This window comes from Pseudomonas sp. BSw22131, assembly GCF_026810445.1.
Lineage (GTDB): Bacteria > Pseudomonadota > Gammaproteobacteria > Pseudomonadales > Pseudomonadaceae > Aquipseudomonas > Aquipseudomonas huanghezhanensis.
This window is the reverse complement of record NZ_CP113949.1, coordinates 4185830-4412700: the sequence shown is the minus strand read 5'-3', so window position 1 is coordinate 4412700 and position 226871 is coordinate 4185830. Positions and strand designations below refer to the sequence as shown.

Here is a 226871-nt window from a genome sequence, read left to right as displayed (position 1 = left end):
CAAACTTCGCCAGATTGGAGCTGACGTAGCTGTAGGCGATTTCGGCAGACTCCTTCATCACGTCCCCCAGTTGCCCGGTGAGCTTGAAGCCGCGGTTGAGCGTGTGAATCCGCGTCGCCTCGATCGGCAACGTCGCGCCGCCCATGCTGGTCCAGGCCAGCCCGGTGATGACGCCCGTACCCGAAAGCACTTGCTCGCTACGGAACACCGGCATGCCCAAGGAAGATTCCAGGTCTTTGGGGCCGATCTTGACCACGCTGTCGGGTTTATCCAGCAGCTTGACTACAGCCTTTCGCACCAGTTTGCCCAGCTGCTTTTCCAACTGACGCACACCGGCTTCACGTGCATAACCTTCGATCACCGCGCGCAGGGCGCTGTCGCTGATGCTCAGCTTGTTTTTGGCTACGCCGGCCTTTTCCAACTGCTTGGGCCAGAGATGGCGTTTGGCAATGGCGAGTTTTTCTTCGGTGATGTAACCCGAGAGTCGAATCACTTCCATTCGGTCCAGCAGCGGGCCGGGAATGGAGTCCAGCGTGTTGGCGGTGCAAATGAACAGCACCTTCGACAAATCCAGGCGCAGGTCCAGGTAGTGATCAAGGAACTCGACGTTCTGCTCAGGATCGAGGGTTTCGAGCAATGCCGAGGCCGGATCGCCCTGGTAGCTCTGGCCCATCTTGTCGATCTCATCGAGCATGATCACCGGGTTCATCACCTCCACGTCTTTGAGCGCCTGCACCAGCTTGCCCGGCTGGGCGCCAATGTAGGTGCGACGGTGGCCCTTGATCTCGGCTTCGTCACGCATACCGCCAACGCTGAACCGATAGAACGGCCGGCCGAGGGATTCTGCGATGGAACGCCCGACACTGGTTTTGCCCACGCCGGGCGGGCCGACGAGCAGCACGATAGAGCCGCTGATCTCGCCTTTGTAGGCGCCGACCGCGAGGAATTCGAGGATGCGGGTCTTGATGTCATCAAGGCCTGCATGATGTGCATCCAGGGTTTTTCGGGCGTGTTTGAGGTCCAGTTTGTCTTTGCCAAACACGCCCCACGGCAGGGCGCTTGCCCAGTCAAGATAATTGCGTGTTACTGCGTATTCCGGCGATCCGGTTTCCAGGACTGAAAGCTTGTTGAGCTCTTCATCTATACGCTTGCGTGCCTGAGGCGGCAGCGTCTTGCCGGCAAGGCGCTCTTCGAACTGCTCGATGTCGGCGCTGCGGTCGTCCTTGGTCAGCCCCAGCTCTTGCTGAATGACTTTGAGCTGCTCCTTGAGGAAGAACTCTCGCTGGTGCTCACCGATCTTGCGATTCACCTCGGCCGAGATTTCTTTCTGCAAGCGCGCGACTTCGACCTCTTTGCGCAGCATAGGCAGGACTTTTTCCATGCGTTTGAGCACGGGTACGCAGTCGAGCACCGCTTGCAGGTCGACGCCGGTGGCGGAAGTCAGCGCGGCCGCGAAGTCAGTCAGCGGCGAAGGATCATTGGGGCTGAAACGGTTGAGGTAGTTCTTCAACTCCTCGCTGTACAGCGGGTTGAGCGGCAGCAGCTCTTTGATCGCGTTGATCAGCGCCATGCCGTAGGCCTTGACCTCGTCGGTCGGCTCGTTGGGCTGATGCGGGTACTCGACCTCCACCAGAAACGGCGGACGATGATGCTTGAGCCAGGTCTTGATGCGCACCCGGCTCAGGCCCTGCGCCACGAATTGCAGCTTGCCGTTGTCGCGGCTGGCGTGATGCACCTTCACCAGCGTCCCGTATTCGGGCAGCGCTTTGGTGTCGAAATGGCGCGGATCATCGGGCGGCGTGTCCATGAAAAACAGCGCCAGCGAGTGATGATCGGATTTACTCACCAGTTCGAGCGTCTCAGCCCAAGGCTCTTCGTTGACGATGACCGGCAACACTTGGGCGGGAAAGAAAGGACGGTTGTGAATCGGGATGATATAGACCTGATCCGGGAGATTCTGGCCCGGCAGTGCCAGGCTTTTACGGTCTGAACCGAGGGTGACTTCGGGTTCGTCGTCGAAGTCATCCTGGGAATTTGATGAGTCTGGTTGCTGGTCGCTCATTGGGGCACCTGCGCAAATGGAGATGTGCTTTAGATGGGGCAGTCTCACTCAGGTTTCAATAGCTGCGGTCGATAGCATGAAAGACGGGAGGCGATAGGCAAAAATGAGGAGCGCGCCCAGTCTTTGCTCGGCATGATTTGCGTGATGGCGTTGTGCCTTATTTAGTGCGTGCCTGTCTGCTGCGCGACGGCTAATCTAGCCGTATCGCAAGTTTTGCCAGGGCCGGCACCCATTTTCTACGTAGCCGCTCTGGATTATCGGAATGACCCACGTTGTCTCATCTTGCCTGGCCGCACTCGTTGCGGTTGTCTTAAGCAGCGCCATTGATGCCGCCACGCTGACTGCCGACTTTGTCGACGCGCAGGGCAAGCCATTGAACGATGCCGTCCTGACCCTCAAAGGTCCGCTGGACAAGCCTGATGCCGCGCTCAAAGCCGACATGGACCAGCGCAAGCAAGAATTTGCGCCGCATGTGTTGGCGGTGCATACCGGTACCCAGATCAAATTTCCCAACAGCGACAACATCCGCCACCAGGTCTACTCTTTCTCTGCGCCCAAACGCTTTGAGCTGCGCCTGTATGCCGGCACGCCGTCAGACCCGGTGTTGTTCGACAAGCCGGGCGTTGTGGTGCTCGGCTGCAATATCCATGACTGGATGCTGGGCTATGTGTACGTGACCGACGATGGCTGGTTTGGTGTCAGTAACGACGCGGGCTCTTTGGTTCTCGATCAGTTACCGGCAGGGCGCTACACCGCGACGTTATGGCACCCTCTGGTCGCCAACCTGCAGCCGGTGCCGGGTGGCGATTTCGAGGTTCCTGCGGCCGGGCTTCATCAGCGCTTCAGCATCGCCATTCAGTCCAAGGGCACCGAAATGCCATCTGCGCCCACCAGCACTTTTGGCGACGCATTCAATAAGGCTGTGCATGATGAAGCTGCGCACTAGCTTCCAGGCCCGTATTGCGGGCGTACTGATTCTGTTGCTGCTGATCGTGGCGGTGTCCGTGCTGCTCGCGGTCAAGGCCGCGACTAAAGACGCTGTGCAAACCCAGGCTGAGGCCCAGTTGCAAGTGGGCACGCGGGTGTTCGAGGGGTTGCTGGAAATGCGCGGCAGACGCTTGCGCGACGCCGTGCAGCTGTTGTCCAGCGACTTTGGTTTTCGTGACTCGGTGGCGACGGCTGATGCCGAGACCATCCGCTCGGTTTTGCAAAATCATGGCGCGCGGATCAACGCCAGCGACATGTTCCTGCTGGGCATGGACGGCACCGTCATCGCCAGTACCGTGCCACAGATTCCTGAAGGCTCGCCATTCCCCTACAACCAGGCGTTGCGTGAGCTCAAGACTCGCAAGCAGTCGATGCTGATTGTGCCGCTGCAAGGCAAGGCGCATCTGTTGGTGGAAAGCACGGTTTTGGCACCACTGCCGATTGGTCGGGTGGTCATGGGTTTTGCCATGGACAACGATCTGGCGCAGGAGCTGCGTTCGCTCAGCGGCCTTGAAGTGTCGTTTCTTTCAGTGGTCCATAAGGTGCCGGGGCAAATCGTCAGCACTCAGCCCGAATCGCTTTTCGACAGTCTGCGGGCGGTGATGCTCGATCAGGTCACAGACGCGGTGCAGATGACTCAGCATCAGAATCAGCGTTTTCTGAGTAAAACGCTGACCCTGGACAACACCGCCGATACCACTGACGGGCAAGTCTTCGCTTTGCTGCAAAGCCCGCTGGATAAAGCGATGTTGGCGTTCGCGCCGCTGAATCAAAAAATTGTCTGGATCACGTTGATTGGGCTGATCGGCTCGCTGATTGGCACGTTGCTGTTGGCGCGCAGCGTATCGCAGCCGGTCAGTGCGTTGGCGCGGGCAGCCGAGCGTATTGGTCAAGGCGACTACGGCACGCCGGTTGTGCTTGAACGCAGCGACGAGTTGGGCCTGTTGGCGGGGGCGATCAACTCCATGCAAAGCGGCATTGCCGTGCGCGAGCAGCAACTGGCCCACAACGCTTTGCACGATGGCCTCACCGGTCTGCCCAACCGGGCGCTGGCGATGGAGCGGCTGGGCAGCGCGATTGCCGCCAATCGCCCGATGGCGCTGTTGTGTCTGGGCATCGACAACATGCATGCGATCAACGACAACGTCGGTGCAGAAAGCGTCGATGTGTTGATGCAGGAAATCGGCCGGTTGCTGCAATTGCCGCTTGGTCCCGGAGACACGGCCGCGCGCCTGAGCGCCGAGGAGTTTCTGCTGCTGGTGGAAAACGCCGAAACTGACAGCGCCGTGGCGATGGCCGACCGTCTACAGCGTCTGCTGGCTACCCTGCATAGCACCGGCGAGCACGATATTACGCTGGAGTGCTCGATTGGCATCGCAGCTTACCCGGCCAACGGCGATACCGCGCCGGGCTTGCTAAAGCGTGCCGGGATTGCCCGTCAGGATGCCGCGACCCTGCCTGGGCGCCTGCAGGTGTATCAAGACGGCCGCGACCTTGCTCATCTGCGTCAGATCAGTCTGATTCGCGACTTGCGACACGCCGCCCGCAATGGCGAACTCACCCTTCATTACCAACCCAAACTGGACATTCGTCAGGGGCGTGTACGGCAGGCTGAAGCGTTATTGCGCTGGCAGCATCCGCAGTTCGGCAGCGTTTCGCCGGGGGAATTCATCGTTCTGGCCGAGCGCACCGGCAGCATCCAGATTCTGACCAACTGGGTGATCGAGGCATCCATGCGCCAACTGTCCGAGTGGCGGCAGCGGGGGTTATACGTGCAGCTTTCGGTCAACATTTCCGCAGATGACTTGCTCAGTGGCGACCTCGCTGCCCGTGTATCTGCGCTGCTCAAGTCGTACCGCGTGCCGGCCGACCAATTGATTTTCGAGATCACCGAAAGCGCTGTCATGAAAGAGCCTGCGCGTGCGCTCGTTGTGCTCAACCAGTTGCGCGACTGCGGCATCAGCCTGTCGGTGGACGACTTCGGGACAGGCTATTCATCGCTGGCGCACTTGAAGCGTTTGCCGGTGCAAGAGTTGAAGATCGACCAGTCGTTCGTGCGTGATCTTGATGAAACCAGCGAGGACGCTGTCATCGTCAGGTCGACCATTGAAATGAGCCATAACCTTGGGCTGACGGTCGTCGCTGAGGGCGTGGAGTATGAGCGCAGCCTGCAACTGCTGGCGCGCTGGCATTGTGATACCGCGCAGGGCTATCTCATCAGTCGACCGCTTGATGCCGTCGCGTTCGAAGCCTGGATGCTCAAGTCCAGCAGTTCGCGTAGCGCGATGATTCATTGACGGATTTAGAGTGAAAATAGATAAAAAGCGCCATTTCCGAGCCGTTCTGAAGCCTGTGCTGCTGAGCATCGCGGGCTGTTGCCTTGCGCCGGTCGCGTTGCAAGTCAGCGCCGATCAAGGCCGCCTGATTGCCACGGGCGGCGCCAGCAGCATCGAAGGCGGTGCCGGTGGCGGCATCATTCCGTGGGCGGTTCTGGCCGGTTATGGCGAACAGGGCGAGTGGGGCGCCAATGCGTTTGCTACCCACGTCGATTTGCCGGACTACACGCTGGACGTTGCCGGGATGGCTGCAAGCTATGGCAACCGCGTGGAGCTTTCCTACGCTCATCAGCGCTTCGACCTTGGTTCGCTGGTAAAAAAATTCGGCCTGCCTGACGACAACCTCACCCAGGATATTTTTGGGGTCAAAGTGCGGCTGTTTGGCGATCTGATCTACGACAACCTGCCTCAGGTGTCGGCAGGGCTGGAATACAAACACCAGAACGATTTTGCGATTCCCCGCCTCATTGGTGCCAAGCGTGACTCCGATGTGGAGGGTTATTTGACCGCCAGTCGTTTGTTCATGGGCGCGGCCTTTGGCTACAACGTGGTGGTTAACGGCGGGCTACGCTACAGCCGCGCCAATGAAACGGGCTTGCTGGGTTTCGGCGGTGATCGTCGTGACAGCCGCAGCGTGCTCAAGGAGGGCAGCGTGGCGTTGCTGTTCAACCCCAACTGGGCGGTGGGCGTGGAATACCGGGATAAGCCCGACAACCTGTCGTTCGCCAGGGAGAGCAACTGGATGGATATGTTTGTCGGCTATTTCCCCAACAAGCATGTGTCCTTCGTGTTGGCCTACGCGCGGCTGGGTGAAATCGCCACGCTGGACAACCAGAATGGCACCTACCTGTCGATCCAGGGGAGCTTCTGAGCATGCGGCTTTTGCGCTGGATAAGCGTTTTGACACTGATGGCATTGGTGGGTTGTGCGCAGCAACCGGCCAGGGATGACAGCCTGTATCAAGCCCTCGGCGAGCGGCCCGGGATACAGAAGATCGTTGAAGGGATGCTGATCAATGTCGCCAAAGACCCCCGCATCGTCGAGTATTTCCGCAAGGTCAACATCGTGCGATTACGTGACAAGCTGGTCGAGGACTTTTGCGTGGAAGCCGGCGGACCGTGCACCTACACCGGCGACACGATGGCCGAAGCACACAAAGGCCTGAACCTGAGCCGCAGCGATTTCAACGCGCTGGTGGAAGACCTGATCGCTGCGATGGATGCACAGCATGTCCCCGTGCCCACGCAAAACCGCCTGATTGCCCGGTTGGCGCCCAAGCGCGGGGATGTAACCGGGAAGTAAGCGTCAGACGGCTACGTATCGGAGCTGAGCCTTCGTGCGAAAAAGCACGACACGTGTTGGAGCGAGTGGGCGGCATTCCGACTTGCCCGCGAAGCTGTGTTTCAGGTTTCAGGTTTCAGGTTTCAGGTTCAGGCCTTCGGCGTCTGCGTCCACCTGGGTAATAAGCCGTGCCCGATTCTGTAGACGCCCACTTGTTGGCGAAGCGATCTGACAGGGCGAACCTGTTCGTACGTTTCGCGAATGAATTCGCTCCTACAGGATCTGCGATGATCCTGCAGCAAACGGTGGATTAAAAGCTGTCACAAAGGTGCGTGGGGCGTTCAGCTCAATCGGGTCAGGTAACCCGGTACGGTCTGTTCTGGCAGCACCGATAACACTTTCAGGCGTTGCAACATGCGTTGGCGGGCGCGGTGCAGGTGCTCTTTGAGGTTTAGCGCGGCGGCATCGAACGCACCGTGCAGCAGCAACTCTAGAATCAACCGGTGCTCGGCGAGCATTGCTTCGTCGGGGCCGATACCCAACTGACTGTGGAAAATCCGGCTGATGATCATCGGGCTCTGGCCCTGACGGATCAGCGTGGCGATCTTGCGGTTCTTCAGGCCGGCGAGGCAGTGGTGGTGCAAATCTTCCTCGATGCGCTCGATCTGGCCCATGCTGCACACCTCACTGCCTTGTGCCTCGATTACCCGGCCAAGCATCGCTTCCAGCGTTTCCCGGCTCAACAGCGGTGCGGTCTGGCGTAACGCCTCAGGCTCCAGGCAGGCGCGCAGCTCGTAATCTTCGGTCACTTCCCGCGCAGTCAGCGGCCCTGCCAACCATTGTGAGTAAGGCTCCTTTTCCACAAGGCCGCGATCACGCAAACGCATCAACGCTTCACGCACCACGGCGCGACTTACGCCGTAATGCTCGGCGGCGCTTTGCTCATCCAGCCGGTAATGGCCGAAGGCGATGCAGGTCGACAACGCAGCGCCAATCTCATCGAACATACGCTCACCCAACGGCCGGGTGTCCACCAACTCTTCATGGCTTTGCAGGCCGAACTGCGTGCGGGTGAGGTTCAGACGCAGGGGTTCGACATCGCTGGCGTCGGGGTTGACCAGGTATCCACGGCCATCGAAGCGGCTGATCAGCCCTTCCTCGTGCAGCAGATTCAACGCTTTGCGAACCGGCACGCGACTGGTCCCGAACAACTCGGCCAGCGGTGCCTCCAGCAAAACCAGACCGTGGGCGGCGGCGCCATTGACGATGGCATCGCGCAGCACCTGACGGATCATGGCGTAGCGTGACGCGGTGCGGGAATCCTCGGCGGACATCGATTTCATACGCTTCTCGGGGGAGGGATGGCGATTCTCGCACAGGTGCATTTGTCACTGTGCGCCACATTGCCATGCTCGTTCATGGGGCCGCTGTTACCTTTTTGCACTGAAATGTATCTTTTATAAAACGTACATTATTTCAATTTGGCTGCTGTCTTCCGACGTTCTTCTCGAATCGTTTAACTCACGACCCCGCTTGAAAGGCATAACGCGCAACGCCGCGTGACACATTCGTCCACCTTCCTGTCGATGCGGCGAAGGGCTCGATCAGCACTCTGGCATGGTTTCTGCCTTCTTAAAATGTACATTTTACTAATATGTACATTTAGGAGTGATGGGTATGGCAATCGCTAACGTCACAGGGCCTGGGCAGCATGCTGACGCGACGGCCATGGCTCAGTCGTTTGCCTGCGGACACAGCGATCCCGTTCAAGCGCTCGATGAAGCGTTGGCCAAGGCTGCGCAGGCCGATCACGTGTTCATCTCGCTTTGCCCTGAGCGCGCGCGACGTGAGGCGCAGGCTTCGGCCGCACGCTGGAAAGCGGGCCAACCGTTGAGCGCGTTCGATGGGGTGCCGATGGCCTGGAAGGACTTGTTCGACGTGGCTGGCAGCGTGACGACCGCAGCTGCAGCCGTGCGGCGCGAGGTTTCTGCCTCCTTGCTGGACGCCACCACGGTTGGCCTGCTGACGCGCGCCGGGATGGTCAGCGTCGGCAAAACCAACCTCAGTGAGTTTGCCTATTCCGGGCTCGGCCTAAACCCGCATTTCGGCACGCCGCTCAATCCACATGGCGTTGATCAACCGCGCATTCCCGGAGGCTCATCGTCAGGCTCGGCGGTGGCGGTTGCCTCGGGCATCGTGCCCATTGCGATGGGCACCGACACGGCCGGGTCAATCCGCATCCCCGCCGCGCTCAATGGTCTTGTAGGTTTTCGCAGCAGTTGCAAGCGCTACAGCCGCGACGGCGTATTTGCGCTGGCGCCCACGCTCGACAGCCTCGGGCCGCTGACCCACAGCGTGCGTGATGCGCTGGTCATCGACGACATTCTGCGAGGGCGTGCCCAACCCACGTCTTCGATACCCCGCAGCCTGGCCGGGCAACGTTTCTGGGTCGACGAAGCGGTGCTCTTCGATGATCGCGTAGAGCCGGCCGTGCGCGACAACCTGCTCAACGCAGTGAGCGTTTTGAAAGCGGCGGGCGCACTGATCGATCTGCGCCCGATGCCAGCGTTTCAGGCCACATTGACCCTCATCCAGGAACAAGGCTGGCTTGGCTCGGCGGAGGCATTCGCGCTGCATCAGCCACTGCTCGACAGCGACGCCGCCAGCCAGCTCGACCCCCGCGTGCGTCGTCGGCTGGAAGCGGCCCGCAGTTTTCCTGCCAGCCAGTTGATCAACCTGTATGCGGCGCGCGAACAGCTGCAACAGCGGATCACCGACGAACTCGACGGCGCCTTTCTGATGACCCCGAGCGTGGCCCACGTTGCGCCACCATTGGCACCGCTTGAAGCGGACGACGAGCTGTTCGTGCGTACCAACCTGGCGACCTTGCGCCTGACCATGCCCGGCAGTTTGTTGAACCTGCCCGGTGTGTCGCTGCCCACGGGACGTGATGCGCTCGGGCTGCCTACCGCCCTGTTGATAAGCGCCCCGCCCGGCGAGGACTCACGCGTGTTGCGTGCAGCGCTTGCGGTGGAAGCGGCGCTGCGACAGCCCTGAATCACTGCTTGATCCCCTTTGATGACCCCCGCAGGAGAACAATGATGGCTAAAGAAATTCTGTGCGCATTTGGCGTCGACGTAGACGCGGTAGCTGGCTGGCTGGGTTCGTACGGCGGCGAAGATTCGCCAGACGACATCTCACGCGGCCTGTTCGCCGGTGAAGTCGGCGCGCCGCGCCTGCTCAAGCTGTTTGAGCGTTACGGGCTGCGCACCACCTGGTTCGTGCCGGGTCACTCCATGGAGACCTTCCCGGAACAAATGAAGGCCGTGGCCGACGCCGGGCATGAAATCGGTGTCCATGGCTACAGCCACGAAAACCCGATTGCGATGACCCCCGAACAGGAAGAAATCGTCCTCGACAAATCCATCGAACTCATCACCCGGATGACTGGCAAGCGCCCGACCGGCTACGTTGCGCCGTGGTGGGAATTCAGCAAAGTCACCAACGAGCTGCTGCTCAAAAAGGGCATCAAGTACGACCACAGCCTGATGCACAACGACTTCCATCCGTACTACGTCCGCGTCGGCGATAGCTGGACCAAAATCGATTACAGCCAACACCCCGACACCTGGATGAAACCGCTGGTGCGTGGCCAGGAAACCGACCTGGTGGAGATCCCGGCCAACTGGTACCTCGACGACCTGCCGCCGATGATGTTCATCAAAAAAGCGCCCAACAGCCACGGCTTCGTCAACCCGCGCCATCTGGAAGAAATGTGGCGTGACCAGTTCGACTGGGTCTACCGCGAAAACGAACATGCGGTGTTCACCATGACCATTCACCCGGACGTGTCCGGTCGCCCGCAGGTGCTGCTGATGCTTGAACGTCTGATCGAACACATCCAGAGCCACGCCGGTGTGAAGTTCGTCACCTTCGACGAAATCGCCGATGACTTTGTCCGCCGTAATCCCCGTAACCGCTGATTGCTCCTTACTCCCGAGGCGTGACCCATGTCCATCTACAACAAGCTCGATCTGACCGGCTGGAAACCTCAGCAACTGACCTCCGAACAAGTGCGCTACGCCACCTGGATCGCCTTTTTCGCGTGGGTCTTTGCCGTGTACGACTTCATCCTTTTCGGCACGTTGCTGCCGGAGATCGGCCGTCACTTCAACTGGGGCGAGGCCGAGCAGGCCGAGATCGCCACATGGGCGGCGGTGGGCACGGCCGTGATCGCGCTGGCCATCGGGCCGCTGGTGGATCGCCTCGGTCGTCGCATGGGCATCATTTTTACCGTGACCGGTTCGGCAATCTGTTCGGCGCTGACCGCGTTGGGCGGTTCGTGGGGCAAGTCGCCGCTGATTTTGATTCGCTCGCTGAGCGGCCTGGGTTACGCCGAAGAAACTGTCAACGCGACTTACCTGAGTGAAATCTACGCCGCCTCCGAAGACCCGAAACTGGCCAAGCGTCGCGGGTTTATCTACAGCCTGGTGCAGGGTGGCTGGCCGGTGGGCGCGCTGCTCGCCGCAGGTCTGACCGCTGTGCTGTTGCCGATCATTGGCTGGCAGGGGTGCTTTATCTTTGCCGCGATCCCGGCACTGGTCATCGCCTTCTTGGCGCGCAAGCTCAAGGAGAGCCCGCAGTTTCAGATTCATCAACGCATCACCCAGTTGCGCAAAGCCGGTGATGTGGGCCAGGCGCAAGCCGTGGCGGCGACGTACGGGGTTGATTACGAAGAGCACCGCACCGCAGGTATTGGCGCGGCGTTTCGCGGGACTTCACGGCGTGCAACGCTGGTGATCGGCGCAGCGATCCTGCTGAACTGGGCGGCGATTCAGGTGTTCAGCGTGCTCGGAACATCGGTGATCGTGAGCGTGCATCACGTCTCGTTCGAGAACTCGCTGATCATCCTGGTGCTGTCCAATCTGGTGGGCTATTGCGGCTACCTGAGCCACGGCTGGATGGGCGACAAGATCGGCCGCCGCAATGTCATCGGCCTGGGCTGGATGCTCGGCGGTCTGTCGTTTGCGGCAATGCTCTTCGGGCCTAGCAACATGGCGACGGTGGTCGGGCTTTACAGCCTGGGGCTGTTCTTTTTGATCGGCCCTTATTCGGCGGCGTTGTTTTTCATCAGCGAAAGCTTCCCCACCAGCATTCGCGCGACCGGTGGCGCCATCATTCACGCCATGGGTCCGATTGGAGCGGTGGTTGCAGGTTTCGGCGCTACGTCGGTGCTGAGCGCGGGCGGCGACTGGCAGACCTCGGCGCTGTATTTCGGCGCAGTGCCATGCTTTCTCTCGGGTGTGTTGATGTTTGCTGCCAAACACGTACGCCCGGAAACCGTGAAATAAGGACCCTTCTATGATTCGCAAAGTAGCGTTGATCACCGGTGCCGCCAGCGGTATCGGACAGGCACTGGCTGTTGCCTTCGCCAGGCAGGGCGTGGCGGTGGTGGGTGGGTATTTTCCGGCCGATCCGCACGACCCGCAGATCACCCGCCAGCAGGTGGAGGCGGCGGGCTGCGAATGCCTGATGGCACCGCTCGACGTGACCGACACCACTTCGGTGGATGCGCTGGCCGAGCAGGCAATCAGCACCTTTGGCCGTATTGATTACGCGGTCGCCAATGCAGGTTTGCTGCGCAAGGCGCCGCTGCTGGAGATGACTGATGAGCGCTGGAACGAGATGCTTAATGTCGATCTGACTGGCGTCATGCGCACCTTTCGGGCGGCGGCCCGGCACATGGGCGAGGGCGGTTCGATGGTGGCGATTTCGTCGATTGCCGGCGGCGTCTATGGCTGGCAGGACCACTCCCATTACGCGGCAGCCAAGGCCGGTGTGCCAGGGTTGTGCCGGTCGCTGGCCGTGGAACTGGCGCCACGCGGGATTCGTTGCAACGCGGTGATTCCCGGGCTCATCGAAACGCCGCAATCGCTGGACAGCAAAAACTCGCTGGGGCCGGAAGGGCTGGCGAAGGCCGCCAAAGCGATCCCGTTGGGGCGCGTAGGGCGGGCCGACGAAGTGGCGTCGCTGGTGCAGTTTTTGTGCAGCGACGCGTCCAGCTACCTGACCGGGCAAAGCATCGTCATTGACGGCGGTTTGACCGTGAGATGGCCGGAATAGGGAGCGAGCTACGAGCTACTGCGGCGCTTGATTCTGCCCGCAGGGCGTAAGAGCCAGCTTGCTCGCGATCTGGTGCGCAGCGCCAGCAAGACCATACGCCTCGGTGTGTCAGCTACAACGGGTACACAGGTTTGCTGCCGGTGCCCGGCAGATCGCTGGCAAGCCAAGCTCCCACGCCTTCGGCAGAAGCGGATTTGCCACCACCTGTATTCGAGGACCCACACATGCAACTGAATAACAAACGTGCCGTGATCACCGGCGCTGGCAGCGGGATTGGGGCGGCCATCGCCCGCGCGTACGCCGAACAGGGCGCGCGGCTGGTGCTGGGCGATCGTGATCCGGTCACGCTGGCAAACACGGCGCAGGACTGCCGCCAGCTCGGCGCCGAAGTGATTGAAAGCGTCGGCGACGTCGGCACGGTCGAAGGGGCTCAGGCGGGTGTGGATGCCTGTGTCCAGCAGTTTGGTGGCATCGATATTCTGGTCAATAACGCGGGCATGCTCACCCAGGCGCGCTGCGTCGACCTGACCCTGGACATGTGGAACGACATGCTGCGCGTCGACCTCACCAGCGTCTTTATCGCCAGCCAGCGCGCCTTGCCGCACATGCTCGCTCAACGCTGGGGCCGCATCATCAACGTGGCCTCGCAGTTGGGCATCAAGGGCGGCGCCGAACTCACCCATTACGCCGCCGCCAAGGCCGGTGTCATGGGCTTCACCAAATCCTTGGCGCTGGAAGTCGCTAAAGACAACGTGCTGGTCAACGCCATCGCGCCCGGCCCTATCGAAACACCGCTGGTGGCAGGCATCAGCAGCGCCTGGAAAACCGCCAAGGCCGCCGAGCTGCCGCTGGGGCGTTTCGGCCTGGCGCAAGAGGTCGCGCCCGTCGCCGTACTGCTGGCCAGCGAGCCGGGCGGCAATCTGTTTGTCGGCCAGACGCTGGGGCCCAATTCCGGCGACGTCATGCCTTAAAGCAAGGAGCGAAACGATCATGTGTGGACTGTGTGGCCTGCTCGGGGAAGACGTGCACTGGAGCGATCCGCTGGGCGATGAACTGCCACGCCGACGCGAACGCCTGCGCCGGATCGCGGCCATCAACAAAGTGCTGGCGCCGTTTCGGCTCAAGGTCGAGGACTTTCAAGGCGTGTCGTATCTGCTGCTGGGCGCCACCGGCAAGCAGGAGCTGGCCAATGGGCTGGACCAACTCTGGCAGCGCGCCGAACAACTGATCGGTCGCGCGCTGGACCCGCTGGATGAAAAGCTGCTGGATCAACTGGAGCGTCCATCGTGAGTATCGCCCTCAACGTCATCACCGGCTTTCTGGGCAGCGGCAAGACCACCTTGCTCAAGCGCCTGCTCATGGACGAAAACCTGGGCGACACCGCATTGCTGATCAATGAATTCGGCGATGTCGGGATCGATCATTTGCTGGTCGAGGAGGTCGCGCCGGACACGGTGTTGTTGCCCAGTGGATGTGTGTGCTGCTCGATTCGTGGCGAGTTGAAAGACGCCTTGACCGGCTTGCTGGAGCGTCGAGCCAAGGGCGAAATTCCGGCGTTTCGTCGCGTGATTCTAGAGACCACGGGGCTGGCCGACCCCGCGCCGATTCTGGCCACGCTCGGCATGGACCCGCATCTGCGCGGGCGTTTTCACATCGGGCTGGTAGTGACGCTGGTGGACGCGACGCACGCTACGCTGCAAGCGCGTTTGCACCCCGAGTGGATGGCTCAGGTCGCGGCGGCGGACCGATTGCTGATCAGCAAAACGGATGTGGTCACCGATGACGAACAGCAGGCATTGCGCGCCCGGCTACAGGCGATCAATCCGGCGCCGATTCTGAACACCGCTGATATCTACAGCGGCGATCAACTTTTGCTGGGCGAGGGACTTCGCGGTTCGGCACCGTGCGCTGAGGTGACGCGGTGGCAGTTGCACCGGGTGGTGTCGACGCAGGGCCGTCACGGCGATGCGCAAGTCTGTTGCCTGACCTTCGAGCGTCCCCTGGATTGGGTCGGTTTCGGGGTCTGGCTTTCCATGCTGCTAAGATGCCACGGCGAACGAATTCTCCGCGTCAAAGGACTGCTCAACGTGCACAACAACTCAGCCCCGGTGGTTATTCACGGCGTGCAGCATTGCCTGCATGCGCCGGTGCATTTATCGGCCTGGCCGGGAGAGGATCGCACCTCACGCCTGGTGTTCATCCTTCGTGGCCTAGACCCCGCGCTGCTGCAACGCTCATTCGAGGTGTTCAGCCGGTCGCTCTCGCCAGCCACCAACGGGGCGGCGGCATGAGCCTGACGCTGCGGGTATTGGGGACGTCAGTCACGCTGCTGGAATCGCTTCGACTGCGTGCCGAACAGGATCTGGGCATCACGCTGGTGTATCAGGTGCATGATGTGCAGACCGCGCAACGCATTGCGGTCATGCAGCCAGACAGCTACGACCTCTATGACCAGTGGTTTCACAACGTGGATTTCGTCTGGCCCGCGCGCGCGATTCAGCCCATCGATACCCGGCGTATCGCGCTATGGCATGAAATCAACGACCTGCCCAAGCGCGGCCGGTTGTCGGTCAACGATAAGCTCGGCAGCGGCAGCCGACCGAGCGAGCGCCTGTTCGTGCAGCACGATGGCAGCCTCGGCAGCGCGGTCAGCGAGCGCATCAGCATGCTCCCGCTCACGCATAACGCCGACAGCTTTGCTTACCGCCCGGAACGTCTACCCGCCAGCCTGAATCCTGAAAACGAGAGCTGGGGCTGGTTGCTCGATCCGGCGTGGGGCGGGCGCATTGCCCTGCAAAGTGATGCTGCCATTGGCGCGCTGGACGCAGCGTTGGCGGTCCAGGGCGCGGGGCTGGCGCGGTTCGATGATATCGGCAACATGAGCATCGAAGAGATCGACACGCTGGCCGACATTCTGGTGCGCAAGCAGGAAGAGGGCATGTTCGGCGCATTCTGGTCGGACGACGAAGAGGCCGCCGAATTGATGCTGCACCCGACCATCGACATCCAGAGCCTGTGGTCACCGACGCTGGTGCGCCTGCACCGTGCCGGCGTCAAATACCGCGTGGCGGTGCCACGAGAAGGCTATCGCGGGTGGTTCGGCGGACTGTCGCTGTCGCGGCATGCTAAAGGCCCGGTACTCGACGCCGCTTATGCCTATCTCAACTGGTGGCTCTCTGGCTGGCCGGGTGCAGTGATGGCGCGTCAGGGTTACTACATCGGCAACCCGGCGCGCAGTCGCGATCATCTCAGCCCGGCCGAATGGGACTATTGGTACGCAGGTCTACCGGCGCGTGAGCAACTGCTGGGCAGCGACGGCCTGCCGCTGATCGATATAGGTGAAGTACGTGACGGCGGCTCTTACGCGCAGCGCATGGGCCACATCGCGGTGTGGAACGCGGTGATGGATGAGCACAATTATCTGGTGCGGCGCTGGGGCGACATCCTGCGCGCGGGTGTGAAGGCTAATGGGCGCGGGCGCTGACTCGCCCACTCGCAGCGAATCGTGATCGCTTGCCGGCCACTGCGCACTGACCGGCCGCAAGCATGAAAAACTAGCGCACTTCCACTCGCAGGGCATGCACCGCGATGCCGTGGCAACCACACGCCAGTCGATGACCCTGCAATACGATGGGAATACCGTTTCGGCGTCGTCTCGTGTGCCCCTCAACGAAGGGGTAAACACCAAGGTGCAGCGGACAGCTTGCAGTGTCTCCCAACACTGCAGGCGTCTTGCCGTTGATGCTGTGGGTGCCTGCCAATTGGCACGACACGACGAAGCCACCACCGCTGGTGGGATCGCCCAGGCAAACGGGATGGCTCATGAACCCGCCCCCGGTGCGCCGAACTTGAAGGGGTCAGCCCAGCGGGTTTCTGCGTTTCTGGCTTTCATGGCATCGCTGGGCGGGCGGATCATCTGGATGGTCGCGCTGCCGTCGGCGCCGGGGTAGACCACGGCGCTGACACCACCGTCCAGGTAGCTGGCGATGGTCGCGAGATTGATTTCGACCAATGCGCCACTGACCCCGGTATTACCCAGACGGCGACCGATGTCGTAGCCCTCGTTGACGTTGCTCAGGTCTAGGCCTGTGCCATCGACATTCATCGCTACCAGCGCCTGCGTCAGGGTGACTTCACCTTCCAGATTGTGAGTGCTGTCGTAAAACACCCGCACTGGTTTTTCCCCAGTGGGCAGGGTTTTAAGCGCCTGCATCCAACCGGCTTGCAGGGCTTTGGCACGCATCGCGGGTTTGAGTGGATTGCCTTGTTCGTCATTCATCGAGACTTTGATCGGGCGATGCAGATAGCCCAGGGTTGGCGCTTCGTCGAACTCGTCGATCTGATGCTGTGCCCAGCGGATGGGCAGCCATTTGGTGGGCTGGAAGTGACCGGGCCCACGGTGGGTGGTGGTCTTCCAGAGTTCGGGAAGTTGGGCGTGCCAGTAGGCGCTGGACATGGTGCCAGGAGCATAGGGCTCCTCTACGCCTTCGGCTTTTTTTGAAGTCTCATAAACCGTTCGAAATTCGGGAGAGTGCTTCCAATAGAAGAACCATAACTTGCCCAGGTCGGTGGATTTATCTTGATTGTCCTCCTCTTCGCGAACTGCAAATGGGCGTAAGTAACGGTCCACGCGGTCAGTTCGGGCAAGCAGTAAACCCGTCATGCTTTCGTAGACGGTCGGAACGTATAGGCCATCGGGTAAACCGGGTGTGCCAGGCAATCTGTTACCGGCACGGGAGACATCTCCGTCTGACGTTAAAATCAGAGCCTCGGGGACTTCCGCGTTCTCCGCAAAAAACTGGAACACACGTTCAATGATGTGCTGCGCGTGGGTGGTGTCTTCAGATGCTTGCCAGAGGAACAAGTTGACGCCCAGAGTTGCGGCGTTGCGTGCGCCGAGGATATCGGTAGCTGCAATGTCCTCTCCCGGTTGACTCTCCGGACCTATCGCAAACGTTGGCATCGGCCAGTAAGCCACGGCGTCTCGGGCGGAGTGCCGTGCCGCTGCTCGGATATTGATGCTTGATGTTGTTGTACGGCTGTCAGCTGTGTCTGGATAATCTTTTGGATCACCCGAAAAGATGGAGGAGAAATTGCTGTTTTTCTTTCTGATCAATCTCCATATCGTTGACTGTTGATCTTCATCAACAGCCAATCCCGCTGCTCTGATCTCCAATGAAAAAGTACGCTGCTCACGGTCTTGCTGTTCCGCGAAATAGCGCGTCTTGTTTTCCAGTTGTACCTGCTTGTCCAGTTTGCTCTGCGCCATCGCGATGGCTGACCAATGCCCGCCAAACACCAACATCACGGCAGTAATAATCCCTGCAATCCCTTGTCCAGTTCCCTTTAAATGAATCATGAACCCGCCCCCGGTGCGCCAAACTTGAAGGGGTCGGCCCAGCGGGTTTCTGCGTTTCTGGCTTTCATGGCGTCGCTGGGCGGGCGGATCATCTGGATGGTCGCGCTGCCATCGGCGCCGGGGTAGACCACGGCGCTGACACCGCCGTCCAGGTAGCTGGCGATGGTCGCGAGATTGATTTCAACCAATGCGCCACTGACACCGGTATTACCCAGACGGCGACCGATGTCATAGCCTTCGTTGACATTGCTCAGGTCAAGGCCTGTGCCATCGACATTCAGTGCCAGCAGCGCCTGCGTCAGGGTGACTTCACCTTCTGGATTATGAGTGCTGTCGTAAAACACCCGCACCGGTTTTTCCCCATTGGGCAGGGTTTGAAGCGCCTGCACCCAAGCGGCTTGCAGGACTTTGGCACGCATCGCGGGTTTGAGTGGATTGCCTTGTTCGTCATTCATCGAGACTTTGATCGGGCGATGCAGATAGCCCAGGGTTGGCGCTTCGTCGAACTCGTCGATCTGATGCTGTGCCCAGCGGATGGGCAGCCATTTGGTGGGCTGGAAGTGACCGGGGCCACGGTGGGTGGTGGTCTTCCAGAGTTCGGGCAGTTGGGCGTGCCAGTAGGCGCTGGACATGACGGGAGCGGTGGGGAATTTGAATCCTTCTGCTTTTTTGGCCGCTACATAAGCCGAATCGAACTTCTGCTCATGCTTCCAATAGAAGAACCATAACTTGCCCAGATCGGTGGATTTGTTTTGGTTGTCCTCCTCTTCGCGGACCGCAAAAGGGCGCAGGTAGCGATCCACGCGGTCAGTTCGGGCTAGCAGTAAACCGGTCATGCCTTCGTAGACGGTCGGAACGTATAGGCCATCCGGTAAACCGGGTGTGCCAGGCATTCTGTTACCGGCGCGGGAAACATCTCCGTCGGACGTTAAAATCAGAGCCTCGGGGACTTCTGCGTTTTCCGCAAAAAACTGGAATACACGTTCAATGATGTGCTGCGCGTGGGTGGTGTCTTCAGATGCTTGCCAGAGGAACAAGTTGACGCCTAGAGTTGCGCCGTTGCGGGCCCTCTGCATAAAGCTCGCAGCGTTTTCACGTCCTGTCGGACTCAAAGGGCCCACCGCAAAGCTTGGCATCGGCCAGTAAGCGACGGCGTCTCGGGCAGAGTGCCGCGCCGCCGCTCGGGTATTTATGGTGGATGTTGTTCTACGACTCTCAGCAGTATCGGGATAAGCCTTTGGATCATTCGAAAAGATCGAGGAGAAGTTACTGTTTTTCTTTCTGATCAATCTCCATATCGTTGACTGTTGATCTTCATCAACAGCCAATCCCGCCGCTCTGATCTCCAACGCATAAGTACGCTGCTCACGGTCTTGCTGTTCCGCGAAATAGCGCGTCTTGTTTTCCAGTTGTACCTGCTTGTCCAGTTTGCTCTGCGCCATCGCGATGGCTGACCAATGCCCGCCAAACACCAACATCACGGCAGTAATAATCCCTGCAATCCCTTGTCCAGTTCCCTTTAAATGAATCATGAGCCCGCCCCCGGTGCGCCGAACTTGAAGGGGTCGGCCCAGCGGGTTTCTGCGTTTCTGGTTTTCATGGCGTCGCTGGGCGGGCGGATCATCTGGATGGTCGCGCTGCCATCGGCGCCGGGGTAGACCACGGCGCTGACACCACCGTCCAGGTAGCTGGCGATGGTCGCGAGATTGATTTCAACCAATGCGCCACTGACACCGGTGTTACCCAGACGGCGACCGATGTCATAGCCTTCGTTGACATTGCTCAGGTTTAGGCCTGTGCCATCGACATTCAGTGCCAGCAGCGCCTGAGTCAGGGTGACTTCACCTTCCGGATTGTGAGTGCTGTCGTAAAACACCCGCACCGGTTTTTCCCCATTGGGCAAGGTTTGAAGCGCCTGCATCCAAGCGGCTGCAGGGCTTGGCACGCATCGCGGGTTTGAGTGGATTGCCTTGTTCGTCATTCATCGAGACTTTGATCGGGCGATGCAGATAGCCCAGGGTTGGCGCTTCGTCGAACTCGTCGATCTGATGCTGTGCCCAGCGGATGGGCAGCCATTTGGTGGGTTGAAAGTAACCGGGCCCACGGTGGGTGGTGGTCTTCCAGAGTTCGGGCAGTTGGGCGTGCCAGTAGGCGCTGGACATGACGGGAGCGGTGGGGAATTTGAATCCTTCTGCTTTTTTGGCCGCTACATAAGCCGAATCGAATTTCTGCTCATGCTTCCAATAGAAGAACCATAACTTGCCCAGATCGGTGGATTTGTTTTGGTTGTCCTCTTCTTCTCGGACCGCAAATGGGCGCAGGTAGCGATCCACACGGTCAGTTCGGGCTAGCAGTAAACCCGTCATGCTGGCGTAGACAGTTGGGACGTACAGGCCATCAGGTAAGCCAGGAGTACCAGGCATTCTGTTACCGGCGCGGGAAACATCTCCGTCGGACGTTAAAATCAGAGCCTCGGGGACTTCTGCGTTTTCCGCAAAAAACTGGAATACACGTTCAATGATGTGCTGCGCGTGAGTGGTGTCTTCAGATTCTTGCCAGAGGAACAAGTTGACGCCTAGAGTTGCGCCGTTGCGGGCCCTCTGCATAAAGCTCGCAGCGTTTTCACGTCCTGTCGGACTCAAAGGGCCCACCGCAAAGCTTGGCATCGGCCAGTAAGCGACGGCGTCTCGGGCAGAGTGCCGCGCCGCAGCTGTTATATTCGCGCTGGTCCTGTTGTACCGGCTGTCTGCGGTCGCAGGGTAAGCCTTCGGATCTTGAGAGTAGATGGAAGTAAAGTTGCTGTTTTTGAGTTTTACTTTTTTCCATACATTCGATTGATGCCAGCCGTCGACAGCCAATCCCGCCGCTCTGATCTCCAACGCATAAGTACGCTGCTCACGGTCTTGCTGTTCCGCGAAATAGCGCGTCTTGTTTTCCAGCTGTACCTGCTTGTCCAGTTTGCTCTGCGCCATCGCGATGGCTGACCAATGCCCGCCAAACACCAACATCACGGCAGTGATAATCCCTGCAATCCCTTGTCCAGTTCCCTTTGAATGGATCATGAACCCGCCCCCGGTGCGCCGAACTTGAAGGGGTCGGCCCAGCGGGTTTCTGCGTTTCTGGTTTTCATGGCATCGCTGGGCGGGCGGATCATCTGGATGGTCGCGCTGCCGTCGGCGCCGGGGTAGACCACGGCGCTGACACCGCCGTCCAGGTAGCTGGCGATGGTCGCGAGATTGATTTCAACCAATGCGCCACTGACACCGGTGTTACCCAGACGGCGACCGATGTCGTAGCCCTCGTTGACGTTGCTCAGGTCTAGGCCTGTGCCATCGACATTCAGTGCCAGCAGCGCCTGAGTCAGGGTGACTTCACCTTCCGGATTGTGAGTGCTGTCGTAAAACACCCGCACCGGTTTTTCCCCATTGGGCAGGGTTTGAAGCGCCTGCATCCAACCGGCTTGCAGGGCTTTGGCACGCATCGCGGGCTTGAGTGGATTGCCTTGTTCGTCATTCATCAAGACTTTGATCGGGTGATGCAGATAGCCCAGGGTTGGCGCTTCGTCGAACTCGTCGATCTGATGCTTTGCCCAGCGGATAGGCAGCCATTTGGTGGGTTGAAAGTGACCGGGGCCACGGTGGGTGGTGGTCTTCCAGAGTTCGGGCAGTTGGGCGTGCCAGTAGGCGCTGGACATGGTGCCAGGAGCATAAGGTTCCTCCACGCCTTCGGCTTTTTTTGCAGTTTCATAAACCGTTCGAAATTCGGGAGAGTGCTTCCAATAGAAGAACCATAACTTGCCCAGGTCGGTGGATTTATCTTGATTGTCCTCCTCTTCGCGAACTGCAAATGGGCGTAAGTAACGGTCCACGCGGTCAGTTCGTGCAAGCAGTAAACCAGTCATGCTGGCGTATACGGTTGGGACGTACAGGCCATCAGGTAAGCGAGGAGTACCAGGCATTCTGTTACCGGCGCGGGAAACATCTCCGTCGGACGTTAAAATCAGAGCCTCGGGGACTTCAGCGTTATCCGCAAAAAACTGGAATACACGTTCAATGATGTGCTGCGCGTGGGTGGTGTCTTCAGATTCTTGCCAGAGGAATAGATTGACGCCCAGAGTTGCGCCGTTACGCGCGCTTATAATGTTGCCGGCTGCACTGTCTTCCCCTGGCGGACTCTCAGGTCCGATCGCAAATGTTGGCATCGGCCAATAAGCGACCGCGTCTCTAGCAGAGTGAGTCGCAGCCGCTGTTATATTCGCGCTGGTCCTGTTGTATCGGCTGTCTGCGGTGGCAGGGTAAGCCTTCGGATCTTGAGAGTAGATGGAAGTAAAGTTGCTGTTTTTGAGTTTTATCTTTTTCCATACATTCGATTGATGCCAGCCGTCGACAGCCAATCCCGCCGCTCTGATTTCCAACGCATAAGTACGCTGCTCACGGTATTGTTGTTCCGCAAAATAGCGCGTCTTGTTTTCCAGTTGTACCTGCTTATCCAGTTTGCTCTGCGCCATCGCGATGGCTGACCAGTGCCCGCCAAACACCAACATCACGGCAGTAATAATCCCTGCAATCCCTTGTCCAGTTCCCTTTAAATGAATCATGAGCCCGCCCCCGGTGCGCCAAACTTGAAGGGGTCGGCCCAGCGGGTTTCTGCGTTTCTGGCTTTCATGGCATCGCTGGGCGGGCGGATCATCTGGATGGTCGCGCTGCCATCGGCGCCGGGGTAGACCACGGCGCTGACACCACCGTCCAGGTAGCTGGCGATGGTCGCGAGATTGATTTCAACCAATGCGCCACTGACACCGGTGTTACCCAGACGGCGACCGATGTCATAGCCTTCGTTGACATTGCTCAGGTTTAGGCCTGTGCCATCGACATTCAGTGCCAGCAGCGCCTGAGTCAGGGTGACTTCACCTTCCGGATTGTGAGTGCTGTCGTAAAACACCCGCACCGGTTTTTCCCCATTGGGCAAGGTTTGAAGCGCCTGCATCCAAGCGGCTTGCAGGGCTTTGGCACGCATCGCGGGTTTGAGTGGATTGCCTTGTTCGTCATTCATCGAGACTTTGATCGGGCGATGCAGATAGCCCAGGGTTGGCGCTTCGTCGAACTCGTCGATCTGATGCTGTGCCCAGCGGATGGGCAGCCATTTGGTGGGCTGGAAGTAACCGGGCCCACGGTGGGTGGTGGTCTTCCAGAGTTCGGGCAGTTGGGCGTGCCAGTAGGCGCTGGACATGACGGGAGCGACGGGAAATTCGATTCCTTCTGCCTTTTTTGCCGCTACGTAAACCGAATCGAATTTCTGCTCATGCTTCCAGTAGAAAAACCATAACTTGCCCAGGTCGGTGGACTTGTTTTGGTTGTCCTCTTCTTCTCGAACCGCAAATGGGCGCAGGTAGCGATCCACGCGGTCAGTTCGGGCAAGCAGTAAACCGGTCATGCTGGCGTAGACGGTTGGGACGTACAGGCCATCAGATAAGTCAGGAGTACCAGGCATTCTGTTACCGGCGCGGGAGACATCTCCGTCGGACGTTAAAATCAGAGCCTCGGGGACTTCTGCGTTCTCTGCAAAAAACTGGAACACACGTTCAATGATGTGTTGCGCGTGGGTGGTGTCTTCAGATGCTTGCCAGAGGAACAAGTTGACGCCCAGAGTTGCGGCGTTGCGTGCGCCGAGGATATCGGTAGCTGCAATGTCCTCTCCCGGTTGACTCTCCGGGCCTAACGCAAATGTTGGCATCGGCCAGTAAGCGACCGCGTCTCTAGCAGAGTGAGTCGCAGCCGCTGTTATATTCGCGCTGGTCCTGTTGTAGCGGCTGTCTGCGGTCGCAGGGTAAGCCTTCGGATCTTGAGAGTAGATGGAAGTGAAGTTGCTGTTTCTGAGTTTTATCTTTTTCCATATATTCGATTGATGCCAGCCGTCGACAGCCAATCCCGCCGCTCTGATCTCCAACGCATAAGTACGCTGCTCACGGTCTTGTTGTTCCGCAAAATAGCGCGTCTTGTTTTCCAGTTGTACCTGCTTGTCCAGTTTGCTCTGCGCCATTGCGATGGCTGACCAGTGCCCGCTAAACACCAACATCACGGCAGTAATAATCCCTGCGATCCCTTGTCCAGTTCCCTTTGCCATGCCTGTTATCCCTTCGCCCGCGGCGTTTGCCTGTTCATAGAGGTGCCATACAAGTCCCAGCCAGACGCCGATCAGGAGCACCATTATCCAGAGGTAAACTTCCAACTTGGGACGCGAACTTTTCGAGGTGTTCATCAGCCTGTGCCCTCCTTTCGCTGGTAATGCACCAAGGTAGGGGGGCTCAGCGGCACTAAGCTTTCTGACGGAAAAACTCCTTTGTCGTAGTACAGAAAATTCGCTGTAACTAACGTCTTTGCTTCCGCGCTGAGTCTTTTCCAGCCAGGCAGTCTCGTAATCTTCTTTAAGTAACGCCCTTTATCCATTCGCCAATCCGCTATCGCAATCAACACTTCCCGCATATCCCGATCATCCAGGCACTTGGCCTGTCCGATCGCCACGTCCATCGCCGTCACCCAGCGATGGTTCTCCGGGCTGCGCAAGATCGCCGAGTGATAGCTGTTGATGTCCCATTCCTTCTTATCGACCGCCATTCGCTTGCGGATTTCGTTGGGCGTTTCCTCACGTTCGATCAGGTAATAGTCGTCTCGTCCCTTGCCGCTCATGCCTTGTATCGGTATCTGACGCAGCATCCGCGTCTGATCGTCAGGCTCTTTCCCTTTGTTCCATTCACTCCGGGCGGCGTCCAGATGCACCTTCTGGCTGCGCTTGTCGACGTAGATCCACTCAAAACTGCCACGTGAGTTACCCAGGGCGGTGTTTTGCGCAACGGCGTCTGGACGGTCTTTGCCTGGCTCATCCGGGGTGCCAACCAAGGCCTCTCCACCGAACATCTGCGGCGCATGGCTGGGCGTCAGAGCTTCGGCATTGATCAAACGCAGATCGCCCTTTTTCATTTCAGCCTCGGTCACCCACGACACCGCTGCGTTGTGTCCGGCGCTGCGCCGCTCTTCATCCGTGCGTATCTCGATCTGCCCAGGCTCGGCACCTACAAGTACGGGTCGAGCATCGCGCTCGCGCTTGCTCCACAGTCGCTGGTGAAAGCGCAGCGCTTTCAGGCGGTTCATGGCAGGCGTGCTGTCGGGCAGTGCATCCGGCACGCCATAAGTGCCGATGCCGCTGACGTCGCGCAATGCAACCGTGGTGTCGTCGTGGCTGAAGTACAGATAAACCTTGCCGCGATTGTCGCGCTCGGGAAACACGACGGTGGATTGATCCAGCCCCAGGCGTTGACCCTGCTCCGGTGACCATTTGGCGCCGGTTCTTCCGCCATAGCCGGGTTGCCCGGCGGCAATGGCATCAAGAGGAGGCTGCGGGTGTGGCGCTGCCGTCACGGCCTCGACGATGTTGACGAGCGTGTCGAGTGTCTTTGAATGCTCGGGGGTTTTGTCCGGTAACAAGGAGTACGGCGAGGCGACCATGATTGCGCAGTCGGCGCAGCGCTCCCCGCGATCAACCAACAATGCCTGGGCCAGCAAGGTGATCAGCGTGCCCTGGCTGTGCCCCATGACGGTGACCGTTTCATTCGGCGATACCCGGCGAATCTCACTGATCAGCATCGCCAGGCGATGTGCAGCCAGCACGAAGTAACGGCGATGCGGGCTTTTGCCCATGTACAGCGGGTTGGACAAAGCCAGGTTGGCGGGATGCCTCACCCACTTATCAAAACCCGGCCCGTACATCTCGGGCAGATTGTTGGTGGCATTGGCGAAGAACCCTCCGCCTTTTGCAAAGTGACGGTCCAGGCGGTTTTTGAACCTGTCCTGATACTGCGTGCGCAACTTGGTGGGCTCACCGTTGCGGTCGCGCTTTATTTCATCCGGCGCAGCGCGATAGCCCCAATAGAAAGGGATGAACACGCTGCGGTCTTTATCGGCCGGAGCGCTGCGCTTGTAGAGATAGGTATCGGGATCGTCGACAACTACACGTTGGTCATCCATCAAGTCCTCGACGGGGAGTGCGTTTGCCGTCAGGAACTCTGCACCATATGCCCCCGCCAACAAGTCAGACCGATCCAGCCGCTCATTCAAGCCATGGCACAACCCCTTTTCCACAGACTCATAGGCTGCACCGGGATCGTTTACGCCATGCAGGAAAATCACGACGCCGGGCAGGTCACGTGGGACTTCGACTAGAACATCGCCCGGACGATTGGGAATAAGACGTGTGGTGTGTTCGGCAACAACGCCTGGGTTTGCAGTGTTCATTCGATGACGACTCCTTCGTCTTTGGCACCGGTATCCGGTTCGGCACCCTCACGCAGTGCGAACACGTGAAGTTTCTCCATCAGCGCCTTTTCAACCACTTGGGTTGCCCCTGCGCTGTCGGTCACGCCGTTCAGCAATGTTCCGTCTTCCAGCTTCATTTGGTAGCGGTGACCGGTGGCCAATGCAGGGCTTTCCTCCCCGTGACCGCCATAGTGGAAAACCGCGCGCTGACTCGCTTTATCTCGCCCAAACACCGGGACCCCGGCACTGTCTGTTTTTGCGGGCACGCAGTCGTGATCGCTGGCAAATATCGTTGCCTTGCCCGAAGTGCCGATTTCGATGCCGCCACCAATCTTGATGTAGCTGCCGTCGTCGGCGACGAGGCGAATGGTGGGGGCGGTGATGAGGACCTCTCCCTGACTTGCCGAAACCTGCACATTGTTCAGTGCGTTGAGCACCAGGTCGTCTTCCTGAGCCTGCACCAGCACCTTGCCGCGATTGGCGATGGCGCTGATGCCGTCCTCCTGAGCAAAGGCCGAGAGGCCTTTGCCGGCGTGAAGGTGCGTGGCCCCGCCGCTGGTGAGATGCAGATGGTCTTGCGCGGTGGTGTCGTGATTGGCCCCGGCGTAGTGGGCCTGCGAGCCGGGCGTGGCGCTGATCAGTCCGGCTTCGCCGGTGATGGCAACCACCGGCTCACCCTCCGTCTGGCTGTCCGGCGCCGGCCATTGTTTTAGCGCCTGGCGAAGGCCCTCGATGCCCGCAGGGTCGACAGCAGCAGCCCCGCGTGCGGTCGCCGTCTGGCCCAGTGCGGTGAACAGGTTGGCGCATTGCGTGAGCAACTCCGACAGTGCGGCTCGTTCGAGTTGATCATCCTCTGCACGGTGTCTGGCGTTGGCAGTCAGCAGCAGGCCTTGTGCAGCACGCAGTGCAATGGCGGCGTCGGTGCGCAATTCGGCGCCGTTGCCCAATGGTTTGGCGCGACCGTTCTGGCGCGGTCCGGTCAGCCTCCCCAGGTTCAGTGCTGTGGCGTGGTGCGTGGTGGCCAGCCGGGCCTTCGGCGCTCCGGTGGTGTCGTCGAGCAGCAGCTCGTTGTAGCCGCGTCCTTTGTGTTCCTGGGTCTTGATACCGGACAACGCTTTATTGCCGGGTAATCCGGGCGAGGCGCTGAAGCTGGGTGTCGAGTGCGTGCCGTTGTACAAGACAGCCGTCACGACGGGCCGATCAACGTCGCCAGCCATGTACTGGACCATGACTTCCTGGCCGATACGCGGCAAAAACTGATGACCAAAACCAGCGCCTGCGCTGGGCATTGCGACGCGCAGCCACGCGGTGTCTTGCGTGTCCTGGCGAGCAGTTCCATCGCCAGCGTCTTCGCTTCGCTGCCAGTGAAAGCGCACCCTGATGCGCCCCAGCTCATCGGTAAACACCTCCTCACCTTCAGGTCCGACCACGATGGCAGTCAGTGGCCCCGCCATGTCGGGCCGCGCCACCGTCAGGACGGGTTTGAAGGGGATTTTGCGACGAATGCAGGTAAAGCGATTGCTGTAGTGGGCGAGCTCGGTCGAGCCGTAATTATTGCGGCCCGAATGCTCGACGGTGAGCAGCAAAAACTGGCGGTCCTCAACCGAGCCCAGGTCATGATCGAAATGCTGCGTCAGCTCAAAGGTGTAACCCGCCTGCATGCCACGGCAATTGCTCGCACCTTTGAACAGCTTGCCCTGCGCCTCATACGCTTCGATCCGGTTACGCAACAGCGCTTCACCCTCGTCGTGGTGACGATGTGAGCATGGCAGCGTGAACTCATAGATCTCATGCCTTGGGGCGGTACCTTGTTCGTTGAGGCTCTGCATGCTGGCCGGCAGCGCGTTCTGCGGTTGCTTGTAATCGAACGTTTGCGCACTCATCCGTCCGGATTGCTGCACCCGGTGTGCGCTCCAGTGCGTGACGACGTCGGCAGTCTCGGTGACAGATGCGCTGTGATAGCGAATCTGTGAGTGCCCGGTCAGCGTGTCCAGCTGGCTGGAGCGGTCCATGATGACAAGGGTGTGGCCCTGCGCGGTGTGCTCAAAAAAGAAGAACAATCCTTCGTTTTCCAGCAGCCGCAAGACAAAGTGCAAATCAGTTTCAAAGTACTGAGTGACGTAACTTCGGGTCTTGAGTGGGGCAAACAGTCTGAACTCGAAGCGTGGTATCGCCCCGTAAACGGCAAATACCGCGCAGATGATTTCTTCAACCGTCTGCTCCTGGAAAATGCGTGAATCCTGCCGGTTGCCGAGCTGCCACAACCACGGGCTCAACGTAGCGTGATACCGCGCCAGCCCGCCGTCGCTGCCCTCCAGACTGAACCGGGTAATGTACCCATCGATAAACCGCACGCCGCCATCTGCCAGTGCGAGCTGTATTTGCGCAGGGGCGCCTGTCAGCGATTTCAGTTCGATAAGGGCGTGCCGCGAAATCAGTTCAAGCTCGTAGCTGAAGAGTCGGGACAGCCCTTCATGACCCGTAAAGGCGTCCAGCAAAAGCGTCTCATGACCTCGTAGCGGTGAGACAAACTTGATCAATCGTTGATGTTGCGGGGCAAACAATGCGTCCAGATCCATGGCGGCTGATCTCCTGTGGCCTTGTCAGCAACCAGCGTGCTGATGGCCGAATTACGTCCGCCCATTGAAAGCTGAAGATTGGTGCGAACAGCGAGAGCGCACGTTATTCCCACAGCACCCCTTTGCCTGTCAGGTGCAGCGGTCGTAGGACGTAGGTCAGGGATCGCTTTGTTGTGGCTTGTGGACTACAGACGTTGGTGTTGTCCTGGTAGCGCCACGCAATACAAAAAGGGCGGTCATCTTTCGATGACCGCCCTTTTGGTTTACCGCGACTTCATTGGATGCAGCGCGCTACCGAATCAGTCCGGCAGTTTGTAGGCAATGATGTAATCACCCATGCGCGTGCCCAACGAGCCGTGACCACCCGCCACGATCAGCACATATTGCTTGCCGTCTTTGCCGGTGTAGGTCATTGGCGTGGCCTGACCACCCGCTGGCAGACGCCCGGCGAACAGCTCTTTGCCGTTCTTGACGTCATAGGCGCGCAGGTACTGGTCCAGCGTACCGGCCAGGAAGCCGACGCCGCCAGCGGTCACCATCGAACCGCCCATGCTCGGCACGCCGACTGGCAGGCCGATAGGGACGGGCGTGTTGTCACGGCTGGTGCCGTTCTTGTGCTTCCAGATCACTTGATTGGTGGTCAGGTCGACGGCGGCGACGTTACCCCACGATGGCGCCTGGCATGGCAGCCCGATCTGCGAGACCAACGGGTGCATGATGACCGCGTACGGCGCACCAGTATTTGGCTGCACGCCGCTGGTTTCGCTTTCGCGCTTGCTGTTCGCGTCGACTTCGGCGCGAGGCACCAGTTTGGAGACGAAGGCCATGTAGTTCGGGCTGGTGAACATCAGCTGACGCACTGGGTCGACCGACACGGCGCCCCAGTTGAAGACGCCCACGTTACCCGGATAGATCAGGCTGCCCTGTTCGGACGGAGGTGTGTACTGACCTTCGTAACGCAGCTCCTTGAACTGGATGCGGCATAGCATCTGGTCGAACGGACTGGCGCCCCACATGGCTTTTTCAGTCAGTTCCGGTGGCAGCATGTTCAGCTCGGAACGTGCCTGGGTCGGCGCGGTGTGGTCGCCTTTGGCCGCGCCTGTGGGCGCAGGGACTTCGTGGATCGGAACGATAGGCGTGCCATCGCGGCGGTCCAGCACGTACAGGCTGCCTTGCTTGGTCGGCTGAATCACGGCCGGCTTCACGCCGTCCTTGGTTTTCAGGTTGACCAGGGTTGGCTGGCTCGGCACGTCCATGTCCCACAGGTCGTGGTGAGTGAACTGGTAGTTCCAGCGCACTTTGCCGGTGTTGACCTCCAGCGCGACGAGGCCTGCGCTGAACTTCTCGGCGCCAGGGGTGCGGTCCGCGCCGTACTGGTCGGGCATCTGGTTGCCCAAAGGCAGGAACACCAGGCCGAGTTTTTCGTCCACGCTGGCCAGCGACCACATGTTCGGGGCGTTACGCGAGTAGAACTGGTCGGCGGCAATCGGTGCCGTGGCATCAGGATGGTTCGGGTCCCAGTTCCAGACCAGGGTGCCATCGTGCACGTCGTAGGCGCGAATCACGCCAGAAGGCTCGTTAGTGGATTCGTTATCGGTAACGTGACCGCCGATGATGATCAGATTGCGCGTGATCGCCGCTGGCGAGGTGGAGTAGTAACCCCCTGCCGTAAACGGACCGATGTTGGCGCGCAGGTCGACGGCACCTTTATTGGCGAAGTCTTCACAGACCTTGCCGGTGTCGGCATTCAGCGCGATCAGACGAGCATCGGCCGTTGGCAGGTACAGACGACGCGGGCACGAGGTGGCGATGGCGTTGCCGGCAGCGGAACGTGCTGCGGCAGGCGCGCCGACGTCGGACTTGGCGTACGCGTCTTCGTCGTAATAGGAAACGCCACGGCAGGTCATGTGCGCCCAGCCGGTGAAGTTCTTCGCGCCTTCCTTGGAGATCTGCGGGTCGTAGCTCCAGATCGTCTTGCCGGTATCAGGGTCCAGCGCCAACACTTTGCTGTGCGGTGTGCAGGCATAGATCATGCCGTTGACTTTGAGCGGTGTGTTTTCGTTGGTCAGCTCGACCGGGTCTTCAGCGCTCGGCAGATCGCCGGTCCGAATACGCCAGGCTTCCTGCAGCTTGCCGACGTTTTGCGGCGTGATCTGCGCAAGCGGCGAGTAGCGATTACCGTGTTCGGAACGGCCATACGCTTGCCAGTCACCGTCAGGCATCGGCTGCGGATCGTAAGCTACGCCGGCATCATCACGGTCAAGCTGACCTTTGATTTCACCGGGGTTGGTGAACTGGCTCGCCAGTGCGGTCAAGCCGGCCAGCACCACGGCGATACTCAGCGCAACGGTGGGCACGCCGCCAGGCTGGCCACGCAGCACCGGGCGGCGGAACCATGGCAACAGCATGACGATACCGAGCACGAACCACAGCGCAAGACGCGGCACCAACTGCCACCAGTCCAGGCCGACTTCCCACAGCGCCCACACCGTACTGGCGAACAGCACCAGCGCGAACAGCCCAAGCGCCGAGCGACGGCCCTGGATCAGCAGCACGCCTGTGATGGCAAAGCCGATACCTGCGAGCAGGTAGTACAACGAGCCCCCCAGTGTCAGCAGTTTTATGCCCCCGGCCAGCAAGGCCAGGCCCATGATCAGAATTACCAGCCCGAGCAGGCTCGGCAGCAGGCGGCCCTTACCGAAAGCACCTTGAGTGCTCATAGTTTCTTACTCCGTAACGATTAAGTGGTTGACGCTCGTCCTTGTTTTAGCGTGGCGCCTGAGCCTTTGAAGCTCTTGTATTCACGCTAGTTCCTAAAAGCACATACAGAAAGGTGAATTACGCCATTCAGAATGAAGATTGAATCTTCAGACCGGCCACCAACGCGTCATCGACCTGATTTTCCCCACCGGGATGGCGAATGAATTGCAGGTTCGGGCGCACCGTCAGCCAGTTGGCCACGTGCACGCCGTAGTACAGCTCGGCGTTGTATTCGGTGTCTTGCAATGGGATGAAGGCGGGATCGTTGTAGTCCGAAATGCCCGCTGCCTGGTTCTGCAGGCTGACGTTTTTGCGCCAGGCCGGGTTGACATGAATGCGACTGACCGCCAGTCCGATATCGTCTGCAGGACGTGCGTCGAACGGGCCTTCGTAGGTAGCGCCCAAGGCGACGTAGTTGTCGATCATGTTGGTTTTCTTGTCGTGCAACGTACCGTTGGCGAACAGGCTCAGGCCACGGCTGTTGTCGCTGGACTCACTCGTCACTTGCTGGCGCAGGGTCAGCCACATGCCGTGCTTGCTGGACGAGCCGCGATAGTCTTCGCCGGTCAGCGCCGCGTAGCCACCGTTGCTGTCTTTATAGACGTCGGTGCTGTCGGCGGTGCTGTAGTAATAACCGAGGCGGTATTGACCGGGCAGGCTATTGACCTTCGGCGACCAGACCACTTCGACCGGCAGGATGGCACCCTGGGTGCCGCTGCCGCTCAACTTGAAGCCGTTGTCGTTTTCGAGGTTTGACGGGTTTTGCTCGAACGCGCCGATCTGCACGAACAGCTCCGGGTTGAGCGGGTATTTAACGCGCATGGCCCATTGGCTCACAGGCCAGTTGTACCAGACGCCACCGCCCCAGTTGCCGACCTGCGAGCCGCAGAACGCCAGGTTCTGGAAGTCGCAGGGGAAGGTGTTGAAGTCTTCGCCTTCGTTGAAGCGCCCGATCTTCACGCTGAGCGCTTGATCCAGGAATTTCTGCTGATACCACAGCTGCGTCAGGCGCGTGATGCTGCCCCGGCCCCATACTTCCTGCGAAGACGAAATCGTGCCGACGCGCGGATCGGACACGCGGTCGTTGCTGATGTTGTCGCCATTGCGGTTACTGAGGGTCAGCTGGAACTCGGCGTCGTGCCAGCCGAGAATCTTCTGCAAGTCCAGGTGCGCGCCGAGCGCGTATTGATCGCTGTAGCGGGTCGTGGTGTCGTGGTTATAGCCGCCGTGCAGGTTGGAGCCTATTTCGATGACTGAATCGAGCTTGAAGTCATAACCTTGTTGCGATAGCGCCGTGCGCTTGCCGTTCCAGTCGCCCAGCATCCATTGCGAGTCGCTGTCGAATGCGTCGGCAGCGTGGGTACAGGTCGCCAGCCCGCATAGCGTCAGAGCGAGGACGCTCCTGATGTTGGGCGCAGGGCAGGGCAGGCGGGAACTTGATGGACGGCGCGGCGGATGAGTGAACATAAGGCGGCAGTTTCTTTCTGAAATAGGGGCAATCTGACAAGCAGCGTGGTCAACGGCATGCACGTGAGTGCGGCGAGGCGAGCAGTTCATAACTGGACGGATTAAACGATTCAGCTTTTAGGGCGGCGATGATAGGACCCTAACGAATTATTAAAAAGCAGAAATTCGGACATGGATCGTTGCGATGGCCGTAACAGTTCAACGATGCCGGTGCTTCCAGACCTCGATCACCTCGGCTAAGGTGCGCACCTTCCTATCAATGTCTCCATCATCACGTACCGAAGGCCTGGCATGACGACATCCAACAACAACCCGCTGCATGGCGTCACGCTGGAGCAAATCCTTCATGCGCTGGTCGAGCATTACGAATGGTCCGGACTGGCCGAGCGGATCGACATTCGTTGCTTCAAGAGCGATCCGAGCATCAAGTCGAGCCTCACGTTCCTGCGCAAGACGCCATGGGCGCGCGAGAAAGTCGAGGCGCTGTACGTCCGGCTGGCGCGTAGCAAAGGCTGGTAAATGAGCAGCGATCAAGTGCAAGTCAGGCCGGGTCACAAGCGTTTCGCAACCGTATGCGCGATTTTGGGCTGGTTCGGTCTGGCGGTGCAGCTCTATCTGATTCTGCTCGGGCGGTGGGAAATTCAGGCCAGCCCGATAGGTGGCCTGGTGAAGTTTTTCAGCTTTTTCACGGTCCTCACCAATACCTTGGTAGCCGTCGCATTGAGCTGCGCGGTTGTGAATCGGCAATCGGCCGGGCACCGGTTTTTCAGGTCACCCATCGTGTGCAGCGGCATTACCGTCAGCATCGTGTTGGTGGGTATCGCCTACAACCTGTTGCTTCGGCACTTATGGCATCCCGAGGGCTGGCAGCTTGTCGCCGACGAACTGTTGCATGACATCATGCCGCTGGCGTTTCTGGCCTACTGGTGGCTGTACGTGCGCAAAGGTGTGCTGCGCCTCAAGCACGTGTGCGTTTGGACGGTGTATCCGCTGGTTTATTTCGCTTATGTGCTGTTGCGCGGAGATTTGATCGGCGATTACGTGTATCCCTTCATCGACATCGGCACGATTGGCTATTTCAGCGCATTCACCAACGCGCTGGGCGTACTGGCTGGATTTGTGGCGATGGGGCTGCTTTTGTTGGGAGTGGATCGGCTTCGCGCGCCTCGGCCTGTGTGAGCAGCCTGAAATGCGCGCGTTAACCTGATTATTACGCCTCGTCCGACGCATCCAGACGCCAATACCCGGCAGCCTTGACCGCCGCTTCGTTCAACTTGAAATCATCCAGCAGTACGCGGCGGACTTTGCGCGATAAAGCCGATTCCGTAGCGACCCATGCATACAGATCGCCGGACGGCAGCAGCAAACCAGCGACCACCTGCAACAGATCCTGCTGGCCGCGCACCACCCAGATCACCTCGACCTGCGCTTTGCTGTGCAACGTCTGACGCTCGGCATCGTCTTCGATTTCAACCACCACCAGTGCGCAACGGTTCGCGGGCAGCTCTTCAAGGCGGCGGGCGATAGCGGGCAGGGCGGTTTCATCGCCGATCAACAGGTAACTGTCGAACATGTCCGGGACGATCATCGAGCCCTTCGGGCCGGCGATGTACAGCGACTGGCCCGGTTGGACCTGCGCGGCCCAGGTCGCGGCCGGCCCGTCTCCGTGCAGCACGAAGTCAATGTCCAGTTCGCCCGACACCGGGTCATAGCGACGGGGCGTGTAGTCGCGCATCGCCGGACGCGGGCCCTCGCTGTCGCCGCCCGGGGTGAGGCTCTGCAGAGCGGCCTGTTCTTCAGGCGTGGTGGCGAACAACAGTTTGACGTGATCGTCAGTGCCCAGGCTGATAAAGCCGCTCAACTCCGGGCCATGCAGCGTGACGCGGCGCATCCGCGGGGTCAGGTCGGTGACGCGCAGCACCTCGAGTTTGCGGCGTTTGATCTCATGGCTGACCCGGTGGATCGACTGTGGTGAAGTCATTCAGCTGTCTCCTGTGGTGTGGCGTTCGTGGTGTCCTGAGTGGCGTCGACGATGGCCCGCGCGGTGTCATTTAGCAGGTCGCGGACGCGGACGATTTCCTCCGGATTCCAGCGGCCATGGTGCAGTTGCAGCGCGTGGCGCAGGTTGTGAACCGCTTCGTGAATCTCCGGTGGCCGGTCATGCCCGCGCAACGAGCGCTTGCTGACGTCGATGCGCATTCTGACGCCATCCAGCGCGACCGCCTGTTCGGTCAACGATTGCTGACCGGTTTGGGTCACGGTGTAGCGTTTCTTGCCGCCGTCTGCGTCGCCCAGAATCATTTCGCTTTCTTCAAGAAAGATCAGGGTCGGATAAATCACGCCGGGGCTTGGGCTGTAGGCGCCGTCGAACATACCTTCGATCTGCCGAATGAGGTCGTAGCCGTGGCACGGTTGCTCGGCAATCAATGCCAGCAGCAGCAGTTTCAGGTCGCCGGGTGCAAACACACGCGGGCCTCGGCCTCCGCGTTCTTTGCCTGGGCGTTTCTCAAAACCGTCGCGGCCTTCGGCGTGTTCGCCAAAATGAGGGCGGTGGTGGGGACGTTGTTCATGGGGGTGGTCTTTCATTTCGTACATCTCTTGTGACAACTTAGATATACCGTAAGATATATCTTAATGCGTCGCAAGGGCCCGTATGACGAACGGTTCTCAGCCGGTGAAGAGCAACTTGGCAACAGCGCCATCTAATCGCGTCAAAAGCTGGCGACTCGTTCAGGCGCTGCGCATTGCGTGTGGGCGCCAGGTTTCAGGTAGGGATTGAGGATCGGCGCCATGCCCTTAAGCACTTGCACGGGCAGCGCGGAAGTGAAACGGAAGCCTTCAGCCGCCCGTCCGGGCACGAACGCGGTCAGAGTGCCGAAATGGTTATCACCGATATAAAACACGAACGTTGCCGTTCGGTTAATGGCCCGGGAGGCGAGGATTCTTCCGCCCGCGCCAATGCTTTCGATGCGGTTATCACCCGTACCGGTTTTTCCCCCCATGGCCAGAACGCTGCCATCGTCTAGCTTGAAACTGCCCGATACGCGCCGCGCCGTGCCTGCATCGACCACCCGCGACAGCGCATCGCGCATGGCCGCCGCGACTTCGGCGGGCAACACGCGTTTGCCCAGGTCAGGGTTGTTGGCCAGTTGCGTTTCATACGGCGTATCGGCGGCGAAATGCAGGCTGTCGATGCGCAGAGTCGGCAGGCGGATGCCGTCGTTCTGAATGATCCCGATCAGCTCCGCCAGTGCTGCCGGACGATCACCCGAACTGCCGATCGCCGTCGCCAGCGAAGGCACCAGATGGTCGAACGGGTAACCCAGCCGTTGCCAGCGCTGATGGATATCCAGAAATGCTTCGATCTCCAGCATCGTGCGGATCCGGCTGTCACGGGCACTCTTGTGCCGGCTTTTGAACAGCCAGCTGTAGACTTCCTGACGTTCGAAACGGCTGGCCGCCACCGCGTCCTTGAACTGCGCGTCCGGATGCTGCATCAGGTAGCCCACCAGCCAAAGGTCCAGCGGGTGGACCCGCGCGATATAACCTTGATCCGGGAGATCGTAGGCACCGGGTCCATAGTTTTGATACAGCTCTGCCAGGCGTTTATCAGTCGCTGGCGGCCCGGTTTTATCCTGCACCGTGCGTGCGCGCACAAAACTGTTGAACGCCGTCTGGCTGGCGTTCGGCAACAGGTAGCGATGCACGGCTGCCAGCCGGCTTGCCGCCGGGTGTACGCCATCGAGAAAAGTCTCCAGCCGTTCTTGCGTGCTCTTGTCCTTATAACGTTTCCAGAAGCGCAGCAAAAAAACCGTGCCCTCGCGGTCGGCGAAGTTCGCCAGGTATTCCTGACGTCGCGGATCGCTGTCGTCCCTCATCAGCTCGGCGCTGTTGCTGGGGCTTTGATACGTGCTGTAGCGCACCAGATCGCGCATCAGCCGAATGAACGGCAGGTTGATTGACTCCTGCAACGCCTCACGCAGGGTCGGCAGCCGGCCGTTGTCCTCAGGGCGAAAGTTGTTGAAATGATGCAGACCGCCCCCGGTGAAAAAGCGCTCGGCCGGGCTCGCTGAATATTTGCGATCAAGCGCGGCGGACAACATGTTCGACAGGTCGTGATCACTGTTTTGCATCAGGTAATCAACGGCCCAGCGCGTCAGCCGGTCTGGCTCCTCTACGGGGACTTTCTTCAACTGCGCGTTGCTCATGGCGCCGTAGCGTTCATGCAGTTCGGCGATGATCTGCAGATACGTCGTGAGCACGCGCATCTTTGCGGTCGAGCCCAGTTCCAGCTTGCTTCCTTCATTGATGTCGAACGGCTGATCGGTGCTGTCGGTTTGCACGCGAACCCTTGAGCCATCGGCGCCACGCTCGAACAGGGTGAAGCTGTAGCGCACCTGTTGAGTGCTGGCGGGCGTGAGCAGATGCTCGCCGAGCAGACCGACCTGACCTGCAAATTCAGGCGTGGCGAGGTCACGCAGGTAATGACCGACCTTGACCTGCAGATCGTTCTGCAAGGTGCTGGTGGCCGACAGATCCAGACGGTCCAGGTCGTAAAGCGGTCTGTTGAGCAGGTTGGATAACCGGGTGCGGGCGACGCTGATGCCTTTGTTGGTCTCGTTAGGCTGGATCGTCGGCTGCTGAACCCAGTCGCGATACGTCACTGTCGCCGACAGCGCAGCGTCTGCAAGCGCAGGTGTAATGACCTTGTTCTGTGCGAGCAGACGAATATGGCTGCCAGTCAGTTCCGCCAGCTCTTGTCGGCCTTTGGTGAGAAAGTGCGAAGGCCGCCGCTGCGCGATCACCAGTGACAACACCTCGCGCAGCGCGAGGCCTTGATCGTCCAGGGTAGCCGCATCGGTTGCGCTCGCGGCCAGCAGCCGATTGGTGCGCTCGAAATCCGCGCCGTACCAGACTCGCAAGCCTTCGGCCATGCCATGGACCTCACCGTGGCCGGGCACTGCCGACAACGGCACGCTGTTGAGATAGTCGCGCAAGACGCGTTGGCGTGCCTCCAGCGTCTGCGTACCCGGCTGGTAAGCGCGTACGCTGGCAGAAATCATCTGGCGCAGCTTTTCACTGCCCGACTGGGTCAGTCCGTCTGGGGAGTGACGGTACTTTTCCAACTGTGTGGCCAGCGTACTGCCGCCCGCTGACTGACCTGGCAGGCCAACCATCTTCGCGACCTGCGACAACGCCGCTTTCAAGAACCGTGGCCAGTCCACGGCCGGGTTTGCCATTGGCTGATTGTCGGCCAGCAAGTCGCGGTTTTCGATGAACAGCAAACTGTTCACCAACACGGGAGGAATTGATGCGAAATCTGAATACAGCTGCTGCGGGTACGTGAATTGGTACAGCGGTCCGCCGCGACAGTCCGTGATCGTCAGGCCCGCTTGAATCTTTTCTTGGTAGGGCACGAAAAAGCCGCGCTTGGTGTAGGCCAGCAGGTCAGGGGAGAAGTGAGTTTGCTGCGTGATCAGGTAGTCGCGCTTGAGCAATCGCGGCATGAACTCGCCCAGAGATGAATAGCCCAGGCGTTTGTCGAAGGGGCCGTCGCCAGGGTACGCAATCGCGGTGCTTGGTCCGGGCTCAAGCGAATAACTCAGCGATTTGGCGAAGCGGCTGAATTCACGTGCCTGCCATTTCGAACTGCGCGTTTCTGAATAGACCGCAAACCCCAGCGTCAACAGAGCGATCAGGATCAGCAGCCAGAACACGCGCCAGATATAACGTCTGCGGCGAGGGCTTTTTGGCTTCTGAAGTTTGCTCTGACCGTCAGCAGGGACTGCAGTCTTCTTTTCATCGGAATGCCACAAAGCGCCCATATCGATTGGCCCGGTTAAATCCGTTTATCGCACCTGTCTCAAGCGTAGACGCTGCATGACGCAACTGAGACTTTTGTAACGGACGGTCAGGGGTTTGCGATGTGGTGCAGCGTCGATGTGGGCGGCTGTCGAAGGCGGGCTCAGCTCAGGTGTCAGACCCGCGTCGCGTTCGCGGGTTTGCCCAGACGTTTGTTCAACTCCAGAAAATTTGCCATCAGCAGCATGAGCGCCAGGCCGACCAGCGCTGTAATCACGCGCATCGTCCACGTGTCGCCAGCCAGCGCGTTGGCCATGTCGGCGAGGGGCGCAAGCAGCACGCCCAGACAGAACACCTCAAGGGAATAACGGCCCATGCGGCAGGTCTGGCGGGCTGCGTGGTTATCGAGCCATGCGTGCGACGCCGGCAGCAGTTTGATGATCACGTAGACCAGCGCAATGAAGTGCAGCAGGCGCAACGGGGACAGATCTGTCTTGCTGATCGGGTAAAGAAGATTGCTCAGCGCTTCAGGCATCAGCGCGTCATGAACTTCGGGGAATTTCCACAGAAAAGTGATGACTCCTGCCGCCAGCAGGTACAGCGCGGCCAGGATGAATAACGGTTGAAGCCATTTCGAGCGCACTGTCGGTGATACCACGGGTTCACGCTGGGAATAAATCGCGCAGGCGCCGCCCAGGATGAAGATCAGTTGCCATGCCACCGGGTTGAAATACCACACGCCACCGCCCTCGTAGGCCGACAGGTTCCACCCCAGCAGGGGCACCATCATGTACAGCGCGACGGACAAACCAATGGCAACTTCGACCTTGCGCAACAGGATCGGCAGGATCAAGGGCAGCGCCATCATCAGCAGGATGTAAAGCGGCAGCGGATCGGTGAGATTGGGCTTGAAGCGCAGCAGGAGTTCATCGGCCAGTGCCTGCTGCGGATTACTGACGAAGTATTCAAGGCCCATTTCGCGGACCATGTCGCGGGTTTCAACGTGATTGTTGGCGACGAAAACGATGCCCATCAGCAGCGTCAACAAGAAGATATGCACCACGTACAGCACCCAGGTGCGACGCAGGATGCGCACGCAGGCAACGACAAAACCGTCGCGTTGGGCGATGCGCCCGTAGGCCAGCACCGCAGCGTATCCGGCCAGAAAAACAAAGACCTCGGCCGCGTCGCTGAAACCGAAGTTGCGCAAGGTCAGCTGAGCGAAAGGGTTGTCCGGCACGTGATCCCAGAAAATGAAGATCAGCGCCAAACCTCGAAAGAAGTCGACCCGGTGGTCGCGTCCGTTCGTCATGACGGTGGGCTCTTGAGGTCAGTTCGATAAAGGCGGGCCTTAACGGGCCATGATTGCGCGCCGCCAGCCAAGGCTGATCGGCGGCGCGCAGGGTGGCGGGTTTGCCCTGTTAATGCAAAGGGCGGGTATTACAGAATGTCTCCGCTGCGGGATCACTCAAAGCATTGATCCCTCATCAGTAGCCGGTGATTACGTGGTCGATCCGTGCCCATAAGCGGACGATCCACGCACAAAAACAAGAAACGCTTTTTTCTGCCGAACTTTTCTCTGCCATAAAACCTATAAATCCGGAGTAGTCGCTCATGGCTCGCTTGCAACGCACCCTTTCATTAGGGTCGGTGGTGCTGTTCGGCATCGCCTACATGACACCTATTATTGTGCTTGGCACCTTTGGCATTCTTGCGCAGTCCACCCAGGGCAGTGTGCCGGCCGCGTGTCTGGCGGCGTTGGTGGCGATGTTCTTCACGGCCATGAGTTACGGACATATGGCGTCAGCATTTCCGGTGGCAGGCTCGGCTTAAAGCTACGTGCGCAAAGCCATCAGCCCCAAGCTCGGCTTCATTGCAGGCTGGGCGGTGCTGCTCGATTACCTGTTCCTGCCGATGGCGATCTGGTTGATTGGTGCGGCGTATCTGGGCTCGGCGTTCCCGTCCTTCCCCCAGCCGATCTGGGTCCTGGCGTTTATCGTCATCACCAGCGTGATCAATGTGATCGGCCTGAAACTGGCCAACACGGTCAACGCACTGCTGATGATCGTGCAGTTTCTGGTGCTCGCAGCCTTCGTTGCCCTGTGCGTTCACTGCATCGGCGGCGATGCGAGCAAGCCTTTATGGACCCTCGCGCCGTTCTTCAATGGCGACATGCAAATGCCGTTGATCATGAGCGGTGCAGCGATTGCCTGTTACTCGTTTCTGGGTTTCGACGCGGTCAGCACCTTGACCGAAGACACCAAAGACCCCCGCCGGACCATTCCCAAGGCCATCATGCTGATCACCCTGATCGGCGGTTTGATTTTTGTCGGTGTGTCGTACTTCGTTCAGCTGGCCCATCTGTCATTCCAGTTCGAGAGCGTCGATTCGGCGGCGTATGAAATCGCCCGCAATATCGGTGGTGATGTGTTCGTGACGATTTTTCTGGTGGGGCTGATCGTGGGGCAATTCGCTTCAGGGCTGTCGGCGCAAGCGAGTGGTTCGCGTCTGCTGTACGCCATGGGGCGGGATGGCGTCCTGCCTAAACGCTATTTTGGCCACCTGAGCGAGCGTCATGGCACACCGATCAACAGCATTCTGTTGTGCGCTGTGGTGGCGTTGCTGGCGCTCAAGCTCGATGTGACGACTTCGACGTCGTTCATCAACTTCGGTGCGTTTCTGGCGTTCAGCCTGGTCAACCGCTCAGTGATCTTCCGTTACTGGATCGGTGCGCAACAGCGCGGTCTGCGTGAGGCGGTGCTGTTTTTGATCTTCCCGCTGATCGGTCTGTTTGCAGACCTGTGGCTGATGATCAGCCTCGACAGGCTGGCAATCATGCTTGGCGTGAGCTGGCTGGCCATTGTTTATCTGGCGTGGCTCACCGGCGGTTTTCGTCGCCAGCCGCCCGAGATGGATTTTCAGGAATCGGTCTGACCGAAGGGGGCGTGCGCCGGGCGTACGCCCCCTTGCCTTGGCATGGGCAGCGATTATCGCCTCAGATGTCGGTCCGGACGTAAGGCTTGAGTTTGGCCGTACGCTTGACCATTTCGTGGATCTCTCTGGCGCCTTCGGCACTGCTCGATCGCAGGCTCTGTATGAGCTCGCGTTCTATCGGTGCCAGTGCGGTGAAGCCCCACTCACAGGCCTTGCGCATGAAGGCGTCGCGGCTGTCGACGGCGAGTGCGTCTTCGACCACCTTGTCGAGCGCGATACGCAGGGTGTTTACGTGCTGTTTTAGGGTTTCGGGTTTGCAGCCCGCCTCAGTTGCTTCGAGGTAGCTGTCGAGCAGGCGTTGCGATTGTTGGGCATGAAGCAAACGCTCATGGCCTTCAAGAGACAGTTCATAGCGATCAATCATCAACATGGCAATGACCTCCTTGGTGGATTTTGCAGTCCATTCCTGACAGGGCGTCAGGGTGTGGCCGAGTAACTGCGGCGCGAACCTTAGCCGTCGACGCCCGCACGGGAGAAGCCAAAAGTTGTAACCGTAACAAAAATGCTTTGAATTGAACTTCGTTGATTTGTTACTGTATAACGTATTGAATGATCATCTAAATATGGAGATAGACATGAAACCCGATATCCATCCCGACTACCGTACCGTGCTGTTCCACGACACCGCCGCCGACGTGTTTTTCCTGATCGGCTCCACCGTTGACACGGATCGCACCCAGCAACATTCGGACGGCAATACTTACCCGTATGTTGCGCTGGACGTGTCCAGCGCGTCGCACCCGATGTACACCGGTCAACAGCGTAAAACCACCACTGAAGGCCGTATCGCGGGCTTCAACAAGCGTTTTGCAACGTTTGGCTCCGGTGGCAAGAAAGATTCAACTGCTGCTGAATGACGGCGTTCAAGCCCGCGCTCCGAACGATCTGGCAAGATCAATCGGGGCGCGGTTTTTTTTGCCTGGCGAAAAGTGTTCTGCATTCTGTCAAACAGAGGCTCGCGGGACTGGACGAACGCTGCAAATTGCTTTTAGCTCTGCGGCCTGAAATCCAGGAGTTTGCGTTTTGAAAAAGTCAGTCGCCATCGTCTTCGGCGGTCAGTCCTCCGAGCATGAAGTGTCGTTGCAATCGGCACGCAATGTGATCAACGCGATTGATCGCAACAGCTATTCCATCACCCTGATCGGCGTCGACAAGCAGGGCCGCTGGCTGCGTTTCGACGAGCGCGATTACCTGCAGAACGCCACCAATCCCTCGACCATCAAACTCAGCGAAGCAGGCCGTGTGTTGTCGCTGTTGCCCGGTAGCCAGGGGCCACAGTTCGTCGAAGTCGAGACAGGTCTGGAGTTGCCGCGTATTGATGTGGTGTTCCCGCTCATCCACGGCAACCTCGGCGAAGACGGTTCGCTGCAAGGGCTGTTGCGCTTGATGGACATTCCGTGTGTCGGCCCGGATGTCCTCAGTTCTGCCGCGTGCATGGACAAGGACGTGACCAAGCGCCTGCTGCGCGACGCAGGTATTTTGGTGGCGCCATATGTAGTGCTTGAGCGAGGCGAGAGTCTTGATTTCGCCAGCGTATCGGCACAATTGGGTCTGCCGTTGTTCGTCAAACCGGCAGCCCAAGGATCGTCCGTCGGCGTGAGCAAGGTCATCGATGAGGCGGGGTTCGTCGCAGCGTTGAAGCTGGCGTTCGACTACGACCACAAAGTGCTCGTCGAGCAGGGTATGGTCGGCCGGGAAGTGGAGTGCGCGGTGCTGGGAAACCGACAGCCGCAGGTCAGCGTGTGCGGTGAAGTGATCGCCAACGATGAGTTTTATGCTTACGACACCAAATACCTGAATGACGGTCAGGCGCGTGTCGCGATCCCTGCGGACCTGCCCGCGGACCTCGGTGATGACGTCCGGGCAGTGGCGCTTCAGGCGTATCGGGTGCTGGGTTGTGCCGGGCTTTCGCGGGTTGACTTCTTTGTCACCGACGCGCGGGAAATCGTGATCAACGAGGTCAACACCCTTCCCGGTTTCACCTCCATCAGCATGTACCCCAAGCTGTGGCAAGCAAGCGGTGTGACGTATCCCGAGTTGATTGATCGCTTGATCGTGCTGGCGCTGGAGCGGGCAGACGAGTCGCGGGCCTTGAAGCACGAGGCATTTGCATGAAGGTGATCCGGATTGCTGCCGCTTTGTTGATCGGTGCGGACGGGCGTACGTTGCTCGTGCGTAAGCGCGGGACGCAAGCGTTCATGCAGCCGGGCGGCAAAATCGAGGCCGGTGAGCCTCCTGCGCTGGCGATGGCGCGGGAGCTGGCCGAAGAATTGGGATTTTTGGTCGAGCCGGGCAAGGCGCAGTTTTTGGGTGAGTTCACAGCCGAAGCGGCCAACGAGCCGGGGTGTGAGGTCAATTGCCAGTTGTTCCGCCTCGACATCGATCAGGCGCCGGAGCCGGCGGCCGAGATTGAGGAAATCGTCTGGGTGGACGCGGGCGACGTCAGTCATTTAGAGCTGGCACCGCTGACCCGGGACTCAGTCCTGCCGCTGTACCGGGCGCTTCAAACGTCCTGAATTCAGTCAACCGCGCGGGAGCCGTGTTTTGGGGTGAGTCAGCTCCATCGCCTCGCGAATGAATTCGCTCCTACAGATCGTTGAAGTGCGGTGCACCCGTAGGACAAACTTCTCACCGCACAGCGCTCACGCCATCCAGGGTCGAAAACGAGGTGTCCTTGGCCGTCAGCAGGAAGTCGCGCATGTAGGGCGCGTCCAGCATGTCTGCGCGAATGGCGGCATACAGCGTGGCGAATAAACCTTTTTCGCCCAGACGTTTGGCTTTCACATAGCCCCTTGAGCTGTATTCATGCAGCGCCCAGTGCGGCATCCCACACACGCCTCGGCCGCTGGCCACAAGTTGCATCATCATTACGCTCAGTTCAGACGTGCGTACTAGCGCCGGCTCAACGTCTGCGGGCTCAAGAAACCGCGTAAAAATGTCCAGCCGGTCACGTTCCACCGGGTAGGTAATCAGTGTTTCCGTCGTCAGATCTTCCGGCACGATATACGGCTTGCTCGCCAATGGATGCTGATTGGCCACCGCCAGCATCGCCTCATAGGTAAACAGCGGCACGTAGGTGATCCCGACCAGTTCCAGCGGGTCCGACGTCACTACCAGGTCCAGGTCACCGCGGGCTAGCGCAGGCAGCGGCGCGAACGCAAAACCCGACGCCAGATCCAGTTCGACCTCGGGCCACGCATCACGAAATTGATCGATGGTCGGCATCAGCCACTGAAAGCAGCTGTGGCATTCGATGGCCATGTGCAGACGCCCGGCTACGCCACCCGCGAGACGCGAGATGTCGCGTTCTGCCGCACGCAATTGCGGCAGCATCAGGTCCGCCAGTTGCAGCAACCGCAAGCCAGCGCTGGTAAAGCGCACGGGCTTGGTCTTGCGCACAAACAGCGGCATGCCCATGCGCTCTTCGAGCTCTTTGAATTGATGAGAGAGGGCAGACTGCGTCAGATGCAAGCGATCAGCGGCGTCAACAAGGCTGTCGGCCTCGCGTAGGGCATGCAACGTCCTGAGGTGGCGTATTTCCAGCACTGCTGTGCTCCATGAGTAAAACTTGTGATCATGACGAAGGATATGAGTTTGTCTCATGTTGTGTCCCGTGTCGACAATGGCTCCCTGTTTTGCATGGAGGACTTCACGGAGTCTTGCCCTGACACGGTGCTTCGCCGATGCCGTGGCACCCGTCATGTCACAGTTTCATGACCGCTCAGCCCCCTTCATCAAACTGTCACGCAAGTGTGGCAGCGCGCCGGACAAAACTTCATCAGACTCGCGGCCTACTGGGGTTCTGCGTTTCGGTGTTTTCCATGCGGGTTTTACTTTTTCTGGCTGCCTTGTTGTGCGGCCTGCCGTCTTTTGCGGCTTCTCGATGCGATGTCAATGTTCCTACGCAAGTGGCCGAACTCAACGATGTGCACCTGGCATACCAGAGCATCGGTCGGGAGTCCGACCCTGCGTTGCTGCTGGTCATGGGCTTGGGCGGGCAGTTGATCCACTGGCCGGATGAAGTGGTCGTTGCGCTGTGTCAGCAGGGTTTTCGGGTCATTCGTTACGACAATCGTGACGTAGGCCTGTCGACCTGGGTGCAGGCGCCAGCCTCGCCCAATCTGACCTATGAAGTACTGCGCTACAAAATCGGATTGCCGGTCTCTGCGCCGTATTCGCTGACCGACATGGCGCAGGACGCCCTTGGCTTGATGGACGCGTTGAAGGTTCAGCAGTTTCATGTGCTGGGCGCGAGCATGGGCGGGATGATTGCCCAGCACTTGGCCGACATGGCGCCCCGGCGAGTGGAGAGTCTGACGCTGATCATGACCAGTTCCGGCGCGCCGGGTTTGCCGATGCCGAGCCCGGCGTTGCTGCAATTGCTGGCGCGCCGCGGCGCACCTGACCGGCAAACCGCGCTGGAACAGCAAGCTGATTTGCTCGCCGCGCTGGGAAGCCCGGAGGTGAAAGATGATCGGCAGGCTCTGTTGCAGCAAGCTGCTATTTCCTACGACCGAGCATTCAATCCCGACGGGGTGAAGCGGCAAATCCTGGCGATTCTGGCCGAGCCCAGTCGTGTTGAATTGCTGAACCGTCTGCGCGTGCCGACGCTGGTGGTGCACGGCACAGCGGACCCGTTGCTGCCGGTCATGCACGGCATACACGTTGCGGCGCATATTCAGGGCAGCCAGTTGAAACTGATCCCAGGGCTGGCGCATCGCTTTCAGGAGGCTTTCAAAGCACCGCTGTTGGGCGCGGTGCTGCCTTATTTGCGCGAGCATAGGGACGAGGAGCAGCTGCAAGCTGCAAGTTACAAGCTGCAAGCGGCCACATGCCCGACTTCCCAGTCCTGCAGCTAGCTCGTGCTTGCAGCTTGCAGCTTAAAGCTTGAAGCTAATCGTTTTCCCCTAACGAGTGAGGCTTCTCATGAGCACTCCGCTGAAGATTGATTTCATCTCCGACGTTTCCTGCCCTTGGTGCATCATCGGCTTGCGCGCGCTGGATCAGGCACTTGAATACCTGGGCGACGACGTACAGGCGCAGATTCACTTTCAGCCGTTCGAACTCAACCCGGACATGCCGCCCGAGGGCCAGGACCTCAACGAACATATTTTCCAGAAATACGGTTCCACGCCCGAACAATCCAAGGCCAATCGCGAAAACATTCGTGAGCGCGGCGCGGAATTGGGTTTCGTCTTCAACGAAGGCAATCGGCGTATTTACAATACGTTCGACGCCCACCGCCTGCTTCACTGGGCCGAACTTGAAGGCAAGCAACATGAGTTGAAAAGCGCGTTGTTTGCAGCGTACTTCAGCCAACTTGCCGATCCGTCGAGCCACACCGTACTGGCTGACACTGCGCAAAAGGTCGGGCTGGACCGGCTGCGTGCAGAGGCCATCCTGGCATCAAATGAATACGCCGATGAAGTTCGCGCCCTTGAGCAGCTGTGGGTATCGCGTGGCGTCAGTTCCGTCCCCACAATCGTCTTCAACGACCAGTACGCGGTCTCCGGTGGTCAGCCGGTAGACGTTTTTGTCGGCGCCATTCGTCAGGTGATCGACGAACAGTCGACAGTCGTCAATCCAGCCGATTGACCCTCTGAGCCGAGCCTCGATTTTGTGAGCAAGCTTCCTCCCGCAGGCCTCTCATTGGTTCTGCGGGACGCAGCTTGTTGGTGAAATAAGCCCTTTGAGCTGCGTCCCTGGCTCACGCCAATCTAGTCATTCTCTCGCGTCGATAAAAAATCGCTTGATCATCGGTCCCGCTTTCAGCTATCAATTTGTACATGATTAGACATGTTCGATTTGACAAGAAAAAACGCGTGGTCGACGAGCTCGCCCGACGCATCGAATCCGGTGAGATGGAGTCCGGCGACTTGCTGCCCGGCGAGCATTTGCTGGCGCAGGAGTTTGACGTCAGCCGGGGCACGCTGCGTGAGGCGCTCTCCGAACTCAAGCGGCGCAATTACATCGCTACCCAGTCGGGGGTGGGTTCAATCGTCACTTACGACGGCATTTCGCTGGACCAGCGCAGTGGTTGGGCGCAAGCGTTGGCTGACACCGGCGCCCGGATCCACGCCGAGATTTTGCGGCTGGTGGAAGTAGAGCGCCCGGACCTTGAAAGTCGTTTTGGCACGCGTCACTTCATCGCCATTGACCGACGTCGTTGCGCCGCCGATGGCAGCGTCGTATCCCTGGAGCGCGCGTTGGTTCCCGCCAGCGATGGTCTGGAAAACGTGCCAGCGACCGGCCTGATTGAAGACTCGTTGACCATCACCCTCGCAGCCCATGGCTTTGTGGGCGATCGCGGCGATCAATGGATCGGCGCCGAGCCGCTGACCATCGACGATGCCGGTCTGATGATGCGCCAGCCCGGCACGGTTTTTCTCAAGGCACTGCGAACCACCTACGACCGCCGCGAACGTTTTATGGAGCATGTGGAAAGTCTTCTGGACCCCGTGCATTTTCGTCTGCACCTAGCGTTTGGAACATCCTCATGACCGGCCTTATCGATACACGCGACCGCGCCCTCGGGGCGTTTTACGGCCTGGCCCTCGGCGACGCGCTGGGCATGCCCACTCAGTCGCTGAGTCGCGAACAGATCAAGCAACGTTTTGATCGCATCACCGCGCTGACGGCGGCTGATGCTGACCAGCCGATTGCGCCGAACATGGCGGCGGGGTCGATCACAGATGACACCGAACAAGCGGTGTTGGTGGCCGAACTGCTGGTCGCAGGAGGAGGACGCATTGATCCGGCGGACCTGGCGCAGAGCCTGATCGACTGGGAAGTCGTCATGCAGGCCAAAGGCTCACAGGACCTGCTTGGCCCTTCGACCAAACGCGCCATCGAAATGATTCTCGCGGGCCACAGTCCTGAAGAAGCAGGGCGTTTTGGCACCACCAACGGTGCGGCGATGCGCATCACGCCTGTAGGGATTGCTGCGAACGTACGTAATCCGGAGCCGTTTGTGGACGCTGTGGTTCAGGCGTGTCAGGTCACCCACAACACGACGCTGGGTATTTCCAGTGCGGCCGCCGTTGCGGCGGTGGTCTCAGCCGGCATTAACGGCGTTGCGCTAGGCAGTGCGCTGGAAATCGGCGTGACAATCGCGCAACAGGCCGAAAAACAGGGCCATTGGGTGGCGGGCGGTCGGATCGCAGCGCGCATCCAATGGGCGAAAACCCTCTGCGCCGATTGCGATAACCAGCAATTGCCGACGCTGATCTATGAGGTGATCGGCACCTCGGTCGCCTCGCAGGAGTCAGTGGTGGCGGCGTTTGCCCTTGCGCATCAGGTTGCGGCCGGTCGGCTGACTGCATTCGATGCAGTATGCATGGCCGCCAGTCTGGGCGGCGACACCGACACCATCGCGGCGATACTCGGCGCCATGCTCGGGGCCTGCCAAGGCCTGAGCGCGTGGCCGGAGCGAATGATCGAGCAGATCAGAGTCGTCAACGATCTGGAGCTGTATCCGCTGGTCGAGCAGTTATTGTCCCTGCGCGTGGTATGACAAACCGCTCGCAGTAAGGCGCACGACACAAGGACGCTGAACACTTTATAAGACTCAAGGTTGCGGCCGGTTGTCCGGCAGCGATGTGGGGCTTTTTGCAGCCTGAAAAGCCCGTATGACAGGGATAGCGTTTGGATTGCGTACTGCCCACAACCAGAATAAACGGCAACAGGAGCATCCCATGACCTCATCCAACGCCACTCCCGGCGCAGGACAACTTGAAACACGCGGCATCGAACCGGTTCCGGAAACCGAGTGCAATGGACACCCTTTGCAACTGTTCTGGGTCTGGTTTGCCGCCAACATCAGCATTCTCGGACTGCCGTTGGGCGCCACGCTAATCGCGTTTCGCGGGCTGTCGATCTGGCAGGCGATCATCGTCGCGATTCTCGGCGCTGCGGGTTCATTTGCGGTGGTCGGCGTCATTTCGATTGCGGGCCGACGTGGTCGAGCGCCGAGTCTGACGCTGTCCCGTGCCATTTTCGGTGTGCGTGGAAATATCGGTCCTACCATCGTTTCGCTGATGTCCCGGTTGGGCTGGGAAACTGTCAACACCACGACAGCCGCGTTCGTACTACTGTCACTCTGCGCCATCGTGTTCGGCACCCCCGTCGAGGCCAAAAGCGCCCCTGCGCTAACGTTGGTGTTCATTGCCATCTTCGTGCTGATGACGCTGTCGGTTTCCGGTCTCGGCCACGCCACGCTGTTGGTGATCCAGAAATGGGCCACCTACATCTTTGGCGCGCTGAACATTGTGGTGGGTGGTTTCCTCATCGCACACATCGACTGGACGGCAGTATTCAACGCAACGCCAGCACCCTTGAGCGCCATGATCATCGGCGTCGGCACCATGGCGGCGGGCACGGGGATCGGCTGGGCCAACGCGGGCGCGGACATGTCGCGCTATCAACATCGCAGCGTCAAAGCGGCCGGGCTTGTTGCGTCCGCAGCATTTGGCGCAGGTATTCCGCTGGTGCTGCTGATTACCCTCGGCGGACTGCTGTCTGTGGGCAACGATCACTTGGCCTCGGCCACTGACCCGATCATAGCCATCCGTCAGTTGCTGCCGACCTGGATGGCCGTTCCTTACCTGATCACGGCGTTCGGCGGGCTATTGCTGTCGAACAATCTCTCGGTGTATTCAGCCGGTTTGACGACCCTGACGTTGGGATTGAAGATCAAACGGGTACACGCCGTGATTGTCGATATCGTGGCGATTTTCGCCGGTTCCATCTACTTCATGCTGATCGCCGACAGTTTTTACGGCCCGTTCATTACCTTCATTTCGATGCTGGCTGTGCCTATCACCGCTTGGGTCGGGATCTTCATCGTCGACCTGATCCACCGCCATTACTACTCTCCCGAAGACCTGATGGACACCACGCCGAGCAGCGCCTATTGGTATCGCGGCGGCGTGGAATGGCGTGCAGTCGGCGCCTGGGCGCTGGCCATAGTGCTGGGTTTCAGTTTCACCACTGTCGCCACCACGCCGGAAAACGTCCTGTTCAAGGGCTTCCTCTCCGACTCCTGGTTGGGCCATAACGGCTTGGGCTGGATCGTGACCTTCGTGGTTGCCGGTGGCTTGTACGCACTTCTAGGCGGTTCGCGCGACCGTCGTCTGGCCACAAACGAGTCTGCTCATGCCCGCTAGATTGATTTATACCGGCCAGGTCGTGGTCGACCTGGTCATGGCCCTTGACGCGCTGCCCCGTTCGGGCGGAGACGTGCTTGCCCGTTCAGCGAAGTTCGAGACGGGTGGGGGCTTTAATGTGATGGCCGCTGCCTGTCGCAACGGTCTGCAAACGGTGTACCTCGGACGCCACGGCAATGGACGCTTTGGTGAGCTGGCGCGTCAGTCGATGGCCGCCGAAGGCATCGAGGTCGCCACCCCATGCTCGGATGATCAGGACACTGGCCTGTCGGTGGCGCTGATCGAGCCGTCTGCCGAGCGTTCGTTCATCTCGTATGTTGGTGCTGAAGGAGGGTTGTCAGCCGAGGATTTGCTCAGTGTTTCGGTCCACCCTCAGGACTACGTATTTGTCAGCGGCTACAGCCTGTTGCACCAAAACAAGGTGTCAACGCTGTTGGGCTGGCTGTCCGACATGCCGATAGGCGCGGGCGTGGTGTTCGATCCGGGGCCGTTGGTGAATTCGCCGGACGACGCCGAGATGCAGGCCGTGCTGCCGCTGATCACCTTGTGGACCAGCAATTGTGAAGAGGCGTTACGTTTTACCCGGTGCGAAGAGATCGCCGACGCGCTGGACAGACTGGCGCAGTGGCTGAACGCAGAAACGTTGATCGTCGTGCGCGACGGGCCGCACGGTTGTTGGATTCGTCAGGGCGCCACAACGCAGCATGTGCGCGGATATCCAGTGACAGCCATCGACACAAACGGCGCGGGCGATGCCCATGCGGGTGTCCTGCTGGCCAATCTGGCGAAGGGACTTTCGCCGGAACAGGCAGCGTTGCGGGCCAACGCCGCTGCTGCCATCGCCGTCACTCGCTGGGGCCCGGCGACCTCGCCGACGGCGTCGGAAGTGGACGCGTTGATCGCAGCAAACGAACACCGGCAGGTACAGGGTTTTTGATTCTGCCTGGAGGGCGTAGGAGTCCAGCTTGCAGGCGATCTGCCGGGCACCGGCAGTAAACCGGCAAATGCGGTTGGTCAGATGCACCCGGTGCGAATGGGTTGAGGCCCGCTGCGCGGCCCATCGTCAGCAAGCTGGACTCCTGCGGCCTCCGGCCTGAAGCGATCAGCCAGCCGACCAGTCACCCCAACCCGTACTTCTTCACCTTATCGAGCAGTGTGGCCTTGGCCATGCCCAATTCCTGACTGGCCTGGCTCAAGGTGCCGCCGCTGCGTTGCGAGGTGGGTGTGGTTATTGGCAGCGCGCTCCTGCAACTATCGGGCGTGATTGTGAAGTCGGTGTGCCGCCAGGGCTCACCGCACAATCTTGTCCACATGAATCTCCAGCTTCTTGAGCCGGTACCACAAGCTGCGCTCGGAAATGCCGATCAGTTGCGCGGCAGCGGCCTGGACGCCGTGTGTCTCGTGCAGGGCGGCAAGGATGTAGGCTTTTTCCACTTCCGCCAGCGCTGCGTCCAGGTCTTTCGGGATGCCCGGTCCGTCGCTGAGAATGCTCGCCGCCGAGCTGTCCAGCGGCCTTGAGCCAAACAGATAAGCGGGCAGGTCCGACTCTTCGATCGTCTGTGAAGACGCCACGATCGTGGCTCGCTCGACGCAGTTCTGCAGCTCGCGAATGTTGCCTTCAATTGCGGGTTTTGCAAGTCATCGCTGCACGGCCCCAGCGTAATGATGCGCTGGACGTTGGGCAGCTTGAGCGCCCTGTTCACCCACGAGCCGCAATGCCGACGAGGCGCTAAATGCACCCAGTCCGGGTGATTGTCAAAATGAATCAACGTGACCGGTTCCTTCAAATCGCCAAGAAGCGCCGGGGTCAGGTGGTGATAGTCGCCGGAACCGACGAAGAAGATTTCCGGGCGATTACCCGAGGGGCGGGTGCGACGGCCCAATTGTCCGGTAAAGCGCCGATAGCTGGTCTCTGTGGACCAACGGCGCAGCAGTGGGCCCAGCTCCAGCAAATCCAGCCTCGTCGCACGACCGTCTCGCAGACGGTCCTTGATCGGCGCTTGCTGCGTCAGGCTGTGGTCCAGATCGAGAATGTTCAAGGTTGCTTTCACCCATCCAATGTCGCTCAAGACACCGGCTTCATGGGTATGAGCACCGGCCGAGCGGCCCTTGAAGGGGCATTGCAAAGGGTGAGCCACGAGGTTGAACCGCGGCTGAATAAAAGAAAATGCTGCGGATTTGGCAGGCGCTTGCCCGCTAAGGGCAGTGTGTCAGTCGGCAGATTCTTTATCCGCCCCACAGTCTTCTCGGGCACGCCTCAAACAGTCAGGGGCTAATCACCCCAACCCGTACTTCTTCACCTTGTCGAACAGTGTGGTCTTGGCCATGCCTAATTCCTGACTGGCCTGGCTGAGATTACCGCCGCTGCGTTGCAGGGCCTCACTGAGGAGATTTTTTTCGAACGCTTCAACTGCTTCGGAGAACCCAAGGTTCTGGCTGTCCACCGTCGCCCCGGTTTTCTTGAATGCGGGTAGCCCCAAAGCATAGCGTTCGGCCACATTACGCAGCTCGCGCACGTTGCCCGGCCAGTCATGGCTCATCAGCGCTGACCTGGTTTGCGGGTCCAGTTGCGCCGGTTCGCGATCAAAGCGCAATGACGACAGCTGCAAAAAATGCTCGAACAATTGCAGGATGTCCTCGCGGCGCTCGCGCAGTGGCGGCAATTCCAGCGTGACCACGTTCAAGCGGTAGTAAAGGTCGCTGCGAAACTGGCTGCCTTTGCTCAGCTCGACCAGATCGGACTTGGTCGCTGCGATCACCCGGCAGTCCACTGCCACGCTCTGGTTCGAGCCGAGCCGTTCCAACGTGCGCTCCTGCAACACCCGCAGCAGCTTGATTTGCAGGCTGACGGGCATGCTTTCCACTTCATCGAGAAACAGCGTGCCATTGTGTGCGTGCTCGATCTTGCCGATGCGTCGCTTGCCCGCGCCGGTGAACGCGTTGGCCTCGTGACCGAAAATCTCGCTCTCGAACAGATTCTCGGGCAGACCGCCGCAGTTCAGGGCGACAAACTGTTGCCCATGGCGACGGCTGAAATCATGCAGGCAGCGGGCGACAAGTTCCTTGCCGGTGCCGGTTTCGCCTTCGATCAACACGTTGGCGGAGGTGTCGGCCACGTTGGCGATCAGCGCTCGCAGCTGCTGCATGGCGGGGGAACGGCCGATGATCTTGCCTTCCAGCGAGTCACGCTCGGCCAGTTGCTTGCGTAACGACCAGACCTCTCGCGCCAGCCCGCGTTGCTCCAGTGCTCTGCGCGCGACGTCGACAAGTCGTTCTGGTGAGAAGGGCTTTTCCATGAAGTCGTAAGCGCCGTCGCGCATGGCATTGACGGCCATCGTCACGTCGCCGTGCCCGGTGATCAGCACGACTGGCAGGCTGCGGTCGCGCGTCTTGAGACGGGTCAAAAGCTCCAGCCCATCAATGCCCGGAAGACGAATGTCGCTGACAACGATACCGGCAAAATTGTCGCCCACCCGCGCTAATGCTTCTTCGGCGCTGGCGACACCTTCGCTGTGAATGTCTTCGAGCGCCAAGGCCTGCTGACAACCGAGCAGCACGTGGGGGTCGTCTTCGACGATGAGGACGGTGAGGTCAGTGTTCATGCGTAAATCCTCATCTAATCCGAAGTCTTAATACAAATCTCGTCGCTGCCCTGTTTCGCCTCTGCCCGGAGGGCGTAGGAGTCCAGCTTGCTGACGAGCTGGTGCGAAGCGCCAGCAGAACCTCTACATGCGGTGTGTCAGCTATTAATGATGCGTCTGGTTTTGCTGCCGGTGCCCGGCAGATCGCTGGCAAGGTGGAGCGCCACCCCGGCAACTCCCACGGCCTCCAGCCAGAATCAAAAGCAGCGGTAGCCGCATCCACTCCCATCACGTCGCCACCATCGGCACACTCAACACAAATACCGTGCCGCCCTCGGGCGGATGCTCGGCATTCAAATTGCCACCCGCCGCTGCGGCGAGGCTTGCCGAAAGCGTCAAGCCCAGCCCGAGCCCTTGCTCACCGGGTTTGGTGGTAAAAAACGGTTCGAACAGATGCTTGCGTGCTTCGGCGTCTATGCCATGACCGTTGTCGCGCACGCGCAGGCGATAACGTCCGTCCACCACCTCTCCGGTCAGCCACAACTCCGGCAGAGGTTGCGCCTGCATGGCGTCCAGCGCGTTACCGATCAGGTTCACCAGAATCTGTTCCAGCCGCGTCTGATCGATCATCAGCGCCACCTCCTGAAAATCCTGATGCAGTGTCAGCGAACACGTTTCCAGCCGGGCGGCCAATAATTGCAGCGCTGCCTCGACCGCTTTGCCAAGCGAGGCCTGGCCCTTGTCTTCTCCGCGCCGGGCGAATGCTCGCAGGCTGGCGGTGATACGGCCCATCCGGTCCACCAGATCATTGATCGTGCGCAAGTTGGCGCTCGCGGTGTCCAGCGCGCCACGCTCGATAAACCGCACGGTGTTGCCCGACAGCGTACGCAGCGCGGCCAGCGGTTGATTGAGTTCGTGGGCGATGCTGGTCGACATCTGGCCGATGGCTGCGAGCTTACCGGCCTGCACCAGTTCGTCCTGAGCCTGGCGCAGCGTGTCTTCGGCTTGCCGGCGCTCACGAATCTGCCCCTTGAGGCGCTCATTGCTGGCGCGCAGGTCGGCGGTGCGCTCCGTGATTCGCCGCTCCAGCTCATTGTTGGCTTGTTCAAGTGCCTCGCGGGCGGCCAGCCGGGTCGAAATAACCTTGCGCCGCTCATTCCAGGCAATCAGCAAAAAAGCCACCAGCGCACAGGCAACCGCCACCAGCATGCCCTGGTTGGCGGCTTCACGGCGCTGGTCTTCCAGCGGTGTGAGTAAGGTCAGGTGCCAGGGTGTGTCCGCCAGATCACGCGTCTGAGCGAGATAACTCACCACAGTGTGTTCATGATCGACGCTGCTGTTGGCAGGGAAGGTGAGCTTTTCAACTCCCTCGCCAATCGACTCCCGCTCAAGCGGCACCAGTTCATTGAGTGGCCACCAGTAATACTGAAGACTGCGCGCCAGCCGCTCTTTGATCTCAGGGCTCAGTGCGCGTACGGACTTGAGGCGCCGCGCCGGATCGCTGGACAAAATGATGATGCCGTTCTCGTCGCTGACGAACGCTTCCAGACGGGCTCTTTGCCAGCGCTCTTCAAGCGCTTCCAGCCGCACTTTGATCACGGCGACGCCGATGATTTTGCCTTTCTCTTCCAGGCCATGCGCAAGGTAGTAGCCCGGCTCGCCGGTGGTGCTGCCGATGCCGTAGAAACGGCCGGGCAATCCACGAATGGCGTCCTGGTAGTAAGCACGGAAGGACAGATCCTCGCCCAGATAGCTATCGGCATCGCGCCAGTTACTGGTGGCTAGCACACGGCCGGTGGTGTCGAGCACATAGATGGCGCGGCTGCGGCTGCGACGATTGAGGCCTTCAAGGTAATCATTGACCTTGCCGCGCAGTTCGGGCGACGGGTCGTTCAGCAGGTCCGAGACATTGGATTCGAGCTCCAGCACGCTGGGCAGGTAGTTGTATTTGTTGATCTCGCTTTCGACGGTGCGCGCATGCAACTCCAGCTGGCGTTCACCGTTTTCGCTCAGCGCCTTGATGCCGTTGTTTTCGCTGAACAGATAGCTGACGTAGCCGAGCCCGATCATCAGCAGAATGATCAGCGGCGGCAGAAACATTTGACGTATCAGACGGGGTTTCACGGCGAGTGATGGCGGCGGGTCGCGATAGAGAGGAGGGTCGCATTTCATCACAGTCGTCCTGGACCGACCAGCCGCGCGTTCCCTGGATAGCGGAAAACGCACGGCCGGAGGGTGTGTGCCCTTGTGGGGCTTTTTTAGTGCTGCAGGATTTTGGCGAGGAACTGCTGGGCGCGTTCAGACCGCGCGCTGACATCACCGAAGAATTCTTCCTTGGCGCAGTCTTCGACGATCTGCCCCTGATCCATGAAGATCACCCGATTGGCGACTTTGCGCGCAAAGCCCATCTCGTGGGTCACGCACATCATGGTCATGCCTTCGTGGGCGAGTTGCACCATCACATCGAGCACTTCGTTGACCATTTCCGGATCGAGGGCCGAGGTGGGTTCGTCGAACAACATGACGACCGGGTCCATCGCCAACGCCCGGGCAATGGCCACGCGCTGTTGCTGACCGCCAGAGAGCTGGCCCGGGTGCTTGTTGGCGTGAGCCGACAATCCCACACGCTCCAGCAGCGCGAGGCCCTTTTGGGTGGCTTCTTCCTTGCTGCGCCCCAGGACTTTGATCTGCGCGATGGTCAGGTTTTCAACGATAGTCAGGTGTGGGAACAGCTCGAAATGCTGGAACACCATGCCCACGCGTGAACGCAGCTTCGGCAGGTTGGTCTTGGCGTCGGCGATTGAGGTGCCGTCGACCACGATGTCGCCTTTCTGGAACGGCTCCAGCGCGTTGACGCATTTGATCAGGGTCGATTTACCCGAGCCGGAAGGACCGCAAACCACCACGACCTCGCCCTTGGCGACGTCCGTGCTGCAATCGGTCAGTACCTGAAAGTCCCCATACCACTTGTTGATATTTTTGATGGAAATCATACGGCGAACCTTTTCTGCAGAAGCTTCACCAGGCGCGAGGCAGCGAAGCTGATGATGAAGTAGACCAGACCGGCGAAGATCAGGAATTCATTGGCCCGGCCAATGATGTCGCCGCTCGAGCGCGAGGCGTTGAGGAAGTCCACCAGGCCCACGGTGTAGACTAGCGAGGTGTCCTGAAACAGGATGATGCTTTGCTGCAGAAGCAGCGGGGTCATCTTGCGAAATGCCTGCGGCAGGATGATCAGGCGCATCATCTGGCTATAGGTCATACCCAGCGCCTGAGCCGCGCCCATTTGCCCGCGTGATATCGACTGCACACCTGCGCGCACGATTTCACAGAAGTACGCCGCTTCGAACATCATGAAGGCCACGACGCACGATCCGAACGCGCCGATGGGCGTGTCTTCCCCGGTGATCCAGCGCAGCACGAACGGCACCGCCAGATAGAACCAGGTGATGACCAACAGCAGCGGGATCGAACGGAAGTAGTTGACGTAGGCGCCGGCGATGTTGGCCATCCATTTGTTCGACGACAGGCGCATCAACGCCAGCAGCGTCCCAAGGATGATGCCGCCAACAACGCCCATGACCATCAGTTGCAGGGTCATGACCATGCCGTTCCACATGCCGGGAATGGCGGGGACGATTCCGGAGAAGTCCATTATTTGCCTCCCACGGAGATCAAGCCTGGCACCGCGACTTTCTTCTCGACCAGACGCATGAGCAACATCAGGCTCATGTTCAGGGTGAAGTAGATCAGTGTGGCCAGCGTGAACGCTTCAAACAGGTTGGCTGAGAACTCGGCGGTCTGTTTGGTTTGCGCGAGCAGCTCCATCAAGCCGATCAACGACGCCACGGACGAGTTCTTGAACACGTTGAGGAATTCGGAGGTGAGCGGCGGAATGATGATCCGGTACGCCTGCGGTAACAGCACGTTCCAGTAGATTTGCGGCAGCTTGAAACCCATGGCGCGGGCCGCGGATTCCTGGCCGAGCGGCAAAGCCTCGATACCGGTACGCACCTGTTCACAGACGCGCGCGGCGGTGAACAGACCCAGGCACACCACGACGCTCAGGAACGCCGAGGTAGTCGGGTTGAGGTCTTGCTTGTACCACTCCTGCAGGCTTTGCGGCAGCAAATCCGGGATCAGGAAGTACCAGATGAACAGCTGCACCAGCAGTGGCACATTGCGGAAGATTTCCACGTAAACCGTGGCGATGGTCGATACCAGACGGTTTGGTACCGTGCGCATGACCCCGAGCACTGAGCCCAGCAGTAACGCGATGATCCAGGCGGCGACGGCAATTGCGATAGTCCAGCCCAGCCCGGTGATGTACCAGTCCAGATAGATCTCGCTGCCAACGCCCGTGGACTTGAAGAACACACTCCAGTCCCAGTTGTAATTCATCAGGGTCTCCCCTCTGATCGATCGTTATGCACGCATCGCTTTTCAGCGAAACCCGGGGAAACAATGGTTCCCCGGGCACAGGCTTTTACGGATTAGGCTTGAGTGTGGTGACTCAGGCTTTCTTGTCCGGTGCTGGCTTGTCGTTAGGATTGGCGATCAGGGCCTTGAGCTGTTCGCTCATCGGGAACATCAGGTTCAGGCCTTTTGGCGGAATCGGCTGGGTGAACCACTTGTCGTAGATCTTGTTGATTTCGCCGGACTTGTAGGTCGCGACTATGGCGTCATCGACGGCCTTTTTGAAGTCGGCATCGCCTTTGCGAACCATGCAGCCGTAGATTTCATAGGACTGTGGCGTGCCGGTAACGGCCCAGTCGGTAGGCTTTTTGGCTTTGGCCATTTCGCCCGCCAGCAACGCGTCGTCCATCATGAAGGCAACAGCGCGACCCGATTCCAGCATCTGGAAGGATTCACCGTGGTCTTTGGCCGAGATCACGTTCATGCCCATTTGCTTGTCAGCGTTCATGGACTTGAGGATGCGCTCGGACGTTGTGCCGGCGGTGGTGACGACGTTCTTGCCTTTCAGGTCGTCAAAGTCCTTGTAGGACGAATCGGCCTTGGACAGAAGGCGGGTGCCGATTTCGAAGATGCCGACGGAGAAATCAACTTGCTGGCCGCGCTCGGCGTTGTTGGTGGTCGAGCCACACTCGACGTCTACAGTACCGTTCTGAACGAGCGGGATACGGGTCTGGGAGGTGACCAGGTTGTACTTGACCTTGAGGTCGGGCATGTCGAGATCTTTCTTGATCGCTTCGACGATTTTCAGCTGGATATCAGCCGAGTAGCCAACCGGTACGCCGGTAGCGTCAGCAATGTAGGAAAACGGAATGGAAGAGTCACGGTGACCGAGCGTAATGGTGCCCGATTCTTTGATTTTTTTAAGGGTGCCGGTGAGTTCGGCGGCGAAAACTGGCGTGGTGATCAGAGCGGCTGTGATAGCTGCGCCCAACAGATGGGGAACGATGCGCATCAATGAATCCTCGACTTTTGTTTTTTTATGGGACCGGTGTTGGACGGCCCGCTTGTTTTCAGAACGCTTCAACCGCGGCCCAATCAGTGGCATACCAAGGTCGAAGCAATCGTGAAGAAGTGTAGAGCATGACTCATGCCAAGCTCGCGAGGGTGGGCAAGTGCTTGATGTGAATAGAATTTATGGAGGGCGGTACAATTACGGGAGGAGGCGGCGTACGGGAACCCGAATTAACGCGGGGAGGGTGTTCGGAAAACCGAATGGGTAGAGGTGTCCGCAGGAGCCAAGTTGTTGGCGAGGCAGTGGAGAGCTACTTACAGGCCACCGCCTGGCGAATAAATTCGCTCCTGCAGATCAATCAAGCGGCTGCTATTTCGCTTTTACTGAGAGCCACTTTGTTCAGGTATTGCTGCACGTTTTCCTGCTCTTGTGCGGTAGTGAACAAGCCAAGCTTGGTCCTGCGCCACAGGATGTCGTCGGCATTGGTCGCCCACTCTTCGCTGCACAGGTAATCGACTTCTCGCGAGAAAAGCCCGCCGCCTAATGATTCGCCCATGTCGGCAACACTTTGTACGCCTTCGATAATCCGAAAGCTGCGGCTGCCGTAGGTAATGGCCCAGCGATTGGCTGTCTCGGCAGGCAACCAGGCGCAACGCTTTTGCAACTCACTGGCCAATGCGGCTGGAGTGGTCATGTTCTCGCCGCCAGGCAGCCTGCCTTTTGCAGTCCAGCTCGGTTTCATCTGCGGGAAGAACGGTGCAAGTTGCTGCATGGCCGATTCCGCCAGTTTACGGTAGGTCGTCAGCTTGCCCCCGAATACCGACAGAATCGGCGCTTCCTCGGCGCTGCCGGTCAATGACAACGTGTAATCGCGGGTAATGGCTGAAGGGTTATCCGACTCATCATTGCAGAGCGGGCGAACACCCGAGTAACTACGAAGGATGTCGTCGCGACTCAATTGCACTTTGAAATGCTCGTTGACGATCTTCAGCAAGTAATCGGTCTCGCCGTCAGTGATCGCGACTTTGCTCGGATCGCCTGTGTATTCGCGGTCGGTGGTGCCAATGATGGTGAAGCGCTCAAGGTAAGGAATCGCGAAAACGATCCGCTTATCTTCATTTTGCAGGATGAAGGCGTTCTCGCCCTCATACAGCTTCGGCACGATCAAATGGCTACCTTGAATCAAGCGGATGCCGTATTGCGACTCGAGCTTCAAATCTTCGCGAATAAACTTCGCGACCCACGGACCGGCCGCGTTGACCAGCGCTTTGGCGCGAATCGAGAACAGGCTACCGTCGGCGCGCTCCATGTTCAGTTGCCACAGGCCTTTGCTGCGGCGTGCATTCAGGCATCGTGTCTGCGTGTGGACGTGCGCGCCTTTCTCGCGAGCGGCCATGGCATTGAGTACCACCAGACGGGCATCGTCAACCCAGCAATCCGAGTATTCAAAACCGCGAGTAATGGTTGATTTGAGCGGGCTGTCGACGCCGAAGCGAACGTTTTTGGCCGCAGCCAGTTTTTCACGCTTACCCAGATGGTCATACAGGAACAGGCCCGCGCGGATCATCCACGCCGGGCGAAGGTGCGGCCGGTGCGGCAACACAAAGCGCATGGGCTTGACGATATGGGGGGCCTTTTCCAGCAGGACTTCACGTTCTGCCAGCGCCTCACGCACCAGACGGAACTCGTAATGCTCAAGGTAGCGCAGGCCGCCATGAATCAGTTTGCTACTCGCCGAAGAGGTATGGCTGGCGAGGTCATCCTTTTCACACAGGAAAACCGATAGACCTCGGCCCGAGGCATCCGCCGCAATTCCGACACCATTGATGCCACCGCCGATGACAGCGATGTCGTAGACCTCGGAAAGCGGCGGATTTGGCAATGTGGAATGGGGCATGGGAGCCTCCTGTGTTCGATTATCTTGGGTTCGATTGATGATCGCTCAAGGGCGAATTCGAACATTCATGTTCATTTCCGAAAATAATAGCGCAAACAGAAAGGACCAGCCACCCAGTATTGATTGAAAATACTGATCAGGAAGCCGAAAAAGGAACAAAAGTGAACATGGGTAGTACTTGTGATTCTGGCCGGAGGCCTCAGGAGTCCAGCTTGCTGACGATCTGCCGGGAACCGGCAGCAACACAGCTGGTTCGATTTGCCATGACGTATTGCAGCACATGATTGACGACCGGTTCCCGGCCGATCACTGTCAAACCGGGTTCCTGCGCCCTCCGGGCAGAATCCAGCGCAAGGCGCAAATCGGGCGGAACGCGTTAGACCACTTCCAGCCGAATCTTGTTTTGCGTCAGCAGCTGCGCAAGGGCAGGCACCGGAGCCTGATCGGTAACCAGGCAGTCGATAAGGGTGATCGGGCCCAGTCTGACCATCGCGTTACGCCCGAACTTGCTGGAGTCCGCCGCCAGGATGACCTGACGCGCATTAGCGATAATGGCTTGCGAAACCCGGACTTCCTGATAGTCGAAGTCCAGCAGGCTGCCATCGTCGTCGATACCGCTGATGCCAACCAAGGCAAAATCGACTTTGAACTGTGTGATGAAATCGACGCTCGCCTGACCGACGACCCCGCCATCGCGACGTACATTGCCACCTGCCAACAATACTTCGAAATCATCCTTGCCGCTGAGGATCGACGCGACATGCAGATTGTTGGTAATGATTTTCAGATGATTGTGATTGAGCAGCGCGCGGGCGATGGATTCGGTAGTGGTTCCGATATTAATGAAGAGCGAGGCGTGGTCGGGGATCTGCGCCGCAATCGCTTCGGCGATGCGCTGTTTTTCGTCGCGCATCTGATCGGCGCGCATCGCATAGGCAGTGTTTTCGATACTCGAATCGTAGGCTGCGCCGCCATGGTAGCGACGCAGCAGGTTCATTTCCGCCAGCTGATTGATGTCTCGGCGGATTGTTTGCGGTGTCACGACGAACAGTTGGGCCATTTCCTCGATGCTGACATAGCCGCGCTCACGGACCAGCTCGAGGATCTGCTGTTGACGGGGTGGCAGATTCATTTTTTTTCCTTCCGGCACGGGCGCTCATGATGCCGTAGCGGCGCGTTATCTGTCAGCCGGAAAAAACATGAAGCGTGAGGCGATTCTCTGCAGGACCCCACTTGTTGGCGAAGCGGCTGATGGGTGTTCCAGTCAGAACGCTTCGCCAACAAGTTGGGTCCTACAGGGGGGGCGACTATCAATCAGTCGTTTCGTGCGGTTCCCAATCGCGGGTGCGGTCGACGGCTTTTTTCCAGCCCGCGTACAACCGCTCCTTTTCCTCTTCGCCACATTGCGGCTCGAACCTGCGCTCGATCACCGCTTTGTCTTTCAGCTCATCCAGGCTGCTCCAGAAACCAATCGCCAGGCCGGCAAGATAGGCCGCGCCCAGCGCCGTGGTTTCGCGCATTTTCGGGCGCTCGACTTCTCTCCCGAGAATGTCGGCCTGAAACTGCATGAGGAAGTTGTTCGCCACCGCACCGCCGTCTACGCGCAACGCTTTGAGGCGCTCGCCGGCGTCCTGCTGCATGGCGTCCAGCACATCGCGGGTTTGATAGGCGATGGATTCGAGCGCGGCCCGAATGATGTGATCGACCTTTACGCCGCGCGTCAGACCGAACAGCGCGCCACGGGCATACGGGTCCCAGTACGGTGCGCCCAGGCCGGTAAAGGCGGGGACGAGGTAGACACCGTTGCTGTCTTTGACCTTTGTGGCAAAGTATTCGGTGTCGATCGAGTCGTTGACGATCTTCAGCTCGTCACGCAGCCATTGCACGGTCGAGCCACCGTTGAACACGGCCCCTTCCAGCGCATAAGCCACTTCGCCTCGTGGGCCGCAGCCGATGGTCGTCAGCAGTCCGTGGTTGGATTTAACGGCCTTCTTGCCTGTGTTCATCAGCAGGAAACAACCGGTACCGTAGGTATTTTTGGCCTGCCCGGGCTCTACGCACATTTGCCCGAACAACGCTGATTGCTGGTCTCCGGCGATTCCGGCGATAGGTATGCCACTCTTGCTGTGGCCGTAGACTTCGGACGAAGACTTGACCTCGGGCAGCATTTCACGCGGCACGTCCAGGACATCCAGCATCCGCTGGTCCCACTCAAGCTTATGAATATTGAACATCATGGTGCGTGAGGCGTTGGTGTAATCGGTAACGTGAGTGGTGCCGCCGGTGAATTTCCAGATCAGCCAGCTATCGACGGTGCCGAACAGCAGCTCGCCACGACGCGCACGCTCCCGGCTGCCTTCGACGTTATCGAGGATCCACTTGAGTTTGCTGCCGGAAAAGTAGGGGTCGATGACCAGCCCGGTGGTTTCCTTGATGTACTCCTCAAGCCCGTCGCGTTTGAGTTGCTGACAGATTTCGGTGCTGCGGCGGCACTGCCAGACGACAGCGTTGTAGATCGGGCGGCCAGTGTCTTTTTCCCACACCACCGTTGTTTCACGCTGGTTGGTGATGCCAATAGCGGCGATCTGGTTGTGGTGAAGGTTGGCCTGGGCCAGGACCTTGGTCATGCAGGCAGTCTGACTGGCGAAAATCTCCATGGGGTCATGTTCGACCCAGCCCGGTTGCGGGTAATGCTGGACGAATTCACTTTGCGCTGTGCTGACCACATTGGCATCGCGGTCGAAAATGATGGCACGCGAACTGGTCGTACCTTGGTCAAGAGCGATGATGTAATTTTTATTTTCTGAGTCGGTCATGTCGATTGCCTGGTGATAAAGCGTGGCGTCAGTTTACGTCCAAAATCCGGCGAGACCCATGGGTGCGACAGTGTGGTCTGGATATTCGTATTCGAAAAAATATAGACATAAACGAAGCCTGTCAAAGTCGAAACTGAACAGTCGCATTCCCACTTGATACAAAGCGTTCCGCAAGGAGATGGCCTAAAGTAGTGGCACCTCCCAATACACGACCCGGTACGTCTGGAGTGCCTGAATGACCCCTGCATTGGACTTGCTGAAAAAAGCCCGAGCTCAGCACCGTATTCACAGTTACGAGCATGATCCGAAGGCTGCCTCTTATGGCCTCGAAGCGGCCGAGAAATTGAATCTGCAACCCGCTCAAGTGTTCAAAACCCTGCTGGCGAGCACCGAAAAAGGCGAACTGCTGGTCGCGGTGGTGCCGGTAATCGGGACGCTGGACTTAAAAGCGCTGGCACATGCGTCGGGCGCGAAGAAAGTGGAAATGGCCGACCCGGCTGCAGCGCAGCGTGCAACCGGCTATTTGCTGGGTGGGATCAGTCCGCTGGGTCAAAAAAAACGGCTTCGAACCTTTATCGATACATCGGCCCAACCCTTTCCGACGATCTTCGTCAGTGCCGGGCGCCGCGGGCTTGAGGTGGAGCTGTCGGCCGCTGTACTCGCCGAGCATACGCATGCGACATTTGCACAAATTGGTCGTGAATGAGTGCGATGCGTCGCAAGCGTGTTAGCAGTTGTTCGGGTAACGATGTCTGGCGACCGATTGGCCGCTGTAGTGATTAATAACGGGGATGCCTTCCATGCAGCTTGAATTTCATCAAGTCGACGCTTTCAGTGACCGGCCTTTTGCTGGTAATCCCGCGATGGTTTACAAGCTCGACACCTGGCTTGCGGATGAACTGATGCAGTGCATAGCTGCCGAGCACAATCTGGCCGAGACCGCTTTTTTGGTGCGCGAGGCGCAGGGCTGGCATATCCGCTGGTTCACGCCGACCACCGAGGTCCCCTTGTGCGGGCACGCAACGCTTGCGAGCGCTCATGTCCTGTTTGAGATCTACGGTGAGACGGCCGAACGGATCGATTTCTCGGGCAGATCCGGGCCACTGAGCGTCAGCCGCGAAGGCGGGCGTTTGCTCCTGGATTTCCCGGCAATGCCGCCCAGTGAGGTGGGCGTTACGGTGGATATCGAACGTGCGCTGGGCGTTGAGGTGGTGGACGTGCTGGGTGCCGCCGAATTGCTGGTGGTTCTGGAGTCAGAGCAGGCGGTGCGAGATTGCAAACCGGACATGGCCGCCATTGCGCGCTTGCCGTGGCTGGGTGTGATCATCACTGCCAAGGGCGAACAGCATGATTTTGTCTCCCGGTACTTTGCGCCAGGTCTGGGGATCAACGAAGATCCGGTCACCGGCTCCACCCACTGTTCGCTCATCCCGTATTGGTCTGGGCGTTTGAACAAGCTGAGTCTGAGTGCTTACCAGTGTTCGGCGCGAGGTGGAGAGTTATTCTGTCGACTTGAAGGCCCCCGCGTGAAGATCGGCGGCTACGCCGTATTGGTGGCAAGCGGGAAACTGATCATCGGTTGAGGCCCATAAAGGCAGCCGCTAAATCAGTCCTTACATCGCGTTCGCAGGATGCAGCGCAACGCTGCCTGCGGCCGGAAACAACACCAGATGCTCGGCCGCCACTTCAATCCCGACATGATCGCCTGGATTGAGGTCGGCATGGCTCGGGAAGAGTCCTTCCAACTGCGTACCGGTTGGCAATTGCAGGCGGTACAACGTGGCTGCACCTTGAAAGGTCTTGCTGGTGACATGTACTTTGAGTGCGCTCTGTGGCGCGTAGACAATGTCGTCAGGACGGAGCAGTACATCCATCGGCGCGCCGCTGACCCCCGCGTACGCACGATTGCCGCGTAGCACACCCAGCTCGGTCTGGACCGACTCGGCATCAATCAACTGACCACGAATGAAATACCCCTGGCCGATGAAGCTGGCCACAAACGGTGTAGCCGGCTCGTGATACAGGTTGTACGGCGTGTCCCACTGCTCCAGCCGGCCCTCTTTAAACACACCCACGTGATCACTGACCGCAAAAGCTTCTTCCTGGTCGTGGGTGACCAGAATGGCACTGGTGCCGCGCGCCTTGAGGATGTCGCGCACCTCATGGCTCAGGCGTCTTCGCAGCTCACCGTCGAGGTTTGAAAACGGTTCATCGAGCAGTAGCAATTGTGGTTCAGGTGCCAACGCTCGCGCCAATGCCACACGCTGCTGCTGGCCGCCGGACAGTTCATGCGGGTAGCGTTTGCCGAGCGTCCCGAGATTGACCAGTTCCAGCATCTCGGTCGTCAGTTGCGTCAGACGCGGGTGATTACGAACCCCAAAGGCAATGTTTTCGGCCACGGTCAGGTGCGGAAACAGCGCGTAGTCCTGAAACACCATGCCGATGCGGCGTTTCTCTGGGGCGAGCGTGTAGCCCGCACGGGAGATAACTGCACCCTCCAGAACGATTTCGCCCTCATGAACCGGCTCGAACCCGGCGATGGCGCGTAACGTGGTGGTCTTGCCGCAGCCCGATGAGCCCAGCAAGCAGCCAATGTCTCCCGCATTGAGGTGCAAATTCAAATCCTGCACCACGCGTTGATTGTCGTAACCGCACGCCAGATTTCGCAACTTCAGCAGCATGGGCGGGCTCACGCGGACTGTAGGGCTGGGGCAACCAGGAACTCAAGCAGCGCCTTTTGCGCGTGCAGGCGATTCTCCGCCTGATCCCACGCCACGGAACGCGCGTCGTCCAGCAGGTCCTGGCTGATTTCTTCTCCTCGGTGAGCGGGCAGGCAGTGCATGAACAGCACGTCTTCAGCCGCCAGGTCCAGCAAGCCGCGAGTAACCTGAAACGGCCTAAACAGAGCAATCCGTCTGGCGGTTTCTTCCTCTTGGCCCATCGACGTCCAGACATCGGTGCTGACAAGGTGCGCGCCTTTGACTGCTTCACGTGGATCGCGGGTCAGGGTGACGCGATTTTCGGCGAGCGCCAGGAAGCGAGGGTCGGGTTCATAACCTTCAGGGCAGGCGATACGCAGATTAAAGTCGAACTGGATCGCAGCTTCTATATAGCTGTTGCACATGTTGTTGCCGTCGCCGATCCAGGCCACGGTCTTGCCCTGGATGGAGCCACGGTGCTCTAGAAAGGTTTGCATGTCGGCCAGCAACTGGCACGGGTGCAGATCATCGGACAGGCCGTTGATCACCGGGACACGGGAGTGCGCGGCAAACTCGGTCAGGTTGCTGTGCGCGAAGGTGCGGATCATCACTGCGTCAACCATGCGCGACATCACCCGGGCGCCGTCTGCGATAGGCTCGCCGCGGCCAAGCTGGGTATCGCGCGGCGACAGAAAAATCGCCTGACCGCCGAGCTGGATCATGCCCGCTTCAAAGGAAACCCGTGTGCGAGTCGAAGATTTCTCGAAGATCATCGCCAGCACGCGGCCTCGTAGCGGCTCAAAAAGTACGCCGCGGTTACGCAGGTCTTTTAGCTCTATGCCGCGACGGAGCACGCCGACCAGCTCATCGGGCGTGTAGTCCATCATCGAGAGAAAGTGCCTTGCGCTCATCATTAACTACCTTTCTGCAACAGACCGCAGAGACTCAAAGCCGGGTTTTATCGGGAAAACGGGCGAGACCTGCGGCGAAAGCCGCTCGGGGCGACGAATAGGGAAGGCGCGAGGGTATAAGAAAATGTCGCTTGATGCCAAGGCCCAGACTGAGGAGAAAGTTTCTCCGGACATTCGGTAGCCCGCAGGCGCTGTTTTCTGGACGCCTTTAGTGTTTCCGGATGCTACAGTTGTGCCGACAGCAATGCATATCGCCAGCCTCGCGCCACTAATGGTGCACAGTTGTACACCGACGCTGTCTGCATTGGCAATTAATGCTGGTTCTGTAACAGTTCAACAGGTGTGCTTCATATGCGACACGCTTCACGCCTCGCAAGTACGGACGTTTATTAATTATCAGGCGTGGGTTATAAATACCGCTTATGTGCACCTAGGGGGTGACGAATGGATTCAAAAGAGAAACAACTAATGGAATTGCTCGGGCTTACCGCCCGTACCCTCACTCACCTCACCGCTTCCATGACGTCAATGTCGTTCGAGTTAATGCGCAGTGAAGATGAAGTGACCCGTTCTGCAGGCCGCCGGATGATTGATCGGATGGCTACCATCAGTTCTGGCCTTGATGATCACTGGCGTCTTATTGGCGAACTGACTGGTGTGCAAGTCTCCCAGGAACAGGTCGAGACGGTTCACGAGATTCAGCTCCAACGCAAAGTGGTCACCCCGATTGGCGGTTCTGCTTAATAGTGTCAGCCAGCGTTACCTTGATTCAGGTGAACGCTATTGGCTCGCCTGATGCAATCCGATTCATGTCACGAACCTTTCTGGCGAAGTGACACATCTCGCTGCATAGTTTTGTTTCCGCAATCGCCCTGATTGCCACACAAAAATATGAGACTGGCGATGACCAAGACTCTTCACCACCGAGCCTGTCACCTGTGCGAGGCCATCTGCGGCCTGACCATCGAGATCACCGCTGACGATGATGTCGCGCCCCGGATCACCTCGATCAAGGGGGATGCGCAAGATACGTTCAGTCGTGGTCACATTTGCCCAAAAGCTATTGCGCTGCAGGACATTCAGAACGACCCCGACCGGCTGCGTCAGCCCATGCAACGCATCGGCAGTGAGTGGCGCGCCATCGAATGGCAGGCGGCGTTCGAGCTGGTTGCGGAGCGTCTGCTAGACATTCAGCAGCGGCACGGCCAAAACGCGGTGGCGGTGTATCAGGGCAATCCCAGCGTTCACAATTACGGCTTGATGACGCACAGCAATTACTTCCTGGGTTTGCTCAAAACGCGCAACCGTTTTTCAGCCACCTCCGTGGACCAGCTTCCGCATCATCTCACCAGTTACCTCATGTATGGTCATGGCTTGTTGTTGCCCATTGCCGACATCGACCACACCGATTTCATGTTGATCCTGGGGGGAAACCCGCTGGCGTCCAACGGGAGCATCATGACCGTCCCCGACGTCGAAAAACGGCTGAAGGCGATCCAGGGACGCGGTGGCAAGGTTGTGGTAGTGGATCCACGTCGCAGCGAGACGGCAGCCATCGCAGATCAGCACGTGTTCGTGCGCCCCGGTGGCGACGCAGCTTTGTTGTTCGGCTTGTTGCATACGCTGTTTGCCGAGGGCCTGACCTGCGACAGCCACCTGCCGGTGGATGGGCTTGAGGAAGTTCGTCTTGCTGTAGCCGCGTTGGACGCTGAGGCGATGAGCCCACGCTGCGGCGTGCCCGCCGAAACCATTCGTCAACTCGCACGTGATTTTGCTGCGGCCGACAGGGCTGTTTGCTATGGCCGCATGGGGATTTCCACCCAATCGTTTGGGACGCTCTGTCACTGGCTGGTTCAGCTAATCAATGTGGTCACCGGGAATCTTGATCGGGTGGGCGGCGCGCTGTGTACCGAGCCGGCGCTGGATCTGGTGCAGTCCACGTCAGGCGGAGGATTCAACCGGTGGCAAAGCAGGGTGTCCGGTCTGCCTGAGTACAGCGGCGAGCTGCCGGTGTCGGCTCTGGCCGGAGAAATGCTCACCGAGGGCGAGGGGCAGGTGAGGGCGTTGATCACTGTGGCGGGCAACCCTGTGTTGTCCACGCCCAATGGACGACACCTGGAGCGAGGGCTCGACGGTCTCGAGTTCATGCTGAGCATCGACTTGTATATCAACGAGACAACGCGTCATGCCGACCTGATCCTGCCTTCGACGTCGGCGCTGGAGAACGACCACTACGACACCACGTTCAACATGTTTGCCGTACGCAATGTCACGCGCTTCAACCGGGCTATCCTTGAAAAGCCGCCCGGAGCGCTGCACGACTGGGAGATTTTCGTGGGCCTCGCACAAGCGTTTGCCGCCAAGGCGCAGCGAGAATTGAAGCCCACCGTAGCGCCTTCGCAGATCGTCGATCGTGGACTTCGGGCCGGACTGTACGGCGATGCGTCGGCCTGGAAGCTGTCAATCGAGGCCCTCGGCGACCACCCGCATGGGCTTGATCTCGGGCCTCTCAAACCCAACCTTGGCGGCAGGATGAAAACCGCCAATCAGCATATACAGGCGGCGCCTGCGATCATTTTGGCTGATCTTGCCCGATTCAAAGCCACGCTGGCACCGCAACCGGGTGAGCTGTTGCTGATCGGTCGCCGCCACGTACGCAGCAACAATTCTTGGATGCACAATTATCACCGGCTGGTGAAGGGCAAGCCTCGGCATCAATTGCTGATGAATCCTGACGATCTTGCCACTCGCGGGCTGGTGGATGGGCAGACAGTGCGCGTGACCTCTCGTGTTGGCGTCATCGAGGTTCAGGTGTTGGGGACTACCGACATGATGGCGGGTGTGGTCAGCCTTCCACATGGCTGGGGGCACTCGCGTCCTGGTGTGCAGATGGACATCGCCAGAGACCAGCCGGGCGTTAGCGCAAACGACCTCACAGACGAGCGGGAGCTTGATGCGCTGTCCGGCAACGCCGTGCTAAATGGCGTCCCTGTGGAGGTCGTTGCGGCCTGATGACTGGCCATTCTTTCAACTGAGGCCATGACCGAGCGTTACGCTAGGGATTCCGTTACAATGCGCCACCGTGTCGACTCATAGAGTCGTAAAGTTAAGCCGAGGTGTTCCATGGATATCATCGAAACGATTAAAGAGCAGATCGCCAACAACACCGTTCTGCTTTACATGAAAGGCGCTCCGAATGCCCCTCAATGTGGTTTTTCGGCCAAGGCTTCTCAGGCATTGATGGCGTGTGGCGAGAAGTTCGCTTATGTCGATATCCTGCAGAACCCTGAAATCCGCACCAACTTGCCAAAATACGCCAACTGGCCGACCTTCCCGCAATTGTGGGTTGGCGGTGAGTTGGTTGGCGGCAGCGATATCATCACCGAAATGCAGGCTGATGGTTCGTTGCAAGCGCTGGTCAAGGAAGCGGTCGCGAAAAACACCACTGCTTGATTGACCTGCAGAACAGACGCAAAAAAGCCCCGCATCTCATTCGAGAGCGGGGCTTTTTGTTGGCGCTGGATTAGTCTTCTTCGCCCATCTGCGATTGCAGGTAGTTTTCGATGCCGACTTTGTCGATCAGGCCCAGTTGGGTTTCCAGCCAGTCGATGTGCTCTTCTTCCGACTCAAGAATATCCTCGAGCAGTTCACGGCTGCCGAAATCGCCAACCACTTCGCAGTGAGCGATAGCGGCTTTCAGGTCTGCGTGGCCGGTGCGTTCGATGCGCAGATCGCACTCCAGCATTTCTTTGGTGTGCTCGCCGATCAGGATTTTGCCAAGGTCTTGCAGGTTCGGCAGGCCTTCCAGAAACAGGATTCGCTTGATCAGCTTGTCCGCGTGTTTCATCTCGTCGATGGACTCGTGGTACTCGTGCTTGCCCAGCTTGTTCAGGCCCCAATCTTCATACATACGCGCATGCAGAAAGTACTGGTTGATCGCGACCAGCTCGTTTCCGAGGATCTTATTGAGATGCTGGATGACTGTAATGTCGCCTTTCATGATCGGGGTCCTGTCGATTAATAACTTATTAAGGCGCAAGTCTGAGCTGCCTCTATAAGTCTGTCAAACCTAAGTTATTGAATAATAAGTGAAATTAAATAGGAATAAGAATGTTTGTCTTACGCATCCGAACGCTAAGCGATTGAATTAAAGGCATAAAAAAACCGGACATCAAGTCCGGCTCTTCAAATATCGGTGTTCAGGCGGCTGAAAATTCTGCCGGATAAGCCAGTGCAGCCTGGCTAACCTGGAGGTCGGTCAGCGTCTCCCGTACGACTTGCTTGGCAAGGCATGCACATTTACCGCATTTACTGGCGACATTCAGGGTTTCGCGCACTTCGCGGTAGCTGCAGCATCCTTCCATGATCGCTTCGCGGATTTGTCCGTCAGTAACACCTTGGCAGAGGCATACATACATAAATAAAAGACCGTCGCTGAGTGATTGGCTCAATGCGATGGATACTAATGTTAATGAGAATGCTTGTCAAAACTACTTCCCCCTTCATCAGTGAAGCCCGATGAGCGGTGCCATAGCGCGGCTGAATACTAAAAAAAACCGGCCACTTGGGCCGGTTTGATCGCGGGTGAAGACTCACTCAATCGTGAAAGTCTTCCCAGCCGCCCATTTCTTTCCAGCGGTTAACGATCCCGCAGAACAGCTCAGCGGTTTTCTCGGTGTCATACCGGGCGGAGTGAGCCTCACGACCGTCGAAATCGATGTCAGCGGTCTGGCAGGCTTTGGCAAGCACGGTCTGCCCGTACGCCAGTCCGGCCAGTGTCGCCGTGTCGAAGCTTGAGAACGGATGAAACGGATTGCGCTTCATGTCCATTCGGGCAACAGCGGCGTTCAAAAAGCCCAAGTCGAAACTGGCGTTGTGGCCTACCAGAATCGCGCGTTTGCAGCCATTGGCCTTCAACGCCTTGCGCACGCCACGGAAAATGTCGGTGAGCGCAGTTTCTTCGCTCACGGCCATTCTCAGCGGATGATCGAGCTTGATCCCCGTGAACTCGAGTGCAGCTGCTTCGATGTTGGCGCCTACGAACGGCTCGACCCGGAAGAAGTAGGTGTGTTCGGGGAACACAAAACCCTTTTCGTCCATGCCGATCGTGACAGCAGCAATTTCCAGCAGTGCATCTGTCGCAGAGTTGAAACCGCCGGTTTCTACATCGACAACGACGGGCAGGTAGCCGCGAAAACGCGCTGCCATTGGATGCCTGGAGCCGGTACCGCCGCCAGAACCTTCCTGTTCGTCGTCGTATTGGTCTTCACTCACGCGTTTTTCTCCAGGCGCCAGCGCAGTTTTTCACCGGCGCGCAGCGGGATAACAGAAAGCTCGCCGAATGGCAGGCTGGTTGGCGCAGTCCACTCGTCACGAATCAGGGTAATGGTGTCACTGTTGACCGGTAGCCCGTAGAACGCCGGACCGTTGCGACTGGCAAAGCCTTCCAGCTTGTCCAGCGCATTACGTTGCTCGAACGCTTCTGCATACAGCTCGATTGCGGCAAAGGCTGTGTAGCAGCCCGCACATCCGCACGCAGCTTCTTTTGCGTGCTGGGCGTGTGGCGCGGAGTCCGTACCCAGAAAAAACTTGCTGCTGTCGCTGGTTGCTGCGTCCAGCAGGGCGACTTGATGCGTGTTGCGCTTGAGGATAGGCAGGCAGTAGAAGTGCGGGCGAATGCCCCCAACCAGCATATGGTTGCGGTTGTACAGCAAGTGATGGGCCGTAATCGTTGCTGCCACATTGGCAGAGGCCTCGTTCACGAACTGCACGGCCTCGGCGGTGGTGATGTGTTCGAACACCACTTTAAGCGTTGGCAAAAGCTCCACGACCCGGCGCAGATGCTCGTCGATAAAGATCTTTTCGCGGTCGAATACGTCGATGTCGCTGCGTGTGACTTCGCCGTGGACCAACAACGGCATACCTACTTCAGCCATGGTCTCCAGCGTTGGCAGAATCTTGTCGATGCTGGTCACACCAGAATCCGAATTGGTGGTTGCACCGGCCGGGTACAGCTTGGCAGCGTGCACGAAACCACTTGCCTTGGCGGCGCGGATGTCTTCGGGCTGGGTCAGGTCAGTCAGGTAGAGAACCATCAGTGGTTCAAAAAGGCTGCCGGCGGGGCGTGCGGCAAGGATACGCTGACGGTAGGCGTCGGCTTCCTCGGCGTTGCGTACCGGAGGGACCAGATTGGGCATGATGATTGCGCGACTAAAAGTGCGCGCGACGTCCGCGACGGTGTGAGGCAAAACAGCGCCATCACGAAGATGGATGTGCCAGTCGTCGGGGCGCAGGAGGGTCAGGCGGTCGGACATTGGGAATTCCAGGCGGGTCAAACTCGCTGGGAATGCTACCGGAAAAGACTCCTCCAGGCACTCGCTATCAAGTTTTGTAGGAAGTAACCGATAGCGACGTGTAAGCAATAAATTTTGTAATGCGGAAAAATCTTTGTGGAGCCTCCCGTGCGCCAGCGATATCTAGCCCTGCTCAGCGTGTTTGTCAGCTTGCCGGCCATGGCTCTCACTTTCCAGACGCGTCTGGAGAACATCGAGTGGAAGGTAGAAGGCGATCAGTTCGAATGCCGTCTGACTCAGCCGATTACCGACTTTGGTGCGGGCGAGTTCGTGCGACGGGCGGGAGAGCAAGCGACGTTCAGGCTAAAGTCTACCGGCTACGGGCTGGGGGCGGGCTCTGCCACCTTGCTCGCAGCGGCTGCGCCTTGGCAGCCGGGCAGGGGGGATTTGAATCTCGGTGCCGTGAAGGTGGTGAACGGGCAAATTCCCTTCAACACATCTCAAGCCCAGGCAGGCCGTTTAATCAGCGGTTTGATGGACGGGCGCAGCCCGGTGATCCGACACGTTGCTCGTGATGGCGGCGGCGCGATGGAGGTTCGGTTGCTGCCGGTCAAGTTCAGCAAAGCATTCAGCGATTTTCAGATATGTACTACAAAGCTTCTGCCGATGAACTTCGAACAGGTCAAGCAATCTGAAATTGGTTTTCCTGGCGGCGGGATTGATCTTGACGCACCGGCCAAAGCGAAGCTGGACGTGATGGTTGCGTATATGAAGGCTGACCCTACGGTTAACCACGTTGAACTGGACGGCCACTCGGACAACAGCGGCAACCGCCTGACTAACCGTGATCTGTCGCGTCGACGAGCGCTGGCTGTGATGGATTATTTGAAGGCCAATGGCATCCCCGAAGATCAGGTGACCTTGCGTTTTCACGGGGAGCGGTATCCATTGGTACCCAATACCAACAACGCCAATCGCGCACGAAACCGCCGCGTGAACGTTCATCTGGAGCGCGTAGCACCGGAAAACAAACCCGTGCCGGTCGCCGCAGCAGGCACTGCTGGCGCGACTTCCTGAGGGCCTGAATGCGTCGCTGAATCGACATAACTTGTCGCTTCGTCGTCACAAGCTGTCGCGACACTGTAAATCCACGTGCTGGAACGGTAGAATCGCCGGTTTTCCGTACAACGCGTTGGAGTAAAGGCATGGCGGACGTAAACAAGGTAGTTCTCGCGTATTCCGGGGGCCTGGATACTTCGGTAATCCTCAAGTGGCTGCAGGATACCTACAACTGCGAAGTGGTGACTTTTACTGCCGATCTCGGTCAGGGCGAAGAAGTCGAGCCTGCACGCGCCAAGGCGCAAGCCATGGGCGTCAAAGAAATCTACATCGACGACCTGCGCGAAGAGTTCGTACGCGATTTCGTATTCCCGATGTTTCGCGCCAACACTGTCTATGAAGGCGAGTACCTCTTGGGTACTTCCATCGCTCGTCCGCTGATCGCCAAGCGCCTGATCGAGATCGCCAATGAAACCGGCGCCGACGCCATTTCCCACGGCGCCACCGGCAAAGGCAACGACCAGGTTCGTTTCGAGCTGGGCGCTTATGCACTCAAGCCGGGCGTAAAAGTCATTGCTCCATGGCGCGAGTGGGACCTGCTGTCCCGCGAGAAGCTCATGGATTACGCCGAGAAGCACGCCATTCCAATCGAGCGCCACGGCAAGAAAAAATCTCCGTATTCGATGGATGCGAACCTGCTGCACATTTCTTATGAAGGCGGCGTGCTGGAAGACACCTGGACCGAGCACGAAGAAGACATGTGGCGGTGGACCAAGTCCCCAGAGGACGCGCCCAACACCCCGACTTACCTTGAGCTGACCTACCGCAACGGCGACATCGTTGCTCTGGACGGCGTTGAAATGACCCCGGCGACCGTGCTCGCGACCCTCAACCGCATCGGCGGCGAGAACGGTATCGGCCGGTTGGATATCGTCGAAAACCGCTATGTGGGTATGAAGTCCCGCGGCTGCTACGAGACGCCAGGCGGCACGATCATGCTGCGCGGCCACCGTGCCATCGAGTCGATCACCCTCGACCGTGAAGTTGCTCACCTCAAAGACGAGTTGATGCCCAAGTACGCCAGCATGATCTACACCGGCTACTGGTGGAGCCCTGAGCGTTTGATGATGCAGCAGATGATCGACGCCTCCCAGGCTCACGTGAATGGTGTCGTGCGCTTGAAGCTGTATAAGGGCAACGTGATCGTGACCGGCCGTAAATCTGATGACTCGCTGTTCGATGCCAATATCGCGACGTTTGAAGAGGACGGCGGCGCTTACAACCAGGCCGATGCTGCCGGTTTCATCAAGCTCAATGCGCTGCGCATGCGTATCGCGGCTAATAAGAACCGCAAGCTGTTCTGATTCGCGGTGATGAGAAAAGCAGCCCACTGAGGCTGCTTTTTTTATGGGCTCTGGAAATATTTATCCCTGAGTATCAGTGAAATGATAATTAACGTTTCGCTGCAGGTTTCTTTTTCGGCAACGCGACGTCAACGGCATACGTTGGTTTATCTTCGTGGACGGAAGTGCTCACGACACTTGGTTGCCATCTGAGCATCTCTATGACATCCTCGGTGCCTTTATTGAAACGCTTCATCAGCGCTGTCAGCTTCTTCTCGAACTCCAGTTCGGTAGTTAGTTCTGTTTCGGTTTTAAGTGCTTCCAGCCGTGCCATATGGATCTTGAGTGCGTGCTCAAGGTCATGAAACTCTTTTAGTCGTGACATAGGTTTTCCGTTATTGAATATAAGCGAGCATTAATTAAATGCAGCGTCAGGGGATGCTCATGCTTAATGGCCGAGCCTCTCACCTAACGTTAGCCGTTTTTATCTCAAGGAAAAACATTGGCTGAGGCAACAGTCAGCCGCTGGTTTTCGATTTTTTTTATGCGCGGCCTTTAAACGCAAGACCTTTGTGAAGGTCTTCTATGTGGCAGTAAAAAAACTTGGCAGAGAGTCGTCTTTTCCCACTTATGCTATCGTTTATTCCGGTTCTGGATTTCAGCGTGCAACAGGGGGGCTAGTCGTATTTTCCTACTGCTAATGTCGGGCCTGACCGTGCTACGTCAATCCTGCGAAGGTTCGCCGTCGGGCGCTGCCGTCTTGGGCTGCTTGAATTCAATACGGTACGCTTTGGCGATGTTCCAGACATCGCGGACACTCAGATTCAACAGTTGTGCTATTTCGGGCGCTGAGTAACCCAAGCTTGAATAATGCATGGCATGGCCAGCAACGACATCGTCTTCTGCACCTGATTCTTTTTGTCTTGTGGGCCTGTTGCCTCCTACAGGTTGGCTGCAGCGGATGGTTAGCCCGTTATCCGCCGCCAACCGTTTGATGTCCTTCCTGTTCATTCTCAATGAATATTGCAAGGCAGAGACCCCTGCACCTTTGGCAACCAACCCCCTGAGCAATTCCACTTTGGCGCTATATAGCGTCTCGTCATCAGGCCCGGTTTCCTGGATTTCAATCATATGGGAGTCTGAAGAACTTTCCCCTGACTGTCCGTTTTGCACCGTATTGATCACGCCACCTTTGTCCATGAACAGCTGGACAGCGGCTGCAAGTTTCAAGCTGGTAGTTTTAGGCGATGGTGAAGTCCGTACTTTCTTGTTCATAATTTATTCCTTTTTTAATAGGGTGTCGACCCGGCAGACGACTCATGGCGTGCGTGTGCGCGCAAAGCGAAGTCAACGTCTTAACGGATTGAATACGCCGGTACTGCAGCAAAAAAACTAAGCAAGGCTGTTCCGGATTAGTATTAACCTGGTAGCTCATGTTGTTTGTGCAAGGTTGATCAGTCCGGATCAGTTTACAAAAAAATAACCATTGGTAATAAAATATGCAAGATAAAAAATCTATTTTATCTGGATTGACTCGAGAGGGATAACCAGTCTTACAGTTAGGTGTAATAGATCGTGTGGATGTGTAGTCTTTTTCCGATTTGCTAACTTGGCTATGGATTTATAGAACGATTTAGTATTACGTCAAGACTTGGCGAAGGCAGCTCTGAACAAGGGATGTTGGCTAAGTGCTCCCGCCGACCCATCACACATCTCATTCCTGATCGCTATTAGCTTTGGACGCGGAGACTAGTGGCTGGGTCTTGGCGAAAATTCGGATGAGTCGTTATCTGTTGTAGGAGTATTCTTGAAATATATAGTTGTAGATATACCCGTTCCGAGGTGTGTGATTTTTTGATATTCCGCGTAGTCAGGATCGATTCGGCGTGGCCGACATATTTGATGAATCTTGTTATTTGGCAAGAATGATTAATTGAGCTTAGGCTGACAATGAGCGTCTGCAAAGAGATCATCTGCGCAGGCATTACGCCGGTGGTGTCGACACTCATGATTGATCGGATCACTGAAACACCAGGCAATCACCACGGCTCTGCCTATTTTTTCTGGCCCACGCTCGATATTCACTAATCAGCGATCGACCAGGGTATTACGTCCAATGAGGTATTAGCGATGAATGGATCTTCAACAATAATGATCGGATACGGATCGCGTGCGCGTACCTGCCAGCTTGGACCCACAGACCGGCGCGAGTCTCAAGGAGAGGATGCTGTGAACACACCGAAGCGGTCTTCACTTATGGCAATACTTGTAGGAAGTTTCTGCTGTGTCCGTAAGAACGGTCTTTGCCTGTTGTTCCGTGGGGGGGGCCGCCATGCAAAGTACTAAACGACTAAGCTATTGTGCTGCCTCCGAAAATTCGAACAGCAAAAAATGGACTGCTCATGAATAAAGTGTTGATCGTCGATGATCACCCTGTCATTCGCCTTGCTGTGCGCATGCTGATGGAGCGTCATGGTTATGAGGTCATTGCAGAGACGGATAACGGAGTAGACGCCTTGCAGCTGGCACGCGAGCATTTGCCAGATATTGTCATTCTGGACATTGGCATCCCCAAACTCGATGGTCTTGAAGTCATTGCAAGGCTGTCTGCGATGACCTTGCAATTCAAGGTGTTGATTCTGACCTCTCAGGCGCCGGGGCATTTTTCCATGCGCTGTATGCAGGCAGGAGCGGCAGGTTATGTTTGCAAGCAGCAAGACCTGACTGAACTGCTCAGTGCCATCAAGGCTGTCCTTTCAGGCTATAGCTATTTTCCGAATCAGGCATTGCACACCGTACGTTCCAGCCTGGGCAACGCCAGCGAGGCAGAAATGGTCGACCGGCTCTCCGGTCGCGAGATGATGGTGCTACAGCAACTGGCGCGCGGTAAAACCAATAAGGAAATAGCCGATGGAATGTTTTTAAGCAATAAAACAGTCAGCACCTATAAAACCAGGCTTCTACTCAAGCTCAACGCTCACTCGCTTGTCGATCTCATTGAGCTTGCCCAGCGCAACGGCTTGGTCTAGAACACCTTCCAGGTGAAACGGACAAGGGCGTATGCAGGCTTGAGGTCTTTGCGTTTGGGTGGGCTCTATCGTACGCGCCAAAGCCTCTCTTTCGTCGGAGAGGCTTCGGTACAGACGTTTGGGATGGGAATATCGAGCGGGCAGATCGTCAAAGATCGAAGTCGTAATCTGCCAGTTGTCTCTGCAGGCGACGTTCTTCAAGAAGATTATCGATAGTGCGACGCTTATTGAGGTTGGTCTTCGCGGGTTCCACGGGTGACTGTGCGTTGTCCTCAGGGTCTACGGCGATAAAATCGTCATCTGCATCCAATTGCTCTTTGCCAGTGCTCATAAATTGACTCCAGGCTTAGGCGGTCATGGCGGACCTTATAGCGACATTCCTGCACTTGGTAAAAAAGATTTTTTCAATCGATCACGCAGCGAAAACCCTATTCCTCAATCGTCCGACGTTTTGTCCTTGTATTCACAAAGATCTTCTATTCGGCAACTGCCACAGCGAGGCTTTCTTGCCTGACACACATAACGTCCATGCAAAATTAGCCAGTGATGAGCGTCCAGAAGAAAGTCCCTCGGCACGAATTTCATTAACTGCTTCTCGACCTCGACCACATTCTTGCCCTTTGCGATCCCGGTTCGATTGCTTACCCGGAAAATATGGGTATCTACCGCCATCGCTATCTGTCGGAAGGCGGTGTTGAGCACCACGTTCGCAGTTTTGCGACCCACGCCCGGCAGCGCTTCCAGCGCTTCTCGGGTCTGCGGCACTTCGCTGTTATGCCGCTCAACCAAAAGCCGACAGGTCTCGATCACATTTTTCGCTTTGCTGTTATAGAGCCCGATCGTCTTGATGTACTGCGAAAGGCCGTCGACACCTAGCGCGTGGATCGCCTCTGGCGTATTTGCCACCGGGTAGAGGCGGGCGGTTGCTTTGTTGACGCTTATGTCGGTCGCTTGCGCCGAGAGGATGACCGAAATCAGCAACTCGAACGCAGTGGTATAAGCCAGTTCGGTTTTCGGGTCAGGATTGTCTTCGTGCAGCCGACGAAAAATTTCCAGACGTTTAGCTGCATTCATGGTGCGGGTAAGTCCTTTCAGTTGGCTGCGGTTTATTGCCCGATTCTAAGAACTCAGCTGTTAGTACCAAATCCTGCGGGCATTTCCATTTCCATTTCCAGTTCGCTCAGCATTCGCTCGGCTTCGATGACGGCTGCATTCAGGGTCTCGATCTGATCCGCTGGCGCTTGTGCCGCAAAAGCTTTTTTCAAGGTGGCCCGACGCATCGCAACTTGAAGTTTCGCCCGGTTCAGCGCAGCGTTATCAGGTTTTGAAACGATAGCCGTCGAAGGGCCTGAGTCAGCCGCTTTTAATGTTTCAAGCGCGTGTTCGGCCCTTTCAAATTCTCGCTGAAGCTCTACCAGGCGTGCGGCTTGTTCGGCGATGGGTGGATGACCGAATGCTTTCAGAGATTTATTAAGTTGCGCCCGGCTCATTGCAACGGCTATGCGAGCCTGTTTCATGGCAGTTTCGCTGTTTGCAGCTGCATTCCCTGATGGGCTGTTGCCTGCTTCAGCTTGTGGGGCAGCGGTGCCGGACAGCGTTTTCCTGGCGCGAGCGAGTCGCTCGGAGAGTCGCTGGTCGTCTTCTCGCTTCAGCCTCGCTTTACGGGATTCGAACCGATGGCGGGCATGATCGCGCTTTTTGAGACGTGTCTGGTATTGAGTATGGGAAAACGCCAGTCCGCCAACGATTGCAGTTGTCGCGGGAGGTAATGGCCGCATTTCGATGCAGTCGACAGGGCAAGGCGCCACGCACAAGTCGCATCCGGTGCATTCGTCGACGATGACGGTGTGCATCAGTTTGGCCGCGCCAACTATTGCATCAACCGGACACGCTTGTATGCATTTGGTGCAGCCTATGCACTCGGCTTCACGAATGAATGCGACCTGGGAGGGGGCAAGTCCGCGGTCAGTATCGAGGGCTATGACAGGGACTCGGAGCAGTTGCGCCAGTTGAGCGATGGTTTCGTCGCCACCCGGCGGACATTTGTTGATGGCTTCGCCGCCCGACAGACCTTCCGCGTACGGTTTACAGCCTGGATGTCCACATTTGCCGCATTGCGTTTGCGGTAGCAGGGCGTCGATGCGTTGTATCAGGCTCATGTTTTAATCATTGCCTAGGGTGGGATGGAGCCGCAGTTAGAGCGCGCTGAAATCAGGCTATGTATAACGCCCGCCAATCGAAAGCGATTGACGGGCGGTTTGGGGTTTACTTGATTCGCTGACCTGGCTTGGCGCCGCTGTCAGGGCTTAGCAGGTAAATTTCTTCGCCGCCGGGTCCTGCCGCCATCACCATCCCTTCCGAGATGCCAAAACGCATCTTCCGGGGCTTCAGGTTGGCAACCATCATGGTCAGGCGGCCTTCGAGCTCAGCCGGGTTGGGGTAGGCACTCTTGATGCCTGAGAACACATTGCGTTGCTCGTCGCCAATGTCCAGCGTCAGGCGCAACAACTTGTCGGCGCCTTCCACGTGTTCGGCTTTGATGATCAATGCAACGCGCAAATCAACTGCCGCGAAGGCATCGAATTCTATTTCCGGTGAAAGTGGATCTTTGGTCAGTTCGCCGTTCCCTTGTGGGCCGGTATCGGTCGCGCTGGCGGTAAGGTCTTCCTTGGACGATGCGGTCATCGCTTCGACCTTGGCCGGGTCTATGCGGGTCATCAGGGCCTGGAAAGGATTCAACTGATGGTTGCTCAACAGGGTTTTGTGATCGTCCCAGGTGAGCGGAGCGACATTAAGGAAGCGCTCAGCGTCGGCAGCCAGCAAAGGCAGCACCGGCTTCAGGAAGATCACGAGCTGGCGGAACAGGTTAATACCCAGCGCGCATACCGCCTGAACCTCATCCTGTTTACCCTCCTGCTTGGCGAGTGACCAGGGTGCTTTATCGGCGATGTAAGCGTTGGCACGGTCCGCAAGGCCCATGATTTCACGCATTGCCCGGGCAAAATCGCGAGCCTCATAGGCGTCGGCGATGCTGGGCGCCGCAGCGAGGAAGGCGTCGGTGAGTTCCGGCGCGGCGTTGTCCGCCACCATTACCCCGGCGTTGCCCTTGTGGATAAAGCCTGCGCAGCGACTGGCAATGTTGACTACTTTGCCGATCAGGTCGGAATTGACCTTTTGTACGAAGTCGTCCAGGTTCAGATCCAGATCATCGACCCCGCGTCCCAGCTTTGCCGCGTAGTAGTAACGCAAGTATTCGGGGGACAGGTGATCCAGATAAGTACGCGCTTTGATGAAGGTACCGCGCGACTTCGACATTTTCTGGCCGTTGACGGTCAGGTAGCCGTGTACGTTGATGCCGGTTGGCTTGCGCAAGCCTGAACCTTCGAGCATTGCCGGCCAGAACAGGGCGTGGAAATTAACGATGTCCTTGCCGATGAAGTGGTAAAGCTCAGTGGTCGAATCCTTGTCCCAGAACGCATCGAAATCCAGTTCCGGGCTTCGGGCGCAAAGGTTCTTAAAGCTGGCCATGTAGCCGATCGGCGCATCCAGCCACACGTAGAAATACTTACCGGGCTCATCAGGGATTTCAAAGCCGAAATACGGCGCGTCGCGGGAGATGTCCCACTGCTGTAGACCTGCATCCAGCCACTCTGCGATCTTGTTCGCGACCGCGTCCTGTAGCGTACCGCTGCGCGTCCAACTTTTGAGCATCGCGTCGAAAGCAGGCAGATCGAAGAAAAAGTGTTTGGAATCTCTCAATACGGGCGTAGCACCGGAAATCGCCGATTTCGGATCTTTCAGGTCTGTGGGGGCATAAGTGGCACCGCATTTTTCGCAGTTATCGCCGTATTGATCTTCTGTGCCGCATTTAGGGCAGGTGCCCTTGATGAAGCGGTCAGCCAGAAACATCTTCTTTTCGGGATCGAAGTACTGGGTGACGGAGCGCGTGGCAATGTGTCCAGCATCGCGCAGTCGGGTGTAGATCTCGCTCGACAGCTCGCGATTTTCGTCCGAGTGCGTGGAGTGGAAGTTATCGAAATCAACCAGAAACTCGGCGAAGTCGGCGCTGTGTTCAGCCTGAACGTTGGCGATCAGTTGCTCTGGCGTAATGCCTTCCTTCTCGGCGCGCAGCATGATTGCCGAGCCGTGGGCGTCGTCCGCGCAAACGTAAATGCACTGGTTGCCGCGATGCTTTTGGAAACGCACCCACATGTCGGTCTGGATGTACTCGAGCATGTGGCCAAGGTGGATGGAACCATTGGCATAGGGCAGGGCGCTGGTAACGAGAATCTTGCGTGGCTCGGACATGGGGCTCGGCTACTTGAAGTGAAACGGAGGTCGGCCACTATAAAGGTCTGAGCATTTTTTTTCACCCCGCAGCGCTGTGGGAAACGTGCCGCAAACGCAGGGAATCGATGTCGTCGCACGACAGAAGGGGTAGGATGGCCGCCTGTTTTACTCAGTCTTTATTTCGGGAGTGACCCATGAGCGCTGTTAGTCGCGCAACGGTGGAAGCCGTCCTTCGCCAATATACAGATCCATATTTGAACCAGGACCCGGTGAGCGCCGGGTGCGTGCGGACAATCGACATCAGCGGTGATCGCGTCAGCGTTCAGCTAGAACTGGGATACGCGGCAGCTTTGTTCAAAAGCGGTTGGGCTCAGGTGTTGCAAATCGCCATTGAAGGTCTTGAGGGCGTGTCATCGGCCAAAGTCGACATCAGCACGACCATCACCGCACACAAAGCGCAGGGGCAGATTCCGGGTCTGGCCAACGTCAAAAATATCGTCGCGGTCGCTTCAGGCAAGGGCGGCGTGGGTAAGTCCACTACGGCCGCCAATCTTGCACTGGCATTGTCACGCGAGGGTGCGCGTGTCGGGATACTTGATGCTGATATCTATGGCCCAAGTCAGGGCGTGATGTTCGGTATCCCTGAAGGCACGCGCCCCAGGATCAAAGATCAGAAGTGGTTTGTACCCATTGAGGCTCACGGTATCGAAGTGATGTCGATGGCCTTTCTAACCGATGACAACACGCCGATGGTCTGGCGCGGGCCGATGGTTTCCGGAGCGTTGTTGCAATTGATCACCCAGACGGCCTGGAATGATCTCGACTATCTTGTGATTGATATGCCGCCTGGCACTGGCGATATACAGCTGACGCTGGCGCAGAAAGTGCCGGTGGCCGGAGCAGTTATCGTCACGACGCCGCAGGATCTGGCGCTGCTGGATGCCAAGAAGGGCGTGGAGATGTTCCGTAAAGTCAATATCCCGGTGTTGGGTGTCGTCGAGAACATGGCGGTGCACATTTGCTCAAACTGCGGCCATGCTGAGCATTTGTTCGGGCAGGGCGGAGGCGAGAAGCTGGCCGCTCAATATGAAGTCGAGCTCTTGGCCTCGTTACCGTTGTCGATGTTGATTCGTGAGCAGGCTGACGGCGGGAAGCCAACGGTGATCGCAGAGCCAGAAAGCCAGATCGCAATGGTTTATCAGGAATTGGCGCGTCATGTAGGAGCGCGGATAGTGCTGCAGGAAGCAGCTTCCCCGGCAATGCCCGATATCACTGTCAGCGACGACTGAGGTTGCTGCGCGCCTGAAGTGCCTGTGCTGAGTTTGCGTTGCGTCAGCTTCATCAGCTGATGCAATGCAAGAGCGTTAAAGGCGTGCACAGGAGGTCTGCTTGGGTTTGCAGGTGTAGAGCGCGTCATACAAAAACTGCGGGCAATAAAAAACCCCGCTTTTGAGGGCGGGGTCTTTTTAAGCGATTCAGTGCAAGTTAGATAACTTGAACTTCTTCAGCTTGCATACCTTTCTGACCGCGGGTAGCGATGAAAGAAACCTGTTGGCCTTCTTTCAGGCTTTTGAAGCCGTCGGATTGGATTGCTTTGAAGTGAACGAACAGATCGTCACCCGATTGTGGAGTGATGAAGCCGAAGCCTTTTTCATCGTTGAACCACTTAACGGTACCAGTTTGGCGATTAGACATGGTGTATCTCCTTGGACAAAGTTAACTGCGACTCAGGAAGAACCCTGGCCGAGACTGAGTGCAAAGAGCAGGAAAAATTCTTGGAGATGGTTGGATCGAAATTCAACATCGTGTAGAGATTCTCAGTGACACAAGCAACACAGTGGACCCACCTTAACCGTTTTCTTCTGATGTGCCAATGGTCTGTTCACGTTTATTTCGAGAGAGGCGAAATCGATTTGCCGGTAACCGAGCACAGCCTTTGAACCCTGCGTCCTGGCCCGGTAAGATGCCTCATATCTTTTTCACCTCGCTACTCAGGACATCGCCATGAGCATCAAATCGGATAAGTGGATTCGCCGCATGGCGCAGGAACACGGCATGATCGAGCCGTTCGTGGAGCGTCAGGTGCGGGGCGAGGGAGCTGACCGTGTGATCTCGTTCGGCGTGTCCAGCTATGGCTACGACGTGCGTTGCGCCGACGAATTCAAGGTGTTCACGAACATCAATTCGGCAACGGTGGACCCGAAAAACTTCGACGAAAAAAGTTTCGTAGACGTCAAAAGTGATGTCTGCATCATCCCTCCCAACTCATTTGCGCTGGCCCGGACCGTTGAGTATTTCCGTATCCCACGTAACGTTCTGACGATTTGCCTGGGTAAAAGCACCTACGCACGCTGTGGGATTATCGTCAACGTCACGCCGCTCGAGCCTGAGTGGGAAGGCCACGTGACGCTGGAGTTCTCGAACACCACCACGTTGCCTGCGAAGATTTACGCCAATGAAGGCGTCGCGCAGATGCTGTTTCTCGAATCCGACGAAGAATGTGAAGTCTCTTACAAGGATCGTGGCGGCAAGTACCAGGGCCAGCGTGGCGTTACCTTGCCGCGGACTTGAAAGCCACATGCTGGAAACGTGAAATACGTAAGAAACGTGCCGTTGGTCATTTCGAAAATGAATTAGTCTCCAAATCGGCACTCTACTGACTGAACCGTTCCCTCTCGCCGCATGCGGGAGGGGCCAGACGCTCAGGGAGTACCCTATGAAGACACAGCAACTGAACACCAACACTCAGGAAGCGGACCCGGGACGCAATCAGGTAGGCATGCTCGCTTGGTCGCTGATGGCGCATCCACAGCTGAACATGGTGGGCGGCGGCATACCCGGCCAGCCGAATCCTGATAGCCCGAATGACTATCCGCAGCCTGAAGAACCTGGTGGACCGACTGTTCCCGACGAGCCACCTCCCGCTCCAGTCGCATGATTCCAACCCTGCCGTAGCCAATGCTTCGGCAGGGTTTTTGCTGTAATTCTCCCCGCTGAAAGCTTTCAGTTTTCTTGAAATGCGCAATCAATGCGCTTCCCAGATGGCATCATCTCCCACGACAAACACGCGACTCCCGTGCGCTCGCTCGATATTCATCCCACCTGTAAATGCCCCGAATGCCGGCAAAAGGCTTACCTTTTGCTGAACGTAGAAGCACGGAAGTCTCAAGCGTTGTCGGCCCATTCCGTAAAGCCTATAGGCAGGGTGAACGTGACCGGCCAGCACATGGTGCGTCGGGTGAGGGTCCGGTTCGTGCTGCAAAGCGTACGGGCCAGCCAGCAGGGGTTCGGTAACGACCTCGATCTCAAGCCGCTCAGGTGGGTCGCCCGCCCGTTTGTCGTGGTTACCGCGAATCAGGGTGATGCTCAAACCCGTGTGCCGCGCACGCCACTTGGCCAAAGCCGAGAGCGTTCCTGATGCGTGAGATTCGGGCGCGTGCAAAAAATCTCCCAGAAAAATCAGGCGGTCACAGGGCCAGGCGTCCAGCAGGGCATCCAGACGCTGTAAATTGCTCTCGGTAGTGCCATGGGGGACTGGCTGCCCAAGCTTACGGTAGGCAGCCGCTTTGCCGAAATGAGCATCGGCGATCAACAGGGCTCGTTCGGCGGGATAGTAAATCGCTTTGTCCGCAAGTAAATACAGCTCGGCGCCCGCCAGTTCTATAGACAACCAAGGCTTCATTCGCCGACCTCTGGGCCGGCGGCTTTTTCCAGATCGCGGACCATCCGCGCGATTCGGTCTGACAGTTTTTCGCTGCTGAGGCTCTCACGCATGCGCTCCACCAGCAGTGGAAACGCCAGCGGGGTGGGGCGCTTGATGACGTGCACATCCAGTTGCCGACCGTTGATCCGCCGCAACGTGTCTTCCAGTCGGGCGACATCCAGTTCCTGGCGCATGACTTCCTCCTCGGCTTGGGTCAGCAATAAATTACCGGCGTCGTATTGTTTGAATACTTCGAAAAACAGGCCGCTGGACGCCTGGAGTTGGCGATTGCTTTTGGGCGCGCCGGGGTAGCCCGAAAAGACCAACCCGGCAATCCGGGCAATTTCGCGAAAACGGCGCAGCGCCAGCTCACCGGCATTGAGGCTGGCGATGATATCGGGCAGCAGGTCGTCCCCGGAAAACAGACCGCCGTTCAGCTGTGCCGTCCAGTCGATGTCTGTCGCGCTTAGCAGCTCGAAGCCATAGTCGTTGACCGCAATGGAAAACGTCAGCGGTTGATCACGACTCAGGCGCCAGGCCAGCAGGCTCGCCAGCCCCAGATGCACATGGCGGCCGGCAAACGGATAGATAAAACAATGCCAGCCCTCGCGGGACTTCAACACCTCTGCCAGCAAAGTGGTTTTGCAGGGCAGGGCAGACCATTCCCGCTGAACTTCGAGCAAGGGCCTGACCGCGTGCATTTCCGGGCTAGAGAAATCCCCGTGGGCTGCGGCATCGAATTTTTCCACTACGGCGTCAGCCAATTCGCTGGAGAGCGGCATCCTCCCGCCGTTCCAGCGTGGGACAGCGGCTTTCTTGGTGGTGGCGCGCTTGACGTATGCGCTCATGTTCTCAACGCGCACCAGCTCCAGCAAACGCCCGCCGAAGAGGAAGCCATCGCCGGGCTTGAGGCGCGCGATAAACCCCTCTTCGACGCTGCCCAGCGAACCACCGCCGCCGCCCTTGCTCCACCACTTAACGTTGATGCTGGCGTCACTGACGATGGTGCCGATGCTCATTCGATGGCGTCGCGCCAGCCGCGCATCTGGCACACGCCAAATACCATTTTCGTCAGGCTCGACCCTTTGGTAATCGGGGTAGGCGGTCAGCGACAGTCCGCCCTGGCGAACGAACAGCAATGCCCATTGCCACTCTTCGTCGGTCAAATCCTTGTAGGCCCAGGCGGTGCGGACTTCGGCGAGCAGTTCGTCAGGCACAAAACCGCCGCCCAGCGCCATGCTCACCAGATGCTGCACCAAAACGTCCAAGGGTTTGTGGGGCGATTCCCTGGGTTCGATAAGACGTGCGGCCACCGCGTCATGTGCGGCGGCTGCTTCCACCAACTCCAGACTGTGGGTCGGCACCAGGGTGACCCGCGATGGCCTGCCAGGTGCATGGCCTGAACGACCGGCACGCTGCATCAGGCGCGCAACGCCTTTGGGCGAGCCGATCTGCAACACCCGTTCGACCGGCAGAAAGTCCACTCCAAGGTCCAGGCTTGAGGTACAGACCACCGCTTTCAGTTGCCCCTCCTTCAACGCGCGTTCGACCCAGTCCCGGACCTCACGCGCCAGCGATCCATGGTGCAGCGCAATCAATCCCGCCCAGTCTGGCCGGGCATCGAGTAGTGCTTGATACCAGATCTCCGACTGCGCCCGGGTGTTGGTGAACAACAGGCAACTCTTGCTGCTGTCCACCTCTTTGACTACCTGCGGCAACATGCGCAGGCCCATGTGCCCGGCCCAAGGGAAGCGCTCGATCGATGACGGCAGCAGCGTGTCGACGATCAATTCCTTTATAACTTTGCCCTGCACGGTGACGCCGTTGTCGCCAAGCAGCACGTCCTGGGCGTGGGCCTGGTTGCCCAATGTCGCCGACAGCCCCCAGACGATCAGGTCGGGGTTCCATTTGCGCAGCCGGGCCAACGCCAGTTGCAGTTGGACGCCGCGTTTGTTGCCGATCAGTTCATGCCACTCATCGACCACGACCATTTTCAGTGTCGATAACACAACGTGTGCGTCTGCACGGGTCAGCAACAAGGTCAGGCTTTCTGGCGTGGTGATCAGCGCAGTAGGCAGGCGTCGCCCCTGTTTGGCCCTCTCGCTGCTACTGGTATCGCCCGTACGCAGACCAATGGACCAAGGGATGTTCAGCTCTTTTAACGGTGCCTCCAGCGCGCGAGCAGTGTCGGCGGCCAGCGCGCGCATGGGCGTTATCCACATCACGCTCAACGCCGGCGCGGGCGGTTTGCGTTTGCGCGACTTTTCTTCGATTACCGGCGCGGCCTGCTGAGCGAACCGGTTGAGCGCGCCGAACCACACCGAATAGGTTTTCCCTGCACCGGTGCTGGCGTGCAGCAAGCCGGAGTCACCGCGTTTGATGGCTGCCCAGACCTCTTTCTGAAACGCAAACGCCTTCCAGTCACGTGGGGCAAACCATCGCTGGGCGAAGTCGGGGGATTTGGGCATGCGTGGGCCGATTGCTGTGAGCGGGGTTAATTCAGAGACAGCCGGGGGAGGGAATTAGTTTGAAGTTTGTTATGCCGTCCCTTGCAGTAGCCAACTTGTCGGCGAGAGAGAATGCGGTGTATCAGGTACACCGCCTCGCGAACAAGTTCGCTCCTACAGAGGATCGCAGGTTACTTCAGGTTTCCGCTCAAGAACTGCTGCAACCGCTCGCTTTTTGGATTGCCAAGGACTTCGTCCGGATGGCCGATCTCTTCGATCTGGCCTTGATGCAGGAACACCACCTGATTGGCGACTTTGCGCGCGAAGCCCATCTCGTGAGTCACCAGAATCATCGTTCGGCCTTCTTCGGCCAGGCCTTGAATGACCTTCAACACTTCACCCACCAGTTCCGGGTCAAGGGCCGAAGTGGGTTCGTCGAACAGCATGATTTCCGGCTCCATCGCCAACGCCCTGGCGATAGCGACGCGCTGCTGCTGGCCTCCGGACAAGAAGGCCGGGTATTGATCGGCGACGCGTGCCGGCAAGCCTACTTTGTCCAGGTATTTGCGGGCGCGTGTTTCGGCTTCAACCTTAGATACGCCCAGCACCCGACGCGGGGCCATGGTGATGTTTTCCAGCACCGTCATGTGGCTCCACAGGTTGAAGTGCTGAAACACCATCGCCAGTCGCGTGCGGATACGCTGCAGTTCAGCCGGGTCGGCCACGCGCATGCCGCTGGCGTCGCTGACCATACGGATTTGCTGGCCGTCCAGGCTCATCGCGCCGTCGTTGGGTTGTTCGAGAAAGTTGATGCAGCGCAAGAAGGTGCTTTTGCCCGAGCCACTGGCGCCGATCAGGCAAATCACGTCGCCGACGTTGGCCTTGAGCGAGACGCCTTTGAGGACCTGGTGATCGCCGTAGCTTTTGTGCAGGCCATCGATGGTCAGTTTGTACATGACTGGCAATCCTTAAGGTGAAAGTAGGTAGCCGCTGCGATAGGGGTCAGTACCGGCGATATGGGCAACGACCATGCCTGCGGTCGCCATGCGTCGCAAGGAGCGGGCGTACATCAATCCGGGGTTTTGGGCGTGAATCTGCATCACCGCATCGCTGATCGGGTCGATGACCTCGGCAATCAGTTGCCCGGCCTCGACGTACTCGCCCGGCAGTGTGCAAAAAACCAGCAGGCCTCCAACGGGTGTCGCCACCGGCTCGACTGCGGCCAGCGGTGTGGCCGGGTACAACAATGCAGGAGGCTGGACGGGCTCGCCCGCAATGGCGCCGAATTGCATCAGGTAGCTGATGATCGCCTGACAGTCGCGGCTGCCGAGTGCGTGGTTGACATCTCCCTGGCCTCGCAGCTCAAGCGTTACCGAAAAACTGCCCATCGCCATTGCAAAACGATTGGCAAAGCGTTGCTCCAGTTGCCACCAGACCAGGGTGAAGCACTCATCGAACGACTGCCCGCCGGAGTCCGTCGCCAGCAAGCTCGCCTGTGCGCCGAGATAGCGAGACAGCGGCTCGACCTGCGGCCAGGCCTCGGGCGTGGTGTAGAGATGCTCGACCGATTCGAAATCGCAATGCAGGTCCAGCACCATGTCGGCATCGCACGCCAGCCGTTGTAAGGCCAGACGCTGGGACTCCAGTTGCGTGGCGGGTACACGCGCCTTAAGCGCTGCCAGCAGCGTCGTGCGAATCAGGCGCACGTTGCTGTCGACGTCATCGGTCAGCCGCGATTCGACTTCATCGCCCACCTGCTGGCTGAGGTCGACGAACCAGCGGTTGAAGTTCTGTCCGCTTTCCAGCTCGTAGCGGCCAAGCGGGATGTCCATCAATACCTGTTCAAGGCCGATCGGATTGGCAACCGGCACCACCACGATCTCCCCCAGCAATTGACCGGCATTTTCAAGCTCGGTCAGGCGCTGCTTCAGGTACCAGGCGACCAGCATCCCCGGCAGCTCGTCGGCGTGCAGAGACGCCTGAATATAGATTTTGCAGGCGCCGTTTTCCGGGCCGTAGTGAAAGCTGTGGATCTGCCGCGCCGTGCCGGGCACTGGCGCCAACAGATCATGCGTCTGGTGTCGCATCGAACGTTCCTAGTGAGAAGGGCCAAGGAACGCTAGCCAGCGGCGCTCCGCAAGTCGGAACAGCCCGACCAGAATGAAGGTCACCGTCAGGTAGATGATGGCTGCGATACCGAACGACTGGAACGTCAGGAACGTCGCCGAGTTGGCATCACGCGCCACTTTGAGGATGTCCGGTACGGTGGCCGTGAAGGCTACCGTCGTGGAGTGCAGCATCAGAATCACTTCGTTGCTGTAATACGGAAGCGAACGACGCAGGGCCGAAGGCATGATCACGTAGGCATACAGCTTCCAGCCGCTCAGACCGTAAGCCTTGGCCGCCTCGACTTCGCCATGGTTCATGCTGCGGATGGCACCGGCAAAAATCTCGGTGGTGTACGCGCAGGTGTTCAGGGCGAAGGCAAGGATGGTGCAATTCATGGCGTCGCGGAAAAACACATCCAGCATCGGCTGCTCTCGCACGGCGGCAATGCTGTAAATGCCGGTGTAGCAAATCAGCAACTGGATGTAGAGCGGTGTTCCGCGAAACAGATACGTGTAGAACTGCACCGGCCAGCGCACCAGCGGATTACGCGAAACACGGGCGATGGAAAGCGGAATAGACACCACGAAGCCAATCGCAATCGAGGCGCTGAGCAGCCACAGGGTCATCGCCAGACCGGTAATGTTCTGGCCATCGCTATAAAGGAAGGGACGCCAGTATTCCTGAAGCAACTCGATCATCGTTGAGCCTCCCGGCTGCCTGCCGCATAGCGCCGTTCTGCCCAGCGCAACGCGAAGTTGGACACGCTGGTGATCACCAGATAAATCAGCGCCGCGAGCACCAGGAAATAAAACAGCTGGTACGTACTTTTGCCGGCGTCCTGCGCGGCTTTGACCAGATCGGCCAGGCCGATGATCGACACCAGCGCAGTGGCCTTGAGCACCACTTGCCAGTTGTTGCCGATGCCAGGCAGGGCGAAGCGCATCATTTGCGGGAACACCACGTAACGAAAGCGCTGACTGCGAGACAAGCCGTAAGCGGTCCCGGCTTCGACCTGGCCGCGTGGCACCGCAAGGATCGCGCCGCGGAAAGTTTCGGTGAAGTAGGCGCCGTAGATGAAGCCCAGCGTAATCACGCCTGCGCTGAAGGGGTCGATTTCGATGTAGTCCCAGTCCATAGCGTCGGTCAGCGTGCTCAACCACGTCTGCAGGCTGTAGAAGATCAACAGCATCAGCACCAGATCGGGTATGCCCCGAATCAGCGTCGTGTAGACCTGAGCGGGTACCCGCAGGATGGCGGATTTCGAGAGTTTGGCACTGGCACCGAGCAGGCCGAGCACAATGCTCAGCAGCAGCGACATCAGTGAGAGTTTGACGGTCATCCAGGTGCCTGCCAGCAGCAGCGGGCCGAAGCCTTTAAGGCTGAACGCCGACAGTCCCAGGTATTGCAGGAGGGTTTCGAGCATGTGGAACCTTTGCAGTCAATAAAACGCCCGCCGATCTCAGCGCGGGATGGATGATCGCTGAAATCGACGGGCGTTTGTGTTCTTACTTACCGCTGTACAGATTCAGATCGCCGAAGTGCTTCTTCTGGATCTCGGCGTATTTGCCGTCGTCGTGTAACGCTTTGATACCTTTATCCAAAAGTGCTTTCAGCTCTTTGTTACCTTTGGAGATACCGATAGCGGTTTTGGCTGGCAGCAACGGGCTGTCGATAGGCTTGCTGACTTCGTAGCCCGCGCCTTGTGGCGACTTCAAAAAGCCCAGTTCGGCTTGCAGCATGTCCTGAACGGAGGCGTCCAGACGGCCCGACACCAAGTCAGCATAAACCTGGTCCTGGTTGGCGTAGGCCTGGGTTTTTACGCCTGCCTTGTCCAGCACGGCTTTGGCGTAGGCTTCCTGAATGGTGCCTTGCTCGTAACCGACGGTTTTGCCTTTCAGCGTGGCAGGGTCTTCGGTGAAGCCCGCGCCTTTCTTGAAGACCAGCGATGTCGGGCCGGAGAACAGCTCTGACGAGAAGTCGATGACCTTCGAACGTGCATCGGTAACGGTCATGGACGAGATGACGCCGTCGAACTTGTTAGCTTTGAGGCCCGGAATCATGCCGTCGAAATCGCTTTCGACCCACTTGCACTTGACCTTCAGTTCTGCACAGATCGCGTTGCCCAGATCGATGTCGAAACCGACGAGGCTGCCGTCAGCGGCTTTCGATTCAAAAGGTGCGTACGAAGGATCGACGCCAAAACGCAGCTCCTTGTATTCCTTGGCCATTGCATTACCAGCGGCCAGACAGATGGCGAGTGCAGAAAGGGTCAGCCATGCTTTTTTCATCGTTCAGTCCTTAAAACCAAATTGAGCGTTGGGAACACGCGAAGGCTTGCTACCGGCGAGTGCCAGACCGCAAATAGACAGCAATTTCCGAACCAAAGATACGAACGTGCGTTTTAAATGTACGCAGTTGTCGCAATGATGACTTAGCGCCATCTTTCGCTGTTTTTTGTCGATGGCGGGCGTGTGGGAGAGTAGCGGGGATGAGGGTATTTCGCTTTATCAATTTGTAGGAGCGCGCTTGACCACGATTGCGGTGGGCCATCAAGGGGGAGGGTGACAGGGAAGACGCGTTCGCGGGCAAGCGCGCTCTTACCCCGGCCAAACTGGTGCGCGGCGATATGAGCGCACCAAAATAGTGCTCAGCCGAGCAGGTCCTGCAGCGTTGCCAGGCTGTCTGCCTCAGCAACAGGCTTGTCCAGCCGCCACCGAAGCATTCTTGGAAACCTCACGGCGATCCCGCTTTTATGGCGTTTTGACAACGCTATGCCCTCAAACCCCAGCTCAAACACTAATGTTGGCGTCACGCTTCGCACAGGGCCGAACTTCTCCAGCGTGGTCTTGCGGATGATCGCATCGACTTTGCGCATTTCCTCATCGGTCAGCCCCGAATACGCTTTGGCGAAGGGCACAAGCGTGCGTTCGCCGGCGTCTTCGGGGCCATCCCACACGGCGAACGTGTAATCGCTGTACAGGCTGGCGCGCCGACCGTGGCCGCGTTGCGCGTAAATCAGCACCGCATCGACGCTGAACGGATCGACCTTCCACTTCCACCAGACGCCCATGTCCTTGGTTCGGCCCACGCCGTACATCGAATCACGTGCTTTGAGCATCATCCCTTCAACGCCCAGGCTGCGGGATGCCTCGCGTTGCTTGCCCAGATCGAGCCAGTCTTTGCCGGTCAGCACGGGGGAGGGCAGCAAGACCGGGCTTTCGCAGTCTTGAATCAACGTCTCCAGCTGCGCGCGCCGCTCATGTTGTGGACGGCTGCGCCAGTCGTGGCCTTCCCACTCCAGCAAGTCGTACGCGAGGATGACCACCGGAACGTCTTCGAGAATTTTCTTGCCCAGCGTCTTGCGTCCGATGCGCTGTTGCAGCAGCGCAAACGGCTGCACAGACGGAGAGGCCCCGTCGGGTACTCCGGGCGCTGGCGTCTCCAGAGAGAATCCCTCGCCCTTTTCCGAACTCAGGTCGGGCGCTTTCCACACCACGATTTCGCCGTCGATGACCGTGCCGTCCGGCAGGGACGCAGTCAGGCTGTGGAGTTCAGGGAAGCGCTCGGTGACCAGTTCTTCGCCTCTGGACCATATCCACAAACGGCCCTCTCGCTTGACGATTTGCGCGCGTATGCCGTCCCATTTCCATTCCACTTGCCAGTTTTCGGCCGGCCCCAGCAAGGTCTCGAATTGATCGACCGGTTGCTGCAAGGCATGGGCGAGGAAGAAGGGATAAGGCTGACCGCCGCGCTGCGCGTGTTCGTCCTCGGACTCTGGGGCGATCAGTTTCAGATAACCCTCGGCGCTCGGCCGATGGGACAAATCGGTGTACCCCACCAGGCGCTGCGCCACGCGCTTGCTGTCGATCTCTGCCAGCGCTGCAAGGGCTCGCGTGACCAGCAGTTTTGACACGCCGACCCGAAAACTGCCGGTGATCAATTTTAGGCACACCATCAGGCTCAGTCGGTCCAGTTGCGCCCAGAACGTCGGCAGGCGCGTCATCAATTCCTCAGGCGGCAGGCCGCGCAACGGCAAGAGTTTGTCCTCTATCCACGACGCCAGGCCTTCGTCCGACTTGTGGTCAGCCTGGGGCAGCAGCAGTGACAGCGTCTCGGCGATATCGCCAACTGCCTGGTAGCTTTCTTCAAACAGCCATTCGGGCAGCCCTGACAAGAGGATCGCCTGTTCCCTCAGCATGCGGGTCGGCACCAGTTGGCGCGGCCGCCCGCCGGACAGGAAGTACACCGCCCACGCTGCATCTTCTGGCGCTGCGGCGGCAAAGTATTGCTGCATGGCGGCCAGTTTTGCATTGCTGGATGTGGTGGCGTCGAGGGCCGAATAAAGCTCGGCGAATGCTCTCATGCCGTCTCCTCACTGGCGGTTTCAGCCGGGGCCGGCGCCTCGTCTTCCTCGGCGCCGTATTCGGTGGCGAAGCCTTGCGCATCCAGACCCTGCTCGCGCAGGTAACGCACCAGAATCGCCACTGAGCCGTGCGTGACCATTACGCGCTCGGCGCCGGTGTTCTCAATCGCCCAGAGCAATCCTGGCCAGTCGGCGTGATCAGACAGCACAAAACCGCGATCCACGCCGCGTCGACGTCTAGGGCCGCGCAGCATCATCCAGCCGCTGGCAAAACCGTCGCTGAACTCACCGAAGCGGCGCATCCAGGTGCTGCCACCGGCTGACGGCGGCGCGATGATCAAGGCTTGGCGCAGGGCCGGGTCGGTTTTTTTGAAGTCGCCCGCGTACTGGGTTTCCGGGATGCGCACACCGGCTGCGCGGTAAACGCGATTCAACGGCTCGACCGCGCCGTGAACAAGGATCGGACCGATGCTGGGGTCGATTCCGTGCAGGATGCGTTGGGCTTTGCCGAACGAATAGGCGAACAGAACGCTGGCCTTGCCAACAGCGGCATTTTCGCGCCACCACTCATTGATGCCCGCAAAGATTTCAGACTGCGGCTGCCAGCGGTAGATCGGCAGGCCAAAGGTCGATTCGGTGATGAATGTGTGGCAGCGCACCGGTTCAAAAGGCGCGCAGGTGCCGTCGGGTTCGACTTTGTAATCGCCCGATGCGACCCAGACTTCACCTTCGTATTCCAGACGTACCTGGGCTGAGCCCAGCACATGACCAGCGGGATGAAAGCTGAGTTTGACGCCGTGATGGGTGATGCTTTCCGCGTATTCGAGGGTTTGCAGGTTGATGTCCTGGCCCAGCCGGGAGCGCAGAATGCCTTCGCCGGGTGCAGCGGCCAGGTAGTGTTTGTTGCCGGTGTGGGCATGATCGCCATGGCCGTGAGTGATCACTGCCCGTTCAACCGGCCGCCATGGATCGATATAAAAATCTCCGGGTGGACAATACAAACCTTCGGGACGGGCGATGACAAGATCCATGGAGTGACCAAGTGGAGGGGCTTGTCAGTTATGAGCGGGGAGGGCCGATGATCGTTCCCATTTTCAGCTATTGATAATGCTGTGGGAGTGAGCTTGCTCGCGAGGCGCATGCCTGAACAGATCGCACTTGTAGGCGCGCGCTTGCCCGCGAAGGCATCGAGTCAGTCACCATTGGCGTTTCTGACACACCCTCATCGCGGGCAAGCGCGCTCTTACAGCAGTCGATGCGCGCGGGCACGATCATCGATGGTTTCTACTTCCCTGGCGTCAACGTCAAACGCGCCTTGCCGTAGGCCTTCTCGAAGTTCTCCGGCTTCATCGGGATGGAAAGGTATTGGCCTTTCAACCACGGCTCGATGCCGTCTGCGTAATGAGGGCTCGCCGGGTTACCTGATTGGCCTGCGCCGTTCTGGCCTATCATGGGCTCCTGTTGCGAGAAGTCCACGATGATGCGCAGGCTGGAAGCTTGCACGGCATCGAAATCCTGCCCCCAGCGATACCCCGAAGCATTGAGCGTGGTGTGATCGCCACCCGCTGCAACGGGCCCTTTGAACAGGTTCGGTTTAGTGCCGCCCAGCGCTGCCGTCAGTTGGGCGCTTTGGCTGGTCCAGCCGTAATGGTGCAGTTTGCCCCACTGCCACGCCTTGTGATCGCCGCCAAGCAGGCTGTCGCCCGAGGTGATCGCTGCCGCCAGACTGCGCGCCAGAATGGTGGGTTTATCTTCCTTCTGCGGGGTTTTCACGTCATCCCAATACGGACTGTCGTCGCGCCCCAGCAGGTGATCGGCTTGGGCTGAATAGGACAAGTCCGCGTTCTGCACCAGTGCTTTCCAGGCCGGGCTGCTTTCAGGGCCAAGCTCATCGAGGAAAATCTGCTTGGCGCTTTCCTGAAGGAACAGCTCATAGATCGCCGCGTCAGCTGAAGTCAGTGCGAGTTTGCCGTCGAACGCCATCAGACGCGTGTAGGCCTCACGGGCCTTGTCGCGCTCAGGTGCCGGCAGTGCGTCGATCGCCTGTTTCAATGGTTGAGACATGCCCGGCGCCTCGAACATCTTTTTGAGCTTGGCCGCGAAGGTCGTGGTCTGGTCGTACTGCATGGCGATGGTGCTACGGGTGTCCTGCTTGCCGCTGTTGGCCAACTCGGCGATGCGTTCGGCGCGCTCCGGGTAATCCCAGGAGTTGGACAGTTGCATGCCGTACCCTTTGGGGATCGTGCGGTTGTTGGCGTTGCCGATCCAGCCGGACTGCGGATCCTGGTCGTACGGGTGAAGCATGGAGTCGGCGAACCCGTCCCAGTCGAAACGGCTGTCCCAACCCGGCGACGGCATCAAGCCCAGTCCTTCACGACGATTCGGGTATTTGCCGGTTACCTGCCAACCCACGTTGGAGGCGTCGGCGAAAACCATGTTCAGCGTAATTGCGCGGATCTCGCGGGTCGTGTCGAAAGCCCGCTCGACAGTCTGCGCGCGGGTCAGGTCAAACAGGGCATCCAGAGATTTGTCGTCTTTGGCGTCCGGTGTTTGCAGCGCCAGTCCCAGTCCGCTGTTGAGCTGGGCTGAGCTGCCGTTAAGCAATGCGCCGTGACGGGTGGCGTAAGCCGCTTCCCGCACAGGACGCTGGCCTTTGACGAAGTAGGTTTCTTCGTGGGCGGACGCGGCCAGCCACTTGCCGTCGGCCATGTACATCAGGCGATTGTTTTCGCGTTTGATCTTCTCCAGAAACAGGTCCTGGTTGTCACCCAGTACCGGCCCCATGCCCCAGGCCAGCGTCCCGTTGAAGCCCGACAGCACCAAGGGCAGACCCGCCACAGTGACGCCTGCGGCCTGGTATTTAGGCGCACGTATCTGCACGAAATTCCACATCGACGGCAGCGTAGTTGGCAACTGACTGTCAGTGGCCAGCATGCTTTTGCCTGCACGCGCGCGTTGTGGCGCAATCGCCCAGTTGTTGGATGCCGCGACGCCCAGCAGATTGAGGTCCGACAGTTGCAGCGAGGCCTTGTCCAGGTCACTCAGGCCAGGCAACTGCGTACCCAGGTTCAAGCCCTTGAGTTTGTCGGCCTCTGCAAAAGGCAATTCTTCGTCGGGATACGTTGGCAGCAGCCATGCGAGCTTGTCGGCGCCGACTTTTTGCGCCAGCACCAGCGAGGAGATCTCTTCTTGCAGATTCACCGACAGGCTGAAGTTCAGCAGGCTGAAGATCAATGCTGAGTCTTCTGGCTTCCAGTATTCGGGTTTGTAGCCTGCGTCGCTAAGGTCAGCGGGCAGTTTGTCGCGATAGCGGAACAGGTAGGCGTTGACCCCACGCGCATACACTTCAAAAAAGCGCTTCAGACGTGGCGACGACGCAGCATAGAGCTCACCGGCGCTCTGCTTGAGGTTGGCGGCGCGCATCATGCGGTCGAGATCGAGCGCCCCGGGGCCTGCGATTTCCGACAGGCGCCCTTGCGCCAGCAAGCGCATCTGCACCATTTGGCTGATGCGATCGGTGGCATGCACGTAGCCAAGGGTGAACAGCGCATCGTGGAACGTGTTGCTCTCAATCAGCGGCATGCCCTGATTATTACGACGCACGGAGACGTTCTGCGCGAGGCCTTTGATGGCAAACACACCGCTGGCAGGCGGCAGCGTACTGCTGTCACCGCCGTTCAACTGACAACCCGCAAGGCTCAAAAGCCCCGTCATGGCAGCGGCAACACCGAACCGGTTTTTAACGAATGAAAGGGCTGGCGAGGCCATGTTGAAGCTCCTGCGGGGGTAGGCGTACGAAAGGCGCTACGTTAGAGAGCGGGCAGGCAGCACGCAAGCAGGGCGCAAGAGTTTATTTCGGGAAATTTCAGGGGGAGGGTAGTCGGCCGCCAAGAGTGGGGGTGGCCGAGCCTGTGAGGGCTGCGCTGCACAGCGTCTGTGAAGACGCTGTGCAGCCCGGTATTGCGGCTCAGCGATCAGGCGCCGTGGCATTTCTTGAATTTTTTGTCGCTGCCGCAAGGGCACGGGTCGTTGCGACCAACGTCTTTCAAAGCGTTGCGAACAGGCTCTTGAGGTTCGTGGTTGCAGTGCGGGCCGTGGACATGACCGTGATCGTGGTGATGGTCATGCGCGTGATCGTGGTCACAATCAGGGCCGTGCACGTGGGCTTGCTGGTTCATCAGGGTCACTCCGGAATAAAATCGCCGGGAATTATGTCGCAATTCCCGGCTATTGCCTAAGCGCCTTACGGCACGGGCGTTTTAGGTAATGGTTTGCTGATCTTGTACCGAATTTGTACCAACCAACACGCCCTCAAGCTTGTCGACTTCACTCCAGTCATCCTTGGAGTTGATCCAGCGGGCGTACGTTGAAAGCAGCATTCGGACACTGTGCCCAAGTTGGCTGGCGATGAACGCAGGGTTCATGTTTGCCATCAGGCACATGGTCGCATAGGTGTGACGGCAATTGTATTGCGGTCGGGGCCGGATAGCCAATGCATCCACTGCCGCATCGAAGTGTTTGGCGGTAACGGTCGTATCTTGAATGAACTCCGTTGTCCTCGATGGCGGGAAAACATAGGGTGAATTGGGCACCTTACGCCGGAACTGTGTTGCTCGGAGGTCCGCCACCTTCCTGGCTTCGGCCAAAGCATTCATTGCCCGACTGTTTAACATGACATGCCGGTCATACCTGGTCTTCGTCCTGAACTCTACCTTCTGGTCGGCAACGATCTTGAACACATGGGCGGTTCGTTTTGACATATCGATGTCATCCCAGCGCAGCGCGTAAATCTCACCTGGCCGCATTCCCGTAAAAAACGCGAACTCAGACAGAGCGGCGTATATTTTCATTGATTTGGGCAACTTCGCATACATGCTCGCGATAATCCGATTGGCTTCCTCCACGCTGAATGGGTCGATATCTTTGCGACCTGGTGCTGGCGTCTCGATTGATGACAAAGGGTTTCTCAGCAAAAGACCATCCAGCATCGCCGTTACAAAGATAGGGTTTAAGCGTTGCAGTGCCGAACGCTTAATAGCCGGCCGTTCCCACGGAATCTCGCCAACAATTTTGCGCAGGAACGTCGAGGTGATTTGGTCAATTGGGATTGTTGCGAGTATGGGCATCCAATAGTTATTCAAAGACGACAGATAGTTATTCTTGGTTCCCAGCACAATGTCTCGGCCATTCAACCAACTTTGGGCATACTCGCCGAAAGTTGGCATGGCAGATGAAGTTGAATAACTGGAGTTTGGGAAAAATTCGGAGTACCGACTTTCATCAAGTACTCCAAGTTTGGCGAGAGTTATTACGTTAGAACGTAGATCGGATGCTGCCTTGATGCCCTTGGGCGTCTGGGGAAGGCCGAGGGTTTCACAGCGGCGCTGCCCTTTCCATGTGAAGCGGATTCGGATTGTCTGGCCGATGAATTCCACTCCGGCGGGCAACTCCAAAGGCTTTCGAGCCATTGCTCATATCTCCTGATGCTGTAGTAAACCTTCCCATCGATCGTGTTCCACACCCCCTGCGGGATGACGCCGCGCGCCCGCCGGCTTTGCAGTGCCCGGCGCGTAGTGGAAACGAGCTCTGCCATCTTTTCTTCCGGAACGATATCGAACTGATAGCCTTCCGGTATCTGCTCTGCGTTTGCCATGGCTTTCTCCGTCTGGGGTCTATGCGGGGTTGAGAGGCTGAGCCGCTTCTGATTTGTGAGCCTTGGCATGCCCCACGCAGAACTTGATGGGTTCGCCATCCTCGCCCGTGTAGGCATGGCACATGAAGCCTTTGCGCTCGAAAGCCATATAGGCTGCGTCTGCAGTGGTGATGGGCGATTGGTTGGCAATCGATCCGAGCCGATAGGCGCAGCCATGGCATGTACCGGTTGTGCTGCAACCGCTGGCCAGCACAACGCCCTGCAGCGCACCGATCATGTTCGGCATGTTCACTCCCGTGAACTTGTCCGGGTGCACACCGCATTCCTCGATCAGAACTTGGTCGCTCATTTCTGAGCAGTTTTCGGCTACAGCGTTGGCCATGCCGATGAACTGGGCGAACAGTTCGATCAGGCGCAATTCACCGTTGAGCCTGGAGTACTCGCTTAGTTGTGTGATCCGCTGGCCCTGATCAGCCTGGGCAATGGGTGTCAGCCAGAGCGCATCGGTGTTTTTCATGGTGTATTCGCAATTCGCGGGCATTAGCATCTCCCGCCCGCCGTACACCGGCAGGCATTCAAAGTTGATTGTCTTGTATGCGATGCATGTCCGCTGATTGGCGCGGGATGCATTGGATGGGGTGCGTTAAACGGCTATAGCCTCGGTCTGTGTATTACACAAAACGACGGAGTAGCCATCAGGGCTGTCATCTGACTCAAGAGCCGCAACGACTCCGAGCTCTTGCAGTGCCTGGGCAGCGGCGACGGGGTTGGCGCGCAAAGCAACCTTCTCCGCTGACGCCCAAATATCAACGCCGGTGCCGCTGTCGCCGCAATTCGAGTAGCTGCTGCACGCTTCGGCCTCGTCCTTCGCCGCTTCCAAAAAGTCCTTGGTCCGGCAGCACGGGCAAATCTCGCTGGTGTCTTCTGGGTCATAACCTTCGCCATCACCTGCGTACCAGAGATATCCGCCCTCGCGGCATTCCCAGTCGCCTTGCGTGTATCCGCAGGCGCTGTTAGCGCGCTCGACCGGTAGAGTCCGGATTAAAACTGTTTCTTCAGGCATGACTTCGTCCTCGCCGCATACGCAGCAGGCAATAGGGATAGGGTTGGTTTAACGGGTGAGTGTGCGGAGGATCTTGCCGACTGGAATGGCGAGGGTGAAACCGACGACCAGCCAGGCCGTCATGAGGATTGCGGCGATCTGCCAGCCGCTCATGACTGCTCACCAATCTGTCGGGCGAATGCAGCAACGCACATCGCGCCGTATTCCTTCATCTGCTCGAGTGTGTAGCCAGGCACTTCGCGATCTGGGAGAAAGAAACCGGTGTGGCGGGGCGGGTGCGGCAGGACTGGCGTAACCGGGAATAGCTGCCCGGGCATTGAGAGCTTGCGCTTGGCGCGGCGGTAAAGCGGCGTGTAACCATCGACCTCAGAAAACATAACGTCGTAGCACTGCCCATTTGATTTCGCCAGCACTCCAGGCAGCCACTTGAACCAGAGCACCGGCTCATCCACCACATCGCCAGCAGGCGGCACAGGGGCAACCATGCCGTAGCAGGATTCATCTACAGGGACAGGGTGCTGCGCCGGACCTGCGGCGAGCAATGCATCGCACTCTTTCCAGCGTGGCGAAAACTGTCCGCAGACCGCGCAGTTAGATTTCGGATAGGCCTTCCCATCTGCCGCAAGCTGCTGACGGCAATTATCTGGCGGCAAGCTGGTCATTCCTGATCTCCCGTGTACTTGCGCCATGGGACCTTCACGCCGTCGACCAGAAATCCCCAGTCACCTTTCCAACTGCTGGTGATGAAGAGCGTCCAGACACCTTCCGGCGATACCTCGTCGATGCGGTGGTATTCGCCATGGCGCAGCTGGGCGGTATCACCTGGCAGGCGGTCGATATATTCGGTCGCCTGGTAACTGCCTCCCGATGATTCCAGTAGCGCCCTCGCGGAATCCATCAGACCTGCCAAAGCGGGATCATCGCCGTCGAGCAGTCGCTGCTCTCGATACCATCCGCGTAAGATCACCGTCCGGGCATTCCATGGGTGGTCATGCAAGTCGCGGTCGGCGTCCGGGCGCTTAATGTGATGGATGCGAAACGACCAAGGGAACCACTTGATGCTCGGCTCATGGGTTTCACGAGAGTAGGGGTTGAACAGCCACCAGCGGCCCATGTAGGTCTCTTTGCCGTCAGCGGACATGATGTGCAGGTAGGGCGTGCGCTGGGCGTGCGTGATCAACCATTCAGACACGGCGGGTCGGGCCAAGAGCTTTGCAGCAATGGCCCAGAGAAAGCATTTCAGTTGCACGTTGACCTCAATGTAGCCGCTGGGGGCTACTACTGGATAAGTAGCCTGTGGGGGCTACCTCTGGGAATGGATGTCCCTATTTCAAGCGCTGGCGATAATGTCCGCTTCAGCGATTTCACAGAAGAACGAGCAGGACGGCAGTTTTTCGTTGCGCCGAACCGGGCCGTCGCCGAGGTCTCGAAGGGAAAACCGCTCTTCCGTTTTTCGGTTGCGGTGCAGGTAACTGCCTGGGCCAAGCTCGTCCTGCACTTTGCAAAGCTCTTCGAACTGTTCCGGGAAGTCTTCGCGGATAGCCCGGTAGTAGCCTTCGCCACCTTTCACGCATCCGATGCAGTTGGCGTTGTCGTAGCCAAGGCGGTACATCAGCGGCAACTCAATACCTGCCCGCAGGAGCATTGCTTTGCAGTCCTCCTTCCCAAGGCCTCGTTCAATCAGCGGGGCTATGACGGGACGATCTGGATTCCTCTCGCGGAAATCATCCAGGCGGTCGACCTCCTCTGCGGTGTAACCGAACACCATCACGTCGCCCTCTTGTTTCCAGGTGTCGAGCTGACGTCGTTTGAGGAGCTTGGTGCAAGGCGCGCCGTACTGGTTCTTCATGAACCGCTCACGACGAAACACCTGAATGATGTCTGCACCGTATTTTTCGTCGCGAAGCACCGTAACTGGCTGGTCGAACCAAGCTTCGCAATCAGCGAGGAATCGACGGCTGTCCGAATGCTCATTTGCCAAGTAGGCGTTGATGATTTGAACGTCATGGGTACGGCCGTAATCTGCCAACGCAAGCTTGGTGGCCACCGCAGATGCAGCACCACAGCTGAACTGGCAGACGATGCGCGGCTTGTCGTCGTTCATGAAGACTCCTTGGATGAAGTTGGTCAGGCTGCTGCGGATTGGCTTTGCGTCTGGCGCCACGGATCGTTGGCGCGGGCAAGTGCTGCCATTGGGGGAGGGCTGACGCTGTTACCGCACATGTGGACCTGCTGAGTCTTGGTGAACGGCTTGCGGTCGGCGCCGTGCGCGATGATGTAGTCGGGCGGGAAACCTTGAGCCCGGTACAGCTCTGCGGGTTGCAGCATTCGCAGGCGGATATCCACGATCACATAGGGCGTTCCCTTGACCATGACCGTCACCAGGCCGAGCCGATCTTTGGTGGTGATCGTTGGCGCTGGCTTGTTGCAGCCGCTCATGTTCTCTGTGCCGTAATAGCTGATTAGGAATGCCGCGACGCGCAGCGCTCCTTCTTCGTGCTCCGGTGAAAGGCAAAGCGAAACCACTGAGCTTTTCCCGCCACCGCCGGCGGTCACCGTGGGCGCGGGTTCACTCAGGCCCTGGCCAACGCTGGCGCCAAACTGACGCTCCATGAACGCCGATACCAAACCGTGATGGGTTCCACCAGCGCTGACCGTGTGCAACGGGTCGTTGACGTCGCGGGCATCGCAGTTACCGCGCAGATGCACCAGGTTCGCCGCCACAAGTTGCTGCTGACTGCCCGTGTTGGTGACAGTGGTCATTGGCTCGTCGGCACCCTTGGCGTGGGTAGTGTTGAAACCGCCATTCATCTGAGCCATGAATACTGTTGAGATGCCCATCGCGTGAGCAGCACCGGCGGGGCGCTGGTAGTTACCGCCGCTGGTGATGGTTGGCAACGGCTCGTCCAGCGCTTTGCCAGCATCGTCGAAACGAAACTTCACAAGATGCGCAGCGGCTAAGCCGTATTTGCCGCCCGACGCCATGATCGTGCCCAGCGGGTCGTGCAGGTCGGCAGTTCGCGGCGCTGATCCAGCCTTATCTCCGTTGCCAAGCTGCACCAGCGATGCCGCGGCTACCCCGCGATGATTCTGTGTAAGAAGGGTGCCGACCGGCTGGGCCGCTGCTGTCGGTTTGCCTGAGTATTCTGGCCCGCCCGCACCCACCATGACGGGGCTGATCAGCGTCAGCTCGCCTCGGTTGGCGCAAGTCACGGTCGGAAGTGGTTCCATTGGATCATTGATGCGATCGCTACCCTGATGCGTGGCTGGCGCAATGATCGGGCTGACCACCGAGAAGGCGCCGCCCTTAGGGTATGAGGTGACTGTGCGCAGCGGCTCGTTGGCCGACTGCACCGTTTCGCCTGACCAGTTGGCAATGGGCACGATAAAGGGCGCCGGGTTATCGATGACGAACTTCTTCATGCCCTTGGCTACGCGCCTTAGAGTGGCTGGGGCCAGGTCTTTCTTCCGGCCGAAGATGCTTTTGCCGAGGTCGCTGAAATCAATGCACTCGGCGGCGGTGCGCCAAGGCTTTTGGCCCCTGCCTGGCTTCTTGGCGTGGGTAGCTTCCGGCCAGATGATCGGCTGACCATCGCAGCGTGCGAGCATGAAGAGTCGTTCGCGGCTGGTGGGCGCTCCGAAGTCACACGCCTTAATCACCTTCCATTCGACCACGTAACCCATACCTTCAAGCAGAGCTACGAACCGTCGCCATGTGCGGCCGCGCTGCTTCGGATCAGGTATCAGGAACTGCTGGCCCACCGGCACCACCTCGCCAGGTGCAGCGACCGCACCACCCAGCTTGATCACCCGCCCGGTAGCTTTGTCCCGCTTGGCGATCAGCCGACCCCACTGCAAAATCTGCTTCACGTTCTCCAGGCTGATCACCCGGGGGCGCTTCATGCCTGCCCACTTCAGGCCTATCCACGACAGGTTGCGGATCTCGCGCTTGCGCGGCTGGCCGCCGGCGGCCTGGCTGTGATGAGTGCAATCGGGCGACATGTGGAACCAGCCAACCGGCTTACCGCCGCACTCCGTATCCGGATCACCTTCGAACACATCTGTGGTGAAGTGCTGCGCGCCCGGGTGGTTGATGGTGTGCATGCTGATCGCCGTAGCGCTGTGGTTCTTCGCCACGCTCACCGCGCGGCCAAGGCCCATTTCCAGCCCGGTACCGGCGCCGCCACCACCGCAGAAGAAGTCCACGACGATCTCATCGTCTTGCGGATCGAAGCCAAGGCCGTACTGAGTTTTGAAATCGAAGGGGTGTTTCTTCTGATGTGCAGACATAGGGGATCCTCGCCAGTGGCGTGATTCGTTAAAGAAGAGGGTTGGGCTACGCGGTGAACAGGCTCAGTTGTTGATCCTGCAGGTGCTGTTCGCGCTGCTGGCGCTGAATTTGGGCATGGACATATGCGACGCGGGCCTTCGCAATTGCCATGTACTCCGGATCACGCTCGATCCCGATGAAATCGAACCCCTCGAGCGCCGCCGCTTTACCGGTGCTGCCTGAGCCCATGAACGGATCCAGAGATTTACCACCCGCTGGCGTTACAAGTCTGAGCAGGTAAGCCATCAGCTCTGTGGGCTTCACGGTGGGATGGTTGTTGCCCTTGGTGTCAGTTGTTTGAACCTTACGAAGGGTGGTGCCCTGTTTGAACTGTGGGCCAGGGTCAATCAGGCCTTCGTGGCGGTCGGCTCTGCTCGTTTTGGCGCAGTAATAGAAGCGGGCGGCGCTGCCGGAATCTCCATGGAATGCGCCCTCTACACGTGAGTATTCGCCGTAGGTATTTTTGTCAGGGGTGCTGGTTTCTGTCCCCTTCACTGGCGATGCGGCACCAGCCTCGGCCGGGAACATAGCGACCACCACATCACTACCGTCGTGAATGAGATTCGCTGGCCAGCGCCCCGGCTTCATTACGCCAACGAATTGGACGTCCTGTTTGTATGCGCCGGTGGCGTTTTGGACATGTCCGGGCGCCATTCGCTTCTGGGAGTACTCGCCGCCCATAGCGTCATCAGCGTGTATGCGGCAAGCATCAATGTTGATGGCGCCGGTGCCGTGGGCATCAACATTCGCGGCTACCGTTCCGGGGAATGGCTTACGGGCCATGCAGATTGGCTCATGGGCCGGCTTCAGCGCCGTGCCCCAGCCTTCGTGATCGCCCTTGAGGTTATGCGACTTCGGAAAGCCAGAACCGAAAACCCACATGATTTGGTCGCGGATCTCGAAGCCTGCCATTTCAATGCCGACCGCCATGTGGTGGTAGGTTCTGGCAGCAGCAAAAGAAAGCAAATGTCCGCCAGGCTTAAGCACTCGCAGCGCCTCTGTCGCCCATTCCAGAGTGAAGGCCTGGAAGGCGCGCATACCAGCAGGCGTGAGGTCGTATTTCCCAGCTTCGGCGGCAACTGATCGATGTCCACCATTTGGGCCGCAAGCATCTGCGTGTGAGGGCATGCTGGCGCGGTAGGCCGCGCGGTCTTCAATGTCTCGTCCGTCCCAGCTTTTCCCCATGAAGCGGATGCCGTAGGGTGGGTCTGTTACAACGCTATCAATCGAGTTCGCGGGCAGACCCCGTAGCACCTCCAGGCAATCGCCCAGGTGGAGTTCGTATTTCATGGCTCGATTCCGATGGGAGTTGAGATTCGTCTACGCTTCCAGCTCCACAGGGAGGGAACCGTCATGAGCGAAGAGCGAGTGATTGCGCTAGAGATAGCGCTGAAGGCCGTTTTGAGCACGGCGCGGGAACAGGGGATAGACGTTGAGCAGTTATCCGAAGCTACGATTGACGGGCTGGTGAAGTACCACGCCTATCGGTCGGTCCATATTACGAATGCAGCGGACCAGATTGAGCAGGCTTTCCATGCGCTGGAGTATCCGGCGCCGACGTTGGTGTGACTGGCGCCTGCTTCAAGTAGACGGTGATCGGGCCATTGCGAAGATCGCCGTCAATACTTCCATCCAGCGCCGCGACCTCTGTCTTGGTGAGGTTTTTCCATTTGGCGATGACGAACTCACCTTTCAAGACCGGGATCGGATGCATTACGCAGCTTGACCCGTAGCTATACCCGTTTGCTTCGAGCCAGTCCTGAGCGGCATACAGCGCCTGGAAGGTGCCAGGCTTTTCAAAGACTTTACTGAACATCTCGATGCTCCATGCAGGCGCCTCCCTCCGATGTCAGGACGGTGGCGAATAGGTTGGTGGTGGGCTATACGTGGTGCAGCAATCATGAGAGGTAATCAGCAGATGGAACAAAACCAGCAATGCATGTACGAACTAGCGTTCATACGTGCGAGGAAGCGGTTCATCGCTTACGCAGTTTTGGCAATACTAATTCCAGTTGTTGGTTCCGCCCTATGTTATTGGCTCGGAAAGCCGACCTCTTGGATGGGAAGATCCGGTGCCATAATGGCGGGGCTGGCTTTTCTCGCAGACCTGAAGGCTAGGGACATGGCGGATGTTTTCAAGCCATCTGGCTATGTGGGCATTTCGTTCAGCGCGACTAAGAAGAAGTATTTTTCACAAGTAAAAATTGCGCAGGGTATTTCTGTACTGCTGATATTAGTAGGAACAGCGCTGTGGGGCTTTGGCGATCTTTTACCTATAGGCTCACAAATTCATTAGTTGTTGTATGCCGACTTTGCCCAACATGACTTCTCTAATGTCGCGCAAAGTCGGGTTGGTTAAACCGAGAAGCTCCCCAACGTCAACTTGGCTGCTGTACCGATTTTCTCTTCAAGCACGGATTTGAATTCCTGAGCAATCTCTTCGCGCTGCACTTCCTCACCTACCCAACGAAGCTTCAATACCGGAACCGATCCGCTTGTGATAACCGAGATTCGCAAAGTGATGCGCTGCTCAGTCAAACCTTCGAACGGGACGATGTGGAACTGCAAAGCCGCAGGTAGTGTTTCTTTGCTGCGGGCTTCGATCTGGTCCATCGCGCTACGGCTGGCGCTGGTGTCACCAACAGTCGTTTCTGACTCGCTGGTTGCCTTGATCGTGATGGTCCGAACCGCTGCAATTGCCTTGGCGATCGGGATAGCGTTGCCTGCGTCGTCAACCGGCGTTAGATACTGATGCCAGTCCTCGATCCAGTCGCTGAGGTCCTTCTGCCCGAGACGCTCACCGGCGATTGCCTGTACGGCTTTATAGCCAGCGGACGCTTTCAACTTCAGCACAGCGCGGTCATCGGCGTGACCAGGCTCGTTGACGTCGCCGAGGTTGAAGAGCAGTGCGCAGCTCATTTCGTCCTGATTGATGAAGCCGCGTGCGGCTGTGGTGGCACGGTCGGTCACGTAGGCGCTGAAGTCGGCCAGCGAATGGGTGGAGAAGGTGCCGCGAAAGCGACTGCGCAGCGCCTGGTATTTCTCCAGATCGATCACCCGGGCGCTTTCGGGAAGAACTACCGTCGGCACCAGAGTCGCCAGCGGCTTGCCGGTCGCTTCGAGCGCTGTATCGGTGATGAGTTGAATTGCTTCTTTGCTCAGGGACATTTTCAAAGTCTCTTGGGGAAGGGAGGTGCAGCGGTGAATCAGGTGCGGGGCTTGATCGGCGCTTCGTCACGGCTGAAGAGCTGGTCGTGTTTCTCTTGGAACAGTGAAATCTTGCCGCCGGTGCCGACGTGCATCGGGGTGTCGAGGCTGGTGTTCTCGCTGCGTGTGCCGCGCTTGGTCGGCACCTTGTAGTCGAGCTTGTGCTTGATCTTCACCATCTGGCCTTCGCCGATCTGGCTGAGGTCCAGCGTGATGACGAGCTTCCCGGCCTTGCCGTGGTCGACCACGCCGGCGGCTACCTCTGAGAGGGCGTGACCGATCTGGCTGGCGAAGGCGCCGCCGTTGAGCTCTTCGAGGAACTCGGCGGTATCAGTTGGTGTGGACATGCATGATTCTCCGGAAGGCCCTTGAGGCCGCTGGGTGGGAGTTGGTGTTGAATTTGTCTGCGGCGAGGGTTCGCCTTGGAAATAGCTCGGCGCATCAGGTGCCCGTGATCTCTATCCCGTTCTCGCTGGCAATCAGCTTTACGGTGCGGGTGTCACGGCCGATCTTTTTGGCGATATCGCGCAGCGGCATACCCTGTTCAGCCAAAGCTTTTACCTGTGGCGCCTTGGACGTGCGGCGAGCCCTGAGCTTTTCATGGTGAGTGGTAGTGCCGAACATTGGCGCTTCGGCGCTCACTCCCGGGGCAATCTGCTGCGTGAACCCGCCGTCGGCAAAGAATGCGTCGATCTGGCTCGCAATCTGCGCCGCAAGTTGTTTGTGCTGGTCTGGAATGTCCTCGCCGATCATTGCACCAGCCTCAGCACGGGCTGAGCATCGAGTTGCTGGGCAAAGTTGACCGCCTCCTTCCAGCTGGTGAACGCTCCACGCAGATCACCAGTGACCAGCTCGACAACGCTATAAGAGCCGCGTGCCATGCTCAGCACCTGGAAGCGAACCTTGCTACCAGGCATTGCCCGGTCGGTGCGCTTGCTGAACTCGCCGCGTGCGGCGCTTGAGCGCTGGAGCAAAACCCCCAGCTCAACGATACGATCCTGAAATGCCTGATGCATGGCGTGTCCTCTTGTGGTGTTGCGTCTATTCGTCAGCGCTCTTGTGGGTGAGGGCTGACGGATAATCGCGGGCGTAAAAAAGCCCAGTCGAAACCGGGCTTTAGCGGGTAAGCATGCCTCCATACGTCACCCTGAGCCGTCCGCTGCATTAGGCAGCTGGCGGTTGATATGTCGTTTACATGGCTGAATCCTCTGTGTGGTGGCGACCGCGGGGAAGTCCTCGTCAGTCGGAGCAGGGGGCCGCTTTCGCGGTGTGTTCTCTTCCGCATCGGAGATTGATCGAAGCACCGGGACGCTGGCCCGCTTGCTTCCCGCCGCGTTTTTGGTATTGGCCGTCATGCGAATATCGGCTCAGGACATTTACGGGGCTTTGCGATCCTAGCGCTGCAGCTCGCTTGAGCACGCTTCGATCAATCTCCAATGCGACCTGGTGCTGGGGAGTACCAGGTGCTCGGGCCCGGGCTTGCACCGGACTTCCACGTCACCATTACTTTTATATGGGGTTCATACGTGTAGTTCGCCCATTTCCGGAGGCTTTCGCCATCCCGCTGCGCACTCTGTGAATGCGCAGGAGGATGGTTCAGTTGCCGGAGTCACGAATGCGCTGAATATCAGCCAGCGCATTTCTATATGCTTCGTGCATCAAGCGGAGCGCTTCGCATCTTGACTGGATGAATCCCATGCCATCTTCATGATCGGCTGGCAATCCATACATCTTGTAGTGCGCTATAAGCTGTTCAAGTCGGGCCAGTTCATCCGGCCATGCCGCGCTCATTGCGCAGCTTCGAAGGTGGCGGACGAAGCCGATACGCCGAAGCGCGACCAGCTTGTCGGTGAATACTGCTCGACCACCTTGGCAATCCGAACGATAAACTCGGCGCCAAATCTGAATTTCTTGCCTTGGTAGACCCGAGGCATCGTTAGCTTCTTGTCCAGGCAGGTAGCACCAACGATCCGCCCGTCGCTCAGCTTAATTCCGTGCTTAAGGGCGCGACCGCAATGCTCGCAGTTGCAATCATTTTCGTAGCCAACTATTGAAATCTGGTTCATTGCGGTTCTCCGGTTGATTTCCCGTCTGGCCCTGTCGCCAAGGCCAGCCAGTGAAATCTGTTGGTTGTCACTCCAGCAAACCTTGCGTGCCGATATCCGGACACGGAAGCAGGCCGTGTTGCGTACTGATCCCTGAACTCAACGGCCGTCTGGCGTCAGGGTCTGTCTTTGTCGATGTTAAAGAGCGTTCCGGTTGCCCGAGGCCTGTCGGCCTGTCTCGGCGTGTTTCGCTTAGATAAGTGGACAATACGCTCGCGTATCGTATCGGTCAATACGCAAGCGTATTATTTTTGGTGCAGGCGTAAAAAAGCCCGCGCTAGGCGGGCAAAGAGGGATTCGAGAGTCAGTCTTCTTTCTGGACGGTCCAGAGCAACTGAATAATTGCATCGTCACGGTGGGCGATAGTCACGTTATCGTTCTCAGCGATTTCGTTCAGGATGCGTTCCCAGTCGGCCGGGTCGTCATTGGCCGATCGCTCCAGCAGGACTGATTTGGACAGCTGGGCTTTAGGGGTGTTGATTGCCCGCTGAATGCGCATGCCGAGAAGGTCGTATGAAGACGGTTCTTTCGATGCCAGGGGTTTCTGCTTCGCCATGGATTACCTCCTTGTCTACTGTATAAATCAACAGTATTTCAATCCGCTTTTCATCGCAACCAAAAAGAGTACAAATGTTCTCTTGTGTGTTGCGGACATCAAAAAGCCCGCGGAGCGGCGGGCTCTATCTGTCTGCCTTATTGCGCCAAGAAGCGCTTGCAGATCTCTGCGGCCAGGACGTGAGGAGAGTCGTGCGGAACTTGGAGGGTCAGACGAATAACCCGGCCGGTTCCGTCATCAATCTTTAGGGCGGGAAAGTCGCAGAAGCTCGGTTCGGGATCAAGCCAGACAATAGTCTTTGGGAGGCTGGCAATTAAGGCCTGGCGAAGGACGGGGGCAAATCTGCTTGCTTTGTGTCTTGCATTCATAGCGGAGCACCTTCTGATGCTTGATAGGAATACAAGAACTTATGTGACTGGATTCAGACCGCAAGAGGTTTGCGTGGTGGCATGACTACATCATGAAAACTGACTTAGGCATTTTTCCGTCGACCACAGTGCCCACGATCTCCCAGGTATCATCGACCGGCTTTGTTGGGTAGGAGGGATTCAGAGGCTTCAGATAAAGCTCGCCTGCATCGCGGACCAGCTGCTTAAAGGTCGCCTCGTTCGAGTCGATCATGCGAGCGACGACGAACTGCCCTTGGCGCGCTTCGATGTCAGGCGCTACCAAAATCAAGAATCCCTCCGGAAAGGAATTTCCAGAATTCGAGGTCATTGAGTTGCCCGTGACCCGCAACCAAAACGCATCCTCTCCAGCCCATACGTCAGAGGAGTGTTGAGGGCACAGCGCAATATTGCTGAGCTCAATTGCCTCCCTTGCGCTTCCGGCTTGTACCCAGCTTATTTCCGGATACATGAAAGCGCGGGTCGGTTGCAATGCCAGCTCGACATTCGCATCGAATTGATCAGCGAGATCGGGCCTTGGGCCGCCATCCCAAAGCCACTTGCTGGAGACTCGCAGAGCCCTAGCTATTTTCTCAATATTTTCACGCTTCGGCGCCTTTGATTCGCCTGTGATGATCCGGTGAATCGTGGGCTGCGTAATATTCGCCTGTCTTGCAAGCTCGCCTTCGCTCCAGCCCTTCAAGCTCATTTCCGAAAAAATTCGGTCCCCGATGTGCATTAGCCACCAATAGAAATACGTATTACGGGAGTGTATTGCCTGATCCAATACGTGCGCGTATCATTCAATTAATACGCTGCGACATTGGAGGCAGACATGACTGTTAAAGAAATGCTCAGCGGCTTGTTTGCCCTTGGATTTTCCCAGAAGGCAATTGCAGACCGAACCGAGACAACCCAGCCGACGATCCATCGCGCAAGCAAGGGCGCTGGAGTTCGCTATGAAACCGGCAAGGCCATCGAAGCGCTGTATGAAGAAGCCTCGCAAAAGAGCGCTGCCTAGCGGACACCTTCGAGACACATGTTGATACGAGTGATGGCACGACGCCACGTAAACAAACCAGAGGGTTTATGAATGCAAAGTTTTCTGAAGGCTTGTGACGCAGTTGTTGAAGAGGCTGAGACCAAGAGCCTCGCGACGCTCATGAACATGCCGCCGGTAAGCCTGCTTCAGCGTGCCAACGCGAACTACGACGGTGCCTGGTTCAACGTCAAGCACCTGTATGCCTTGCTGCTGCATACCGGTGACGTCCGCCCGTTGTCTGCTCTCGCTGGTGAGTTCGGTTACACGATCGTGAAAGCGGTTGAGCCCGTGCCGATCGACATCCACCAAGCACTTGGCCGCGCCACCCTGGAGTTTGCCGAGGTCACTGTCGAGACGCACTCGGCAATGGCTGACGGTCGAGTCGATCAGGTCGAGCGCGCTCGAATCTTGAAAGAGATCGCTCACGCCGAGAATGCGTTGGCGCAACTGAAAGCATCCGTGAAGGTGGACTGATCGTGAAGAAGCCCGAGCCTGGCGTTATCTACTCCGAAGTAGAGCTTCGGCAGCTTCTCGGCTGGCGTGAACTGCTTCGACGCAAACTTCGACGTCTTCTCCGGTGGTGCGGTTTGTCAGAACGACCTGACCGTGATCCTCAAGTGCGCCGAACACCACGTCATGGATGCTCACCTCTCCATCCTCAACATCAACAACCGTATAGCCGTGATCAGTCCGCACGGCGTAGCGCGGTAGATGAGGGTGGTAACCGCAAATGACTCCTTCAATTTTCATGTTCGGCCTCCGAGGCCTTTTCGTGTGGAAGCCAAAAGCTACCACGGATGCGCCGGACACCTACATCGCCTGAATTACAGGCACAAAAAAGCCGACGGTCAGGTCGGCTCTTTCTACAGCGTTTGCGAGGTCGATTATGCACACAACACCCATCCCGAGCAATAGGGCCGCTGATTCGTCAGTTTTGGCAGGGGTACGAAATATGTCTCGCCAGTTCATGTCGTCGCGCGAAATTGCCGATCTGACCGGTAAGCAGCACAAGAACGTCAAGCGTGACATCGCGTCAATGCTGGCGGACTTGAAAAAAGATGCGCTCAGTTTTGAGCGCACCTATCTGGACGGCCAGAACCGCAACCAGACCGAGTACCTGCTTGATCGCGAGCACACCGACTGCCTTCTGACCGGTTACAGCGCACCGTTACGCATGGCAGTTGTTCGCCGCTGGCGCGAGTTGGAAGAACAGGCCGTCCCGCGAATCCCCGCCAATTACGCCGAGGCGCTCCAGCTCGCGGCCGATCAGGCCAAAGAAACCCAGCGTCTGCTTGGCGTCTTGGAACTTCAGGCGCCCAAGGTAGCAGCCATCCGCCGCCTTGCCGCCGCCGAAGGTGCAATCTGCATTACTGACGCGGCAAAGCAGCTCGGTATCGCGCCGTCGAAGCTCTTCGACTGGCTTCAGGCGAACCGCTGGATCTATCGGCGCACCAGCTCTACTCGCTGGATAGCGATGCAGCCCCGCATCCGTGACGGCTTCCTAAAACACAAGGTAACCGCACTCAAGCCTGATATTGAAACCGGTCTTGAACGCGCTGCATATCAACCCCTCGTTACCCCGAAAGGCCTCGTACGCTTGGCCGAAGAGAACATTGGAGCCGTGCTGTGAGTGTTGAAGCAATGTCGTGGGCGATGAAAATACCGACGGACTCTCTGCCAAATCCTGCGGCACGTCACGTACTGCTGTGCATGGCGAACTACGCGGGCCCTGAAGGTCGTGGTGCCTTTCCATCCGCGCTGACGATCTCCAGCCAGACAGGCCTTTCAGAGCGGACTGTGCGCCTGAAACTTGATGAGCTGGAGCAAGCGGGCTTCATCGCTGAGGGAAATCAAGCCATTGCTGCTGCCTACATAGATCGGCGTGACCGCCGCCCAGTTGTATACGACCTACAACTTAAACGGGGTGCAAATGCTGCACCCCGTAAAGAACGGGGTGCAGATAACCGAACGGGGTGCAGCTCACAGCAGAACGGGGTGCAGGAAAACGCAGAACGGGGTGCAGCAGCTGCACCCAATACATCACTTAACCATCAGTTAACCGAACAGCTGCAGCAGCGCGAGATTTTGGACGCCGTCGTTGAGCAGGACCTCGAAGTCCTGCAAGCGACTGACGACCGTCAACGCTTCGCTATGTTCGCTAGTTGGGAACCATCGGCTAAGGCTCTGTCAGCACAACTCCAAATCGCTGCACTGCCAGCTGACGCCGCAACCACCAAGCTGATTGCCAGCTTCAAGGGTTTCTACCTGGCTCGCCCGTCCACTGTCGACAGCAACGGCGGCTGGGCTTACCGCCTCGCCTCATGGATCAAGCGAGATCGAACCACCAGCGCAGGTACCACGGCGCCCGTCGACAGCACCGACGACGAAGACACCAGCTGGATGGAAGGGGTGAACTCATGAAAACAGTCGCCACCTACGCAGCGTCTGCGATGACCAAGGTTCACGCTGGCGAGTTCGTTGAAGCGGGCACCGCCGTATCCGCCCAGGCCAAACAGGATCAGGCCCGGCAGACCGGCCAGGTGATCAACCACCTGTTTAAGGAATTGCGCTCGATCCGCACGGCTTGGCGCCAAGCGTGGCCGGATAAGCAGTCCTATCTGGAATCGAAAAAGACATGGCTTCAGGGGTTCATCGAGAACGGCATCTGCACTCAGGAACAGATCGATATCGGCCTGATGCGCTGCCGCGCCGAGGATTCGGACTTCATCCCCAGCGTGGGCAAGTTCATTCAGGGATGCGTGCCCACTCCTGAGATGCTGAACCTGCCCAGCGTTGAATCCGCCTACGAACAGGCTCTGCGCAACTGCCATCCAGCTATGCGCGATAGAGCGAAGTGGTTTCACCCGGCGGTGTATCACGCCACTGCGGCCGCCGGCTTCCTCAGCCTTCCGCTGCTTTCCCGTCAGCTAGGGCTGGCCAGCTTTGAGAAGCGCTACCAGATTCAGGTGTGCAAGGTCTGGCGTGGCGAGCAGTTGGCGCCGGTGCCCGTGGCAGAGCTGGCTGCGCCTTCACCAAAAATAACCCCTGACGTTGGCAATAAGGCTTTGGCCGAACTGCGCGCCCGCCGCGCCGGAGCATCCGCATGACCAGACTGACGAATGCCGCCCGTGATCGCGAATGCCAGGTGCGCTTTCCGGGTTGCCGCTGCGAGCCATCCACCACGGTGCTTGCGCACTACCGCTTGGCTGGCACGTGCGGGATGGGAATGAAGCCCAACGACTTCCAAGCGGCTTGGGCCTGCGGGTACTGCCACGACGTAGCTGATGGCCGGCTCCGCGCACCGGGCGAGCTGAGTCGCTACGAGGTTCGCCTCTATCTGGCGGAAGGCGTGATGCGAACCCAGGACATCCTAATCCGCGAAAAAAAGGTGAAATTGTGATGAGAACTCAAATCGTTACGAGAGTATTTGACGCGGTTCTGATAGCCGCGTTGGTATCGGGTAATGCGGACGTGAAGACATTTGCATTCTGGATGATCAGCATCATGGTAACGCTGATGTTTCTCGGCTGCTTCGCAGTGAATGCGGACATAGCTGAAAAGATTCAAGGGCGATCACTTGGCAAGAAGACATTCGGGACATTCGTCAATCTTGCCTACATTGCCGCTCTTATCTACGCCGGGTTTCCTGTCCTCGCCGCGATCTACGCTATGTCCGCTTTTTTGATCCGGACAATCGCGCAAGCCAAGCTGAACGCTGCTGCGCAATGAAAGCCCCAACGATGAAGGCATTCAAGCCAAAGTCACTGCGCGCGCCACGTGTCGACCGCGAGGGTCTGGAGCAGGCCGCACTGTTGTCCGAGATTCAGCTGAAGCATCCCGAGGCTTTCGCGCTGATCTACCACGTCCCGAATGGTGGACACCGGCACATCAAGGTCGCCATGGACTTGAAAAAACAGGGTGTCGTTCCAGGAATTCCAGACTTGGTGCTGACCATGGCCCGCGGCGGGTATTTCGGCCTGTACATCGAGTTTAAGGCCAGCCCGCCGAACGACGCGCCGGTGTCGCCCGAGCAGCACAAGCGCCTCGCCGCGCTCAACGCTCAGGGATATCTCGCCATCGTTTGCCGTGGGCACTTCGACGCCATGGAGCAGTTGCGCGCATACCTTCGACTTTCTCCGACCGTGGTGGCTGCATGAGCAAGACCCGCGCCGTGAAGTTCAGTGACGCCGAGATCCGCCGGCAAGCAGCCGACCCTGCGGTGCACGACCTACGCGATCCGCGTCACCCCGGCCTGTACCTGCGTTTCGGACAGGATCGCCAGCGCGGGTCGTGGTATCTGGTCAAGGGCAAGGCGTGGAACCACATTGCGCGTTTCCCCGATCTGGGCGCCGCTGCCGTGTTGGCCGAACTGCCTGCGCTGCGTCAGCGCCTGCTGCGGGATTCTTCGGCCACCGTCGCGCTCGGTGGCCTGGCCACGTGCGGTCAGTTGATCGACTGGTACGGCAACCGCATGAGTCTGGATCGGTCTCTGTCGGCGAAGCGCAAGGCTGGTGCCAAGTCGGCCATCAAGTGCCACCTGAAGCCAAGACTCGAAAACGTCCCGGTGCGCGAACTCACTGCCGCCGTGTTGGACAAGGAGCTGATGTGGCCATGTCAGCAGGAGTTGTCGCTCTCGTACGTGCACCAGTTGTTCGTGCTGTTGGTGGTCGCCTTCCTGCAGGCCTACAAGCTGGGGCTGATCGACAAGAACCCGATGGCGGACATGAAGTTCGTGGACTTCACCAAGGCCCGGATCATGCCTAAGGCTGCCCGGTTGCGCGGCGTGCACCTGGTGGAAGTGGTACCCATGCTGACCGATCTTTTCGAGAGCCGTCCGGGCGAGGCCATGTTGGCAATCATGATGCTGTGCCATGGCACCCGCGTCGGCGAGACGCGGATGGCACGCTGGTCTGACATCTCGATTCCGGACGGTGAGTGGTTCATCGCCGCCGAGAACACCAAGACCCGGACCGAACACCGCTTGCCACTCACCGCCCAGGCCAAAGCGCTACTGACCCGCTACAGGGCAATCCAGATCAGCCAGGGTTACGAGGGCATTTACCTGTTTCCGTCACGTCGCGGCCGGGCCATCAGCGAAGGGCAGGCCAGTGCAGTGTTCAGCAGGATAGGGCAGGGCGAGTGGACCAGTCATGACCTGCGCAAGGTAGCCCGCACCGCCTGGACAGACCTCGGCATCGACGGGCACATCGGCGAGATGCTGCTCAACCATTCGCTGGGCAAGATCGCCTCCACCTACATCAACACCCAGGCTCGGGCTCAGCGTTTGGCGGCGTTGGAGAAGTGGCACAACTGGTTAGATGAGCGCGGCTTCAAGTCGATTCACAACCTGACAGACACCCAATATGAAGATTCGCAAAACCCTGTGCAGGCCACGGGCGGCGTGGGCTGCGAGCCTGTTTCCAACATTGTGAATGGCGAGGTTTCAAAATGAGCGAAAAGCAACTCGTAGCCTTCGATGAAGCCGATAACGATGCGGCTCGGATCGCCGCCATAGCTGAGCTGGAAGGGTTGCGGAGAGATGCCGAGCGCTACCGGTGGTTTCGCGATCACTCGATCCAAATCGTGCACACCTCCACGCTCTCTTGGGCCTTCCATTTGGACAAATTGATCGATGACGCCATGGGCGACCGCGGGTACCACCCGATTCGTAATAGCCCATGTCACGAAACCAGTGAACGACGGATATCCGTTGATATAGCGGAAGACCGGTTTGAAGGCCCTGTCATTGGACTGGCTATACATGCGCCTTCCAAGGCTCAGCCGTGTCGCCCATGGTTGAGCAAAAAGAAAGGTCGGGGTGCGCAATGAAGAAGAGCCACGGCCCCGACTTCCGCCGCCAGCTGAAGCCGCTTATGGAGTGCGCGCTTTGCCGCGGCGCTGGCAGCACCAGTGGAATCTTCCACCAGATCGACTGCACGGCGTGCAATGCCTCGGGCTGGATCTGCCAGGCGACGGGCGAGCCCCTGCCGCTGGAGGAGTTGGTGCCTCAGTTGAGCATGCGGCTACGTAACACCACGGCAGCACTCGCCAGGGCGAACAATCGTGGCACAGAAGAACAGAACAACCGCCGCGGCGCCGGCGCATCGCATCACACCGGCGACTGACCGGTACGACTATTTGATTGGGGAGAGCAGCACATGAAGTTGATAGGAGCTCGTCAGGCCTGGACCGATTCGCAGCATGAGTCCGGAGCCTCAATCTCAGCCGTGGCCATCGAGACCGCGAAGTCAGGCATCAAGAAGAGCAAGGCGCGCATTCAGCGTCGTGACTCGCTTTTCCCGGCGATGGGCCCCGAGGAGAACGAAAAGGCTGGTCGCTTTCCAGTGCTGGGCCAGCGCATCAGTATCAGCGAGACGCGCAGAACGCCTGCAGGTCGATCCACGGCCCGTGCTGCCCACTTGACGATGATGGGTAAGTTTCAGAGAGCAATCGCAACGCTGCCGTTTCAGGTCCAGCAGTTCGGCCACTATATGTACTCGCCGATCCCGAACATGCGCTACGTGATGAATGCCGTGCTGCTGATCGCCACCCGTGCGGAGTTGTCGGAGCTGACCCCGCTCCGCCGCGCCCGGGCTGTGTACCTGGTTACTCCGGCGTTGCAGTCATTCAAATGCGAGGTTACCGGCGCGCCTGAGTGGGGACCGGCGCGCGTAGCCGACTTCCTTAAAGAGTTCTACGGCGTGACGATCGAACAGAAGAATTGGAGCAGAGACTGGTTGCCGACGTGGATTTTGCTCAAGGCCACCATAAAGGCAGTGGATATTGAAGCCCAGTCGCCGCTTTGGCAGGTTATTCACTCGGAGATTGATGAAGGGGCAGCATAATCCTTTGCTTTGAAGGTAAAACGCAGGTATATTTCCCATAGTGCGAAAGTTACCTCAGCCGCACACCAATTTAGACCCCGGCCACCGAGCCGGGTTTTTTGTGCCCCGAAGAAACTCCAACCTACCGAGGAATGCCGCATGCGTAAATTCTGCACGTACCTGGGCTTTGCGCTTGCCGCATGCCTGTCCTGCTTCTCCATCTCGGTGCTGGCTGAGCCCATCAGCCATGCCTGCAGATCGGTTGCCGCGATGGCAGACTTGCCGAGTGTCGCGCTTCGCCGCATGGAGCTGACCTTGGTCGCTTGGCGAACGGGTAGCTCTCCCAACGACGACCCACTGAAGAGCAATCTGCGCGCTTCCAGCAATCACTTCGTGATGACCACGGCCAAGGCGATGCCCGAAAGTGTCGGCCTAGCACCCTGCTGAACAAGCCTGATTGCGATGAGAAAGCCCGGACATGCTCCGGGCTTTTTTGTACTTCGGAGGAAAGCCGCCGCGATTGGATGCTTTCCCGGACGTATAGATGACGCCCCCTAATTCGGCACACCCACACCCGTCGCCCCGAGCTGGGAGTGCTGGTGATGCCGTCTCAAACTGCTCCTCCTTGCCCGTCCCCTCGGGCCCTTTATTTCTGAGGTAACGATGGACCCAACCGACCTCGGCCCAGGCACAGCTACCTGGCTGGGCGGTACTGGGACTGTTTTGCTTGGCGGCTTCCTGTGGCTCAGGAGATTCCTGCAAAAGGACGCCACTGACCGGGCTATGGATAACGCCGATATTGGAACCGTCCGACGCCTGAACGAGCTGCTTAACACCGAACGCGTGCGAGCCGACTCAGCCGAAGCTCGTGCCGATCAGTTCGCCAAAGAGCGTAACGACGCTGTTGCCGCAGTTGGCCGTATGGAAGGGAAGATCGAAGCCCTAACCAGCCAGGTATCCCAGCTCACTGACAAAGTAACCACGCAGAGCGAAGAGATTGCTCGCCTGCGTATTCAGGTGGGAGGAATCAACTGATGGAATCATGCGCAATGAAATTTATCGCCCGTCACTGGTGGAAGCGACTGGAGATTTGGGTTATCGCCATGCTTCTGGTAGCTGGGGGGTTGACCCTTGGTTATCAAGCCGGTGTCTGGTCAGCGAGTAGCGAGCAGACTAAGCAGCTGGCGGAGGTCCGCGCCGCTTACGATGCCGCAATGGGTAAGCGTGACCTCCGACTGACTAAGCTGGCGGAGAGTACGCAAGAGGCTGCGTCCAAGGTTCAGGAGGCATCCGGCGCGGCAGTACAAGCGGCGGGTGTCGCCAGCAAGGCAGCCGAAAAAGTGAGCGAGGCGGTAGACAGGCAGGCGCCTTAATGAAGAAAAGCTGGTACGTAACAGCGGCAGGCTACAAGCCGTTTCCAATGATCATGCAAGAAGATCGCGACCACGCTTCTGCTTTGGCTTTCGCCCAATCCATCTGGCCTGGCTGCACCGTTGAGTGAGGACGTCCAATGATCCGCGTGCAGACGTCAGGGCTTGCCGAAAACCTCGCAGAGCTGACGGACATCGAGCGCAACCAGATCCCGTTCGCTACTGTTCTCGCCCTTACTGAGACGGCCAAGCTGATCAAGGAACGGTTGGTCGGTGAGATGCGGACAGTGTTCGATAGGCCGACGCCTTACACGCTCGATAGCCTAAGGCTGATACCGGCGACCAAGCAGAAGATGGAAGCGCGGGTTTGGATCAAGGATGAGGCAGACGGCGCGGCCCCGGCCACACGCTGGCTTACGCCTGAGGTGTATGGCGGTGATCGCAGCCACAAGCGCAGCGAGGCGCTATTCCGCGCACGCGGCATTCTTCCTGAAGGGAAGTTCGTCGTGCCTGGTGCGGGCATGAAGCTCGACAGCTACGGCAACATCGGTCGCGGTCAGCTTCAGAAGATCCTGTCTGGTCTTGGGGCTCAAGGTGATCGGCATCAGAACAGCACGGATAGCAAGCGGAGTGCTGGCAATCGCACGCGTTACTTCGTCATGCGCCGAGGCAGCGAGCCTATAGGCATTGCTGAGAGAACTGGTACCAAGCGCTCTCAGGTGCAGATCCTGATTGCGTTCATCAGCAAGCCTGGCTACTCGAAGGCGCTCGACTTCTTCGGCATCGGCGAGCGGGAGGCAGATGAACAGTTGCCCATTCAGTTCGCCAAGGCGTTTGAACGTGCCATGGCGACGCGGCGTCGGTGAAATAGGTTGATTGCAGCAATCTGGTGCAATGGGTCCTTTCCCCCACCCCCCTGGGGTGAGGGTAATTCGAGCCCCGGCTTTGAACTATGTATGACTTTTTTTCAGGGGGGTTGGTTGTTGTATTGTCGAAGGCCTGAAACGCCCGGAATAGAGCGGTTTTTGCCGTTTAATACACCAACCTGACCCCCGGAAATACCAACTAAACACCAACCGGCTCGCGGCAGCTCCCAGCCTCGTCAATGGAGGAGGCAAATGGAGCCCAAACCTCACTGGCTGAACAAGAGCCAAATGGCGGCAAGCCTCGGCATCACCGTCCAGGCCTTCGACAAGTGGAAGGTCGAGTCTATCGCCAAGATTGGCCGGGAAAACTTCTACGACGTCCGAACCATTTTGAACAACCGGCTTGCCCAGGCTGAACAAAAAAACGCCGGGTCCGAAACCCCTGACGGTATTGATCCGCTAATCGAATACAAGCTGATGGAAGAGCGGCGGGGCTTAACGGCGGCTCAGCGTATTGGTCAAGAGAAGAAGAACGCCATCGCCGAGAAGCAATTGGTGCCGGTTGATTTTGCGATATTTGCCCTGTCAAAGATCGCTGCACAGCTTGGCTCTTTGCTGGATACGGTCCCGCTTAAGCTCAAACGCAAACACCCGGATATCGATGTAAGACACATCGAATCTTTACAGCGCGAGATAGCCCTGGCGCGGAACCTCGCCTCCGAATCCGGCGATCAATTGCCGGAATACCTAGATGAGTACCTCGAATCCTTGGTTGATTGACCTGCAAAAGGCGATCAAGGCCGGGCTTCGTGCGCTTTATAAAGAGCCGCCATTGACTGCGGTTCAGTGGGCAGACACCCACTTTTATCTGTCATCCGAGTCGTCTTACCAGGAAGGAAAGTGGGAAACCACCCCGTTTCAAGTTGCCATCCTCAACAGCATGGGAAACGACCTGATTCGGGTTATTAACCTTATCAAGTCTGCCCGTGTCGGTTACACCAAGATGTTGATGGCGAACATCGGCTACAAGATTCAGCACAAACGCCGTAATGTCCTGAGCTTTTGCCCTACTGATCCCGACGCCGAAGAGTTGATGAAGCGCCACGTCGAGACGATGGTGCGCGACGTTCCCACGCTGTTGGAGCTCGCACCCTGGCACGGTAAGAAACACCGTGACAGTTCGCTGAGCGCCAAGCGCTTTCAAAACGCGAAGATGCTTTGGTGTCTGGGCGGCAAGGCGAGCCGGAATTACCGGGAAAAATCCCCTGACGAAGTCATTTACGACGAGCTGTCAAAGTTCGAAGCCAACGTGGAAGGCGAGGGCGCCCCGACATTTCTCGGTGACAAGCGTCTTGAGGGTGCAACGTTCCCGAAATCCATCCGGGGATCGACGCCCAAGACCAAAGGCACCTGCCAGATCGAGAAGGCCGGCGAAGAATCGCCGTATTTCCTCCGGTACCACGTTCCATGTCCGCATTGCGCGAAAGAGCAGCACTTAAAGTGGGGCGGCAAGGATTGCGACTTCGGCATCAAATGGGAGAAGAACGCACACGGTGAAGTGTCGCAAGCCTGGTACGCCTGCGAGCACGGCGGGTGCGTGGTCTGGTATCACGAAATGGTAGAGGCAGCCCGGAACGGGCGCTGGATCTGCGAAAAATCTGGAATCTGGACCCGCGACGGCATCGACTGGTACGCGCCAGATGACACGCTTCGGGGCACGCCGCGCATTGTCACCTTTCACATCTGGACCGCGTACAGCACTTTCACCACCTGGCTCGACATGGTCACCGAGTTCGACAAGGTCAGGGATAACCGTGAAAACCTGATTGCCTTCGTCAACACCACGCTCGGCGAAACTTGGGAAGACGATCAGGGGGAGAAGGTCGACTGGGAACAGCTCTACATGCGCCGCGAAGTCTTTGCGCAGGTCCCAGCGCGCGGCCTGACGCTGATGGGCTCAATTGATACGCAGGATGATCGATACGAAGGCCGAGTCTGGGCTTTCGGTGTCGGTGAAGAAGCCTGGCTGGTCGATAAATGGGTGCTGATGGGCGATCCAGCCAGCGAGGAGCTTCGGCGCAAGGTCGGTTTGAAGATCCAGCAGCAATACACCCGGGCCGACAACGCCAAGATGCGCGTCGAACGGTGGTGCTGGGACTCCGGCGGCCACTACACCGATGAGGTGTACGCCGAAAGCCGACGCCACGGCGAGATGTGGGTGATTCCGGTCAAAGGTGCAAACAAACCAGGCAAGCCAATCGCCAACTGGCCTAAATCGCGCAATGCGAAGAAGGTCTGGCTTGTTGAAGTCGGCACTGAAAACGCCAAAGAGCTCATTTACAGCCGCTTGAAGATTCAACCCAACACCGCCGGCGCAGCCGTCCCGGGATGCGTGCACTTGCCCGCGAACGATGACATCTGCGGCGAAGATGAACTGAAGCAACTCACCGCTGAAATCAAGGAACTGAAGATAGTAAAGGGTGTGCGCATCTATCGCTGGACCGCAAAGGGTCGGCGAAACGAAGCCCTCGACTGTTTTGTGTACGCCTTGGCAGCACTTCGTATTAGTCAACAGCGTTTCGGCCTTGATCTCCAGTTACTTGCGGGGGTTCGCCGCGCTCCAGCACAACGCGGTACGCGCAGTCGCGCCAGAGGATAGCCATGACAGAAGCACAGCAGCGCCTGGCGGATGTCCGCATGGCAATTGAAAAGGTTTTGAAGGGTGGCCAGATTGTTCGTTACGGCGAGCGCCAGGTAACGCGCGCTGATCTGGCGACGCTTCGTAACCTTGAATCCGACTATGCCGCCGCAGCATCGGCGGAAGGCAATAAATCACGCGGGCGTAACCGCATCAGCTATATGAGGTTCTGAAATGGGTTGGTTCACACGTACCACTCCAGAAGAGCGGATGGTGCGTGAGGTCACGCGCGCCGCATCTGATCTGGTCCAGAGCCAACCCAGAGCGCAGGGTGGTGGTGGCGGCAGCGAAACCCGCTGGCATGGCGCATCCCGGGCTTTGCGCAGCATGTCGAGTTGGTTGCCCTTCCTTGGTAGCCCGAATCGCGACCTGAGCACGCCTGAGCGTAAAACCCTGGTTGCACGCTCCCGCGATGCGATGCGCAATCACCCGATCGCGCGCGCCGCCATTGTCCGGACACGCACCAACGTGGTGGGCACCGGCTTGATCTGCCGTCCGCAGGTTGACCATGAAGTTTTAGGGCTTACGGAAGAGCAGGCCGACATTCTGAACGCGCAGATCCAGCGCGAATGGGAGATGTACGCCGGCGACCCCCGCGAGTGTGACGCCGAAGCCACACTGAACCACTACCAGCTCCAAGCCTTGGCGTTGGTTTCTGCGATGACCGGCGGAGACTGTTTCGTTACCACTCCGTGGATTGATCGGCCGGGCACTATTTACAGCACGCGGCTCCAGCTTATCGAGACCGACCGTGTCTCCAACCCAAACGGTCAGCCTGACAGTCAATTTATGGTTGAGGGGATTGAGTTCGACGAGTACGGTGCGCCGGTTGCGATCCACATCTGCACCGGATATCCCGACGATAAGTTCTTGAAATACCCACTGCGCTGGGAACGAGTCGAAGTGTTCGGCGCGCAGACAGGCCGACGTCGCGTGCTGCAGGTCTGGTGCGATAAAGAGCGCCCGGGTTTGAAGCGCGGGGCACCCTATCTGGCACCAATCCTTGAACCGCTGCAAAAGCTCGAACGGTACGCTAGCGCTGAACTGATGAGTGCCGTCATTTCCGCGATGTTCACCGTCTTCATCAAAAAGACCGACAGTTTCAACGATGGTGGACAGGGTCAACCGCTGTTTGGCGATGAAGATCCTGCGCCCGGTGTCGGTGGAGGGGGCAGTGGGGCGGTTGAGCTGGGTGAGGGCGCCATTGTCGACCTTGCTCAAGGCGAAGAGCCGATGGTTGCGAACCCGGCGCGACCGAATGCTCAGTTCGATCCGTTCTTCTCGGCGATTGTGAAAGAAATCGGAGCCGCACTGGAATTGCCGCTGGAAGAACTGATGTTGCATTACAGCAGCAGCTATAGCGCCGCGCGCGCTGCAATGCTTCAGGCCTGGCGGTTCTACACAATGCGCCGCTGGTGGCTGGTCTGCGATTTCTGTCAGCCGAGCTATGAGCTGATGTTCGACGAGGCGGTTGCGCGTGGCCGGATCAGTGCCCCGGGATATAGCGACCCTGCATTACGCAAGGCTTACACGAAATCAATCTGGATCGGCCCAGCGCGCGGTGCAATCGACGAGCTCAAGGAAGCGAAAGCAGCTCGCGAGCGGATCGACGTCGGCATCAGTAACGAAACAATTGAGACGGCAGCCATGACTGGCGAGACCTGGCAGCAGGTCAACCGGCAACGGGCGCGTGAACTGGTGCAGCGTCGTGCGAACGGAACAACTGTTGAGGTGGCCCCCGCTAAACCGGCGGTTGCCACCAAACCGGAACCCGAAGAAATCGAAGAAGAGGATTGATCATGCCAAGAGCCTTTGAGCTGGCCAGCGCTCAGCCTTGGCTGATGCTTCCTGACGCGCTCGACAATCTGCTTTCCATCGCTGATAGGCAGAATGATCTGGAGGCGCTGGAAACCCGGCTGGGGAAGCAACTCGACAACACCCGCACCGTCACCCAGCGCGGAAACGTTGCTGTCATTCCTGTAACTGGGCCGATCTTCCGCTACGCGTCTTTCTTTACCCGCATCAGCGGCGCCACCAGCACCGGCACCATTGCGATCGACCTGCAGGCCGCTCTCGATAACCCCGCCGTCAAATCAATCGTTCTGAACATCGACAGTCCAGGCGGCGAAGCCAACGGCATCAACGAACTGGCCGACATGATCCACGCGGCGCGCGATAAAAAACGCATTGTCGCCTATGTCGGCGGAAGTGGCGCCAGTGCCGCTTACTGGATCGCCAGTGCGGCCAGCGAAGTCGTGGTGGATGACACCGCGCTGATCGGTTCCATTGGTGTCGTGCTGAACGTGTCCGTCAACAAGGATGAGGGCGGCAAGAAGAGCTACGAAATCGTAAGCGGCACAGCGCCGAACAAGCGGCCAAACATCGAAACCGACGAGGGGCGGGCAGAAATCACCAAAACGGTGGATGCCTTGGCCGATGTGTTTGTCGGCAAGGTGGCTCGAAACCTCGGTGTCTCCGCTGACAAGGTCCCAGAAATGGGCGGTCACGGGGGGCTGAAAGTCGGCGCCGAAGCTGTTGCATCAGGGTTGGCGCACCGCGTTGGCTCGCTCGAATCTGTTATTGCCGAGTTGGCCGGTCCTGCCAGCAACCCACCGAGGAAAACCTTTGTGACTACCGTAAAAACCACGGCGGAGCTGCACGCAGCTATTGAGGCCGGCGCCGATCCGAAGACCATCACCATTGCGGCCGCAGAAACAGTCGATGCCGAGGCAATCCGCGCCGCAGCGACTACCGATGCCACCGCTTCCGAGCGGGCTCGCTATGCCGGCATCACTGCTCTGTCCACTCCTGGCTTTGACGCTGAAATCAAAGCCGCTCTGGCCGACGGTTCCAGTGTGGAAGCGACCGCCTTGGCTCTTTACACCGCCGCCAAGGATCGCGGCATCAGCCTCAGCGGCATTGAAAATGATGCCACTCGCGCGGCGGCCGCAGCGGCGGCAACTGGTCAGGGCAAGAAAACCTTCTCCACCAAAAATATCTGGGCCGGCCGCAAAGGAGCAAAAGCATGAACTACGACACCATCACTCAAGGGGCGCGCACCGCTGCCTTTTTGCTGAACGAGGCGAGCGGCGAACGCTCGCGCGAGCAGATTCTGCTCCTGAAAGGCGCTACGGCATTTCCCGCCGGTCAAATTCTGTCGAAGAATGCGGCAGGCAAATACGTTGCTTTCGTGGCTCCGGCCGAGGGCGTCGCCGCCCAAGTCGCGATCCTTTACGAAGGTCGCGATGCTGATAACACTGCGGATCGTTTCGCTGCAGGCATTGTGCGTGACTGCGAAGTGATCGAAAGCCTGCTGATTGGTCTGACAGACCCAGCAAAAGCCGCCTTGACAGCCGCCGGGATCATCCTGCGCTAACCCATCAACCCAATTTATAAAGACCGCCGCTGGCGGTTTTTTCGTTTCTGGAGAACGGAATGGCCGATCTAAGTATTTTCGGGGGCGACGACTTTGGTCGCATCGCAATGACCACTGCCATCAACCAGCCGGTTGAAGGGCAAGCGGTGCCCACACGTCTGGACACTCTTTTCGAAGAGGAAGGCGTGACCACCACTGCTGTTTTCATCGAGCGTGAAAACGATAACCTGACGCTGGTGCCCGCTGCAGAGCGCGGCGCTCCGAGTGATCCAACCACCGGCCCTGGCCGGGACATGATCCCGTTTCAAACCATTCACCTGCCAACCCGCGCGGTAATTCGCGCTGACGAAGTCCAAGGCATTCGCGCTTTTGGTACTGAGAGCGAGCTGGAAACCGTGCAGGCGATGGTGGACAAGCGTTTGCTGAAAATGCGCAAGCGCCTTGAGTCGACAATTCGCTATCAGCGTGTCGGTGCACTTACTGGCAAGGTCTATGACGCCGACGGGACCCGAGTTTTGCTGGACCTGTATGCGCGCTTTGGTATCGAACAGCAGACCGTAGCGTTCGCCATGAATGCGAGCGAGACCAAACTGCTGGCCAAGGTCACCGAAGCCAAGCGCAAGGCAGAAGATGCGATTGGTGGAACCGGCATCATCGCTGGCTGGCTCGGCGTTGCGGGCCGCAACTGGTTTGACGCATTCACCAACCACGATTCGGTGCAGAAGGCCTACGACCGCTGGAACGACGGCCAGTTTTTGCGCGACGACAACCGCGCGGGCTTCAGCTTTGGCGGCGTGAACTGGGAAGAGTTCTACGGCAACTTGGGCGGCGTTTTGTTCATGGATCCGGATACCGCTTACCTGGTGCCGGTGGGTGTTGATGGCTTGTTCATCACCAACTACGCCCCTGCGGATTACATGGAGACGGTCAACACCACCGGTGTGCCGTTCTACGCCAGCCAGGAACCGTTGCGCCACAACAAAGGCATCGACATGGAAGCACAGAGCAACCCGCTCAGCCTGTGCACCCTGCCTCGCGCCATCATCAAACTGACCAAGTGATGGGTGGCTCGGAGTTCGACGACATCTTCGATGATGCGGACGACGAGCTGTTCGACATGTTCGGCGAGCGGGGCGGTGCTGTTTTCCAAGCCAAGGATGGCGGCCCTACCAAGGAAGTGGGGGCGGTCATCCAGCGCAATGTTGGTTCCGCCGGCGGCGGCAGCTTTGTCGCCGTCGCGCTCGCCGTTGATCTGCGCATCAGGGATGTCCCTGACCCGCAGCGCGGCGATCTGCTGACCGTCAACTGCAAACGCTATGCCTTGGGCGAGTGGATGGGCACAGATGGGCTCATCAATCGCTATTCACTCATGTCGACGGACTGAAACCGATGATCAATCTGTTAACTGCGGGGCGCAAGGCCCTGATTGAGCGGCTGTCCACAATATCTGTGAGCAGCGGCTACCTCACTCAGGCTGGGGCGAATACCCGTTCTGGCTGGTTCAACGAGGTGATCAAGGATCGATCCGTCGCGTTCCCTCTCATCGTCGTGCAGAAAGCGAAAGGGCTGGCCCCGGTGGCCGGTCCGCATGCGCTGAAGGTTTTTTCCGGATTCAACGTTGTCGGCGCGGTTCAGGCCGGGATCGACGATTACGAGGATGCGGTCGAGGCGTTGGAGCACGACTTGTTGCAGTGTCTCATGCCGACGCAAGGTGTCCTCCCGGGCTGGCTTCCACGCGGTATCAGTGGAATCACTGTTGGCGCTCCTGAAATCTTCCCTCCCGCTGAGGGCGTCACGGCCGCCACGGTCCTGATCCCCGTTCACCTTCATACCATTATCCAGGTGCAACCAAATGCCTAAAGACGAAGTTGCTGTGGTGGCTCCGGCCGCCAGCGGCGATCAGGTCGACCGTGCCGCGCCCCGGTTCGAAGTCGATCTGATCAAGCCTCATACCCAAGCTGGGATATCTTTTCAGTCGGGTGCAAAAATCAAAGTCACCGCCGCGCAACGCACCTGGCTTAAGGCCGAAAAGGTGATCGCCGGCGACACCCAGGAGAAGTAAAACATGTCCCGCGAAATTGAAACGTTCGTCGTCGGCGGTCTGGTCAAAATGCGCCTCTACGGCATTGGTGGCCCGTTCATGCCGATCGGCTTGGTGTCGACACTCGCCCAGGCCATTGAAAAAACTGACCTGACGCTGGCTGACACCACTACCCCGCAGGGCGGCGAATACGATTCGATCAGCCGCATTACCAGCATGGGCCTGACCATGAACTGGCGCGAGCTGTACACCGAAAACCTCGCATTGATGTACTGGGGTGATGTCACTCGCATCCCGTCTGAAACGGTCAGTGACGAAGCTCATACGGCCACCAAGGGCGGCACCATCAAGCTCGACAAGATGCCGCTGAGCATCACGTCGGTGGCGTTGGCCAGCGCTCCGGCAACCGTGTTCAAGGACGGTGACGATTATCAGATGACCGGTTCCGGCATCGAGATCCTGTCTGGCGGTGCAATTGCGGAAGCTGCAAATCTGCTGATCGATTACCAGTGCGCTGAGGTTGATGTCATCGAAGCGCTGACCAACAGCGGCAAGGTCGTTGAATTCCTCTTTGAGGGCGCGAACGCCGCGGGCACCAAAAAGCGGTTGAACCTGCAGTATTTCCGTTGCCAATTGAGCCCCGCAGCAAGTACCGATTGGATCAGCGCTGACGATTTCATGGGCTCGGAAGTGGCAGTTAAAGTCCTTTCCGATCCGAAGAAAGTCGGCGCGGGCAAGTCGAAGTACATGCGCATTGAAAAGGAAGTTGAGTCGGTCGCTTAACTTCTGAGTCAGTTTTCGGTGGATAGATCGAAACCCGCTTAGGCGGGTTTTTTATGGGGTTTATATGGCAGCGCAAACCAACAGCCGAGAAATAGCCATCGGTGAAGTTACGGTGATTTGTCGAGAAATGACAGTATTGCAGGTTCGCAACTGGCTTCAGACCTATTCAGAGCCTGTTGCGCTGGATATCGTGGATTCATATTTGTTTGTCGATTGCAGTCTGGATGATTTGAAGCGAATGACGGACCTGACCCCCGCGATTATCGACGGCCTAAAGCCCTCGCAGGTTCAGGAGGTAATCGCTATTTGCAAAGAATTGAACCCGCATTTTTTCGCGATGCTGGGCAGGCTGGGGCAAGCCCTACACCTCCCGGCCAAAGTCTAAAGAACATTGATACAACGCTGAATGCTCTGGTTCGTTTGGGCCATGCAAACGCCTTGTATTACCCCTGGTCTTATTTCAATGCGGCTATCAAGGCGGCAAAGTGAGTATCCGTGTCTGATATCGAACTAAAGCTGACAGCCGACGTTGACCAAGCAACCAAAAGCGTAGGCGGTTTTCGAAAGGAGTTTGCCGACCTAGTTCGTGTAGTTGAAAAGCCACTGCGTCAGATAAACACCTTTCGTGAATTGGAAAACACTATTGAGAAAACCGGGCGGCAGTTGGCGACCGCTCGGGACAGCGTGCGGGCACTTGGCGATCAGATGGCATCGACAGCTATCCCGACCAAGCAGCTACAGCTTGAATACCGAGACGCAACCAGTCAGCTTAAGTTGCTGGAGCGACAAGAGGCCTCGCAGAGCCTGCAACTGGGCAAGATGCGCCGCGAGCTGCAAGCGGCCGGTACAGATACACGAAACCTCGCCAGTGAACAGAAGCGGCTTCAGGGTGAGCTGTCGAGGCGCTTGAGCACTGGTCAGGCTGACAAAACCGTCCAAACAGGCAAGGTTGACCTGGGAATCACCAAGTATTCCGACAGCACTGCACAGATTTCCAAGCTTCAAGAGCAGTTCACCTTACTGCGCTCGACTGGCAGGCTGACCGCCACCGAAATTGCTATCGGGCAGAACACTTTGCGTCAGGCGCTATCTGAATCCTCCAATCAGACCCGCGTCCTCACTGGAGCTACCGCGACCTGGAAGGGCGGCTTGAGCGATGTCCGCTCCGAAATTCTGGCCGGTGCGGCTGCCTTTGCAGGCTTCGCATTAGCGGCTGGTAGTTCGTTCAACAGCTTCGCCAGTTTTCAGCAACAGATTGCGGCCATCGGTACTATTACCGACCTCACTGACGATCAGCTTAAGGGTCTTTCGGAAGGTATTCGCGGTATCAGCCGTGACATGGGCAAGCAATCCACGGACAGCGCGGCTGCGGTTTATGAGCTGTTGGGTAGCGGTGTTGAAACCGCTGATGTGATGAAGGTTCTGGCGTCTTCGACCAAGGCCGCCGTGGCGGGAATGTCGGACACCAAGACCGCCGCCGGCGTTGGGGTTTCGATCATCAACGCCTATGGCGAAAGCATGGGCAATCTTGATACCCGTTACGACCAGCTTTTCCTTGCGATCAAGGATGGTGTGGTTTCCTTTGACCAGTTCTCGGCAGGCCTGGGGCAGGTTCTGCCGACCGCTGCTGCGGCCAAAGTAAGCTTTTCTGAGGTGGCATCATCCATCGCGCGTATGACGGTGCAGGGCATTCAGGCGCCTCAAGCATTCACCGGCTTGACCAGTGCCATCAACCAGTTGGCAGCGCCGGCGCCAGAAGCGGCCAAAGCCATGGCAGCGCTGGGCATTGAGTGGAAAGGCCTGACCGCAACCATTCAGCAGATCGCGCAAAAGAAAATCGGCTTTGAGGCCATGCGGCAAATAATCCCGGACACAGAGGGCCGAACAGCAATTCTAGCCCTGTCCAAAAACTACGCCCAATTTGCCGATCAGGTTGACCGGCTGAACCATGCGGCGGGTGCCACGGAAGTGGCCTACAACAAGATGAAAGCCACGCCCGAAGCGCAGATGCAGCGTTTTGACGCCGCAATGAAGGATCTCCAAAACACTTTTGGTGCTGCGGTAGCGGCGGGTCTGCCTGTAGTGCGTCTTCTGACTGACTTGCTCAATGCATTCAATAGTCTGCCCGAGCCGTTACGTAACGGCATTGTGTCGACCGTTGCGCTGGGGGTAGCCGCCGGGACTCTTTCGCTGGCTATAAAATCGGCCGCTGCGGTGTTTGCATTGTTTCGTGGCAGTTTATCTGGTGTCGCTCCAGCAGCCATTACGGCCGGATCTGCCATTGATGGCTTGTCCGGCAAAGCCGGAAAGCTGAAAGGAATTTTTAGCGGCCTGGGAGGGACGGTTCTCACTGCGGAACTGATTTACGTTGGTGGGCAGTTGAGCCAGCTCTACAGCCTTTATTCAGAGATGCAAGAGCTTGAAAAGTCGCAGAAGGATCAAGCCAAAACTCTGGATGATCTGATTCGCGTTAATTCGACTTACAAAGACACCTTGGTTTCCACTACTGCCGAGGTGGCAAAAATGTCGGAGACGGAGCGCAAAGAGTATGTGCAGCGTCTTCAGAATGCCCAGACCTATTATTCAAAGTTAGCCGAACAGATAGCACGCGCTGATTCTGCTAAGAACGGACCCACCGCGCCGGTAACTCAAGAGGCGATGGATGCGTTCAAAAAGTCTCGCGAATACGGGAAAGCCTTAGAAGCAGAAGCTGGTTATGAGAAGCAACGAACCGACAGTGCGCAGGCCTACAGTGATCAGTTGAAGGGCATTCAGACCAAGCTGACCACCGACACCAAAACGGCGCTTGCTAAGCAAGTGGCGGCGCAGCGAGTTGCAACGGCCGAAATCAAAAAGGCTCTGAAAGAGCAAGTCGATACCAAGAAAAAGTACACCGATGCCCTGGCCGCAATTGATGGCAGCGGTTCGACAGATCCCAGTTACGGAGCAGCCCAGTCACTAAAGGTAAGCGCTCGTAAAGCACTGGCCTCCGGTGACGTGGAAACCGCAAAAAAACAGGCCGATTCTGCTCTGAAAATGATTCAGAAGTTGGCTGACAATGGCGAGAATACTTACGGCTTTTCAGGATTTATCAAAGAGCTGCAAGCCATTGAGACCCAGGCAGACGGTATTTCTCTGGACAAGGCTCAGGAAGGTTTAAAGGCAGCAACTGCGCAGGCGGTGGACTTCAAGGCGGAACTTGCGAAACTGAAAACGCTGACCATCACCCCGACGCTTTCTGAGGACGGAATGGCGCAGGTCAAAAAGCAGTTGCGAGACCTGCAAACCTCGCTCGGTCAAGCTGTGGATCCTGCCATTGCCTCCAATGCTTTACCGCAAGGTAAGAATCTGGCGGAAAGTCTGGTCAATAAGGTGAGCGGCACTGCCCAAGCGGAAGTCAAAAACGGTGTGCTTGCTACTGATGCTAACAATGGGCAATTGAAATACGTTCCAGGGCAGGCCAGCTACTCTGATCAGTCGGTGGGTGTAACTGTAAAACCTCAAGTGAGTTCGGACGCTGCCTCCAAGATTCAAAGCCAGCTTGATCAGCAGGGTGATATACCGGTCGATCTTGATCCTGAATTGCCAGATTTGGATTCTGTAGATGTGCCAGTTGAGACGTCTGTGGATTCAGCCTCCGTGTCTGAGGCTCAAAGCCAGATTGCGGCAATGGCTGAGGGCTTGCGTCGTTCGCTAACCATACCCGTTACGGTAACGGGGGCTGATGGTGGTCCGGCTGTGGCCAGCAGCGACATACCAACCTTTGCAAGGGGCGATATGGTGCGCGGTCCTGGCACCGGAACCAGCGATAGCATTCTGGCCAGGGTCTCAAATGGCGAGTTCATCATGCGCGCAGCGGCCGTTCGGCATTACGGTCCCGACTTACTGCGCAGCATCAATGAGCGGCGATTGCCAGGGTTTTCGAGTGGTGGTGAAGTTAGTCCCGGTTTTTTCCCTAGCGTGGCCGCGCCGAGCCAGGACTTGCTCGAACAGGCCAGCCCAAGGGCGCCGGAAAACTGGGGAAGTCTGAGTCTCAATGCTGGCGGGGAGGTCTACCAAGTGCAGGTAGAGCGCCAGGACATGGGCCGTATTTTGCGCAATCAGCGATTGAAATTCGGCGCGCCGTAATCTGCTATGGTTCCGCGAAATTTAACAGGGAGCGGTTAATGGCTGAACCATTCACAGTAAGACGGCTTAAGCCATATCTGTTGTTGTGCGTGCTGTTATTGATAATGGTTTATCTCAACCGGAACGCGGATGACAGACCCAGCCGATCCAGTGCAGAGCAGGAAGCTTTTAAGACCTGTGAAGCGCTGGTCAGGCAGCGCGCCGCCTTCCCTTCATCGGTAGACGTGCATTACGTCACGGGCATGGGGAGTGATTTGTCGGGTGCCGGAGGAAAGCCCCGAGTAGCGTTCAACTTCGACGCAAAAAACGCATTCGGCAACATGCTGCCCTATCAAGCGTCATGTGATTTTGGCAGTGACCCGCCCTCGGTGATCGTCACCAAGCGCTAAACCTTTTTGTTCAAGCGAACCGCCCTAAGTGGCGGTTTTTTTGTGTCCGGAGTAAATGCATGAGCCTACCTCTTGTCACCTTGGGTGGTGTTCCCATCGTGTTGCACGCCGGTGCGCCGGACCAGTCTGACACGCCGCTGCTGGGGGAAACTGTGGTGCGACTTTCGGGCGGTGCCGGCGTGAAGATGACTCACTGGGGAAAAGCTTCTGGTTCGATCAGTGGCCAGGGCTGGATGCCCCCAGGACTGGACGGCCTTGACTACAGTCAGCCGCTTGAACTTCGCCTGACTTCGCAAGAGTGCATTGTCGGTGATTCTTTGTCTTATGCCCTGACCAGCCTTGTGCGGCCTGACACTAGCCCGAAGGCATTCGCCTTGGTTGGATCTGAGTGGGTCCAGACTTCCTGCGAGCTGGATGGCTCGATAGCCACGGCAGGCCAGGTGATAGGCGGCACCAAGTACATGATCCAATGGATGCCGGTTTACAACGTCTTCGCCAGTAAGCCGCCAAAGTCCATGAGCGCAGCGCAGGCAACGTTCGGCTGGTCTATTGCCTGGGAAGAAATCTGATGCTTCTCAACGGATCGCCGCTTAACTCTGCGCCTCTTAACGGCTTGTACAGTGGCGCGGCAGGATCAGACCCAAAACCCGTTGTTCCAGGGAATGCATTCCGTTGGGCGCTGCGCGTTCTGGTCGGCGGTGTCGACTTCACGGCGCGGCTGACCGGCCAGGTGGAAGTAGATCGCGAGCGAGGTGCTGCGGGTTTGGCCACCTTCACATTGCAAATGCTGCCTGGCTCTATCCTGCCCATGGATTGGGTGGGCCGCACGGTAAGCATTGACTACATCACCAATGCCTTGGGCGTCACAACGCAAAAGCGCCGTTACACCGGCCGTATCGTTACAACCGAGTGGGACTCGATTGGACGTTTGCTGTTGTGTCATTGCGGGGATCAACTTCAGCAGCGGATCGAAAAACTGACGGTCGCACAGATTGATGCCTTGGTGCCGGCGTACTGGTCGATTGATGTTTTCTCGGAGGCAGAGGGCCGCAGTCGCTGGGACTATCTGAGCGAGCGTCTGAGCACAGTGCAATCAAGTTTGGATTCATCTGCCGGCGGCGAACTTCGCCTAACGACCTGGTACGCAGGTAGCGTGGACTTCACATTTGGTGCGGGCACCAGTATTTATGATTCGGTAAGCGTTGGTTATGCAGATCTGACAAGCCTGACGAACACCGTCGAAATCGAGGCGAGCTATCGGTTTTCGCGGCTGCACCAGCGAAACGAGACATTCACCTGGCGTCACCCGGACACCAGCGGTTTGGGCGGTACACAAGGTTTCTGCCAGTGGCGGCAGAGCAGCTCGGAGCTGCCCGACGTTGCCATGATGAAAGACTCGGCGTCCTCTGCCGGGCTGAACATTATCAAGTCGCCGATCTACATCAAGACCCCGGCAACCGGTGCGAACATTTGCGGCAACGGTGTGCCATGGATCAATAACTATCCCGACTTACTGCTGGGTGTGACCTTCACCGGCGGGCGGCGCTGGGCTCAGGCTGTTACGGAAAAGTACGTGCTTACGGTAGTGGCTGAGGCCAGCGTGGAGCAGGCCGGCGAGGTAATTGCGCGCGACTCGCTTTCCATTGATTACACGACTGATCGAGGCAATGCGTGGGAAAGCGCCCCGTTTGGCCTTGAGGTGCCCTCGGCAGTCGACGGCAGGTCGGGCCACGTCGACGAGCGTGACGAATCACAGCGGCAGGCCGCGTTGCGTTGTCTGCTCAATCAGGCCAAAACAACGGTGGTGCTGGCGCACAGCGCCACGGCTGTGAGCTGGAGCGTACCGACCAGCATGGTGCTGGATGTTGACCTGATCCATACCTTGCGACTTGACGATCAAGGCGTGCTTGCTCAGGCGCGCTGTAGTCGCGTTGCCGACACGTTCGACCTTGCCTCGGGCTCTGCTGTAACCACGCTGACCGTGAAGGTCATGCGCTGCGGTGGGGCAGATCAGGATGCGCTTTCGGCTCCAGCTTTCTCAACCGCTGCGCAGGAAGCCGATATCGCTGTACCGGCGCTGGGCACCCAGCTTGGGGGCAAGCCCAGTTCGCCTGTTTACAACGACAGCCTTGATGGGTTTTCCGGCAACTACGACAACGCCGATCCAACACTCCCGGTTTTTGATAGACGCCTGCAAATCACTGCATCTGAAATCGCTGCTACTGAGCGAGACGAAAAGGTCGTGGACATCGCCGCACGGTATCGATTGACCATTCCCAACGACCCACTGGAGCTTTAAGCATGAGCCTCGAAAGTGATCGCCGTAGCGCCGGGGCGTCAGCGGTGGCTAGCCGCCAATCCGGGGCGACATCCCTGATTGCCGAACGAAAGGCCATCGCAACCGGAATCAGCACTGATCGCAGCGGATCTGGATCGCAGATCAGCGACGACATTAACCGCCTGGTAACACCCAAGAAAAAAACCACTTCTTTGCCGGCTCTGGATCCGCGAGGTCGGGTGCCAGCGGCAAAGGGCGTCGGGACGTTCAATCCGAAGAATGCGCCGGCGACATCCGGTGGCGGTATCGCAAGCCCTCTCACGGAAACGGCATTCAAGGCTCGCGAGTATTGGCCAGACGGGATGCTGAGCAGTGACGGCCTGTTCTCGATTCCTGCCATCAAAAAACTGGTGCTTGCCGACGCAAACGGCGCTGAAGCCGTGATCAACCTGGCGCAGCCAATCCCTGCCTAGTCCATCCCGTAAAGGACTGTCATGAATTACGTAAACAACTGGATCACGCAGCTCAATGCGGACATGCAGCAGGCGGCAACGGTGTTGCCGATCAGCGCTTCTGCCGTCGCGCTGCTGGGAAACGGGGAGTATCGGTTAACGCTGGTCAACTCGCTTAATCCTGTCGAGCAAAGCGCCTGGGAGATCATCGCGCTCAAGAAAGCGGGAGGTGTAGTCACCGTTTCCCGAGCGCAGGAAAACACCGGCGCCCAGTTCTGGCCGATGGGCACCGTTATCTATTGCTCGATCACGGCGGGAGGGATTAACCGGATGGCTGAACAGATCGCCGACCTGGTTGCACGGGTCGCGGTGCTTGAGGCCGGTGGTGGTGATGGTGGCGGCGGCGTAACACCCGCCCCGGATGGGGCCTTGACGTCAGATAGCGGCGACTTGCTCGAAGACGAACAAAACAATCAACTGGTAGGCGAATGATATGAGTTCAGTTCAACACACCGTTACAGCGACAGTTAACCCAACAGCCGCGCCGCCAAGTGTGGGGGCCCATTACATCAATACAGCGACTAAACAGCGCTGGTTGTCGTCCGGAATTGAATCGGTTAACGATTGGGGGCACCCCCTGCCGGGCACTGAGTTGACGCTTGACGTAGCACAGCTGAGCTACACGATAGACTTGAATGTGCCGCGCATCATCTGGCCTGTTAATCCGGCTTCTGATTACGAGGTGAAATTTGGCCCGCCGCCGGAAGCCCCAGGTTACTACGAAGTGGATTTGATTTTTCAACCCACGATTGGAGCCGACCTCCAAATCTCGATGACCTACGATAACAACTGGCTGCCGGGTTTAAACTTCGACATCCCGGACCCGTTATACATTTTTTCAGGCGCCCCGACCCTTGTCCGTCTTGGGCTTTGGGTCAGTCCGTTCAAGGGGCTTAACCCTTATTGGCGCTTGATCGAAAACCGCCCCCTGGATGAGGCGAAGCCAGGCTACGGTGGCGGCCCGGAGAACCAAGGCAACATGCTGTTTCTTCCCAAGAAGCCCCAGACGTTCTGGGATTCAAGCGAAGGTTTTGCTAAGCGTCTTGTGCTGCCATCGTTCGGCGAGACGTTCGCCACTGACCTGTTTTCTAAGGTCGATTTGGTGATCCGCAATAGCGCTCCTGGAACGCTGGTCGTGACAATCGATGAGGATTTGGGATTTCCCCTGATGGGCGCGGCCACGCTTTCCGTACCCAGCGGGGTGACTATGCTTTTTCGTCTGGCCTACTTCATTGGCTATGCCCAGCACAGCTGGAGCCTTCTGAGCACCCATCAACTGACGCCGGACAAAGTCTGATCCGAATCGATTGAACACTGGGGTTACAGATGCAGAGACTACTGGTATGGCCTTGGCATGGCCTGATTAACAACAGCTCTATCCAGTTGCCCAGCGGCATGACCAAGCCCTACACCCAGCCCCCGAACGCCCAGCGCACGCTGATCGGTGCCGGCGATACCCACCTGATTGTTGTGCCGGGGATATCGCCGATCACCGATGAAGAACTGGCGCTGACGCCGCCTGGTGGGAGTTACTGGGCGGGAAGGGCGCTTATCTCAGGTAATAGCCTTTACAACAGGCAATTGGATGGGTGGATTTATCAGGCACTAGACGGCAGTCGGTGGCGGGTCACTATGTTGCAGCGCACGATCAGTGCTTCGACCACCAGGCTGCAATTTTCGATATCGCGCTTTGGCGAATTTGGCGTTGCACCTGAAGCGCGGCTCCGAACGGTGGTGGTTCCATTGGGTCAGCTGTCCTTTGAGGATCGAATCAATTTTTTCTCCGACCTTGGCTCAGAGAGCGCAACCGCTGTTCGGCTGCATTCGGTCAGCACGTCAGGTCGAAATGCCGTATTGGCCTGGAGCGCTTTCAACACCACCGATCAATCAGACATGGATACGGACGCCCGCCTGCGGCCGTATTCGTTCGCCCAAGTTACGCTGTCGGGATTCGGCGCTGATGTAGCCGTTACCGTAACGGTTCTATATGGCTCAGGTGAGGTCATGAAGGTCGAGCGCAGTCTGACGGGAGGCGGACAAAATCAATTCGCGCTGCTGTCAGCGACCGAAGAGATAGACCGTGAGCCGATACTGAATGAGCAGGGCGTCGCGATAGGGGACAAGGTGACGTACAACTACCCGTCATCTTTGGGGGTTGTGAGCGGCAACGGCTGGCAAGGTCCGACCAGTAGCAGCACGGCCATCAAATGGCTTGTGATGCTGCCGTTTGAGGGGGAGCAGCCTTCGCCCTGTTACCTCAATTTCACCGATTCATGGGCTATCGGCGGTGCAAGCTTCTCGGTGGCCACCAGCAGCCCGCGCATTGCCAATGAGTATTACAACGGCGAGGTGAACATTGTTCAGAACGGCGTGGGTGTCGTATCTGGCGGCGCTGTTTCGGCTGGTAATTCAACGATCAGTTGGGAAGGTCCGGGCGATGACTGGGTGCAAAGCGTGTCCTACGGATCATCAGGGTCAATCAACGGGGATGAGCTTACGCTTGGCGTAAGCATTGACGGCGTGCAGGAAACTCAGTCGTATCCGGGAGGCTCATTCCAGATCGGCCCATCAATTGGAGGTGTGCTTGAAGGTAGCGCTATCGGTCGTGTGCCGCAGTTCGGCGCCGCTGTCGGATCACTTTCTAAGTTCTGGCACTTCTCGCTGTACAGCAACAACCTGATTGCTATCAGTCATCAGGTGAACCAGCAGCCGGCAGTTTTTGAAGGGGCGTTAACCCCTGCTGGCTACCTCAAACAATCTGGCAGTTATCCGATAGATGACGTTCGTCACTACGGCAGTTTTAATCCCGCATCCCAAGAGTTTGTTGTCGGATCGCCGACGCCCGTCAACTGGGTCTAATCCAACTTTCTGTTAAGAGGAGCCAGCCATGCAGCCGGCCCGCCAAGACCTGCCTGTTACTCCGGGAACCACTTACCGCGACACTATCCGCATCATGCAGCCTGAGTTCGTTTATCGGGACATCGCCGGGATTGCGGGCGCGCCTGTTCTGGTCAAGGCCGTTGCTCACGGTCTCGAAGGTGCCTGGCCCGTTTGGGCGCGTGGCGTTCAGGGTATGCCCGACCTCAATCGTGAGCCTTTCAAGCAGTTGCCGCACCGCGCCAAGGTCATCGATGTCGACACGCTGGAAATCAACGCAATGTCGGCGAGCGGACTCAAGCCAACGGGTGGGCAGTTGATCTACAGACGTGCTGTGGATCTGGCCGAAGCCTCGGGCGCCCTTAGTGCTTACCGGGGTGACGAGCTTCTGTTTGTCCTGGGCGTGGGCACTGGCCTGGCCATCACCACCGCCGGCACGTTCACGCGTGAACTGACAGCCGCCCAGACCGCGATGCTGACGGGCGAGGGCCTGCACTACACCTTCGATGTGATCTATGGCGGCGTTACCGTCACGCGCTATGCCGAAGGGGGCTTCAAATGTCGATAGCTGCCCAGGTCGTCACCTTTGAAGTGGAAGACCGGGAGACGGCAACGGTGGAGCTTGAGTACGCGATCAGCATCGAGACGCCGGAAATCGAAGTGATCACCGCCGGCGAGCAGGGCCCGCCAGGCATCAACGCTGCCGATATCAGCTCGGACCCTAACAACCGCCTCACCTTCGGCTCTGACCAGAAGCTGTATGTCTCAGACGATTTAAGCCCTGACCCACTCAACTATTACATTCTCGCCAAAGGATAAGTTATGTCCCTCGAAACCCGGATTATCGGTCTTGCCCAAGCCATCGGCACCGACATTAAGACGCTCACCAGCAAACAGGGGGACCTGACTGCGCTGTCCACCACCGCCAAAGGCAACTTGGTTGCTGCCGTAAACGAACTGTACGGCCTGCTGGGTTCGTCCGGCGCCAACATTGACGACACCGCCGGCGATGGCGCTACCGCTGTCACCTGGTCAGCCAACAAAATCTTTGATTCGATTGAGGCGGCAAAGGCGGCGGTTCAGGCATCGATTTTAGGCGGTGCCAGTGCGGCGTTCGACACTCTGAAAGAGCTTCAGGATCTGATTGTCAGCGACGAAGGCTTGTTGACCGCGCTCACCACTGCGGTGGCGAACCGGGTCCGTTTTGACGATGCGCAAACCCTAAGCACTGCACAGAAGCTGCAAGCCTGCCAGAACATCGGCGTGGGCAATCCTGAAACGGATTTCTCCGCTTCCTACGCTACCGCCAAGGCCTAACCGGTGGGCCTTGATGCGCGCATTACCGCGCTGGCGCAAGCCGTGGGCGCCGATATCAAGGTGCTGATTAGCGGGAAGGTCAGCACCACAGCGGTCACGCTGGCAAGCGGGGTGGCGTGGAACAGTGTCACCACGCCCGGCAGGTATTATATCCCCCTCGCAACAGGCACCGATCAACCGCTATCCAGTGGTAATTGGCTACTGGAGGTAATAGGCGTAGGGACCTTTATTAAGCAGGTAGCCAAGCAGCTGAACTCCGCTGTTGTTCTTCAAAGAACCCTGAATGGTAACACTTGGGTCGCGTGGGACTTGGCCTACTCACGGGGGACTATTCTTGGAGGCGTTGGCCAAACTAATGGAACCCCAACAGGGGCGATCATTGAGAGGGGCTCAAACGCGAACGGGGAATACACAAAGTTTGCCGATGGCACGATGATCTGCAAGTTTTCTGCTGGCCCTACCGTTTCAGTTACCAACGCATACGGGGTCGGGTATTACGGTCAGGTAGTTTGGACCTTCCCCGCCACTTTTGCCGCTGCCCCCTATACGGGTCTGTCTATTCAGGGTAGTGCTCGCGTTACTCCGTCTGCATATGCAGCAGCAACAAATTCACAAGTAACCTTTTATGCGCTTGACGTACAGGGTAGCGCTGCTGTGCAGCCCTACGCCTGCCACTGGATCGCCATAGGAAGGTGGTTCTGATGATTATCAAACTTTCACCTTCACGTCGAGACGACACGTTGACTGTTGAAAAGCGTGGGGACGCGCTCATCCTCAATGGGGAGGCGTTCGACTTAGCACGGCTACCAGATGGCGGCACCCTTCCATCTACTGCTATCGATAGTCCTTGGTTTGCAGGGGACGTTCACCGGCAGGGTGGAGAGCTGGTAGTAACCCTGATCTTACCTCTGCCTATAAATTACAGCCCCGCGCAAGCCTATCCCGATGACTTGGTGGATGTTGCGGACGGAGATGTTGTATTACCTGGCGCTCTGCCGTTGGAGCTTTATGAATGAGCACTATTGACTGGGCACAGGTAGTTACCAAGCAGGCCAAGGATAGCTTGGCGTCGGAGGTCTTTCGGGGCTTGATTGATACGGAGCGCGACCGCCGAATCAGCGCCGGGGTAGTTTTCAATGGTGTGCTGTACCAGTCGCGGGAGTCAGATCGGGAAAACATAGCCGGATCCGCGCAGCTCGCTTTCATGGCCATTGTGATGGGCGCCCAGCCTGGCGATCTGCGCTGGTCCGGCTCGGGGTCTGATTTTGAGTGGATTGCCGATGACAACAGCCGAGTGCCCATGGATGCGCAGACCGTGGTCGAGTTCGGCAAGGCCTCGGCCTCGCGCAAGCTGGCCCTGATCTTTGCGGGGAGCAACCTCAAGCAGATGGAGACCGTACCAGCTGATTTTACCGATGACCGCTGGTGGCAGGTATGAGCCGCTTCACCACCACACTGAAAACCGAACAGATCGGCCGGCGGATGCATACGCTCCTGGATGATCTGGTGCTGGCCGACGACGACCTGAAAGTAATCACGGTGCCGTCTGGTTTCACCACGGACTTTGCCAGCATCAAGGTGCTGCACAACGTCTTTCTGTTCGTGCTATTCGCTCTGGTGTCGGGATACGGCAACTATGCCGCGACCGTGCATGACTGGCTTTACACGACTGGCCAGGTTTCCCGCAAAGATGCCGACGCAATCCTGTACCGGGCTTTACGCGCCGAGGGCGTGGCGCGATGGCGGGCCTGGCTCTTTTGGGCCGGCGTCCGAATAGGAGCCGCCAAAAACTACACACAGACCCCGACGAGTTCGGGGTTTTTTTCGCCTGGAGAAAAGTAATGCCTGTAACTGAGAAAGATCGCGATGTGCTGGCGCGTACGCTTTGGGGCGAGGCGCGCGGCGAGGGACTGGCCGGAATGGTTGCCGTGGCGTGGTCGATCAGGAACCGGGTGGACATCGATCTACACACCGATGGCAAGCCTGACTGGTGGGGCGAGGGTTACATCGGCGTATGCCAGAAGCCGTGGCAGTTCAGCTGCTGGAACCGAAACGATCCGAACTTTCCGTTCCTCAGCGGCGCCAAGGCAATTCCGAAGGCTGAATTCGCAATGTGCCAGTTGGCAGCGCAACAAGTGATCGACGGAGTAAAACCCGACTCTACCGGGGGCGCAACTCACTATTACGCCACTACCATGCCGAAGCCGCCGAAGTGGGTAGTGGGCGCGAAGCAGACGTTGCGCCTGGGCCACCACATTTTCTTTAAGGACGTGCCATGAACTCAGCCAGCTTGTACGTGAGGCTTGGGGTATTAGTGCTGATCATCCTGGCTTGCGCAGGCGTGCTCTACGGGTCTTACCACCACGGCGTGACCGTTACCGATCTTCGGTGGAAGGCGCTGTGGGCGGATCAGCAAGTTTTGCAGGCTAAGGGGCTCGCCGCCGCAACGACGGCCAATCGAACAGAAGAGCAACGCCGCCAGACGGCAATCGACCAGGTAGGGGATGATGCGAGAGAACAAACAAAGGTTGCCGTTGCTGATGCTGCTGGCTCTGACGACGCTGGTGAGCGCGTGCGGGCCGAAGCCGCAAGCCTTGCTGCCAGATCAACCTGCAGCTCCAGCGATACCGGCGCTGCCGAGCGAAGCAAAACAGCCACCCGCGCCGCAATGGTGCTCTCCGACTTGTTCCAAAGGGCTGACAAACGAGCGGGAGAGCTGGCAAGGGCTTATGACGGTGCCCGAATAGCCGGGCTGGCGTGTGAGTCAGCCTATCAAGCCCTGTCCGCTCACTGAGAAGCCAGATATTTAAGCCGCATCTGTATCGCGGCTTCGATCATCACGAATAGCTCCTCAATGTCGCTATCCCTCAGCGACTTCGCAATCTCAAAACCTCGCACGACTCCCTCCGAATACCGGCCAACGATTCGCGCCGTATCAGCATCCACAGCGGTGCCGATCATCGACAGCAGCCGTTGGACCTCCTCGCGATACCTTGGCGGTAAAGCGCCATCATCCAAAATCATGATTCTCTCTCCTTTGGCACCACTGCCATGCGATCGGCCGGATACTGCCGCATGAATTCCATGCTTTCGCGGGCTGGCGCGTCGAGCCAGTCGTTGTAGAGCCCAGCTGGCAGGATCACTACCATCCGCTTTTCGTCGTCCGGCTTGTGGTAATCCCGCATGAATGTGTGATCGTCGGCGTTGATTGTCAGCATCGAATAGCTGTGAATCACCTCACCGTCGGGATTGCGCCACCACTCCCACAGCCCAGCGATGCCCAGTAGTTCGCCGTCGGCCCGGGCGATCCGTGTCGGGATTGCCTTGCCGGAACGCCAGTCGGGTTCGTAGATGGCTGCGGCGGGGATGATGCAATGCTGCCCGTTCTTCCAGGCGCTGCGGAAAGATGGTTTCTTCGCGGCCGTTTCCGATCGGGCGTTGTAAGTGCGCCGGGCAATCTTCGTATCTTTGCTCCAGCTAGGGATCAGGCCGAATGATCCGGACAGTACTTCGAGCGCTGGACCAGGCTCGTCCTGCCCTTCTTCTCGCTCAGGTCGGCGTAGGAATGGGCCCATGTAGGTCGGCCACAAATCAAGCCTGCCTTGTTCCGGGCCCTCAACACCGAACGCTTTCATGATCTGCGGGTGCGACGGGGCTTCGTAACGGCTGCACATGGCGCACCTCTATCAATCCGTTTTCGTCACCGGTTGACCGCGCATGGACAGAGGAAGTTTGCTCGGGCATTCAGGATCTTCGACAAAGCCTTGACCATCGCAGGCTTGGCAGTCCTCACGCAGATAGAAGCGATCGCAGCAGGCCGAGCATCGGCGGAAGATCGAGAAGTTTTCTTTCTCCCACAGCTCGACGTACAGAGCCATGTTGCCTTCTTCCAAGGCGATCAGTGCCGCGTCGACTGTCGCGCGATAGCAATCCGGATCGTCCAGCCGCGTCCTGGCCACGCCTGCAAACAGCCGGTTGCGTTCGACCAGCGTCAGCTTCTGCCCGGTTTCCGTGTAGATGTGCCGGTCGATCAGTTCGCCATAGGGCTGGTAGGAGCGCGTGACGATTTTAGATTGGCCGTCGGCGCGCTGGATCTGGGCGAAGAAATCCATCGGGCCTGGCTGCGCCATACCCGCCTTCAGGAAATATCGATTCCCACGGATGCTCCCGACCGGCTCTCCGCCGGCGTTGTAAACGTCGTAGTCCGAAGCGGGGTGACGCCACTCGGCGGGCACCTCCTCTGTGAAATGGCAGAAGGCGGCATTAGCAAGTTCAACCATGTCGAAGCGTTCCAGCGGGTCAATGGCGCCAAGGTCCGACAGCCTGTCGGCGAGACGCATCAGGTATTTGTAGTGGGCGAGGGGGTTAAGCCACAGCCGTCGGTTGTCGATCTGTTGATGCCAGTCGGCAAGAATCTCGTCCTTCTGAGGAATATCCATGGTGGGCACTTAATCATAAATACTGTCTGCATATACAGTAATCGACTTGAGGAAAGATGGCGAAGGTCATCTGACGGGCAGTCGAATTCAGTCACCTGAACGAGCATTGCGGCACCCGGTCAGACATGCATCAACATAGGAGAGCAGGGCATGAGAGGCTAGCAGACCAAAGAACGCGAACTCCGGTTGTGGAATCAGCTGCTCGAGCATGAAGCGCGACGGGAAAACTCGCCCGAGCACTGGGCCGGTGAACTCGCAGGGCATGCGGCGGCGCTCGAGCGTCTGGGAATCATCGACGCTGGTGAGTTACGGGATATGCAGGAAGAGGCGGACGCAGCCTTCAGCCACGTTGCTGAGCAGCTAGACGATCAAAGCAGGCGGGGCATTTAGGGAGGCGAGGTCGTTGGCAGGACGCCGTAGATGGGTGAGGCTCTGTACCACTTTTTGTACCACAGGTTATGTATAGGGGGCGAATAGCGGGGTGAAGCAGGTAAGCTAAACCCCGCATTTGCTGCCCTAGTCTACTGGCAATAACGCACTCGGAATTATGTCGCCGTTGCGACCAAGACGCACGCTATGTCCGAATAAAAATCCGGTCTTGAGCTTGCCTTCCAGACGGTAATGAATAGGCTGATTGGGTTTTCCGAGCATTTTTGAAATGTCTTTGAGGTGCTCCCAGAGGTTGGTGCGCACCGGCACAGAGAAGTTTCGATGGCTGTTGGCCTTGACCACGAACCAGTCGCTGTACTCGCCTTCGCTCAGCAATATGTCGTTAAGCAGGATTTTGTAGCGGAGGCCGCGCACCAGCACGCTTGAGTCGTTGGGGTTATCAACGCGAAAGCGCAGCTTGAAGTCCTGGCGCAGCAGCTTTGCCTTGACCACATCGACCTTCATCAGCTGAACGTCGGGGTCCTGGTAGCTGCCGGTGATCCACGACGAACAGCCGGACAGTCCCAGCAACACCAGCGAAAGGCTGACCATCTGAAAAATACGTGTCGGAAAAAACATTCATTTGCTCCCTGTCGGGCTTGAGTCTAGCAATTGACCGATTGGGGGCAACTCGCTGTCTTAAAGAGCCTGCGCCATACCCACGCCATGTGTCGAAGGAGTATTGACCCGTGAAGTTATACGAAATTGTATTTTCCGGCCAATTGGTTCCCGGCGCGCAAGCGGAGCGGGTCCAGGCCAACCTCGCGAAGCTGTTCCAGGCTGACGCGCAACGTGTCGCTTTGTTGTTTTCCGGTCGTCGTCTGGTGCTGAAGAACAATCTGGACCAGGCCAGTGCCGAGAAATACCGCTCGACGCTGGAGCGTGCTGGCGCAATGGCGGATGTTGTGCCAATGCCCGAGGCGGCGCAGGTCGAGGTTGAAGTCGAAGAAGTCGAGCTCGCGCCTCCACCCGACGAGCCTAACTGGACCCGCAAAACGGCGCATGCCCCGACGGCTCCGCAGCCTGCGCGTGCACCGGACCGCCAACTGCACGTTGAGCCCCGGGACGTTTACATGGCTGCCTTTATCGATGTCCAGGCCCCCGATTTTTCCATCGCTCAACTGGGCAGCGACATGCAGGACCCAAAAGCTCAGCCTGCGGCGCCGCGTCTGGACCTGTCCGGCCTGAGCCTTGCGCCTGCCGGAAGCGATATCGAGCCCCTTAAACGACCGGCTCCGGCGCCAGCGCCCGATGTGTCCCACCTTAGTCTGGAGAAATCCTGACTTTGAAGCGCGCAAACCTCATCAGTTGACGTACGCGGCGCAGCATTTCTTGAATTTATGCTCGCTGCCACATGGACAGGGGTCGTTGCGGCCGGCTTTGAACGTCACCGTGGGGTCGATGAAGTACCAACGGCCTTGATTCTGGACGAACGCCGAGCGCTCACGATGACTGTGCTCTCCCGCTGAGTCGTGCCAGCGAGCGATGAAGGTCACGAATGCATGCTGGGGTTTACCGCCAAACACGTCTGCGCTCTCCACTTCAAGCCCTAGCCAGGTGCTCTGCGCGCTCCATTGGCTGATGGATTCGCGGTCCAGAGCATTAGTTTGCGCGGGGAGGGTGGTGTCGACCAGATAATCGATCAGCCCCAGCACGTAGGCGCTGTAGCGTGAGCGCATCAGTGCCTCGGCGCTCGGCGCGGGCTGGCCGGAGTGGTAATTGCCGCAGCAAGCGTGCATCAGATTGCCGCTGCCGCAGGGACAAGTCGAACTGCTCATCGGGCCTCTCTCACCACCAGTATTTGCCGAAGTTTTTCGGGTTGGCCCAGAACTGTAGGGAGTCCGGCGGGAGCCTAAGCGTACCGGGCTTCATGATGCACCTCAACTGGCCTGGTGACATGATAGTTACAGTGTTGGTGACAGAAGGCAGTCCCGAGTTCGTCGATTGGTGTCAACTTCAGGTGACTATTGCGCGAGGTCGAGCGAGACCGCATGGGAAGGAACTGTTGCATGTAGTGTAGTGGTCTAATGATTCCGGACACCCATTTAGGCGAGAATACCCGCCAGACTGAGGTGTTAGATGACCAAAAGATCTCTCGTCAGTAGGTTAATAAAGGGGCTTACTCCTGCCACCCCCCCCCCTTGGCAAAGTACGCGGCGGCTTTTTGAGATGTCCCGCTCCTCCGCCCCCCCATCAGTGGCATCCATGAGAACCGTCCTGATTACGTTCCAAGTGGTGTGACAGCCTGGCATCAGAACGGCTTGATTTCTCTGGATCCCGGCGTGATTACGCAGCGATTAGTACATCGCAAAAATCTCAAAGACCAATAAAGACCAATACTGTTACGACATAAGGTTATAAAAACTTTTCATCGAACTGACTGCGACTGAACAATCTTGTGAATAACGGCCTTCGTTATTTACATAGCATTCACGGCAGCAAGGTCGTCGATCGCTTGCGCACATAGCCACTGGCCGGAACCTCGGTGACTTGCACCGAGAGATCAACTTTATGTCGCAGCAGCGCAGGCGCGAAGATATCGGCCATCACCGCAAGCAGCGCCGTGCTGATCGCGCGTCGCTGCTCATCGCCACCGGCCTTGCCGGTCACCGTGGAGACGTTGAGGTGGATGAAATGCTGGCGCTCGTCACAATCGCCAACGAACGCGTGGTCGTAGCTGACAAGGCGAGTTTTGACCAGGTCCAGTCGCAACCCCGACACCTCGACCAGTGTTCGATGCAGACGCTGGCAGGCACTTTTGAAATCAACCTCGTCAGCCACCCCTGCGGTGTACTCAAGATAGACATGTGGCATGTTCAGTTCCCCTCACGTAATAGAACGCCGACCGGCAAGTGCCGGTCGGAGTACAAGGCTGTCAACGGGTCGGGATAACGGGAAACTTGGGGTGCTCCATGGGCATGTCGAGCGTCAGCCCAAGCGGATCGGTGCGATGGTTCGAGGCGCCGGTGTAGCGCGCCGAAACCGGCAGCCATAGGGTGGAATACACCCAGCGCGGCACATTGGAGCTATTGGCGGGCGCCGCATGGATCACGTTCATGTCGTGCACCGTGGCATCGCCGGCCTTGAGTGCAATCGGCGGCGACATCTCGAACTCGTCCAGCACCCAAGGATGCTCGTCGAGCAAGGTCACGTTATCGCTGCGGTTGAAGTAACGCCCTAGCATGCCCGCCCGATGGCTGCGGCTGAGAAACTGCATGGTGCCCATCTCCGGCGTCAGGTCGACCAATGCGATCCAGATATTGAGCGCGCCCTGCCGATCCAGCGGATGGTGGGGAAAGTCCTGATGCCAAGGGGTGTCGCCACCGGCCTCGGACTCGGGGTTCTTGGCGAACACGTGGTCGGAATAGAACCGCACTTCCTCGCCCACCAGTTGCGAAGCAATGCTGGCCAACTGAGGCGAATGGCTGAGCGCCTTGATCTGCGGGCAGGTGCTGGAGACTTCATCCCAGCGCGCATACCAGCGGTAGGCATTCTCGATCTGCTTGCCCGGGTCGTTGCGATCGACCGTGCGCGCCACTTCGCCCATGCGGGTCTTGGCCTCTTGGAGCAACATCTGCACCGTCTCGGCGTTGATCACATTTTCCAGCTTCATCCACCCATTGGCCCGAAAATCCAGGATTTGCTGGGCATCCAGTTGGTGCGGCGCGTAGCCGGAATTTGCCTCGGTCTTCATGACTGCTTGCATGTTCAATCTCCATTGCTTCCAGGGTTTATTGAGCACTGCTTCAGGTGGCCGATTGCGCGGCCAGGGGTTGCTTGCGCAACAGCACGAGCGTCAACGCCCAGCCCGCGGCCAATAGCAGCGAGGACAAGGCGATAACTTGGGCGAACCCGTGGCCGAACTGGGCTGCATCGGTCACGTTGATCAACAGGCTGAAGATGGCCACTCCGATCAGGCCACCCACTTGGCGCGAGGCATTGACGATGGCGGACGCCACGCCGGACTTATCACTGCTGACGTGGTTGACGGCAGTGGCGGTCAAGGTGGGCACCGTGAGTGAAATACCGAAGCCGATCACAAACATTTGCACGGCGATGTTGGCGTAAGGCGCGCCACCCACGAAGGGTGTCAGTGCCACCACGCCGAGCAGCGCGATGGCCAGGCCCAGCGCCAGCAGGCGCCGCTCACCCAACTTGGGCAGCCAGCGGGCAGCCAGCTGATTGCCGAAAAACAGCACGCCGGTCATGGGGATAAAGGCCAGCCCGGTATTGATCACCGAGTAGTGATTGACCTGCTGTAAAAAGATGCTGAACACGAAAATCAGCCCGTAGAACACGAAGTTCACGATCACGCCCAAGATCGAGGCCAGGCTGAACGCCGCGTTGTTGAACACTGTGAGCGGCACCATCGGCCGGGCAGTTCGCGACTCGACCCACAAAAACCCGAGCAAGCCGCCGACAAAGCACACGGCATGCACCGCAACGCGCAGATCGACGCCGTTCTGGCGGCCCAACTCGATCACCGCGTAGGTCAAGTTGGCCAAGGTAAACAACGCCAGCAGCTGCCCCCACAAGTCGAAACCGCCTTTGTGGTTGGGCGGGATACGTGGCGCGTTGGCCAGGCAAAGCACAATGCCGATCAGGCCAATGGGCAGGTTGATGAAAAAGATGCTGCGCCAGCCGAACACACCAATCAGCAAGCCGCCCACCACCGGGCCGGCGGCCAGCGCGATACCGGCAACGCCCGCCCACAAGGCGATGGCCTTGCTGCGTTCGGCGGGCACCTCAAAGGTAATTCGCACCAGCGCAAGGGATGTGGGCACCAACAGTGCTGCGCCAATGCCTTGCAGCGCCCGAAAGCCGATAAGCGCGGGCAAGGTGTCCGCCAGACCGCAGCCGAGCGATGCCAAGTTAAAGACCGCATACCCCCACAGGAAGATTTTCTTGTGGCCAAACCGGTCACCCAATGCGCCGCCGGTCAGCAAAAACGAGGCAAACAATAGCGTGTAGGCGTTGACGATCCATTGCAGTTGCAGCACGTCGGTGGCGAACTCCGCCTTGAAACTTTCAAGGGCCACGTTGACCACGCTCACATCGAGCAGCACCACCACAAAGCCAAGGCAGGTGGCGAACAGCGTCAACTTCTTATTACTGGAAGTATCCATTATCAATTCCTCAGGAGGTGTGGAGCGCAGCCGGCAGCGACTCCAGGGTCGCCTCGATCTGCGCCTTGAACGCCAGTGCCGTAGCGCGCTCGACTTTCAGCGAACTGAACGCCAGCGCCGCATGCCAGTTGCCATTGAATCTGCCCAGGTGCAAGACGAAGTCGTAGTTGCCGCCGGAGCGGTTAACTAGGGTTGAAAACCCGAGCACGGCCGGCGCGGGGTGAGTCAAGAAGCGGTCCAGCGGCCCGGTATTGGTAAAGGCAAGCGCGGGCCGCGGGCTGTCGTTGGCCGCACTGGGCGAGGGCGCACCCAGTTGCGCCCTGCCCTCGGCGACCGCCTGCGCATAGCGCTCAATACACTCGAGCACGCCTGGGTTTTGGCGCGCAAACGTGGTTTTGCGCACATCGATCAGGCAGGCCTTGGTCAACGGATGGCCATGGCTGGCGGGTTCACGCAGTGAGTACGCGGTGAACAAGTCGAACGCCGGCACATCCGCGTAGCTGAGAAAACTGTGCGCCAGCACCCCACCCCAAATGGCATTGGTGGTGAAGCCAGACGCCGCGCGCAGTTGATCCAGGCGTTCTGCGGCCTGGCGGCTGACCTGCAACTGGACAAAATCGGCGTAGCTGGCTTTGCCCGTCTCAAGGGGTGACCCGCGCCAATACTTCAGGCGGATATGGAACGCCTGCGACACCCGGCTATCGAGGCTCGCGGGCATCGCGCCCAGGTAACCGGCCAGGCTGTTGACCAGCCTGGCGGTGCTGTAGCCGTCGGAGATCGCATGGTTACGCGTCAGCAGAATATGGGTCTGGTTGATCTCGGAATCGGCAACCACTAACGCGCGCCAGCCCTCTTGATCCCCCAGCAAGCGGTTCAATTCAAGCTTGAGCAACACGTCGGTACGCCGCGACGGCGGTGTTGTGCAGGTCGACGACTGCACGTGATTTTCGACCGGCACGAACCCGTACTGGCCGTCACCGACAGCCACAATCTTCTGGTGCAGAAACGGGTACTCCACCACCAACTGCGCGAACGCTTTGCGGGCCTGCACAGGGCCCACACATCCAGGCACCGTCAGCAAGGAGGTCACCTGCGTGTTGCCGTTACGTTGCAAAAAGTTCTGGTGAAAGCGCTGTTCCGTTTCGTCAAGCAAGCGGTGCGATTGCATGCTGGCCTCCCTGGCAGTGCCTATCGGTCGATGAACTGCATCATTCGCTGCTCGTAACGTTCACCGGCAACCGCCCACTGCCTCAGCAAGGCCTCGATCGCCTGAAGCTGTTCATCGCTGAGCACGCAGTCGTCGGCGGCTACGTTTTCTTCCAGGTAGGCCACACGCTTGGTGCCGGGGATCACCGTCAGGTGAGGGCTGCGCGTCAGCAACCAGGCCAGCGCCAGTTGCGCGGGCGTCATTGACCAAGAGGCGGCCAGCGCCAGAATCGACTCGGTCAGGAAGGTATTGGTTGCGAAGTTTTCTTCGCGAAAGCGCGGGTCCTGCTGGCGGAAGTCATTGGCGTCGTAGTGCGCGGCGCTGACGGCCTTGCCGGTCAAAAAACCGCGACCCAAGGGGCAGAACGCGACGTAGCCGATTCCCAGGTTGTGCAGCAGCGGCAAGATCTCTTGCTCGACATTGCGCTCCCACAACGAGTACTCACCCTGGACCACGGATATCGGGTGGGTTTTATGGGCGCGCTCGATCGTGCTTGTCCCCACCTCACACAGGCCCAGGTATTTGACCTTGCCTTGCTCAACCAAGCGCCCCATCGCGCCTACCACCTCTTCGATGGGAATGCTGGGATCGAGCCGGTGCTGATACAGCACGTCGATGTGGTCCGTACCCAGCCGTTTGAGGGAGGCCTCGACGACCTTTTGCAGATTGCCCTGCGAACTGTCGACGCCAACGATCTGGCCGTCGACGATACGGAAACCAAACTTGGTGGCGATCACCACCTCTTCACGCCGACCAGCAAACGCGCGCTGCAAAAGTCGCTCGTTGGTAAACGGCCCATACGCCTCCGCCGAATCGAAGAAGTCCACGCCCAGCTCCAGCGCGCGGTGCAGGGTGCGCACCGATTCATTGTCATCCGTCGCGCCATACCACTGGCTCATGCCCATGCAGCCAAGGCCGATGCGGCCAACACGCAGCCCTTGAGTACCCAACGTGATCCTGGAAACCATGGAATCGCCCTCCTTTTGATACTGATCGTTCTACATGGTTTTCAAATTATCGCTTTCCCGTCAACACAAAATTTCAATAAATAAAATTTCATTTTTGGCTCAGGGTCGAAAAAACACTCTCAAAACAAAACAAAAAAAACTTAAATAACAGTTACTTGATAACTTAAATCAAGATTTTATTGACCTCGTCATACAAATCGAATGATTGGATCTAATAACAAGAAACATATTGACACATAAATTTCGAGAGCATAAATACTTACAACAGAGACGTACCAGTCTCTCTTCCTTTCACGTCATTGAGGACGAACGCATGGGCAAGATGGACTCTTGGATCGGCCATTGGGAACGCAGGGTGCCTACCTTCAAAGCTGAATGCGCCCAAGCGCAAGCGAACTATTTGGAAAGGCTCGACAAACCCCTCAGGACGCAGGAACACGTGCTTGAGGACATCATTTCGGTGTGCCAGAAATCGCTGTTCTGGAAGGAAAACCGCTTTCAGGTCAGCCACTGCAACGGCCGCATCACCCGCACTAACATCCCGGTCATGACCTACGAAGGGTTTCGTGAAATCCTGGTGCGTGAAGGCCAGCAAAAAGGCGGGATACTCAGCTGCAGCCCGGTGGTGCGCTGGCTCAAGACCAGCGGCACCACCGGCCAGTCCAAACGCATTCCTTACACGTTGCACTGGATCCGCCAGTACCGGGTGCCCGCCATCCAGGCCATGTGGGGCTTTTTTGGCCATGACTACCCGGCGCTGCATGCCAACCCCTGGGCCACGCTGGACACCCAGACCGTACGTGACCCGAGTAACGAATACGTGGATGGCCTTCCCTATCAGGCCATCAGCAACCGCCACCCGCAAATCGGCAGCGGCGACTGGAACCCGCCCTGGTATGAAGCCCCGTGGTTCACGCCGACCCAAGATGCCAGCCATGAGCAGAAGATGTACGCGCGGCTGCTGTGGACCTTGGGCGAAGACGTAAGGCTGCTCACCGCCATCAACCCCAGCACCCTGCTTTCCCTGCACCACAGCCTGCTGGAAAACAGCGAGCTTCTGCTGCGTGACCTGCATGACGGCGCCCACACCGGCAGCCTCTTGCGCGCGGCCGACCCGGCTGCCGCGCGACGGCTGGAGACTGTGCTCGCCGCTGACGGGGTGTCGCTGACCGATGTATGGCCGGGGCTTGAGCGCTTCAGTTGCTGGACGGCGGCGTCGGCCAAACTCTACAAGCCTCAGCTGGAGCGGATCATGGGGCAGGCCAAGGTGCTGCCCTTCATGTCGTGCGGTACCGAAGGTGTGGTGACCCTACCGATGGACGCTGACCAGGACAGCCAACCGCTGGCGGTGGACCAGGCGTTCTTCGAGTTCATCCCCGTGTCGGTGGACATGGATGCGCTGGTACGCGATCAGGCGCAGCCCGAAACCGTTGCCCTGGACCAACTCAAAGAAGGCGACGAATACCACCTGGTCATGTGGCAAGGCAACGGCATGGTCCGCATGTACACCGGTGATATTTACCGCGTGCACGGCTACTACCGCGGCGTGCCGCGCATCAGTTTCAGCCGGCGCAACGGCGTCATGCACTCCTTTACCGGCGAAAAGATCACCGAGACCCAGCTACACGAAGCCGTACAGATGTGCGGCATTCCCAATGCCGGGCTCTACCTGTGCGCCCCGGTCTGGCACGAAACGCCTTACTACGCCGTAGCCATCGAGGCCGGCGGCGCATCGTGCGGCGAGTCGCAGACCCTCAGCCAACTGCTCGACGGGCACCTGCAGGCGATCAATATCGAGTACGAGTCCAAGCGCTCCAGCAAGCGCCTGGGGCAAATCAAGGTCATCACGGTGCCCGGCAACGCGATCTCCATGGCCATCGAGCGCGAAAAGGCCGCGAGGAAAACCCTGCAGATCAAATACAAGCCCTTCCAACCGGACCTGTCCCTGCTGGGCATCCAGCAATTCTGACTTTGAGAGGCACTCATGAATATGCACTTGTTTGCACACAGCATTGCGCGTGAAGTTCACCACTTGGCTCAGGCAGATCGGCGCATGGCCCTGCACGCCTGGCGCCCGCAGCGTCCGCAAGGCGCCATTTTGTATTTTCATGGCCTGCAAAGCCACGCCGGGTGGCTGTGGTCGGTGGGCAACGCCTTCGCCAACCTGGGCATCGCGTTTTACGCCCTCGACCGCGAAGGGTGCGGCATCAGCAGCGGCCAGAAACATGGGTTCCCGGACGTGCGCACGCTGCACGAGGATGCGGCGGCAGCCATCGAGCACATTCGCTGCGAAGTGCCCGACGACATTCCGCTGTGCCTGTTCGGCCACTGCCTGGGCGGGTCGGTGCTGGCCGCCATCGCAAGCAGCTCTTATGCGCAATTGCCCTATGACAATCTGGTCATCTGCTCGGCGTCGCTGGGCAAGATGCACGACCGGTTGAGTGAGCAGGAGCGCGCCAGTATCGACCTGGACGACCGACACAGCCTGTGGGATTCGGGGCTCGACGCCGAGGACTTCACCGCCAACCCGCACTTGGTCGAATTTATCCGTAACGACTCGCTTGCGACCACTCACCTGCAGCATCGCGAACGCAAGAAGTTGCTGGCCTTGGAGAAGGTTTACCTGGCGGTCGACGCCCGTCCTATCGACGCGCCCAGCCTGTTTATCTGCGCCAATAAAGATCCGCTGGTGGACGTAAATGCCACGGTGGGCCACTTCCAGCGCCTGTGCCGCAACGGCTCGACCCTGCTGGTGAATCAAGACAAGCACTACCTGTTTTTTACCCCGGCCATGGGGCAGGTCGTGCGGTTCACCGCCGACTTCGTCAAAGCCAACGGACGCTACGCCTATGACGCCGCCTGAGGTCTACCTGGTGCGCCAGCCCATGGCCAACCCGTTCGTGCATGGCGCCCACCGACGCCACACTTCAGACAGTGTGGTGCTCAGTTGGACGCTCGGCGCCTTTACAGGGATCGGTGAATGCGCGCCGCGCCGCTACGTGACAGGCGAAGACTGCGAGTCGGTGCTGACCCAACTGCGCAGCCTTGACTTCGCGCACTTGGCAAAAGCATTGGCCAGCGGCGACCCGGTCGACCGAGGCCGTGCGCTCTATGAGTACGGCCTGCCCTGCGAGACCGATGCAAGCCTGGGCAACAATACCCGCTGCCTGGTGGAAATGGCGCTGCTCGACACTCTGGCGCAACAGGCCGGACTGCCCTTGTCCGCCTACCTGCTGCGCATCACCGAGGCGCCCCCGGCGGCGCGCCGTACACTGCCCGCCCAGGTCAACATCACCCAGGTGCTCGACCTGTCGCAATCGGTGCACGCGTTCCTCGAACAGCGCAAACCGTTGCGCTCGCTCAAGCTCAAACTGGCCGGCGATGTCCGGGCCAATCAACAGCGCCTGGACAGCATCAGGGCGCTTGCGCCGAGCCTGGCGCTGTATGTCGACCCGAATATGAGCTGGTCACCCGCGCAACTTCACAGCAGCGCCCGGCAGTTTCGCGAGCTCGGCGTGGCGTTGTTCGAGGAGCCCTTGCCGCGTGGCAGCCTGGAGGATTACCGCCAGGCGCGCCTCAAGCATGGCGTGCCGATCATGCTCGACGAGTCGGTCACCTCGGCCCTGAGCCTGGAACACGCCTGGCAAAACCAGGCGCTGGATGCGGTGAACCTGCGCATTGCCAAATGCGGTGGCTTGCTCAGCAGCGCAAAAATGATAGAGCAATGCCGCCGCTGGGGCTTGCCGGTCTACCTGGGCGTGCAGGTCGCTGAAGTCGGCCCGCTGATTGCCGCCCACCGCGCACTGCTGGCGGCCTTTGACGGTTTTATCGGCGTGGAGGCCGGCCAGCACGACCGCTTTTTCGACGACCACCTGCTCGAACCCATGCCGGCGATAGACCGGCAACACAACGCCATTCACTTGCCAGCCCAAATGCAACAGGGCCTTGGCGGGCGGCTGACCGCCCACGTACTGCCTTATCGCTGCGCCATCGGCGCAGACGAACACACCTATCTGTCCCACCACATGGAGCGTACGCGATGAAGTATTTTTCCGATTTGCTTGTGGATCTGTTGATCAACCAGGGCATCGAGTACGTCTGTTTCAACCCCGGCGCATCATTTCGCGGCATTCATGACTCGCTGGTGCATCACCCCGACCATGCCGTGCCGGCCATCCTGATGTGCTGCCATGAAGAAATCTCGGTGGCCATGGCCCACGGTTATTACAAAGCCAGCGGCAAGCACATGGCGGTATTGGTGCACGCCAATATCGGCTTGCAGCACGCGAGCATGGCCATCTTCAACGCCTGGTGCGACCGCGTGCCGTTGCTGGTATTGGGCGGCAATGGGCCGATTGATGCGGCCCTGCGCCGCCCGTGGATCGACTGGATTCACACATCCCAGAGCATCGATAAAATCCTCTCGGGCTACACCAAATGGACGGACATGCCGGTGTCCCAGGCCGCCACCCTGGAGTCGGTGCAACGCGCGCTCAAACTCTGCGCCGCCGAGCCCCATGCCCCGTGTTATGTCGCCATCGACAGTGCGGTTCAGGAAGAGTCACTGGCCGACGGGCTCTCACTGCCGGCCGGGCCGGTGCGCCCGGAACGCTTGCCGGCGCTGGACGACCAGCAACTGGCCGAACTGGTCACCCAGTTGATGACCGCGCAGTACCCCGTCATCGCCATTGACTACGCCGCACTCGACGATAAGCAGGCCGAGCAGCTGCTGGGGATCGCCAGCCTCACCGGTACCGCTGTGATTTCACGCAATGGCCGGTATAACGTGCCCAATACCCACCCTCTGGTCTTCCAGGACCATGATGCACACCTGCTGGGCGAATGCGACTTTCTGTTGGCCCTGGAAGTCCAGGACCTGTATGGCCTGCTGGCCAACTCTGGGCAGAAACCCCACCCAGGTTTGTACATCGCCACACTGGGCACCCATTCGCTGCTCATCAGCAGTTGGGTGGCCGACAGCCAGAAACTGGTGTGCGCCGACCTGGTCCTGCACGCCAACGTGGTCGCCTCCATCGCGCGTATTGCCGAGGCGGTGCAGGCATCCGCCGAACGGTGCGATAGCACGGCGCGAGCCTTGGTGAACGAACGCATCGCGCGTATTGCGGCTTACAAGCAGGTACGCCGCCAGGCGTTGCTTGCACAGGTCACCCAACCTGCAGATGGCCTGACTATCGCCCAGGCGCTGATCGCTATCCACGAAGCCATCGGGCATCAGCGTTGGGTACTCACCAACACTGGCAGCGTGACCATCGACACCCTGGTGCGCCAGCTTTGGCCAATCGAACGTAGCGAGGCTTATATCGGCATGAGCGGCGGCGCCGGGCTGGGTTATGGCCTGGGCGCAGCCATCGGCGCGGCCGTTGCCCACAAGGGCACGGGCCGGCTGAGCATCAACCTGCAATCCGATGGCGATTTGCTCTATACCCCGAGTGCCCTGTGGACCTTGTCGGCCTACGACATTCCCTTGCTGGTGCTGGTGATCAATAACCGCCTCTACCTCAATTCCAAGCAACACGCCGAACGCATTGCCGACCTGCGCCAGCGGCCCAGCGACCTGTCCAACCTGGGCACCAGCTTCCTTGAAAACGAAGTGGATTTCGTCGCCCTGGCGAAAACCTTCGACCTCTATAGTCCTGGCAGCGCCGACACCCCTGCGTCGATTCAAGAAAAGATCGCCGACTGCCTAGCCTATATGGAAACTCACGGCAAACCCGCCCTGCTTGAAATCAAGACCCTCTAGGAGCTTGCCCATGTCGATCATTTTTGAATGCGTGCGGGGCGGCCAGCGCTATGTCACCAGCCTCAGCACCGCCGGGCAATACAGCCTCTACCCGGTCTCCGACCTGTATGTGTTGTTGCGCGACACACCGGCGCGCGAATTCCCCGGTGGGCCACTGGCGTATCTGCGCGAACACTCGCCAGCGCCGTTGACGGTTACCGACCTTGCAGGATTTGAGCTGCTGCCTTGCCTGCTGCCGCCCGACCCGCGCCAGGGCGTGGTGTGCGGCTTTGGCTTGACCCACCAGAGCAAAGTCGCGCAACCACCGGAAAGCGACGAGCGCCCGGCCTTTTTTATCAAGGGCTTTGCCGACACGCTCAAGAGCAGCGGCGACGTGCTGCGCATGAGTCGCGGCGCTCTGTCGGCGTGTGAGGAGGCGGAAGTGGTGGCGCTGTTTCTGGTGGCCGACAACGGCCGCCCGGACTACATCGGCTACACCTTCGGCAACGACCTTACCGATATCGCCCTGGCCAAATCCAAGCGCAACTACCTGGCCTACGCCAAGTTGCAGCCCAGCGCCATTTCCCACCTGCTGTATTGGCAGCCTCTGCCCGACCTGATAAGGGGCACAACCTCCATCTACCGCGCGGGCGACCTGCACTGGGAACAGAGTTTCAGTACCGGCCTTTCCTGCCTGTGTTATGACGCCGATGACCTGTTCGACACCCTATGGCAGCACCCGTCACTGCGACTGCCCGGCACGCTGATCTACCTCTATATGGGCGCCGATTGCAACAGTGCCGACGCCGGTATCCACCTTAGCCACGGCGATACCGTGGTGTGCGAGTTCGACAACGGCCCGCGCCTGAGCAACTTGATCGAATGGGAGAACCTCCATGTATAAGCGCATCGTTTTGCTCAAAAGCCCTGACGCCCCGGCCGTCTCGGCGCTGCTACAGGAACTGCACGGCTTTCCCGGCCGTGTGCCCGGCCTGGTCGCGGTGGAAGTGATTGCCGACAGCGGCGACCGTTCATTGGGTTACGACCAGGGTTTTATCCTCACGTTTACCGACGAGTCCGTGCTACCCAGCTGGCGAGAACACCCGTTACACGCAGGCTTTCGCCCCCGCTTGCGTGCGCTGTGCCAGATGTTGATTTTTGATTACCCGCTCCCAAACCCTTTGTCACAGGGGGAAGACTGTCATGCCTATGCTTGAGCGCAACACCCAGGTCCTGGTCATCGGCGGCTCCGCCGGTATCGGCTTTGCCATCGCCAAATTGTTCCACCAGCAAGGTGCCACGGTCACCCTGGCGGGGCGCACTGCAGTGCGGCTAAGCCAGGCGGCGCACGACATCGGCGCCGATGTTGCAACCGTGCCACTGGACGTCACGCAGCCGGCCGAACTGGAGCGCTTTTTTGCTCGGCCCACGCGCTGGAAGCACATTATTGTCACCGCCGCCTCGCTGACGTTCGGGCCGGTGCGCAGCGTTGCGCTGGAGGATGCGCAGCGCATCTTCGACAGCAAGTTCTGGGCGGCGTACCACATTGCCCGGCTGGCACCTTTCGACGAGGACGGCTCGCTGATCCTGATCTCGGGGCGTTTTGCCCAGCGGGCCGGGCCGCAGACGGCACTGATCAGCGCGGTCAACGCCGGTATCGAAGGTTTTGCCCGCGGGCTGGCCAGCGAACTCTCGCCGGTGCGCGTCAATGTGCTGTCCCCGGGCTTCGTCGACACCGGCATGCACCCCGAAGCACTGGTACAAAAAATGCGCCAACGCAGCCAGGCACTCCCCGTCAAACGCATAGCCCGGCCTGAAGACATCGCCTCGGCGGCCCTGCTGCTGGCCACCAACCCAATGATCAGCGGCACTGTACTGGCCGTAGACGGCGGGGATACCGTGAGCTTTACGTAAGTTTTGCGACATATGGGCGAAACACCGAAACGAGACCGAGATAGACTGGTCTATATCATAATGTTACGGTTTTCGCCCATCCCAGCTGCTTGAACCTGGAGTTCCGAGTTGTCCGTATCGAAGAAGCAGCATGTCGTTGACACTGCTACCAGCCTGTTTTCCCAGCACGGTTTCCACCCCGTAGGTGTCGACTGGATCATCGAAGCGTCGGGCGTCGCCAGAATGACGATGTACCGTAATTTCAACGGTAAGGAAGACCTAGTCAAAACCGTATTGACGCAACGCTCGTCACATCTGATCGAGCAATTGAAGACGCGTATGGATGAAAAGCCCAGCCTGGAAGAAAAGATCATTTCGATCTTCGATTGGCGTGGTCAGTGGTTCTGTTCCACCAGCTTCGCCGGCTGCCTGTTCGGCCGCGCGGTGGGCGAGTACCCGGAGCACTCCGACATCCGGGAGATCGCCCTTGACTACAAGCACAAACTGCATGCGCTTGTTGAGCACGAATTAGCACGCCACCACACCCCCGATACGGCTAATACCCTCGCGACCTACATCATGATGCTGCTCGACGGGGCCACGGTGAATGCCCAGGCCTTCAGCAAAAGCCACTTTGCCGGCGATGCCTGCGATGCGGCGCTGATGTTGCTTCGATTTAACATGGGCAAGCAGATTCGCTGAGGGTTTCAGCGGTATGCAGCGATGTCTGACACCTCCATCTCCCTCGCCCACCGTTGTCACAACCCTGGATGATCGAGGCGCGCCTGCCGGGCTAAGGTCAGCAGCTTCAAACTCTGGGCCGGTTGCAGCCCTTCACGAGAGGCAGCAATCGGGCCAGGCTGTGTAAAAACGTTTTTGAGTGCGACAGGTACTCAAAACCGGACCGGAAAACGGGCCTCTACGCGAAATCCACATCTGCTGACATGCCGATAAATTTCAGACTTAACGTAGACGCGCGCACTTCAATTTTAGCGAAGCGTTTTTACACATTCTGGGTCAGAAGCGGACGGTCGCGTTATATTCATTCTAGAGGAGGCACAAGGAGGGTTATGTCAAACCTATCGATTCTCAACCGGCTAGAGGGCTCGCTGGCCTACAGCAATGGAACGTTGGCTCGCGATGTATTCATAGTCTTCCTTAGCAACAGCATTTGTGCGCTGGAAGGTGTAGCGCTCAGCGTTACCCATGAACTTCGAGAACATGAATACGCCATCGAGATGGAAGGTTATTCTGACGACGAAGGGTTCGAGTCCCAGCAAAATTTAGCGCAAGAAAGAAAACAGCAAGGGTCTTCAGTATGTCCTTGGAGTACTGCATTGCGTTGGACCTGTTGGTAGAGCGTAGCGAAATGGTAAAGCAGCGTAGCGAGCAACCGCTTGGACGGACTCGAAGGTAGTAGATGCCTGAGCGTCGATAGTGCCAGATGGAAAGGTTCTGAGAAGGTTTCTGGTGAAACCACGGGTGACTAATTGGTGACAGTTGGCCCTGCTCGGGCATAGCTTCGATGACACCTCATGGCGAGGTAATCCCTTGATATTCATGGGTTTACCACCAGTATTTGCCGAAGTTTTCCGGGTTGGCCCAGAACTTCGCGTTCAGCCAGTCCGGGACCTGTTTGTACTCACGCAGATCGTAGGTGAACAGTGTCAGCACTTGATCATCGCGCGTGAAGCGTTCATTGAGCTGCAAGGCCAGCGAGTAAAAGTCAGTGGTTTGCCAGCCCGCAGCCGTAAGGTCCGCCAGCACCGCGATCCGGCTCGCGTTGAGGTTACGAATCCCGCCAAGCAGCTCAAGACCCACACGTTTCGGAATGTGCTCCAGGCAATCTACAACCAAGGCGAGGTCGAAGCGCTGAGCCGCAAGTTCAGGCGGCAGTGGACCGGGTGAGGCGAGTGCGACTTCGGTGCCCGGATGCGCTTCCTGAAACGCCTGCAACGCAGGAAACGTCTGGGCGCCTATCAGTAAAAGACGCTTGGGCGCATGCAGGTCCAGCAGCGCTGCCAACGCTTGCTGTGGCGTGCGGGTGGAAAAACTGTCGGTCATCTAAATCCCTCGATTGAGTTGCAAGACTAGCCTGCCGAGCCGAGATGGCCTAGTGCTTGAGTTTTTGTTGCAGGCCCATTACCAAACATACGAAGTGAAAGCCATTGGCTATTCAAACCGACATGTTTTCCGTCCCAAAGCTGTTTCGAGTGCAGGCCAATCCTTGCGAAGACCAGTAAATGACCGCATCAACGCGAATAATTGGTGAATTCTTCGCTGTATTGGCCTGCGCCGCTGCTGTGGGGTGGAAAACTGGCAAACAGCCGTCTTTACTCCACCCCAGTCGGTTTTAGCCGATACCAAAGGAGAAGAACTGTATGAGCATGATTCGGACAGCGTTACCTCTGATTTTGGTTACCAGTGTTTTGACGGGGTGTGCGGGCCTGCAAAAGACCGACTGGCCATTGTGTGCCGCAGGCGGTGTGCTGAGTGGCGCGGCCATCGGCGCATTTCAGACGGCTTCTGTGGCGGCGGGCCTGGGTGCTGCAACCGGCGTGATGGCGGGTGCGTACTGCTGGGTTCATGGGGATGGCGATGATGATGGCGACGGCGTATTGAACAGCGTCGACAAGTGCCCGAATACACCTAAAGGTACGCCTGTCGATGCAACCGGCTGCCCAATCGTTCCGGCCGCACCTGCACCTGTCGTAGAGCCTGTGGTTCAGCCTAAAGAGGAAATCATCACCATTCGTGATGTGCGTTTCGAGTTCAACAAAGCGGTCCTGACGCCTGCTGACAAGGCGCAACTGGACACCGTTGCGACCCGCCTGAAAACTGAAGCCGCCAACGTGCAACTGCGTGTCAGCGGGCACACGGACAGCGTGGGCAGCGATGCTTACAACCAGAAACTCTCCGAAAAACGCGCGAACGCGGTGACTGACTATCTGGTCGGCGCCGGCGTCGTCCGCAGTGCGTTCGTGTCAGTGGAAGGTGATGGTGAAGGCCGCCCTGTTGCAGACAACAAAACTGCAGAGGGCCGTGCGCTCAACCGTCGTGTAGAGATCAAGATCAACCGTTGATTGCGGCAACGGCGTAACAGCCCCCGGCCTTTGTGCCGGGGTTTTTTATGGCTAAATTCTTTCAAGCACCTGGCTGCTCAACTATTTTCATGGGCTGCTGGCATAGTCGGTGCGAGCGCCGTAATGTGCGCGGGGAATTCTGGTTTCAGCTTTCAGCGACGCTTCAAAAAGCATGACGGATTAATAAAGAACGGCAGGGGCGTGTCATGAGGGTGTTTTGGGGTTTGGGAAAGATGTTGACGCTGGCATTCTGGGCGGTAGTGCTGATCAATCAGGCGATAGCGCTGCCAAATCCCTTCGACGTGCTGATCAGACTGGCGGGCAGCCTGTTGCTGCTGACGCATGTTCTGGAGCTGTTTCTGTTCAACGGTAGCCTGCGTGGGCGCGAACAACCTTGGCGCGACCGGGTGTTGATTCTATTGTTCGGTATTTTTCACCTGCAATCTTTCGGTCGTCGTCCTGCGGAGGTTCAACATGCGTAATGGGTTGCTGATGACGGCGGGGCTGCTGTCAGCGTTGAGCAGTTCCTGGGTAATGGCTCAGACCATTTCGGTCGAAACGCACTCGCTGATGCGTCTGCCGAGTAACACCAGCGTGCTGCAACTTGATCGTCTGGAAGTCGCCGATTACGGCACGCTGCTGATCCCCGGCGGACTGACCGAAGTCAAGGTTGACCAGCTCGTGCTGGGACACGAAGCGCGTATCGCCATCGTGCCGAGCGAGCAGCCTTTCAGCTTTCAGGTCAAGCACGCCGAACTGGGCAGCGGCAGCCAGATCACTGCGCGTGGAGCCCCCGGGACGTTCACCAAACCCCCGATGCCGGGCCGCAACCTGACGCTGCGGATCGAGCAACTCAACGCTGATGTGTTGTCGGTGGACGCGCGCGGAGGCTCAGGCACACCGGGTTTTGCCGGACTTGACGGTGGCAACGGACAAGAACCAGGTTGCACATGGGGCGCAGCGAGCCGTGGCACCAATGGCGACAACGGTGGCAACGGTCATGACGGCGCCGCAGGTGGGCTGGTCAGGCTGGAACTGCCCGTCGCTTTTGCTCAGGACCGGGTAAAGGTCAACGTCCAGGGTGGCGCCGGTGGTCAGGGCGGCGCAGGCGGCAACGGCGGCAAGGGCGGCACGTCCAAGGGTTGCATCGTCTACCGTGCGGACGGCGCCAAGTCCGGCAAGACCGGGGAAAAAGGCGAGGACGGCGCTGCGGGTCCGGCGGGCGCGGTTTACCTGCGGCAGTTGTGATCCTGGCTTGAATCTGTAGGAGATCCCCCGTCGTCCAGACGCCGCGCTGTCGCGCAGCAAACATTGCAGCATGCGCTTCTGTCTTTGATTCTGTCCGGAGGGCGTGGGAGCTGGCCGGGCGGCGTTCCGTTTGCCGGCGATCTGCCGCGAAGCGGCAGTAAATCCTGACAACTCGGCTTGTCAGGACGACTGGGGCGTCTGATTTCAGGACTGCTGCGCAGTCCATCGCTGGCAAGCCGAGCTCCCACGCCTGCGGCAGAAGCGAAATTTCGGGGCCTTTTAAATCAACGACATGTTTTATGTTTGATGAGAGCGAACTTGTTCGCGAGGCGGCGTACCTGACATACCGCAGTGATTGCCTCGCCAACCAGTTGGCTCCTGCAGGGCGGCGCCGTCAAAAGCTCGGGCGTGCCGAGGCGATGCACACCACCGCAATCCCTACCAGCAGATTGATCCCGACCAGCCTTCGAATCTTGCCCAGCGCTGCCACGCCATCGGGCCACTGTTCAGCCGCTACCGCGCGCCGCAACTCCGGCAATTGCACCGACTGAATCTTGATGAACAGTGCGACCATCACCACGTACAACCCGATCATCACCTGCACATAGCGCGGCGCGGTTTCAAATCCTGAGAAGTTCATCTGGATGATGCCAATGCCCGTCACCGGTAACATCACCACTGCAGCCCACACCCACACGAAGAAGCGTGAAAACACCTGCAGCCACAATTTTAGGCGCGCAGGCCCTTCAAGTGAGGCAATGACCGCCGGGCGCAGAATCATCCAGGCGAAAAGCATACCGCCGACCCACAACATCGCGGCCAGTACATGCAGGGTGTATACAAGGGCTGTCGGTGACATGCGGAACTCCGTTCTGCGCGCAAGGATTAAGCGCGGTATGATAGCCGCCCGCTGCAACTACTGAAGATATATCCAGCAGTCTGGCAGCGTTTTTTTCCGTTCCATCCCTGTTTAGCACCTGCTTAAGTGCCCGAGCGAAGACCGTAGCCCGATGATCAGCACCGAACTCAAATCCCAGATTCAGGGCGCGTACTCGCGTTTCCTTGAAGCCAAAAGCCTGAAGCCGCGGTACGGCCAGCGCTTGATGATCGCCGAGGTCGCCAAGGTGCTGGGGGATATCGATACCGACGAAGAAGGCCGTCGTTCCGGCGATCCAGCGGTGGTCGCGGTGGAAGCGGGTACAGGCACCGGCAAGACGGTGGCCTATGCGATTGCCGCCATCCCCACTGCCAAGGCCGCTGGCAAGCGGCTGGTCATCGCGACGGCAACCGTCGCCCTGCAAGAGCAGATCGTCTACAAAGACCTCCCCGACCTGATGCGCAACAGCGGCCTGAACTTCACGTTCTCGCTGGCCAAGGGGCGCGGGCGGTACATGTGCCTGTCCAAGCTGGATGTGCTGCTGCAAGAAGGCGATGCACAAAGCGCTACGGCGCAGCTTTTCGAAGAAGAAGGCTTCAAGATCGAGGTCGATGAAGCCAGCCAGAAGCTCTTCACGACAATGATCGAGAAGCTGGCCGGCAACAAGTGGGACGGCGACCGTGACAGCTGGCCTCAGGAGCTGGCAGACCAGGACTGGGCGCGTCTGACGACCGATCACAGCCAGTGCACGAACCGCCATTGTCCGAACTTTCAACAATGCGCCTTCTACAAGGCTCGCGAGGGCATGGGAAAAGTCGACGTGATCGTGACGAATCACGACATGGTGCTGGCGGACCTTGCCCTGGGTGGCGGCGCAGTATTGCCTGATCCACGCGACACACTTTATGTGTTCGATGAAGGTCATCACCTGCCGGACAAGGCCATCGGCCACTTCGCCCATTACACGCGCCTGCGTTCCACCGCCGACTGGCTGGAGCAGACCGCCAAGAACCTCACCAAACTGCTCGCCCAGCACCCACTGCCGGGCGACCTTGGCAAGCTGATCGAGCAAGTGCCCGAACTGGCCCGAGAGATAAAGGCCCAGCAACAGTTCATGTTCACTGCCTGCGAGCAACTGGCCGATTTCAAGGCCGGTGAAGACATGGAAGGTCGCGAGCGCCCGCGTCACCGTTTCGTCGGCGGCGTGGTGCCTGAGCACATGCGCGAGATGGGCATTGAATTGAAGAAGGGTTTTGCGCGCCTGGACGATCTGTTCACCCGCCTGACCGAGCTGCTTAAAGAAGGCATGGACGGCGAGGTCAACATCGGCATCGCCAGCCACCAGGCCGAAGAATGGTATCCGCTGTTTGGCAGTCTGCTGGCGCGTGCGCATGGCAACTGGGAGCTGTGGACCGCCTTTACCGCCGAAGACCCTGAAAACAGCCCGCCAATGGCGCGGTGGCTGACACTGGCCGACAGCGGTTCGTTGTTCGATATCGAGGTCAATGCCAGTCCGATTCTCGCGGCCGAAATGCTGCGGCGCAATCTCTGGAACGTGGCTTACGGTGCCTTGGTGACGTCGGCGACGCTGACCGCACTGGGCAAGTTTGATCGCTTCCGGATGCGCGCCGGGCTTCCCAAAGATGCCGTAACTGCAGTCGTGCCGAGCCCTTTCCATCACGCAGACGCGGGCGTGCTGCGGGTGCCGGATCTCAAGGCAGATCCGCGCAATGCTGCCGAGCACACCGCTGCCATCATTCGCGACTTGCCGGACCTGGTTGAAGGCTCGAAAGGCACGCTGGTGCTGTTCTCTTCACGCAGGCAAATGCAAGACGTGTTCGATGGCCTGGAACGTGACTGGCGCAAACGCGTGTTCATTCAGGGCAACCTGTCCAAGCAGGAAACCCTCAACAAGCACAAGGCCCGCGTCGATGGCGGGGATGCCAGTGTGCTGTTCGGTCTGGCCAGTTTTGCCGAAGGTGTCGACCTGCCTGGCGCCTACTGTGAACACGTGGTTATCGCCAAGATTCCGTTCGCGGTCCCGGACGATCCTGTCGAGGCCGCGCTGGCTGAGTGGATCGAAGCGCGCGGCGGCAATCCGTTCATGGAAATCGCCGTGCCCGACGCGTCATTACGCCTGATCCAGGCTTGCGGTCGCCTGCTGCGCACCGAAGCGGATCGCGGCACCATCACGCTGCTTGATCGCCGGGTTGTTACCCAGCGCTACGGCAAAGCCATCCTCAATGCACTCCCTCCGTTCCGCCGCGAGATTTCCTGATATCCCCCGGGATTAATCGCGGGAGACCGGGTCTTAATTCGATCGTCGCGACACTGCATTTCAAGCCCGCAGGAAAGGAATCACCTGCGGACATCATCTTCCATGCTGCGAAACAGGCTGAGCGACTCGACGTGTTCTACGTCGCGTCTGCCCCTTGCGCTGATCGCACAATGGCTTGAGATTCAACCAGGAGCACCCGAATACATGATGTACCGTTCACTGTCCGCTCTTTTCGCCATCCTCTGCGTCGGGCCTGCCATCGCTGCTCCCAACGGCCAGCAGACGCTGTTTAACTTCGTGCGTCCTGCCGACGTCGTGCAGATCTCGACGCAGGACGCCAGCTTGCCGCAATCCAACGCCGAGCAGACCGCAGAAGGCGAAGTCCTGCGGCGGGTGACGTTCAACCCGGTGGCAAGGCCCACGCTGCGTCTGGCCCCTAAAGACGGTGTCTGGGACTGGTCCGCCAATAGCGCCATGACACTGCGTGTCCAGAGCGCCATGGATTGGGCGCTGACCCTCTATGTGCAGATTCAGAGCACGGACGGCAACATCCTCAACAGCCGCGTCGATCTGCCCGCTGGCCCTGCGCAGACACTGTTCGTGCCGCTGCACGCCAGCTCTTCCCTGAGCCAGGGCATGCGCGCTGGCCCGCCGATGCCGTGGATCTACGATGGCCAGCGCGTGTTGCTGGCAAACAGCGAAGGCGAGTTGAATCTGAGTCAGGTCGCCTCGGTCACCGTCGCCATGTCACGCCCCGACATTGCGCAGAGCGTCCTTTTCGAGCGTTTTGGCGTCCAGGAAGGCGACGCGCTACAGCAGGCCGTCTACGGCAACCTTGTCGATGCTTACGGGCAATCCACGCGCAGTAAATGGCCAGAAAAAATCAGCAGCGACGACCAGCTCAAGGCTCAGGCGGCCAGAGAGCAACAGCAGTTCAAGACATGGCTGAACCAACGCCCGTCTCACGACAAATATGGCGGTTTGCTCAATGGGCCGACCTTTGAGTCGAGCGGGTTTTTCCGAACCGAGAAACGCGACGATCGCTGGTATCTGGTGACACCGGAAGGCCACCCGTTCTACTCGCTGGGGGTTAATGCGGTTACAGCCGATGACAGTCAGACCTACGTCGAAGGCCGTGAGTCGATGTTCGCCAACCTGCCTCAGGGTGATGACTCGCTGGCCGCCTTCTACGGCAAGGGCGACGATGACCGCGACACCGGTGCCAACCGCAATCGCCAGTTCGATCAAGGACGCTGGTTCGACTTCTACGGCGCCAATCTGCAGCGCACCTACGGCGTGGCCAAGTGCAGCGAAGCCAGCCGGCCCACGACTGCGTCTGATGCCCCCGCTGCTGCGTGCAAGGTGCCGGCGGTCGACGCCGAACGCTGGGTCGATCACACGCTGACTCGCCTTCAGGCCTGGGGCTTCAACACCGTTGGCAACTGGAGTGATCCAGAGCTGGGGCGCAAAGAGCGCATGCCATACACATTGCCGCTGTCCATCGTCGGCGACTACGTGAGCATCAGCACAGGCCAGGACTGGTGGGGCGGCATGCCCGATCCGTTTGATCCGCGCTTTGCCATGGCCACCGAGCGCGCGGTCGCTATTGCCGCACGTGATCATCGCGACGACCCTTGGTTGATCGGTTACTTTGCCGACAACGAGCTGGCCTGGGCCGGGCCGGGGGATGATCCCAAAGCGCGCTACGCCCTGGCCTACAGCACGTTGAAGCAGACCACGGATGTGCCCGCCAAACGTGCGTTTCTCAAGCAATTGCGCGACAAGTATCGCAACCAGGAAGGGCTCTCCAAAGCTTGGGGCATTGATCTTGAAGCCTGGGAACTGATGGAAGATCCGGGCTTCGAACCACCGCTGCCAAGTCCCGAGCATCCGGAAATCGAGAACGACTTCAAGTATTTCCAGCGCGTGTTTGCCGAGACGTATTTCAAGACGATTTCCGACTCACTGAAGTGGCACGCGCCCAATCAATTGCTGCTGGGCGGCCGTTTCGGAATCGCCACGCCGGAAGCCGTCGAAGCGTGCGCTAAATACTGCGATGTATTGAGTTTTAATTTTTACACGCCCAAACCGCAGGACGGTTTTGACTTCGCCAAACTGCGCGTGCTGGACAAGCCGGTGATGGTGACCGAGTTCCATTTCGGGTCCAGAGACCGGGGGCCTTTCTGGGGCGGGGTGATGGAAGTCGCGAAAGAGGAGGATCGTGGTCCTGCTTACGCCAACTTCCTGAAAAACGCGTTGGCCGAGCCTTCGATTGTTGGCGTGCATTGGTTCCAGTACCTCGACCAGCCTGTTTCTGGACGGTTGCTGGATGGCGAAAACGGCCATCTGGGCCTGGTTGGTATCACAGACGTGCCTTACCAGGGTTTTGTCGACGCGGTGCGCAAAAGCAACAATCAAGTGGCCGACGTCCTGGGCAAAACCAAACCGAAAAGCCAGTGAGGATGCAGCCTCTTTACTGTTACAAGAAGGCCTCCTGATTCACAAACCGGTCAATCGCTGAAACAATGCGCGCCCTTTGACGCAGCGATTGACCGGGAGCAAGTACGTGCAGATTCAGGGTCACTTTGAGCTTCAGTTCGAGCCAGTGCGCGAGGCGTTCGCGGCATTGTTTGACGATCCACAAGAGCGCGGCGCGGCGCTTTGCATTCAGATCGGCGGACAGAGTGTCGTCGACCTGTGGGCAGGGACCGCCGACAAAGACGGTGCCGAGGCCTGGCACACCGATACCATCGCCAACCTGTTTTCCTGCACGAAAACCTTCACTGCCGTCGCTGCCCTGCAACTGGTTGACGAGGGGAAGTTGCACCTCGACAAGCCCGCTGCTGATCTGTGGCCCGAGTTCGCTGCGGCGGGAAAGGCCAGCGTCACGCTGCGCCAGATGCTGTGCCATCAGGCCGGACTCCCGGCCATTCGGCAACTGCTCCCCGCCGAAGCGCTTTACGACTGGCAGGCAATGACCGCCGCGCTGGCCGCCGAGCAGCCTTGGTGGACGCCAGGCCAAGGGCACGGTTATGCCGCGATTACTTATGGCTGGCTGGTCGGTGAAATGATTCGTCGCGCCGATGGCCGTGGGCCGGGCGAGTCAATTGCTGCGCGCATTGCATGTCCTCTCGGGCTGGATTTTCATGTTGGCCTTGCTGATGAGGATTTCTACCGCGTGGCGCATATCGCGCGGGGCAAAGGCAACCAGGGTGATGAGGCTGCGCAGCGCCTGGTGCAAACCACGATGCGTGAGCCAACATCAATGACTGCCCGCGCCTTCATCAATCCGCCTTCGGTCATGACCAGCACCAACAAGCCTGAATGGCGCCGCATGCAACAACCGGCAGCCAACGGCCATGGCAACGCTCGCAGCCTGGCTGGCTTTTACAGTGCGCTGCTGGACGGCAGTCTCCTTGAAGCCGAGCTGCTCAACGAGCTGACGCGCGAGCACAGCCTTGGCCCGGACAAAACACTGCTCACCCAGACCCGTTTCGGCCTGGGCTGCATGCTGGACCTGCCGGGTGTGCCGAACGCGACCTTCGGACTGGGCGCTAAAGCCTTCGGTCATCCCGGCGCAGGGGGATCTGTAGGGTTTGCCGACCCGGAACGCGACGTCGCTTTTGGTTTTGTCACCAATACCCTCGGGCCTTATGTGCTGATGGACCCGAGGGCGCAAAAACTGGTGCGTATCCTTGGTGAGTGTTTGCAATAGATATCGCCGATAAGTGCTTGTTTATAACCGACTGTCAGGTAAATCGCCCATTAGGGCGCCGTAGGGCGGTTTCTTTTTCCACCAGACCGTTCAAGCGTGTTATATGGGCGCTGCTTCGTTCATTTTCTGATCAATTAATTTTTTGGGTCACCCATGTCGACTAATAAAAGCCTTGCTCTCGCCATCTGCCTCGCCGTTACCGGCTGCGCTCAGACACCTCAGGATAACTCTGCCCAAAACGATCATTGGTGGTCGTTCGGTGGGGCTAAAACCGCCGATGCAGCGCCTGACAAAACAGAGGTGAAACCTGCGGTTGCCAACGTGAAGAAGACTGAAGCCGAGGCAGGTACCCGTTGGTACTGGCCTTTCGGGTCGGATCACGGTTCTGCTGAGACCAAACCGGCATTGGCGGCAACGCAACCTGCTGCGAAAACTGCCCCGGCAGTTGCCAAAGCTGACGATGGCAGCAAGTGGTGGTGGCCGTTTGGCGCCGAAGGCAAGAAAGACGCATCGGCCCAGGCTGTCCCGAAAGTCGACCCTAAAATTACCCAGGCGTGGCTCGATCAGAATGAACCCCGCATGCGCGATGCCATCAAGGGCAGCAAGTTCGAACTTGAGCGCCGCGAAGACGTGCTGGTGATCACCGCACCCGTGGACAGCACGTTTAACCCAGACCGTCCTGCCATGTTGCTGCCGATCAACCTGGGCCCTATCACCAATCTTGCGAAAATGCTCGAGAGCGATCCCAAGACCGCCGTGCTGGTACTCGGCCACTCGGACATTGCGGGGGACGCGCCGCTGAAAATCAGCCAGGAGCGCGCTCAGTCGGTTGCTGCGATTTTCCGCCTCAGCGGTTTGCAGCGTAACCGCCTGAACCTGCGTGGCATGGGCGACCTGCAACCGCGTGCAGCCAGCGACAGCGCCCCGGGCCGTGCGCTTAACCGTCGTGTCGAAATGATCATGACGCCTCAGGAAACCATGGTTGCCCTGCTGGCCAAATACAACATGCCAACGCCTGCGCCGATCCTGGTTGCGGTTCAGAGCCCCAAGCCTGTGGTCGCTGCACCTGCTCCGGTCGTTGCGCCTAAGGCGACCCCTGCGAAAAAAGCCGCTGCCCCGGCGAAGAAGGCGACCGCTTCGAAGGCTGCTGCAAAAGCACCTGCCAAAAAGACCGCGGCCAAGAAGACCACGCCAGCTAAAGCCGCACCAGCAAAAGCGGCGGCCAAGAAGCCAGCTTCCGATGCTCAAGCCAACGCTAACTGACGTACTATCGGCATCCCGACAACGGATGCCGATACAGGAAGGTTGTGATGACTGAGCGTCTGGCCGATATGCGCCGTAACTACGCACGCGACGGGTTGACCGAAGCGCAGGCCACTGATGAACCATTCGCACTGTTTCACCAGTGGTTCGAAGAAGCGGTGAAGACTGAGCAGGCCCCGGTGGAAGCCAATGCCATGAATCTGGCAACGGTGGACGCAGAGGGCAGGCCGCACAGCCGAGTGCTGTTGCTCAAGGGCCTGGATGCCCAGGGCTTTACCTTCTTCACCAACTACGACAGCGCCAAAGGCCAGCATCTGGCTGCACACCCATATGCAGCGATGACGTTTTTCTGGCCAACCCTTGAGCGCCAGGTGCGCATTGAGGGGCGCGTGGCCAAGGTCACGGCCGAAGAATCCAATGCCTACTACCAGGTGCGTCCTCTGGGCAGTCGTCTGGGAGCGTGGGCGTCGCCGCAAAGCCGGGTCATCGCTGACCGGGCGGAGCTGGAAAGCCTGCTTGCTGCCACTGAACAGCGTTACGTCGATTCCCAGCCGGAATGTCCAGAGCACTGGGGCGGTTATCGACTGATCCCTGATCGCATTGAATTCTGGCAAGGGCGGCCGAGTCGCCTTCACGACCGCTTGAACTACCACCTCGCAAGCGGCCAGTGGGTGCGTGAACGTCTCGCCCCCTGAAAGTCGTTCGCGCCTCATGATTTTCTTTGAATCAAATCACCCTGCGGTCGTCCATAATCCTAGACGCTGGCGTATCTGTATCGCGCCTGAATGAACGTAAATTATCGGCACAGGGCCGTGACATCGGTTGGCGTCGCGGAGTTTAATGGCCACCTGTTCCTCTGGAGATACCTTTATGCGTAAGTCTGTTCTGTTGGTTGCTTCGTTCACCGCCATGGCGCTGACACTGGGCGGCTGTACTTCAAGTCTGACCGGCGATTCTTATTCCCGTGATGAAGCCCGGACAGTGCAGACCGTGCGTTTGGGTACCGTCGAATCCCTGCGTCCCGTGAAGATTGAAGGCACCAAAACCCCAATCGGCGCCGGTGCCGGTGCGATTGTGGGTGGTTTAGGCGGTAGCGCCATCGGTGGTGGTCGCGGCAGCATCGTGACCGCAGTGATCGGCGCGGTAGCCGGTGGTCTGCTGGGTTCCATGACCGAAGAAGGCCTGACCCGTGCCCAAGGCGTCGAAATCACTGTTCGTGAAGACGACGGCACCATGCGCGCCTACGTTCAGGAAGTTCAGGAAAACGAGATTTTCCGTGTTGGCGAGCGCGTTCGCATCATGACTGTCAATGGCACCAGCCGCGTTTCGCACTGAGTCTGAAAGCTGTTTTAAGCGAAGATGTAAAACGCTGTTACAAAAAAACGCCCCGATATTTCGGGGCGTTTTTTGTCACGCGTGAGGCTAGCGGATGACGGCGGCTTGGTTGCCGCTGGCCATTGCTGTTATCGCGTAGCCGATGAAGGCCGCCAGTATCGATCCGGTCAGGATGCCCATTCTGTCCATCCCGGCAAACTCGCTTTGGCCCGGCACGTAAGCGAGGGATCCGACGAACAGGCTCATGGTGAAACCGATGCCACACAGGATCGACACCCCCAGCACCTGTCCCCAATTTGCTCCGGCTGGCAATGCGGCAATGCCGGTCTTCACCGCCAGCCAGGTCAGGCCATAGACGCCGATCATCTTGCCCAGCAGCAGGCCCGCCGCGATGCCCATGGGCACGTGATGCGTGAAGCTTTCGAGTGTGACGCCTGCCAGCGGAACCCCGGCGTTAGCGAACGCGAAAAGCGGAAGAATGCCGTAGGCGACCCAGGGGTGCAGTCCGTGTTCAAGACGCAGCAATGGTGAAGACGCATCGCGTTTGACCTTCAGCGGAATGCAGAACGCCAGTACTACGCCAGCCAGTGTGGCGTGAACCCCGCTTTTCAGTACGCAGACCCACAGCAGCGCGCCGACCACCAGGTACGGCGTCAGCTTGACCACGCCCAGGCGGTTCATGGCAATGAGCGTGACGATGGACGCCGCCGCTAACCCAAGTGACAGCGTAGACAGTTCGCCCGAGTAGAACAGCGCGATGACGATGATGGCGCCCAGGTCATCAATGATGGCCAGGGTCATCAGGAACAGCTTGAGCGAGACCGGCACGCGTTTGCCGAGCAACGCCAGCACCCCGAGGGCAAAGGCAATGTCGGTTGCCATGGGAATGGCCCAGCCGTTCATGGCGGCGGGGCTTTCCTTGTTCAGAGCCCAGAAAATCAGTGCCGGGACGACCATGCCACCGACAGCCGCAGCACCCGGCAACACGATCTGCGACAACCGGGACAGATGGCCTTGCACAACCTCGCGTTTGACCTCCAGACCGATCAACAGAAAAAACAGCGCCATCAGGCCATCGTTGATCCACAGCAGCAGGGGTTTTGCGATGGCCAATGCGCCCACCTGGGCGACCACAGGGACGTCGAGAAGGCCAGTGTAAAGCCAGGAAAGCGGCGAGTTATTGATGATCAGCGCAAGCGCGGCGGCGGCAATCAGGAGCAGGCCACCAGCGGCTTCCAGCTGAAAGAAATTCTTGAATGTATTGCGAACGGGCAAGGGCGCTCTCCATGTCTCTGCGCGAAGGGAGCGACACCCTAACCCGTGTTCTTATTTCTTAAAACAAAAGTTATATTCGTTTTTGTTATAAAAAATGAGCGTTGGTATGTATACAAGATTTGCGTTATTTGGTGACAATTTATGTCAAGGCCCCGCGAACTGGGGCCGAGCTGCTTAGTGCGCAATTCCCAACATGCTTTTGGCCAATGCTTCGGCAATGCGGATGCCGTCCACGCCTGCTGACAGGATGCCGCCAGCGTAACCTGCACCTTCACCGGCCGGGAACAGGCCTTTGACGTTCAGGCTTTGCATATCGTCTCCACGCGTCATGCGCAGTGGCGATGAGGTGCGGGTCTCGATGCCGGTCAACACAGCGTCGTGCTGCGCGAAGCCTTTGATCTGCTTGTCGAACGCCGGAAGCGCCTCGCGGATGGCTTCGATGGCGTAGGCGGGCAGGGCATCGGCCAGATCGACCAGTTTGACGCCGGGCTTATAGGACGGCTCAACGCTGCCCAGCTCGCTCGATGCCTTACCGGCAATGAAATCGCCTACCAACTGCGCAGGCGCTTCGTAGTTTTCGCCGCCCATCACGTACGCGTGTGACTCCAGCCGCTCCTGCAATTCGATGCCTGCCAGCGGGCTACCCGGGTAGTCTTCGTCCGGCGTGATGCCCACCACGATTCCGGAGTTGGCGTTGCGCTCGTTACGCGAGTATTGGCTCATGCCGTTGGTCACGACGCGGTTGGGCTCGGAGGTGGCCGCAACTACGGTGCCGCCAGGGCACATGCAGAAGCTGTAGACCGAACGACCGTTTTTGGCGTGGTGCACCAGTTTGTAATCCGCTGCACCCAGCTTCGGGTGACCCGCGTATTTGCCCAGGCGTGCACGGTCAATCAAACCCTGTGGGTGCTCGATGCGAAACCCCACGGAGAACGGCTTGGCCTCCATGTAGACACCCCGGCTGTGGAGCATGCGGAAGGTGTCGCGCGCGCTATGGCCCAGCGCAAGGATCACGTGGCGCGACTCGATGCGTTCACCGCCATCCAGTTCGATCCCTCGCAACTGGCCGTCTTCGATGAGTACGTCAGTCACACGCTGTTGAAAACGGACCTCGCCGCCGAGGGCGATGATTTGTTCGCGCATGTTCTCCACGACGCCTGTCAGGCGGAAGGTGCCGATGTGCGGCTTGCTGACATAGAGAATCTCTTGCGGTGCGCCTGCTTTGACGAACTCGTGAAGGACTTTGCGGCCGTGGAATTTCGAATCCTTGATCTGGCTGTAGAGCTTTCCGTCGGAGAACGTGCCCGCGCCACCTTCGCCGAACTGAACGTTGGATTCAGGCTTGAGCACGTTTTTGCGCCACAGGCCCCAGGTGTCTTTGGTGCGCTGACGCACTTCGGTGCCGCGTTCGAGGATGATGGGCTTGAAACCCATCTGGGCCAGCAGCAAACCCGCGAAAATGCCGCAAGGGCCGAACCCTACGACAACCGGACGCTCGGCGAGATCGGCCGGCGCGTGGCCGACGATTTTGTAGCTCACGTCCGGGGACGGGTTCACGTGGCGGTCATTGGACAGGCGCGCCAGGAGTGCAGCCTCATCGCGGACTTCCAGGTCAACGGTGTAGATGAATTGCAGCTCGGAAGATTTTTTGCGCGCGTCGTAACTGCGCTTGAACAGCGTGAAGTCGATCAGGTCATCGCTGTCGATCCCCAGGCGTTGCAGGAGCGCAGGGCGCATCGCATCGTCTGCGTGGTCCAGGGGAAGTTTGAGTTCGGTGATTCGTAACATTGAAAGGTCCAGTTTCCAGGCCGCAGGTTCGGCCCGGCAGCGCTACAAGAACCGGCGATTATAAGCCCAATTGAGGCGGCAAGCGGTTCTGTAGGAGCGAATTCATTCGCGAGTCGTCAGCACAGACGATAAAAATCCAGCGCCTGAGTTATTCTTTCGCGAATGAATTCGCTCCTACAGATTTTCCGCGATCAATCGTTCCTGCCACCACCGTAATACGCACACCCCTGTTGCACCTGACCATTGACGCGCAATTGCGCGGTCAAGTGCTGCACCGAGCCGTTGACGGTGTCGACGCAGCGCTGCGGGGCGACCCAGAGTTCTACGTGCTGGTTGTTGGCGTCCGTGACCAGATTGAAGCGGCCATCAGGCAATTGCTCTTCCATGTACGGCACGGCGAACGGCTCTTTGCCCTGGCGTTCCAGAACCATGCCTTTGCCGCTGGCATTGAGGTTCCACTTGGGACCGTTGCCACTGGCATGAATCGTCAGGCGCTTGAAGTTGGGGTCCATGCACGCGTCGCTCGGGCGCTCGACGCGATAGAACTGATACAGGCTCAGCTCTCCCTCGCTGCCCGCCGCCTTGCTCGCGACGAAATTGCCACGCAGGTCGGCGAACGCTTTACCGTTCTTGTCGACCACCGAAGCCGTCTCCTGCAAGATCCCGGTGTTGCCTTTGTCCAGCACCACGTACAGGCGATGTTCGTCGCACGGTTGGAACATCAGCTTGCCATTCTGCCCGGTCAATTCGCCCTGCATACGAATCATCCCGGCGGTTGAAGCGGGGGTGTCGGCAGACTTGGGCGCCAGCATCTGGCACCCGGCAAACAGCGGTAGCAAAGTGAACATCACAACGGAACGAGCAGCGAACATGGGACGGGTCTCCAGACAGGTGCCGCCACGTTACTCAGCCTGTTCGCTCATCACAAGAGGCGATTAACCGACGTGATAAGTCTGTCCGGTTTGTAGCCCTTCGACACTTTTAGCGTACGCAAGCGCTACATCCGCAGCCGGCACCGGCTTGAAGCCTCTAAAGTACGGCGCATAGCTGTCCATGGCCTCCACCAGCACGGTCGGACTGACCGTATTGACCCGCATGCCGCGCGGCATTTCCAGGGCTGCTGCACGCACAAAGGCATCAATGCCGCCGTTCACCAGACTGGCCGATACACCTGCGGCAATCGGGTCGCGGCTCAGCACACCAGTGGTGAACGTAAACGAGGCGCCGTCGTTGGCAAACTCACGGCCGATCAGCAACAAATTCACCTGGCCCATCAGCTTGTCTTGCAGCCCAAGGGTGAACGAGTCTTCGCTCATGTCGGCCAGTGGCGCGAAGGTGACATTGCCGGCCGCGCAAATCAGCGCGTCGAATGAACCCGCTCGTTCGAATAGTTTGCGGATTGACTGGCTATCACTAATATCGACCCGTTCTTGGCCACTGTTGCGACCAACGCGAACGATCTCATGGCGTGGAGCTAGCTCTTTCTCGATTGCCGAACCCACGATTCCGCTGGCCCCGATCAATAGAATTTTCATGATGCTGTCCATCTCTGTGTGAATGTGAGGGACAGTCTGAGGCGCGTTTGCCTGCGGGATATAGGGGGTAAACGGCAAACCTGGTTTGTCGATAAGGAAACAATCATGAGCGAAATGGATGATCTGGCAGCGTTCGCGATGCTGGTGGAGGCAAACAGTTTTACCCTCGCCGCGCAGTGGCTGGACACCAGCACCAGTCAGCTGTCCAAACGCATCAGCAAGCTTGAAAAAAGCTACGGCGTGACCTTGCTGCATCGCACGACCCGCAGCATGACCCTGACCTCGGCGGGGGCGATTCTGCTGCCCGAAGCACGTGCATTGCTGCTGCAGCGTGATCGGGTGCGCGACGCCATGGCGTACTTGAGCGAGAGCCTGTCAGGCACCGTGCGTCTGACGGTACCGGTTTCTCTGGGGGAGACGTTTTTTGGCGGGTTGCTGACGGATTTTGCGCACAGCTACCCGCAGTTGCAGGTTGAGTTGGACCTCAACAATCACTTCCGCGACATGCGCCGAGATGGCTTTGATCTGGGCATACGTTCAAGCGTCGGCATTGACGAGCGTCTGGTGGCGAAGCCGCTATTGGCGATGCAAGAACTGACCTGTGCCAGCACGGCGTATCTGGAGTCGTGCGGTACACCTCAGGCGCCGGAAGACTTGCGCAGCCACCGCTGCCTGCTCAATAGCCACTACAGTGGGCGGGAATCCTGGGTCTACCATCAAAACCATGAGTTGCAGCGGGTCCACGTCAAAGGGACGTTCGCCAGCAATCATTACAGTTTGCTAAAGCGGGCAGCGCTTGCGGGGGCAGGCGTTGCGCGGCTGCCTTCCTACATGATTCATGAGGCGTTGAACGACGGTGATTTGCACTGGCTGTTGCGTGATTACCAGACACCGATCTCTTCGCTGTTCCTGGTGCACCCGTTTGAAGGGCAATTGCCGAGGCGTACGCAAGTCATGGCTGACTACCTGACGACCTGGTTCGAGCGCAGCAGTGCGGCGCTGGCCGATCTGCAGACTGCACACACTCTGTAGGAGCGCGCTTGCCCGCGATTTCGGTATGTCTGACACACTCTTGTCACTGACAAAACGCTATCGCGGGCAAGCGCGCTCCTACAGGATCATCGCTGCATTCATCCACCCAAATAAGCATCCCGCACTTTCGGGTCCACCAGCAGCTCTTCACCGGTGCCTTGCATCACCACCCGACCGTTCTCCAGCACGTACGCGCGATCAGCGATTTTCAGCGCCTGGTTAGCGTTCTGCTCGACCAGAAACACCGTCACGCCGTCGCGGCGCAGTTGTTCGACGATCTCGAAAATCTGCTGAATGATGATCGGCGCCAGACCCAGCGACGGCTCGTCCAGCAGGAGCAGTTTTGGCTTGCTCATCAGCGCACGGCCGATGGCGAGCATTTGCTGTTCGCCGCCGGACATGGTGCCACCGCGTTGGTTGAAGCGTTCTTTCAGGCGCGGGAACAGATTCAAGACCTTGTCCATCTGCTCCTGATAATCGTCTTTTTCGGTGAAAAATCCGCCCATCGCGAGGTTTTCTTCGACGGTCAGACGCGCGAACACGCGACGGCCTTCCGGCACCACCGCAATGCTCTTGCGCATGATCACCGACGACTCCAGGCCGACCAGCTCTTCACCCATGTAGCGGATGCTGCCGCTGTGGGCGCGTGGCGAACCGCACAGGGTCATCAACAGCGTTGACTTGCCCGCGCCGTTGGCGCCGATCAGCGTGACGATCTCGCCCTGACGCACATCGACACTGACGCCATGCAAGGCCTGGATCTTGCCGTAAAAGGTGGAAACGTTATCGAACTGCAGCATTTACGCTTCCCCCAGGTAGGCTTTGATCACTTCAGGATTGTCACGAATCTGCTCGGGCGTCCCGTCAGCCAGCGGCGTGCCCTGATTGATCACCACGATGTGGTCGGAAATGCTCATCACCAGTTTCATGTCGTGCTCAATCAACAAAACGGTCGCGTTGTGCTCGTTACGCAGCAATCCGATCAGCGCCTTGAGGTCTTCGGTTTCCTTGGGGTTCAGACCTGCGGCCGGCTCGTCGAGCATGAGGATGCGTGGGCGCGTCATCATGCAGCGGGCGATTTCCAGACGGCGTTGCTGGCCATAGGCAAGCGTACCGGCAGGGCGGTTGGCGAACTCTTTCAGATCGACCGCTTCCAGCCAGTGCTCGGCGTACTCCATGGCCTCGCGCTCGCTTTTGCGATACGACGGGGTCTTGAACAGGCCGGACAGGAAGTTGGTATTGAGGTGGCGATGCTGGGCGACCAGCAGGTTTTCGACGGCCGTCATTTCCTTGAACAGGCGCACGTTCTGGAAAGTACGGACCACGCCCTTGCGTGCGATTTCATGACCGGCCAGGCCTTGAATAGGCTCACCGTCCAGCAGGATGGTGCCCGACGTCGGCTTGTAGAAACCGGTCAGGCAGTTGAAGACGGTGGTCTTGCCGGCGCCGTTAGGGCCGATCATCGACACCACCTGTTTCTCGTGAACGGTCAGGCCCACGCCGTTGACGGCCAGCAGCCCGCCAAAGCGCATGCACAAGTCTGAAGCTTGCAGAAGTGGACGGCTCATCGGCTCAGATCCCCTTTGAGTTTCATTACGGGACGCTGCATGGGCAGGAAGCCCTGAGGACGCCAGATCATCATCAGCACCATCAAGGCGCCGAAGCCCAACATGCGGTATTCGCTGAACTCACGCATCATTTCCGGCAGCAGGATCATGACGATAGCGGCCAGAATCACACCCAGTTGCGAGCCCATACCGCCCAGTACCACGATCGCCAGAATGATCGCCGACTCAAGGAAGGTGAACGATTCCGGCGTGATCAGGCCCTGACGTGCGGCAAAGAAGCTGCCCGCGAAACCCGCAAACGCAGCGCCGAGGGTAAAGGCCGAAAGTTTGATGATGGTCGGATTCAAGCCCAGCGCGCGGCAGGCGATTTCGTCTTCGCGCAGTGCTTCCCATGCACGGCCAATCGGCATGCGCAGCAGGCGGTTGATCACGAACAGGGCAGCCAGTGCCAGCAACAGTGCAACGAGGTAGAGGAAGATCACCTTGTTGATCGAGTTGTAGGCCAGGCCAAAGTACTCGTGGAAAGTCTGCATGCCTTCGGCCGCTTTGCGCTCGAAGCTCAGACCGAACAGCGTGGGCTTCTCGATGTTGCTGATGCCGTTCGGGCCGCCGGTGAGGTCGGTCATGTTACGCAGCAGCAGGCGGATGATTTCACCAAAGCCCAGCGTCACGATGGCCAGGTAATCGCCACGCAGACGCAACACCGGGAAGCCGAGCAGAAAGCCGAATAACGCCGCCATCAACCCGGAAATCGGCAGGCAGATCCAGAACCCCAGACCGAAATAGTGCGAGAGCAGGGCGTAGCTGTAGGCCCCGACGGCGTAGAAGCCCACGTAACCCAGGTCCAGCAGACCGGCAAGCCCGACCACAATGTTCAGGCCCAGGCCGAGCATGATGTAGATCAGGATCAGGGTGGCGATGTCCACCGCGCCGCGCGAACCGAAAAACGGCCAGACAAACGCGCCAACCACCAGCGCCAGCACGAACCAGCGCTGTGTCGAGGGCAAGGTCAGGAAGTTACTGGCTTTGGCCGGGACCTGCGGGCGATTGGGCGCTGAACGCCATGCGGCGCTGATTTGCTCGGCGAACAGCACGCGCAGGAACATCAGCAACGCACAGCCGAAGATCATCATGACGGTAGTGGTGCTGGCGTTCAGAACGGTCAGGTTGACCCCGACGATTTCCAGTTTCAGCCCCAGGATCGGGTACGCCACCGCCAGCACCAGCAAGGCACTGAAAAAGGCTGATTTAAGATTGCGAGTCATACTTTTTCAACCTCCGGACGGCCCAGCAGGCCGGTTGGCCGGAACAACAACACCAGAACGAGCAGACCAAACGCCACCACGTCCTTGTACTGGTCGCCAAAGATGTCGGCGCCAAACGCTTCGGCCACACCCAGCACCAGACCGCCGAGCATCGCGCCCGGGATACTGCCTATGCCGCCCAGTACCGCAGCGGTAAACGCCTTGATGCCGACGAGGAAACCGGCGTTGGGGTTGATCACGCCGTACTGCATGCTCAGCAACACCGCTGCGACCGCTGCCAGTGCAGCGCCGATGACGAAGGTCAGGGCGATGATGTTGTTGGTGTTGATGCCCAGCAGGTTGGCCATCTTGATGTCTTCGGCGCAGGCGCGGCAGGCGCGGCCCAGTCGAGAGCGAGAGATGAACCAGGTCAGCGCGAGCATCGCGATCAGGGTGACCACGAAAATCAGAATCTGCATGTAGGAGATCACCACTTCATGGGTGCTCGTACTGCCGAAAACGATGTTGCCGGGGATAAGGTTGGGGATCGATTTGTCCTTGGAGTCCTGCGCGAGCAGCACGGTGTTCTGCAGGAAAATGGACATGCCGATGGCGGAAATCAGCGGGATCAGACGATTGCTTCCGCGCAAGGGGCGGTAGGCAACGCGTTCGATGGCGTAACCGGAGGCACTGGTCACCACGATACTGGCGACGAACGCTGCGGTGATCACCAGCGGCAGGCTGTTGATGCCCATCATGCTCAGGCCGGCGATGGCGATGAACGCCACGTAGGAGCCGATCATGTACACCTCGCCGTGGGCGAAGTTGATCATGCCGATGATGCCGTAAACCATGGTGTAGCCAATGGCGATCAAGGCGTAAGTGCTGCCAATGGTCATGCCATTAACCAGCTGTTGGAAAAAGTGATAGATGTCTATCTCTGGCATTGCCGCATGCTCCTAAAAACCTTCTCGGTGTTCCACTGGTGAAGTCTTTTTCCCGCTCGCGCGTCGTGATCTACGTCCGCGTTCGGCACGAGCCCAGTGATTCACTGGTGCGGTTTCAAGATGTTCAGGGGGAGACAGTCTTGTGAACAGTGTCCGGGCCTTTAAAACAAAGCCCACTGCGATTGCAGTGGGCTTTGGGTTCAACAGGGAGCGTGTGATTACTTCACAGGCGCTTCTGTCTTGGTGCCATCTTTGTGCCAGGTGTAAACGACGAATTTGAAGTCTTTCAAGTCACCCTTGGCGTCGAACGACAGCTCACCGGTAGGAGTCTTGAAGGTGCCCGCGTGAATGGCAGCAGCCACTTTGGCGGTGTCTTCGGACTTGGCGGTTTTGATGGCCTCGGCGATCACTTCGACGGCAGCGTAGGCCGGGAACACGAACGGACCGCTCGGGTCTTCTTTCTTCGCGGCGAACGCGTCAACCAGCGCCTTGTTTGACGGGTCTTGGTCGAACGATTTTGGCAGGGTCACAAGCAGGCCTTCGGAAGCGTCCTGAGCGATCTGCGAGATCGACGCGTTGCCCACGCCTTCCGGGCCCATGAAGCCGGCTTTCAGGCCTTTTTCTTGCGCCTGACGCAGGATCAGACCCAGCTCAGGGTGGTAGCCGCCGTAGTAAACGAAATCGACGTTGGCTTGTTTCAGCTTAGCGATCAGCGAGGAGAAGTCTTTGTCGCCGGCGTTGATGCCTTCGAACACAGCGACTTTCACGCCGTCTTTTTCCAGAGTTTGTTTTACGGCAGTGGCGATGCCTTCGCCGTACTGCTGCTTGTCGTGGATGACCGCCACGACTTTAGGTTTGACCTGCTTGGCGATGTATTCGCCAGCGGCCGGGCCCTGGGCGCTGTCCAGACCGATGGTGCGGAAGATCAGTTTGTAACCACGGGCAGTGATTTGCGGGCTGGTGGCAGCCGGGGTCACCATGATGATGCCTTCGTCTTCGTAGATGTCGGACGCAGGCTGGGTAGAGCTGGAGCACAGGTGACCGACCACGAACTTGACGCCGTCGTTGACCACTTTGTTGGCGACGGCTACCGCTTGTTTAGGGTCGCAGGCGTCGTCATATTCCACGGCTTCGAGCTTCTTGCCATCCACGCCGCCTTTGGCGTTGATCTGTTCGATGGCCATTTTGGCGCCGCTGAACTGCATGTCGCCATATTGTGCGACGGGGCCGGTTTTAGGGCCGGCGATGCCGATCTTGATGGTGTCAGCTGCGAACGAATGGCTGGCAATCCCCGCCAGAACCAGTGCGGCAAACAGCTTGGAAATCTGATTAATACCCTTAGTCATGATGCTCCACTCTTGCGTTGTCGTTTTTATAATCCTGACGGCCGATAGGCACAGGACCGGATTAACGTATCCAGGCCACACCCCGGGCAACTGTACCGGAACAGTTTAGAGCGCCGGTCGAGCGCTTGAAAAGCTGGCTGCGGGGGGCAAAGCCTGTTGGTGTCGCTTAATCGACAGAAAGATACACAATCATGCCGGTCGATCTTTGACTGATGTCCCCATATCCACCGGCTTGTGCGAAGTTCTCTGCAATCAATCACTTGAATCTGGGTTTGTCTGGAGAAAACCGGACGCTATCATTGCCCCCGATTTCCAACTCGGTGAAACCCATGACGCAAGAACCTAGCACCCTCTATGCCAAACTGCTTGGTGAGACGGCCTCAATTACCTGGAAAGAATTGCAACCGTTTTTTGCAAAGGGTGCCCTGTTGTGGGTCGAGCCATCGCAGGATTTGATCGCGGTTGCAGAGGCATTTGCCGAGAACGACGAGGCCGCAGTGGCTGCATGGCTAGGCGCCGGGGACGTTGGCAAGGTCGCTGAGTCGCGGGCCTTGGACCTGCTGGCACGTGATCCTGCGTTGTGGGCCGTGGTTGTAGCACCCTGGGTGCTGGTCCAGGAGAGGGCGTCTCATCCTTAGGTGCTTTATTTTGGTGCGCTTAGTGATGGCAAAGTGGGTAAGTCCGTAACCGTCGGCTGCGGTCGGGTAGCGAAAAATCCCATGACAGTGCCTGCTTTTCTGTAGAGCCAACTTGTTGGCGAGACGGGATCTGGGGTGAATCAGGTCAGCCGCCTCGCGAACAAGGCCAGACTCGATGCAATGGCGATCACGATCGACAGGCCGAACAACAGGGGGGCGTAATACTGGGTAGCGCTGGAGCGCATCGCCGACATGCCCACGTAATGCATGGCTGCAATACCAAGCCCCATGCACGGGGCGGCCAACAGATATTACCCCGGCCCCAGCGACGCCCGGTTCAGCGCGCGCATCGCGACCAGCCCCGCAAACAGCGCAATGATCAGCGACGCCACCGTGATCGGCAGGTCGTAATGTATTTCCAGCGGCGTCTGGAACGACAACATGCTAATGAAATGCATGGCCCAGATGCCCACGGCCAGGCATAACGCGTCCAGCCAGCGCCAGCGCATCCTGACATTGAGATTTTCCACATGATCCACGCGTTCGGCAATGTTCAGCGTGGCGAAACTGGCAGCGCAGGCCACTAGATAGGCGAGCAACACAAGAGAAGGGTTGTGGTTGCAGGTCATCATCAGGCGGCCGTCTGCGGGGATGGCGGATAAAATTGTATGCCTAGCCATTCCATCGGGTGCCCCTGCTTCTAAATTCAAGGTTGCCATCATTCGGATAGAATTGCTGGCAATTTGGAATGGTTATAGATATCCGTTTGGGTTGGTCAGCCAATGCAGGACCCGGGTATCAACTATTTCGAAATAGAGCTGCTTGCTAATGGTTATAAGAAAATAGACGGTCTTGTGCAGATATGCGTCTAGCTCAATGATCCTCATCCATCCGCTTTACGAATGTTTACAGACACAGGTCTTTTACAGATTTAGATTGCGCAGACAAGTAGTCCCCAAATAACAAAAAAACCAGACGGATGACTCATGGGCGAAACTTCGATTGCGGCTAATCAACAAGCGACGAATGCGTGGCGCGTTCTATTCCTGCTGTTTCTCGCCAACCTGTTCAACTTCTTCGACCGCACCATCCCGGCCATCATCATTGAGCCGATCCGCATGGAGTGGCACCTGAGCGATTTTCAGCTGGGGATCATCGGCACCGGGTTCACGCTGGTTTATGCCATTGCCGGGTTGCCGCTTGGGCGCATGGCTGATAACGGCTCGCGGCGCAAATTGATGGGCTGGGGGTTGGCGGTGTGGAGCGGGCTGACGGCGGTGAATGGCCTGGCGGGCAATTTCTGGACGTTTCTGCTGGTGCGCATGGGGGTCGGCATTGGCGAGGCGAGTTACGCGCCAGCCGCCAATTCGCTGATTGGCGACTTGTTTCCGGCGCACAAACGGGCACGCGCCATGGGCATCTTTATGCTCGGGTTGCCGCTGGGGCTGTTGTTGGCGTTCTTCACAATTGGCGCGATGGTGCAAGCGTTCGGAAGCTGGCGGGCACCTTTCTTTATTGCCGCGGTGCCGGGTTTGATTCTGGCAGTGTTCATGTTTTTCATTCGCGAGCCACAACGGGGCGCGGCCGAGAGTGTGAAAATGTCCCGTGAGAAGATACACAAGCCGATCCGCAGCGTATTGGCAATTCCCACGTTTCGCTGGTTGGTACTTGCCGGGCTGGCGTTTAACTTCGCGACCTACGCCTGCAACTCGTTCATGGTGCCCATGCTCCAGCGTTATTTCCTGCTGCCCTTGCAGGAAGCTGCGATGGCCACTGGTTTGATCGTCGGCGTCACTGGTCTGGTGGGGCTGACCGCGGGCGGTTGGGTGGCCGACAAGCTGCATCAGCGCACGCGCAACGGGCGGCTGCTGTTTGCGGCGTTCAGCATGCTGGTTGCTGCACTGACCACGGGCTACGCGTTGCATGCCGGGCGAATCGAGATCGGTCTGTTCGTCGCGGTGTTCAGTGTTGGCTGGCTGTTTTCCTACAACTTCTACACGTGCGTCTATACCGCGATTCAAGACGTAGTGCAGCCGCGCTTGAGGGCAACGGCGATGGCGTTGTTCTTCGCTGGCCTGTACTTGCTGGGAGGGGGACTGGGACCGGTGGTGGTTGGGTTGCTGTCAGATCATTTTGCCCACGCCGCGATGTACGCAGCTCAGGCCGGGCAAATGACGGAAGCCTTCAAGGCGGTGGGTCTGCACGATGCGATGTACTTGATACCGGTGGCGCTGGGTTTTGCGCTGGTGTTCCTGGTGCAGGGCTCGCGGTGTTTCAGTCGCGATGCCGAACGGATGCGCGAGGGAATGGTGGCTGATGCCCCGGAAGTGCAAGGCGCCAGGCCGTCGGTGGCCTGAGGCGTGTAACGGGCGTCATCGCGGCCAATAGCTTGTATGAGCGCGTTTATCAGCAAAACAGGGGACAAATTTATTTACGGTGAGGCGTTGTAAATAAGATCAGTCCCCTGTGTCGCAGTCTCAACCCGCCACCAACACCCGGATTGCTTCCAGGCCCAGCCACTTATAGGGCTTTTGGCCGTTGACCTTGGCGGTCTCGACCAAGCTGTAAATCTGAGCACTCGCCGTGGCGCCTTTGGGCGTGCCGCTGAAGAGCCATGTCTTGCGACCTATGACAAACGGCTTTATCGCTTTTTCAGCTGCATTGTTGTCGATCAGTAAAAGACCGGCCTCCACATAGCGCTCCAGGCGGATACAAAACATCGATCAGGAGATCACGTTGTTTGCTCTGTCCAACCTGTGGATGATGCGACAACGATTGCTGAATGCAAGAGAGGTGCGCCTGTAATGCGGACAATGAGCGCTGAAAAGCGCTTGTTCGCAGAAAAAGAAGAGTTGGGCGAGCGAAAATCCTGATTTTCGATTGAATCGACATTTTTTGAACCCTGAAACAACGGTTGGATTAAAGCGTCAGCCTACTTCAGACCTTTCTTGGCTGTCCGTCATCCCGGTTAATATAGCCATTAGGATCCTTTGTATACGCTCAAATTTTCATCTGTAGCCGATCCATCCAAAATACTTAACAAAAAAAACTTTTCTCTTGCGTTTGATATGAAAGTCAATTGAATCAAGGATGCCGGTAAAAAAAATATATTCCTCTACTCCAAATCTCTCGGGGATAAAACAAAGGTCGTACCATGAAAGAATTTCATCAACTGATAAATTACCGGACTTTTGGAGCTTTATATAAGTTGAGATATCCTTTCTTAGAGAAAGGGCGGCACAATAGGGTTTTTTTGACATCCACTGCTCAATGATTTCTTCAGTAGTGAGCTGTCCATCTCTTTGATCTTCGGGTAGATAGTCAAGTATTCCGTCACCCAACTCTTTCATAAAATCTACCAGCTCCATATATCCGCGCATTACAAAAACCTCAAGGTATCGGAAAGGCAGTTAGGATATATTTGGGCATGTGATTGAACTCGGCGAACTCTATAATCACCCTGACTTTTGTCATGGTAACTGGAACATTGGGTGCGGAACGGAATATCCCCCACCCTATATCCCGCTTCGCATCGAAATTTAAAACTAGGCGATTATTTTTACGTATAAATTGAGTTTGGGAAACATCATAATTCTGAGGTGATTTGCTTTCAATGTTTGGCTTACTGCCCATTCCGCAATTTCTATCCGTTCAAAAGTAGACATTACAGGCGCAGATCTAAGCTTTTTAAGGCGCTTCTGTAATCCGGGAATATCTTTTTGAAAATGATCTTCCAGCGTATGACCACCCGGGGATTTTTTGGGCACGTTTTTGGGTTGTTCGCTAACCTCCACCGTCATCCTACCAGCGCGGATCGAAGAAACTCGAAATGCGTTATACATAGATGCAGTAGTTAGGGGAACTACGAATTCAGTGGCTAGCCCAATAACTTGACCAGTCTCTCGAGAAGCACCCAATGCCTCGGCCGCACTCATTCCAGCCTTGAAAGCGTAAGAATTAGTTTCCTCACCAGTCAAGATCTGATTGGAAGCAGCAGCTAGCTGATCGGATGCGTGAACGCCCATAGCTACGCAACCGACTTTAGAGATCATAGTTGGCTCAGGCAACGCACACAGCACGCCCGAACCAGCAAGTTCGATAATTCCGCCTGCAAGCCGCAAGCTACCAAAGATTCGATTGGACATCATCTCTGCAGGCGTAAGAGATTCATGCGTTAGCACTGCCGCCATTTGAGCGGTATTGAGGATTACGCGAAAGCTACCATCATCAGACATAAAGCATTTCCTTACGCAAAAAGCTTGTTAGCAGTCCTGTCCCGGCCACCAGAAGCAATACTAGCGCTCCCACCACCGGCGCGTCGCTGTTGAGAGTATTAGAATTTGATTCGGCCGTAATTCAGAGTTACAACTATTACAGGTAATCCGGATTGTTCGGCGCCCTGATCGCTCACCATCGAGATCAACACCTCTTCAAACACTGTATCCAGATACTTGTTTTTTTTCAGTACCTGCACGATGGGCTTGAATAATCACGGTTTTAATGTGCGACCCTCTGCAGCAAAGCTCAAACGGCTTAGGCACTGCGCGATCAATGCACTTGCTGATCTGGAAATCTCCGAGGGAAATGCCCCAGCAGAGGCACCACCGCTGGAGCTGGCTGTATGACTAATCGCGGAACTGGGTGTTAGTGGTAGGAAGAGAGTTCGATCCAACTTTTGTGTCATCGTCAAGGTACTCACTCTCAATACCATCGACATTCATAAACGCATCAAAAGTCATAAAAGCTAACTGCTTCTCGCAAAAATCTTGAGATAAAAAAATACAACCGCATTTACGCTATAATTGCCAGCGCAACGTGTCCTTGGTTTAACTGCACGTCGTGAGGTGCCCACAAACCTGACCAGTCAGCAAACGTGTCAATACTGACTGTTAGGCTTCCTCCTGGCCAAAACAGGGGACAGATTTATTTACGGTGAGGCGTTGTAAATAAGATCAGTCCCCTGTGTCGCAGTCTTAACCCGCCACCAACACCCGGATCGCTTCCAGACGCAGCGCGGCTTTGTCCAGCATGGCCAGGCCTTGCTCACGCAACTCGCGCAACGCCGCCAGTTCGCTGTCGCGCACGGTCGGGTTGACCGCTTGCAGCGCGGTCAGGCGTGCCAGCTCTTCGTCGGTGTCGGCTGCCAGTCGGCGCTGGGCTTCGGCCACGCGCTCGATGTGCTTGGGTGCGATCTTGGCTTCACCGGCATTGATCCGCGGAGTGAGGACGTCCCGCTGAGCCTGAATGAACTTGTTGGCGCTGGCGCGGGGCACACTTTCCAGTTGCTCATTGAGCTTGGTGAATGACACGCCATTGGACAGGTCGTTGCCATTGGCATCCAGCAGGCAGCGCAATGCAGCCGGCGGCAGGTAGCGGCCCAGTTGCAGCGAACGCGGCGCAACCACTTCACTGACGTAGAGCAGTTCGAGCAGCACGGTTCCGGGTTTCAGCGCCTTGTTCTTGATCAGCGCCACGGCGGTGTTGCCCATCGAACCGGCCAGCACCAGGTCCATGCCGCCCTGAACCATCGGGTGCTCCCAGGTCAGGAATTGCATGTCCTCGCGGGACAGCGCCTGGTTGCGGTCGTAAGTGATGGTCACGCCTTCGTCGTCGCCCAGCGGGAAACTGGCATCGAGCATTTTCTCGCTCGGCTTGAGGATCAGCGCGTTTTCCGAATGGTCTTCGCTGTCGATGCCGAACGCATCGAACAAGGTTTCCATATAGATAGGCAGCGCGAACTGATCGTCCTGCTCGAGAATCGCCTCGACCAGCGCATCGCCTTCGCCAGCGCCGCCCGAATTCAGCTCCAGGAGACGGTCGCGACCGGTGTGCAGCTCGGTTTCCAGACGCACACGTTCGCTTCGCGCCTCGTCCACCAACGCTTGCCAGTTATCACCGTCACTGCTTTCAAGCAACGGCAGCAGGCGCGGGCCAAACTGATGTTGCAGCGCATTACCGGTAGGGCACGTGTTGAGAAAGGCATTGAGCGCTTCGTGGTACCACTGGAACAGACGCTCCTGCGGGCTGGTTTCAAGGTACGGCACGTGCAACTCGATGATGTGCTTCTGGCCGATCCGGTCCAGACGGCCGATGCGCTGCTCAAGCAGGTCCGGGTGAGCAGGCAGGTCGAACAGCACCAAGTGGTGTGAAAACTGGAAGTTTCGGCCTTCGCTGCCGATTTCCGAACAGATCAGTACCTGCGCACCAAACTCTTCGTCGGCGAAGTAGGCTGCGGCGCGGTCGCGCTCAAGGATGTTCATGCCTTCGTGGAAGACCGTGGCGGGAATGCCGGAGCGCACGCGCAGTGCGTCTTCCAGATCCATGGCGGTTTCGGCGTGGGCGCAGATCACCAGTACTTTGACGCGCTTGAGCATTTTCAGCGTGTCGATCAGCCAGTCAACGCGCGGATCGAAGCGCCACCAGCGCTCGTCTTCTGGCGTCTCCATTTGCGACTGAAAGCTGACTTCCGGGTACAGGTCGGCGTGTTCGCCAATCGGCAACTCCAGATATTGCGCAGGGCAGGGAAGCGGGTACGGGTGCAGTTTGCGCTCCGGGAACCCTTGCACGGCGGCGCGGGTGTTACGGAACAGCACGCGGCCTGTGCCGTGGCGGTCGAGTAACTCGCGGATCAGGCGGGCACTGGCTTCGGCATCGCCATCGGCCACGGCGCCCAGCAACGCTTCGCCTTCAGAACCGAGGAACCCGTGAATGGTCTCGTGCGCCTTGGGCGACAGACGACCCTTGTCCAGCAACTCCTGAACGGCTTCGGCCACCGGGCGATAGTTCTCGCTCTCGGCGCGGAAGGCGTGCAGGTCGTGGAAGCGGTTGGGGTCTAGCAGTCGCAGGCGCGCGAAGTGGCTGTCCTGACCGAGCTGTTCAGGCGTCGCAGTCAGCAGCAGGACACCGGGAATGACCTCGGCCAGTTGCTCGACCAGCGAGTACTGCGGGCTGGCCTTGTCTTCATGCCAGACAAGGTGGTGAGCTTCGTCGACTACCAGCATGTCCCAACCCGCAGCGAACAGCGCGTCCTGGGCTTTTTCGTCTTCGACCAGCCATTCCAGCGACACCAGTGCAAGCTGGGTGTCTTCGAACGGGTTGCTGGCGTCGCTTTCCATGAAACGCTCGGCGTCGAACAGCGCAACTTGCAGGTTGAAACGACGGCGCATCTCGACCAGCCATTGATGCTGCAGGTTTTCCGGCACCAGAATCAGTATCCGGTTGGCCCGCCCCGAGAGCAGTTGACGGTGGATGATCAAGCCCGCCTCGATGGTCTTGCCCAGGCCTACTTCGTCAGCCAGCAACACCCGCGGCGCAATGCGGTCGGCGACTTCGCGGGCTATGTGCAACTGATGCGCGATGGGTTGGGCACGAACGCCGCCCAGGCCCCACAACGAAGATTGCAACTGGCGGCTGGTGTGTTCCAGCGTGTGATAGCGCAGGGAGAACCACGGCAGTGGATCGATCTGGCCGGCGAACAGGCGATCGCTCGCCAGGCGGAACTGAATAAAGTTGGAGAGTTGGGTTTCGGGCAGGGTGACAGGTTGATTCTGTGCGTTGAGCCCGTGATAGACCAGCAAGCCATCGACGTCGTCGACTTCGCGAACGGTCATTTTCCAGTTTTCGAAATGGGTGATCACGTCACCCGGAGAGAACCGCACGCGTGTCAGCGGCGCATTGCGCAGCGCGTATTGACGCGTGTCGCCAGTGGCCGGATAGAGCACGGTCAACAAGCGGCCATCCTGTGCCAGAACGGTGCCTAAACCCAGCTCGGCTTCGCTGTCGCTAATCCAGCGTTGCCCCGGTTGATACTGCTGCGCCATGCTGCCTGACTCCCGCCGTGAAAAAGCCGACTATGTTAACGGAACAAGGCGCTCAGGCCAAAGATACATTGCAAAAGCCCCCGTATTCGCTGGTCGACCGGTCGGTTTTGGCACGTGTTGGGAAAAACATAGTCCAAACTTGCGCCGCGCACGGCTCAAGTCGACGAAAAGGCGGCCGACAGGGATATATCAGGAGACCATTATCATGCTGCCACCGTTAATCCCATTGAGCGCGGCCCCCGTGACCTCGCAACTGGATCCGGTCAAATCGACTCCGGAGATCCCGCCAGTGGTTGCGGTACAGCCGGGTTCGAGCGAGACCACCATCGACATGCGCGAGCGTGCGCCCGAGCAGGGTGAATTGCTGCTGCGTGAAGAGCAGCGCAGGCGCGATAGAAGACGCGGCGACCGACGCGCGGCCGATCGTCATCCCGAAGTGCAGCAAGAACCATTGGCCGTGCCGGGTGATTCGTTGAACGCGGACAATACTGTCCCGGTCATCCCGATCATCGACGACGAGCCGCGCAAAGGTTTATGGCTGGATCTGAAGGTCTGAGAACCGAGGCTGCTGGTCAGGCGCGAGCCGATTGCGCATTATTGCCGGCATTACGAATGTGAGAGCCGCCCCGCCATGAGCGATGACGAAAAGCTGGTAGACCTCGGCGCCGAACGCGCCAAGCGTGTGCATGACCTGAATGACAAGCGTCTCAACGAAGTTCGTCAGGCGTTTGAACAGGCCATGCCACTGGGCAAGGTCAAGAAAAAGCCCAAGAGCAAACCGAAGAAGCGCTGAGTTTTTTGCTGCGTTGCTCTGCAGGCGCGAATTTATTCGCGAGACGGCCTGTCTGACACCGCTTCCTCAGGCGCTTCGCCAACAAGTTGGCTCCTACAGAATCAGTGTTTCAGCCAACCGTAATCGTCGGCAAGTCCGCCAGCGTGACGGTCTGCAACTTGCGAGGGGCGAGGATTTCAGCTTCGCCGTCTACGACCAGCTCATCTTTCTGGTTGAAGACACGAGTGGCGATGCGCACGCGAAATTTTGGCATCTTCTCGAGAATTTCCAGGCGCACGGTCAGCATGTCGCCAATCTTCACCGGTTTTTGAAAGGTCATCTGCTGGCTCAGATAAATAGTGCCCGGCCCTGGCAGCTCACACGCAACGGCTGCACTGATCAGTGCGCCGCTGAACATCCCGTGCGCAATGCGCTCCTTGAACATGCTCTTGCCCGCAAACTCGGCGTCCAGGTGAACCGGGTTTCGGTCGCCCGACATCTCGGCGAAGAGTTGAATGTGGCGCTCTTCGACCATCTTGCTGTAGCTGGCGGTCTGGCCAACTTCTAGGGCCTCATACGGGGTGTTGGTGACTTCGGTCATTGAACAATCCTGTGACATCTGAGTGATAAAACGACAGTCCGGACGATCAGTCTGGCTGGCGGGGTCGTGGCTGGGCCAGCGCCCGTTCGAGCCAGGCGAGTAGATCACGGGTGACTTCATCGCGGTTGGTTTCATTGAACAGTTCGTGCCGCGCTCCGGGGTAAAGGTTCAGCGTTACCCATTGATGCCCCGAGGCCTTGTACGCATCGGCAAGATCGTTCAGACGCTTGCCGTCGCTCACCGGATCACATTGGCCGCCGATTATCAGCAAGGGAAGACCGTGATCGATGTGCGTCAGTTGGCCCGGTTGGCTGATGTGTTGCAATCCGCCAATCAGGTCCACCCAGAATTGATTGGTGCAGCGAAACCCGCACAGCGGATCTTTTACGTACAGATCGACCTCGACAGGGTCGCGGCTCAGCCAGTCAAAAGGCGTACGTACGGGTTTGAATGCCTTGTTGAACGAGCCGAACGACAAGAACTCGATGAGCGCGCTGCGGCCTTTCGCGTCCTGCCGCCAGCGTTCGAAGCGGGCGAGGAGGGCGGCGCTGCGGTAGAACGAGAGCGGTCGAAAATTCGAGCCGCTGAGAATGGCGCCCTGCACACCAGCGCTGTGCTTCAGCAGATAAGCCTGCGCGACGTAACTGCCCATGCTGTGACCCAGCAGGAACACAGGCACACCCGGATGCCGTTTGCCGATGGCATCTTTCAGGCTGGCGAGATCCCCTACCACTTTGTCCCAGCCGTCCTGATCGGCGAAATGCCCGAGCAGGCCGTGAGCTGCCGTGCGCCCGTGACCCCTTTGATCGTGGGCATACAGGGCGAAACCGGCCGCGCTCATGGCGGCGCCCAGCCTCGCGTAGCGTCCGCTGTGATCGGTCATGCCATGGGAAAGCATGACCACGGCTTTGGCTCCGGCGACCGGAACCCACGCATTGACATACAAACGGCTCTGATCGTAGGCATCAAGCCAAAACGCTTCATGCTTCATGGCGTTTCTCTGGCCTTGTAAGAATTTGTCTTGAAAAGCCGCGTGTAAGCGCTTTGATTTTTATGTATAGACCACGGCAGATGAGAGTCTCATCACCCACAAGATTCACCCTGTTGATAACGCTGTCTGGCCTATTTGCCTTCCCTGCGTTAGCTGATAACGTCCGGCAAGCATCCGCGGGGCAACACGCGGCCAGCACTCTCAGGTAAGAGGATAAAAACAACATGCAACCTGAATTCTGGAACGACAAACGCCCGGCGGGCGTACTCCCTGAGGTGGATCTGCGCGCGTACAAGTCAGTGGTTGAAGTGTTCGAGCGCAGCTGCAAAAAATACTCGGATCGCCCTGCCTTCAGCAATATGGGCGTCACTATTACTTACGCGCAACTGGATCGCCACTCCGCCGCGTTCGCCGCTTACCTGCAACAGCAAACCGATCTTAAGCCCGGTGATCGCATCGCCGTGCAAATGCCCAACCTGATTCAGTACCCGATTGCCGTGTTCGGCGCGATCCGGGCGGGGCTGATCGTGGTCAACACCAATCCGCTCTATACCCCCCGCGAAATGCGCCACCAGTTCAAGGATTCGGGCGCACGCGCTCTGGTGTACCTGAACCTGTTTGGCAAAAACGTTCAGGAAGTGCTGCCCGATACCGAGCTTCAGTACCTGATCGAAGTGAAGATGGGCGATATGCAATCGGCGGCCAAAGGATGGCTGATCAACACCGTCGTCGACAAGATCAAAAAGATGGTGCCCGACTATCAGTTGCCTCAGGCCGTGTCCTTCAAAAGCATTTTGAAACGTGGGCGCGGCGATCACTTGCAGGCTGTGCAGCTGGACCTCGAAGACATCGCGGTTTTGCAATACACCGGTGGCACCACTGGCTCGCCCAAAGGCGCGATGCTGACCCACGGCAATCTGGTTGCCAACATGCAGCAGGTCTATGCCTGCATGTTGCAGCACGGCGCTGACGGGCTGCCTATCTTCAGGCAAGGCAGCGAAATCATGATTGCGCCGCTGCCGCTGTATCACATCTATGCGTTCACGGTTAACTGCATGTGCATGATGGTCAGCGGCAACCACAACGTGTTGATCACCAACCCGCGCGACATTGGCGGCTTCATCAAAGAACTGAAAAACTGGCGCTTCTCGGCCATGATCGGCCTCAACACCCTGTTCGTCGCGCTGATGGAACACCCGGATTTCAAGACGCTGGATTTCTCCACCTTGCGCCTGACCAACTCGGGCGGTACGGCATTGGTGAAGTCCACTGCCGAGCGCTGGGAGCAGCTCACTGGCTGCCCTATCGTTGAAGGCTATGGCTTGACGGAGACCTCGCCGGTTGCCACCGCCAATCCCTACGGCAGCCAGTCGCGACTGGGTACGGTCGGGATGCCTGTGCCGGGTACGACCGCGAAAATCATTGACGACGAAGGCGTCGAGATGCCCGTTGGCGAGCGCGGCGAGTTGTGCCTGAAAGGACCGCAGATCATGCTGGGTTACTGGCACCGTCCGGACGCCACCGCCGAGGTTCTGGACGCTGATGGCTGGTTGAAGACCGGCGACATTGGGGTGATTGATCCCGATGGCTTCATTCGCATCGTCGACCGCAAAAAGGACCTGATCATCGTCTCGGGTTTCAACGTCTACCCCAACGAAATCGAAGACGTGATCATGCGTCATCCAAAAGTTGCAAGCTGCGCGGTCATCGGCGTGCCGGACGAGCGCTCAGGCGAGGCCGTGAAGCTGTTTGTCGTCCCCAGGGAGTCGAGCCTTACCTGCGAGGAACTCAAGGCTTACTGCAAACAGAACTTCACGGGCTACAAGATTCCCAAGCAGATCGTATTGCGTGAGTCTTTGCCGATGACGCCTGTGGGCAAAATCCTCAGGCGCGAGTTGCGAGACACTGCCTGAAGCCTGCAAACCCAAAAAACGGCGTGTGAAGACACGCCGTTTTTTTTTGCGCGACTCCCCGACCCGGATTCTGTAGGAGCGAATTCACTCGCGAAGCAATCGTTCAGACGGTAGGGATATGCCTGTGGCACAAATCTCTCTTGAACAAGTTCGCTCCTACAGAACGCTTTGCGCCCAGTTGAAGAATGTCATTTTCGACATTTAGGTTCATTGCTCTAAATGTGACCGAGAAATATTCAAGAGTCATATTTGTGACTGCGGGGGCCGCTATTGGCCCTAGGCGACCCCAAGCAAAGCTGCTACTCTCGGCCCGCTTTTCGCCCTCATGGTGAGCTGAAAAGCGCGAGCTGCACCATTCCAAACACAAGAAATCGCCGCAATAAGCGGTGTGTAGAAATCGCTGTCGCTGAGGAGTCGGCTTCCATGATTGAAAACTTCTGGAAGGATAAATATCCGTCTGGTATCGCCGCCGATATCGATCCTGACGAGTATCCAAACGTTCAGGCTGTATTGAAACAGTCCTGTGAGCGTTTCGGCAACAAACCGGCTTTCAGCAACCTGGGCAAAACACTCACTTATGGTGAGATGTATGCGCTGTCCGGCGCCTTCGCCGCTTACCTGCAACAACACACAGACCTGCAACCGGGTGACCGCATTGCCGTGCAGTTGCCCAACGTCCTGCAGTACCCGATTGCCGTGTTCGGCGCCATTCGCGCCGGGCTGATCGTGGTCAATACCAACCCGCTGTACACCGCGCGGGAAATGGAACATCAATTCAACGACTCCGGCGCCAAGGCGCTGGTCTGCCTGGCCAACATGGCGCACCTGGCCGAAAAGGTCGTGCCCAAGACCGGCGTCAAACACATCATCGTCACCGAAGTCGCCGACCTGCTGCCGCCGCTCAAGCGTCTGCTGGTCAACAGTGTCATCAAGTACGTTAAAAAGATGGTGCCGGCGTATCACCTGCCCAATGCGATCAAGTTCAATGACGTGCTGGCCAAAGGTCGCGGTCAGCCGGTCAAGGACGCATCGCCCGAGAGCGGCGATGTTGCGGTCCTGCAGTACACCGGTGGCACCACCGGCATCGCCAAAGGCGCAATGCTCACCCACCGCAACCTCATCGCCAACATGCTGCAATGCAGGGCGTTGATGGCGTCGAACCTCAACGAAGGCAGTGAAAACCTCATCACGCCGTTGCCGCTTTACCACATTTACGCGTTCACCTTTCACTGCATGGCGATGATGCTGATTGGCAACCACAACATCCTGATCAGCAACCCGCGTGACCTGTCGGCGATGGTCAAGGAACTGTCGAAGTGGAAGTTCAGCGGGTTCGTGGGTCTCAACACGTTGTTCGTGGCGCTGTGTAATAACCAGGAGTTTCGTCGCCTGGATTTCTCGTCGCTGAAAGTCACGCTGTCGGGCGGCATGGCGCTGCAACAAGCGGCCGCCGAGCGCTGGAAAGAGGTGACCGGCTGCGAGATATGCGAAGGCTACGGTATGACCGAAACCAGTCCGGTTGCCAGTGTCAACCCGATCCAGAAAATCCAGATGGGCACTATCGGCATTCCGGTCCCGTCCACGCTGTGCAAAACCATCAACGATGCAGGCGAAGAACTGCCGTTCGGCGAAGTGGGCGAACTTTGCATCAAAGGTCCGCAAGTAATGAAGGGCTACTGGCAGCATCAGGATGCCACCGATGAAATGCTCGACGCCGAGGGCTGGTTGAAGACCGGTGACATCGCGATCATTCAGCCCGACGGCTACATGCGCATTGTCGATCGCAAAAAGGACATGATTCTGGTGTCCGGTTTCAACGTTTACCCCAACGAGCTGGAAGACGTGCTGGCAACTTTGCCGGGCGTTCTCCAGTGCGCGGCGATTGGTGTACCCGACGAGAAGTCGGGCGAATCGATCAAGATTTTCATCGTCACCAAACCGGGCGCAACGCTGACCAAGGACCAGGTGATGGAGCACATGCGCGCCAACGTCACGGCCTACAAAGTGCCGCGCAGTGTGGAGTTCAGAGATGCGCTGCCGACCACCAACGTAGGCAAGATCCTGCGCCGTGAACTGCGTGATGGCGAAATCAAAAAGCTGGCGCTCAAAAAACAGGCTTGACTCACGCAGTTGCCAAACCCCGCCGCGTGCGGGGTTTCTTTTGATCTACGCCTACCTTGTAGGAGCGCGCTTGCCCGCGAATGCATTCGTCCAGTCACCATCGATTGACCTGACCCAACGCCATCGCGGGCAAGCGCGCTCCTACAAAGATTCGAGCACGTGCGCAGATATGCATCCCCCCGCTCAAATCTGCGACAATCCGCGCCCTGCTTTTCAAATGAAGACCCTGCGCCGCTGATGACCGACGAATCGCCCTCCATCGACCAACTGCTGAAAAACCTCGACCACGCGATGATCAGTGATCGTCATCGCTTGCGCCGTCAGTTGCACGATCTGCGCAAGAAGCCGGACGAGGCGAAGCTGGCGCAATGGGTCGAGCGGGTTCAGGCCTCGTGCGCCCAGGTGCTGGCGCGCAAAAACAGCGTGCCGACCATTCGCTACGACGACAACCTGCCGATCGCCGCCAAGCGCGACGAAATCAAAGACGCGCTGCTCAAGCACCAAGTGCTGATCATCGCTGGCGAAACCGGCTCGGGCAAAACCACTCAGTTGCCGAAAATCTGTCTGGAAATCGGCCGTGGTCAGCACGGGCTGATCGGCCATACCCAGCCCCGCCGGATTGCCGCACGCAGCGTCGGTAGCCGCGTCGCCGAAGAAATCGGCACACCCCTTGGCGCGTTGGTTGGCTATCAGGTGCGGTTCGAAGACCAGAGCGACAGCAGCACCCTCATCAAACTCATGACCGACGGCATCCTGCTGGCCGAAACCCAGCACGACCGCTTTCTTGAGCGCTACGACACGATCATCGTCGACGAAGCCCACGAACGCAGCCTCAACATCGACTTCCTGCTGGGCTATCTGAAAACCCTGCTGCCACGGCGTCCGGACCTGAAAGTCATCATCACCTCGGCCACCATTGACCTTGAGCGCTTCTCGGAGCATTTCGATAAAGCGCCGATCATTGAGGTGTCGGGCCGTACGTTTCCGGTGGAGACGATCTACCGTCCGCTCACTTCACAGCAGGACGAAGACGGCAACAGCGTCGAAGAAGACCTGACGGTCGATCAGGCGATTCTGGCCACGCTGGACGAGCTGGCGGCCATGGAGCGCAGCGAGCGTAAATCCCCCGGCGATGTGCTGGTGTTTCTGCCCGGCGAGCGCGAGATTCGCGACGCGGCCGAGATGCTGCGCAAGGCGCAACTCAGGCACACCGAAATCCTGCCGCTTTACGCGCGCCTTTCGCCTGCCGAACAGCAGCGCATTTTTCAGTCGCATCCGGGTCGTCGTGTGGTACTGGCCACCAACGTCGCCGAAACCTCGCTGACCGTGCCGGGTATCCGCTACGTCATCGACACCGGCACCGCGCGCATCAGCCGCTACAGCTATCGCGCCAAGGTGCAGCGCTTGCCCATCGAGGCTATTTCCCAGGCCAGCGCCAATCAGCGTAAAGGCAGATGCGGTCGGGTCGAACCCGGACTCTGCGTGCGTTTGTACAGCGAAGAAGATTTCAACAGTCGTCCAGGCTTCACCGATCCGGAAATTCTGCGCACTAACCTTGCGGCCGTGATTCTTCAGATGCTGCATTTGCGTCTGGGCGAGATCACCGATTTCCCCTTCATCGAGCCGCCCGACGGCAAGGCCATCAGCGACGGCTTCAACCTGTTGCAGGAGCTCTCGGCGGTCAACCGCGAGAACCAGCTGACGCCGATGGGCCGTCAACTGGCGCGCCTGCCGGTTGACCCGCGCATGGGCCGCATGCTGCTGGAAGCTGCCAGACAGGGCAGTTTGCAGGAAGTGCTGATCGTCGCCAGCGCGATGTCGATTCAAGACCCGCGTGAGCGCCCACCGGAACGTCAGCAGGCAGCCGATCAGGCTCACGCGCAATGGAAGGACCAGGACTCGGATTTCGCCGGACTGGTCAATCTGTGGCGCGGTTTTGAGGAGCAGCGCCAGGCACTGACCGCCAGCCCGTTGCGCAACTGGTGCCGTCGTAACTTCCTCAATTACCTGCGGCTGCGCGAGTGGCGCGATTCCCATCGTCAACTGAGCCTGATCTGCCGCGATCTGCAACTGACGGTCAATAAAGAGCCGGCCGACTTCCCGAAATTTCACAAAGCCGTTTTGTCCGGTCTGCTCAGCCAGATCGGCCAGAAGACTGAAGAAGGCGATTACCTCGGCGCCCGTCAACGGCGTTTCTGGGTGCATCCATCGTCGGGCCTGGGTCGCAAGCGTCCGCAGTGGATCATGGCCGCTGAACTGGTCGAGACCACCAAGCTGTACGCGCGCATGGTGGCCAAGATAGAGCCGGACTGGATCGAACCGCTGGCCGGGCACCTGATCAAGAAAAACCATTTCGAGCCGCACTGGGAGAAGAAGCGCGGGCAGGTCGTCGCTTTTGAACAGATCACCCTGTTCGGGCTGATCGTGGTGGGGCGTCGGCCAGTGCATTTCGGGCCGATTGATCCGGTGGTGTCCCGTGAGTTTTTCATCCGCGAAGGGCTGGTGCGCGGCGAGATTCAGTCCCGTGCCAAATGCCTGACCGCCAATGCCAGGCTGCTGGAAGAACTCGACGAACTTGAAGCCAAGGCGCGTCGCCGCGACATTCTGGCGGACGAAGAAACCCTCTACCGTTTTTACGATGAGCGTCTGCCGGCCGAGATTCACCAGACCGCGACGTTCGACAGTTGGTACAAGACCGAAAGCCAGAAACACCCTCAGTTGCTGATCATGCGCGAGGAAGACGTGCTGGCCCGCGAAGCCAGCGAGGTCACGGCCAATCAATACCCGGACACGTTGCGCCTTGGCGATCTGACCCTGTCGCTCACTTACCATTTTGAACCCAACCATCCGCGTGACGGCGTGACGGTGCGTGTGCCCGCGCCGCTGCTGCTGTCCTTGCCTGCCGAGCGCCTGGAGTGGCTGGTGCCGGGGCTGCTGGAAACCAAGTGCATTGCGCTGGTTCGCAACCTGCCCAAGGCGCTGCGCAAAAACTTCGTGCCGGTGCCTGATTTCGTCAAAGCCGCTTTGCAGCGCATGACCTTTGGTGAGGGCTCGCTGACGCACGCGCTGGGCCGCGAGCTGTTGCGCATGACCGGGGCACGTGTTTCTGATGAAGCGTGGCTTGAGGCGACGCAACAGCTTGAAAGCCACCTGAAGATGAACCTCGAAATTGTCGACGGCGACGGCAAGTTTCTGGGCGAAGGCCGCGAACTGGATGAGCTGACCGCACGGTTTGCTCAAGCCAGTCAGGCGGCGTTGGCCGTGCCGCAAACCGCCAAAAGTCAGCAACCGGTGGAGCCGAAAGGGTTTGCAGCCGTGGCCCAGCAGACCCAGCAGAACATCGCCGGCCTGTCGATGACGGTCTATCCGGCATTGGTCGAAGAGGGTGGCGCGGTCAAGGAAGGACGGTTCTCGACCGCCACCGAGGCCGAATATCAACACCGTCGAGCCTTGCAGCGGCTGTTGTTGCAACAACTGGCCGAGCCTGCGAAGTTCCTGCGCAGCAAACTGCCTGGGCAGACCGAGCTGGGGCTGCTGTACCGCGAATTGGGCCGCGTCGATGCGCTGATCGAAGACATTCTGCTGGCGAGTCTCGACACCTGCATTCTGGAGGGTGAAGCCAGCCTGCCTCGTGACGGTGCCGGTTTGCTGTCACTGGCCGAGCGCAAGCGCGGCGCACTCACCGAGCACGCCGAGCGCCTGGCGAAGCTGACCCTGGAAATCCTCAAGCTGTGGCACGGCCTGCAAAAGCGTTTCAAGGGCAAGATCGATCTCGCCCAGGCAGTTGCCCTCAACGACATCAAGTCGCAACTGAGCAAATTGGTTTATCCGGGCTTTGTGCGCGAAACCCCTTCGCAATGGCTCAAGGAATTGCCGCGCTATCTGAAAGCCATTGAAATGCGCCTGGAAAAACTGCCGGCGCAAGTGCAGAAAGACCGGGTCTGGAGCATCGAGCTTGCGAACCTGTGGGCGCAGTACCAGGCCCGCGCCGACAAGCACGGCCAAGAGGGCAAGCGCGACGATGAGCTGGTGGTCTACCGCTGGTGGATGGAGGAATACCGCGTCTCGTTGTTCGGCCAGCAACTGGGGACCAAGGTGCCGATTTCAGACAAGCGACTGAGCAAGCAGTGGGCGGCTGTCGAGGGCTGATTCGGGACGCTGATCCGCTACCGGGCGCTGCCGGGCTTCTGCCGAAGGCGTGGGCGCCCTGCTTGCAGGCGATCTGCCGGGCACCGGCAGCAAAACCTGACAACGTGGTCGTTCTGATACACCGCGTTCACCGGGTCCGATGCCGCGTCGCAGCAGAACGTCGGCAAGCCAGACTCCTCCGGCCAGAAGCGCAAGCGCGACCGCGCCAAACCGCGGCCGATATGGCAAACTTCGCGCCTAAAACATCAAAATGTCATGAACATTGTCTCCGTCCGCGGAGCGTTTTATTGATGCATTGGCACTGCCGTTCCAAAAAACAGCCAGTGCCGATGCCTGAGCAGGTCTTTTACCTGCTGCCATCAACAAGAGAGGATCGACCGTGCATAACGTCGTGATCAGTGGCACCGGGCTCTACACCCCGGCCAGCAGCATTTCCAATGATGAGTTGGTTGAGTCTTTCAACACCTACGTTGCGCAGTTCAATGCTGAAAATGCTGCGGCCATCGAGCGCGGTGAAGTGCAGGCGCTGACCGAGTCCAACGCGGCGTTCATCGAAAAGGCGTCGGGCATCAAAAGCCGTTTTGTCATGGACAAGGACGGCATCCTCGATCCACAACGCATGAAGCCCCGGCTACCGGAGCGCTCCAACGACGAGTGGTCGATTCTCTGTCAGATGGGGGTTGCGGCGGCCGAGCAAGCCTTGCAGCGCGCAGGCAAAACCGCCGCAGACATCGACGGCGTGATCGTCGCCTGCTCCAACCTGCAGCGTGCCTACCCCGCTATTTCCATCGAGATACAAGCCGCTTTGGGCGTCCAGGGCTTCGGCTTTGACATGAACGTTGCCTGTTCGTCGGCCACCTTCGGCATTCAAGCGGCCTGCAACAGCGTGCAGTTGGGTCAGGCTCGCGCCCTGCTGGTGGTAAGCCCTGAGATCTGTACCGCGCATTTGAATTTCCGTGATCGCGACAGTCACTTCATTTTCGGGGATGCCGCCACGGCGGTGGTCGTGGAACGCGCTGATCTTGCGACGTCGGCCTATCAGTTCGACATCGTCAGCACCAAGCTGCTGACCACGTTCTCCAACAACATCCGCAATAACTTCGGTTTCCTCAACCGGACGGCGGAAGAGGGCGAGGGCAAGGCCGACAAACTGTTCGTCCAGGAAGGCCGCAAGGTTTTTCGTGATGTGTGCCCGATGGTCGCCGAACTGGTGGGCGCGCACTTGCACGAAAACAGCCTGAATGTGAGCGACGTTCAGCGCTTCTGGCTGCATCAGGCCAATCTGAGCATGAACCACCTGATCGTCAAAAAGCTGCTCGGCCGCGAGGCAACGATTGAAGAAGCGCCGGTGATTCTCGACACCTACGCCAATACCAGTTCTGCTGGCTCGGTGATTGCGCTGCACACCTATCAGGACGACCTGCCAAGCGGCGCGCTGGGCGTGTTGAGTTCTTTTGGTGCGGGGTATTCGATTGGCAGCGTGATCCTTCGCAAGAAGTAAAGATAATGCTGCCCCTACAATAAACAAACAAAAACAGCCCGGCGCTGACCTGTCGAACGGATGATGGGGATCCGACAGGGCAACGGCGGGCTGGAAGGATGTAGCGGCCTCAGGCGACGGGAGCCACTTCGCTTGAGGCTTGTAGCTTGAACTCAACGCAAGGGGACCGATTTATTCTCAACGCTTCACCGAAAATAAATCTGTGCCCTTCTTACATGCAGCTGCTTCTTTAGAACTTCGCTTCTACGTCCAGCTGCAACGTGTTGGCATCCGCGTCACGCTGGGAGGCGACTGCATAGTCAGCCTTGGTCAGGAAGTAAGTAGCGCCGACTGCGAAGTTCTTGTCGATGTCGTAGCTGACCTTCATCTTGTGGCCACGTGAACCGGTGGTGCCGTTGGCGAAGTCCGAATCGGTGAACGCGCCAACCACAGCGTTACGCTGGGTATCGCGGTAGTTGTAGTCCAGACCGAAACCAAACACTTTGGTTTTCACGCCGGTCAGCCAGCCCGTATCTTCGTCACTGTCGGTAGCGTTGTTGACCACATATTGGCCATACACCGACAGCGGCACAGCAAGGCCATTGATATCGACCTGACCGAAGCCTTCAAGCAAACGGAAGCGGTTGGTGTTGTTGCCGTTGACCGACAGCGCGGCGCTGTCCTTGTCGTTCTGGTACTGATAGACGCTGCCGCCCAAGGTCACTTTCAACGCGTCGATCGGCGTGAAGCGAGCGCCCAACTGACCCGCATTCAAGCGCAGGTCGTTCTTGAACTGCGTGCCGTCGCCATCAATGTTGTCTTTGAGCGTGTAGTTACCGGCGCTGCCGAACAGCTCGAAGTTCTTGCTCACCGGGAAGCTGTAAGTCGCCGCCAGACCTTCTGGATTGATGTCGCTGTCCCAGATCATGTCGCCCATGCTGACCCACGGCTGGCTCATCTTGCCGCCGATGAGGTGCAGGTTCTTGATCGCGTCAGGGTGGTAATCGATGTAACCCTGATCCAGCCATAGGTCTTTCTTGACGAAGTAGCCGTCCAGGTCCTGGTTGGTCGAACGTGCGTCGTTGCTGCCGCCGGTGGCGATGCGGATACCGGTGCTCACCTGCGGGTTGATCTCGGTATAGGCACCCAGGCGGGCACGAATGCGCTGGCGGTCCTTGTCCTGGCTGTTGTTCTGGCCATCAATCTTGATGGTTTCCTGACGCACGCGAACGTCGCCCTTGAATTGCGTCTTGGCGGCCCAGGCCACTTTCTGTGCGAAGGCGTTCATTTCATCGGTCTTGCTTTGCGCTGCAGCGACTTGCGTGGCTTGCTGCTGCTGAACTTGCTGATCCTTGGCAAGCTCGGTTTGCAGTTCAGCGTACTGAGATGGGGAAATCGATCCGTTAGCCTTGAGCATGTCGAGCAATTTGGCGTCGACTGCGGCATTGGCCGGAACGCTCATGGCCAGGAACAAACCCCCGCACAGAGCCGCCGCAGTTTTTGTGTAAGCAAGACGCATATCAATCTCCGTTACTGAGTGGGGCGGACACACACCGCCCTGAAAAACCGTCCGGAGCAAACGGGAAAGCCCCCGTTTAGAACCGGACGCTCTAAAAACTGGCGCCAGTATCGCGGTCGATTATTACAGTACGGTGGCGAAGTGATGCCATATCCATGACATGTGAAAATTTCGTTGAACCCGCCACCTAGAGCGCTGTAAGGCAAATTTCATGTGCAATTCGGGCCAATGGGTGATACTCGCCAAGCAGTCGAAATGAGTGGGGGACGTGATGCCGTTACATCGATTGGAAAGTCTGTCGGCCTTGGCGCCCGCAGAGTGGGATGACTTGGTACCGGGTGATTCTCCGTTTTTGCGTCACGCCTTTTTGAGCGCAATGGAGGACAGCGGCAGTTTGGGTCCACGCTCCGGCTGGCGCGCCGAACACCTGCTGCATTACGAAGGCGATCAACTGATTGCCGCGTTGCCGGCGTATCGCAAGTGGCACTCCTCTGGCGAGTATGTGTTCGATCATGGCTGGGCGGATGCTTGTCGCCGGGCTGGCATCGCCTACTACCCGAAGTTGCTGGTGGCCGTGCCGTTCAGTCCGGTCAGTGGGCCACGTCTGCTGGCCAAGCGGCCTGAAGACGGTCGTGAGTTGCTGGCCGCGCTACCGGGTTATCTCGACATCGAATCGTTGTCCAGCGCTCACGTCAATTTCACCGACCCGATTACTGATACGTTGCTGGCCGAGCAGCCCGGCTGGTTGCAGCGCATTGGTTGTCAGTACCACTGGCAAAATCGTGGGTATGGGGACTTTCAGGATTTTCTCGACGCATTGAGTTCACGCAAGCGTAAGCAGATGCGTAAAGAGCGTGAGCAAGTGGCGGGGCAGGGCATTGATTTCGAGTGGCTCGAAGGCCATCAACTGAGTGAGGTGCAGTGGGATTTTGTTTATGCCTGCTATTCCAATACCTACCAAGTCCGTGGGCAAGCGCCTTATCTGACGAGGGAATTCTTCAGTCTTGTCGCTGATCGCATGCCGGAGTCGATCCGGGTAGTGCTCGCGAAACAGGGCTCGCGACCGGTGGCAATGGCGTTCAGCCTGATCGGTGGAGACAGCTTTTACGGGCGCTACTGGGGGTGTCTGGCCGAGTTCGACCGCTTGCACTTCGAGACCTGTTTTTATCAGGGGATGGAGTACGCGATCGACAAGGGTATCAAGCGCTTCGACGCGGGCGCACAAGGCGAGCACAAGTTGATTCGTGGGTTTGAGCCGGTGATTACTCATTCCTGGCATTACCTAACGCACCCGGGATTGCGCGAGGCGGTGGCAGATTTTCTTGATCAGGAAAGGGCGGGCATATTGGCATACGCCGAAGAAGCCCGGACTGCGCTGCCGTATCGGCAGGTTGACTGATCCGGGTCGGTAACACCCCTGCAGGAGCTGACGAGCCTGAGCGAGGCCGCGATTGCGGTGTGTCATAGAGATTGCATCGCGGCCTCGCTCAGGCTCGTCAGCTCCTACAAAGGCGCCGTCTCAGGTGACTGAGCGTGGCCGGCCGTTTGCTCGGGCGTTGCCGGTCCAATCCACAAACCGCCCTGCCAACAAGTTGGCTGTAAAGACGTTAATCCATCCCTACAAAGCCGCCGGTTTGATGCGCCCAAAGCCGCGCGTACAAACCTTTATGTGCGAGCAGCTCAGCATGGGTGCCGGTCTCGGCGATCTGGCCGTTTTCAAGCACCACCAGACGATCCATGCGGGCAATGGTCGATAGCCTGTGGGCAATGGCGATCACCGTTTTGCCTTGCATCAGGGTTTCCAGGCTCTCTTGGATTGCCGCTTCAACTTCCGAATCCAGCGCCGAGGTCGCTTCGTCCATGATCAGAATCGGCGCGTCCTTGAGCAGCACGCGGGTGATGGCGATCCGTTGACGCTGCCCGCCCGATAACTTCACGTCTCGCTCACCGACGTGGGCATCCAGCCCGGTGCGGCCTTCGGAGTCGGTAAGCAGCGGAATGAACTCATCCGCCCGCGCCTTGCGCATGGCTTCCCACAAATCCGCGTCAGTGGCGTCGGGTTTGCCGTACAGCAAGTTGTCGCGAATCGAGCGATGCAGCAGCGACGTGTCTTGCGTGATCATGCCGATATGAGAGCGAAGACTTTCCTGAGCGATGTGGGAGATGTCCTGATCATCAATCAGAATCTTGCCACCCTGCACGTCGTACAGCCTCAGCAGCAGATTCACCAACGTTGATTTTCCCGCACCGGACGGCCCGATCAAGCCGATTTTCTCCCCCGGCTTGATGTTCAGGTTCAGGCCTTCGATCACGCCTTTGCCTTTACCGTAATGGAAGTCCAGGTTTTCGAATTTCACGGCGCCTTGTTGCACAGTCAATTGTGGCGCGGCCTCACGATCAATCACGCCGACAGGCTGGGAAATGCTCTCCAGACCGTCCTGAACCATGCCGATGTTTTCGAAAATGCCGTTGACCACCCACATGATCCAGCCGGACATGTTGACGATCCGAATCGCCAGGCCGGTGGCCAGCGCGATGGCGCCTACCGAAATCAGCGACTGGCTCCACAGCCAGAGCGCAAGGCCGGTCGTGGAGACAATCAAAATGCCGTTGAGCGTGGTGATCACGGTGTCCATCGAGGTGATGACACGGCCTGCCAGCTGGGTTTTTTCGGTCTGTTCGGTAATCGCTTCTCGGGCGTATTGCTGCTCGGAATTGGTGTGCGCGAATAGCTTCAAGGTGGCGATATTGGTATAGCCATCGACGATGCGGCCCATCAGCTTTGACCGGGCATCGGATGACACGACCGAGCGCTCTTTCACGCGGGGCACGAAGTAACACAGCGCGAGGATGTAGGTCGCAATCCAGCTAAGCAGCGGAATCATAAGGCGCCAGTCGGCTTCAGCGAACAACACCAGGGAGCTGATGGCGTAGATCAGCACATGCCACAGCGCATCCACCGCTTGCACCGCAGAATCACGCAGCGAGTTGCCCGTCTGCATGATGCGTTGGGCGATGCGCCCGGCGAAGTCGTTCTGGAAGAAGTTGAGACTCTGTTTGAGCACGTACGTGTGGTTCTGCCAGCGAATCATGCTGGTCATGCCGGGACTGATGGTCTGGTGCACCAGGAGATCGTGCAGCGCCACGAAGATCGGCCTCAGCACCAGCGCAACGACCATCATCCAGATCAGTTCGGTGGCGTGTATGCGGAAAAAGTCGGGGTTCGGGGTGCCCTGTGCCAGGTCGATGATGCGGCTCAGGTAGCTGAACAGCGCAACCTCGATCAATGCGCCAATCAATCCAACCACCAGCAGCGCGGCAAAACTCGGCCACACCTGGCGCAGGTAATACACGTAGAACGGCAGGACTTTGGTGGGAGGAGCGGCGGTGGGGGCTTCGCGGAAAATGTCGATCAGTTGTTCAAAACGGCGATAAAGCATTGGCTATGACACCCACGGGCTAAGCGGGCTCTCCTTACTGAGGGGCAGACCCCCGATCAGACCGCACGAAACCGCGATTGGCTCAGGCCGGTTTCGTGCGTGTACGTATCAAGCCTGGGGTCAGTCGACGCGTTTAGCGGATTTGATCAGGATCGGATCGATCGGCACATTTTGCATGCCGCTTTTGGTGGCCGTTTGTGCGCGAACGATGTTGTCCACCACGTCCATGCCTTTCACGACTTTGCCGAACACCGCGTAACCGAAGTCACGAGCGCCGTGGTCGAGCATCGCATTGTCATTGGTATTGATGAAGAACTGGCTGGTGGCCGAGTTAACATCTGAAGTGCGGGCCATCGACAGCGTGCCGCGCACGTTGTGCAGGCCATTTTCGGCTTCGTTCTTGATCGGGGCGTTTGTCTCTTTCTGGACCATTTGCGGCGTGAACCCGCCGCCCTGGACCATAAAGCCCGGAATTACCCGGTGAAAAATCGTGCCGTTGTAGAATTTGCTGTCCACGTAGCCGAGAAAATTCTTGGTACTGATGGGCGCTTTGTCCTGTTCCAGCTCAATCTCGATCTGGCCAAAGCTGGTGTCCAGAATCACGTGAGGGGCGGTAGCAGCCATCAGATTGGAGGCAAACAGTACAGCGGCAGCGGAGAGGGCGATTTTTTTCAGCATGGGGCAGAGTCCTGAAAAGTGATTTTCGACGGCAAAAAACAGGTCGCAAGGGAAGCACGTTTGCGGGAATTTGGACAGCGTAAGCGCCCGGTTAAAGGACTTGGGTTGATCCAGCTGCGTTGCTCGTCAGCTCCTGAAAGGGCTTCAACGCATGGCTTTCAAACCAGGTGCGGAGCTACGAATGGCACATCCAGTGGCGCGGTGTCGAAGTTCTGGATCAGGTCAATAAGGATCTGCGTCGCAGGCCCCAGCGGTTTGTCTTTGCTGGAGTAAAGATAGAACAACGGATTACGGCTGCCACCTTTATCCAGCGGCAGGATTTTCAGCACGCCTTCCTTAAGCTCACGCTCGATGATATGCCGGGGCAACCATGCAAAGCCCAGACCACTGCTGACGAAGGTGGAGGCTGTTGCCAGGCTGCCGACGGTCCAGCGCTGTTCGGCGCCGAGCCAGCCGACATCCCTTGGCTGACTGCGGCCCGAATCGCGGATCACCACCTGAAGCTGGCTTTCCAGGTCCTGAAAATTCAGCTCGCGGTGCATCTGATGGAGCGGGTGTTCCGGGTGCGCAACGGCCACGAATTCGACCGCGCTCATCTCCGTACCCAGATAACCCGGAATGCTGAAACCGCTGATCGCCAGGTCAGCCAAGCCCTCCAGCAAGGCCTCCTCAACGCCTGACAAGACTTCCTCGCGCAATCGCACGCGACAACCACGGCTTTGCGGCATGAAGGCCGTCAGTGCGCGCACCAGCCGGGCATTGGGATAGGCCGCGTCCACGACCACACGCACTTCGGCCTCCCATCCCTGTTCCATGTGATGCGCCAGATCTTCCAGCTGGCTGGCCTGCTTTACCAACTGCCGCGAGCGTCGTAGCAGCACGCCGCCAGCGTCGGTCAATACCGCTTTGCGGCCGTCAATGCGTAACAGCGGCACACCCAGTTGGTCCTGCATACGGGCGACGGTGTAGCTCACCGACGATTGCGAGCGATGCAGTGCTTCAGCCGCCTGAGCGAAGCCGCCGTGATCGACCACTGCCTGTAATGTTCGCCATTGATCCAGGGTCACGCGGGGCGCTTTCATATTTCGCTCCTCTTGTCCTAAGCTGGCGTCCCGACTGGAGACTGCCGCATGAAAAAATTCTGTTGTGTGGTGCTGGCTATGCTGCCCTTGAGCGCGTTCGCTTATTCTATTGACGTGGACAAGACGCTCGACGGCGTACAGATCGACTACACGAGCCACGACACCACTTACGACATCGGCAATATCACGCTGAACAACTATGGCGCCGTCCCTGCAAAATGCAGCGTGGTCTTGCGAAACGGTCCGGAAGCCCCGCGTACCCGCAAGGTACAGGTCGCGGCCAAGAGCAGCGTTGACGTCACCGCGAAGTTCAACCGCGAGATCATCAAGCTGTACATCACCCTAAAATGCGAGCCTCAGTGATCTGTGCCGGATGCGGGGAAGCGTACTTCCCCTCTCGCTTATAAAACAATTTATTCGATGTTTATGATCGGTTTTTTATGAATATCAATCGATAGCGCCTTGAAGGTGCAGGCTAGACGCTCGCGTGCCTTGTATCAACGACGTCGATGTCAGGGATGCATCAGAGTGGTTTTTCATGAGTTGGCTCAGCCCATAGAGTGGGCCCCAACGAAACGAATTAACCCTGACTTCACGGAGTAACTGATCATGAAAACATCCATCGCATTTGGTTTTGCTCTCTCGGTCATGGCGTCGACCGCTGTGCTTGCCAGCCCTGAAAAAGCCCATCAACCGGCCGTAGTCGACGCTTCGAGTGCCGCACTCATCAGCAACCAGGTCGCCGCCAAAGACAGCGTCAAGCCTTTTGACAGCAAGTCTTCCGGCACCGTGATCGTTGCCGAGAACCGTAAAGAGTTCGGTTCGCACTACCAGCGCTACGAGTGATACGTTTTGCACCCAAACAAGAAACCCGGCAAATGCCGGGTTTTTTGTTGCTCGGATTTCATTGCGCTCAGGCTCAGGCTGCGGGGCGCGGCAACAGGCTCTGCACGCCTGATCGCAGGTCGCTTCCGCTCGGCTGCTGATAAAGGCTCAAGCCAAACTCCGGCAGGACGGCCAGCAGGTAATCGAAGATATCCCCTTGCACCCGTTCGTAATCCGCCCACACCGTCGTCCGGGTGAAGCAGTAGATTTCCAGCGGCACGCCCTGCGCAGTGGTTTCCATCTGGCGAACCATGCAGGTCATGTCGGGGTGGATGTCCGGGTGAGCGTTCAGGTACGCCAGGGCATAGGCGCGGAAGGTGCCGAGGTTGGTCATGCTGCGGCGATTGGCGGACACCTGCGCAACATTGCCCTGCGCTTCGTTCCAGGCACTGAGCTCGGCTTTCTTACGCCCGATGTAATCCTTGAGCAAGTGCACCTGTGTGAGGTTCTGCTCTTGCTCCAGGGTCAGGAAACAAACCCCGCTGGCATCGATGAACAGGCTGCGTTTGATGCGTCGACCGCCGGCCTGCTGCATCCCCCGCCAGTTTCTGAATGACTCTGACATCAGTCGCCAGGTCGGAATCGAGACAATCGTTTTGTCGAAGTTCTGCACTTTGACGGTGTGCAGCGTGATATCCACCACATCCCCGTCGGCCCCCACCTGCGGCATCTCGATCCAGTCGCCCACGCGCAGCATGTCGTTGCTGGTGAGCTGCACGCTGGCTACGAACGACAGCAGCGTGTCCTTGTAAACCAACAGAATGACTGCCGACATTGCACCCAGTCCGGACAGCAGCAACAGCGGCGAACGGTCGATCAGCGTGGCCACAATGATGATCGAGGCGAAGATGTACAGAATCATCTTGGCCAGTTGCACATAGCCTTTGATCGAGCGGGTGCGGGCATGATCGGTGCGCGCATAGATGTCCAGCAATGCATTGAGCAGTGCGCCCACGCTCAGCATCATGAACAGAATGGTAAAGGCCAGCGCGATATTGCCGACGACATGGCTGGTGGTCGAGCTGAGGTCCGGCACCAGGTTCAGGCCGAACTGGATGACCAGCGAAGGAACGGTCTGGGCGATGCGATGAAAAACCTTGTTGTGCCGAAAGTCGTTGAGCCAGAACAAAGCTGGCTGGCGTCCGAGCATTTTGACGGCGTAAAGGATGAGAAAACGCGCCAGCCTGCCCAGAGCGAGTGCTGAGACAAGCAGCGTGGTCAGGCCAATGCTGGTTTTCAGTAGGGGTTGATTCTCCAGCAGGCCCCAGAATTCCTGAACGTGTACCCAGATTGATTGGAAGTCCATGCGACGGTTTTCTCCTGTAAAAAAGGGGGCGCGATTAGAGCATTGTTGAGCGCGTCAACGCTGCAGACGGTAAATCCAGTAACAAAATAGGGCGACTGAAGTAAAGAAACTCGGCCTCGACGTCCGAAACCGGTAACCTATGCGACTGTTTTTTTGTATTTCGCCGAGGTAACACCCGTGTTCTCCCAATTCGCCCTGCACGAACGCCTGCTAAAAGCCGTGGCCGAACTCAATTTCGTCGAGCCTACGCCTGTGCAAACAGCGGCCATTCCGCTGGCGCTTGAAGGGCACGATTTGCGGGTGACGGCGCAGACCGGCAGTGGCAAGACTGCCGCTTTCGTGTTGCCGATGCTCAATCGCCTGATGGGTCCGGCCAAGGTTCGGGTCGATATCCGCGCCGTGATCCTGCTGCCAACTCGCGAGCTGGCGCAACAGACACTTAAAGAAGTCGAGCGATTCTCCCAGTTCACCTTCATCAAGGCCGGCCTGATCACAGGCGGTGAAGACTTCAAGGTTCAGGCGGCCATGCTGCGCAAGGTGCCTGACATTCTGATCGGCACGCCGGGTCGTTTACTCGAGCAACTCAATGCCGGCAACCTGGATCTGAAACACGTTGAATTGCTGGTCCTCGATGAAGCGGACCGGATGCTGGACATGGGCTTTGCCGAGGACGTCGAGCGTCTGGCCGGTGAATGTGCCAATCGTCAGCAAACCATGTTGTTCTCGGCGACCACCGGTGGTTCGGGTCTGCGCGAAATGATCGGCAAAGTGCTCAAGGATCCGCAGCACTTGCAGGTCAACAGCGTCAGTGAGCTGGCGGCGGGTACGCGTCAGCAGATTGTGACAGCCGACCACAATGTTCACAAAGAGCAGATTCTCAACTGGCTGCTGGCCAACGAGACCTACCAGAAAGCAATCATCTTCACCAATACCCGCGCCATGGCTGACCGTCTTTACGGCCGCCTGGTGGCGCTGGAGTACAAAGCGTTCGTGTTGCACGGCGACAAGGACCAGAAGGACCGCAAGCTGGCGATCGATCGTCTGAAGCAAGGCGGCGTCAAGATCCTGGTAGCCACCGATGTGGCTGCGCGCGGACTGGATGTCGATGGGCTGGACATGGTCATCAACTTCGACATGCCACGCAGCGGTGATGACTACGTGCACCGTATCGGCCGCACAGGTCGTGCGGGTGCCGAAGGTCTGGCGATCTCGTTGATCTGCCACGGCGACTGGAACCTGATGTCCAGCGTCGAGCGCTACTTGAAGCAGAGTTTCGAGCGCCGTGTGATCAAGGAAGTCAAAGGCACGTACGGCGGTCCGAAGAAAGTCAAAGCGTCCGGCAAGGCCGTCGGCGTGAAGAAGAAAAAGACCGATGCAAAAGGCGACAAGAAGAAAACTGCCGCCAAGGGCCCGACCAAGCGCAAATCGCAAAACCGTCCCAAGCCTGACTCGCTGGTGAGCAGCGATGGCATGGCGCCGCTGAAAAAGCGCAAGACCGAGGCGCCGGCTGCCGAGTAAATAAACCGAAGCACCGGCTGCCGACTAATCCATGTTGGAGCGAGGCTTGCCCGCGAATAGCTAAGTCACCTTTGTATGTGTGTGACTGACGGCCTCGCGGGCAAGCCTCCAACAGGTATGTGATTCCCTTCTGCCCCTGCGTTTTCTCCACACCTTCACACATCTCATGAATCGCTGATTGATCAATCAGCACAAGTCTGCACATCCTTCATCGCCGCCGGGCTTACGAGCTGAACGGCCATCGCAACCTCCGGTCTCACCTCCTGAGCATCAACGCCTGATGACCGGACGTCACGGGCTAAATCCCTGCTGGAGGCTGGAAAATGTCTGACAAATACGACTGGGACCTGATCGAGCGACTGTTGCATGAAGTACAAAACAGCGCCGATGACAGCTTCAAACCCCGCAAATACGCTGAAGAGCACGCCGCTGCCAACGGTGCTGAGGGTGAGGGCGTCGGCAATCTCGACGCCCTGAAAATGCAGGCTACCAATTACGAAGCGCTGCTGGTGCGCAATGGCTTCATTGAATCGAGGCCTGAAGGAGAGGGTGGGAATGGCGAGAACTTCGTGCTGACGCCACGTGGCGCCAGCCTGCTGGCGATGATCGACAGCAGCATTCCGGGCGACAACCACCCGCGCAAAGTGCTGGATGATCAGCACGATGGACTGGACCCCGCCACATTCGACGAAGTGGCTTCCAAGGCCCAGATTGCCGGTGGTTCTATCTAACGGCGCTTACTAAAGCATCCCGATGGGGATCATGGGCATCTGAAGGTCTGCAGGCCGCTGCCCCAGTCAATCGGGCGATTTAGCGGCCTTCAGACAGCTCAGGTCTGTGAAGTCTTTTCGGGTATCGGCAATCTTGGCGATCAACTTTTGTTGCTGATCCGGTGAGCTCTCAGCCACCAGATCAACCAACAGTGAAATAGCTGCCTGCTCCGTCCGGTCATAGGCCTGACGGTATTCAGGTGTCCAGAACGTCTCTCGGTCCTGTAGCAATTTTGCGATCTTTGCGTCGAAGTCGCTGGCCTTGCGCTGTTTGACCGTGGCCAATAGCTGCGCCTGCCAATGGGCGCGGTTGTCGATCCACAAGCGGTTTTGTTCGCCTAGCGACGCTGACCATTGCTGAACCCGCGCCTTCTGCTCCGGATTGAGCTTGCCAATCCAGGGGTTCATACGCTTCTCCATCCGCTCGGCGCGTTCGCTGATTTGGTCATTCAGGGGTTGATCAACGAATTCAGCCTCGTGTTTGCGCAAGTCTTTGGCGAAGGCGTCCTGCATCTCATTGACCTGCTTGTCATCAAGCTGCTTGAGCAACTGCACGGCGGACGGTGTGATCTCTTGCGAGAGCGTTGCGATCGCCTGTTTGGCTTCTGCGGTGCGCGCACTCAATCCTTGCTGGTTCACCTGATGGTTCTGGACCATTTGCTGCAGGCGATCCAGCCAGGCAACGTATTCAGGAATCTGCGTGGTGCAGTGCCAGTTGAGGTGCTCTTTGAGACGTTCGTTGAGCCAGTCTTTCTGCGTGGTGTTCATGTCCAGATAGTCGCTGAGCGACCACGGAATGATGACGTCCAGATGGCGATACGCGAGGCCTACACGGCTGCATCCCGTCACGAGCATCAGGGTTATCAGCAGCGAGATGATGGCTTTGACCGTGTTGCGCATGACGGCTCCTTGCTCGTTTGGCTTGTTGTATAGAGCCAGCGACGGCATGCCAGTTCAAGGCATTAGAAAAAGGATCGCACGACCTTGAGTGTGACGGTGCTTTCGCAGTACGTGTTGTGACCGCTGTACGCACCGCAATCGGCGCCCGTGAGGCTTGAGCCGCTGTAAATCAGGTTCATGTCCATGCCCATCAGCGGACGCGATACGTTGAACGACCAGTCGTTGTAAGCGCTGACCATACCGCCTCCATCGATGGCGGCAGGCGCGTCAAGTTGGTGGTTGCCATATTGCATGCGCAGGTCCAGGCCCAGAGGGACAATGCCGCCCAGATCAAGAAACAGCGAGCTGTCCTGGCGCCCGGCGTCGTTACTGAAGGCTGTGCCAATGCGGCTATCGAATATGCGGAACCCGGCGTACAACTCGTGGCTGTCGAGCTGGTCAGTGTTCGGGTAGGTGTAGCGGATCACGCCCAACTCGTAGCCCAGGGTTTTGTCGAACGGCTTTTTAAAGCCCATGTAGGAGTCGACTTCGAAAACGCTGTCTGGCGCGATTCCCGCATTGGGCGACCACTGACCGAAATAAAAACCGCTGTCGTGCGTCAGGTCCAGCCCTCCATGGAATGCAGAGTCGCCTCCGGTGGGTGTGACAAGACCTTGCGCCATTGAGCGGCTCGGTGTGGTGCCAAGTTTGAGGCTGAAGTCGCCGAGTTCACGTTCGATGATTTGCGCTGATGCACTTTGGCAAACAAGCAAGGTGCTGGCGATCAGCAGAAAATAGCGAGCATTGGGCATGCTTCACTCCTTGGGTTTTGCGGAGGAGTGGGACCGATGGTAACTCATCGCAACGGCCAGAAAGCCAGATGAGAACCGCGAGCTAGAGGGTCGCCAGCATACCGGCGAATGACCAGGCGGGCTCACCGTCGGTCGATTGAGGGGGATAAATTTGAACTTCATGATCAGTCGTTGGCAGAAACCAGCGTGTTGACCACGATCAAGGCTTGGGAAAAAGACGGATATCCGCTCTTGGCAACGTCCAGTTGGTCGTACTGCACGCGATAAGCCCGGGCCTTTTCCTGGTCTTGCATCCCAGCACGTTGCGCAAGCAGGGCGATGGCTAGAGGGTAATGGCGATCAGCTGACTGCTGCAGAAGGCGAGTGGTTTCGGTTTCGTCCCCACGCTGGCGTATCAGCAAAACGGCCTGATAAAACTGTGCTTCACCCGAGGCATCATCTCTGGATGCTCGCTCCAGCAGCGCGCTGGCCAGTTCGTAGCTTTCGGAGTGTCGTTCGCTGATCAGCACTTTGGCCTGAATCATGTCGTTTTGGTAAAGCAGGTGCTGCGCGCGGCATGGGCTGCCCGGCAAGGTGGTGTCACAGCCATGCGTCGCGCAGCCGCCGAGAAAGAGTGCTGCACCGAAAAATATCCATTTCTGCATGTCGGATTCCGCAGGGGAAAAGCTGGTTTCAGGGTGTCGCTGTGCACGCTTACACTGAATCGCCTTCGATACCGTCAAGCGATGACGTGTAACAAGACAGTAAAGCAGAGCTTTTTTTACAAGGAGGTCAATTGCCCTGGCGCCTTGTGATCAAAGCGCCTAGAGATCGACAGCTGAAGCGGGGGAAAATTACTTCTTGCCGAGAGAAATTTGCTTGGACGGGCCGAAGGTCTGGCCGCTGACGCCCTTGGCGATTTGCTGGATCTCGCCGCCGGACTTGAGGAAAGCCGCGATTTGTGCGTTGATCGAATCGCTCGTCTCAACGGCTGGAGCTGGCTTTGCTTTCGAGTTGGATGCTTTTACACGCATGGCTGCTATTAACCTATATAAAATTAATACGGCCGGCCATTCTATCTGAATCGCCCGGTAATTGCTTGGCGAATGTCGAAGGCGCGCGGGCAGCGGATTAAACCCCAATATCGCAACTTTTACGCCGGTCCGCGCGCTAAATCACTGTTTTAATTGCCAAGTTTCAAAAGGGTCGACGCTCGATTATTTCCTGATGGTTGCGCGAAATAGCCTTTCTCATCAGACGAATGGCCCAAGGTCGGTCATGCCCCGCGCTTGTCGTCATCAGCAACCTGTTGATTTCACTGGCGCTCACGCCACGCGCTTCACAGTCCGCTGACGGCCAGCAACCCCTTGGCAAAACTCGGGTAGAATGCCGCCCACGTAACGAGGGTAATCGAACATGGCTCTAGTCGGGCGCTACAACAGTTTGCAAGTGGTTAAACACACTAACTTTGGTCTTTATCTGGATGGCGCGCAGGACGGCGAAATACTGCTGCCCAATCGCTATATTCCCAAAGACATTCCAAGTGAAGATGAAGACTGGCTCAACGTATTTATTTATCTGGACAGCGATGACAAATTGATCGCGACGACCGAAAAGCCGAAAGTTCAGGTCGGTGAGTTCGCCAGTCTCAAAGTCGTTGAAGTGAACAGCATCGGTATTTTCCTCGATTGGGGTTTGCCGAAAGATTTGCTGCTGCCGTATTCCGAAGAGCGACAGCCCCTCACGGCGGGCGATTACTGCGTGGTGCATGTTTATCTCGATAAGCACACACGCCGCATCACCGCAACCAGTCGCCTCGACCGTTATCTGGACAAGGTGCCTGCCAGCTACAAAATCGGTCAGGAGGTTGATCTGTTGGTGGCCGAAGCGACCGACATGGGCTTCAAGGCGATCATCAACAACAAGCACTGGGGCCTGATTCACAAGAACGAAGTGTTCAAGTTCTTGCGTCCCGGCAAAGAAGAAAAGGGCTACATCAAGGACATTCGCGCTGACGGCAATATCAGCCTCAGTTTGCAGCCGGTGGGCGAACAGGCCGCGAGCAGCCTCAATACCAAGATTCTCGGAAAACTGCGTGACAACAACGGGTCACTGCCCGTCAGCGACAAGAGTGACCCGCAAGTGATCAGCAACCTGTTTGGCGTCAGCAAAGGTAACTTCAAGAAGGCCATTGGTGCGTTGTACAAGCAGGGTTTGATTGTGATTCATGCCGACCGCATCGAGCTGGTTTGAATTATCCGTTCCTGAAAGGGCTCTATATTTAGAGAAGCCGGTCATGCCCGACCGGCCATTGCTTTTCAGGGACGCCTCATGAAGACCAAACTTACGGCTTACATCGCGACGCTGCTGGCTTTTCTAGTGCTGGACGGCCTTTGGCTAGGTGTCTTGATGGGGCCGACTTACCGCGCCTGGTTGGGTGGTTTGATGCTGGCGACGCCGGTCGTTGCCCCCGCCGTGCTGTTTTATCTGCTGTATGGCGCGGGGATTGTGTTTTTCGGAGTCTTGCCGGGTTTGCGAAGCGCCAGCGTTGGGCGCGCGGCACTGTGCAGCGGGCTGCTTGGTTTGATGGCCTACGGCACGTACGATCTGACGAACTGGGCGACATTGCAGGGATGGCCGTCGCAGTTGTCTCTGGTGGACTGGGCATGGGGCACGTTTGCCTCAGGAGTGGCCGGCGCCGTCGGTTACCTGGCTGCGCGCCGCTTTGGCTAATGCCTGTTGCCCACGATCACTGTAGGAGTCAACTTGTTGGCGAGCCGGCCTCAGAGTTGACCCCGTTCTGACGTCTCGCGAATAAATTCGCTCCTACAGTGGGGCGTCAGAGCAGCGCCAACTGCCACCGCGTTGAATGTCCCGCGGCCTCTACTTCGTTACTTCTGCAAAAAGCCCGCAAAACTCACGTTGGCGCCATTTGGCCGGGCATCGCGCAGGTACGCATCCTTGTCGGCGCTCAGTTCCAGGCTGACAGTGGATTTGCGTTTGCCTTCGTTGCGCACCACCAGCCCTTCAATGTGCTCGCGCATGAAGGCAGTGGTCACTTTCAGGTGCAGCAGTTCGTCGGTGGCGGGGGTGTGCATCAGCAGATGCAGCCATTCATATTGACCCACTTGCAGGCGTGTTACCGGCAGGTCGAACCACCAGATGTTCCTGTTGGTGTTCAGCACCGCAAAGTGAGTGTTGTTAGTGCCGAGCACGGCCCCGCCCAACTCTTTGTTCCTGCGGGCGATGGCCTGGGTCTTGTCGAGTTTCATGATGTTCCTGTGGATATGCCTTTCAGTCGCGCATTCTCGGGGGTTGCCAGAGAAACATAAAGTCGAAATTGGCGCAGACATCGAAAACCGTCCGTTCCCTCGCAAAACCTGGGCATAAGCCGTTCAAAAAATATTTGAAACCTTCCTCGGCGCCGGTGAGTCAATCCTAATGTCGAGGTTATGACACCTGATTCTTACCCAGGAGGCATCTCATGAGCAGCACTGGCGATAAAGTAAAAGGCATGGCTAACGAAGCAGTCGGCAACGTCAAACAAACCGTCGGTAAAGCGACTGATAACGACAAATTGCGTGCTGAAGGCAAAGGCCAGGAACTCAAAGGCGAAGCGCAGCAAGCTCTCGGCAAAACCAAAGATGCCGTGAAAAAAGGCGTCGACAAGGTCTGACGGCCTGCGCGCACGGTTTAAAAATTATCGTGCGACAAACCTGTAAACACGATAACGGCTGTCCTCGGATGGCCGTTATGCTGTTTGGCCCTTCAGCGCTGAAGCACTTGAAAGGTCGCATCGATGCCCCGCTTAGGGTAAAAAGCGAGCCCACTGCGGCTGGCAAAGGAATTTCACAGCGTTTGCCCGCTCGTATAGGTAAATGTGCTTAGCGACGTTGCGAAAGGAGACGCCATGATTTTCCCGGATTTGCGCCAGTTACCGTTCACCAAGGTAATGGTCAGAACGGTCAAGGAATTCATTGATGACGAGATGTCGACCTATGCGTCTGCCCTCGCTTATCAAATGCTGTTTTCACTGTTCCCGTTTCTGTTGTTCCTCATCGCGCTGATCGGCTTCCTGCACCTGCCGGATTTTTTCTCCTGGTTGCGCCTGCAGTCTGAACTCGTCCTGCCGCCGCAAGCGCTGGAGCAGGTCAATCCGGTTATCGATCAGCTCCAGCAATCCAAGGGCG

Annotated in this window: 224 protein-coding genes and 7 pseudogenes (2 of these 231 running past the window's edge); 118 read left to right on the top strand and 113 right to left on the bottom strand. The window is 58.3% G+C overall.

Annotated features, from left to right (window positions below; genetic code table 11):
- Positions 1-2062: the 5' portion of an endopeptidase La gene (gene lon, locus OYW20_RS19950; protein ID WP_268797640.1), read on the bottom strand. Its footprint begins 359 nt before the window's first position; only the first 2062 of its 2421 coding nucleotides appear in the window; it begins with the start codon at positions 2060-2062; its stop codon lies off the left edge, out of view.
- Between the two features lie 262 nt (positions 2063-2324).
- Between lon and OYW20_RS19945 the strand changes: the two genes are divergently transcribed.
- Genes OYW20_RS19945 through OYW20_RS19930 form a run of 4 tightly spaced genes read left to right on the top strand, consistent with a single transcriptional unit; the run spans position 2325 to position 6687 of the window.
- Positions 2325-3008 carry a methylamine utilization protein gene (locus tag OYW20_RS19945; protein WP_268797639.1) on the top strand — a complete coding sequence of 228 codons (684 nt, stop codon included), beginning with the start codon at positions 2325-2327 and terminating at the stop codon, positions 3006-3008.
- Positions 2992-5346 (top strand): bifunctional diguanylate cyclase/phosphodiesterase, encoded by a 2355-nt coding sequence (locus OYW20_RS19940; protein WP_268797638.1) that lies wholly within the window; start codon positions 2992-2994, stop codon positions 5344-5346. The genes OYW20_RS19945 and OYW20_RS19940 overlap by 17 nt, the downstream gene beginning before the upstream one ends.
- Positions 5347-5401: 55 nt before the next feature.
- Positions 5402-6256, top strand: a complete 855-nt coding sequence (locus OYW20_RS19935) for a DUF3034 family protein (RefSeq protein WP_268801189.1) — start codon at positions 5402-5404, stop codon at positions 6254-6256.
- 2 nt (positions 6257-6258) lie between these two features.
- Positions 6259-6687 carry a group I truncated hemoglobin gene (locus OYW20_RS19930; RefSeq protein WP_268797637.1) on the top strand — a complete coding sequence of 143 codons (429 nt, stop codon included), beginning with the start codon at positions 6259-6261 and terminating at the stop codon, positions 6685-6687.
- A 320-nt stretch (positions 6688-7007) separates the two neighbouring features.
- Here OYW20_RS19930 and OYW20_RS19925 read toward each other — a convergent pair whose 3' ends face one another.
- On the bottom strand, positions 7008-8009 hold the full coding sequence (locus tag OYW20_RS19925; RefSeq protein ID WP_268797636.1) for a GntR family transcriptional regulator: 1002 nt from the start codon (positions 8007-8009) through the stop codon (positions 7008-7010).
- Positions 8010-8343: 334 nt separating this feature from the next.
- On the opposite strand from OYW20_RS19925, the gene OYW20_RS19920 reads away from it, so the two are divergent.
- The 8 genes from OYW20_RS19920 (at position 8344) to OYW20_RS19885 (ending at position 16273) form a co-directional block, all read left to right on the top strand.
- Entirely contained in the window at positions 8344-9723 is a 1380-nt protein-coding gene (locus tag OYW20_RS19920; protein ID WP_268797635.1) for an amidase, read from the top strand.
- Positions 9724-9767: 44 nt separating this feature from the next.
- Positions 9768-10649 (top strand): polysaccharide deacetylase family protein, encoded by an 882-nt coding sequence (locus OYW20_RS19915; RefSeq protein ID WP_268797634.1) that lies wholly within the window; start codon positions 9768-9770, stop codon positions 10647-10649.
- A gap of 27 nt (positions 10650-10676) precedes the next feature.
- Positions 10677-12017, top strand: a complete 1341-nt coding sequence (locus OYW20_RS19910; RefSeq protein ID WP_268797633.1) for an MFS transporter — start codon at positions 10677-10679, stop codon at positions 12015-12017.
- Between the two features lie 10 nt (positions 12018-12027).
- Entirely contained in the window at positions 12028-12789 is a 762-nt protein-coding gene (locus OYW20_RS19905) for an SDR family NAD(P)-dependent oxidoreductase (protein WP_268797632.1), read from the top strand.
- A 224-nt stretch (positions 12790-13013) separates the two neighbouring features.
- Positions 13014-13760, top strand: coding sequence for an SDR family NAD(P)-dependent oxidoreductase (locus tag OYW20_RS19900; protein ID WP_268797631.1), 747 nt, complete (start codon positions 13014-13016; stop codon positions 13758-13760).
- Positions 13761-13779: 19 nt separating this feature from the next.
- Positions 13780-14079: a hypothetical protein gene (locus tag OYW20_RS19895; RefSeq protein ID WP_268797630.1), complete on the top strand. Its 300-nt coding sequence runs from the start codon at positions 13780-13782 to the stop codon at positions 14077-14079.
- On the top strand, positions 14076-15080 hold the full coding sequence (locus tag OYW20_RS19890) for a CobW family GTP-binding protein (protein ID WP_268797629.1): 1005 nt from the start codon (positions 14076-14078) through the stop codon (positions 15078-15080). Before OYW20_RS19895 ends, OYW20_RS19890 begins: the two co-directional genes overlap by 4 nt.
- Complete coding sequence (locus tag OYW20_RS19885) at positions 15077-16273, top strand: ABC transporter substrate-binding protein (protein ID WP_268797628.1); 1197 nt, start codon at positions 15077-15079, stop codon at positions 16271-16273. The genes OYW20_RS19890 and OYW20_RS19885 overlap by 4 nt, the downstream gene beginning before the upstream one ends.
- A gap of 70 nt (positions 16274-16343) precedes the next feature.
- Here OYW20_RS19885 and OYW20_RS19880 read toward each other — a convergent pair whose 3' ends face one another.
- The 11 genes from OYW20_RS19880 to OYW20_RS19835 form a co-directional block, all read right to left on the bottom strand.
- Positions 16344-16613 carry a PAAR domain-containing protein gene (locus tag OYW20_RS19880; protein ID WP_268797627.1) on the bottom strand — a complete coding sequence of 90 codons (270 nt, stop codon included), beginning with the start codon at positions 16611-16613 and terminating at the stop codon, positions 16344-16346.
- Positions 16610-18148, bottom strand: coding sequence for a type VI lipase adapter Tla3 domain-containing protein (locus OYW20_RS19875; protein ID WP_268797626.1), 1539 nt, complete (start codon positions 18146-18148; stop codon positions 16610-16612). The genes OYW20_RS19880 and OYW20_RS19875 overlap by 4 nt, the downstream gene beginning before the upstream one ends.
- Complete coding sequence (locus tag OYW20_RS19870) at positions 18145-19680, bottom strand: type VI lipase adapter Tla3 domain-containing protein (RefSeq protein WP_268797625.1); 1536 nt, start codon at positions 19678-19680, stop codon at positions 18145-18147. The genes OYW20_RS19875 and OYW20_RS19870 overlap by 4 nt, the downstream gene beginning before the upstream one ends.
- On the bottom strand, positions 19677-20030 hold the full coding sequence (locus OYW20_RS26020) for a hypothetical protein (RefSeq protein WP_328284792.1): 354 nt from the start codon (positions 20028-20030) through the stop codon (positions 19677-19679). The genes OYW20_RS19870 and OYW20_RS26020 overlap by 4 nt, the downstream gene beginning before the upstream one ends.
- Positions 19990-21210, bottom strand: coding sequence for a type VI lipase adapter Tla3 domain-containing protein (locus OYW20_RS19865; protein ID WP_328284791.1), 1221 nt, complete (start codon positions 21208-21210; stop codon positions 19990-19992). Before OYW20_RS19865 ends, OYW20_RS26020 begins: the two co-directional genes overlap by 41 nt.
- Positions 21207-22745 (bottom strand): type VI lipase adapter Tla3 domain-containing protein, encoded by a 1539-nt coding sequence (locus OYW20_RS19860; RefSeq protein ID WP_268797624.1) that lies wholly within the window; start codon positions 22743-22745, stop codon positions 21207-21209. Before OYW20_RS19860 ends, OYW20_RS19865 begins: the two co-directional genes overlap by 4 nt.
- Positions 22742-24406 (bottom strand): type VI lipase adapter Tla3 domain-containing protein, encoded by a 1665-nt coding sequence (locus tag OYW20_RS19855; RefSeq protein WP_408005424.1) that lies wholly within the window; start codon positions 24404-24406, stop codon positions 22742-22744. Before OYW20_RS19855 ends, OYW20_RS19860 begins: the two co-directional genes overlap by 4 nt.
- The gene (locus OYW20_RS19850; protein WP_268797622.1) at positions 24406-26436 is read right to left on the bottom strand and encodes a T6SS effector phospholipase Tle3 domain-containing protein; all 2031 of its coding nucleotides are present in this window, start codon (positions 26434-26436) and stop codon (positions 24406-24408) included. The genes OYW20_RS19855 and OYW20_RS19850 overlap by 1 nt, the downstream gene beginning before the upstream one ends.
- Positions 26433-29036 (bottom strand): type VI secretion system Vgr family protein, encoded by a 2604-nt coding sequence (locus tag OYW20_RS19845; protein ID WP_268797621.1) that lies wholly within the window; start codon positions 29034-29036, stop codon positions 26433-26435. The genes OYW20_RS19850 and OYW20_RS19845 overlap by 4 nt, the downstream gene beginning before the upstream one ends.
- Positions 29037-29335: 299 nt before the next feature.
- Entirely contained in the window at positions 29336-31756 is a 2421-nt protein-coding gene (locus OYW20_RS19840; RefSeq protein WP_268797620.1) for a glucose/quinate/shikimate family membrane-bound PQQ-dependent dehydrogenase, read from the bottom strand.
- 127 nt (positions 31757-31883) lie between these two features.
- A complete protein-coding gene (locus tag OYW20_RS19835; protein WP_268797619.1) occupies positions 31884-33263 on the bottom strand; it encodes a carbohydrate porin in 1380 nt (459 codons plus the stop codon).
- Positions 33264-33554: 291 nt separating this feature from the next.
- Between OYW20_RS19835 and OYW20_RS19830 the strand changes: the two genes are divergently transcribed.
- Both OYW20_RS19830 and OYW20_RS19825 read left to right on the top strand, forming a co-directional pair.
- A complete protein-coding gene (locus tag OYW20_RS19830) occupies positions 33555-33782 on the top strand; it encodes a VF530 family protein (RefSeq protein ID WP_268797618.1) in 228 nt (75 codons plus the stop codon).
- On the top strand, positions 33783-34442 hold the full coding sequence (locus OYW20_RS19825) for a Pr6Pr family membrane protein (protein ID WP_268797617.1): 660 nt from the start codon (positions 33783-33785) through the stop codon (positions 34440-34442).
- A 31-nt stretch (positions 34443-34473) separates the two neighbouring features.
- On the opposite strand, the gene OYW20_RS19820 is transcribed toward OYW20_RS19825, so the two are convergent.
- The 4 genes from OYW20_RS19820 to OYW20_RS19805 form a co-directional block, all read right to left on the bottom strand.
- Positions 34474-35244, bottom strand: a complete 771-nt coding sequence (locus OYW20_RS19820) for a siderophore-interacting protein (protein ID WP_268797616.1) — start codon at positions 35242-35244, stop codon at positions 34474-34476.
- On the bottom strand, positions 35241-35849 hold the full coding sequence (locus OYW20_RS19815; RefSeq protein ID WP_268797615.1) for a PadR family transcriptional regulator: 609 nt from the start codon (positions 35847-35849) through the stop codon (positions 35241-35243). Before OYW20_RS19815 ends, OYW20_RS19820 begins: the two co-directional genes overlap by 4 nt.
- Positions 35850-35974: 125 nt before the next feature.
- Positions 35975-39088: a transglycosylase domain-containing protein gene (locus tag OYW20_RS19810; RefSeq protein WP_268797614.1), complete on the bottom strand. Its 3114-nt coding sequence runs from the start codon at positions 39086-39088 to the stop codon at positions 35975-35977.
- Positions 39089-39240: 152 nt separating this feature from the next.
- Positions 39241-40377, bottom strand: a complete 1137-nt coding sequence (locus tag OYW20_RS19805; protein ID WP_268797613.1) for an OpgC family protein — start codon at positions 40375-40377, stop codon at positions 39241-39243.
- 302 nt (positions 40378-40679) lie between these two features.
- On the opposite strand from OYW20_RS19805, the pseudogene OYW20_RS19800 reads away from it, so the two are divergent.
- Positions 40680-41999, top strand: a pseudogene (locus OYW20_RS19800) (APC family permease).
- Between the two features lie 61 nt (positions 42000-42060).
- On the opposite strand, the gene OYW20_RS19795 reads toward OYW20_RS19800, so the two are convergent.
- On the bottom strand, positions 42061-42429 hold the full coding sequence (locus tag OYW20_RS19795) for a hypothetical protein (protein ID WP_268797612.1): 369 nt from the start codon (positions 42427-42429) through the stop codon (positions 42061-42063).
- Positions 42430-42634: 205 nt separating this feature from the next.
- Here OYW20_RS19795 and OYW20_RS19790 point away from each other — a divergent pair, with 205 nt between their 5' ends.
- The 3 genes from OYW20_RS19790 (at position 42635) to OYW20_RS19780 (ending at position 44575) form a co-directional block, all read left to right on the top strand.
- Positions 42635-42916 (top strand): type B 50S ribosomal protein L31, encoded by a 282-nt coding sequence (locus tag OYW20_RS19790; protein WP_268797611.1) that lies wholly within the window; start codon positions 42635-42637, stop codon positions 42914-42916.
- 166 nt (positions 42917-43082) lie between these two features.
- The gene (gene ddlA, locus OYW20_RS19785; RefSeq protein ID WP_268797610.1) at positions 43083-44174 is read left to right on the top strand and encodes a D-alanine--D-alanine ligase; all 1092 of its coding nucleotides are present in this window, start codon (positions 43083-43085) and stop codon (positions 44172-44174) included.
- Positions 44171-44575: an NUDIX hydrolase gene (locus OYW20_RS19780; RefSeq protein ID WP_268797609.1), complete on the top strand. Its 405-nt coding sequence runs from the start codon at positions 44171-44173 to the stop codon at positions 44573-44575. Before ddlA ends, OYW20_RS19780 begins: the two co-directional genes overlap by 4 nt.
- A 112-nt stretch (positions 44576-44687) precedes the next feature.
- Here OYW20_RS19780 and metR read toward each other — a convergent pair whose 3' ends face one another.
- Positions 44688-45605, bottom strand: a complete 918-nt coding sequence (gene metR, locus OYW20_RS19775; RefSeq protein WP_268797608.1) for a transcriptional regulator MetR — start codon at positions 45603-45605, stop codon at positions 44688-44690.
- 275 nt (positions 45606-45880) lie between these two features.
- Between metR and OYW20_RS19770 the strand changes: the two genes are divergently transcribed.
- From OYW20_RS19770 to OYW20_RS19745, 6 genes are all read left to right on the top strand, one after another.
- Positions 45881-46918: an alpha/beta fold hydrolase gene (locus tag OYW20_RS19770; RefSeq protein ID WP_268797607.1), complete on the top strand. Its 1038-nt coding sequence runs from the start codon at positions 45881-45883 to the stop codon at positions 46916-46918.
- A 67-nt stretch (positions 46919-46985) separates the two neighbouring features.
- Positions 46986-47654, top strand: a complete 669-nt coding sequence (locus tag OYW20_RS19765) for a DsbA family oxidoreductase (protein ID WP_268797606.1) — start codon at positions 46986-46988, stop codon at positions 47652-47654.
- Between the two features lie 191 nt (positions 47655-47845).
- Complete coding sequence (locus OYW20_RS19760) at positions 47846-48559, top strand: GntR family transcriptional regulator (RefSeq protein ID WP_268797605.1); 714 nt, start codon at positions 47846-47848, stop codon at positions 48557-48559.
- Positions 48556-49572 carry an ADP-ribosylglycohydrolase family protein gene (locus tag OYW20_RS19755; RefSeq protein ID WP_268797604.1) on the top strand — a complete coding sequence of 339 codons (1017 nt, stop codon included), beginning with the start codon at positions 48556-48558 and terminating at the stop codon, positions 49570-49572. The genes OYW20_RS19760 and OYW20_RS19755 overlap by 4 nt, the downstream gene beginning before the upstream one ends.
- Before the next feature lie 181 nt (positions 49573-49753).
- Positions 49754-51223, top strand: a complete 1470-nt coding sequence (locus OYW20_RS19750; protein WP_268797603.1) for a purine-cytosine permease family protein — start codon at positions 49754-49756, stop codon at positions 51221-51223.
- The gene (locus OYW20_RS19745; protein ID WP_268797602.1) at positions 51213-52160 is read left to right on the top strand and encodes a PfkB family carbohydrate kinase; all 948 of its coding nucleotides are present in this window, start codon (positions 51213-51215) and stop codon (positions 52158-52160) included. The genes OYW20_RS19750 and OYW20_RS19745 overlap by 11 nt, the downstream gene beginning before the upstream one ends.
- A 181-nt stretch (positions 52161-52341) precedes the next feature.
- Here the strand turns inward: OYW20_RS19745 and OYW20_RS26375 are convergent.
- The 12 genes and pseudogenes from OYW20_RS26375 to glpK form a co-directional block, all read right to left on the bottom strand.
- Positions 52342-52434 (bottom strand): annotated as a pseudogene (locus OYW20_RS26375) (hypothetical protein); the annotation flags it as partial.
- Between the two features lie 79 nt (positions 52435-52513).
- Positions 52514-52840: pseudogene (locus OYW20_RS19735) on the bottom strand (helix-turn-helix domain-containing protein); the annotation flags it as partial.
- Positions 52840-53262, bottom strand: a pseudogene (locus OYW20_RS26370) (arginase); the annotation flags it as partial. The pseudogenes OYW20_RS19735 and OYW20_RS26370, both read right to left, overlap by 1 nt.
- Positions 53263-53499: 237 nt before the next feature.
- A complete protein-coding gene (gene aauR / locus OYW20_RS19725; RefSeq protein WP_268801188.1) occupies positions 53500-54777 on the bottom strand; it encodes a two-component response regulator AauR in 1278 nt (425 codons plus the stop codon).
- A 315-nt stretch (positions 54778-55092) separates the two neighbouring features.
- The gene (gene aauS, locus OYW20_RS19720) at positions 55093-56976 is read right to left on the bottom strand and encodes a two-component sensor histidine kinase AauS (protein ID WP_268797600.1); all 1884 of its coding nucleotides are present in this window, start codon (positions 56974-56976) and stop codon (positions 55093-55095) included.
- Positions 56977-57062: 86 nt separating this feature from the next.
- Positions 57063-57797, bottom strand: a complete 735-nt coding sequence (locus OYW20_RS19715; protein ID WP_268797599.1) for an amino acid ABC transporter ATP-binding protein — start codon at positions 57795-57797, stop codon at positions 57063-57065.
- Entirely contained in the window at positions 57794-58462 is a 669-nt protein-coding gene (locus OYW20_RS19710; RefSeq protein WP_268801187.1) for an amino acid ABC transporter permease, read from the bottom strand. Before OYW20_RS19710 ends, OYW20_RS19715 begins: the two co-directional genes overlap by 4 nt.
- A complete protein-coding gene (locus OYW20_RS19705) occupies positions 58459-59205 on the bottom strand; it encodes an amino acid ABC transporter permease (protein WP_268797598.1) in 747 nt (248 codons plus the stop codon). The genes OYW20_RS19710 and OYW20_RS19705 overlap by 4 nt, the downstream gene beginning before the upstream one ends.
- Positions 59206-59317: 112 nt before the next feature.
- On the bottom strand, positions 59318-60232 hold the full coding sequence (locus OYW20_RS19700) for a glutamate/aspartate ABC transporter substrate-binding protein (RefSeq protein ID WP_268797597.1): 915 nt from the start codon (positions 60230-60232) through the stop codon (positions 59318-59320).
- 358 nt (positions 60233-60590) lie between these two features.
- Positions 60591-62129: a glycerol-3-phosphate dehydrogenase gene (gene glpD / locus OYW20_RS19695; RefSeq protein ID WP_268797596.1), complete on the bottom strand. Its 1539-nt coding sequence runs from the start codon at positions 62127-62129 to the stop codon at positions 60591-60593.
- A 376-nt stretch (positions 62130-62505) separates the two neighbouring features.
- Positions 62506-63261, bottom strand: a complete 756-nt coding sequence (locus OYW20_RS19690; protein WP_268797595.1) for a DeoR/GlpR family transcriptional regulator — start codon at positions 63259-63261, stop codon at positions 62506-62508.
- A gap of 178 nt (positions 63262-63439) precedes the next feature.
- On the bottom strand, positions 63440-64945 hold the full coding sequence (gene glpK, locus OYW20_RS19685) for a glycerol kinase GlpK (protein ID WP_268797594.1): 1506 nt from the start codon (positions 64943-64945) through the stop codon (positions 63440-63442).
- A gap of 235 nt (positions 64946-65180) precedes the next feature.
- On the opposite strand from glpK, the gene ybaK reads away from it, so the two are divergent.
- Together ybaK and OYW20_RS19675 are read left to right on the top strand one after the other, a co-directional pair.
- Positions 65181-65651: a Cys-tRNA(Pro) deacylase gene (ybaK, locus tag OYW20_RS19680; RefSeq protein ID WP_268797593.1), complete on the top strand. Its 471-nt coding sequence runs from the start codon at positions 65181-65183 to the stop codon at positions 65649-65651.
- A 94-nt stretch (positions 65652-65745) separates the two neighbouring features.
- Complete coding sequence (locus tag OYW20_RS19675) at positions 65746-66528, top strand: PhzF family phenazine biosynthesis protein (protein WP_268797592.1); 783 nt, start codon at positions 65746-65748, stop codon at positions 66526-66528.
- A 30-nt stretch (positions 66529-66558) separates the two neighbouring features.
- On the opposite strand, the gene OYW20_RS19670 is transcribed toward OYW20_RS19675, so the two are convergent.
- Entirely contained in the window at positions 66559-67638 is a 1080-nt protein-coding gene (locus OYW20_RS19670) for an ABC transporter ATP-binding protein (RefSeq protein WP_268797591.1), read from the bottom strand.
- Positions 67635-68555 (bottom strand): ornithine carbamoyltransferase, encoded by a 921-nt coding sequence (gene argF / locus OYW20_RS19665; protein ID WP_268797590.1) that lies wholly within the window; start codon positions 68553-68555, stop codon positions 67635-67637. Before argF ends, OYW20_RS19670 begins: the two co-directional genes overlap by 4 nt.
- A 444-nt stretch (positions 68556-68999) precedes the next feature.
- Between argF and OYW20_RS19660 the strand changes: the two genes are divergently transcribed.
- The 3 genes from OYW20_RS19660 (at position 69000) to grxD (ending at position 72008) form a co-directional block, all read left to right on the top strand.
- On the top strand, positions 69000-69299 hold the full coding sequence (locus tag OYW20_RS19660) for a hypothetical protein (RefSeq protein ID WP_268797589.1): 300 nt from the start codon (positions 69000-69002) through the stop codon (positions 69297-69299).
- A 159-nt stretch (positions 69300-69458) separates the two neighbouring features.
- Complete coding sequence (locus tag OYW20_RS19655; protein ID WP_268797588.1) at positions 69459-71567, top strand: molybdopterin oxidoreductase family protein; 2109 nt, start codon at positions 69459-69461, stop codon at positions 71565-71567.
- 111 nt (positions 71568-71678) lie between these two features.
- Positions 71679-72008 (top strand): Grx4 family monothiol glutaredoxin, encoded by a 330-nt coding sequence (gene grxD, locus OYW20_RS19650; RefSeq protein ID WP_268797587.1) that lies wholly within the window; start codon positions 71679-71681, stop codon positions 72006-72008.
- A gap of 70 nt (positions 72009-72078) precedes the next feature.
- Here the strand turns inward: grxD and bfr are convergent, their stop codons facing one another.
- The 4 genes from bfr to pyrC all read right to left on the bottom strand — a co-directional run bounded on the left by bfr (position 72079) and on the right by pyrC (position 74869).
- Positions 72079-72555 (bottom strand): bacterioferritin, encoded by a 477-nt coding sequence (bfr, locus tag OYW20_RS19645; RefSeq protein WP_268797586.1) that lies wholly within the window; start codon positions 72553-72555, stop codon positions 72079-72081.
- A 199-nt stretch (positions 72556-72754) separates the two neighbouring features.
- Entirely contained in the window at positions 72755-72973 is a 219-nt protein-coding gene (locus OYW20_RS19640; protein WP_268801186.1) for a bacterioferritin-associated ferredoxin, read from the bottom strand.
- A 178-nt stretch (positions 72974-73151) separates the two neighbouring features.
- Positions 73152-73829 (bottom strand): ribonuclease T, encoded by a 678-nt coding sequence (gene rnt / locus OYW20_RS19635; RefSeq protein ID WP_268797585.1) that lies wholly within the window; start codon positions 73827-73829, stop codon positions 73152-73154.
- Entirely contained in the window at positions 73826-74869 is a 1044-nt protein-coding gene (pyrC, locus tag OYW20_RS19630; protein WP_268797584.1) for a dihydroorotase, read from the bottom strand. The genes rnt and pyrC overlap by 4 nt, the downstream gene beginning before the upstream one ends.
- Before the next feature lie 147 nt (positions 74870-75016).
- Here pyrC and OYW20_RS19625 point away from each other — a divergent pair, with 147 nt between their 5' ends.
- Both OYW20_RS19625 and OYW20_RS19620 read left to right on the top strand, forming a co-directional pair.
- Entirely contained in the window at positions 75017-75925 is a 909-nt protein-coding gene (locus tag OYW20_RS19625) for a flagellar protein MotY (protein ID WP_268797583.1), read from the top strand.
- A gap of 128 nt (positions 75926-76053) precedes the next feature.
- Positions 76054-77271 (top strand): argininosuccinate synthase, encoded by a 1218-nt coding sequence (locus tag OYW20_RS19620; protein ID WP_268797582.1) that lies wholly within the window; start codon positions 76054-76056, stop codon positions 77269-77271.
- Between the two features lie 88 nt (positions 77272-77359).
- Here OYW20_RS19620 and OYW20_RS19615 read toward each other — a convergent pair whose 3' ends face one another.
- A complete protein-coding gene (locus tag OYW20_RS19615) occupies positions 77360-77635 on the bottom strand; it encodes a hypothetical protein (protein ID WP_268797581.1) in 276 nt (91 codons plus the stop codon).
- A 338-nt stretch (positions 77636-77973) separates the two neighbouring features.
- On the bottom strand, positions 77974-78525 hold the full coding sequence (locus OYW20_RS19610) for a hypothetical protein (protein WP_268797580.1): 552 nt from the start codon (positions 78523-78525) through the stop codon (positions 77974-77976).
- Between the two features lie 675 nt (positions 78526-79200).
- On the opposite strand from OYW20_RS19610, the gene OYW20_RS19605 reads away from it, so the two are divergent.
- Together OYW20_RS19605 and OYW20_RS19600 are read left to right on the top strand one after the other, a co-directional pair.
- Positions 79201-79338 carry a hypothetical protein gene (locus tag OYW20_RS19605; protein ID WP_268797579.1) on the top strand — a complete coding sequence of 46 codons (138 nt, stop codon included), beginning with the start codon at positions 79201-79203 and terminating at the stop codon, positions 79336-79338.
- Positions 79339-79652: 314 nt separating this feature from the next.
- On the top strand, positions 79653-80279 hold the full coding sequence (locus OYW20_RS19600; RefSeq protein ID WP_268797578.1) for a response regulator transcription factor: 627 nt from the start codon (positions 79653-79655) through the stop codon (positions 80277-80279).
- A gap of 148 nt (positions 80280-80427) precedes the next feature.
- On the opposite strand, the gene OYW20_RS19595 is transcribed toward OYW20_RS19600, so the two are convergent.
- The 4 genes from OYW20_RS19595 to metG form a co-directional block, all read right to left on the bottom strand.
- Entirely contained in the window at positions 80428-80610 is a 183-nt protein-coding gene (locus tag OYW20_RS19595) for a PA3496 family putative envelope integrity protein (protein ID WP_268797577.1), read from the bottom strand.
- A 104-nt stretch (positions 80611-80714) separates the two neighbouring features.
- Positions 80715-81353, bottom strand: coding sequence for an endonuclease III (gene nth / locus OYW20_RS19590; protein ID WP_268797576.1), 639 nt, complete (start codon positions 81351-81353; stop codon positions 80715-80717).
- Between the two features lie 53 nt (positions 81354-81406).
- Positions 81407-82438 (bottom strand): electron transport complex subunit RsxB, encoded by a 1032-nt coding sequence (gene rsxB / locus OYW20_RS19585; protein WP_268797575.1) that lies wholly within the window; start codon positions 82436-82438, stop codon positions 81407-81409.
- Positions 82439-82544: 106 nt separating this feature from the next.
- On the bottom strand, positions 82545-84587 hold the full coding sequence (gene metG / locus OYW20_RS19580; protein ID WP_268797574.1) for a methionine--tRNA ligase: 2043 nt from the start codon (positions 84585-84587) through the stop codon (positions 82545-82547).
- A gap of 176 nt (positions 84588-84763) precedes the next feature.
- On the opposite strand from metG, the gene apbC reads away from it, so the two are divergent.
- On the top strand, positions 84764-85858 hold the full coding sequence (gene apbC / locus OYW20_RS19575; RefSeq protein ID WP_268797573.1) for an iron-sulfur cluster carrier protein ApbC: 1095 nt from the start codon (positions 84764-84766) through the stop codon (positions 85856-85858).
- Positions 85859-86054: 196 nt separating this feature from the next.
- Here apbC and OYW20_RS19570 read toward each other — a convergent pair whose 3' ends face one another.
- Positions 86055-86264 (bottom strand): cold-shock protein, encoded by a 210-nt coding sequence (locus tag OYW20_RS19570; RefSeq protein ID WP_002554837.1) that lies wholly within the window; start codon positions 86262-86264, stop codon positions 86055-86057.
- 309 nt (positions 86265-86573) lie between these two features.
- On the opposite strand from OYW20_RS19570, the gene dcd reads away from it, so the two are divergent.
- Positions 86574-87140: a dCTP deaminase gene (gene dcd, locus OYW20_RS19565; protein ID WP_074889011.1), complete on the top strand. Its 567-nt coding sequence runs from the start codon at positions 86574-86576 to the stop codon at positions 87138-87140.
- 145 nt (positions 87141-87285) lie between these two features.
- Positions 87286-87507 carry a hypothetical protein gene (locus tag OYW20_RS19560; RefSeq protein ID WP_268797572.1) on the top strand — a complete coding sequence of 74 codons (222 nt, stop codon included), beginning with the start codon at positions 87286-87288 and terminating at the stop codon, positions 87505-87507.
- An 87-nt stretch (positions 87508-87594) separates the two neighbouring features.
- On the opposite strand, the gene pdeM is transcribed toward OYW20_RS19560, so the two are convergent.
- The 20 genes from pdeM to OYW20_RS19460 all read right to left on the bottom strand — a co-directional run bounded on the left by pdeM (position 87595) and on the right by OYW20_RS19460 (position 110053).
- Positions 87595-88251 (bottom strand): ligase-associated DNA damage response endonuclease PdeM, encoded by a 657-nt coding sequence (pdeM, locus tag OYW20_RS19555; RefSeq protein ID WP_268797571.1) that lies wholly within the window; start codon positions 88249-88251, stop codon positions 87595-87597.
- A complete protein-coding gene (locus OYW20_RS19550; protein ID WP_268797570.1) occupies positions 88248-90740 on the bottom strand; it encodes a ligase-associated DNA damage response DEXH box helicase in 2493 nt (830 codons plus the stop codon). Before OYW20_RS19550 ends, pdeM begins: the two co-directional genes overlap by 4 nt.
- Before the next feature lie 170 nt (positions 90741-90910).
- Positions 90911-91675 carry an ABC transporter ATP-binding protein gene (locus tag OYW20_RS19545; RefSeq protein WP_268797569.1) on the bottom strand — a complete coding sequence of 255 codons (765 nt, stop codon included), beginning with the start codon at positions 91673-91675 and terminating at the stop codon, positions 90911-90913.
- 12 nt (positions 91676-91687) lie between these two features.
- The gene (locus tag OYW20_RS19540; RefSeq protein WP_268797568.1) at positions 91688-92806 is read right to left on the bottom strand and encodes a succinylglutamate desuccinylase/aspartoacylase family protein; all 1119 of its coding nucleotides are present in this window, start codon (positions 92804-92806) and stop codon (positions 91688-91690) included.
- A gap of 9 nt (positions 92807-92815) precedes the next feature.
- Positions 92816-93526 (bottom strand): ABC transporter permease, encoded by a 711-nt coding sequence (locus tag OYW20_RS19535; protein WP_268797567.1) that lies wholly within the window; start codon positions 93524-93526, stop codon positions 92816-92818.
- The gene (locus OYW20_RS19530) at positions 93523-94251 is read right to left on the bottom strand and encodes an ABC transporter permease (RefSeq protein ID WP_268797566.1); all 729 of its coding nucleotides are present in this window, start codon (positions 94249-94251) and stop codon (positions 93523-93525) included. Before OYW20_RS19530 ends, OYW20_RS19535 begins: the two co-directional genes overlap by 4 nt.
- 82 nt (positions 94252-94333) lie before the next feature.
- Positions 94334-95116: a transporter substrate-binding domain-containing protein gene (locus OYW20_RS19525; protein ID WP_268797565.1), complete on the bottom strand. Its 783-nt coding sequence runs from the start codon at positions 95114-95116 to the stop codon at positions 94334-94336.
- A gap of 359 nt (positions 95117-95475) precedes the next feature.
- Positions 95476-97191, bottom strand: a complete 1716-nt coding sequence (locus OYW20_RS19520; RefSeq protein ID WP_268797564.1) for an ATP-dependent DNA ligase — start codon at positions 97189-97191, stop codon at positions 95476-95478.
- The gene (locus OYW20_RS19515; protein ID WP_268797563.1) at positions 97188-98222 is read right to left on the bottom strand and encodes a ligase-associated DNA damage response exonuclease; all 1035 of its coding nucleotides are present in this window, start codon (positions 98220-98222) and stop codon (positions 97188-97190) included. The genes OYW20_RS19520 and OYW20_RS19515 overlap by 4 nt, the downstream gene beginning before the upstream one ends.
- A gap of 253 nt (positions 98223-98475) precedes the next feature.
- Positions 98476-100959, bottom strand: a complete 2484-nt coding sequence (locus tag OYW20_RS19510; protein WP_268797562.1) for a penicillin acylase family protein — start codon at positions 100957-100959, stop codon at positions 98476-98478.
- Positions 100960-101165: 206 nt separating this feature from the next.
- Positions 101166-101369, bottom strand: coding sequence for an SEC-C metal-binding domain-containing protein (locus tag OYW20_RS19505; protein ID WP_268797561.1), 204 nt, complete (start codon positions 101367-101369; stop codon positions 101166-101168).
- A gap of 81 nt (positions 101370-101450) precedes the next feature.
- Positions 101451-102659, bottom strand: a complete 1209-nt coding sequence (locus tag OYW20_RS19500) for a tyrosine-type recombinase/integrase (protein ID WP_268797560.1) — start codon at positions 102657-102659, stop codon at positions 101451-101453.
- A 204-nt stretch (positions 102660-102863) separates the two neighbouring features.
- Positions 102864-103385 (bottom strand): hypothetical protein, encoded by a 522-nt coding sequence (locus tag OYW20_RS19495; protein ID WP_268797559.1) that lies wholly within the window; start codon positions 103383-103385, stop codon positions 102864-102866.
- A 102-nt stretch (positions 103386-103487) separates the two neighbouring features.
- A complete protein-coding gene (locus tag OYW20_RS19490; protein WP_268797558.1) occupies positions 103488-103907 on the bottom strand; it encodes a hypothetical protein in 420 nt (139 codons plus the stop codon).
- Positions 103908-104056: 149 nt separating this feature from the next.
- The gene (locus tag OYW20_RS19485; RefSeq protein WP_268797557.1) at positions 104057-104569 is read right to left on the bottom strand and encodes a hypothetical protein; all 513 of its coding nucleotides are present in this window, start codon (positions 104567-104569) and stop codon (positions 104057-104059) included.
- A complete protein-coding gene (locus OYW20_RS19480) occupies positions 104566-105150 on the bottom strand; it encodes a hypothetical protein (protein ID WP_268801185.1) in 585 nt (194 codons plus the stop codon). Before OYW20_RS19480 ends, OYW20_RS19485 begins: the two co-directional genes overlap by 4 nt.
- An 87-nt stretch (positions 105151-105237) precedes the next feature.
- A complete protein-coding gene (locus OYW20_RS19475; protein ID WP_268797556.1) occupies positions 105238-106011 on the bottom strand; it encodes a hypothetical protein in 774 nt (257 codons plus the stop codon).
- Positions 106012-106034: 23 nt separating this feature from the next.
- Positions 106035-108197: a DNA cytosine methyltransferase gene (locus tag OYW20_RS19470; protein ID WP_268797555.1), complete on the bottom strand. Its 2163-nt coding sequence runs from the start codon at positions 108195-108197 to the stop codon at positions 106035-106037.
- Between the two features lie 46 nt (positions 108198-108243).
- Positions 108244-109527, bottom strand: coding sequence for a DNA-methyltransferase (locus tag OYW20_RS19465; protein WP_268797554.1), 1284 nt, complete (start codon positions 109525-109527; stop codon positions 108244-108246).
- Between the two features lie 208 nt (positions 109528-109735).
- Positions 109736-110053, bottom strand: coding sequence for a hypothetical protein (locus OYW20_RS19460; RefSeq protein WP_268797553.1), 318 nt, complete (start codon positions 110051-110053; stop codon positions 109736-109738).
- 84 nt (positions 110054-110137) lie between these two features.
- Here OYW20_RS19460 and OYW20_RS19455 point away from each other — a divergent pair, with 84 nt between their 5' ends.
- On the top strand, positions 110138-110533 hold the full coding sequence (locus OYW20_RS19455; RefSeq protein ID WP_268797552.1) for a hypothetical protein: 396 nt from the start codon (positions 110138-110140) through the stop codon (positions 110531-110533).
- Positions 110534-110592: 59 nt separating this feature from the next.
- Here the strand turns inward: OYW20_RS19455 and OYW20_RS19450 are convergent, their stop codons facing one another.
- The 8 genes from OYW20_RS19450 to OYW20_RS19415 form a co-directional block, all read right to left on the bottom strand.
- Positions 110593-111405, bottom strand: a complete 813-nt coding sequence (locus OYW20_RS19450; protein WP_268797551.1) for a DUF2303 family protein — start codon at positions 111403-111405, stop codon at positions 110593-110595.
- Between the two features lie 38 nt (positions 111406-111443).
- Positions 111444-111791: a hypothetical protein gene (locus OYW20_RS19445; RefSeq protein ID WP_268797550.1), complete on the bottom strand. Its 348-nt coding sequence runs from the start codon at positions 111789-111791 to the stop codon at positions 111444-111446.
- Between the two features lie 94 nt (positions 111792-111885).
- Positions 111886-112197, bottom strand: coding sequence for a helix-turn-helix domain-containing protein (locus tag OYW20_RS19440; protein WP_268797549.1), 312 nt, complete (start codon positions 112195-112197; stop codon positions 111886-111888).
- The gene (locus tag OYW20_RS19435) at positions 112194-112460 is read right to left on the bottom strand and encodes a hypothetical protein (RefSeq protein WP_268797548.1); all 267 of its coding nucleotides are present in this window, start codon (positions 112458-112460) and stop codon (positions 112194-112196) included. The genes OYW20_RS19440 and OYW20_RS19435 overlap by 4 nt, the downstream gene beginning before the upstream one ends.
- A 580-nt stretch (positions 112461-113040) precedes the next feature.
- Positions 113041-113235 carry a hypothetical protein gene (locus tag OYW20_RS19430; RefSeq protein ID WP_268797547.1) on the bottom strand — a complete coding sequence of 65 codons (195 nt, stop codon included), beginning with the start codon at positions 113233-113235 and terminating at the stop codon, positions 113041-113043.
- Complete coding sequence (locus OYW20_RS19425) at positions 113232-113510, bottom strand: hypothetical protein (protein WP_268797546.1); 279 nt, start codon at positions 113508-113510, stop codon at positions 113232-113234. Before OYW20_RS19425 ends, OYW20_RS19430 begins: the two co-directional genes overlap by 4 nt.
- A gap of 343 nt (positions 113511-113853) precedes the next feature.
- On the bottom strand, positions 113854-114105 hold the full coding sequence (locus OYW20_RS19420) for a DUF1654 domain-containing protein (RefSeq protein WP_268797545.1): 252 nt from the start codon (positions 114103-114105) through the stop codon (positions 113854-113856).
- A gap of 453 nt (positions 114106-114558) precedes the next feature.
- Positions 114559-115200 (bottom strand): LexA family protein, encoded by a 642-nt coding sequence (locus OYW20_RS19415; protein ID WP_408005423.1) that lies wholly within the window; start codon positions 115198-115200, stop codon positions 114559-114561.
- A gap of 126 nt (positions 115201-115326) precedes the next feature.
- Between OYW20_RS19415 and OYW20_RS19410 the strand changes: the two genes are divergently transcribed.
- Both OYW20_RS19410 and OYW20_RS19405 read left to right on the top strand, forming a co-directional pair.
- Positions 115327-115512 carry a hypothetical protein gene (locus OYW20_RS19410; RefSeq protein WP_268797543.1) on the top strand — a complete coding sequence of 62 codons (186 nt, stop codon included), beginning with the start codon at positions 115327-115329 and terminating at the stop codon, positions 115510-115512.
- Positions 115513-115584: 72 nt separating this feature from the next.
- Positions 115585-116007: a phage regulatory CII family protein gene (locus tag OYW20_RS19405; protein ID WP_268797542.1), complete on the top strand. Its 423-nt coding sequence runs from the start codon at positions 115585-115587 to the stop codon at positions 116005-116007.
- A 24-nt stretch (positions 116008-116031) separates the two neighbouring features.
- On the opposite strand, the gene OYW20_RS19400 is transcribed toward OYW20_RS19405, so the two are convergent.
- Positions 116032-116283, bottom strand: coding sequence for a hypothetical protein (locus tag OYW20_RS19400; RefSeq protein ID WP_268797541.1), 252 nt, complete (start codon positions 116281-116283; stop codon positions 116032-116034).
- A 217-nt stretch (positions 116284-116500) separates the two neighbouring features.
- Here OYW20_RS19400 and OYW20_RS19395 point away from each other — a divergent pair, with 217 nt between their 5' ends.
- The 43 genes from OYW20_RS19395 to OYW20_RS19185 all read left to right on the top strand — a co-directional run bounded on the left by OYW20_RS19395 (position 116501) and on the right by OYW20_RS19185 (position 147786).
- On the top strand, positions 116501-117163 hold the full coding sequence (locus OYW20_RS19395) for a phage regulatory protein/antirepressor Ant (protein WP_268801184.1): 663 nt from the start codon (positions 116501-116503) through the stop codon (positions 117161-117163).
- An 11-nt stretch (positions 117164-117174) separates the two neighbouring features.
- The gene (locus tag OYW20_RS19390) at positions 117175-117954 is read left to right on the top strand and encodes a helix-turn-helix domain-containing protein (RefSeq protein ID WP_268801183.1); all 780 of its coding nucleotides are present in this window, start codon (positions 117175-117177) and stop codon (positions 117952-117954) included.
- A complete protein-coding gene (locus OYW20_RS19385) occupies positions 117951-118640 on the top strand; it encodes a replication protein P (protein WP_268797540.1) in 690 nt (229 codons plus the stop codon). The genes OYW20_RS19390 and OYW20_RS19385 overlap by 4 nt, the downstream gene beginning before the upstream one ends.
- A complete protein-coding gene (locus tag OYW20_RS19380; RefSeq protein ID WP_268797539.1) occupies positions 118637-118933 on the top strand; it encodes a DUF1364 domain-containing protein in 297 nt (98 codons plus the stop codon). Before OYW20_RS19385 ends, OYW20_RS19380 begins: the two co-directional genes overlap by 4 nt.
- Positions 118933-119262: a hypothetical protein gene (locus OYW20_RS19375; RefSeq protein ID WP_268797538.1), complete on the top strand. Its 330-nt coding sequence runs from the start codon at positions 118933-118935 to the stop codon at positions 119260-119262. The genes OYW20_RS19380 and OYW20_RS19375 overlap by 1 nt, the downstream gene beginning before the upstream one ends.
- Positions 119259-119690: a VRR-NUC domain-containing protein gene (locus OYW20_RS19370; RefSeq protein WP_268797537.1), complete on the top strand. Its 432-nt coding sequence runs from the start codon at positions 119259-119261 to the stop codon at positions 119688-119690. The genes OYW20_RS19375 and OYW20_RS19370 overlap by 4 nt, the downstream gene beginning before the upstream one ends.
- Positions 119687-120985 (top strand): tyrosine-type recombinase/integrase, encoded by a 1299-nt coding sequence (locus tag OYW20_RS19365; RefSeq protein WP_268797536.1) that lies wholly within the window; start codon positions 119687-119689, stop codon positions 120983-120985. The genes OYW20_RS19370 and OYW20_RS19365 overlap by 4 nt, the downstream gene beginning before the upstream one ends.
- On the top strand, positions 120982-121362 hold the full coding sequence (locus OYW20_RS19360; RefSeq protein WP_268797535.1) for a hypothetical protein: 381 nt from the start codon (positions 120982-120984) through the stop codon (positions 121360-121362). The genes OYW20_RS19365 and OYW20_RS19360 overlap by 4 nt, the downstream gene beginning before the upstream one ends.
- A complete protein-coding gene (locus OYW20_RS19355; RefSeq protein ID WP_268797534.1) occupies positions 121359-121658 on the top strand; it encodes a hypothetical protein in 300 nt (99 codons plus the stop codon). Before OYW20_RS19360 ends, OYW20_RS19355 begins: the two co-directional genes overlap by 4 nt.
- A gap of 33 nt (positions 121659-121691) precedes the next feature.
- Positions 121692-122378, top strand: a complete 687-nt coding sequence (locus tag OYW20_RS19350) for a hypothetical protein (RefSeq protein ID WP_268797533.1) — start codon at positions 121692-121694, stop codon at positions 122376-122378.
- A gap of 138 nt (positions 122379-122516) precedes the next feature.
- A complete protein-coding gene (locus OYW20_RS19345; RefSeq protein WP_268797532.1) occupies positions 122517-122804 on the top strand; it encodes a hypothetical protein in 288 nt (95 codons plus the stop codon).
- Positions 122805-123020: 216 nt separating this feature from the next.
- Complete coding sequence (locus tag OYW20_RS19340; protein WP_268797531.1) at positions 123021-123392, top strand: chemotaxis protein; 372 nt, start codon at positions 123021-123023, stop codon at positions 123390-123392.
- Positions 123392-123730, top strand: coding sequence for a hypothetical protein (locus OYW20_RS19335; protein WP_268797530.1), 339 nt, complete (start codon positions 123392-123394; stop codon positions 123728-123730). The genes OYW20_RS19340 and OYW20_RS19335 overlap by 1 nt, the downstream gene beginning before the upstream one ends.
- Before the next feature lie 137 nt (positions 123731-123867).
- Positions 123868-124593 carry a hypothetical protein gene (locus OYW20_RS19330; protein WP_268797529.1) on the top strand — a complete coding sequence of 242 codons (726 nt, stop codon included), beginning with the start codon at positions 123868-123870 and terminating at the stop codon, positions 124591-124593.
- Between the two features lie 252 nt (positions 124594-124845).
- A complete protein-coding gene (locus OYW20_RS19325) occupies positions 124846-125373 on the top strand; it encodes a terminase small subunit (protein ID WP_268797528.1) in 528 nt (175 codons plus the stop codon).
- A complete protein-coding gene (locus OYW20_RS19320; RefSeq protein WP_268797527.1) occupies positions 125345-127252 on the top strand; it encodes a phage terminase large subunit family protein in 1908 nt (635 codons plus the stop codon). The genes OYW20_RS19325 and OYW20_RS19320 overlap by 29 nt, the downstream gene beginning before the upstream one ends.
- Positions 127253-127254: 2 nt before the next feature.
- Positions 127255-127464, top strand: a complete 210-nt coding sequence (locus OYW20_RS19315; RefSeq protein WP_268797526.1) for a hypothetical protein — start codon at positions 127255-127257, stop codon at positions 127462-127464.
- Position 127465: 1 nt separating this feature from the next.
- Complete coding sequence (locus tag OYW20_RS19310) at positions 127466-129088, top strand: phage portal protein (RefSeq protein ID WP_268797525.1); 1623 nt, start codon at positions 127466-127468, stop codon at positions 129086-129088.
- 2 nt (positions 129089-129090) lie between these two features.
- Complete coding sequence (locus tag OYW20_RS19305) at positions 129091-130320, top strand: S49 family peptidase (protein WP_268797524.1); 1230 nt, start codon at positions 129091-129093, stop codon at positions 130318-130320.
- Positions 130317-130667 carry a head decoration protein gene (locus tag OYW20_RS19300; protein ID WP_268797523.1) on the top strand — a complete coding sequence of 117 codons (351 nt, stop codon included), beginning with the start codon at positions 130317-130319 and terminating at the stop codon, positions 130665-130667. Before OYW20_RS19305 ends, OYW20_RS19300 begins: the two co-directional genes overlap by 4 nt.
- A gap of 59 nt (positions 130668-130726) precedes the next feature.
- On the top strand, positions 130727-131728 hold the full coding sequence (locus OYW20_RS19295) for a major capsid protein (protein ID WP_268797522.1): 1002 nt from the start codon (positions 130727-130729) through the stop codon (positions 131726-131728).
- Positions 131728-132051, top strand: coding sequence for a head-tail joining protein (locus OYW20_RS19290; protein ID WP_268797521.1), 324 nt, complete (start codon positions 131728-131730; stop codon positions 132049-132051). The genes OYW20_RS19295 and OYW20_RS19290 overlap by 1 nt, the downstream gene beginning before the upstream one ends.
- A gap of 5 nt (positions 132052-132056) precedes the next feature.
- Positions 132057-132527, top strand: a complete 471-nt coding sequence (locus OYW20_RS19285; protein ID WP_268797520.1) for a hypothetical protein — start codon at positions 132057-132059, stop codon at positions 132525-132527.
- On the top strand, positions 132520-132729 hold the full coding sequence (locus tag OYW20_RS19280; protein ID WP_268797519.1) for a DUF7210 family protein: 210 nt from the start codon (positions 132520-132522) through the stop codon (positions 132727-132729). The genes OYW20_RS19285 and OYW20_RS19280 overlap by 8 nt, the downstream gene beginning before the upstream one ends.
- A gap of 3 nt (positions 132730-132732) precedes the next feature.
- Positions 132733-133491: a phage tail tube protein gene (locus tag OYW20_RS19275; protein WP_268797518.1), complete on the top strand. Its 759-nt coding sequence runs from the start codon at positions 132733-132735 to the stop codon at positions 133489-133491.
- Positions 133492-133555: 64 nt separating this feature from the next.
- Complete coding sequence (locus OYW20_RS19270) at positions 133556-133876, top strand: hypothetical protein (RefSeq protein WP_268797517.1); 321 nt, start codon at positions 133556-133558, stop codon at positions 133874-133876.
- A 110-nt stretch (positions 133877-133986) separates the two neighbouring features.
- Positions 133987-137619: a phage tail tape measure protein gene (locus tag OYW20_RS19265; RefSeq protein ID WP_268797516.1), complete on the top strand. Its 3633-nt coding sequence runs from the start codon at positions 133987-133989 to the stop codon at positions 137617-137619.
- Positions 137620-137657: 38 nt separating this feature from the next.
- On the top strand, positions 137658-138008 hold the full coding sequence (locus OYW20_RS19260) for a hypothetical protein (protein ID WP_268797515.1): 351 nt from the start codon (positions 137658-137660) through the stop codon (positions 138006-138008).
- A gap of 59 nt (positions 138009-138067) precedes the next feature.
- Positions 138068-138577: a hypothetical protein gene (locus OYW20_RS19255; RefSeq protein WP_268797514.1), complete on the top strand. Its 510-nt coding sequence runs from the start codon at positions 138068-138070 to the stop codon at positions 138575-138577.
- Positions 138577-140307 (top strand): hypothetical protein, encoded by a 1731-nt coding sequence (locus tag OYW20_RS19250; protein WP_268797513.1) that lies wholly within the window; start codon positions 138577-138579, stop codon positions 140305-140307. The genes OYW20_RS19255 and OYW20_RS19250 overlap by 1 nt, the downstream gene beginning before the upstream one ends.
- Positions 140308-140309: 2 nt before the next feature.
- A complete protein-coding gene (locus tag OYW20_RS19245; RefSeq protein ID WP_268797512.1) occupies positions 140310-140759 on the top strand; it encodes a hypothetical protein in 450 nt (149 codons plus the stop codon).
- A gap of 21 nt (positions 140760-140780) precedes the next feature.
- Positions 140781-141230: a hypothetical protein gene (locus OYW20_RS19240; protein ID WP_268797511.1), complete on the top strand. Its 450-nt coding sequence runs from the start codon at positions 140781-140783 to the stop codon at positions 141228-141230.
- A 1-nt stretch (position 141231) separates the two neighbouring features.
- Positions 141232-142095, top strand: coding sequence for a hypothetical protein (locus OYW20_RS19235; RefSeq protein WP_268797510.1), 864 nt, complete (start codon positions 141232-141234; stop codon positions 142093-142095).
- Between the two features lie 29 nt (positions 142096-142124).
- Positions 142125-143657, top strand: a complete 1533-nt coding sequence (locus OYW20_RS19230; protein ID WP_268797509.1) for a hypothetical protein — start codon at positions 142125-142127, stop codon at positions 143655-143657.
- A gap of 28 nt (positions 143658-143685) precedes the next feature.
- Entirely contained in the window at positions 143686-144243 is a 558-nt protein-coding gene (locus OYW20_RS19225) for a hypothetical protein (protein ID WP_268797508.1), read from the top strand.
- On the top strand, positions 144234-144494 hold the full coding sequence (locus OYW20_RS19220) for a hypothetical protein (protein WP_268797507.1): 261 nt from the start codon (positions 144234-144236) through the stop codon (positions 144492-144494). The genes OYW20_RS19225 and OYW20_RS19220 overlap by 10 nt, the downstream gene beginning before the upstream one ends.
- Positions 144495-144497: 3 nt before the next feature.
- Entirely contained in the window at positions 144498-144992 is a 495-nt protein-coding gene (locus OYW20_RS19215; RefSeq protein WP_268797506.1) for a hypothetical protein, read from the top strand.
- A 42-nt stretch (positions 144993-145034) separates the two neighbouring features.
- A complete protein-coding gene (locus tag OYW20_RS19210) occupies positions 145035-145694 on the top strand; it encodes a pyocin knob domain-containing protein (protein ID WP_268797505.1) in 660 nt (219 codons plus the stop codon).
- Positions 145694-146008, top strand: a complete 315-nt coding sequence (locus OYW20_RS19205) for a hypothetical protein (RefSeq protein WP_268797504.1) — start codon at positions 145694-145696, stop codon at positions 146006-146008. Before OYW20_RS19210 ends, OYW20_RS19205 begins: the two co-directional genes overlap by 1 nt.
- Positions 146005-146430, top strand: a complete 426-nt coding sequence (locus tag OYW20_RS19200; protein WP_268797503.1) for a DUF4376 domain-containing protein — start codon at positions 146005-146007, stop codon at positions 146428-146430. Before OYW20_RS19205 ends, OYW20_RS19200 begins: the two co-directional genes overlap by 4 nt.
- The gene (locus tag OYW20_RS19195; RefSeq protein WP_268797502.1) at positions 146427-146834 is read left to right on the top strand and encodes a DUF1353 domain-containing protein; all 408 of its coding nucleotides are present in this window, start codon (positions 146427-146429) and stop codon (positions 146832-146834) included. The genes OYW20_RS19200 and OYW20_RS19195 overlap by 4 nt, the downstream gene beginning before the upstream one ends.
- Entirely contained in the window at positions 146834-147271 is a 438-nt protein-coding gene (locus OYW20_RS19190) for a cell wall hydrolase (RefSeq protein WP_268797501.1), read from the top strand. Before OYW20_RS19195 ends, OYW20_RS19190 begins: the two co-directional genes overlap by 1 nt.
- Positions 147268-147786, top strand: coding sequence for a DUF2514 domain-containing protein (locus OYW20_RS19185; RefSeq protein WP_268797500.1), 519 nt, complete (start codon positions 147268-147270; stop codon positions 147784-147786). The genes OYW20_RS19190 and OYW20_RS19185 overlap by 4 nt, the downstream gene beginning before the upstream one ends.
- On the opposite strand, the gene OYW20_RS19180 is transcribed toward OYW20_RS19185, so the two are convergent.
- The 4 genes from OYW20_RS19180 to OYW20_RS19165 all read right to left on the bottom strand — a co-directional run bounded on the left by OYW20_RS19180 (position 147780) and on the right by OYW20_RS19165 (position 150439).
- Entirely contained in the window at positions 147780-148016 is a 237-nt protein-coding gene (locus OYW20_RS19180) for a hypothetical protein (RefSeq protein WP_268797499.1), read from the bottom strand. The genes OYW20_RS19185 and OYW20_RS19180 overlap by 7 nt on opposite strands.
- The gene (locus OYW20_RS19175) at positions 148013-148666 is read right to left on the bottom strand and encodes an SOS response-associated peptidase (protein ID WP_268797498.1); all 654 of its coding nucleotides are present in this window, start codon (positions 148664-148666) and stop codon (positions 148013-148015) included. The genes OYW20_RS19180 and OYW20_RS19175 overlap by 4 nt, the downstream gene beginning before the upstream one ends.
- Positions 148667-148678: 12 nt before the next feature.
- Positions 148679-149431 (bottom strand): hypothetical protein, encoded by a 753-nt coding sequence (locus OYW20_RS19170; RefSeq protein WP_268797497.1) that lies wholly within the window; start codon positions 149429-149431, stop codon positions 148679-148681.
- Between the two features lie 516 nt (positions 149432-149947).
- Positions 149948-150439: an LEA type 2 family protein gene (locus OYW20_RS19165; RefSeq protein WP_268797496.1), complete on the bottom strand. Its 492-nt coding sequence runs from the start codon at positions 150437-150439 to the stop codon at positions 149948-149950.
- A gap of 110 nt (positions 150440-150549) precedes the next feature.
- Here OYW20_RS19165 and OYW20_RS19160 point away from each other — a divergent pair, with 110 nt between their 5' ends.
- Positions 150550-151143: a hypothetical protein gene (locus OYW20_RS19160; protein ID WP_268797495.1), complete on the top strand. Its 594-nt coding sequence runs from the start codon at positions 150550-150552 to the stop codon at positions 151141-151143.
- Between the two features lie 21 nt (positions 151144-151164).
- Here the strand turns inward: OYW20_RS19160 and OYW20_RS19155 are convergent, their stop codons facing one another.
- The 6 genes from OYW20_RS19155 to OYW20_RS19130 all read right to left on the bottom strand — a co-directional run bounded on the left by OYW20_RS19155 (position 151165) and on the right by OYW20_RS19130 (position 157161).
- The gene (locus OYW20_RS19155; RefSeq protein WP_268797494.1) at positions 151165-151638 is read right to left on the bottom strand and encodes a YchJ family protein; all 474 of its coding nucleotides are present in this window, start codon (positions 151636-151638) and stop codon (positions 151165-151167) included.
- Between the two features lie 652 nt (positions 151639-152290).
- Positions 152291-152674, bottom strand: a complete 384-nt coding sequence (locus OYW20_RS19150) for a tautomerase family protein (RefSeq protein WP_268797493.1) — start codon at positions 152672-152674, stop codon at positions 152291-152293.
- 61 nt (positions 152675-152735) lie between these two features.
- Positions 152736-153566 carry a phytanoyl-CoA dioxygenase family protein gene (locus OYW20_RS19145; protein ID WP_268797492.1) on the bottom strand — a complete coding sequence of 277 codons (831 nt, stop codon included), beginning with the start codon at positions 153564-153566 and terminating at the stop codon, positions 152736-152738.
- 40 nt (positions 153567-153606) lie between these two features.
- On the bottom strand, positions 153607-154986 hold the full coding sequence (locus OYW20_RS19140; protein WP_268797491.1) for an MFS transporter: 1380 nt from the start codon (positions 154984-154986) through the stop codon (positions 153607-153609).
- A gap of 10 nt (positions 154987-154996) precedes the next feature.
- A complete protein-coding gene (locus tag OYW20_RS19135) occupies positions 154997-156154 on the bottom strand; it encodes a hypothetical protein (RefSeq protein WP_268797490.1) in 1158 nt (385 codons plus the stop codon).
- A 20-nt stretch (positions 156155-156174) separates the two neighbouring features.
- A complete protein-coding gene (locus tag OYW20_RS19130) occupies positions 156175-157161 on the bottom strand; it encodes an aldo/keto reductase (protein ID WP_268797489.1) in 987 nt (328 codons plus the stop codon).
- A gap of 313 nt (positions 157162-157474) precedes the next feature.
- Here OYW20_RS19130 and OYW20_RS19125 point away from each other — a divergent pair, with 313 nt between their 5' ends.
- The 8 genes from OYW20_RS19125 (at position 157475) to OYW20_RS19090 (ending at position 165496) form a co-directional block, all read left to right on the top strand.
- Complete coding sequence (locus OYW20_RS19125; protein ID WP_268797488.1) at positions 157475-159130, top strand: GH3 family domain-containing protein; 1656 nt, start codon at positions 157475-157477, stop codon at positions 159128-159130.
- Between the two features lie 15 nt (positions 159131-159145).
- Complete coding sequence (locus OYW20_RS19120; RefSeq protein ID WP_268797487.1) at positions 159146-160024, top strand: alpha/beta hydrolase; 879 nt, start codon at positions 159146-159148, stop codon at positions 160022-160024.
- Positions 160011-161204, top strand: a complete 1194-nt coding sequence (locus OYW20_RS19115; protein WP_268797486.1) for an enolase C-terminal domain-like protein — start codon at positions 160011-160013, stop codon at positions 161202-161204. The genes OYW20_RS19120 and OYW20_RS19115 overlap by 14 nt, the downstream gene beginning before the upstream one ends.
- A complete protein-coding gene (locus tag OYW20_RS19110; protein WP_268797485.1) occupies positions 161201-162922 on the top strand; it encodes a thiamine pyrophosphate-binding protein in 1722 nt (573 codons plus the stop codon). Before OYW20_RS19115 ends, OYW20_RS19110 begins: the two co-directional genes overlap by 4 nt.
- 10 nt (positions 162923-162932) lie before the next feature.
- Complete coding sequence (locus OYW20_RS19105) at positions 162933-163805, top strand: sugar transporter (protein WP_268797484.1); 873 nt, start codon at positions 162933-162935, stop codon at positions 163803-163805.
- Positions 163798-164118, top strand: a complete 321-nt coding sequence (locus OYW20_RS19100; RefSeq protein WP_268797483.1) for a Dabb family protein — start codon at positions 163798-163800, stop codon at positions 164116-164118. The genes OYW20_RS19105 and OYW20_RS19100 overlap by 8 nt, the downstream gene beginning before the upstream one ends.
- Positions 164105-164815 (top strand): SDR family oxidoreductase, encoded by a 711-nt coding sequence (locus OYW20_RS19095; protein ID WP_268797482.1) that lies wholly within the window; start codon positions 164105-164107, stop codon positions 164813-164815. The genes OYW20_RS19100 and OYW20_RS19095 overlap by 14 nt, the downstream gene beginning before the upstream one ends.
- A gap of 108 nt (positions 164816-164923) precedes the next feature.
- On the top strand, positions 164924-165496 hold the full coding sequence (locus tag OYW20_RS19090; protein ID WP_268797481.1) for a TetR/AcrR family transcriptional regulator: 573 nt from the start codon (positions 164924-164926) through the stop codon (positions 165494-165496).
- Positions 165497-166360: 864 nt separating this feature from the next.
- On the opposite strand, the gene OYW20_RS19085 is transcribed toward OYW20_RS19090, so the two are convergent.
- A complete protein-coding gene (locus OYW20_RS19085) occupies positions 166361-166858 on the bottom strand; it encodes a DUF6231 family protein (protein ID WP_268797480.1) in 498 nt (165 codons plus the stop codon).
- A 317-nt stretch (positions 166859-167175) separates the two neighbouring features.
- On the opposite strand from OYW20_RS19085, the gene OYW20_RS19080 reads away from it, so the two are divergent.
- The 3 genes from OYW20_RS19080 to OYW20_RS19070 all read left to right on the top strand — a co-directional run bounded on the left by OYW20_RS19080 (position 167176) and on the right by OYW20_RS19070 (position 169125).
- A complete protein-coding gene (locus OYW20_RS19080; RefSeq protein WP_268797479.1) occupies positions 167176-167877 on the top strand; it encodes an OmpA family protein in 702 nt (233 codons plus the stop codon).
- 206 nt (positions 167878-168083) lie between these two features.
- Entirely contained in the window at positions 168084-168359 is a 276-nt protein-coding gene (locus OYW20_RS19075; RefSeq protein WP_268797478.1) for a DUF1145 domain-containing protein, read from the top strand.
- A complete protein-coding gene (locus OYW20_RS19070) occupies positions 168352-169125 on the top strand; it encodes a collagen-like protein (protein WP_268797477.1) in 774 nt (257 codons plus the stop codon). Before OYW20_RS19075 ends, OYW20_RS19070 begins: the two co-directional genes overlap by 8 nt.
- A gap of 394 nt (positions 169126-169519) precedes the next feature.
- On the opposite strand, the gene OYW20_RS19065 is transcribed toward OYW20_RS19070, so the two are convergent.
- Positions 169520-169984: a CopD family protein gene (locus tag OYW20_RS19065; RefSeq protein WP_268797476.1), complete on the bottom strand. Its 465-nt coding sequence runs from the start codon at positions 169982-169984 to the stop codon at positions 169520-169522.
- Positions 169985-170135: 151 nt separating this feature from the next.
- Between OYW20_RS19065 and dinG the strand changes: the two genes are divergently transcribed.
- The 6 genes from dinG to OYW20_RS19035 all read left to right on the top strand — a co-directional run bounded on the left by dinG (position 170136) and on the right by OYW20_RS19035 (position 178593).
- The gene (dinG, locus tag OYW20_RS19060) at positions 170136-172280 is read left to right on the top strand and encodes an ATP-dependent DNA helicase DinG (RefSeq protein WP_268797475.1); all 2145 of its coding nucleotides are present in this window, start codon (positions 170136-170138) and stop codon (positions 172278-172280) included.
- 204 nt (positions 172281-172484) lie between these two features.
- Positions 172485-174740, top strand: a complete 2256-nt coding sequence (locus OYW20_RS19055) for a beta-galactosidase (RefSeq protein WP_268797474.1) — start codon at positions 172485-172487, stop codon at positions 174738-174740.
- 106 nt (positions 174741-174846) lie between these two features.
- Positions 174847-175995, top strand: a complete 1149-nt coding sequence (locus OYW20_RS19050) for a serine hydrolase domain-containing protein (RefSeq protein ID WP_268797473.1) — start codon at positions 174847-174849, stop codon at positions 175993-175995.
- A 153-nt stretch (positions 175996-176148) separates the two neighbouring features.
- Positions 176149-177258: an OmpA family protein gene (locus OYW20_RS19045; RefSeq protein ID WP_268797472.1), complete on the top strand. Its 1110-nt coding sequence runs from the start codon at positions 176149-176151 to the stop codon at positions 177256-177258.
- A gap of 47 nt (positions 177259-177305) precedes the next feature.
- Positions 177306-177953, top strand: coding sequence for a pyridoxamine 5'-phosphate oxidase (pdxH, locus tag OYW20_RS19040; RefSeq protein WP_268797471.1), 648 nt, complete (start codon positions 177306-177308; stop codon positions 177951-177953).
- A 175-nt stretch (positions 177954-178128) separates the two neighbouring features.
- Positions 178129-178593: an outer membrane lipoprotein gene (locus OYW20_RS19035; RefSeq protein WP_268797470.1), complete on the top strand. Its 465-nt coding sequence runs from the start codon at positions 178129-178131 to the stop codon at positions 178591-178593.
- Between the two features lie 87 nt (positions 178594-178680).
- Here the strand turns inward: OYW20_RS19035 and nhaA are convergent, their stop codons facing one another.
- The 4 genes from nhaA to OYW20_RS19015 all read right to left on the bottom strand — a co-directional run bounded on the left by nhaA (position 178681) and on the right by OYW20_RS19015 (position 183191).
- Entirely contained in the window at positions 178681-179868 is a 1188-nt protein-coding gene (gene nhaA / locus OYW20_RS19030; RefSeq protein ID WP_268797469.1) for a Na+/H+ antiporter NhaA, read from the bottom strand.
- A 174-nt stretch (positions 179869-180042) separates the two neighbouring features.
- Positions 180043-181656, bottom strand: a complete 1614-nt coding sequence (locus OYW20_RS19025) for an NAD(P)/FAD-dependent oxidoreductase (RefSeq protein ID WP_268797468.1) — start codon at positions 181654-181656, stop codon at positions 180043-180045.
- Between the two features lie 191 nt (positions 181657-181847).
- Positions 181848-182528 (bottom strand): COG3650 family protein, encoded by a 681-nt coding sequence (locus tag OYW20_RS19020; RefSeq protein ID WP_268797467.1) that lies wholly within the window; start codon positions 182526-182528, stop codon positions 181848-181850.
- Between the two features lie 63 nt (positions 182529-182591).
- Entirely contained in the window at positions 182592-183191 is a 600-nt protein-coding gene (locus OYW20_RS19015) for a short chain dehydrogenase (protein WP_268797466.1), read from the bottom strand.
- 105 nt (positions 183192-183296) lie between these two features.
- On the opposite strand from OYW20_RS19015, the gene OYW20_RS19010 reads away from it, so the two are divergent.
- The gene (locus OYW20_RS19010; RefSeq protein WP_268797465.1) at positions 183297-184223 is read left to right on the top strand and encodes a LysR family transcriptional regulator; all 927 of its coding nucleotides are present in this window, start codon (positions 183297-183299) and stop codon (positions 184221-184223) included.
- A 98-nt stretch (positions 184224-184321) separates the two neighbouring features.
- On the opposite strand, the gene OYW20_RS19005 is transcribed toward OYW20_RS19010, so the two are convergent.
- The 5 genes from OYW20_RS19005 to OYW20_RS18985 form a co-directional block, all read right to left on the bottom strand.
- Positions 184322-185023 (bottom strand): ABC transporter ATP-binding protein, encoded by a 702-nt coding sequence (locus OYW20_RS19005; RefSeq protein WP_268797464.1) that lies wholly within the window; start codon positions 185021-185023, stop codon positions 184322-184324.
- Positions 185024-185791 (bottom strand): high-affinity branched-chain amino acid ABC transporter ATP-binding protein LivG, encoded by a 768-nt coding sequence (gene livG, locus OYW20_RS19000; protein WP_268797463.1) that lies wholly within the window; start codon positions 185789-185791, stop codon positions 185024-185026.
- On the bottom strand, positions 185788-187056 hold the full coding sequence (locus tag OYW20_RS18995) for a high-affinity branched-chain amino acid ABC transporter permease LivM (RefSeq protein ID WP_268797462.1): 1269 nt from the start codon (positions 187054-187056) through the stop codon (positions 185788-185790). The genes livG and OYW20_RS18995 overlap by 4 nt, the downstream gene beginning before the upstream one ends.
- Positions 187053-187982, bottom strand: coding sequence for a high-affinity branched-chain amino acid ABC transporter permease LivH (gene livH / locus OYW20_RS18990; RefSeq protein ID WP_268797461.1), 930 nt, complete (start codon positions 187980-187982; stop codon positions 187053-187055). Before livH ends, OYW20_RS18995 begins: the two co-directional genes overlap by 4 nt.
- A 218-nt stretch (positions 187983-188200) precedes the next feature.
- Complete coding sequence (locus OYW20_RS18985; RefSeq protein WP_268797460.1) at positions 188201-189328, bottom strand: branched-chain amino acid ABC transporter substrate-binding protein; 1128 nt, start codon at positions 189326-189328, stop codon at positions 188201-188203.
- A 329-nt stretch (positions 189329-189657) separates the two neighbouring features.
- Here OYW20_RS18985 and OYW20_RS18980 point away from each other — a divergent pair, with 329 nt between their 5' ends.
- Positions 189658-189966, top strand: coding sequence for a DUF2288 domain-containing protein (locus tag OYW20_RS18980; protein ID WP_268797459.1), 309 nt, complete (start codon positions 189658-189660; stop codon positions 189964-189966).
- Between the two features lie 164 nt (positions 189967-190130).
- Here OYW20_RS18980 and OYW20_RS18975 read toward each other — a convergent pair.
- A pseudogene (locus tag OYW20_RS18975) lies at positions 190131-190651 on the bottom strand (MHYT domain-containing protein); the annotation flags it as partial.
- Between the two features lie 301 nt (positions 190652-190952).
- Here OYW20_RS18975 and OYW20_RS18970 point away from each other — a divergent pair.
- Positions 190953-192323: a spinster family MFS transporter gene (locus tag OYW20_RS18970; protein WP_268797458.1), complete on the top strand. Its 1371-nt coding sequence runs from the start codon at positions 190953-190955 to the stop codon at positions 192321-192323.
- 156 nt (positions 192324-192479) lie between these two features.
- Here the strand turns inward: OYW20_RS18970 and OYW20_RS18965 are convergent.
- From OYW20_RS18965 to rapA, 6 genes and pseudogenes are all read right to left on the bottom strand, one after another.
- A pseudogene (locus tag OYW20_RS18965) lies at positions 192480-192674 on the bottom strand (IS66 family transposase); the annotation flags it as partial.
- 300 nt (positions 192675-192974) lie between these two features.
- Positions 192975-193346 (bottom strand): hypothetical protein, encoded by a 372-nt coding sequence (locus tag OYW20_RS18960; RefSeq protein WP_268797457.1) that lies wholly within the window; start codon positions 193344-193346, stop codon positions 192975-192977.
- 10 nt (positions 193347-193356) lie between these two features.
- Positions 193357-193599 carry an RNase A-like domain-containing protein gene (locus OYW20_RS18955; RefSeq protein WP_268797456.1) on the bottom strand — a complete coding sequence of 81 codons (243 nt, stop codon included), beginning with the start codon at positions 193597-193599 and terminating at the stop codon, positions 193357-193359.
- Positions 193512-194201, bottom strand: coding sequence for an RNase A-like domain-containing protein (locus OYW20_RS18950; protein ID WP_268797455.1), 690 nt, complete (start codon positions 194199-194201; stop codon positions 193512-193514). Before OYW20_RS18950 ends, OYW20_RS18955 begins: the two co-directional genes overlap by 88 nt.
- 11 nt (positions 194202-194212) lie before the next feature.
- A pseudogene (locus OYW20_RS26015) lies at positions 194213-194705 on the bottom strand (Hcp family type VI secretion system effector).
- 234 nt (positions 194706-194939) lie between these two features.
- Positions 194940-197786: an RNA polymerase-associated protein RapA gene (gene rapA / locus OYW20_RS18940; protein WP_268797453.1), complete on the bottom strand. Its 2847-nt coding sequence runs from the start codon at positions 197784-197786 to the stop codon at positions 194940-194942.
- Positions 197787-197991: 205 nt separating this feature from the next.
- Between rapA and OYW20_RS18935 the strand changes: the two genes are divergently transcribed.
- Both OYW20_RS18935 and OYW20_RS18930 read left to right on the top strand, forming a co-directional pair.
- Positions 197992-198342, top strand: coding sequence for an aspartate-semialdehyde dehydrogenase (locus tag OYW20_RS18935; RefSeq protein WP_268797452.1), 351 nt, complete (start codon positions 197992-197994; stop codon positions 198340-198342).
- A gap of 75 nt (positions 198343-198417) precedes the next feature.
- Positions 198418-198579: a hypothetical protein gene (locus OYW20_RS18930; protein WP_268797451.1), complete on the top strand. Its 162-nt coding sequence runs from the start codon at positions 198418-198420 to the stop codon at positions 198577-198579.
- A gap of 109 nt (positions 198580-198688) precedes the next feature.
- On the opposite strand, the gene OYW20_RS18925 is transcribed toward OYW20_RS18930, so the two are convergent.
- Both OYW20_RS18925 and OYW20_RS18920 read right to left on the bottom strand, forming a co-directional pair.
- The gene (locus tag OYW20_RS18925; protein WP_268797450.1) at positions 198689-199159 is read right to left on the bottom strand and encodes a MaoC family dehydratase; all 471 of its coding nucleotides are present in this window, start codon (positions 199157-199159) and stop codon (positions 198689-198691) included.
- Between the two features lie 46 nt (positions 199160-199205).
- Entirely contained in the window at positions 199206-200150 is a 945-nt protein-coding gene (locus OYW20_RS18920; protein ID WP_268797449.1) for an alpha/beta hydrolase, read from the bottom strand.
- Between the two features lie 224 nt (positions 200151-200374).
- Between OYW20_RS18920 and fadD2 the strand changes: the two genes are divergently transcribed.
- The 4 genes from fadD2 to OYW20_RS18900 all read left to right on the top strand — a co-directional run bounded on the left by fadD2 (position 200375) and on the right by OYW20_RS18900 (position 209834).
- Complete coding sequence (fadD2, locus tag OYW20_RS18915) at positions 200375-202063, top strand: long-chain-fatty-acid--CoA ligase FadD2 (RefSeq protein WP_268797448.1); 1689 nt, start codon at positions 200375-200377, stop codon at positions 202061-202063.
- 423 nt (positions 202064-202486) lie between these two features.
- The gene (fadD1, locus tag OYW20_RS18910; protein ID WP_268797447.1) at positions 202487-204184 is read left to right on the top strand and encodes a long-chain-fatty-acid--CoA ligase FadD1; all 1698 of its coding nucleotides are present in this window, start codon (positions 202487-202489) and stop codon (positions 204182-204184) included.
- 237 nt (positions 204185-204421) lie between these two features.
- Complete coding sequence (gene hrpA / locus OYW20_RS18905; protein ID WP_268797446.1) at positions 204422-208333, top strand: ATP-dependent RNA helicase HrpA; 3912 nt, start codon at positions 204422-204424, stop codon at positions 208331-208333.
- Positions 208334-208712: 379 nt separating this feature from the next.
- Positions 208713-209834, top strand: a complete 1122-nt coding sequence (locus tag OYW20_RS18900) for a beta-ketoacyl-ACP synthase III (RefSeq protein WP_268797445.1) — start codon at positions 208713-208715, stop codon at positions 209832-209834.
- A 229-nt stretch (positions 209835-210063) separates the two neighbouring features.
- On the opposite strand, the gene OYW20_RS18895 is transcribed toward OYW20_RS18900, so the two are convergent.
- Positions 210064-211332, bottom strand: coding sequence for a putative porin (locus OYW20_RS18895; RefSeq protein ID WP_268797444.1), 1269 nt, complete (start codon positions 211330-211332; stop codon positions 210064-210066).
- A gap of 271 nt (positions 211333-211603) precedes the next feature.
- Here OYW20_RS18895 and OYW20_RS18890 point away from each other — a divergent pair, with 271 nt between their 5' ends.
- Positions 211604-212731, top strand: coding sequence for a GNAT family N-acetyltransferase (locus OYW20_RS18890; protein WP_268801182.1), 1128 nt, complete (start codon positions 211604-211606; stop codon positions 212729-212731).
- Between the two features lie 208 nt (positions 212732-212939).
- Here OYW20_RS18890 and OYW20_RS18885 read toward each other — a convergent pair whose 3' ends face one another.
- The 3 genes from OYW20_RS18885 to OYW20_RS18875 all read right to left on the bottom strand — a co-directional run bounded on the left by OYW20_RS18885 (position 212940) and on the right by OYW20_RS18875 (position 216532).
- Positions 212940-214772 (bottom strand): ABC transporter ATP-binding protein, encoded by a 1833-nt coding sequence (locus OYW20_RS18885; protein ID WP_268797443.1) that lies wholly within the window; start codon positions 214770-214772, stop codon positions 212940-212942.
- Between the two features lie 120 nt (positions 214773-214892).
- Entirely contained in the window at positions 214893-215450 is a 558-nt protein-coding gene (locus OYW20_RS18880; protein ID WP_268797442.1) for a peptidylprolyl isomerase, read from the bottom strand.
- Positions 215451-215608: 158 nt separating this feature from the next.
- Complete coding sequence (locus OYW20_RS18875) at positions 215609-216532, bottom strand: LysR family transcriptional regulator (RefSeq protein WP_268797441.1); 924 nt, start codon at positions 216530-216532, stop codon at positions 215609-215611.
- A gap of 48 nt (positions 216533-216580) precedes the next feature.
- Between OYW20_RS18875 and OYW20_RS18870 the strand changes: the two genes are divergently transcribed.
- Together OYW20_RS18870 and OYW20_RS18865 are read left to right on the top strand one after the other, a co-directional pair.
- Positions 216581-216895 carry a 3-phosphoglycerate kinase gene (locus tag OYW20_RS18870; RefSeq protein WP_268797440.1) on the top strand — a complete coding sequence of 105 codons (315 nt, stop codon included), beginning with the start codon at positions 216581-216583 and terminating at the stop codon, positions 216893-216895.
- Between the two features lie 246 nt (positions 216896-217141).
- Positions 217142-217378: a hypothetical protein gene (locus OYW20_RS18865; RefSeq protein ID WP_268797439.1), complete on the top strand. Its 237-nt coding sequence runs from the start codon at positions 217142-217144 to the stop codon at positions 217376-217378.
- A 73-nt stretch (positions 217379-217451) separates the two neighbouring features.
- On the opposite strand, the gene OYW20_RS18860 is transcribed toward OYW20_RS18865, so the two are convergent.
- Positions 217452-218723 (bottom strand): mechanosensitive ion channel family protein, encoded by a 1272-nt coding sequence (locus tag OYW20_RS18860; protein ID WP_268797438.1) that lies wholly within the window; start codon positions 218721-218723, stop codon positions 217452-217454.
- Positions 218724-218900: 177 nt separating this feature from the next.
- Here OYW20_RS18860 and OYW20_RS18855 point away from each other — a divergent pair, with 177 nt between their 5' ends.
- Together OYW20_RS18855 and OYW20_RS18850 are read left to right on the top strand one after the other, a co-directional pair.
- Positions 218901-220241, top strand: a complete 1341-nt coding sequence (locus OYW20_RS18855; RefSeq protein ID WP_268797437.1) for a DEAD/DEAH box helicase — start codon at positions 218901-218903, stop codon at positions 220239-220241.
- A 323-nt stretch (positions 220242-220564) separates the two neighbouring features.
- Positions 220565-220972 carry a transcriptional regulator gene (locus tag OYW20_RS18850; RefSeq protein ID WP_268797436.1) on the top strand — a complete coding sequence of 136 codons (408 nt, stop codon included), beginning with the start codon at positions 220565-220567 and terminating at the stop codon, positions 220970-220972.
- Positions 220973-221038: 66 nt separating this feature from the next.
- Here OYW20_RS18850 and OYW20_RS18845 read toward each other — a convergent pair whose 3' ends face one another.
- From OYW20_RS18845 to OYW20_RS18830, 4 genes are all read right to left on the bottom strand, one after another.
- Complete coding sequence (locus tag OYW20_RS18845) at positions 221039-221911, bottom strand: DUF6279 family lipoprotein (RefSeq protein WP_268797435.1); 873 nt, start codon at positions 221909-221911, stop codon at positions 221039-221041.
- Between the two features lie 62 nt (positions 221912-221973).
- Positions 221974-222702 (bottom strand): TorF family putative porin, encoded by a 729-nt coding sequence (locus OYW20_RS18840; protein ID WP_268797434.1) that lies wholly within the window; start codon positions 222700-222702, stop codon positions 221974-221976.
- 164 nt (positions 222703-222866) lie between these two features.
- The gene (locus OYW20_RS18835) at positions 222867-223346 is read right to left on the bottom strand and encodes a hypothetical protein (protein ID WP_268797433.1); all 480 of its coding nucleotides are present in this window, start codon (positions 223344-223346) and stop codon (positions 222867-222869) included.
- A 189-nt stretch (positions 223347-223535) separates the two neighbouring features.
- Complete coding sequence (locus tag OYW20_RS18830; protein ID WP_037012170.1) at positions 223536-223715, bottom strand: hypothetical protein; 180 nt, start codon at positions 223713-223715, stop codon at positions 223536-223538.
- Between the two features lie 382 nt (positions 223716-224097).
- On the opposite strand from OYW20_RS18830, the gene OYW20_RS18825 reads away from it, so the two are divergent.
- Positions 224098-224934 (top strand): CvfB family protein, encoded by an 837-nt coding sequence (locus tag OYW20_RS18825; protein ID WP_268797432.1) that lies wholly within the window; start codon positions 224098-224100, stop codon positions 224932-224934.
- A gap of 78 nt (positions 224935-225012) precedes the next feature.
- Positions 225013-225414, top strand: a complete 402-nt coding sequence (locus OYW20_RS18820) for a DUF2177 family protein (protein ID WP_268797431.1) — start codon at positions 225013-225015, stop codon at positions 225412-225414.
- A 158-nt stretch (positions 225415-225572) separates the two neighbouring features.
- On the opposite strand, the gene OYW20_RS18815 is transcribed toward OYW20_RS18820, so the two are convergent.
- Positions 225573-225953, bottom strand: a complete 381-nt coding sequence (locus OYW20_RS18815; RefSeq protein WP_268797430.1) for a hypothetical protein — start codon at positions 225951-225953, stop codon at positions 225573-225575.
- A gap of 212 nt (positions 225954-226165) precedes the next feature.
- Between OYW20_RS18815 and OYW20_RS18810 the strand changes: the two genes are divergently transcribed.
- Positions 226166-226357: a CsbD family protein gene (locus tag OYW20_RS18810; RefSeq protein WP_268797429.1), complete on the top strand. Its 192-nt coding sequence runs from the start codon at positions 226166-226168 to the stop codon at positions 226355-226357.
- Positions 226358-226591: 234 nt separating this feature from the next.
- Positions 226592-226871: the 5' end (the start) of a YihY/virulence factor BrkB family protein gene (locus tag OYW20_RS18805; protein WP_268797428.1), read on the top strand. The gene runs 707 nt beyond the window's last position; the window shows 280 of its 987 coding nt (coding positions 1-280); the start codon lies at positions 226592-226594; its stop codon lies beyond the right edge, outside the window.

Bases quoted from the DNA above. Each gene is read 5' to 3' on its own strand.
- OYW20_RS19225 (WP_268797508.1), top strand. From the start codon at position 143,686: ATGCAGCCGGCCCGCCAAGACCTGCCTGTTACTCCGGGAACCACTTAC.
- OYW20_RS18835 (WP_268797433.1), bottom strand. From the start codon at position 223,346: ATGCAGAAATGGATATTTTTCGGTGCAGCACTCTTTCTCGGCGGCTGC.
- OYW20_RS19205 (WP_268797504.1), top strand. From the start codon at position 145,694: ATGATTATCAAACTTTCACCTTCACGTCGAGACGACACGTTGACTGTT.
- OYW20_RS19190 (WP_268797501.1), top strand. From the start codon at position 146,834: ATGCCTGTAACTGAGAAAGATCGCGATGTGCTGGCGCGTACGCTTTGG.
- fadD1 (WP_268797447.1), top strand. From the start codon at position 202,487: ATGATTGAAAACTTCTGGAAGGATAAATATCCGTCTGGTATCGCCGCC.
- OYW20_RS19230 (WP_268797509.1), top strand. From the start codon at position 142,125: ATGCAGAGACTACTGGTATGGCCTTGGCATGGCCTGATTAACAACAGC.
- OYW20_RS19675 (WP_268797592.1), top strand. From the start codon at position 65,746: ATGCAGCTTGAATTTCATCAAGTCGACGCTTTCAGTGACCGGCCTTTT.
- OYW20_RS19195 (WP_268797502.1), top strand. From the start codon at position 146,427: ATGAGCCGCTTCACCACCACACTGAAAACCGAACAGATCGGCCGGCGG.
- OYW20_RS18850 (WP_268797436.1), top strand. From the start codon at position 220,565: ATGTCTGACAAATACGACTGGGACCTGATCGAGCGACTGTTGCATGAA.
- OYW20_RS19270 (WP_268797517.1), top strand. From the start codon at position 133,556: ATGGCAGCGCAAACCAACAGCCGAGAAATAGCCATCGGTGAAGTTACG.
- OYW20_RS19295 (WP_268797522.1), top strand. From the start codon at position 130,727: ATGGCCGATCTAAGTATTTTCGGGGGCGACGACTTTGGTCGCATCGCA.
- OYW20_RS18845 (WP_268797435.1), bottom strand. From the start codon at position 221,911: ATGCGCAACACGGTCAAAGCCATCATCTCGCTGCTGATAACCCTGATG.
- apbC (WP_268797573.1), top strand. From the start codon at position 84,764: ATGAGCGCTGTTAGTCGCGCAACGGTGGAAGCCGTCCTTCGCCAATAT.
- OYW20_RS19115 (WP_268797486.1), top strand. From the start codon at position 160,011: ATGACGCCGCCTGAGGTCTACCTGGTGCGCCAGCCCATGGCCAACCCG.
- OYW20_RS19290 (WP_268797521.1), top strand. From the start codon at position 131,728: ATGGGTGGCTCGGAGTTCGACGACATCTTCGATGATGCGGACGACGAG.
- OYW20_RS19165 (WP_268797496.1), bottom strand. From the start codon at position 150,439: ATGTTTTTTCCGACACGTATTTTTCAGATGGTCAGCCTTTCGCTGGTG.
- OYW20_RS19715 (WP_268797599.1), bottom strand. From the start codon at position 57,797: ATGATTTCCATCAAAAATATCAACAAGTGGTATGGGGACTTTCAGGTA.
- OYW20_RS19830 (WP_268797618.1), top strand. From the start codon at position 33,555: ATGACGACATCCAACAACAACCCGCTGCATGGCGTCACGCTGGAGCAA.
- OYW20_RS18925 (WP_268797450.1), bottom strand. From the start codon at position 199,159: ATGACCGAAGTCACCAACACCCCGTATGAGGCCCTAGAAGTTGGCCAG.
- OYW20_RS19080 (WP_268797479.1), top strand. From the start codon at position 167,176: ATGAGCATGATTCGGACAGCGTTACCTCTGATTTTGGTTACCAGTGTT.
- OYW20_RS19365 (WP_268797536.1), top strand. From the start codon at position 119,687: ATGAGCAAGACCCGCGCCGTGAAGTTCAGTGACGCCGAGATCCGCCGG.
- OYW20_RS19330 (WP_268797529.1), top strand. From the start codon at position 123,868: ATGATCCGCGTGCAGACGTCAGGGCTTGCCGAAAACCTCGCAGAGCTG.
- OYW20_RS19560 (WP_268797572.1), top strand. From the start codon at position 87,286: ATGAAGACACAGCAACTGAACACCAACACTCAGGAAGCGGACCCGGGA.
- OYW20_RS19055 (WP_268797474.1), top strand. From the start codon at position 172,485: ATGATGTACCGTTCACTGTCCGCTCTTTTCGCCATCCTCTGCGTCGGG.
- OYW20_RS18830 (WP_037012170.1), bottom strand. From the start codon at position 223,715: ATGCGTGTAAAAGCATCCAACTCGAAAGCAAAGCCAGCTCCAGCCGTT.
- hrpA (WP_268797446.1), top strand. From the start codon at position 204,422: ATGACCGACGAATCGCCCTCCATCGACCAACTGCTGAAAAACCTCGAC.
- OYW20_RS19360 (WP_268797535.1), top strand. From the start codon at position 120,982: ATGAGCGAAAAGCAACTCGTAGCCTTCGATGAAGCCGATAACGATGCG.
- OYW20_RS19310 (WP_268797525.1), top strand. From the start codon at position 127,466: ATGGGTTGGTTCACACGTACCACTCCAGAAGAGCGGATGGTGCGTGAG.
- OYW20_RS19325 (WP_268797528.1), top strand. From the start codon at position 124,846: ATGGAGCCCAAACCTCACTGGCTGAACAAGAGCCAAATGGCGGCAAGC.
- OYW20_RS19305 (WP_268797524.1), top strand. From the start codon at position 129,091: ATGCCAAGAGCCTTTGAGCTGGCCAGCGCTCAGCCTTGGCTGATGCTT.
- OYW20_RS19615 (WP_268797581.1), bottom strand. From the start codon at position 77,635: ATGTCACGACTAAAAGAGTTTCATGACCTTGAGCACGCACTCAAGATC.
- OYW20_RS19140 (WP_268797491.1), bottom strand. From the start codon at position 154,986: ATGGATACTTCCAGTAATAAGAAGTTGACGCTGTTCGCCACCTGCCTT.
- argF (WP_268797590.1), bottom strand. From the start codon at position 68,555: ATGAGCGCAAGGCACTTTCTCTCGATGATGGACTACACGCCCGATGAG.
- OYW20_RS19690 (WP_268797595.1), bottom strand. From the start codon at position 63,261: ATGAATCTGCCACCCCGTCAACAGCAGATCCTCGAGCTGGTCCGTGAG.
- OYW20_RS19415 (WP_408005423.1), bottom strand. From the start codon at position 115,200: ATGAGCTTGAAGGGCTGGAGCGAAGGCGAGCTTGCAAGACAGGCGAAT.
- OYW20_RS19285 (WP_268797520.1), top strand. From the start codon at position 132,057: ATGATCAATCTGTTAACTGCGGGGCGCAAGGCCCTGATTGAGCGGCTG.
- OYW20_RS19765 (WP_268797606.1), top strand. From the start codon at position 46,986: ATGAGCACTCCGCTGAAGATTGATTTCATCTCCGACGTTTCCTGCCCT.
- OYW20_RS19795 (WP_268797612.1), bottom strand. From the start codon at position 42,429: ATGTTGATGATTGATCGCTATGAACTGTCTCTTGAAGGCCATGAGCGT.
- OYW20_RS19840 (WP_268797620.1), bottom strand. From the start codon at position 31,756: ATGAGCACTCAAGGTGCTTTCGGTAAGGGCCGCCTGCTGCCGAGCCTG.
- livH (WP_268797461.1), bottom strand. From the start codon at position 187,982: ATGCCAGAGATAGACATCTATCACTTTTTCCAACAGCTGGTTAATGGC.
- glpK (WP_268797594.1), bottom strand. From the start codon at position 64,945: ATGACCGACTCAGAAAATAAAAATTACATCATCGCTCTTGACCAAGGT.
- OYW20_RS19655 (WP_268797588.1), top strand. From the start codon at position 69,459: ATGACCAAGACTCTTCACCACCGAGCCTGTCACCTGTGCGAGGCCATC.
- OYW20_RS19805 (WP_268797613.1), bottom strand. From the start codon at position 40,377: ATGACGAACGGACGCGACCACCGGGTCGACTTCTTTCGAGGTTTGGCG.
- OYW20_RS19320 (WP_268797527.1), top strand. From the start codon at position 125,345: ATGAGTACCTCGAATCCTTGGTTGATTGACCTGCAAAAGGCGATCAAG.
- OYW20_RS19250 (WP_268797513.1), top strand. From the start codon at position 138,577: ATGCTTCTCAACGGATCGCCGCTTAACTCTGCGCCTCTTAACGGCTTG.
- OYW20_RS19520 (WP_268797564.1), bottom strand. From the start codon at position 97,191: ATGAGAGCATTCGCCGAGCTTTATTCGGCCCTCGACGCCACCACATCC.
- OYW20_RS18860 (WP_268797438.1), bottom strand. From the start codon at position 218,723: ATGGACTTCCAATCAATCTGGGTACACGTTCAGGAATTCTGGGGCCTG.
- OYW20_RS19410 (WP_268797543.1), top strand. From the start codon at position 115,327: ATGACTGTTAAAGAAATGCTCAGCGGCTTGTTTGCCCTTGGATTTTCC.
- pdxH (WP_268797471.1), top strand. From the start codon at position 177,306: ATGACTGAGCGTCTGGCCGATATGCGCCGTAACTACGCACGCGACGGG.
- OYW20_RS18980 (WP_268797459.1), top strand. From the start codon at position 189,658: ATGACGCAAGAACCTAGCACCCTCTATGCCAAACTGCTTGGTGAGACG.
- OYW20_RS19875 (WP_268797626.1), bottom strand. From the start codon at position 18,148: ATGATTCATTTAAAGGGAACTGGACAAGGGATTGCAGGGATTATTACT.
- OYW20_RS19505 (WP_268797561.1), bottom strand. From the start codon at position 101,369: ATGAACCAGCAAGCCCACGTGCACGGCCCTGATTGTGACCACGATCAC.
- OYW20_RS19180 (WP_268797499.1), bottom strand. From the start codon at position 148,016: ATGATTTTGGATGATGGCGCTTTACCGCCAAGGTATCGCGAGGAGGTC.
- OYW20_RS19925 (WP_268797636.1), bottom strand. From the start codon at position 8,009: ATGAAATCGATGTCCGCCGAGGATTCCCGCACCGCGTCACGCTACGCC.
- OYW20_RS19460 (WP_268797553.1), bottom strand. From the start codon at position 110,053: ATGTTCAGTAAAGTCTTTGAAAAGCCTGGCACCTTCCAGGCGCTGTAT.
- OYW20_RS19070 (WP_268797477.1), top strand. From the start codon at position 168,352: ATGCGTAATGGGTTGCTGATGACGGCGGGGCTGCTGTCAGCGTTGAGC.
- OYW20_RS18870 (WP_268797440.1), top strand. From the start codon at position 216,581: ATGAAAAAATTCTGTTGTGTGGTGCTGGCTATGCTGCCCTTGAGCGCG.
- OYW20_RS18950 (WP_268797455.1), bottom strand. From the start codon at position 194,201: ATGTCTGATGATGGTAGCTTTCGCGTAATCCTCAATACCGCTCAAATG.
- glpD (WP_268797596.1), bottom strand. From the start codon at position 62,129: ATGCCCCATTCCACATTGCCAAATCCGCCGCTTTCCGAGGTCTACGAC.
- OYW20_RS19385 (WP_268797540.1), top strand. From the start codon at position 117,951: ATGAAAACAGTCGCCACCTACGCAGCGTCTGCGATGACCAAGGTTCAC.
- OYW20_RS19700 (WP_268797597.1), bottom strand. From the start codon at position 60,232: ATGCGCATCGTTCCCCATCTGTTGGGCGCAGCTATCACAGCCGCTCTG.
- OYW20_RS19535 (WP_268797567.1), bottom strand. From the start codon at position 93,526: ATGATCGAGTTGCTTCAGGAATACTGGCGTCCCTTCCTTTATAGCGAT.
- OYW20_RS19065 (WP_268797476.1), bottom strand. From the start codon at position 169,984: ATGTCACCGACAGCCCTTGTATACACCCTGCATGTACTGGCCGCGATG.
- OYW20_RS19455 (WP_268797552.1), top strand. From the start codon at position 110,138: ATGAGAGGTAATCAGCAGATGGAACAAAACCAGCAATGCATGTACGAA.
- OYW20_RS18930 (WP_268797451.1), top strand. From the start codon at position 198,418: ATGAGCGATGACGAAAAGCTGGTAGACCTCGGCGCCGAACGCGCCAAG.
- OYW20_RS19440 (WP_268797549.1), bottom strand. From the start codon at position 112,197: ATGATCGGCGAGGACATTCCAGACCAGCACAAACAACTTGCGGCGCAG.
- OYW20_RS19240 (WP_268797511.1), top strand. From the start codon at position 140,781: ATGAATTACGTAAACAACTGGATCACGCAGCTCAATGCGGACATGCAG.
- OYW20_RS19660 (WP_268797589.1), top strand. From the start codon at position 69,000: ATGGATTCAAAAGAGAAACAACTAATGGAATTGCTCGGGCTTACCGCC.
- OYW20_RS19620 (WP_268797582.1), top strand. From the start codon at position 76,054: ATGGCGGACGTAAACAAGGTAGTTCTCGCGTATTCCGGGGGCCTGGAT.
- OYW20_RS18820 (WP_268797431.1), top strand. From the start codon at position 225,013: ATGAAGACCAAACTTACGGCTTACATCGCGACGCTGCTGGCTTTTCTA.
- OYW20_RS19340 (WP_268797531.1), top strand. From the start codon at position 123,021: ATGGACCCAACCGACCTCGGCCCAGGCACAGCTACCTGGCTGGGCGGT.
- OYW20_RS19235 (WP_268797510.1), top strand. From the start codon at position 141,232: ATGAGTTCAGTTCAACACACCGTTACAGCGACAGTTAACCCAACAGCC.
- OYW20_RS19220 (WP_268797507.1), top strand. From the start codon at position 144,234: ATGTCGATAGCTGCCCAGGTCGTCACCTTTGAAGTGGAAGACCGGGAG.
- OYW20_RS19145 (WP_268797492.1), bottom strand. From the start codon at position 153,566: ATGCAAGCAGTCATGAAGACCGAGGCAAATTCCGGCTACGCGCCGCAC.
- OYW20_RS19885 (WP_268797628.1), top strand. From the start codon at position 15,077: ATGAGCCTGACGCTGCGGGTATTGGGGACGTCAGTCACGCTGCTGGAA.
- OYW20_RS19870 (WP_268797625.1), bottom strand. From the start codon at position 19,680: ATGATTCATTTAAAGGGAACTGGACAAGGGATTGCAGGGATTATTACT.
- OYW20_RS19005 (WP_268797464.1), bottom strand. From the start codon at position 185,023: ATGCTGCAGTTCGATAACGTTTCCACCTTTTACGGCAAGATCCAGGCC.
- OYW20_RS19420 (WP_268797545.1), bottom strand. From the start codon at position 114,105: ATGGCGAAGCAGAAACCCCTGGCATCGAAAGAACCGTCTTCATACGAC.
- OYW20_RS19275 (WP_268797518.1), top strand. From the start codon at position 132,733: ATGTCCCGCGAAATTGAAACGTTCGTCGTCGGCGGTCTGGTCAAAATG.
- OYW20_RS19545 (WP_268797569.1), bottom strand. From the start codon at position 91,675: ATGTACAAACTGACCATCGATGGCCTGCACAAAAGCTACGGCGATCAC.
- OYW20_RS19185 (WP_268797500.1), top strand. From the start codon at position 147,268: ATGAACTCAGCCAGCTTGTACGTGAGGCTTGGGGTATTAGTGCTGATC.
- OYW20_RS19760 (WP_268797605.1), top strand. From the start codon at position 47,846: ATGATTAGACATGTTCGATTTGACAAGAAAAAACGCGTGGTCGACGAG.
- OYW20_RS19915 (WP_268797634.1), top strand. From the start codon at position 9,768: ATGGCTAAAGAAATTCTGTGCGCATTTGGCGTCGACGTAGACGCGGTA.
- OYW20_RS19350 (WP_268797533.1), top strand. From the start codon at position 121,692: ATGAAGTTGATAGGAGCTCGTCAGGCCTGGACCGATTCGCAGCATGAG.
- OYW20_RS19130 (WP_268797489.1), bottom strand. From the start codon at position 157,161: ATGGTTTCCAGGATCACGTTGGGTACTCAAGGGCTGCGTGTTGGCCGC.
- OYW20_RS18935 (WP_268797452.1), top strand. From the start codon at position 197,992: ATGCTGCCACCGTTAATCCCATTGAGCGCGGCCCCCGTGACCTCGCAA.
- ybaK (WP_268797593.1), top strand. From the start codon at position 65,181: ATGACCCCTGCATTGGACTTGCTGAAAAAAGCCCGAGCTCAGCACCGT.
- OYW20_RS19345 (WP_268797532.1), top strand. From the start codon at position 122,517: ATGCGTAAATTCTGCACGTACCTGGGCTTTGCGCTTGCCGCATGCCTG.
- OYW20_RS19215 (WP_268797506.1), top strand. From the start codon at position 144,498: ATGTCCCTCGAAACCCGGATTATCGGTCTTGCCCAAGCCATCGGCACC.
- OYW20_RS19855 (WP_408005424.1), bottom strand. From the start codon at position 24,406: ATGAACACCTCGAAAAGTTCGCGTCCCAAGTTGGAAGTTTACCTCTGG.
- OYW20_RS18920 (WP_268797449.1), bottom strand. From the start codon at position 200,150: ATGAAGCATGAAGCGTTTTGGCTTGATGCCTACGATCAGAGCCGTTTG.
- OYW20_RS19605 (WP_268797579.1), top strand. From the start codon at position 79,201: ATGAGCGTCTGCAAAGAGATCATCTGCGCAGGCATTACGCCGGTGGTG.
- OYW20_RS19610 (WP_268797580.1), bottom strand. From the start codon at position 78,525: ATGAACAAGAAAGTACGGACTTCACCATCGCCTAAAACTACCAGCTTG.
- OYW20_RS19910 (WP_268797633.1), top strand. From the start codon at position 10,677: ATGTCCATCTACAACAAGCTCGATCTGACCGGCTGGAAACCTCAGCAA.
- OYW20_RS19260 (WP_268797515.1), top strand. From the start codon at position 137,658: ATGGCTGAACCATTCACAGTAAGACGGCTTAAGCCATATCTGTTGTTG.
- OYW20_RS19880 (WP_268797627.1), bottom strand. From the start codon at position 16,613: ATGAGCCATCCCGTTTGCCTGGGCGATCCCACCAGCGGTGGTGGCTTC.
- fadD2 (WP_268797448.1), top strand. From the start codon at position 200,375: ATGCAACCTGAATTCTGGAACGACAAACGCCCGGCGGGCGTACTCCCT.
- aauS (WP_268797600.1), bottom strand. From the start codon at position 56,976: ATGAAATGCGACCCTCCTCTCTATCGCGACCCGCCGCCATCACTCGCC.
- OYW20_RS18960 (WP_268797457.1), bottom strand. From the start codon at position 193,346: ATGCGCGGATATATGGAGCTGGTAGATTTTATGAAAGAGTTGGGTGAC.
- grxD (WP_268797587.1), top strand. From the start codon at position 71,679: ATGGATATCATCGAAACGATTAAAGAGCAGATCGCCAACAACACCGTT.
- pdeM (WP_268797571.1), bottom strand. From the start codon at position 88,251: ATGAAGCCTTGGTTGTCTATAGAACTGGCGGGCGCCGAGCTGTATTTA.
- OYW20_RS19570 (WP_002554837.1), bottom strand. From the start codon at position 86,264: ATGTCTAATCGCCAAACTGGTACCGTTAAGTGGTTCAACGATGAAAAA.
- OYW20_RS19370 (WP_268797537.1), top strand. From the start codon at position 119,259: ATGAAAGCCCCAACGATGAAGGCATTCAAGCCAAAGTCACTGCGCGCG.
- OYW20_RS19425 (WP_268797546.1), bottom strand. From the start codon at position 113,510: ATGAACCAGATTTCAATAGTTGGCTACGAAAATGATTGCAACTGCGAG.
- OYW20_RS19175 (WP_268797498.1), bottom strand. From the start codon at position 148,666: ATGTGCAGCCGTTACGAAGCCCCGTCGCACCCGCAGATCATGAAAGCG.
- OYW20_RS18970 (WP_268797458.1), top strand. From the start codon at position 190,953: ATGGGCGAAACTTCGATTGCGGCTAATCAACAAGCGACGAATGCGTGG.
- OYW20_RS19515 (WP_268797563.1), bottom strand. From the start codon at position 98,222: ATGGATCTTGTCATCGCCCGTCCCGAAGGTTTGTATTGTCCACCCGGA.
- OYW20_RS19485 (WP_268797557.1), bottom strand. From the start codon at position 104,569: ATGACCAGCTTGCCGCCAGATAATTGCCGTCAGCAGCTTGCGGCAGAT.
- OYW20_RS19490 (WP_268797558.1), bottom strand. From the start codon at position 103,907: ATGCCTGAAGAAACAGTTTTAATCCGGACTCTACCGGTCGAGCGCGCT.
- OYW20_RS19445 (WP_268797550.1), bottom strand. From the start codon at position 111,791: ATGTCCACACCAACTGATACCGCCGAGTTCCTCGAAGAGCTCAACGGC.
- OYW20_RS19085 (WP_268797480.1), bottom strand. From the start codon at position 166,858: ATGACCGACAGTTTTTCCACCCGCACGCCACAGCAAGCGTTGGCAGCG.
- OYW20_RS19355 (WP_268797534.1), top strand. From the start codon at position 121,359: ATGAAGAAGAGCCACGGCCCCGACTTCCGCCGCCAGCTGAAGCCGCTT.
- OYW20_RS19245 (WP_268797512.1), top strand. From the start codon at position 140,310: ATGAGCCTCGAAAGTGATCGCCGTAGCGCCGGGGCGTCAGCGGTGGCT.
- OYW20_RS19100 (WP_268797483.1), top strand. From the start codon at position 163,798: ATGTATAAGCGCATCGTTTTGCTCAAAAGCCCTGACGCCCCGGCCGTC.
- OYW20_RS18955 (WP_268797456.1), bottom strand. From the start codon at position 193,599: ATGGGCAGTAAGCCAAACATTGAAAGCAAATCACCTCAGAATTATGAT.
- OYW20_RS19300 (WP_268797523.1), top strand. From the start codon at position 130,317: ATGAACTACGACACCATCACTCAAGGGGCGCGCACCGCTGCCTTTTTG.
- OYW20_RS19120 (WP_268797487.1), top strand. From the start codon at position 159,146: ATGAATATGCACTTGTTTGCACACAGCATTGCGCGTGAAGTTCACCAC.
- OYW20_RS19600 (WP_268797578.1), top strand. From the start codon at position 79,653: ATGAATAAAGTGTTGATCGTCGATGATCACCCTGTCATTCGCCTTGCT.
- OYW20_RS18895 (WP_268797444.1), bottom strand. From the start codon at position 211,332: ATGCGTCTTGCTTACACAAAAACTGCGGCGGCTCTGTGCGGGGGTTTG.
- OYW20_RS19945 (WP_268797639.1), top strand. From the start codon at position 2,325: ATGACCCACGTTGTCTCATCTTGCCTGGCCGCACTCGTTGCGGTTGTC.
- OYW20_RS19825 (WP_268797617.1), top strand. From the start codon at position 33,783: ATGAGCAGCGATCAAGTGCAAGTCAGGCCGGGTCACAAGCGTTTCGCA.
- OYW20_RS19395 (WP_268801184.1), top strand. From the start codon at position 116,501: ATGTCGTCGCGCGAAATTGCCGATCTGACCGGTAAGCAGCACAAGAAC.
- OYW20_RS19640 (WP_268801186.1), bottom strand. From the start codon at position 72,973: ATGTATGTATGCCTCTGCCAAGGTGTTACTGACGGACAAATCCGCGAA.
- OYW20_RS19110 (WP_268797485.1), top strand. From the start codon at position 161,201: ATGAAGTATTTTTCCGATTTGCTTGTGGATCTGTTGATCAACCAGGGC.
- bfr (WP_268797586.1), bottom strand. From the start codon at position 72,555: ATGAAAGGCGACATTACAGTCATCCAGCATCTCAATAAGATCCTCGGA.
- OYW20_RS19770 (WP_268797607.1), top strand. From the start codon at position 45,881: ATGCGGGTTTTACTTTTTCTGGCTGCCTTGTTGTGCGGCCTGCCGTCT.
- OYW20_RS19430 (WP_268797547.1), bottom strand. From the start codon at position 113,235: ATGAGCGCGGCATGGCCGGATGAACTGGCCCGACTTGAACAGCTTATA.
- OYW20_RS19465 (WP_268797554.1), bottom strand. From the start codon at position 109,527: ATGAAATACGAACTCCACCTGGGCGATTGCCTGGAGGTGCTACGGGGT.
- OYW20_RS19750 (WP_268797603.1), top strand. From the start codon at position 49,754: ATGACCTCATCCAACGCCACTCCCGGCGCAGGACAACTTGAAACACGC.
- OYW20_RS19510 (WP_268797562.1), bottom strand. From the start codon at position 100,959: ATGGCCTCGCCAGCCCTTTCATTCGTTAAAAACCGGTTCGGTGTTGCC.
- OYW20_RS19845 (WP_268797621.1), bottom strand. From the start codon at position 29,036: ATGGATCTGGACGCATTGTTTGCCCCGCAACATCAACGATTGATCAAG.
- dcd (WP_074889011.1), top strand. From the start codon at position 86,574: ATGAGCATCAAATCGGATAAGTGGATTCGCCGCATGGCGCAGGAACAC.
- metG (WP_268797574.1), bottom strand. From the start codon at position 84,587: ATGTCCGAGCCACGCAAGATTCTCGTTACCAGCGCCCTGCCCTATGCC.
- OYW20_RS19095 (WP_268797482.1), top strand. From the start codon at position 164,105: ATGCCTATGCTTGAGCGCAACACCCAGGTCCTGGTCATCGGCGGCTCC.
- OYW20_RS19810 (WP_268797614.1), bottom strand. From the start codon at position 39,088: ATGGGCGCTTTGTGGCATTCCGATGAAAAGAAGACTGCAGTCCCTGCT.
- OYW20_RS19075 (WP_268797478.1), top strand. From the start codon at position 168,084: ATGAGGGTGTTTTGGGGTTTGGGAAAGATGTTGACGCTGGCATTCTGG.
- OYW20_RS19745 (WP_268797602.1), top strand. From the start codon at position 51,213: ATGCCCGCTAGATTGATTTATACCGGCCAGGTCGTGGTCGACCTGGTC.
- OYW20_RS19150 (WP_268797493.1), bottom strand. From the start codon at position 152,674: ATGCCACATGTCTATCTTGAGTACACCGCAGGGGTGGCTGACGAGGTT.
- OYW20_RS19920 (WP_268797635.1), top strand. From the start codon at position 8,344: ATGGCAATCGCTAACGTCACAGGGCCTGGGCAGCATGCTGACGCGACG.
- OYW20_RS19435 (WP_268797548.1), bottom strand. From the start codon at position 112,460: ATGCATCAGGCATTTCAGGATCGTATCGTTGAGCTGGGGGTTTTGCTC.
- OYW20_RS19495 (WP_268797559.1), bottom strand. From the start codon at position 103,385: ATGCCCGCGAATTGCGAATACACCATGAAAAACACCGATGCGCTCTGG.
- OYW20_RS19155 (WP_268797494.1), bottom strand. From the start codon at position 151,638: ATGAGCAGTTCGACTTGTCCCTGCGGCAGCGGCAATCTGATGCACGCT.
- OYW20_RS19015 (WP_268797466.1), bottom strand. From the start codon at position 183,191: ATGAAAATTCTATTGATCGGGGCCAGCGGAATCGTGGGTTCGGCAATC.
- OYW20_RS19550 (WP_268797570.1), bottom strand. From the start codon at position 90,740: ATGCCCAAATCCCCCGACTTCGCCCAGCGATGGTTTGCCCCACGTGAC.
- OYW20_RS19755 (WP_268797604.1), top strand. From the start codon at position 48,556: ATGACCGGCCTTATCGATACACGCGACCGCGCCCTCGGGGCGTTTTAC.
- OYW20_RS18840 (WP_268797434.1), bottom strand. From the start codon at position 222,702: ATGCCCAATGCTCGCTATTTTCTGCTGATCGCCAGCACCTTGCTTGTT.
- OYW20_RS19255 (WP_268797514.1), top strand. From the start codon at position 138,068: ATGAGCCTACCTCTTGTCACCTTGGGTGGTGTTCCCATCGTGTTGCAC.
- OYW20_RS19010 (WP_268797465.1), top strand. From the start codon at position 183,297: ATGAGCGAAATGGATGATCTGGCAGCGTTCGCGATGCTGGTGGAGGCA.
- OYW20_RS19390 (WP_268801183.1), top strand. From the start codon at position 117,175: ATGTCGTGGGCGATGAAAATACCGACGGACTCTCTGCCAAATCCTGCG.
- OYW20_RS19025 (WP_268797468.1), bottom strand. From the start codon at position 181,656: ATGTTACGAATCACCGAACTCAAACTTCCCCTGGACCACGCAGACGAT.
- OYW20_RS19170 (WP_268797497.1), bottom strand. From the start codon at position 149,431: ATGGATATTCCTCAGAAGGACGAGATTCTTGCCGACTGGCATCAACAG.
- OYW20_RS19105 (WP_268797484.1), top strand. From the start codon at position 162,933: ATGTCGATCATTTTTGAATGCGTGCGGGGCGGCCAGCGCTATGTCACC.
- OYW20_RS19470 (WP_268797555.1), bottom strand. From the start codon at position 108,197: ATGTCTGCACATCAGAAGAAACACCCCTTCGATTTCAAAACTCAGTAC.
- pyrC (WP_268797584.1), bottom strand. From the start codon at position 74,869: ATGTCCGACCGCCTGACCCTCCTGCGCCCCGACGACTGGCACATCCAT.
- nth (WP_268797576.1), bottom strand. From the start codon at position 81,353: ATGAATGCAGCTAAACGTCTGGAAATTTTTCGTCGGCTGCACGAAGAC.
- OYW20_RS19035 (WP_268797470.1), top strand. From the start codon at position 178,129: ATGCGTAAGTCTGTTCTGTTGGTTGCTTCGTTCACCGCCATGGCGCTG.
- OYW20_RS19595 (WP_268797577.1), bottom strand. From the start codon at position 80,610: ATGAGCACTGGCAAAGAGCAATTGGATGCAGATGACGATTTTATCGCC.
- OYW20_RS19780 (WP_268797609.1), top strand. From the start codon at position 44,171: ATGAAGGTGATCCGGATTGCTGCCGCTTTGTTGATCGGTGCGGACGGG.
- OYW20_RS19380 (WP_268797539.1), top strand. From the start codon at position 118,637: ATGACCAGACTGACGAATGCCGCCCGTGATCGCGAATGCCAGGTGCGC.
- dinG (WP_268797475.1), top strand. From the start codon at position 170,136: ATGATCAGCACCGAACTCAAATCCCAGATTCAGGGCGCGTACTCGCGT.
- OYW20_RS19475 (WP_268797556.1), bottom strand. From the start codon at position 106,011: ATGAACGACGACAAGCCGCGCATCGTCTGCCAGTTCAGCTGTGGTGCT.
- OYW20_RS19930 (WP_268797637.1), top strand. From the start codon at position 6,259: ATGCGGCTTTTGCGCTGGATAAGCGTTTTGACACTGATGGCATTGGTG.
- OYW20_RS19540 (WP_268797568.1), bottom strand. From the start codon at position 92,806: ATGCGACACCAGACGCATGATCTGTTGGCGCCAGTGCCCGGCACGGCG.
- OYW20_RS19200 (WP_268797503.1), top strand. From the start codon at position 146,005: ATGAGCACTATTGACTGGGCACAGGTAGTTACCAAGCAGGCCAAGGAT.
- OYW20_RS18880 (WP_268797442.1), bottom strand. From the start codon at position 215,450: ATGCTGAAAAAAATCGCCCTCTCCGCTGCCGCTGTACTGTTTGCCTCC.
- OYW20_RS19900 (WP_268797631.1), top strand. From the start codon at position 13,014: ATGCAACTGAATAACAAACGTGCCGTGATCACCGGCGCTGGCAGCGGG.
- OYW20_RS19705 (WP_268797598.1), bottom strand. From the start codon at position 59,205: ATGAATTACAACTGGGACTGGAGTGTGTTCTTCAAGTCCACGGGCGTT.
- OYW20_RS19820 (WP_268797616.1), bottom strand. From the start codon at position 35,244: ATGACTTCACCACAGTCGATCCACCGGGTCAGCCATGAGATCAAACGC.
- OYW20_RS19835 (WP_268797619.1), bottom strand. From the start codon at position 33,263: ATGTTCACTCATCCGCCGCGCCGTCCATCAAGTTCCCGCCTGCCCTGC.
- OYW20_RS19940 (WP_268797638.1), top strand. From the start codon at position 2,992: ATGAAGCTGCGCACTAGCTTCCAGGCCCGTATTGCGGGCGTACTGATT.
- OYW20_RS19850 (WP_268797622.1), bottom strand. From the start codon at position 26,436: ATGAACACTGCAAACCCAGGCGTTGTTGCCGAACACACCACACGTCTT.
- OYW20_RS19815 (WP_268797615.1), bottom strand. From the start codon at position 35,849: ATGAAAGACCACCCCCATGAACAACGTCCCCACCACCGCCCTCATTTT.
- OYW20_RS19280 (WP_268797519.1), top strand. From the start codon at position 132,520: ATGCCTAAAGACGAAGTTGCTGTGGTGGCTCCGGCCGCCAGCGGCGAT.
- OYW20_RS19020 (WP_268797467.1), bottom strand. From the start codon at position 182,528: ATGTTCGCTGCTCGTTCCGTTGTGATGTTCACTTTGCTACCGCTGTTT.
- OYW20_RS19865 (WP_328284791.1), bottom strand. From the start codon at position 21,210: ATGATCCATTCAAAGGGAACTGGACAAGGGATTGCAGGGATTATCACT.
- OYW20_RS19790 (WP_268797611.1), top strand. From the start codon at position 42,635: ATGAAACCCGATATCCATCCCGACTACCGTACCGTGCTGTTCCACGAC.
- OYW20_RS18885 (WP_268797443.1), bottom strand. From the start codon at position 214,772: ATGCTTTATCGCCGTTTTGAACAACTGATCGACATTTTCCGCGAAGCC.
- OYW20_RS19045 (WP_268797472.1), top strand. From the start codon at position 176,149: ATGTCGACTAATAAAAGCCTTGCTCTCGCCATCTGCCTCGCCGTTACC.
- OYW20_RS18995 (WP_268797462.1), bottom strand. From the start codon at position 187,056: ATGACTCGCAATCTTAAATCAGCCTTTTTCAGTGCCTTGCTGGTGCTG.
- OYW20_RS18875 (WP_268797441.1), bottom strand. From the start codon at position 216,532: ATGAAAGCGCCCCGCGTGACCCTGGATCAATGGCGAACATTACAGGCA.
- rsxB (WP_268797575.1), bottom strand. From the start codon at position 82,438: ATGAGCCTGATACAACGCATCGACGCCCTGCTACCGCAAACGCAATGC.
- OYW20_RS19125 (WP_268797488.1), top strand. From the start codon at position 157,475: ATGGGCAAGATGGACTCTTGGATCGGCCATTGGGAACGCAGGGTGCCT.
- OYW20_RS19375 (WP_268797538.1), top strand. From the start codon at position 118,933: ATGAGAACTCAAATCGTTACGAGAGTATTTGACGCGGTTCTGATAGCC.
- OYW20_RS18985 (WP_268797460.1), bottom strand. From the start codon at position 189,328: ATGACTAAGGGTATTAATCAGATTTCCAAGCTGTTTGCCGCACTGGTT.
- OYW20_RS18815 (WP_268797430.1), bottom strand. From the start codon at position 225,953: ATGAAACTCGACAAGACCCAGGCCATCGCCCGCAGGAACAAAGAGTTG.
- OYW20_RS18810 (WP_268797429.1), top strand. From the start codon at position 226,166: ATGAGCAGCACTGGCGATAAAGTAAAAGGCATGGCTAACGAAGCAGTC.
- OYW20_RS19530 (WP_268797566.1), bottom strand. From the start codon at position 94,251: ATGCTCGAAACCCTCCTGCAATACCTGGGACTGTCGGCGTTCAGCCTT.
- OYW20_RS19135 (WP_268797490.1), bottom strand. From the start codon at position 156,154: ATGCAATCGCACCGCTTGCTTGACGAAACGGAACAGCGCTTTCACCAG.
- rapA (WP_268797453.1), bottom strand. From the start codon at position 197,786: ATGGCGCAGCAGTATCAACCGGGGCAACGCTGGATTAGCGACAGCGAA.
- OYW20_RS19500 (WP_268797560.1), bottom strand. From the start codon at position 102,659: ATGGCTCGAAAGCCTTTGGAGTTGCCCGCCGGAGTGGAATTCATCGGC.
- OYW20_RS19450 (WP_268797551.1), bottom strand. From the start codon at position 111,405: ATGTCCCTGAGCAAAGAAGCAATTCAACTCATCACCGATACAGCGCTC.
- OYW20_RS19525 (WP_268797565.1), bottom strand. From the start codon at position 95,116: ATGAAAAAAGCATGGCTGACCCTTTCTGCACTCGCCATCTGTCTGGCC.
- OYW20_RS19860 (WP_268797624.1), bottom strand. From the start codon at position 22,745: ATGATTCATTTAAAGGGAACTGGACAAGGGATTGCAGGGATTATTACT.
- OYW20_RS19315 (WP_268797526.1), top strand. From the start codon at position 127,255: ATGACAGAAGCACAGCAGCGCCTGGCGGATGTCCGCATGGCAATTGAA.
- OYW20_RS18865 (WP_268797439.1), top strand. From the start codon at position 217,142: ATGAAAACATCCATCGCATTTGGTTTTGCTCTCTCGGTCATGGCGTCG.
- OYW20_RS19405 (WP_268797542.1), top strand. From the start codon at position 115,585: ATGCAAAGTTTTCTGAAGGCTTGTGACGCAGTTGTTGAAGAGGCTGAG.
- OYW20_RS18890 (WP_268801182.1), top strand. From the start codon at position 211,604: ATGCCGTTACATCGATTGGAAAGTCTGTCGGCCTTGGCGCCCGCAGAG.
- OYW20_RS18825 (WP_268797432.1), top strand. From the start codon at position 224,098: ATGGCTCTAGTCGGGCGCTACAACAGTTTGCAAGTGGTTAAACACACT.
- OYW20_RS19895 (WP_268797630.1), top strand. From the start codon at position 13,780: ATGTGTGGACTGTGTGGCCTGCTCGGGGAAGACGTGCACTGGAGCGAT.
- OYW20_RS19335 (WP_268797530.1), top strand. From the start codon at position 123,392: ATGGAATCATGCGCAATGAAATTTATCGCCCGTCACTGGTGGAAGCGA.
- OYW20_RS19400 (WP_268797541.1), bottom strand. From the start codon at position 116,283: ATGAAAATTGAAGGAGTCATTTGCGGTTACCACCCTCATCTACCGCGC.
- livG (WP_268797463.1), bottom strand. From the start codon at position 185,791: ATGAGCCGTCCACTTCTGCAAGCTTCAGACTTGTGCATGCGCTTTGGC.
- OYW20_RS19905 (WP_268797632.1), top strand. From the start codon at position 12,028: ATGATTCGCAAAGTAGCGTTGATCACCGGTGCCGCCAGCGGTATCGGA.